This is a genomic window from Paenibacillus sp. 2KB_20, assembly GCF_052115765.1.
Classification (GTDB): domain Bacteria; phylum Bacillota; class Bacilli; order Paenibacillales; family Paenibacillaceae; genus Paenibacillus_AQ.
In genome coordinates this window covers 1-230,686 of the sequence record NZ_JBFRHH010000004.1, presented here as the reverse complement: position 1 = coordinate 230,686, position 230,686 = coordinate 1, and the positions used below count along the sequence as shown (strand labels likewise).

The window sequence follows — 230,686 nt, the reverse complement described above, 5'->3', positions numbered from 1 at the left end:
GTTCGAGGCAACCTTTGCGGATGTTTCGGCGCTGGTGCAGCAGTGCCGGTTCCAGGATTGCCGCCATGAGACGGAGGCCGGCTGTGCGGTTCAGGAAGCGCTGCAGGACGGAACGCTGGATGCGAAACGATATGCGAACTACAAGAAGACGGAGCGGGAGCTCGCCTATATTGCCAGTAAGGAGAGGGTCAGCACCCGCCGCCAGAATAAGAGCTCAGGCAAGTCCTCGCGGAAGAGCGAGAGAGACCGCAAAGGGAACTACCAGCAGCTTTTGTACGATGACGAATAATGGATGTTATTGAGAGGTCCGGAGTCGATTTGACTTCGGTCTTCTTCGGGTATATAGTTAGGAAACCAAATAAATTGGCAGACTATCTATTTGCTTAAGTAGTTGCAGAAAAGAGGTGGACCATGGAAGAGAATATACATCCAGATTTACCTAAAGGGAACAACGGGAAAGAGGAAAAAGATTCGCGGGAAGGGTTGTGCATGAAGGCTGGCCGGCGAGAAGATAGCGTAGCCGGCAGGCTCTTGTACAGCATTCGCATGTTCCATAAGCAGGAATGGGATCGGCACTTGATTTCCGGCTATACGCCCGGCGAGATTCGCGTTCTGATGGGACTTAAACATCATATCGTGCCTGACGGTCCTGGCATGAAAGTGTCCGAAATCAGCAGCATGATGAATGTTACGTCACCGACGATCACTCAATTTATTAACGCTCTGGAGAGCAAAGGTCTGGTTGAACGGGTGATGGATGTACAGGATCGACGTGCGGTTCGTGTGCAGCTTACGGAGGAAGGGAATCGCGTTGTCCAAGAAACCTATCAGAACGTCAGAAACAACTTTAACGAGCTGGTGGAATTTTTAGGAGAAGAGGACAGCGTCAAACTGACGGAGCTGTTAACGAAGGTGTATCAATTTCACGAGCAAAAGCACAAAACGAACGAAACAACTTCAGACAATGAGTAGGGGTGGGGAATTTGTTAAAACTGTTTCACTATTTGAAACCGTACCGGACAGCGGTCATTTTTGTCCTGCTGTTCACATTTTTCCAGTGTCTATCTGATCTTTACCTGCCAACCTTGATGGCGGACATCGTGGATATCGGCATCGTGAAGGGAGATGTGCCTTACATTTGGCGTGTGGGCGGCTTTATGCTCCTGGTAGCAGCTGGGGGCATGTTGTGCTCCATTGCCGCGAGTTATTTGGCATCCAAATCAGCTACGGGATTCGGGAAAATTGTTCGGGGACGCGTCTTCTCCCATGTCGAGAATTTCACGCTGCAGGAATTTGACAAGATCGGTACGGCATCCCTGATTACCCGTACAACGAACGACATTACGCAGGTGCAGCAGGTCACGATCATGATCCTTCGCATGATGGCGCTTGCTCCGATGATGTGTATCGGGGGCATTATAATGGCCGTATCGAGAGACCCTGGATTGACCACGGTACTTCTCATCGTCCTGCCGATTCTGGCCCTGGCTATTTTCCTCATCGCCAAAAAGGGGATTCCGCTCTTTAAAGCGATCCAGGTGAAGATCGATACACTGAGCCGCGTGCTAAGGGAGAATCTGACCGGAATCCGGGTCATTCGTTCATTTAACCGGATGAATCATGAAACCGTCCGTTTTAATGATGCGAATGAGGATTTGACAGCCACCTCCATTAAAGTGAATAAAATCATGGGTGCGATGATGCCTGTCATGATGCTGGTCATGAACTTTGCAACACTGGCGATTGTTTGGTTCGGGGGGCTGCGAATCGATAGTGGCCATATGAAGGTCGGTGACCTTATGGCATTTCTCCAATATGCAATGATGATCATGTTCTCTCTCATCATGCTATCCGTCATGTTTGTCATGATTCCGCGTGCACAGGCATCGGCGGTCCGGATCAATGAGGTATTGAACATGATGCCGGAGATCCATGATCCGAAGCAGCCGCGCAATACCGGCGTGCAGCAGGGATCGATTGAATTCCAGGATGTGACCTTCTATTATCCGGGTGCAGAGGAGCCCGCCATATCCGATATTTCCTTCCATGCCGGGCCGGGTGAAATCACCGCCATTATCGGCGGAACCGGTTCGGGTAAATCGACGCTGATCAGCTTAATCCCTCGTTTCTATGACGTGACCTCGGGGCGGATCCTCGTCAATGGTACGGATATCCGGGAAATGATGCAGGAGAACCTGCGGAACCGGATCGGATTCGTGCCGCAGAAGGCGCTGCTCTTCACCGGAACTATCGCGGAGAATATCCGCTATGGTAAAGAAGATGCGACGGACGAGGAAATCCGGCATGCTGCGAAGGTTGCTCAGGCGGCCGATTTCATCTCATCCATGGAAGGCGGGTACGATGCCGAGATTTCGCAAGGCGGCAGCAACGTATCCGGAGGTCAGAAGCAGCGGCTCTCGATTGCAAGGGCGCTGGTTCGGAGACCCGAGATTTATGTGTTTGACGACAGCTTCTCGGCGCTGGATTTCAAGACGGATGCCAATCTTCGCGCAGCGCTCCGCGAGGAAACGACGGAAGCTACCGTTCTGATTGTTGCTCAGCGGGTAAGCACCGTCATGGACGCTGACCGTATTATTGTGCTGGATGAGGGACGCATAGCCGGAATCGGCACGCATGAGGAGCTTATGGCTTCCAGCGATGTGTACCGCGAAATCGTTACCTCGCAGCTGTCAGAGGAGGAGATCGCATGAGTGAGAAGAAACGGGGAGGACATCCTCGGGGACCGGGCGGTCCCTTTGGCGGCGGCCCGCACGGACCTGGAATGGCGGGGGAGAAAGCCAAGGATTTCAAAGGCACTTTTCGCCGGTTAACGCGATATCTCAAACCGCATACCGGCAAGCTGATGATCGTCTTGATCGCAGCTATTCTCAGTACGATATTCAGCATCGTGAGCCCGAAAATATTGGGGGATGCAACCACGATCCTGTTCAAAGGCTTCATGGCTAAGATGCAAGGCGTGCCGGGGGCCGGGATCGATTTTGACGCGATTCGGACGATCATGCTCTGGCTTGCAGGCTTGTATCTCTTAAGCTCTCTGTTTGCTTACATTCAGCAATATGTTATGGCTGGTGTGGCCCAGCGGACCGTGTATGATTTGCGCAAGGATGTTTACAACAAACTCGGCCGTTTGCCGCTTAAATATTTCGACGCTCGGACACATGGGGAAACGCTTAGCCGGGTGACCAACGATATGGACAATATCAGCAGCACGCTTCAGCAAAGCTTGACGCAGATGATTACCTCGATAGTCACGCTGGTTGGCGTCATCGTGATGATGCTCACGATCAGCCCGCTGTTGACATTAGTAGTTATTCTGACCCTACCGCTTAGTGTGGTGGTTACAATTGTGGTTGCCAAACGCTCGCAGAAGCATTTTGTGGCTCAGCAGAAGCATTTGGGTGAGCTGAACGGGCATGTGGAAGAAATGTACACAGGTCATAAAGTGGTGAAGGCCTTTGGCCGGGAACGACAGTCCATGGAGCAATTTAATGAGGTCAACGATAAGCTCTATGATGCCGGGTGGAGAGCCCAGTTTATATCGGGTACCATTATGCCGCTGATGGGTTTTGTCGGCAATATCGGTTATGTGATCGTCAGTGTTGTCGGCGGCGTGCTCGTTACCCGTAGAGCGATTGAGATCGGGGATATTCAAGCATTCATCCAATATTCACGCCAATTCACGCAGCCGATCACCCAGCTTGCGAATATCGCGAACGTCATTCAATCTACCATAGCATCGGCAGAGCGCGTATTTGAAGTGCTGGATGAGGAAGAAGAAGTGTCAGAGCATACAGCTCCGGCAGCACTCAAGCAGCCACTTGGCGACGTGTCTTTCGAGAACGTGAGTTTCGGCTATAAAGCAGACCAGCTTCTGATCGAGGATATGAATGTGGACGTAAGGCACGGGCAAACGGTCGCCATCGTCGGCCCGACCGGTGCAGGCAAGACTACGCTTATTAATCTGCTGATGCGGTTCTATGAGCTGAATAAGGGCAAGATTACGATAGACGGCACAGATATTACGGCTCTTCGACGCGGTGAACTCCGCAGCCTGTTCGGAATGGTGCTGCAGGATACATGGCTCTTTAACGGGACAATCCGGGACAATATCGGATATGGACGCGAAGGCGCCACGGAACAAGAGATCATCCGAGCGGCGGAAGCGGCTCACGCGGATCACTTCATCCGGACACTGCCGGACGGCTACGATACCGTTCTGAACGAGGAGGCCTCCAACATATCGCAAGGGCAGAAGCAGCTTCTTACGATTGCGCGTGCCATTCTGGCCAATCCATCGATTCTGATCCTCGACGAGGCCACCAGCAGCGTGGATACGCGGACAGAGCTCTATATCCAGAAAGCGATGAATGAGCTGATGAAGGACCGAACCAGCTTTGTCATTGCGCATCGGCTGTCCACGATCCGGGATGCGGACCTGATTCTGGTCATGAACAAGGGCAGCATTATCGAGCAAGGAACCCATGAAGAGCTGCTGTCTCAAGGCGGCTTCTATGCGGACCTGTATAACAGTCAATTCAGCGACCAGCATGAGGCTGGATAGCGAGGCGAGGATTACCATCATAAGAAGACCCATTGGAGTGCGAGTGGGTCTTCTTTTTTTGGCTTAATTAAAGGTTTTTGGTAGGTTTAGAGTAAGCTAGCAGGCATATTGGTTGTTGCAATTTCATATGGTTCTTTTATAATGATGTTTATGTTTAGATCTTTAAAGGGAGCCATGATCATTATTGAATAAGTCCGAACTGAACCGAATTACGCAAGAGCTTCTACGTCGGTCGGGCAGCAGTGTCACCGTGGAGATGGAGGCGTATTTCCCAGGGGGCCGGTTAATCGGCGGGAAATATGTTATGAATTCGCACAGCGTGACGATGTATACCGAAGTCATACGCCAGCAGTGTCTGCAGCTGTTTGGGACACTTGAGCTGTTTCATGCCTATTTTGCGGTAGTATTCGCACATGAGCTGGGCCATTCGATGGACCTGATGCTGACAGAACTCTGTGACCAGATGGATCGAACGGTGGATGAATGGGAGCAGAATCAGATCGCGCTTCAAATCGAGGAAAATGCTTGGAATAACGCCATGCCATGGATTCAGGATATGGATCCGGATTTTATACAGGTCATCGTGGACCGGTCGCTTGAGGCCTACCGCGAGGAGCCGGCACCAGAAATCGCTTAGGCTGGCTTACTAGGTTAATCCAGGCCAGGTCGTAACATGAAAAAGGCACCCTGACGGGTGCCTTTTTGGACTTGCAAGAAAGTATAAACTTCAGAGACTTACCGTCTTGGAAGCATGGGGAAGGGCTTCTAATATCGTATGTTATACAAGATAAAACCAAAGATGGCAGCCACCACAATGAAGGCACCTGCAGCAGCAAGGGTCATTAAAAAATCACTAAGGGCTTTGCTGCCGGATACCGCGTAGCTTCTCCTGCGCTTTTTTCTCCGAGACGTCCTCTTTAATCCGATCCAAATACTCAGGGACTAGAACCATAGCTGTCCCTCCCGTAATGATTTGTAAGCTTATTATACCAGAAATATGTTATTTTTGGTTGAATTTAGGCCACTCCGGTGTGAAGTCCCCTGTTATAAAAAAAGATGTGAAGCTCGCATAGGCTTCACTTCTTTTAGGTTAGAGTCCTTGAGGGAGCGCAGCGTCCGCTTAGCTCTCCGGGTCCAACTGCTTCAACGGCTCAATGGCCGGCCCTTCAATCACTTCGCCATTATAACGGTAGCGTGATCCGTGACAAGGGCAATCCCATGAGCGTTCGCCCTCATTCCATTCCACTTCGCAGCCGAGATGGGTACATGTCGTATCCACGAGATGGAGATTCCCCTTATCATCCTTGTAAGCCCCGGCGCGCTGACCGTTATGGCGGACGATGGCGCCTTCGCCTGCCTTCAACTCGGTAATATCAGCATGGGACATTTCGAACTTGCCGGAAACGAAATCTTTCGCAACCATAGCATTTTGTGCAACAAATGTTTTGATGCTTGGATCTGCGATGAAGCGGGACGGGTTGAAGACGTCGGCGTAACGGTTATCCTTCTCCAAGATTTGATCACAGATGATATTCGCGGCCAATGTTCCTGTTGTCATGCCCCATTTTCGGAAGCCTGTCGCGACAAAGATCCGGTCCTGATTGGATGTGATCGGCCCGATGTAAGGCATGTTGTCCAGGGTAATCAGGTCCTGGGCCGACCAGCGATAAGGAATCGCGGAAGCGCCCAGCAGCTTTCCTGCAAACAGCTCCAGGTTTTCGTAATGCTGATGGGTGCAGATGCTGCGGCCAGTCGGATGATTCTCGCCTCCAACGATAACCAAATCCTCACCGCCATAAGAAGCGGACCGCAGGGAACGGGTCGGTTGATCCACGCTTAAATACATCCCGCCCGGATAAGCGGTTTCAGGTTTGACTGCAATGGCATAGGAGCGTCCCACATGCAGCCGCGTGAAGAACAGTCCTTTCCCGTCAATGAACGGAAAATGAGAGGCCGATACTGCGTAATTGCAAGTAATCCGGTGACCGCCCCGTTTGGTCAGGAGTGTGATCGGTCCATCGGTTTCGGCCTTTTCATCCATGGTCGTGTTCTCGTAGATCCGTCCTCCTAGCTTCAGGAATTGTTCGGTCAGATGCTTAAGATATTGCAAAGGGTGGAATCGATATTGTCCGGGCATCTTAATGGCTCCCCGAATCGGCATAGGCAGGGGAAGGCTATCCTGCCATTCTCCCGGAATGCCGAGCTTTTCATAGGCTTTGATTTCATCCTCCAGCTTCGAGAGATACTTGTCCTCCTGTTGAGCGTAGATATAGGCATCCTCCAGCTTCAGCCCGAATTTCCCTTCGTCTCCGCCAATAATATCCCGAATGAATTCAATCGCTTCCCGATTGCCTTCGTAATAGAGTCTTGTCTTCTCCTCCCCAAAATGATGCATAAATTCATGATAGATGAGCCCATGCTGTGCCGTAACCTTAGCTGTTGTATGACCGGTGGTTCCGTTCAGGATTTGCCCTGCTTCGATCAGCACGACATCCTTGCCTGCCTTAGCAAGCAGATAAGCGGTTGTAATGCCGGTTATGCCGGCTCCAACGATGGCAACATCCGCCTCAATATCTTCGGCTAAGCGGGGGAAAGCGGGCAGTTCGGTTGTCGCTACCCACAGCGACTCCGGAAATTGCGGCAGTTCTTGATGCAATGAATTGGATGGGTTCATTCTCGATTCCTCCTCAGTTTCTATGGGCGTTGCCCTTAAACTCCGACTCTTGTCTTCATTATTACCACATGGGAATGATTAGAAACTAGGTGATTTCGATTCACAGTCTTCCTAAGTTTTTCTGGATGATTGTAAATAATTTGGGACATTTGCGCAGAACCTAAAGAACAGCGGGAGAACCGGAATTTAGTGAATGAGGGGTGGTATCATGACCAGCGAACAATATCTAAATGCGGAGGAAGCCAGGCAATGCCTGCAAGAACATCTCCGTAATGTCGGGGATATCGAGCAGCGTGAGCTGAAGAATGAAGGTGAGCATGCGTTATTGATTTATCTTAAGAGCATGTGCGACCCCGCTATGATTAACGATAATTTGATTAACCGTTTCTATGAGCTGAATTCCTTGGAGTTATACGACCAATTCATCCGATCCTTTCCCTCAAGTGTGGAGCCGAAAGATAAACAGGAACTGCTCCGTAATATACTTAGGGGATGCGTAGCCGTATTCGTTCGGGACAGTGTGCTCCTGTTTGATGCCGTATTGGTTAATGCAGGCTTCATCCAACCCGCCAGTACGGAGAACGTCATTCAGGGTCCCAATGATTCGTTTACGGAAAATATCGAGGTGAACTTGAATCTGATTCGCCACCGTTACCAAACTGAAAATTTGAAGACGGAATTCATGACCCTTGGCAAGATATCACAGACTCGAATCATTATTATGTATGATGCATGCAAAGTGGAAGAAACGGTATTAGAGGAGCTTAGGAAGCGATTGTCCGAGATCAAGGCGGATATTGTGCAATCGGCCTCCGAAATCGAAAGACATACAATGCATCCTAAATTCCGTCTGTATCCGACGCTCATGCTGACCGAACGCCCTGACCGGACCGTATTGAATATATCTCAAGGAAAGATCGCTGTGTTGATGGATTCAACGGGGTATGCTCTTCTACTGCCGGCTATATTCAATGATTTCTTTACGGCGATGGATGACAAAATACAGCTTCCTCCGATCGGCTGGTTTCTCAAGGGAATCCGGTATATCGCATTGTTTGTCACCGTGCTGATGCCAAGCCTTTATGTGGCCTTCACCTCCTATAATCCGGAAATATTGAGGATGCAGGTTACGTTGCTTATTGCGGGAAGCAGGGCTACGGTGCCGTATCCGTCTTTCTTTGAAGTGATCTTCATGCTGCTGGCGATGGAGTTTCTGACGGAGGCGAGTGTTCGGCTGCCCAAAGCGATTGGTCAGACCGCTACCACGGTAGGGGGTCTCATTTTGGGAACCGCTGCTACGGAGGCGGGATTGGTTAGTAACATCATGATCATTCTGGTTTCCGCGGTTGCAATAACAAATTTCGTGATCCCGATCACGATGATGAGTTCGGGCATCCGTGTCACGAAGTATTTGTTCATTGTCCTGGCCACCTTCTTCGGCTTGGTTGGCATCGTTCTGGGCATCGTGGCCATGATCATGTATCTTACGAGCCTCAGGTCCTTTGGCAAACCCTACTTGAAGATGTTTGCGATGGATTGGAACAAGAAAGGAGATCAGCGAAGTGGTTAGAAATAAATATTTATATTACCTCTTCCTGCTCAATGCAACCATCAACCTGATTATTTTTGTCCCCCGCATCTTGATTACGGATCGCTTTGACGGTGCGCTGATGTCGATCCTGGTGTCCATTCCAATTGGTGTCTTTGTGATGTTTACTTTCGTAAAACTGATCCAACAATTCCCGGGACAGGGGTTGCCGGAGATTTTTCATTCGGTTATGCCCAAGTGGATATCCGGCATCCTGCTTGTTTTATACGGACTCGGGTGGTATTTCTCCAGCGTCATTACCTTGGTCAGTTTCGTTGATATTACCTCCCGATACATCAGTCCGGATGTATCACCCTATATCGTTCTGATGGGATTTCTGGTGGTGGTTGCACTTAGTGCCAGGCTGGATTCTGAGTCCATTCTTTATGCCCTGGAGATGATTCTGTACATTACCGTCCCCATCATCGCTTATATGTCATGGCGTATCTTCAGCAATCCGTATTTCAGTTGGGATGCCGTAAGGCAGATCATTACCCATGCATGGAACATGCCCAATTACGGGACTGTAGCCGCGGCAACCTATATTTTTACTGGCTACGTGAACATGGTGGTATTTAATCGGATATTTCACCGATTCAGGGTGCGGCATATTTGGGCGATTGTGGTGGTTAGTATTCTTACCCTTCTGGTTTCGATCTTTGCATCCATCGGCATATTGGGAGCCGCGGGCGCCGGAGGACACGTGTATCCTGCCTTCTCGACGGTGGACTCGCTTCGGATTCGTTATTTCATCATAGAACGGATGATTTATGTCTTCTACGTGGTGTATATGTGCCTCTCCCTCGTGAATTCCATCGTTCATTGGCATGTGGGCAAGGAGTTGATTCTGGGAGGCTTCGGATTAAAGGTCGATAAGGGGGAAGCGATGTCTAAAAGGAGGAAATTCGAATGGTGGGTGCTTCTCCTCTTTTCCCTGATTATCTTCGGCACGTCGTTTATCGTTAATCAATACATATTAAATGATATGGCGATTGTCTTTTTGGACGTCCGGTTCGCTGGGGAATTCCTGCTCATTGCCCTATTATTCTATGCGGTATGGAGGAAAAGGAGGAAGAAGGCATGAAAGACCTGAAACGATGGCTGGTCTGGCTCATGTGCTGCTCTTTTTTATTTGTGTCGGGATGTGATTTTAGGGATATCGATCTCAGACTTTTTGTCGTGTCCATTGGTATTGACGTCTCTGAGAAAAACCCCGATATGAACCGATTTACCTTCAAAATGGCGATTCCTTCAGGAGACCCTAAGATTGGGGATAAGAAGTCTTTCCTTATTACACAAGAATCAACAAGTATTGCGGAAGCGATCAGGGAGGTCAAATCCAAAGTAGATAAGGAACTTGACTTTGGTCATTGCAAGGGGGTCATGTACGGCGAAGCATATGCTCGAAAAAATATCAGCAAAATCCAGGACTGGACCGTTCGGAGGCGGGATATGCAGCTCTTAATGTATCCAGCCGTCGCCATTCCTTCGGCAGAAGCCGTATTAAAGACGGATCCTCCAACGGAGCGGATTGCCGGGAACGCAATATTTCTGGCGCTCAGCGAGGATGGGACGGAATCTCCCTTCATTACTAGGACATACTCCTTCGATTTGTCCCGCCGAATGTTAGAGGAAGGGGAAGATCCGGTCATGCCCGTTGTGGAAACTACCACTGACAAGATCCTGAATATCGAGAGAGTAGCCTTGATGGATAAGGACAAGGTGAAGGTGATTCTGACGCCGGATGAAACCAGGCTGTTTAACCTGTTGGATCGTCGTAATTTAAGCACGAATTTCGGGACGAAAATGGACGGCAAATTGCTTGAAATCAACACGGATAGAACCCGAGCAAGATACAAGATCGTAACGGATAAACCAGGGGAAGAAACGATTGATTTCAATATTCGGATAACGGCGATTTTGGAAGAGAAAGAGGATCCAACACAACTGAATCAGAAGGGTCTGCATAAGATCGAAGAGCAGTTTAGCAAGGAACTATCCCAAGCGGTGAAAAACTTGCTGGAGAAAATTCAGAAAACGGGCCTAGACCCGCTGGGTTTCGGCCTTCGGTATGGAGGGACGCACTGGAACAATAAGACGGAGATGGAGGAATGGGACGCCATGTATCCCCATGCCAAGTTTAATGTATCGGTCATGGTGAAAATAAAGTCGACCGGTTATAAACGTTAGACAGGGCACATCTGTCTATCGTACAGGAAGATGTTACAATAAAGAATAAGCATCTATCTTGTATGAAGGAGGTTTCACATATGGAATTTAGAAGATTGGGCGGAAGCGGACTGAAGGTTAGCGATATCAGTCTCGGGAGCTGGCTGACGTACGGGGGATATGTGGAACGGGAGAATGCGGTGAAGTCGATTCAGACCGCATATGGACTCGGCGTTAATTTTTTTGATACAGCGAATGTGTATGCCCAGGGAGCGGCTGAAGTGGTTGTCGGGGAAACCTTGAGAGCATTCCCAAGGGAATCCTATGTCCTGGCCACGAAGGTATTCGGCAAGATGGGGGACGGACCCAATGATCAGGGACTTTCCCGCAAACATATTAGAGAGCAGTGCGATGCGAGTCTGAAGCGGCTGGGAACCGATTACGTCGACATCTATTACTGTCATCGATATCATGAAGAAACACCGATAGAGGAAACGCTGCGGGCGCTGGATGACCTTGTCCGGCAAGGCAAGGTGCTCTATGTAGGAGTCAGTATGTGGACCGCTGCCCAGATGGAAGCGGCATTGGCCGTGGCGGACCGCTATTTGCTGGATCGCATCGTGGTGAATCAGCCGCTGTACAACATGTTCGAGCGCAAGATCGAGGAAGAGATCATCCCGTTAGGCGAGAAGAAGGGCATTGGTCAAGTGGTCTATTCTCCTCTTGCGCAAGGGCTGCTGACGGGAAAGTACGCCTCCAAGCAAGCCGTGCCGGAGAACAGCCGCGCATCGAAGATTGGAGCCGACCGGCTTAAAATGAGTGAAGACCGCATTCAGAAGGTGCAGGCCCTGGGAGTCGTTGCAAGCGAGCTGGGTATGACCGTCGGCCAGTTGGCTTTGGCCTGGATTCTGCGTCAGAACAACGTAGCTAGTGCACTGGTGGGGGCCAGCCGTCCGGAGCAGGTGGAAGAGAATGTGAAGGCTTCCGGTATTAAGCTCTCTTCAGATACGCTGACTGCCATTGAAGAAATACTGAAGGCGGATTCGAATTAAGAAAGAATCAGATCATGGATTTCGGGAGCGGAACATACGCGGTTGCGTCCGCTGTCCTTGGCGCGGTACAGTTCGCGGTCTGCTTGCTGGAGCAGTTCCTTGGCACTTTTCGACCGGATTGTATCGGGATGTACGGCAGCCCCAATCGACACGGTGATCTGGATCCTGGTTCCGTTTTCCAGGACAAAGATATGATCCGCTACGGCGGCCCGGATTCGTTCTGCAATAGCGGCCGTCTCGTCAATGGTCGCTTCCGGGACCAGCACCGAGAATTCTTCCCCGCCGTTGCGGGACACTTCATCAAAAGAACGGGAATGCTCCCTCAGCACTTTGCTGAGCTGCTGCAAAACGGCATCTCCGGCCGCATGGCCGTAGGTGTCGTTTATTTTTTTGAAATGATCAATGTCCACGACAAGAACACCCAGCCGTTCGCTGAAATGCTGGGCTTCGAGAAAACGTTCCGACAACAGCTGCTCGAACTGGCGCAAATTGTGAAGACTGGTCAGGTAATCCGTTTCCGCATTTTTCTTCATCTGCAGAAATAGTTGATTGGACGTGTTGATATACTCCGTCAACATGTAGATGACCACCGTGGCGAGGACGGATATGATAAGGTGCTGCGTGAAGACAGTATATACCTTATGGTGGTCCTGGATATTCATCCACATAATGCCTAGGAGCACCAGCATGCTCGATACGCTCATGAGCAGCATTTTGTTTAAACGATTCCAATGGATACGAGATACAGTCCCGCATATGATGCCGATCAGTAGCATGCCGGCTCCCGCAATGGCAGAGGAAGCGGACATGCCGAACAGAATCAATCGCCCGAGCGCAATGAGCACGCCGGCAATCAGGGATGGAAGCCAACCCAAGTAGCTGGCGATCACTACAATGGCCAAATGCCGCAAATCCGCGAAAAACCGGGGGTCAATCGGGAAAGAATAGTACATCAAGATGATCCCGTAAATGCCAAAGAGCAGTCCAGCGTTGATCTTAACGCTGATGGACGGTGTCACAACGCCTGCTACATATTTTTTGGACAGCAGTCCGGACAAGTATAAGAAAGTCACAAATATACAAAAGTTGGTAAATAGTATATTAGTCATGGGGGATCATTCCTTTCATGTACCTTGCACAAGGGCGGCAAGGCGATGAAGACATTCACCCCCTATTTTATCGGAAAATGGAATTGTATGTCGAATATTAAATGTTTTATTTTGTTAATTTTCAGGAGTCTCCAAAGGTAGGAGAACTTCAAACATCGTCCGTTCCGTATTACTGGTCACCTGAATCGTGCCGTGATGGGCATCCACGATGGTCTTTACGATAGCCAAGCCAAGTCCGGAGCCGCCGGTTTGATCGGTGCGCGATTCGTCCGCCCGGTAGAACCGCTCGAACAGATAGGGGATCGCATATTGAGGGATCGGGGGGCCGTAATTGATGACCTGTACGACGGCAAACTTCGAATCACTTGATACCTTCAAATCCACCACCCCGGCTTCCCGTCCGTGCCGTACCGCATTGGACAGCAGATTCTCGAAGGTGCGCATCAGTTTATCCCCGTCCGAGGAGATCATGATTTTCTCAGTTTTAGGCGTGAAGTTGACCTGTACGCCTTCCTGCTGCCCGGTTAGTGAAAAGTCCACGGCCAATTGTGCGAGCAGCTCCACCAAATTAATGTCAACACGGTTCATCGGGGAGTACCCCATTCGTGTATATTCAAACAAATCGTTCACGAGTCCGCCCAGGCGCAGCGACTTATCATACGCGATATCGGTATAATACCGGAGCTCGACTTCATCCTTGTAATGGTCTTCATTGACCAGCCGCAAGTACCCGATGATGGAGGTGAGGGGGGTGCGCAGATCATGCGATACGTTGCTGATTAGCTCGTTCTTGGATTGGACCGCCATTCGTTCCTCTTCCAGCGATAGCTTGAGCTGCTTGGCCATTTGATTGATGTGCGTTGCCATCTGGCCCAGTTCGTCATTCGAGTTAACGATAATCTCTTCATCCAATTCGCCCTTCGCCAAACGCTGTGTACCCTCCATTAAGTGGTTGATTTGACGAATGGTGCTCTGGCTCAGCAGCAATACCATGCAGATAAATAGCATGATGCCGATGATCGTCGGGATGATGGGGAAACCGAAGAAATCCTCCAAAGTACGATCAACTCTGAAAAGGGTGTTTACCCAAGGCTCCTTCCAGTATTCCCGACCGATCATTCGGATGATCTGCTGGGCGATGAACAGGATGGACAGGGTCAGGGCTCCGCCGACAAAGAACAGCGTGATGATCTTCCATTGCAGTTTACGCATGGATTTTGTACCCGACACCCCATACCGTTTGAATGAGCTTATAACCCAGCTCCTTCTCGAGCTTGTCCCGCAAGTTGCTGATGTGCACCATGACCGTATTATTGGATACGTAATATTTCTCCTTCCAGACCTGCTGGAAGATATCCTCGGCGCTAAAGATTCTCCCCGGTTGGCGGGCAAGCAAATACAGAATCTCGAATTCTCTCGCCGTCAGAGAGATCGCTTTGCCGTTGGCCGTTACTTCATGCGTGGTTCGGTTAATGTCGAGCCCATCGATCTCGATCCGCTCGCTGTCCTCCCGATGGAGTTCGGCATTGTACAGGGTGGAGCGCCGCAGCAGTGTTTTGACGCGAGTCGTCAGCTCCAGCGGATTGAACGGTTTGATCATATAGTCATCCGCGCCGGTCATCAGCCCCAGTATTTTATCCATATCCTCACTCTTGGCGCTCAGCATCAGGATGGGAATGGACGAGGTTTCGCGAATTCTGCGGCAGGTGTCAATCCCGTTCAGCTTAGGCATCATGACATCCAGAATCACGAGATCCACCCCCCCGTTATTGGTGGTCATGGCCAGCAGTGCTTCCTCCCCGTCATGGGCTTGGATTACGCGGTAACCCTCATTCTCCAGATAGATAGAAATCAGCCCGGAAATTTCTTTATCATCATCTACGATTAATATACTTCTCATTAAGATATCCTCCAGTAAATCGCCCCATTGGAAACGATGATTCCTTACGAACAGTGTACCCTAAATCGACCCCATAGAGTGCAGCTTGGCCTTCAAAATCGTGAGTTCTTCTATGACAACAATTAAAAAAGGGCGGATAGGAGATTCGAAAGAATGCCTTGCCGTTCGAATCCGTAATCCATCAGCTTCCGGGTTTCCGTAAACCGCTGATCGGCATCCCCGGTTCCCATCACGACGGAAATCAGCCGATTTCCACCCCGCGACGCAGTTCCGGTAAAGCAATAACCGGCGGAGCGGGTGTATCCGGTCTTAAATCCGTCATTACCTTCGTAAGAATGCGGCTCGCCAGGCAGCATAAGATTGGTGGTATGCAGGGAAAGCTTCTTCTGCGGAACAGGCAAATCGCGCTGGCTGGTTACCTCGAGCAAATCCGGATGTTTGTTAAGCAGCCATCGGGCCAGCATGGCCGAATCCCTGGCCGTCATGACGGTATCGCGTTCGGTGGCCGCTTCGGCAAAGGGAGCGAGGTCAGCGGCAGGCAAACCGGAAGCATTGGCGAATACGGTGCGATCAGAGAGGCCGATTTGTTTCGCCCGGGCATTCATGCTCTCCACGAATCGGGACTCCGACCCGCCGAGATGCTCCGCAATAGCTACGGCCGCATCATTGGCCGAATGGATGATGAGCGCTTCGAACAGCTGCTTCAACGTATAACGTTCGCCTTCATGCATGCCGATGCCTGAACCGGGCACCTCTGCGGCATATCGGCTGACCGGTACATTCTCGTCCCAAGCATGCTGCCCGGAACGAACAGCATCCAGCACCAGCAGTTCGGTCATCATCTTGGACATGCTCGCGGGAGGAAGGGGAAGATCGGCATGCATAGCATAGAGCACGCGGCCGGTATCTGCATGAATCAAGATGGCCGAACTGGCTTTGATGGGAGGAGGAATAAACACCCGCGCTATGAACACGGCCATCAGAATGACGCTAAACAATAGCAGGAGCAAGCTTAATCTTGTGCGTCCCTTGCGGGGCTTCGCAGGTTTATGCCGAATCGTGCCGGCTTGCCGTCGGGATCGTTCAGGGGATGACGGTACATGACTGGGATGCTTGGCTATGGATTCCATGGCGATCGATCGCCTCCTTTGGCGGGCTATATATGTCTCATCGTTTTATGTATGTTCTAATTCTAACCACACAAGCTAAAGGAATTTTTAATTGAATCTAAAGAAATCTTAAAGATTACCAGCGGAAATTCTGGCACGGGATGTTGACCTTGAAGAGAATAGGATTTATACTTGATCTAAAAATAAATTAAAAGGGTGAATACCTTGAAATCTTTAAATCTGACGACGCAACGCCAAGCGGTGTACGATGTCCTTCGGGAATCGCATGATCATCCGACTGCTGCGGATATCATGAACCGGCTGGTGGAGAAAGGATATAATTTAGCGTACGGAACGGTTTATAATTCCCTGCGTTATTTGACGGATAAGCAGCTGATCCGTGAATTGAAGCTGGGCGAGAGCGCGAGCCGGTACGATGCCCGTATGGACGATCATCAACATATTATTTGTGAAGTATGCGGTAAAGTGGACGAGGTCATGACGGAGGTGCCAGAGGATTGGGCTGCTACGGTAGCCGGTGAAACCAATTACGTCATCCATCATGCTCACGTCGTATTCGGGGGGGTGTGTCCAGAATGTCAAACCAAACGGAAGAAATGACGGAACTGGGAACGGTCTATTCATTTCCTGATTTCCAGTCCGGCAATCTGTATGTTCGTCCGACGACGCCGATCGCGATGGCGATAGGGGATGCTTGTCCCACAACCCTGCGGGCTGCGTTATTAAGCCGTTCCCCCGGACGGGTGAATGAAATGTTCATTACCTTGACCGAGAACTGCTTCGAGGTGATGATGTTCCGCAAATGGGAACCGCGTCTTCAGTCGGCATTGAATACAGGACTGATTATTGCCGATATGACGGGCTGCCGGAATATGGCGGCGTTCAACAAGGAGAAGGAACTCCTGCTGCCCGAACATTCCTCTATTCCGATTCTATACCTAGTAGGGGAAGAGTTAATGAGCAAAGCAGGTTCAAGTTTGTTAAACGAAGAGCTTATGGTATGGCCTGCCCGTTCCAAAGATACGATGATGTATCAGGTGCAGCGAACCATCCGATTGTTCTCTCCTGCTGCCGGATTGTCGGGTGGAGAAGAGGTCATGCGCGGCCTCATCTATAAAGACTTATCCATTGATCGGGATAAAATGACCATTCACCGGGGCAGCACTCCGATCCATTTGACCAAGACAGAGTATCATTTGCTGATGCTCTTGCTGGACAGCGAAGGAGCCGTCTGCACGCGTGAGGACCTGATGTGCAAAATTTGGGATACGGATTTTATGGGCGGCAGCAATGTGGTCGACGTCCATATCAAAAGCTTGCGTAAAAAGCTGAGCGACAACGCGGGAGCCCCGCGCTATATTGCAACGGTAAGAGGAGTGGGATACCGCCTGGCGGACTAATCCCCCTCCCTTTTTTTGTTCATTTTGCTGTACTCAAAATGAATTCATTCGACCTTCATATAACGATCATAGAAGGGTCATATAACACTCATGCGACAATCATGATCCAATGGATTCTCCAGTGATACAATCAAATCATAAATTTAGATTCAGTCTAAAATCAATTATAGAAATGATGGAGGGTTCATATATGGATAGAATGACAACCAATCAAGGGGCTCCAGTCGGAGATAATCAAAACTCCAAAACGGCAGGACGCCGCGGACCGACGCTGCTTGAGGATTATCATCTGATCGAAAAAATCGCCCACTTCGACCGTGAACGGATTCCGGAGCGTGTCGTTCATGCCCGCGGGGCAGGTGCACATGGCACATTTGTTGTGGAGCACGACATGAAGCCTTATACGAGAGCTGCATTCCTGCAGGAAATTGGTCAGGAAACTCCTGTGTTCGTTCGCTTCTCTACGGTTATTCATGGAACAGGGTCACCCGAAACGGCACGTGACCCACGCGGATTTGCCGTGAAGTTCTATACGGGGGAAGGCAACTATGACATTGTAGGGAATCATATTCCGGTCTTCTTTATTCGCGACGCGATCAAATTCCCCGATATGGTGCATTCTTTGAAACCTTCACCGGAGACTAACATCCAGGAGCCTGGCCGGTACTGGGACTTCATGACGCTGTCCCCGGAATCCACGCAAATGATGACCTGGGTGTTCTCGGATCATGGCACACCAGCGAGCTATCGCGAAATGGATGGCTTCAGTGTCCACGCCTTCAAGTGGGTGAATAGCGAAGGCAAAGTGACTTACATTAAATACAAATGGGAATCCGTGCAAGGCGTGAAAACGCTGAATGCAGACGAAGTGGTCGAAGTGCAGGGCAGGGACTTCAATCACGCCACCCGTGATCTTCATGAGCACATCGCAAACGGGAATTTCCCGAAATGGCGCCTGCAGGTACAGCTGATGTCCCCGGAAGAGATGGATGAATTGTCCTTTGATCCGCTGGATGCTACAAAGACCTGGCCGGAGGATCGCTTCCCGTTCGTAACGGTCGGCACCATGACCTTGAATCGCAACCCGCAGAACTTCTTCGCCGAAGTTGAGCAGGTCGCTTTCTCCCCAAGTGCATTGATGCCTGGCATCGAGCCGTCGGAGGATAAACTGCTGCAAGGCCGGCTATTCTCTTACCCGGATACGCAGCGTCATCGACTGGGTGCAAATTATTTGCAGATCCCGATTAACTGCCCGTATGCTCCTGTGCGTAATCATCAACGTGATGGCTTGATGAACGTGAATCAAGATCCGTCGCCGGTAAACTATGAGCCGAACAGCTATACAACAGGTCCTGTGGAAGACCCTACTGTAAATGAAAGCGAAGCACCGCTCATCGGGCATGTTGTTCGCCAGCGTATTGAAAAAACAGATGATTTCACCCAAGCCGGAGAATTGTACCGTTCGTTTACGGAACAGGAGAAGGATCATTTGATCCGCAATCTGGTTGATGACCTCAGTCAGGTCAAATCTGATATCCAGCTCCGTGCCGTATGCAATTTCTACCGTGCGGACGCCGAATATGGTGCAAGACTCGCTGCCGGACTTGGTGTAGACCTGAGCGGATTCATACCTTCCAATCAGCCGAAGTAACGTAGTTTGAACTTATAAGAGCCAGCCATCTTTGTTTTTCGCTGTGCAGGATGGATGGCCTTTATATAGAGGTGGTTTATGACCGCCACCAAGAGGGGTACCCGTATAACATGGGTACCCCTCTTTTGGTGGAAATAATTACCTATATATACTACATAATGAATGGTCTTAGAGATGCCGATAAGTTGAAAGGAGTATTTTTTTATAGAAGACAGGTGAGATTCACTGCAGTTTAGAAAGGAAAGAAACCCATGAAGAAAAAAAGAGCTAATCGTATTAGAAGAAACCTGATTCTCACATTTCTGCTCGTGCTTCTTGTGCCCAGCTGCGCTATCGGTATTATCACTTACCGTGACGCCAAGGGAACTGTCGAGGAAGAAATTCTGCGCAGTGCATCGCTGAGCGTCGAGACGGCGAATGAGATCATTAATCACACGCTGCAATCCAAGTTCGATGACCTGAATTATTTAAGCGTGGCGATGAAGTCCACTGAAATCGACAAGGAACTCGAAGCGAAAGCGGGTTCAACTATCAATGCACTGAAGCAGTACCTGGGACTTCATCCGGAGACGGTGGACGTTTTTATCGGTACGGCACAGGCTGGCATTATCAAGGCATCAGGGGAAAAGCTGCCGTCCGACTATGATCCTAGACAAACGGAATGGTTCCAGCAGGCAATGAATGCATCGGGCCAACCGATTATTACAGCCCCCTATACTTCGAACACGGGCTCCTTGATTGTAGTAACGCTAGCTCAGATGCTGCCTGACGGCAAAGGTGTCGTGGGCATTGACCTCGACCTTCATAGCATCCGGAGTCTGGTCCAAGTGCAGGTAGGTAAAGAAGGCTATACGATGGTGCTGGATCAAAATCACAAATATCTGTTTCACCCCGATTATGACGCAGGGACGGACGCGTTGGCTAAGGAAGCTTGGGTCTCCAAGATGTATGAGCAGCCAACCGGTCATTTTCACTATGATCATGACGGCATCGAGCAACAATTGAACTACATTACGAATGAACGAACCGGATGGAAAATTGCCGGGACCATGTTTGTTAAGGAGGTTGACGACTCCGTTAATGGCATCCGCCAAACGATGATTGTGGTTATGAGCGTTTCGCTGCTAGCCGCCTTAATCATGGTGACTTGGAATGTAAGCTCTGTGATCAAACCGATCCGCCGTATGCGCCAAGCGACGGAAGTCATTAGCGAGGGGGATCTGACGCTTCGCATGAATGGTTTCAAGCGTGACGAGATTGGCGAGTTGGCCGATCACTTTCAGCAGATGGTGGATAGTCTCAGGGACATGGTTCACGGGGTCAAAGCCATGACGGAGAATGTTTCCGCATCTTCAGAGCAATTGTCCGCAAGCGCCCTGCAAAATACAAGCGCCGTCGAGCATGTTACGTCTTCCATTCAGGAGGTTGCCGCCGGCAGTGAACGTCAGTTGAACGCCGCGGAGGAGATTCTGAAGGGTATTCTTCAAGTATCCCGGCATGCTGATGACATTGCGGATGTATTGGAGAAGGTTACTGAAGCCATGAACCAGACGGAGGAATTGGCCCGAGAAGGGAACCAGACGGTGATTACCGCAGCAGCGACGATGCAGGATATTGATCATGCGATGAATGATCTGAATGGGGTTATCCATCAGCTGTCTGAGCGGACCGAGGAGATCGGCGGTATCGCTTCCGCCATTACCGACATTGCCAAGGAGACGAGTTTATTATCGCTGAATGCCTCTATCGAAGCTGCGAGAGCCGGGGAGCAGGGCAAAGGATTTGCGGTTGTAGCCGCGGAAATCCGTAAGCTTGCTCAAAGGTCGGAAAGCTCAGCGGATTACATATCGGGGCTGATTATAGGAATACTGGCAGAAGTGGAACGAACCATGGAAATGACGGAAGCCGCCAGGCAGAAGGTATCGGACGGCGTTGACGCAGCGGATCTGACCGGACGCTCCTTCTCTCGTATCAAAAAGGCAGTGAACACGGTGTCCGGCCAGGTAAGAACCACTTCGAAATCGGCTAAGGAATTGGCTCAAGATACAGCTTCTACGAAAAAGTCCGTTGAAGAAATCCGTGGGGTGTCAGAGCAAACGTCAAGCCAGACCCAGACCATATCGGCAGCCTCTCAGGAACAGCTTGCTTCCATGGAAGAGGTCAGCGCATCTGCTGCGGATTTAAGCCGTTTAGCTGAAGAACTGCAGGAGATGGTGAAACGCTTTAAGATTTAAGAGATTCAAGGGCGCTGTAATATGCCCCGAATATTTCGTGTTGAAGCAGTAAAGGAGCTTATATTCCTTTGCTGCTTTTTTGTTTGTGGCAGGAAAGGGGGGCTTTATGAAAGAATAAGACCAAAGTGGCTTTATCTCTAGGAGCGGGGCCTTTATACTGGAATCAACTGCTTGAAGCTGTAAGACTGACGGATGCACAAGCTAGAAAATGATGAGAGTGGGGCATATAACATGGCACAGCATATGAAAGATCGGATCGTCGCTTTAGCTGGTCCGCGCAAGGCAGCAGACATGGCCAAGCTGGTGGAGAAGATGGGTGGCACCGCGCTGCTTCGTCCGGCCCAGGGAACCGTATTTTTGGATGATGAAGTACTGCGCCGTTCGATCGAAGCTTGGCTCAAGGCGCCTGCACCGTGGGCGATATTTACGACGGGAATCGGCCTGGAGGCCATTTATGATACAGCAGAACAGATGGGCCTTTTGGATACATTGAATGAAACGCTGCAGAGCACCTCGATTGCGGCAAGAGGGTACAAAACGGCCAATGCGCTGAAAAAGCGCGGGCTGGCACCGGTCGTCAGAGATGATGACGGCAGTACGTCGGGGCTGATCCGGTCTTTGGAGCCGCATGTCCTGTCGGGCAAGCGCGTCATTCTTCAGCTGCATGGCGAGTCTGCTCCGAAGCTGGTGGATTGGCTGGAAAGTCGTGAGGCGGTAGTAGAGCAGATCCTGCCTTATAAGCACATTCCGCCGCTGGAGGAGGATGTTTCGCAACTCGTTGACGAAATCGTGGGCGGCAAGGTTCACGCGGTTGCTTTTACAAGCGCGCCCCAGTTTCGTTTTCTTGCGGATTATGCACGTGCCCATGGCAAGCTGGAGGCTGTGCTGGAGGCGTTCCGCGGACCGGTCGTGGCAGCGGCTGTCGGCAAGGTTACGGCTCAGGGGCTTCGCGAGGAAGGCATTGAACGCATGGTGGTTCCCGAGGAAGAGCGAATGGGCAGCATGATGGTGGCGCTTGGCCGCTACTTTGCTCAAAACCAAGAATAATGTCATGATATAACGTAATGAAGTTGGGGAGATTTCAGTCCATGCCAGCTTCTTCATGCATGTTCCTAAGGATCATGTGAAATATTGAGTAGTAAATAGGAGGATGACCGATGGATAAAAGAAAAGCATTGCTGCTTGGCAGCTATACCCACCCGAAGTTTCATCCGCTGCAAGGCATCGATAAACAAATGACACACCTACTGAACGACATGTTCACCGTGCAGTGCACGGAAAATCATAAAATGCTGCATGAAAGCAATCTCTACCCATACGAGCTCTGCATCGCCTACAGCGACCTATGGGACGAGCGCGTTTCGCCCCGGCAGACCGCAGGTCTGCTATCCTATGTAAGCGGAGGCGGCGGCTTGCTTGTGATTCATAACGGCGTTACGCTGGCCAATCGTTATGAGCTGGCGCAGCTGATCGGCGCCCGTTTTGACGGACACCCGCCCATGGAGAAGCTGTACTTCGTTCCGGGGGAGACCGATCATGATATTACGGAAGGCGTGGAGCCTTTTGTGCTGGATGAGGAGCCTTACCGGTTCATATTCAGTCCGTTTACGGAAAAAACCGTGCTGCTGCATTATGAATTCGAAGGCAAGCAGTGGCCTGCTGCCTGGTGCCATACGTATGGCATCGGACGCGTTGTCTTCTTGATGCCGGGTCATCACGAGCCGTCCTTTCTCCAACCTCAGCTGCGTTTAATGATTACGCAAGCGGCCAAGTGGGCTGCACGCGTTCCGGGTTAAGAAGCCATTTCGATACGATCGGTAGGAGGGACGCGCTTGAGCGGGAAGATACTAATTGTTGAGGATGAAGCGAAAATATCCCGTTTGCTTGAAATCGAGCTGGAGAGTGAAGGATATCAGGTCACCAAGGCGGATAACGGGCTGGATGCGCTGGAGGCATACCGCAGTCAGGACGTCGATTTAATTCTGCTGGACGTTATGCTCCCCGGTTTGAGCGGGATTGAGCTGCTGCGGCGGATTCGTGCCCATGATTCCCACACAGCCGTACTGCTACTGACAGCCAAGAGTTCCGTGGAGGATAAAGTATCGGGGCTTGATCTTGGAGCCAATGATTATATTACGAAGCCGTTTCAGATCGAAGAGCTGCTGGCGCGGATTCGTGCTGCGCTGCGGCTCCAAGGCAAGCAGGAGCCGGAAGAGCAGGCGGCAGGAGAGTGGCTTACGGCGGCGGATTTGAAATTGAACGAAGGTACACGGGAAGTCATTCGCGATGGCAGAAGGATCGATCTGACGCCGCGTGAATTTGACTTGCTCGTATACTTACTGAAGAATAAACGGCAGGTGCTGAACCGCGAGCAGATTCTCGCTGCCGTATGGGGATACGATTATTACGGCGACACGAACGTCGTCGATGTATATATACGTTATGTCCGCAAGAAAATCGATCATGACAGCACATCCGAGCTCATTCACACCGTCCGCGGTGTCGGCTATGTGTTGAAAGAGACCCCATGAAGCTGAGCAGTAAAATCCACCTCTATTCATCGGTGCTGATGGCGGCCATTCTGATTGTCATGAACTTATCCGTATACTATGTGTTCAGCAAAATGACGGTGGACAGCCAGCTGGAGCAAGCGGAAGCCGAGGACTCCAGAATATCGAGGGAAATGGCCAAGGCTGCGGATACGATCCCGGTGGGCGAATTGCTTCGGAGCTATGTGCCGCTGGACGGGAAGATCCAATTGCTCGGACCCAATAAACGGTATCCATCTACTTGGGTGACTTCCTCCGGGGAGGATATGGATGAGCTCAAGCTGCCTTACGATACGAAGAGGCAGGTGAAGGTCGTCGAGTATGAAAATATCCGGTACACGATGGTTTCCCTGCCCCTCATCTGGAGAGACGGGGTCGTGGTCAATATCCAGGTCGCCCGCAGTCTTGCCGCTACGATGGAGACGCTCCAAGTGCTGCGAATCGTGCTGGTCGCCGTAACCGCAATTGCCTTAGTTCCGGTCATCATCTCGACGCGGATATTGGGGCGTTTAATCGTGCAGCCGATTACGGCTTTGATCCAAACGATGCGGGAGATCCGGCAAAGCGGGCGGTTTCGGCGAATCGAGCTGAAGGAGAAGTCGAAGGATGAATTGGTGGAGATGGGGGCTGCATTCAACGATATGATTACGCTGCTGGAGAGCAATCATGCAAGGCAGGAGCAATTCGTGTCCAATGCTTCCCATGAGTTAAAGACACCGCTCACCATCATCGAGAGTTACGCCAGTTTGTTGAAGCGGCGAGGTCTGGACCGGCCCGAGCTATTCATGGAATCCGTTGAAGCGATCCATTCGGAAGCGATCCGGATGAAGGAGCTGACGGAGCAGTTGCTGCTGCTTGCCCGCAATCAGGATCAATGGCAGGTCGAAATGGAGCAGGTGGATCTGGTGACATTATCGGAGTCTTCCGCGCGCGCATTTCGCGATGCCTATAACCGCACGGTGGAGGTTGAAGCCGATGGCGGGGTTCTCGGCTGGACGGACAGCCGCAGGCTGAAGCAGCTCTTGTTCATTCTGCTGGATAATGCGCGCAAATACAGCGATGAGCATATCGTCATCCAGGTTGGCAGGAAGCCAGCGGAAGTTTATATCCGGGTCATCGACCGCGGAATCGGCATTGCCAAAGATGAGCTGGAGCACGTCTTCGACCGTTTCTACCGGGTGGACGAGGCTCGTACCCGCCGGGGTGAGGGCGCCGGCCTTGGTCTGTCCTTGGCAAAGGATATCGCAGAGGCCATCTCGGCTTCGATAGAGCTGGATAGCCTGCCAGGTGTGGGTACAACCGCCACGATTAGGCTTCAAGCAACGAAATAAAAGACAGCCAACTCCCTTTTTCTCATCGTATTCTAACCATGCTGCGCTATACTGACGGTAAAGACAGATTGTATCCGAGGTGATTCGATGCGTAAAAAAGTCAGTCTGCTGCTGGGTGTCGTGATGCTGGTAGCGGTTTTGATTATTGTGAATGTGGTATGGAGTCCTTTTAGCCCTTCAACTTCCGCCATGTCAACGGATGAAGTGGTGGAGGAGGTGCTCTCCCAATATCCTGGCGGCGAAATAACGAAGACCACGCTGGATGGCGGGGTGTATCGATTGGAGCTACAGTCGGCTATCGGAACGTATGAGATGACGGTGGATTCCCGCCAGGGCGACATCGTGTCCATCCAGCAGCTGAATGAGAGGGCTTCGCAGCCGCCCACCGAACCGGTTGAGCCCACGGAGCCGGATCCAGATACTCCTCCTTCCGAGCCAGCGGATCACGGTGACAAGGAAGCAACAGGGGGAACGACAGGCGGGGAAAGTGGAAATGGAAGTGGCACTTCGGAACCGCCTGCAACGATGATTACCAAAGAATATGCGATCAAGCTTTCTTTAGAGAAGGTACCGGGAACGGTGGAAGACGTGGAATATCGCGAGAACAAGAGCAGTCGTTACTACCTGGTGGAGATCGAGCGGGAAGACGGACGTGAAGCGACCATTCAAGTCCATGCGATTACCGGCAAGATCATGACGGTGACTTGGGATGATGAAGACGATTGATGAATAGATGAGAGGTCTTGTCCGTGTTTTCTCATCGTTTTCTAATCTTTCTCTCTGAAAGCTCTCATGTTGAGAGAGTATATTGGGTTTGTAGAGATCAACAGGAGAGAATCATGAGGAGGCGTAAGATGATGAAGAAGAAAATATGGTGGGCAGGCGCACTGTCCATAGCCATCGCGGCGAGTGGAGTATACGGCTATAACGCTGTACAGGCGGCAGGATCAGGACAGACGACTGCAGCGGGAACTCAGGCAGCACCGGAGCAACAGCAGCAGCTGATCGGAATGGAGAAAGCAGAACAATTGGCACTGGCTGCTGCCAATGGCAAAGTGGAGAGCATGGATATAGACCGGAAAAAGGGCAAACTGGTGTACGATGTGGAGATCCAGCAGAATAACCGGGATGTGGATGTATGGATTGATGCCTATACCGGCAAATCCCTTGGTGTAAGAGTGGACCGGAATGACGATGATGATCGTGACAACCTTCCAGGCAATCTGATCGGTGCCGGCAAGGCATCCGCTATCGCCGTTAAACACGTTAAGGGCGGGACGGCTGTGGAAGTGGATCTGGACCAAGATGATGGCAGATGGGTGTATGATGTCGAAGTGAAGACAGCAAACGGATCATCCGACGTAGAAGTCCATGCGGTCAGCGGTAAAGTGATCAAGGCAGAGTATGAGAAATACGACGACCATGATGACGACGATGTCCATGATGACCATCACGATTGGGATCATGTCGATCACGACGATCATGATGGGGATGACGACTAAGTCATTCTCTATCTATATGGGATAGCATTTATAAGCGAACAGGCGGATCATTTTCTTCCAGCCTGTTCGCTTTTTCCATTGTATTTTACATAATAAGCATGGCTGGAATGCAATTGCTTGTTATCCGATTGCGGGTTGCCCTCATATTTCATGTGAAATCAGGGGAAATTGATAAGGCAGCTCCTCTATACTTATGAAAGCAAGTCCAAGGATAGATGTTTTTACCAGCGTTAAAGGTTATAATGGAACCAGACAACGACCGGGAGGGATATACCGTGAGTGATCTTTTTAAGAAAGCAATCTCGTTAGGATTGGGCCTTACCGTGGTCAGCAAGGAAAAAGTTGAGAAAATCGTGGATGATCTGGTCAAACGCGGGGAGCTTGCTCCTGCGGAGTCCAAAGCGCTTGTGAACCGTCTCGTCGAACGCGGCGAAGAGGAGCAGTCGCAGATCAAGACCTATATTTATGAACAGGTGCAGCGTGTATTGTCCGATCTGGATGTTCCCAAAGAGAGTGATGTCGCCAGCCTGGAACAGCGCATTGCTACTCTGGAGAAGAAGGTTGTAGAACTGGAAGGATCGCGGCAGGAATAGATGGCGGTCCGAATCCGACATGCCGGACGTTACCGGGAAATCGCCATGGCGCTCATGCGTCATGGCTTTGGCTATATGGTGGAAGAGATGGGACTGTTTCATGTTCTGTCGCTGCCTGTTCGCTGGAGTTCAAGGGAACAGCCGGAGACGATTACGCTCGGGGAACGCATACGGCGAGTGCTTGAGGATCTTGGCCCCGCCTTCGTAAAGCTCGGACAGTTGGCGAGTACAAGATCGGATCTGCTGCCGGACCATATTATCCAGGAATTGGTGAAGCTGCAGGAGCGGGTGCCTCCTTTTTCTTCCGCGAGCGCACGGGAGCTGATTGAGCAAGAGTGGGGTATGCCGATCGATGAAGTGTTGAGTGAGTTTGAAGACAAACCGCTGGCCGCGGCCTCGATTGGGCAGGTCCATGCCGGGAAGCTGAAGTCCGGAGAGCATGTTGCGATCAAGGTACAGCGGCCCGGGGTAGCCCGAATGATCGGTCGTGACTTGGAGATATTGCGGGATTTAATCTCGATTGCCGAGCGCCACTGGGAATGGGTGAAGCAGTACCGTGTGGACCGGATTGTTGACGAATTTGCCAGAGCGATGATGGCAGAGCTGGATTACAGCCATGAAGCCCGAAACGCAGAGAAGATAGCCTCCCAGATGTCGGAGCACGAATTTATCCGCATTCCGCGGATTTATTGGGAGTATACGTCTTCCAAAGTGCTGATGATGGAGTATGTCGATGGCCTCACGTTAAGCCGGAGGCAGGAGATCGTGGACAAGGGACATGATCTGAAGGCGATCGCTGAACATTTGATCGATGGCATGCTGCAGCAGATCTTTATTGAGGGATTTTTTCATGCCGACCCTCATCCGGGGAATTTGCTTGTCAGGGAGGACGGCAAGCTGGTCTTTCTGGATTTTGGGCTGGTGGGTCACCTCAGCGAAGATATGAAGGACCATCTGTCCGGGCTCATTATTGCCTTGATGCGGCGGAATTCGGAAGGGATGATCCGGGCGATTTCCAAAATGGGATTGATCCCGGACGATTGCGATATGGATTCGCTCCGGTCGGATATGGACCGGCTGCGGGGAGAGTATTATGATGTGCCGTTCGCACAAGTGCGGATCGGCAAGGCGTTGACGGATCTGTTTGCCGTTGCCCAGCGGCACGGGATTATGCTGCCGCCCGATTTGACGCTTCTTGGCAAGTCATTGCTGACGCTGGAAGGCGTCATCGAGATGCTGGACCCGAACCTGAGCATTATCGACATGGCGGAGCCTTTTGGCCGAAAGCTATTGAAGAAGCGGTATAATACCCGCCGGATCGGCAGGAAGGTGCTGGATGGGGTGAGCGGACTTGCCGAGAGTTTGCTTGAGCTGCCCGGACAGGCCAGGCAGCTGTCGGCTCTGATCAGCAAGGGGAAGCTGCGGGTAGAGATCAGTGTTCCGGAACTGAAAACCCTGATGCGCAAGCTGGATCAGGTCAGTAACCGGCTCTCCTTCAGCATTGTGCTTCTGGCTTTCAGCATCATCATGGTGGGTCTGATTATTGGTTCATCGCTGAGCCGGGAGCCGATGATGCTGTGGAGTTTCCCCGTGATTGAAGTTGGATTCATTGTAGCCTTGCTCATGGTTGCATGGCTGCTGTATGCCATTTTCAAATCCGGCAGGTTCTAACCGGCAGACTCCGTTCTTGCCCGCTTGCGCTGCTGCACCCAAGTCTGGACTCCGATGAGGATCCACTCTATGAGGTGAAAGAATACGGCAATGAGAAGCGCTTGCAACCAACCGCCGACAGGAATGCCGGGCATGATCAGGAACGCTATGTACAGCAGAACCGTGTCGGTCACGACTGTAACCGCCTGTTTAATATAGATGGAGGTATCCTTGCGAAGCAGCAGCCTTAGCAGGGTGATGATCAAAGGATGAAGGATACCTTCGAAGATCAGGAATCCAATCAGGATGGTAAGCGAGAAGCTGAGCCATACGCCCTGACCGTCGTAAGCCAGGATTTCACCTGGCCCCGATGGCTCCGATATGGGGAACCACCGGGCATATAACATCGCGAAGAGTTCTAACGGTATAATGATAAAGGCCGACAACAGCGGGATAAGCCACAGCTTCTTTCGGAAGGGGACGATAGGCTCCCCGTCGCGTCGTGAGATATAATTCATCATCAGATTGATCAGGCCGAACAAGACCATCAGGATGAGTGCTGACAGGATGATCTGTAGGGTATGCATATCGGGGACACCTCCTCGCTGGTGCAAACTGGATATCTATATCATTGACATTACCAAAGTCAGGGTCTTTTGTCAGTCGAAAAGAAAGACAACAAAAATGTTCCGGTCTTCTTAGAACGAATTCGATCGGCATTTTGTTGGGACTTATATGTAAATATGTCTGTTTGCTAAATCCAATCGATTTAACGCAAGCAGATGCTAAATAATTTAAATGAGGTGGAACGTTTGCCGAACTTTCAACAGCTGGGCATTGACGAACAAAGAGTACGGAAACTGAAGGAGCAGGGAATTGCGGTGCCGACTCCGGTACAGCAAGAGAGTATCCCGCTGCTGCTGCAAGGAAAGGACGTTATCGCCCGGGCGAAGACTGGCACTGGCAAAACGCTGGCTTTTATGCTGCCGATTCTGCAGCATATCGATCCCAAGCGGGCGTACCCGCAGGCGCTCATTATTGCGCCGACACGGGAATTGGCATTGCAGATTACGGAAGAAGCCAAGAAGCTGACAGCCGGCGAGCCGGACGGGATCAAAATCCTCGCGGTCTATGGTGGTCAGGACGTGGAGAAACAACTCCGAAAGCTCGAAGGCGGACGACATTTGATCATCGGAACACCGGGCCGATTGCTGGATCATTTACGCCGGGGCACGCTTGAACTGGGCGGAGTGAAGCAACTGGTGCTGGACGAAGCCGACCAAATGCTGCACATGGGTTTTCTGGATGAGGTCGAGACACTGATCCATGCACTTCCGTATCGGCGCCAGACGATGCTCTTCTCGGCTACGATGCCTGCCGGCGTGAAGCAGCTTGCCGGCAGCTATATGAAGGAACCTGTCGATATCGTCATTAAGGGGGCTTCCCCGATCCCGCTGGAGCAGATCCAGCAGGTTGTGGTCGAGTGTACGGACCGCTCCAAGCAGGATGCGCTGCGTGCCATGCTCGAGGAGCATAACCCTTTTCTCGCGATTATCTTCTGCCGGACGAAGCGCAGAGCTACTATATTGAATGAGGCGCTGCTGGCCCATGGGTATCAATCGGACGAGCTTCATGGGGACCTGTCACAGGCGAAACGGGAAGCGGTGATGAAGCGATTCCGGGATGCCAAACTCCAGCTGCTGGTAGCAACGGACGTTGCCGCAAGGGGGCTTGACGTTGAGGGCGTGACTCATGTCTATAACTACGATATGCCTCATGATGTTGATAGTTACATCCATCGTATCGGACGGACCGGACGGGCCGGTGGGAACGGAATGGCTATCACGTTCGCTGCCGGTAAGGATCTTAACGATCTACAGCGCATCGAGGAAGGGATCTCCCTTCGCTTGAAGCGCGTGCGCTATGATTCCAGTGCAGGAGGCCTTCGGGAAAGCACCGGCGGCTCAGGCAGGGATACGGGCAGACCGGGAAAAGCAAGAAACATCTCTTCGCTTGAATCTGATCAAGAACGTGGTCAAGGCAGAAGCCGGGCAGATCGCGGTACGGGTTCCGGGCGGAGCCGCGGTAGCGAGCAGGGTAGAGGAAGAGACGGATCGTCACGCAGAGATGAGCATGGCTCCGGACGGGCTGGAAGCCGCGACGGTCGTCCAGGCGAGGGACGCGGACCATCGTCGGCTGGAGGTCGCAGCAGTGGCAGTCGTGACGGCGGGCGTGCAGGCGAAGGCCGTGGACAGTCACAGGCCGGAACACGTGGCAGCAGCAGCCGTGGACAGTCCAGAACCGAGGGTCGGGGAAATCAAGGCAGTCGCGGTGGACAAGGCGGTACACGATCTTCCGAAGGCCGCGGTGCAAGAGGCCAGAGTGGTGGACGGCGCGGTGGCCGCAGCCGCTAGCAGGTACAGGAGATTTTTGGAAGGCATCTGTTTCAAGCCGGAAAATCCCGTTTAAGTAGAGAGCGTTACCCAGTCAATGACAAGGAGGCGTTACCATGTCTGAACATAATCATGTAGTGAACAAGAACGGTGAGCTGGATGTGAGTAAGGTCAGTGACGCGATGGACCGGATTGATGATGGGGAGAAGGAGAGGATCCTGGCCGATTTTGATGCCTTCCAATCCTATTTGAACAAGCGAATTCAGCTTGCCGAGAGTATTGGGTTGAATGAAGAGCATCTGGCGCAGGCAGCAGAGAAGGTAGCTGGCTATCTGGCTGCAAATGAGGAGCCCCGGAATTCCGAAGAGAAGCTTCTTCAGGAGTTATGGAAGGTTGGAACCCAAGCGGAGCAGCATCAACTGGCTCATCTGCTTGTGAAGCTGGCTCAGAAACGTACGGCTCCATAAGGCAAAGTATGAGATGGAGATCCTTCCCGGCCAACTTGCCGTGGAAGGATTTTTGGGTTCAAGAGTAGTAATTAACATACTTATAGGGATGTAGGGATGTATATTAATTTCTATACATAATATGATGCATGCAAGCTAGAGCTGCTTGTCCGCCCCCTGGCTTCGGTATCCGGGTGAGGTGCATCGAAAAGGTATCTAGGTGCAACGAAATAACACCCAGGTGCAACGAAAAAAACCAGGTGCAACTAAGTGCAACGAAATCGCAGTAACGATGGCCAGAACCCCGCCGAACGCCGAGGCTAACGGACATCAGATACGTTATTTCCCTGTTATGAGGTCCATTTATCGTAATTACGGACACCACAGCCGTTATTTAGCGTGGAAACAGCCAAAATATCATCTTTTTAGATGAATAACGGATCTCCTGTCCGTTTGTTTCGCTAAAAACCCCATTTTCTACGAAATAAAGTCTCCTGAGTCCGCTAGACTTTAAGTGAACGCAGGACGCAGCTCCATCGCTCGGCAAGACTTACAATTACCGCTCTTCTGTCGCACTGCCGGCGCACGCTCTACCGTTGGCCTAACATACTATTTGGTACATCGTGCGAACTGCTGCCTATATGATCTACAATGTCTTCATTTCATGTGAGCTTTAGAAACAACGAAGAATATGAGGGGGAGTTGCTTGAATGTCTCTGGTGATTCATGAGCAGAGAAAGCCCAAAATGCAGCCTTTTTATTGGGTGATTACATTTGAAATGCACGTGCTGGGCATACTGCTTGGCCTGGCATTGACACTGGGTTCTTTGATGTTACTGTACCTCTGGACCAATGTCTGGACCTGGATGAGTCTGGCGGCTATACCCGCCGGTATCTTCATGATGATTCGTCTGTCCAGAAGCCTGAAAGGGCATATCTGGAACAATACGCATCTGGACGAGTACTTGTTATTCGAAGATCATATTGAGTACGAGAGATGGGACTCGGAAACAAAAGACTCCCTGAAGGGGAGCCTTAGGATCGGTGACATCAAGGAAATATACTATGGGCGATACATCTTTCAATTCAGCTATGCTTATAAGAAAAGCAAAATGACCGAATCCGTGCCTAGTGCGGAGTTAATGCCCATTATGTACCTCATCGCGGGAGAAGGTCAGACGGAACGGGCGGTTGCCATTCCATTCACGGATCCGATGGAGGCGAATCGTTGGCTGGAGGTTATTTGCAGAAGGGACGTTCCCTTATATCTGACGTCCATCATCATTCAAGATCTGGGGGATGAATCGGTTGCGTCTTTGCTTCGCGAGGATGAGGATTTAGAGCGTTCCGAATTTGATGGCAATATGGAGCGGCAATTCCGGCCTTACCTGGACCGTCTGGTGCAGGAGAACGAGGAGGAAGACCGGGAATTGACAGAGGAGGAGCTTAATCAGCTGGAATACGAGATGAAGCTCCTCGAATACGAAGAGGCGCTGCAAAAGCGAAGATCGGCTTTCCGTGGAACCGGTTTGCTTGCGTGGCTGATTTTTCCGGTTCAGTTCGCCATCGGTTTTTGGCTGACGCGTCAGGCAGAACTGGGGAACGCGGACCCGGAACAGCGGCTATACCCTATTCTGCTGGTTGCACTCTCCGCGATCCTGTTCTTCTTCCTGGTGAAATGGATGCGCTGGCTCCAGATCATCATGTTCTCATTGGTTACCTTTATATCGTTTATGTTCTTGGACTTTTCCGAGATCGAAACGGATCCCTCGTACCAAATGTCCAGCATGCTCCTTGCTATAGCTATGCTGTCACTGCCTGTGGTTGGTCTTTTCTATTTGGGTATCCGGTATATCCGCAAAGGAAGGGATGCGAAGAATCTGCCGCCGATGCCGGGGCCGTATCAGCCTCTCCCTGATAAAGATAAGGTGGGGATCCAGTCCGGAGACCATCTGTCAACTTAATACAAAAGCGAGAAAAACGCGCCCTTCACATTTGGGGGTGCGTTTCGTATCGGTACCTGTAGGTTTCCATAGGCTGGCTGGTAAAGGCGGTGTCGAGCTTCTTCTTCTCGCCGGGGGCAAGGGTTACGTTCTTGTACATCTCGGTGAAAACTTCCTCAACAATGTCCGCATCATCCTCATTTTTATAGGCTCCAGCATGGACCAAGATGTAGTCTTTAAAGCTTTGCAGCTCGGAACTAATCTTCTTGTCCTCAAAATTCTGATCCAAATCGGTCAGCATCGTTTCTTCTTTGTAAAGGGATTCCTGGGTGATCAGGCCAATGGGGATCGTCAGTATAAAATAAAAGGCCAGCGTCGATAGCCCAGTGCTGCGCAGCACGGTCTTCCGGTCATACCCCCCTTTGATTAAGCCGATGAAGGCAATCAGGGCCAGGACAATGACAATGAGATGCCATGGGGATATAAACATTTCGGGATACAGTTTCATTTCTTTTCCTCGCTTACTGTTGTTGAAATACGGAATCGTACATTATTTTTCCAAACCTTAAATCATTACCCTGCTTACTTGCTGATTAAACAGCTGTTATTAGTCTATGTAAATCTTGTTTAAAGAGGTTATACATTCATCATAATGGATTTGCGGGCGACGGGGTAGAGGTCTTGGAACTGAAATTTGGTTTAGGGCCATTTATTCGATATGATGGAGGGAGATTGGCTAGGCTGTTGCGCTTGAAAAGCATGCCATCCATTCAAAACAAGCCGGGAGGAGATTCGAAGATGTCAGTTTATGAATATCATGCAACCAATACCAAAGGTCAGGAAGTCTCGCTCGATCAGTATTCAGGCAAGGTTCTGATTATTGCAAATACGGCAAGCCAGTGCGGACTTACGCCGCAATACGGAGAGCTTCAGCAGCTGTATGACCAATACAGCCAGCAAGGGCTGCAGGTTCTTGGCTTCCCGTGCAATCAGTTTGGCGGACAGGAGCCGGGTACAAGTGAAGAGGCCGAATCGTTCTGTCAATTGAATTATGGTGTGAATTTCCCAATCTTTGCGAAGATTGACGTCAATGGGGAAGAAACGCATCCGTTATTTCAATATTTGAAATCCGAGCAACCAGGACCGAATGAAGGCGGAGAGATCGCTTGGAATTTCACCAAGTTTCTGGTAGACCGCGAGGGTAAGGTGGTTCAGCGGTTCGAACCGAGGGATACGCCGGAATCGATGAAGAGTGCCATTGAAGCTCTGCTTGGTTAGTAGCAGGAAGTAACGATTACATAACAGGGCTGTTTTCTTTGGGGGGATTTCCCTCTGAGGAGAACAGTCCTGTTTTTCTTGGACACCACTTCGGTTAACCGGATTAATTGACAGTATCTTAGAAAACACTGAGCGTAAGTATCATTCCGTTAGATCAGGAGAAGCAAGATCCTTCAAGGCAGCACGTATAGGATAGATGATTCTTGAATCAACTTCATGAGGCGGGCACTTATAGCTTTCCCTGATACCGAACCCGCATTCTTGGTCAACTTCTTTTATCATTATAACCATGTGAAATTATGAACAATGTGTGAATAACGCGATTGCCTATTGAACTGTGAAATTAATCACATTATAATAAGGGCATGAAGTGAAAACATTCACAAATAATATTACCAGTCACCGCATTCATGCTCAACAAGCGTTACCAAGCATGAATCCAGGCAAAAGAGCTCATCTTAATCAAATATAAAGCTTCATACTTGGAGGAGGAAAAACCATGAAAGTAGCAGTTATCGGTTGTACCCATGCAGGAACGGCCGCCATCGTGAATACCGCCAAACTTTACCCAGAAGCCCAGATCACCGTTTATGAACGCAATGATAACATCTCATTCCTGTCTTGCGGCATCGCGCTTTACGTTGGAGGCATTGTAAAAGACCCTGACGGTTTGTTCTACTCTTCACCTCAGAAGCTCGACGAGCTGGGTGTTGAAACCAAGATGAAGCATGAGATTATCTCGGTGGATACGGATAAGAAAAGCTTGAAAGTTCGGAACCTGGTTACAGAAGAAATTTTTGATGATACCTATGACAAATTGATTATTACAACCGGATCATGGCCTATCGTGCCGAAACTTGAAGGCATCGATCTCAATAATATTCTGCTCTGCAAAAACTACAATCATTCCAATGCGATCATTGAAAAAGCGCAGGAAGCGAAACACATTACGGTTGTCGGCGCCGGTTATATCGGCGTGGAGCTTGTTGAAGCCTTCCAGCAGAATGGCAAGCAGGTTACGCTGATTGATAGTGCCGACCGCATTCTAAACAAATATCTGGACCCTGAATTTAGCGGCAAGATCGAGGAATCCTTCCGTGAAAAAGGGATTGAGATGGCCCTGGGTCAGACCGTGACTTCTTTCCAAGGCGAGAATGGCAAGGTGAACAAGGTCATCACCGATAAAGGTGAGATCGACACGGATCTGGTGATCCTCTGCATCGGCTTCCGTCCAAATACGGAGCTGCTGAAGGGGCAAGTGGATATGCTGAAAAACGGTGCCATCGTCGTGGATCAATATATGCAAAGCAGCAAGCAGGATGTATATGCAGCAGGCGATTGCTGCTCCGTACACTATAACCCGACGGGTAAAATGATGTACATTCCACTGGCAACTAACGCCGTCCGGATGGGAACGCTTGTTGCACGCAATCTTGTGCAGCCGACAACCCCATATATGGGAACGCAAGGTACGTCGGGATTGAAAATATACGAACACAACATTGCCTCGACGGGATTGACCGAAGGAGCCGCCAAGGACGAAGGCTTGAAAGTGGAGACGGTCACCATTACGGATCATTACCGTCCGGAATTCATGCCTACCTTCGAAGAGGTTACGCTGAAGGTGGTATATGAGCAAGACAGCCGCCGGATGCTTGGTGCACAGGTCATTTCCAAAGTGGATATGACGCAATCCATTAACACGCTGTCGGTATGCATACAGAATCGGATGACGATTGATCAATTGGCCTTCATCGACTTCTTCTTCCAGCCGCATTACAACAAACCGTGGAATTTCCTTAACACGGCTGGACTGCAGGCATTGCCGGCGATTGAGACGAAAACACCGGTGCATTCGTAAGCCATTCGTAATCCATTTACGAAGAAGACTCCCTAATTTGGGGGTCTTTTTCGTGTTTTTGAAGGAATATGGATTTTGACAGCGAATTGGAAAATATCCGGACATGTAGATATCGACTTTCAGGAGGTAGGATAAAGTATGAATAAAAAAGTAATGCTGGCTTCGGCTGTGTTGTTCTCCATGCTGCTGACGGCTGCTTGTTCCAATGATCAGGCTGATCCGCCCGCAGAAACTCCGCCGGCTGTTGTGGATAGCGAGGGGACAGGTCAGACGGACACATCTGAAGAGCAGCCGCCTGCAGAACCAACCCAAGAGGAGGACCAACCGTCCGACAACGCAGAGGTGAAGCCGATCGGCGAATCTGCCGGGGTGGGCGATACGGTGGATTATCACGGCACGGTCATTACGCTGAACAGCGTGCGCGAATCCGAAGGGGACGAGTACTTAAAGCCCCAGCCGGGACATACGTTTAAAGTGGTTGACATTACCGTGAAGAACAATGGCCAGGAGCCGCTGGTCATCTCTTCCGCGTTATCTTTTTCCCTGACGGATTCGAGTGATCTTAACTATACGGTTCCCATTACGGATGATGTGAAGATGCTGGACGGCACCATTGCCCCAGGCGGTGAACTGACAGGAGAAATTCCGTACGAAGTGAAACAGGGGGTTACGGGGCTGCAGCTGAGTTATGGCGATCCGATGAAAGAAGGAAGAGCCATTTGGGCAGTGGAATAAAAAAATATTATATTTGTTTCGGGATGTACGAGTAATGAGAGGATTTTGCTTAGGCAAAGTCCTTTTTTCTATGTCATTGTCAAGGCGTCGCTTTACATGGGGGAATGTTTTCGGTATGATTAAACCGTACAGTCGGTTTTTTTTATTTGGAGTGGCGTTCTTTGATTTTAAATTCATTTTGATTACAGGAAACAGATTTCTGCTTACTGATTGCGGACTATTATTTCCAAGCAAGGAGTGCTTACACCGATGTCTTCAGAAAAAGCGCAGCGAAAGCGGGATTTGATTCTGGATAAAGCGAAGGAGCTGTTCATCCAGCGCGGGTATGCGGCAACATCCATGGATGAACTGGTCAAGTATACGGGTGCCAGTAAGGGAAGTATCTACTATCACTTTGAGAGCAAGGAAGATTTGTTCGTCAAGCTGCTGGCGAAGCAGAATCAGGAATGGATGGAAGCCTGGAACGATAAAAAAGTCCGTTACGCCAGCTTCGAGGAGAAGCTGTACGGCATTGCCGATCATATGGTCGATGACTTCCAGAATCCGCTAACCAAGATCGCGGAGGAGTTCTATATCAATCAGCCGGAGAATAAGACGATTGTGGGCGAGATGCTGGCGATTCTGCAAGGACCGCGTACGCTATACCGCGAGATTTTGGCGGAGGGAGCGGATGAGGGACGGATACCGGCAGAAGATGTCGAGGAGATATCCGTCATTTTTGGTGCGCTTCTGGATGGAATGTCGATTTCGTACTATGAACGTTCTCAGAAGGAATCGAGACTGCTGTACCATAAGGGAGTAACTTACTTTTTAAACGGTGTGTTATCGAGTCAAGGTTCGTAATGTATTGAAGGATTTATCGGAAACGCTTCTGTCGGTTTGAACGCAGGGTGGGCGTTTCCGCACATATTATTAAACCGAATAGTCGGTTTTGCTGGAGGATGGAATATGAGGCATTTGTTTGGCAACCGCGCGTTCGTGCTGCTGATGGTTTCGGATTTTATGCAAAATATCGGGATCTGGATCCGCAACATGGCGCTGTTGTTCTTTATTATGGAGAAGAGCAACCATGACCCGGTCGCCGTATCGCTGCTTACCGTGATTGAATACGCGCCCATCTTTGTGATCTCCATGATTGGCGGCGTGCTGGCTGACCGTTGGCGTCCCAAGCGAACGATGATCTGGGGAGACATTTTAAGCTTTTTATCCATACTGCTTATCCTGTTTGTTGTGTATGCGGGATATTGGCAGGCCGTGTTTGCGGTGACCCTGGTCTCGGCCGTTGTATCCCAATTCTCGCAGCCTTCGTCCATGAAGATCATCAAGCGCTGCTTACCGGATGAGCATGTGCCCGCGGCCACGGCTTTGTCCCAGACCTCGATGTCGCTGTTCATCATTTTGGGACCGATGGTCGGCACGACGATCTATCAAGCTTTTGGATTGCAGGCTTCTTTAATCAGCCTGTTGGTTCTATTCGGCGGTTCGGCGATTGTGCTGGCGTTTCTCCCTTCCAGTGTGGATGAACCATCTGAAAATTCAGAATCGACCGGTTCTTTTATGAAGGACTTGAAGGCAGGCTTCACTTACATCGGTTCCAGTCGGCTGCTGAAGGTGCTGTTGGTGGTCTACGTTTTATTGGCGCTCGGCAGCGGACTTGTTCAGCCGCTCGATATTTTTGTCATCACGGAGCGTCTACAGCTGGCAATGTCCAGCGTTCAGTGGTTCACCGCGCTAGAGGGTCTTGGCATGTTGATTGGCGGCGTGCTGGCCGCCGTGATTGCGGGGAGAGTGAAAGGCTCCTACTTGCTGTTTGCCGGGCTTGCCTTCCTCGGCCTTTCGACCTTTGTCGAGGTGCTGTCCCAGTGGCCGATCTTAACCGGTACGATGCGCTTCGTAACCGGGGTGCTGATGGCGATGGCGCAGACAGTATTGATGGCCGTGATGATGCGGCAGGTGGAAGAGAAATTCATCGGTCGTCTGAACGGCGTGATGACACCGATGTTTACCGGCATGCTGCTCATCGGCTCCGGGTTTACGGGATGGTATATGTCGGCGACCTCCATTGTCGTCGTGTATTTCACGGCAGGTGCGCTCTTCCTGCTGTCGTCCTTCATTAGCATGAAGCTTCCGATCTCGAACGTTCCGGTTCAGGAGAAGGAAACGCCTGTTAGGGTAGAGACTGCCGCCGAGGCATAGGCTGCTGGTTTTGAACATGATGGTGGTATAAAGCATAGGCTTTCCGGGTTAGAACATGATGGTTGGTTAAAGCATCAACCAAGCGGTGTCGGGATCCTCTCCGACACCGCTATTTTACATGTACCGCTCGCTCGGATTCGAGCGAATGAGTCAGGGCAAATCAAGAGCAGCCAGGACAGAGGCTGTCTTGTCCCCTCTGAGGCACGCGATCGTGATATAATTCACGTTCTTGCTATGGAGGCTGCGGTACAATATGGGTAACTGTAAACAGAAACATCAGACGCTGCATTCGAGAGATTTCAGGACGGATTGCGGGAGAAATGGGGGAGCGGCCATGGCCTATTACAAACCTGATCGCATTGCGGAGATCACCTTGGAGAACGGGGTGAAAAAAGCACATAACTCCGCCATGAACGTGATGATATTAGGATTTTTGGCGGGTGCTTTTATTGCGCTCGGCTTTTTGCTGGATATTCGCGTAATTGCCGGAGCATCGGAGGCTTGGGGAGGCATTGCCGGTTTTATAGGCGCGGCAATATTCCCTGTCGGACTGATTCTTGTATTGCTAGCGGGTGGAGAGCTGCTGACAGGCAACATGATGGCCGTGTCCCTGGCCAGATTCAAGAAGCGGATTTCCACGAAAGAAATGGTACGAAATTTAGCTCTTGTCACGGTAAGCAATATGGCAGGGGCGTTGTTCGTCGCTTATTTCTTTGGTCACGTGACGGGTCTAACAGGCAGCGGCGTTTATTTGGAGAAGCTGGTGGCCATGGCAGGTCATAAGATCGACGACAGCTTCCTGCAGGCCTTCTTGTCGGGCATCGGGTGCAACTGGCTCGTAGCGCTCGCCGTGTGGCTGTCCTACGGATCGGATCAGATGAGTGGCAAAATTCTCGGGATCTGGTTTCCGACGATGGCGTTTGTAGCCATTGGCTTTCAGCACGTGGTGGCCAATATGTTCCTCATTCCGGCAGCGATATTTGAAGGATATTACAGCTGGGGCGAGTATCTGGTGAACTTCATTCCGGTATGGCTTGGCAATTTCGTCGGAGGCGCGCTGTTTGTGGGAGCTGCCTACGGGACCGTATATTTGAAGAAGGATGATAAGGTTGAGGTCATGCTTCGCGGCGAACAAGACGCCGCACTGCCGTCTGCGCCAACTACCGGCACTGCTCAACAGGTTCATTCTGCGCAGAATGTTTCTTAATATCCCGAAGCCTGGTAAGCGTCTAGGCGGAGGAAAAAAAGCTGCGATTGACCGCTCCCTTAAGAATAGGGATCGGATGATCGCAGCTTTTTTAACGTTGTTGGCGGAGTGGATTCCTTGTATAAGTCGCAGCGGAACAAGCCCGCTATTTTTTAAAATGGTAAGGTACTGTGGTGATAATCACATCTCTCCGATACAGTAAATGTGCGCGAATGAGCAAGCTGGACTGATTGTGCAGGAAGTTATGCCAGCCCTTCTTGGGGATGAACTGCGGTATGACAACGGTAACCTGATAGTGGGATTCGCTTGCCTTCCGCTGCACGGTATCGATGAATTTGGTCAGCGGCTGAATGATGCTCCGATAAGGCGAGTGCAGCGTCACCAGCCGGATGTCCGGCTGCCACTTCTTCCATTTTTCCTGGAAGGCCGCCTCGTCCTCCCGCTCGAACGGCACGTACACCGCGATAATTTGTCCTGCTCCCAGTGATTTGGCATAATTCAGCGAGTTCTCCACTACATGCGTGATTCCCGCCACAGGCAGAATAATAACATTTCCCTCAATCGGCTTAACCGGCTCACAGGTCGTAATTCGCAGCTGGTCTGCTACGGCCTCATAATGTTTGTGGATTCGTGTGAAGATCCAAATGATCAGCGGCAGGAAAATCAAGACGGTCCACACTTGGGCGAATTTCGTGAAAAAGAAGATCATCGTCACGATAAAGCTAATGCATGCGCCGGTGGTATTAATGATCAGCTTGACGATCCATCCTTCAGGCTTTTCGCGAATCCACTTCACCATCATCCCTGTTTGGGAGAGGGTAAAAGGGATAAACACGCCGACGGCATACAGAGGAATCAGATGCTCGGTTTTGCCTTCGAAAGCCAGCAGCAACAGAATGGAGAAGAACCCAAGTATGATAATCCCGTTTGAATATCCCAGACGGTCCCCCCGGACGGTGAACATTCGGGGAATAAATTTATCCTTCGCCAGATTAACGGCAAGCAGCGGGAAGGCGGAATATCCCGTGTTGGCGGCCAGGATCAGAATGAGAGCTGTTGTTCCTTGGATAAAGTAATAAAAAACGTTTCGTCCAAAGGTATGCTCGGCAATCTGGGAAACGACAGTGACTTGCTCGCTGGGGCTAACCCCATAGTAATAGGCCAGGAATACGATGCCCGAAAATAACATTGCCAGCAAGGATCCCATCGCGACCAAGGTTTTGGCCGCATTATTCGGAGCGGGATCCTTGAAATTCGGGATGGCGTTAGAAATGGCTTCAACGCCGGTCAGGGCAGAGCTGCCCGAGGCAAATGCCCGCAGGAGCAGGAACAAGCTGAGACCGGCGACAGGCGTGCCGATCGGCGTGTGAAGCTCTGGTGATGCATGGCCTGTAGCTATGTTGAATATTCCGACGCCAATCAGGATAAACAGCGCCAGTACAAACAAGTAAACCGGATAAGCCAGTATGGTGGCCGACTCCGTAACCCCTCTTAAATTGAGTACGGTCAAACATAGAACGAACACGATGGAGATGGGCAGATTGTAGGCATGCAGTTCCGGAAAAGCCGACGTGATCGCGTCCGTCCCCGCCGATACGCTGACCGCAACCGTCAGGATGTAGTCGACCAGCAGGGAGCCGCCAGCGACCAATCCTGGATACATGCCTAAATTCCGTTTGGAAACCACGTAGGCTCCCCCGCCATGCGGATATGAGAAAATAATTTGTCTATATGATAGGATAAGTGCCAGCAATAAGACCAGGACCCCGACGGCAATCGGTATGGAATACCAATAGGCAGCCGCGCCAACGGTCATCAAGACGATCAGAATTTGTTCAGGTCCATAGGCCACGGACGACAAGGCGTCGGATGAAAGGATGGCCAGCGCTTTGGTTTTGTTCAGCTTTTGCTCGCCCAATTCCGTTGATTTAAGGGGTCTTCCGATGAGGAATCGTTTGATAGAAGATAACATGTTTTTCACCGCCGATTAAGAATAGGTACATGATGGGAACTGCTTGAAGTGAGTTCAATCGGTGTGCCTCATGTGCTGGACATATGGGCTATCTCCATTCCAATATTGATTTTTGGCAAACAAAAAACACAGGTTAGAACCCTGTGTTTGATCACAAGTTCACAACCCTCTCCATCAACGCTGACGAGGTTAGCTGTCGGATTCGGGCGGTGAGAGTCGCCCTACCTGATAATAGTCGCGGCGTAAGTACGCGCTGCATCAGGATTCACCCCATAGTATGGTTGACAGATCCTATAGGTATCCATCCATACGTGTGGTTCCCCCGCTTTCCAAATTGGAAATTAAGCGAATGTCATGTGAATATGAAGAATGATTTCGAAGCTGAATAGTATATTACGCCTGCTCAAATCTTTTGTAAAACACCCTCCAACGAAAAATTAAGCAGAATTATTTATAAAAAATGACAGATAAGCGCTTACATAAATGTGTGGCTTTGACAGGCTTTGTTTTTTGCATGTTTGCTACAGAAAGCATGATTTTCTATGATGCGTAAGGGCAAGTAGCTCAGATGTGATGCGATAGACGCTGGATACAAACAAATTCGCCATGCCGGTCTCGGGGGAGGAGACATGGGCATGGCGAATTTTTTGGGAGTGGTCCATGATTTGGCAAGGAAGAGAAAGGGTCTGGGTTCCTCTTCGTTGCTCTTGATAGGAATATACCCGGAAGGAAGTAGAGTGAAACACCCGCTCAGAAAAAAATGTAAGACTTTACTGGAGCCCTGATTTTCTTTTAAGATAAGGGGATATGATTCAGCGTGTACAAGGGGGAATGGACGAAATGACTCAAGCGATGATTCATCAGGAGAATGGTGTGTTTCCGGCGGTATGTCCGTTGGATTGTCCCGATACTTGCGGTTTGCTGCTGCATAAAGAGAATGGAAAAATCGTGAAGGTTACCGGCAATCCGGATCATCCGATGACGCAGGGAGCCATCTGTAATAAAGTCCGCAATATGGCACATCGGGTGTATCATCCCGAGCGCGTGCTTTATCCGCTGCGGAGGTTAGGGCCCAAGGGTGAGGGGGCTTTCGAGCGGATCAGCTGGGATGAAGCGATTCAGGAGATTACCGGGCGCTACAAGAAGCTGATCAAGGAATATGGCTCAGAGAGCATTCTACCATACAGCTTTTACGGCAATATGGGGATATTGAGCGTGGACGGTATGGATCGGAGATTCTTCAACAGGCTGGGCGCCAGCCGCCTGAAGCAGTCGATCTGTAATTCCGCAGGCACTGCGGGCTGGAAATCCGTGATGGGGTTTAATGGAGGCACCGTCCCGGAGGAGACCGTTCATGCCGATGTCATCATTGTCTGGGGCGGTAATATCGTCAGCACCAATATGCACCAAGTAGTGCTGGCAGAGAAAGCACGCAAGGCCGGTGCCAAGGTCATTGTGATTGATGTTCATAAGAACCAGACCGGGCAATGGTCGGATTGGTTCATTCCGCTGTTTCCGGGCACGGATGCGGCACTGGCGGTCGGCCTCATGCACATCATGTTCCGAGATGGCATGGTGAATGAGGAATTCCTCCGGCAGTATACGCTCGGGCATGAAGCCTTGCGTGAGCATGTCAAAGACTATACGCCGGAGCATGTATCCTCCATTACCGGCATTCCGGTAGAGGATATCGAGAAGCTGGCCGAGCTGTATGGCCGGGCCGGTACTTCTTATATTCATATTGGTAACGGTCTTCAGCATCACGACAATGGCGGCTTGACGGTGCGCAGCATCGCGGCGCTTCCGGCCTTGACCGGACAATGGCTGAAGCGGGGCGGAGGGGCTGCCAAGTCGAATGGTGGCTACAACAGCATGGACAGCGATGCACTGGAGCGTCCGGATCTCCGGCCGAATCCGGATGCCAGGACCATTAACATGAACCGGATCGGCGAGGCGCTTGCCATGACCGAACAGCCGATTAAGTCGGTCTTTGTCTATTGCAGCAACCCGCTGGTTGTCGCTCCTGACACCGGGCGGGTGCGCGAAGGGTTTGCAAGGGAGGATCTGTTTACCGTCGTACACGATTTGTTCATGACGGATACAGCCAAGTATGCGGACATCGTGCTTCCGGCAACCTCCTCATTTGAGAATACGGACCTGTTCGCATCCTACTGGCATCAGTATATCCAACTGCAGGAGCCGGTCATTCCGGCGCTCGGGGAGAGCAAGAGCAACGTGGAGCTGTTCTCCTTGCTGGGCCGGGCCATGGGGTTCACCGACCCGGCCTTCCATGAGACCGAAGAGGAGATGATGGCAAGAGCGCTCGACTTCCCGGACAACCCTTATCTGAACGGCGTCACGCTGGACAAGCTAAAGGAACACCGCTATGTGAAGCTTGACATGACGCCGCTTGAAACATATCTGGATCGTTTGCCGACGCCTTCGGGCCGGATCGAGTTATACTCCGCGAAGTTGGAGGAAGCAGGTCTTCCGCCTCTTCCGACTTACGTGCCCTTGAAGGAAGGATATGACGGTGTAAGGCGCGGCCGCGGGCACAGATACCCGCTTATGTTCATTTCGCCGCCGAACCACAACTTCCTGAATTCGACCTTTGCGAATGTGGAGAAGCATCAGAAGTTGGAGAAGGAGCCTGCCCTGCAGATTCATCCGGCGGATGCAGAGGAACGCGGTATAGTGGACGGAGACATGGTTACGGTGTACAACGACCGTGGAACCTACGAAGTCCGAGCCAAGGTGACGGATAAAATGCTGCCGGGCACCGTAGTCAGCCAAGGCTTGTGGTGGGAAGGCGAAGGCAGGAAGCAGCGCGCCAATGCCCTTACACCCGACAGGTTGTCGGACATGGGCGAAGGAGCTACCTTCTTCTCAACGGTGGTAGAGGTCAGGACTACAATAACCGGTGCTTAAAGATGAATACAAAGACTGTCTTGAAGGTCTATATGACCTGAAGGCAGTCTTTTTTTCAAGGGTTAGCATCCTTGTCGCGCAAGAAATACCTCTGCCAAATAAGGTCTGTCTACTGAGAAAGTACGTCGATAGATGGTTATTTTAATTGGCTGGAACGGATGAAACATTCAGGTAGAAGTATAAAAAATCGGGCTTTTATTATATAGCTTCAATATATTTCCATGGGTAGAATGGTACTAAGTCAATTGCAAGCGGTTTCGAAGTCGCAGATTTCAGAGAACCGGCATGTATTTACATCAATTTGTAACAGGAGGATAAATATGCCGCAAGCTACTACAGAACAGCAACCATCACCCATTTCCCGGCAGCAAAAGGTCCATAATAATAGCTTATTTAGGCGCTTAATGAAGCAATGGGATGTTCAGCTGATGGTTATTCCAGGAGTTATTCTGATTTTCATTTTTGCCTATCTGCCGATGTACGGTGTAATCACCGGATTTATGGATTACAGCATTTTTACTGGTTCACGGATTTTTGAAAATCCATGGGTGGGCTTTAAACATTTTGAGGCTTTTTTTAATGCCCCAGAGTTTGAGAGGATTATTCGGAATACGATTGTAATCAGTTTACTTAAATTCTTTATTGGTTTTCCGGCACCGATTATTCTCGCACTGATGTTGAATGAAGTTCGACATATGTTTTTCAAAAGATTTATCCAGACTATTACCTACTTGCCTCACTTCTTGTCCTGGGTTATTGTCGCGGGATTTGTAATTGCAATGCTCTCCACAGAGAATGGTAGTGTTAATATGCTGCTGCAGAGTGTGGGGGCCATTGATGAACCGATCAACTTCCTTTCTCTAAAACAATATTTCTGGACAATTCTGATTTCGGCTAACGTATGGAAAGAGATTGGTTTTAACTCGATTGTATATCTCGCCGCCATAGCCAGTATTGATCCGGCTCTGTATGAAGCTGCAGACATCGACGGGGCTAGCAAGACAAAGCAGATCTATCTAATTACGGTTCCTTCGATTATGCCAGTCGTTATCATCTTTATGATACTTGCAATCGGTAGACTGCTCGATGCAGGATTCGAGGATATCTTGCTGTTGGCCTCTAACCCTGTATTAAGGCCGGTAGCCGACGTTGTAGATACCTATGTTTATCGCGTCGGCCTAGGAGGAAATCGCTATTCTTACGGGATTGCCATCGGACTCTTCAAATCGGTCATCGCTGTCATCCTGCTTACGATCGCTAACTATGCGGCCCGAAGATCCGGTAACAGTCTATGGTAATAATCAGTAGCAATCAGGAGGTACAGCATGCTAAAAAGAATTAGCACTGGTGACAAGATCGTGCTTGTCTTGATCTATACATTTCTTACTTTATTGGCCTTTTCAGCGCTTTATCCATTCTGGAATGCTGTGGCCGTATCCTTTAACCAGGGTGTAGACACCGCTAAAGGCGGGATTACCTTCTGGCCTCGGGAATTCACACTGGAGAATTACAAAATTATATTAGATGATGACCGATTGGCTAATGGATTCTTTATATCCGTTAGCCGGACCATAGTCGGAACCGCAACGTCAATATTTATGACCGCCCTTTTGGCATTCGGAATGACTCGTACCTATTTGATCGGTCGGAACTTTTATATGGTGTTCTTGGTATTTACGATGTATTTTTCTGGAGGATTGATTCCGTCTTATCTCCTGATCCGTTCGCTTGGTATGATGAACTCTTTCTGGGTGTTTATTATTCCAACCTTAATTAGCGTGTGGAACATGATTATATTCCGAACCTTCTTTAAAGGTCTCCCTGTTGGTTTGGAAGAGTCTGCTAGTATTGATGGCTGCAGCAACTGGGGAATGTTCTTCCGGATTATACTTCCGCTGTCCGGTCCGGTAATTGCAACCCTATCATTGTTCACAGCCGTAGGTCACTGGAATGATTGGTTCTATCCTAGTATTTACATTACTAGTGATAATTTGCTTCCAATACAGACGATATTGCGGCAGACGCTGAATGCCAATATTGTAACGAATTCAAACTCAGTACTTGATAGCGCTTCTGTTATGTTAATGGAACGGTCAAAACAGATCACCTCCAAATCACTCACAATGGCGATGATGATTGTAGTGACACTGCCAATCGCTCTTGTATATCCTTTTGTGCAAAAGTACTTTGTTAAAGGTGTTCTTGTAGGCTCGCTGAAAGAGTAGTTTTAAGAACGGTTTAAGGCGAACAGCTTTGAACATATATATTTTTAGAATGAGAGGGGTTTAGTACATGAGAAAGACAAAAAAGTCTTTGCTGTTGATGGTATCTTTGATTTTCGTACTGGTCACAGCTCTGGCAGGATGCGGCGGCAAATCAGCTGAGCCAGCTCCAGCAGCACCGCCTGCAGCAAACGGCGATAGCGGCGAGAAAACGGACCCGCCAGCAGAAGGCAGTGATGAAGGCAAGTGGGTACTTGGCGAGAAGCCGCTTCAGTTTTCAGCTTATGCTCACTATGAAGGAACAGACTTCCCTAAGTGGGAAAGCGTTCCGCTTGGTAAGTATTTAAGTGAAGAGAAGCAAGTGAAAATCGATGTAATTGCGGCTAATGGAGCACATAAGCAAAAGCTGAGTGCAATGATTGCATCTGACGATCTCCCTGATTTGATCTGGACAGACCGTGACGAACCAATGATTTTAAGCCTTCAAAAAGAAGGTAAGCTCGTTGCATTCGATCCTTGGTTAGATAAATATCCTAACCTGAAAACATGGATGGGCGATCTGGATCTGCTTCGTGCTGACGATGGAAAGATTTACAGATTCCCTAACTGGTACTCATCTAATCCTTATGGTACTGCAGGTTATGTTGTTAACAAGAAAATTTATGATGAGTTAGGTCAGCCACCACTTGAAACAACTGACGATTTGTATAACTACTTGAAGATGGTTAAAGACAAGTATGGTGATACAATTGTTCCATTCGAACCGCACCGGGCGCAGGATAGACAAGGACTTGGGGTATTATATACGGCATTTGGAGAGCAATTAAGCTATTCGAACTTAAAAGCAAACTTGCTTGCTGTTCCAAAGGATGGAAAACTGACTCCGTTACTTACAGATCCAACATTCCGTGAAGCTCAGAAATATATCGCTAAGCTCTACAGAGAGAAACTTATTTCTCAAGATGCATTTAGCCAAACCGAGGATATGGTTAAAGAGAAAGTAATGACGGGTCGAGTGGCTGTATTTGCAGGTTCAAGCCCGACAGATATCGCAGCAAAAGCACAGATTGAATTAACGAAGGACGATCCAAATGGCGGTTATTTCATGATTTGGCCTATTCATAAGCCAGGATTGGATAAGAACAAGATTACTGCAGGTACTTACACGAGCTTTGGATGGAACGCTGCACATATTACTACAGCAGCCGAAGATCCAGAAGCAATCTTCGCATTCCTTGACTGGATGACCGGTCCAGAAGGTATGAACGTTCAATTCTTCGGTCCAGAAGGTAAGAACTGGAAGGGATTCGATGAGAATGGTCAACCAAATTTCACAGAAAATTATGATAGAGAAGAAGTAACAAAAATCTCAGCTGAGAATAGCCCGTGGCAGCTCGTAGGTAATACGAGTTACATTGACCCTGCTAAGTGGAAGTATATGTCGACCCTTCCTGCTGAAGAACAGCAGTGGGAAGTGCGTTACCAACAAACGGTTACTTGGCCGACACAATTAAACGTTACTGAATTTGTTGGTCTTGATGCTCCTCCAAACTCAGATGAAGATATTATTGCCAAATCTGTGGATGAATTGTTCCTCGAAATTTATGCTAACTCCGTTATGGCGAAGAGTGATGAAGAAGTAGATCAAATTCTTGATCAAGGAAACAAGAGTTTGATGGATCTGGGTTACCAGCAGCTTCTCGATTACCGTACAGCTAAGTGGCAGGCAAATCTTGAGAAACAGAATAAATAATCTTTAATCGAACAATCGTAATGAATCATCCCAATGAGTCCCTCGGACTCTGTGGGATGATTCTGTTTTAGTATCGATTACCCTTGTTTTGTATTCGTTAGTTCATTATGTATAGTATGATATGAGTATGAAAATAAGGGAAATTTTTACAATTGGCTAGGGGGATTACCATGTACAAGGTGCTGCTCGTAGATGATGAGGAACTAGATTTGGAAGGTATGAAAAGGTTCATTCCCTGGGTTGATCTGGGCATGGAAGTAGTAGATGGCATTAATAATGCATTATCGGCATGTGAGATCATTAAGAATAAGGACATTGATATTCTAGTCAGCGACGTTAACATGCCCTATATGTCCGGTCTTGAGCTTGCACGTATTGCATTAGAACATAAACCGAATATACGAATTATATTTGTCAGTGGATATCAGGAATTTAGTTATGTTCAGGAAGCGTTGTCTCTGAAAGCTTATAGTTATGTGCTGAAGCCAATGAACGATAAAGAACTGATCTCGTCATTGCTCAAGGTGAAACGGGATCTTGATGATGAGTTGAAGCATCGCGAAGTGGAGATGGCCTACCAGGAGATGATTCCCATTGTCAAAAGTGATTTTCTTATACGTTTGCTTGAACGGGAAGAATCAGAAGAGTCAGAAGAATCGTTGACAATGATGAGCTTTTCATATGAATTCGACCAGTTGAATTGGCCAATCCGCATCGCTGTTATGGAGCTCGATAACGTATCATGGCGCCAAGCGGGTAGTCTTTCTTCACAAAGGGAAATGGCGAGGATATTCTTGCAGCAAATTCAGGAGGCTATCGCGGAAATGGGCAAGCTGCTATATTGCAAGCTGTCAACTCAACGGGTAGCGATATTGCTTGAGGATTCCGATGTCATTCAAACGGTAGACGCATTGATAGATAAGCTTCGGCAGCATTTGACAATCTCGATCACGACAGGGCTGGGCGAACCTGTCCATACCTTGAACCAACTCCAGATTTCATACCGGCAAGCGGTTGAAGCTGTGGAAGGCAAAATGTTTTTAGGCAAGGGAAGCGTGATTAAGTACGAAGACGTCAGTGCCGAGCCGGGAATGATCGACGCCAAGATTCTAGATGAGCGTATGACTGTTCTCCTGAATGCGATGGAGAAATATGAGCTTGTTCAGATTTGTGATGAGCTGGAGAAATTATTCGGTTCCATTGGAAGTCTGCGCTCACGATTTACCGTACATAATATGTCAAATTATATTATTTGGAAACTCGAGCAATATTTAAGCAGTAGAAACGAAGATTTGTTTGAGCTGCTGGGCATGGAAATTCATCATCTGGATATTCTGATGCAATTGGAAACCGTTAGTGATATTCGCTCCTGGTTTATACAGCATATATTCGAAATTTCTGAAAGATTGTACGAGAAATCCAATTCGAAGGATAGCAAGTTTATCCGAAGTGTAATCCAAACCATGCGGGAACGTATGAGCGAGAATATAACGATAAAGGATATCGCACAACATTTTTCTTTTTCGCCTAGTCATATCGGATTTCTAATTAAAGAAAAGTCAGGAAATACGTTTAATGAGCTGCTTGTGCAGATGCGCATGGAAAAAGCGTGCGAATTGCTGAAGGAGCCCGGTATCAAAATATACGAGGTCGCCAATCAGGTAGGATACCGCTATCTTCCTTATTTCAGCCGCCAATTTAAAGAAAAATTCGCAATGACACCGATGGAATATCGAAAGAGAGAATTGGGATGAACAATCACTGGATTCCATCATCCAGAACAAATGGCAAGAAGTTGGGATATATACCTATCGGCTACAAGCTCATGTTGACCTTTACAATATTTATATTGCTGTTGGTTTTCGTGAACTTTTATATTTTACATTCTATGTATGATGAGACGATGCGCAAACAAACCCGGGTCAATATCCAGGGGACGCTCAAGCAGATTCGAGATAACGTAGCCTATAAAGTGGACGATATCGTTCAAACATCGGCGACATTGTACGATGATCCTACATTGATTCAGAGCGTCCGCAGGAATTTATCGGGCACGGATAATCATATCCGCATGAGCAATGTCATTCTTCCGAAGCTGGAGAGCGCTGCAAGGGCGATAGGTCTTAATTTAAGGCTATCTGTCTATTTTCATAATCAAACGGTGTACGAGAGATATAAAAATTGGGACAACGAGAAAAATCAAGATTTCAACGAACAAACGTATGATATTTACCATATGACTCGAATATCCAGTGAGTTTTGGTATTTTACACTACCGGAAGAGAAATATAATTCAACGATGATATGGAGGCAGGTAGAAGAGGATGAACGGGATGGGCGGATCTCGATGATTCGACGTTTGGTGGATATGAATAATCCACTCGAGATTAAAGAAATGGGAATCATGCGCTTCAGTGTTCGCTTGTCGCAGCTGTTCGATAGTGTGGATTACACGAAGCTTGGCGAAGGAAGTATGTTATCGGTACTGGATCCCTACGGGAATGTGGTGTTTACTTCCGGCCCATTCGTTGAACATAACACAACCCGCATCAAGGCAGAGCAGTTTGCTGCTTTGGCAGCAAACGATAAGAAGAATTATTTGATCATCGAAGAAGATTTGCCGCAGAAGAATTGGAAGATTGTTGCCCAGGTTCCGCTGAACATTATTGAACAGGAATCGAAGAGGGTACGAACCGTTTTGATTGCGATTTGCATCATCTGCGTAGTGTTGTTTACATACACGGGGTATGTTATTTCCCAGTCTTTCTCTAAGCGAATCCTGAAGATTGTAGGGGTACTCAATGCATTTCGGGAAGGGGATCTGCATAAACGGATCACTTATCGGGGCAAAGGGGAGTTCCCTCAAATTGCGAATGCCTTGAATGCGATGGGGGAGGATATCGAAGCGTTAATAAAAGAAGTGTATTTAACCCAACTTCAAAAGAAGGAAGCCGAGCTTGAAATGCTGCAATCGCAGATCAATCCTCACTTCTTATACAATACGCTATCATCCATTAACCAACTTGCGAAATTTGGCGAGACGGAGAAGCTTCAGAATATGGTTGTGCAGTTGGCCCAATTTTATCGACTCACATTAAATTCAGGAAGAATATTGATACCCATAGCATTAGAGATTGAGCAGGCCAATGCGTATTTGGATATTCAAAAGGTGAAATATGGTCAGCGTATGGAAGTCACTTTTGATATCGATACGAATATATGGCCTTACGAGACTATTAAACTGATTTTGCAGCCCTTCATTGAGAATGTACTGAAGCATGCTTGGAGCGGGGACCGGATTCATATTCGGATCGTGGTCCAAAAGGAAGGCGATGATATCTTGTACCGAATCATAGATGATGGTCTGGGCATGAAGCAGGGGAGAATCGATGAAATATTCGATCCCCGGGATAACAGCCATATGGGCTGCGGGATTCGAAACATTGACCAGCGAGTGAAGCTGCATTACGGGAGCGAATATGGCGTGTCCATCTTCAGCAAAGTTGGAATCGGCACTTCGGTTCAAATACGCATTCCTGCAAGATCAAGAAATTCAAACCCTGATAAGAAGGCGTCGGGATAGGCGGGAAGCTCCGAACCAAGGGGGTATTTGAGAATTGGGGATCCGTTATTTAGCGCCCTCTTCGCTGTTATGGTAAAGCGTCAATGAGTGTACTTGCTAAAAATGGATCTCTCAAGCGATACTATGATTTGGGCGATAAGAAATGACAGGTAATGTTCTTCCTTACAGGATTATAGAGCATCAAAAAGATGGAGTTCGCCTCTTTCTTTAAGAAGAATTATAAAAGCCCACAGGGGCTTTTTTTTTAGGTTAAATGCGTAATTATACTGCTGCGAGGCTGCTGGGAGATTATAAACATGAAATGGTTGGAGCAGTACCCTAAGGAAGTAAAAGGTTTTCTTGTTGCAAGTCTCGTTGCCTCTGCAGGCGGGTCCTTGATGTGGCCGCTGACAACGATGTATGTATTTGATGAACTGGGACGCAGCATGAAGGATGCAGGCTTTGTCATCCTGATTCAATCTCTGGGGGGAATCGCCGGTCAACTCCTTGGCGGCGCGCTGTACCACCGGGTAGGGGTGAAAAAGCTCATTGTAGGCTCGCTGCTGCTAAATGCCCTCGGGTTGTTCACCCTTCCGTTCATTAATGGATTATGGGGCTTGTTTATCGCTATGATGGGTTTCATCGGATTCTGTAACGCGATATCGATGCCAGCCATTCAGGCATTTATCGGCTTCCGGTTTGCCGATCGGCGGGGAGAATTGTTTAATGTCATTTATGTCGCGAATAATATAGGCGTAGCCTTGGGAACGGCCATGAGCGGTTTCCTGGCGGAGATTTCCTATCATTTAAGCTTTGTCTTAAACGGGGTCACGTCCTTTGGATTTGCTATTTTCTTCCTGTCCTACCTGACGAAGCTGGGTGGAACGGACGTATCGCAAGGGGCCCATCATCCGCAGCCTAAGAATCCGCTGCCGGCAGGCCCCGGGGCTTGGGCATTGCTCGGGAACACCCGAATCTATCTCTTTATGGGATTGGGTTCCCTGTTCTTGTGGTTCGGGAATTCCATCTGGAATACAGGGGTGTCTCCATTCATCATCTCGGAGGGAATGTCCAAGACAGCTTATGGCTATTTATGGACGCTGAACGGGATCCTGATTTTTGCCGCGCAGCCGCTCACGAATGCCATCAAGCGCTGGGCGGCTCGTACGGAGAGCAGTCAGATGACGGCAAGCGCGTTGTTCTATCTGGCAGCTTATGTCGTTATCGTGACGGTGCACAGTTATCCGGGCATGATCTTCGCGATGGTGCTGGCTACATTGGGTGAAATGCTGATTTCGCCTGCGATCCCGGCTTTTATCTCGGAGCGTGCAGGACAAGCCGCACCGTTCTATATCGGCGTGACAGGCGGCATGGGTGCCGCAGGCCGGGTGATTGGGCCATATGCGATGGGAACGATGTATGACGGCGGCGGGCTGACGCCGGTGGCATGGTTGGCAGCAGGTGTTGCCGTGCTGTCAATCCTGTCATTTGCGGTACATGGCCGGCTTAGTAAGGGCATCCCGCTGCATCATGACGGTCATGACAAGGATGCAGGTCACCTTAAAGCCTAACTCAGGTTTTAAAAGTTGAAATAATTTCAAGATATAGGATTAAGCATCGGGCATCCTTCGAAGCCTGATGCTTTTTTGTCCATGGTTTAAGGCTTACACCACTTGTCAAAGAAACGCCTTACAAAAAAAATAAAAAGGATATTGAAATCGCTCTCAGGGGGAGCTATAATGAACTTGTCGAAACGTTTCAAAACGGAATGCGTTTTTTGTAGTTATCAAGTAAGCGAACTATTTATTATGAATACGCAAGAGCATGTTTATCCCAATGATAACCATGAAAAGGTGCTTTATAGGGGGAATGAAGAGACAGTAGGATTATAGAAATAACCTTTATCCGGCGTCTTTATTTTTTCGAATATAATCGAAACGTTTCGAAGTAAGTGCTTTCAATTAGGTTTTGTATTACGTTTCGCATGGTGGTAAACATTAAAAACGGGGTGAATGTAGAATGAGAAAAAAATCAATATTGTGGACGTTGGCAGCATTGTTGATGTTCTCCGTCGTATTAGCCGGATGCTCGGGCGGGTCTGAGAAAGCAGACGGAGGTAGCAAAGGCGGCGAGGGCAAGAAAGAGCTGAAAGTTTGGTTGATGGGTGACACAACAGACGAAACTCTGATTAAGGCATATGAAGAGAAGAACCCAGGCGTTAAAGTAAGCGTTCAATTGATTCCTTGGGGCAGCGCGCATGACAAGCTGCTAACAGCCGTTGCATCCAAAAGCGGCCCTGACGTTGTGCAAATGGGAACAACCTGGATTCCGGAATTTGCTCAGGCTGGGGCTTTGCTCGATCTGACGCCTTATCTGGAGCAGTATCCAAACTTGAAGCAAGAAAACTATTTTGACGGTGCTGTGCAAACCATGAGTTATGATGACAAGGTTGTCAGTATCCCATGGTATGTGGAAACGCGCGTACTGTTCTACCGTACGGACATTCTGGCTGAGGTAGGCTATCCGGAAGGTCCTAAGACTTGGGATGAAATGAAGGATGCCGGTAAGAAACTGGCAGCTAGAGGGGACGGCAATTACGCAATCACCATTGATGCGAAAGATATGAACTATCTGTCCATGTTTGCTTGGCAGAATGGAAGCGATATGATCGATGCGAACCGGGCACCTCATTTTAACGAGCCGGAATTCATGGGAGCCATGGAATACCTGAAGAGCTTCTACGACACGGGTATGACGCCGCTTACCAGTGATTTGGATCTGTTTGCCGCATTTAAAGACGGACAATTCCCGATGTTTATCAGTGGTCCTTGGATGATTCAAGGCGTTAAAGACAAGGCGCCTGAAATTGAAGGTAAATGGGCTACGACAACACTTCCAGCTAAAGAAAACAATGCATCGTTCCTAGGCGGAGCGAACATGTCGGTATTCAATACAACCGAAAATGCAGATGAAGCCGTTAAATTCATCTCCTTCATGAGTGAAAAAGAATCACAGCTGACCAATTATGATGTGGCCAAAAACCTGCCTGCTGTTAAGAGTGCATGGGAAGACCAACGCTTTGAAGATCCGATTTTTGCTACCTTTGGAAAACAGCTCGAAAGCGCTAAACCTGTTCCGTTCATTAAGGAGTGGGATGCTGTCTCCCAAGAAGCCATTGCCGCTTTTGAGAAAATTACCCTTGGCGGAGCTGACATCAAAGCAGAAATGGATCTTCTGAATCAGAAAGCTACTGAAATTCTAAACAAAAAATAAGAGTGCGTCTTCACGCAGCCCGGCTTGTTTCTTCGAAGGATGAAACAAGCCTGACTGCTTCCAAAGGGCGTTATTCTTTCATTGAGAAACCCACACTTGCAGGAGGTGAATGACATTGCAGAACTTTATCAAGCGCTTTAACCAATATAAGTATCCTTATATGTTTATTGCGCCCGCACTGGTGCTGCTTCTGACGTTCTCAATCATTCCGATCATCATTGCGCTTGTCATCAGCTTCACGGATATTGACCTTGCTGGTCTCGCTAATTATTCAAACATTGAAGGCGTTGGCTTCGATAATTTTATGAATGTATTTAAAGATCCGGTCTTTCTGAAATCCATGTTTAACACCATGTTCTATGTTATTATCGGAGTTCCGCTTGTCGTAATGCTTGCCATGGGCGCTGCATTGCTGCTTAACTACGGCACGGGATTGTTGTTTAAAACATTCCGCGTCGTGTATTATATGCCTTCCATTACGAATATTGTGGCGGTCGCGGTTGTTTGGGGTTACTTGTATAACAGCCATTACGGCCTCTTTAACCATATATTGTCCTGGTTCGGAGTTCCGGCTCAGCAGTGGCTGACAGATCCGGCACTAGCCAAGCTATCGCTGATTCTGCTGGCCGTATGGAAATCCATCGGACTCAACATGATCATTTTCCTGGCTGCGCTGCAGGGCATTCCACGCTCCTATTATGAAGCTGCGGAAATTGATGGAGCGAGCAAATGGAAGAAGCTTCTATATATTACAGTACCGCTGCTTAGCTTTGCGACCTTCTTTGTCACCATAACGACATTGATCGGCTGGATTCAGTTCTTCGAAGAGCCGCTGGTTATGACCAAGGGCGGCCCGCTCAATTCAACGATGTCGATGGCTCTCTTTATTTATAACAATGGCTTCCAGCTTAGCAATTTTGGTTATGCGGCTGCAGGATCGTTTGTGCTCTTCATCATCATTATCGCTGTAACGGTCGTACAATTCGCAGTCAAGAGAAAAGATGTCGAATATTAAGGTTCAGGTTCAAGCGATGTTCCTTATCGTAACTGAAGGAGGCTCAGGGTATGGCAGCTAAAAGAATTGAGAAAACAGTCATGACGGTGCTGCTCATTGCAGGGGGACTGCTGATGATGATTCCATTTATCTGGATGATCACGTCCTCATTCAAGCCGGAAAATGAATTTACGGCGGTTCCGCCGACGTTATTACCGAAAGAATTTACGGTTAAAAATTATGTGGATTTATTTACGAAGCTGGACTTTATTGTATATCTGAAAAATACGCTTATTATTGTGTTCTGGTCTTTTGTCGGTCTGTTCCTCAATGCGCTTGCAGGATATGCATTCGCTAAATACGAGTTCCCTGGCAATAAGAAGCTTTTCTATCTCGTGCTGGCAACGATGATGATTCCGGGACAGGTTACTATGATTCCAGTCTACCTGCTGATTAATGCCATGGGATTGACTAACACGATGGCGGGTATTGTGCTGCCTGGCCTGGTCGGAGCATTCGGTATTTTCCTCTTCCGTCAGTTTATGTCCACAATCCCGTCGGATCTGATTGAAGCATCAAGGCTGGATGGAGCGGGAGAGCTGCGGATTTTCTTCCAGTTGATTGTTCCGATCACGAAGCCCGTATTTGCTGTACAGGGAATCTTAGCGTTCATTGGCGCCTGGAACAGCTTCTTGTGGCCTCTCATTATGGCAAACGATCAAAAGCTTTATACGCTTTCGGTGGGTCTGCAGCTTCTGAAAGGACAGCATGGATCTGATTTCGGCCTCCAGATGGCAGGCGCTGCATTTATGGTTGTTCCGATTATTATCGTATTTTCTTTCTTCCAAAAACATATTATTGAAGGATATACGATCTCTGGCATGAAATAAAATAGATAGAGTTTCTTAAGTAGTAGAAGGGGCGTAAGGAAATGGCAACGATAAAGGATGTGGCAAAGCTCGCTGGAGTCGCCTTGTCAACGGCTTCATACGCGTTAAGCGGCGACAGCAGAGTGAGTTCCAAGACAAGATCAAAGGTGCTCGATGCAGCAAGGCAGTTGAATTATCGGAAGAACGGATTTGCCATGGATTTAAAGCGGAGCCGCACCAAGACAATCGCTCTTATTCTGACGGATCTATCCGGCCCTTATTATTCCGAGCTGATCCGAAGTGTGCAGGAAGTCGCTTTAACCAATGGATATGATCTGATCGCCTGCAGCTCGATAGGGGGCAGAGATTCAACGGCGGTTAAATTTTTGAGAGAGAAAAGGGCGGATGGTGCCATCATACTTGCACCTAATATTCGGGATGAAGTTCTGATCGAGACCTCCGGTCCCCAATTTCCGATCGTCGTGATGGATCGTCCATTGTGCAGCGAATACCTGGTGAATGTGCTGGTTGATGGAGAGCAAGGAGGGTATACGGCTACCCGTTATCTGCTTGAGAACGGTCATCGGCATGTGGCGTACATCAGCGGTTCATCGGATTCGTACGATAATCATTTGCGTTATCAGGGGTATTTACGGGCACTTGCCGAGGCGGGGCTGGAGGAACAGTCGAAATGGCGTCTCAGCGGCAACTTCGTGCGCGAGGGTGGTTACAATGCGACCAAGATGATGATCATGCAGGGGTCGCTCCCGTCGGCCATATTCTACGGCAACGACGAGATGGCCATCGGAGGATTGAAGGCTTTTGAGGAGAGTGGCATATCGGTGCCTGATGATGTATCCGTCATCGGATATGACGATATTCAATTAGCCGAATACGTGAATCCGCCGCTAACCACCATCAAGCAGCCCAAGAGCGAGGCGGGATCGCTTGCAGCCCATTTGCTGTTTCAGATATTGGGCGGCGAATCCGTGAAGCAGTCTTATATGCTGACGACTGAAATGATGGAACGGGCATCTGCAGGGAAGAGCAAAGTAGAGAATTAATAGACCGGATTGGAGATGAGGAACTTGGCATGGATCACGTGTGATTTTTATTCCGAAACACTGAAACTGTCTACCGGCATCGAGGTTTTTATACCGCAAGCCGCTTTGATGCCGTACGGTTCTTCTTCGAAACTGCCGGTGCTTTATTTGCTTCACGGCCGAGGAGCGGATCAGACCGAATGGATGCGCAGATCGTCCATCGAACGATACGCCGAGAATAAAGGCATCGCGCTCGTGATGCCGGGCGTCGGACGAAGCTATTATATGGACATGGCAAACGGCTTGCCTTACTTTACCTTCCTGAGCGAGGAGCTTCCAGAGCTCGTTCCATCGTTTTTTCCGGTGTCCGGACGAAGGGAAGATACCTTTGTCGCCGGAATTTCGATGGGGGGTTACGGAGCGTTCAAGCTGGCCATGAGTTATCCGGATCGATATGCGGCGGGCGCAAGCCTGTCGGGCGGGCTGGATCTTGTCAGTCGTGCTGCAGGGCTGGGCTTTCAGGAGCAAGAAATTCGAACCCTCTTTGGCCGTGTCGATAGATTACGGGGGAGCCGGGACGATTTGTTGTTTTTGGCCACGGAATTCGCGGCATATACAGGCGATAAACCGATGTTGTATCAGTGTTGTGGGACCGAAGACTTTTTGTACAACGATAACCAAACCTTTAGACAATATGCGGACAGCCTGGGGCTTCACATCACCTATGAGGAAGAACCCGGTGGTCATGAATGGGGATATTGGGACCGTAAAATTCAGCGTGTGCTGGATTGGCTGCCCCTGCCCTGATTTTTTTTCGTCCGCATGTATAGAAACGTTTCGATTATACGCGCAGATAAGCGCTGATTCCCTTGTTTTTTAGAAAGTTAATTTTCAAGTAAAAATGCTTATAAAATATATGGTTTTCGGGAAAACATGGACCGCTTCGGGAGAAATCAAAACGTTTCGAATTGACTATGAAGTGAACGGCAACAACAAAGGAGGATGGGAAATGGCAGACCAACAACTACTTTCTCTGGTAGAGCAGATGACGCTGGAGGAAAAAATTGCGCAGCTTATACAACTGGCCGTCCCTTTTTTCGAAGGCGCTCAAGAATCGGGGCAGATTACAGGACCGATGGAGTCGCTTGGCATCACCGATGAGATCGTAAGCAATGCCGGCTCCGTGCTGGGTTTGGCGGGTGCGGAGGAAGTGATAGCTGTCCAAGAAGCGCATTTGCGCAAGAATCGATTGAAAATTCCGCTGCTCATCATGGCCGATATCGTTCACGGCTTTAAAACAATCTTCCCGGTGCCGCTTGCCATGGGGAGCTCTTGGGACCCTAGCCTAGCGGAGCGGAGTGCGGAAATCGCCGCCCGTGAAGCGTCGGTATCCGGCCTGCATGTGACATTTGCGCCGATGGTAGAACTGGTGCGCGATCCCCGCTGGGGACGCGTGATGGAGTCGACTGGTGAAGACCCTTATTTAAACAGTGAATTTGCCAGAGCCTTTGTCAGAGGTTTCCAAGGGAATGACCTGAGCGGCGATCTCAACCGGCTGGCCGCTTGCGTGAAGCACTTTGCCGCATATGGAGCAGGCGAAGGCGGCCGCGATTACAACACGGTGGACATGTCCGAGCGTCAGCTGCGGGAATATTACCTGCCTGCGTACAAGGCTGCGCTGGATGAGGGTGTCGAGATGGTCATGACCGCCTTTAATACCGTGGATGGCATACCAGCTACGGGCAATAAGCGGTTGATGCGTGATGTGCTGCGCCGCGAATGGGGTTTTGACGGCGTGCTGATCTCCGACTGGGGTGCGGTCAAAGAGCTGATTCCTCACGGGGTAGCGGAGGACGAGGCAGAGGCCGCGTTAAGAGCCATCGAAGCGGGCGTGGACATCGAGATGATGACTTCCAGCTATGTTCATCATTTACCGGACATGGTACGCGAAGGCCTGGTAGACGAGAGTCTGATCGATGAAGCGGTGCTGCGTATTCTGTCATTGAAAAAGCGTCTCGGTCTGTTCGAGCGCCCTGTGCGGGGAGCCGATCCGCAGGCGGAACGGGAGATTGTGTTCTGCGAAGAGCACCGTCAGGCGGCCCGGGAGGCTGCGGCTAAATCCTGCGTGCTCCTGAAGAACGATTCCTTGCTGCCGCTGCGCGGTGAGCAGCGCGTGGCTTTGATCGGCCCGTTCGGTGCCAGCGGCGATATTCTTGGGCCATGGTCCTGGACGGGCTCGAAGGAAGATGCGGTGACCCTGGAACAGGGACTGCGCTCCAAGCTATCTTCCGGTAACCTCACGGTAGCCGAGGGCTGTAACGTGAACGTCATGACCGGGCAGCAGCTGGATGAGGCGATGAAGGCGGCGAAGGAAGCCGACGTGATCGTGCTTGCGCTGGGCGAGGATTCCGAGATGAGCGGCGAAGCCGGCAGCCGTGCGTTCATAACTCTGCCGGAGCCGCAGCTCGAGCTGATTCGGCATTTGAAAACGCTGGAGAAGCCGATGGTTGCCGTATTGTTCAACGGTCGTCCGCTGGATCTGCACGGTGTGCTGGATGAGGTCGATGCCGTACTGGAAGCCTGGTTCCCGGGAAGTGAAGGCGGAGCGGCCGTAGCTGCCCTACTTATGGGCGAAGCGAATCCTTCCGGACGTCTCAGCATGTCGTTCCCTTATTCCGTTGGGCAGGTGCCGGTATACTATAACCATTTTAATACCGGCCGTCCGAAGGATGCGCCCGATGCGCAGGTACGCTATGTATCGCAATATTTGGACATTCCGAATGAGCCGCTGCTTCCGTTTGGATTCGGCCTCAGTTATACGGATTTCCTCTATGGGAGCATGAGCCTGTCGGCAGAAGAAATGTCCCCGGATCAACCTCTTGAAGTTACGGTTTCGGTAACGAATGCCGGCGATATGGCCGGTGAAGAAGTCGTCCAGCTGTACGTCCGGGACCGATCCGGTGAGGTCGTTAGACCCGTCAAGGAGCTGAAAGCCTTCCGCAAGGTACTGCTGCAGCCGGGCGAACGCCAGGAAATCACCTTTACGCTGACCGAAGAACAGCTGCGGTATCATCATTCGGATCTGTCCTTTACCAGCGATGCGGGTGAGTTCGACGTCATGGTCGGAAAGAACAGCCGGGATACGGAGACAAGACGTTTTCGGCTTCGGAAATAACACGACTAACATCATTTATGCAGAATAGGAAGTGAAACTTGTGACAGCCAATCATGTAATGCACGATGCAAAAGTTGTACTCCAGGCAGGAGAATTGACGTTTTCCTTTTTGCCTAGCGGTGATCTTTATCAAGCCACTTACGGCACGACGATGATTAATCAGCTGCTCTCCAATTCGATTGATGGCGCCCTCAATAATTTGTTTCTGAGAATCCATACTGAAAGCGGCATTGAGGCCGTTCCTATGCTCGGAGTACACTCCAACAGCGTGGTCACTCATGCGGATAACCGGATGATGTGGGAAGGCAGCGTCAAGGGAGTAGATTATAAGGTTCTGTTTACCCCAACGGATACCGGCGCGTGGTTCTGGGACATTCAGCTCCAGGGGGAAGGAATTCTAGCCGACGTCGTGTATGGACAGGATATCGGCATCGCCCATCCGGGCGCCGTTCGAACCAATGAAGCATATTTGTCCCAATACATCGACCATGCTGTATTCGAGCAGGAAGGTCTGGGGTATGTCGTGTGCTCCCGTCAAAATCAGCCGCAGGGAGGCGTCTTCCCCTATCTTCAACAGGGAGCGCTGACTTCTGCGGTCGGGTATGCAACGGATGGCTTTCAGTTTTTTGGCCTTTCCTATAAAGAAACGAATCAGGCGGAGGCTTTATCCAAGGAGAGCCTGCCGAATGAGGTATATCAATACGAGTTTGCCTATACGGCCCTGCAGTCCCCTCGCGTACCGCTTAGTGGCACAACCCGGTTCGTATTTTACGGCTTGTTTAAAGAGAATCATCCGGATGCAGTCACAACACTGGAATTCCAGGATGAGCTTCAGGCTGCATGGCAGCAGGTTGAAGCGTCCCGCTTGACGGAGACGGGCAATCCGCTGCCTCGGATCGAGCGATCCGAGCGTTTCGGGGAGCCTCTGCGCACATTGCCGCTGACGGAAGACGAGCTGAACAATTTGTACCCTGTACGTTGCCAAGAGGAGCGTGAAGGGGAAGAACTGCTCTCGTTCTTCACGGATACTTATGAACATATCGTCATGAAGGAGAAGGAGCTTCGCGTAGAGCGTCCACATGGCCATATCTTGATGAGCGGCAACAATGTGAAACTGGGCAGTCCTGTCATTACGACAACCTCTTACATGTATGGTGTGTTTAATTCCCAGCTGGTGACGGGGAACACGAACTTCAACAAAATGATGAGTCATGCGCGGAATGCACTGAACGTGCCTAAGACATCCGGTCAGCGGATTTATGTGGAAATGGACGGCGAGTATCGTCTTCTGACGATGCCATCCTTGTTCGAGATCGGCTTTAACTATGTGCGGTGGTACTATAAGACCGAAAGCGACATGCTGATCATCACCAACTTCACGTCTGCTGCGGCATCGGAGGTTACGCTTCAAGTCCGTTCCGAGAGCGGAAGGGCTTATCGTTATCTGGTCACTATGCAGATCACGATGGATGTCAACGAATACGAAGTGCCTTATCATATGGTTCAGGAAGACGGTATTCTGACGTTCCGTGCCGATTCGTCTTCACTCAGTGCTTCTGTGTACACAGATTTGCATTATCGTCTTGGCGTGACGGGAGCCGATATGCAGGTTAAGGATGAAACTTGTCTGGCAAGCAACACCGCGTCTGGCAGTGCTTCCTTAACAGTACTTGAGCTTGGCGAGAGTGCGGAATGGACCATGACCGTACAAGGCAGCCTTGATGCAGCGAACGCTCCGCTTGCGGTGCGGGAAGCTGATGAAGAGATTGCAAGCTACCGCTCATTCTATGCTTCCGTCATGAACGGGTTCCATCTGAGTCTGCAGAATGGACAGGAAGAAGGCTTGTTCAAGGTGAATGCGCTCGCCTGGTGGTATACGCATAACATGCTCGTTCACTATTCGGTACCGCACGGTCTGGAACAATACGGCGGCGCTGCGTGGGGAACGCGCGATGTGTGCCAAGGGCCTGTTGAATATTTCATGGCTACGCATAAATATGAGCAGGTACGCGATATCCTGCTAGAGGTGTATTCCCACCAGTATGAGGATGACGGGAATTGGCCGCAGTGGTTCATGTTTGATCAATATGCCCATATTCAGCAGGAAGAGAGCCACGGCGATATTATCGTATGGCCGCTTAAGGTGCTGGGCGATTACTTGGCCGTCACACATGATTACGACATATTGGATTCGGTTGTTCCTTACACCAGAAAGCACAGCTTCGATTTTACGGAGCAGACGTACACCGTGCTTGAGCATGTGAAGAAGCAAATGGCCTATATTCAAAATCATTTCCTTCATGACACTTATCTGTCTTCTTATGGAGACGGGGACTGGGATGATACGCTTCAGCCGGCGAACGCGCAGCTGAAGCAGTTCATGGTCAGCAGCTGGACGGTAGCTTTGACCTATCAGACCTTGAACCAGTTCTCCCGCGTTATGGAGCGTGTGGACCAAGCGATGTCCGATGCGATAGGGGACCTCGCGGAAGGAATCCAGCAGGATTTCAATACGTATATTCTGAATTCTGAAGTGATTCCCGGTTTTGTCTATATGGAGAGCAAAGAGCAGAGCAAATTCCTGCTGCATCCGTCCGATCAGGAAACGGGAATCCAGTACCGCCTTCTTCCGATGACGCGCAGCATGATTAGCGAGCTGCTGACGCCGGAGCAGGCAGCAAGCCATTATGAGATCATCCGTGAGCAGCTGTTCTGTCCGGACGGCGTGAGATTGATGAACCGTCCAGCCGTATATGCCGGGGGCGTTAGCACGCACTTTAAGCGGGCGGAGCAGGCGGCGAATTTTGGCCGGGAGGTTGGTCTTCAATATGTGCATGCGCACATCCGTTATGTAGAGGCGATGGCCAAGCTCGGCAAGAGCAGTGAGGTTTGGAGTGGGCTTGAGCGTATTAACCCGATCGGCATTACAGAGGTTGTGCCAAATGCGGAGCTGCGTCAGAGCAATGCGTATTTCAGCAGCTCGGACGGGAAGTTCAACACGCGCTATGAAGCGCAGGAATCGTTTGATGCGCTGCGGAGCGGACGCGTGCCTGTCAAAGGCGGATGGCGGATTTATTCCAGCGGCCCGGGGATCTACATGAACCAGCTGATTTCCAATGCGCTTGGCATTCGCGAAGCGGGAGGAGACCTGGTGATTGATCCGGTCCTGCCGAAGACGCTGGATGGCCTGGAGTTCCAATTCAATTATGCGGGGAAGGCGGTAACGTTCATTTATCACGTGGATCGCGCCGAGCGGACCCGTATCACGATTAACGGGCAGGATGTGGCAGCGGATGCCATCCGGAACCGATACCGTACAGGCGGCGTTCGTATTGCAGGTACGGATTTCAAACGATTGGCCGGAGAGGGCGACACCGGCTGTGTCGTGGATATTTACGCCTCTATTCATGAACAATAAATCTTGACCCGTGAAACTCGTCTGCAAGAAGGCTAACTGGTCTGATATAATAGAGGGAATGGTTATCAAAGCGAGGGATGGCGATGAAGACCCGGCAAGAGACATTGACCATCCGGTTCTCCGAGATGAAAGATGCTGCTGCACTCATGGAACTCGACGAACTGGTATGGGATCGCAACACGGCCCCTGCCCCATTGGAGTGGACCTCAAGAGAACATTATCTTCTGCATTGTCCGCCGGGCACACAGCTCGTGGCGCTGCATGAGGAAGAACTGTGCGGTTACATCGGATTCCGGTCGCCCACAAGTCTTCACAGTAATCGTCATGTACTGGAGCTGAACATAGCGGTTCACCCTGCTTATCAACGGCAGGGCATCGGACAGCGGCTGATCGAGGCCGTGAAGGATATGGCGCGCGTGGAAGGCATTTCGAAGCTGAGGCTGCGGGTGCTGTCCAGTAATCCGGGCGCACTCTCTTTTTACAGGAACTGCGGGTTTCAGGAAGAGGGCAGACTGATTCAGGAGTTCTACGTGGATGGACGTTACGTCGATGATATCTTAATGTGTTGCTTCTTATCATGATCACATCATGATATCCCTCTAGGCCGGTTAACGGGCAGCAGAGAGATGGAGTTATAGGTTTGAACAGTCCGGCAGCTTGCCGGGCTGTTTCGTATGTTAAGGTCAACCAGGGATTTCTGGTTGGCCTTATGTTATTTGGCCCGCCGCTTAAATGGCTTCTGGACAAGGGCGCAGGCTATTGCATATAGTAGATGAAAAGAAAAGAAGGCGGAGGTTATTTTCCATGACCATGGGCATTGTATCGCTGAATGTGGGAAAGCCTGTAACGGTTGATTACCAGGGAAAGGACCTGTCTACCGGAATTTATAAGCAGCCTGCGGAAGGTCCCTTGTTCCTAAGTGCATTGAATTTCGAAGGGGATGGTCAGGCCGATCTCGTCAATCACGGCGGCGTGGATAAGGCGGTGTGCGCGTACCCCTCTGAGCATTATCCCTATTGGGAACGCTCCTTGGGCAAACAGATGGAGTATGCTGCATTTGGCGAAAACCTGACGCTGCGGGGGATGCTGGAGGATCGGGTCTGCATTGGGGATGTATACCGGATAGGCAACGCGGTGGTGCAGGTCAGCCAGCCCCGGTATCCCTGCTTTAAGCTGTCGCAAAAGCATGGCGTTAAAGATATGCCGGCAAGAGTATTGAATACGGGCTACAGCGGGTTTTACTTTCGGGTCCTGGAGGAAGGGAATGTCCGCGCCGATTCCGTGGTCGCTCAGCTTGAGTCTCATGCTTCCGGCATAACGGTCCTGGACGTGCTCCAGATGATGAAGGATGGACGGAAGGATGACCGCGGGTTGTCCCGCATGCTGGAGATCGATGTGCTGTCAGCCAGCCTGAGGGAGCAATTCGGCAAATGGCTGGAGACCCTGCGGGACAACCAGGAGTGAGACGTGGGCTCCCAGCCAAGCCAGGCCCTTGCCTTGAACACATAGACAACAAAAACCGGCTTGTGTCCTTATCGCAGGATACAAGCCGGTTTTATTTCGGATTAAGGGTTACCTCATCCGCTTCCATTCGCTCTGAATCATGCCGTAGACCGCGTGGTTGACATATCCTTGAGGCAGCTTCTCGGCTTCCCTTATGACTCCCTCCAGCACAAACCCCAGCCGTTCCGGAATGGCCCGGCTGCGATGGTTTGCCGTTGCACAGCGGATCTCCACTCGGTTCAGGCCCATGCGCATGAGCGCGTGATCCGTGAACGCCCGGCATGCGCTTGTCATCAGGCCTTGCCCCGTAAAATGCTGATCCAGCCAGTATCCGATGCTGACGGAGCGGTTGCTCCAATCAATCTCATGGAACGAGATGGTGCCCGCCAGCTCCTCGCGGACCCAGATGCCGGCCGAGAAGCCGCCATTCTCAGCCGCTTGCTTCATGGCGCCTTTGATATAATTGACGGTATCGTTGACCTCGGTGACGGCATCCACCCATGGGAGCCACTTGCGGAGACGGTCCCGAGACCGGTCGGTAATCTCGAACATCGCCCGTGCATGCTCTATGGCAAGGGGGCGTAATTCAACATGGTCATCTAATGTGTATCCAAACATACGGTATCTCCTTTGTTCTCCATCGTGAAGTGTATGTAGCTTTAACGAGTCCGCTTCACTTTTTGCTCTAATGCGTAAATATCTTCTTCAAGGGAAATCATACGCTGATTGACCACCGTTCTGCAGTCGCTTAGCGCTTGATTGTATAGATGCGGCCCTAAGGTCTCCATGAAAAAATCAAGAATCCCTTCCGCAGCCAGATGGCCGAGGGTTTCGCCGCGCTCCGTTTCAAAGTATTCCTGAACCCGTTCAACCAGCTGTTCGCGTTGTTCTTTGGGGAATTTGCTAGGTTTCATAATATGATTGCAGGCCTCCTTCCATCGTTGTTTTTCTCTCCATGCTACCCTATTGAAAAGCCCCCGTCAAAACGATTCTCACCGGCATTTTCGGCTGTGGGAGGATCCTCTGTATGCAGGTTAGATGCAGGGAGCAGGCTGCTCGCTGGAATCCTCATCCCAAGTCGGCAACTTGCGGCACGGAAGTGCCGAATTCCTTGAACAATCACGGCATTACAGGTATATTTAAGGGAAACACGTTTATACAGGAGATAGACAGAAATTACAGGACGAAAGGTTGATCAACGTGGAGAACCATCGGGGCACCCCCTCCAATTTCATAAAAAATGTTATTACCGAAGACCTGAAGTCCGGTAAAGTCAAGGAAATCGTTACCCGCTTTCCGCCGGAGCCGAACGGCTACTTGCATATTGGACATGCCAAGGCCATATGGATCAATTTCACGCTGGCCGATGAATTCGGCGGACGGACGCATTTGCGGTTCGATGATACGAACCCGGTGAAGGAAGACATTGAGTATGTTAACTCCATCAAGGAGGACGTGAAGTGGCTCGGATTCGATTGGGAAGAGCTGCGGTACGCGTCCGATTATTTTGAAGAGATGTACAATCGCGCAGTGCTGCTGATTAAGAAAGGGAAAGCTTACGTGGATGACCAATCCGCTGACCAAATTCGCGAAAAGCGCGGAACCCTGACCGAGCCTGGGCAAAATAGCCCGTACCGGGATCGCAGCGTGGAAGAAAATCTGGATCTGTTCGAGCGGATGCGCAAAGGCGAATTTTCCAACGGCGAGCGCGTGCTGCGCGCCAAGATCGATATGGCTTCGCCGAACATCAATTTGCGGGATCCGGTCATCTACCGTATCTCCCACGCGCATCATCATAATACAGGCGACAAGTGGTGCATCTATCCGATGTACGCTTTTGCCCATCCGCTGGAGGATGCCATTGAAGGGGTTACGCATTCCCTGTGTTCTCTTGAGTTTGAAGATCAGCGCCCCTTCTATGATTGGGTTGTGGCGGAATGCGAGATGGACAGCACACCGCATCAGTACGAATTCGGGCGTCTGAACGTGGCGCAGACGGTTACGAGCAAACGGAAACTGAAGCAGCTCGTAGACGAGAATGTGGTGGACGGCTGGGATGATCCGCGGATGCCGACGATCTCCGGACTTCGCCGTCTGGGATACACGCCTGAAGCCATTCGCAACTTCGTGTTTGAGACGGGAATTTCGAAGGCGTACGGCACGGTGGACCGCCAAGTGATGGAACACTTTATCCGTGAGGACCTGAAGCTGAAGGCGCCGCGCACGATGGCTGTGCTGGACCCGCTGAAGGTGGTCATTACGAACTATCCTGAAGGCCAGACGGAGTGGCTGGATGCCGAAAACAATACGGAGAATCCGGAGATGGGCGTCCGCCAGATTCCGTTCTCGCGCGAGATCTATATCGAACAAGAGGATTTCATGGAAGATCCGCCGAGCAAATATTTCCGCTTGTTCCCTGGCAATGAGGTGCGTTTGAAGCATGCGTATTTCATTAAGTGCAATGATGTGATCAAAGACGAGAACGGCAAGGTCGTTGAGATCCACTGCACGTATGATCCGGAGACGAAGAGCGGTAGCGGCTTTACCGGACGCAAGGTGAAGGGAACGATTCACTGGGTGGAGGCCACGCAGGCCGTACCTGCCGAATTCCGCCTGTTCGAACCACTGTTCAAGGACGAAGAGGAAGAAGCCGAATTGGTACCAGAGGTTGCAGGCGAAGCGGAAGAAGCAGCTGTCGAGAAGTCCTTCCTGGACGACATCAATCCGAACTCGCTGCAAATCGTGCAAGGATTCGTGGAGCCGAATATGAAGGATGCTGCACCGCAGGACAAGTTCCAGTTCTTCCGCCACGGATATTTCAACGTCGACTCGAAGTATTCGCAGCCAGGGCGTCCGGTATTTAACCGCGTAGTCTCCCTGAAGAGCTCGTTCCAGCTTCCGAAGAGCTAATCAAGATTGCAAATAGAAATGGAGGCATTGAAGGGGAGAAGAGTCTCCCGTGCCTCCCTATAACGTAAACAAGACTCGAAGATTCCGTTACAGGATTCATTCGAGTCTTGTTATATTTACGGTGATACCATCTTGTCATTTGAATGGCTTCTCATACGGACCACGTTCTAACTCGCAGCATACTCCTCGATCTCGTCGCCTTCGGGATCGTCCGGATGCAGCGGCTGGTACCCGTGCTTGCGAAGGTTGTACCACATCCAGCCAAAGCCGATAGCACCCACAATGGCAAGCATCGTACCGGTCCGGTACATGATCTGCGCCCCGAAGTTCTGGAACATCCAGCCGCCGGCGAGACCGCCGATGACGCCGGATATGCCGCTCCAGCTCAAGGTATAGAGCGCTTGTCCGGAAGCGCGATACGGCGTGGGCACAAATAGCATCGTCAGCTGAACGCCAACATAGAAATAGCCGCCGAAGGTTACGCAGTGCAGCAGCTGGATGAAGGCCACCTCCAGCGCGCTGTTGGCTTCCGCCATCAGCAGCCAGCGGAGGGCGAAGAGCAGGCTGACAATCGTCAGGCAGCCGACCAGGATATTGATTTTCCGTTTCAGGAAGCGGTCAAACAGAATGAAGATCACCACTTCAAATATCGACGAGAAGAAGATGGCAAGGCCCACCATCTGCTTGGTACCGCCAAGCTCCAGAATGTATAGGGACATAAAGGTGTTATTGGCTGTGTTCGGGATGGATACCATGATGCCTAACAGAATGAACCAGACAAAATAGGGATTCAGGAACAGCCTGCTGAGTCCTTTAAGGTTAACCGATGCCGAGGCCGTTGTTTTCTGGATGGAGGGCAGTGTGAACATGAACAACGCCGCCACCAGCAGCATGACCGAGAACACGATGGAGATGCGTCCCGATCCGAGCCGGTCGATGACAGGTCCTGCAGCAATTGCCGTCAGCGCCCATCCCAGCGACCCCCATAGCCGGAACGAGCCGAATTTTTGCTGCGTCCCCTCAATATAGGCTAGAATCAGCGAATTTGTCTGCGAGAACATCGGAGTCTGGAAGAAATAAAAGAAAATCATCGTCATGTATATCATTGCATAGGTATTCGCCTGAAATACAAGCTGGACCAGCAGCAGCGTACCGGTCATCATGATCAGCAGCACGCGTTTGATGTTGGCCGCCCGGTCACCCCAGAATCCCCAGAACGGATTTGCGAAGATGGACACAAATGGCGCGATTGCCATCAGGCTGCCGATTTCGATTTTGCTCATGCCGATGTCTTGCAAATATAACTGGAAAAAACCGGTGAAGATGACCATGGTTCCGTAAATGAAGAAGTTGAACAGCTTGAGCGATGTCAGCGAAGGTTGAGCATTGTCCATATTCCGCAAGTAGGTCATTCCTTTCAAACCGAATACAATCCAAAATCGCGGCCACATAGGAAGCCGCTTTCCTTTCAATGTATCATGCATTGAAAAGGGATACAAACCATCTTTTAAATGATTTTCCATTATTCTGGTTATTAACCTGTAAACTGAATCAACTTTTTTTACAACGTGTAAGAAAGGCGGGTAGAACATATGAGCGATCACTCCCTAGATGTTGGCCTTTCGCCAGATCAGGTGACAGGTATCGTGCTTGCAGGTGGAGCCTCCCGGAGAATGGGGAGAAACAAGGCGCTGTTGCCTATGGAGGGAATGAGTTTGATCGAGCGAACGGTCCAGGTGCTTGACAAAGTTAGCGGACGGGTAATCCTATCCACGAATGTCCCGGCCGCTTATCAATTTCTTGAATTGGAGTGCATTCCCGATCTCTATGTCGGGCAAGGACCGATGGCGGGACTTCATGCAGCGCTCAAGTCATCCCAAAGCACATGGAATATGGTTGCTGCGTGTGACATGCCTTATATCCATGAGCGTTTCCTTCGGGGACTGCTGGATCTGGCGAACAAGCAGTACGCAGCCGACGCTGTAATCCCCGTGGTAGAGGGCAGGATGCATCCGCTGCTGGCGGCATATCGCAAAGAAACCGTAGAAGTCCTTGAGCACAGGCTGATCAAGGGACAACTGCGCATGGTGGAATGGGTGCAGGAGCTGAATGCCGTCTTTGTGCACGAGGAGCAATTAGAGGCAATGACGGGCCTTGATCCGCGCAGGATTTTATTTAATATGAACACGCCTGGGGAATATGAGGCAGCAGGCGGCCTGCTGAATTCCGACTTGTCTGAGGATAGATAGTAGAGTTTTATAGCAGCATCAAGGTGCAAAGGCCGTTGAAACCGGTACTCATCCTAAAAAAATAATCCCGCCAACTAAATGCTTGGCGGGGAATTTTAATATATAACTGCGCGCTAGCGATAATAAATCTGCCATCGGCAGTATACGCGCAGCAGACGGGTTTATCCGCCGATCTGCGACATGCGCCGGACGGTGGGAGTATGGTTTTGTGCCTTTTTCTCGAGCGCGAGCGCCATTTCATGATTCAGCGGTTTATCGCCCAGCGCTTTGCGGAACAGGTTCGCCACCGCGGAAGGATCATCGACGACACAGCGCACGTTAAATTCGTCGGACCAGTATAGACAAGCCTTGATGTGGCCGTCCGCCGTCAGCCTGAGGCGGTTGCAGGAATCGCAGAAATGATCGCTGACCGGATGGATCAGACCGAAGGTTCCTGTAGCTCCAACCACCTTCATGTTGCGTGAAGGCCCATTGCCGGATGGTCCCTGCTCTTCTTGAATGGTCCACCCCGCCTCCTGGCACACTTCGGATACCCGGCTCAGCGGCAGATACGAATCTCGCCAGGCATCGGATGCTTGGCCGATCGGCATATATTCAATAAAGCGGACATGGAGGGGACGATCGAGCGTTAGAGCGATAAAGTCGCGAATTTCGTCTTCGTTGAAGCCCTTCATTAACACCATGTTCAGTTTGATCGGATCCAGGCCGGCTTCATAAGCGGCTTCAATGCCTTCCAGCACTTTATGCACCCGTCCGCCGCGCGTAATGCGCGCGTAACGCTCCTCATGAAGCGAATCCAGGCTGATGTTGATACGAGTGAGTCCCGCTTCCTTAAGCAGACGAGCTTTGGATGGGAGCATGATCCCGTTGGTGGTAAGCGATATATCTTGAATTCCTTCAATGGAAGCAATCATATGGACCAAGGATTCCAGATCCTTGCGCACCAGCGGTTCCCCGCCGGTAAGGCGTACTTTGGAGACGCCCATAGGGGCAAGGACGCGCACGATCGCTGCGATCTCTTCATAGCTCATAATCTGATCATGAGGCTGGAATTCCATTCCTTCTTCCGGCATACAATAGACACAACGAAGATTGCATCGATCCGTCACCGAGATGCGAATATAATCATGGACCCGACCGAAAGAATCTTTAAGCGGTTCGATCATGGAAATCCCCCTTTATAGCATGCATGGTCACATTGTAGCCATTCCCCGAACGGGAGTCAATGCGCCGTTTGGGTCATGACGGCAGGACAAGCAGCGGCAAAACGGGCATTCTTTTGTGAGAAGAATCACAGTAAACGCTTTCGGGATCCATTATATTGAAGCTGTGAACAAAAGCTTTCTCCCCTTGAAAGCGAGTAGTGACATTCTAGATTTCCGAAAGTTTCCTGATTTTTCCGAAATTTTCGGAAATCATTTCTAGCTGCTTTCATTAGGCGTTCATCTAAGATATACTGTCAAGGATATCACATCCAACAAGAAAGGTTACCAATAGGAGGTTCGATATGGCGATATCACCTGTTCAAACTTTGGAGGTGCCTGACGTCTGTCACAGATGGCTTGAAAACCGGGGGACGGTCTACGAGCTGCTGATTGATTTTTTGGGCAATTGGCCCAGCTTGTCTATGATTGCGGAATGGAGCCGCGGAAGTGGAATTAGCAAGGCTGCGGAGTGTTCGAAGGCCGGTACGGAACTGATGACATATTTATGTGGACGCTCACCTGAGGAATTGGTTCGGATTTGCGAATATGAAGGGGCGGAATACCGCCGATTGCTTCAGCAGTCCAAACAGCGTCAGGCAGCAGAGTCTCATTATACGAAGGATGGATGCGCTCAGGATTTAGCCGATTGTTATGCATCCGTCGGTATTGCCTTTAATAAACTGCACGGGGAAGCGGACGATCATATAGCCATTGAACTGGAATTTATGACACTACTTCATGACCGTATGCTGAACAATACGTATTGTGAACATAGCATGCTGCAATTGATGGAGGTTCAAGAGAAGTTTCTGGAGGAGCATCTGTTGTCATGGGTGCCGTCCCTCTGCAAGGATCTGAAAGGATCCACGGAAAGTCCGCTTTATCAGTCGTTATTCAGTCTGCTGGAGGAATTCCTTGCACAGGATCTGAGCATGCTGAAGACGTGGAAGCATTCCAGGGAGGCTGTGCTGGTACATTAGCGAGCAAGACAACATCATAGTCGTCAACATCATAGTCATCAAAAAAAAGCCCCGATCTCCTATTCTAGGAAACCGGGGCTTTGCTGTTCTACTTAATCTTCGATTCTTTTCTTGCTGAACTTCATCAGGAACTCGTACACGATAGGTACCACCACGAGCGTGAGCAGCGTCGAACTGATCAGACCGCCGATAACCGTAATGCCGAGACCTTTCGAGATGATGCCTGCGCTGCTCTCCCAACCGAATACGAGAGGCAGAAGAGCGCCGATTGTTGCGAGTGCCGTCATCAGGATTGGACGAAGACGAGTAGCGCCGGCTTCAAGCAGGGCTTCGCGTGTGCTCATTCCTTCGCGCTCCATATGGATTACGCGGTCGATCAATACAATCGCATTGGTCACGACGATACCGATCAGCATGAGTACGCCCATGAGTGCAGACACATTCAATGTCTCGCCTGTGACGAGCAAGCCGATAATGGCTCCGATGACAATGAACGGCAGCGAGAACAGGATGGCGAACGGTGCGAGACCGCCACCGAATGTAACCACAAGCACAAAGTATACAATCGCGATGGCTGCCAGCATGGCGAGTCCAAGCTGTCCGAAGGTTTCGTTGATTTGCTCGGTGACGCCTCCGAATTGGACGGATACGCCGTCTGGAAGCTCAAGCTTATTCACTTCAGTCTCCAGGTTGGTGGAGGCCGATCCTACATCGCTGGACAGGATGTCGGCTGTGACGGTCACAACCATTTTCCCGTCGATGCGCATAATGGAGTCTGGAGTCGTTCCTTTTTCCACCTTGGCCACATCCTTGATCGGTACTTCGATACCGAGTGGGGAGGTGACGGTTTCGTTCTCGATTTCCTTTATACTCTTATAGGTTTTGCTGTCCGTCTCAATGTAAACATTGTAGGTCTTGTCCTCAATTTTGACTTCGGTCAAAACCGGACGTTCCCGTACCGGAGACAGCTTCATTGCCAATTGTCCGGCTGTCAGGCCAAGGGAGCTCAGCTTCTCTTGGTCGGCAACCAGCGTATACTGCTCGAACGCTTCCGACAAGCTGGTCTTTGCATTGTCGAAGGTAGCGGTATCCTTGTTTGCGAGTTCTGCGATTTGATCAGCCACCGGCTTGATCTGCTCCAGAGAGTCGCCAAAGACGTTAACCGTTAACTGGCTGCCGCCAAAGCCGCCGGCCGCCATGTCCATATTGGACCAAGTGCCATCCGGTACTTCCTTGGCAAGATCCTCGACAAGCGCTTTTTTGACATCTTCAAAGTTTTTTGTGTCCGGGTCATACATAATATAGAACAATCCGGAATTGGCTGATCCCATACCAAGCGGATTGCTTCCGCCGATGGAGTACTGCATCGTTTGCACTCCAGGCTGATCCAGGATCAATTTCTCCGCTTTTAATGCGCGTTCCTCTACATCCTCCAGCATGACGCCAGGTTCAGGAGAATAAGTGACCATTGCATATTTGTCTTCCTGTTCAGGAATAAAGCTAACTCCAAGGTACTTCGTCAGGAACAAGCTTCCTGCCAATAACACGATGGCTGCCAGGAATGTAATGGCTTTGTGATTCAGCGTCCATTTCAGAATGGAACGATACCCGCGGGCCATTGCGCCAGGTTTCTCTGCATGATCATTTTTGTTCTTTAAGCCTTTGCGGAACAGACTGTGCGCCATAGCGGGTACGAGTGTGACCGCCACGACCAGGGAAGCGAGCAGTGCAAAGACCATCGTCAATGCAAATGGCATGAACAGCTCTCCGACCATACCGCTAACCAGGGTAAGCGGCAGGAATACCGCGATGGTTACGATGGTGGAGGACATGATCGGTACAAACATTTCACGTGTAGCGGCACTAATGAGCTCTCGGCCTGTCAACTTCTCGGTCGAGAGGGACATGCGCCGGTAGATATTCTCGATAACGACGATCGAATCATCGACAACCCGGCCGATAGCAACGGTCATGGCACCGAGCGACATCATATTCAAGGTGATATCCATTTGTCTCAGGCACAGAACCGCAATCAGCAAGGACAATGGGATCGAAATGATCGATATAATCGTCGAACGGATGTTGCGCAGGAAGATCATAATGATCAGAACGGCGAACAGTGCGCCGAATAATGCCTTGGAGAGCATCGTATGAACAGAGTCTTCAATCGGCTTGCCTTGGTCCAGCATGATTGTCAGATCCATGCCAGGATAGAGGCCTCTCAATTCTTCGGCCTTGTCTTTCACCTGATTGACAACATCAACCGTATTGGCGTCGTTGGCTTTCACGATTTGGATACCGATCGATTCCTTCCCGTTGGTGCGGGAGATGGATTCCGAGGTTCCGATAACTTCAATCTTGGCAATCTCGCTGAGTTTCACTGTTGGAATGCCGGTCGGAACGGCAGGAGCACCGCTTGGTCCGCCAGCAGCCGCACCGGCTCCAGGAGCGCCTTGTTGGCCTGCCCCAGCTGCATTACCGGAAGGCTGCTGCGATGGTTGTTGAACTGTCCCGGCATTCGGAGCACCAGCTCCGGCAGATGCATCTGCACCGCCGCTACCCGGAATAACCGGAATGGCGATATTTTTCAGATCGTCAATGCCGATGATGCCGCCATCAATAGCAACGGCCTTCTGCGATTTTTCCATTTCGAACATGCCGAGCGGAACGTACAGCGCTGAACCCTGCACGATTCCTTTGACGGTATCCTCCGTCAGGCCAAGCTCGTTCAGTTTGTCCTGATTAAACTTTAGCTGTACCTCGTTCACGAACTGTCCGGCTACCTGGATGGAAGCAACTCCGTCCAAATCCTCCAGCTCCGGAACGATGTCGTTCTCTGTGATGCGTGTCAATTCATCCAATGCCATATTGTCTTTGTTCGCAATACTTAGGGAGACAACCGGCATGGAGCTCATGCTGAATTTGGATATGGTAGGTTTCTGGGCGTCATCAGGCAGCTTTACCTCGTTAATGGCTTCACGAACAGCAGCCGTAGCGTTGTCCAGATCACTACCATAATCAAACTCAACCATGACATTGGCTGCATTCTCCATGGAAGTGGAGGTTACGGTTTTGACGCCGTCAATATTGCGGAGTCTCGTCTCGAGCGGTTTGGTAACATCCTCCACAACACCTTCAGGAGCTGCACCCGGATAGATCGCGGTAACACTTAAGAACGGGACGTTAATATCCGGAATGGTTTCTTGCTTCATCGTCAGTCCGCTGTATAATCCTCCGAAGCTGACGATGATGGTCAGCAGCCAGATCGCAAACTTGTTGCGCAGCGAGAAATTGATAATTCCTTTCATTAGGCGATTCTCTCTCCTCTCCAGAACTCTATGTCTCTAACTTGGACTCATTTCCTTGCATAATTCCACCGGGCGTAAGATAGCTTTCAAGCACAGTAACGATGGTGCCCTTGAGCTCCGTAAACAATGCTTCAAGGTCCTCGATCCCCTCCAGGTTAGCAAGCATTCCTTTCAGAACGGCCCGGCTGGGCTGGAGTGCAAGCATTTCCTTCTCCATAATATTGAGCGACTCCATTGCATCTTCCCGGACATCCGGCTCCACCTGAATCTTCTTGAGCTCGTTCTTCATTGCCTTAATGACGATGAGCGGGTGACGCGTCGTGCCGATGTCGGTCTGGCATAATTGGCCCAATTGCCCAACCGCCTCCATCGGAATCAAGGGCTCGGGCCGTCTGCGCAGAATGCTAGCTACGATATCATCGAGCAGCTGGATCTGGTGATCTGCCGTGATTCCCACATTCAAATGGAATCCCGGCATGAACAGGAAACGGATATACGAGCCCAGCATGCTGGCCATAAACATGCCGATCTCAATCGTATACGGCTCCACGTCCGGTCCATAAATGGTTTTAAGCTTATTGTTAAACCACTGCAATGCAACGAGCATTTCCTGCTCCATGTTTTCCTTGTCAAAGGGCGGTTTCCCCGGCATCTGATCATGGAACTGCTTCAGGAGAAATTCCCGGATCTCCAGAAAATGGATCAAAAGCACTTCCGTCTGCTTGCGCAGCTGCTCCTTGGGCGCAAGCAGCGGATCGTGGTCGACCCGGAGAATCTCGTCTTTAATCCGGCTTGCGATATGCTCGAAAATGCTCTTTTCCAGTTCCTCTTTGGACTTGAAATGAAGATAGAGGCTGCCTTTCGACATCCCGCATACTTCGGCGATTTCCTGCATGGAGGTAACCGAAGAGCCCTTCGCGGAAAACAGCTGCATCGCAGTGATGAGAATTTGCTGTCGTTTTTCTGCCGTTTTATCAGCCAATTAATAGCTCACCTCGCTTGAGAACTTTTCGGTTCTTGGATTGACCATAAGGTCAAGAATTATTATATATGAAAAAGAACGACCGTTTCAACTTTACTACGGTCGTCCCTTTTCATGGGTTCTGAAAACATATGAAATTTGTTGAAATTATTTAACTGATCAATTTCAGACCGACAGCCGAGCACAGAATCATGGCAATAAACAGCACCCGCCGCCACTCCTTGGGTTCCCCGAACAGGAACATCCCGGTGATCGCGCCGCCCGCCGTTCCAATTCCCGTCCAGATGGCATAAGCGGTACCCATAGGCAGTACGGTCATGGCATAAGAAAGAAGGGAGAAACTGGCGGCAAAAGATAAGGCCAAAATCAGTACATAGCGCCATCCCTTACGTTCCGACACGCCTTTGATACCGATAACGCCACCGATTTCAAATAATCCGGCAAATACAAGAGCAACCCAGGCCATTACTTGCTCACCTCCGGTTCTGCATGATCGCTGGTAATCAGTTTGAGTCCGACCACACCTGCCAACAGCACGCAGATCAGAAGCACCTTGAGCACTTTAAACGGTTCTCCGAAGAACAGCATTTCGGAAGCCACCGTTCCGGCTGTACCGATTCCCGTGAAGACGGCATACACCGTTCCGACCGGCAGCCGTTTGGCTGCCTCGATAATAAGATAGAAGCTGACTGCAATGGCGGCTACGGTTCCAAGCCATTCCCAGATGTTGGACGAATGCTTCAAACCCATAACCCATATCACTTCGACTAACCCAGCAAGCAGCACAAAAATCCAGTTGCGATTCATTATGATTGTCACTCCTTTTATGAAAACAACAGTTACCCCTCATGGTTACCGATTCCTATTCTCCTTAAGTCTCTTTATCATGCGTAGAACAGGAAACATTAACTCTTCTGGTTATATCTTTGCTTCGTTACCCCTAACCAATACACAGGCCAGGCGGCGGCAAGACGTCTTTGGGCCCGCTCTTCCCCGCCGTATACGGTTTCCAGATGGATTCCGTCCACCAAGGTCATAAAGGCAATCGCCGCATCGCGCGGATGACGGATGATACGTCCATGCTTCGGACAACCCGCGGCAAGCAGCCTCGACAAGTTCTGCTCCTGTTGATCCAGCAGCGGATACACCATCGCCATTACTTCGTCATACAGCGTGCTTGGCGGAAAGAAGGCCATTCGCATGAAGAACCGCACTTCATCATCCATACGATAAGCTTGGAGACGGTTTTCAAGAAATCCGTGCAGCTGCTGCTCCAGCGGCCAATCCGCATGGTCGAGAAAATAGCCTACCATTAAGTCCTCTTGGCGCTGGAATACGTCCTGAAGCACCTGCAGAAACAAATCTTTTTTGCTGGAAAAATGGGCATAAATCGACGGTTTTTTGATTCCGCAGTCGTCAGCAATATGTTTTAACGATGCCCCTTCGTAACCGTTTTTGGCAAAGTGGGCAAGAGCGGATTGTTTAATGTCGACGGCACTCATAAGATTCCTCCTAACTAACGATCGTTAGTTATATTTTTAACAAATGGCGTTCGCATTGTCAATATTTTATTTTTGGGCATCTGGCCTTGTCGGCTCAAGGAGAACAGTCTTTAGTTCCTGGGGGAGATCATGTAGAATATGGTGTGACCAGCATCGTACATACATAGAGACAGAAACGATGAAGAACAAGGGGTAAACGATATGAGAAAGGGAATAGAGGCTGTACTGATTACCGCGCTTTTGTTCGCGTTTTATTATTTTGGCATGGATTATTTCGGGAAAACGACGGGGACCATTATCGGGATATTCTCTACGCTGACCGTAGTATCCATCGGATTCATGATTTTTATGGAGAATCGCCATCCCACCAGCACGTTGGCCTGGATTCTGCTCTTGGCGCTTGTCCCTATCGTAGGGCTTGTCTTTTATTTTTTGTTCGGACAGAACTATTTCAAGCGGAGAAAATACGATAAAAAAGCGCGGAAGGACGTGCTGGTATATACCAGCGAAGTGCTCCGGAAGAACACCCCAGACATCTCCTGCTTTAAGCCCGAAGTGCAGCAGCTCCTTCAGCTGTCTACCCGCCTTGCACGCACGCCGATTTCCTTCTCGAGCGATACCAAGGTGCTGACCGACGGGGAAGAGACTTTTGCGGCCTTGATTGCGGAGCTGGAACAAGCGGCGCATCACATTCATATGGAATATTACATTTACCGTCCGGATGCGATCGGAACGCAGATCCAGGAAATTTTGATACGGAAGGCGAAAGAGGGGGTGGCCGTTCGGTTTATGGTGGACGCCGTTGGCAGCTTGCAACTGCCGCCTTCCTTTTTGCAAGAGATGCGAGATGCGGGTGTACAGGTCGCCGTATTCGGCAGTCCCAAAACGATATTTTTCACGAGCCGCGTGAATTACCGCAATCATCGCAAAATCGTTGTTATTGACGGGAGTGTCGGATTCGTTGGCGGATTGAATGTAGGGGATGAGTATTTAAGCCGCAGCAAGGCATTCGGTTTCTGGCGCGATACCCACATGCTTGTTCGCGGAGAGGCTGTCAGAACGCTCCAAGTTATCTTTCTCCAGGATTGGCAGTACATGACAGGTGAGCAGCCGAGTGAACCCATCTATTATTCACCGGATTTGCTGGAGAACCGTGCCGGTGCCGTCCAGATTATCGCAAGCGGACCGGACAATGAGCGAAGAGCCCTGAAGAACATCTTCTTCTCCATGATTGTGTCGGCTCGTAAGTCGGTATGGCTGGCTACGCCTTATTTTATACCGGATGAAGACATATTCACCGCGCTCAGGGTTGCTGCCTTGTCCGGTCTTGATGTACGGATTCTGTTTCCGTCGAAACCCGACAAATGGCTTCCCTTCCTGGCTTCCCATTCCTATTTTCCGGCTCTGCTGGATGCCGGGGTAAGGGTGTATGAATATGAAAAAGGGTTTATGCACTCGAAGCTGCTAATCGTTGACGGCGAGGTCGCAACCATTGGCACGGCTAACATGGACATGCGGAGCTTCCACCTTAATTTTGAGGTTAATGCTTTACTCGTTCATACGGAAAGCGTAGGCAGGCTGGTATCCGACTTCGAGCAGGACCAGGAATCCGCTATCCTGTACGACCGAAATCATACCCGTAAAAAAAGAATCATGACCCGGCTGCTGGAGTCGGCCGCCCGGCTAATGTCACCTCTGCTGTAATGCGGTGGAGGTGGGGAACTCGTGGTACATACGGGCACTTCATGTGCGTACATACATCATATTGAAAGAATTCTAAAAGGTAGTGAAACCGAGCCATTTTTGCAGTTTGAACAGGATGTCCTTCATCCATGTCGTTTTTCCTTGGTAAGCCTCGGCTTCGAGACTAAAGGCTGCGCCTTCGTTGAGCCATATTCGATGAAAGTAACGGTCCAGATCCCGGGTAAGCGGATGATCCTTAGGTGCGGCTATCCACAAGTTGTTCTCCAAATTGAGATCGGCTAGATTCCGCTGGGTGAAGTTGGTTGACCCGCCGGTAATCACAGACTTGCCTGTCGGTTTGGCAATGTACATGAGTTTGGTATGATACTGCTCTGTACCGGTGTTGTACCAGCGAACAGAGATGCTGCCCTTGGATTTTTGGATGAGCTCAGCGGCAGCCGGACGGTTAGGGATGCCGATCTTGTCCCGGCCGAAGGCATTCTGGTTCGGATCCAGAATGAGGCGGATATCAACGCCGCGGTCCGAGGCCTTAAGAAGCTGGTCCATGACTTTGCTGTCGGCCAGATAGAACATCCCCATCCAGAGCGTGTCCCCAGGCTGTGATTGCTCTATGGCTTTCAGAACATATTTATAGATTTTTCCTTCCGTCAAATAACGAACATCGACATCGTTTGCTTGATCAGAAGGTTGCATGTGTGGCTTGGAGTCTGGCTCATATTCCGGCAGTTTGATTCGGCTTGTAAGGTTAACGGCGGCTTGTTCAACTGCAAGCATATCCCCGATGATGTCCCCACTCGTTTCGAAGGCAATGTTTGAATGGAACGCGCTGGCGTCATGGATGTTGGCCGAAGTGACCAGCGCAGTGTTCTCGCTGATTACAATTTTACGGTGATTGGCCTTCACATTCAGCAGCTTCAGATAGGAGCGGACCGTAATATCGGGTGCTTCGCTTGCCATCATATTGGGGAGTGTCCCTCTGCCCGACTGGCCAAACCACTGGAAGAACGTTCGCCATACAGCGGAATAGATGGGCGTGGAATCTCGAAGCCGGTTGACATCGGTTATAATTACATGAATCCCGGCTGCTTTCATGGCCTCGAATTCCGGCAGCGAATAGGAGCCATATCCGGTATTGACTTCATCGGAAATAAAGAAGATATCCATGTCGGGATATTTCTTCTTATGGGCAACCAGAAGATGAGTGAGTTCTTCGCTGACTTCAGGGAATATCTGACCTTTATGGGTGTAGCCATTGAACAGAAACATATCGATCACCAGGAACTTCCGGGATTCATCGATAATTTGACCGATGCGTGGTCCGATTTCGCGATCATGTATCGGTTGACCGTCCGGTCCGGGATAGGTCAGGTCGATCCACATTTTAACGTCGCTCTGGTAGAGCGGGCTTTCATAAGAGATCCCCTTCGGCAGCGGCTTATGCGTCTGATAAATCATCACGCCGATAAGCCAGAGAATGAGAAGGGCCAGGCCAATCAAAATCGTGTTTCGTATGCAGAAGCCTTTGGAAGGTTTCCCTGGTACAAGCTTTGTACCTTCACGAGGTGTATTTTGATTTTCTGAAGTGCGCGTATGAAATAATTGGCGGAAACCCAAGATAGCCCATCCTCCTATCGCTACTGTTGTACCGTTAATTAACATGAATGACCTGTCCTGACGCACTCCATTTTCTGCAGTTCGGATCGTATTCGATTTCGGGTTGTTCCTAAGATCTCGGGGTAGAATGATAGTCGAGAGGTTTGTTAGTTCAATACATGCGTAAGAATGGGTGAACAACGAGTTTATATTTTAGTTTGTAGAGGTGCATATCATGCAGAGCTGGGACAATCTGTGGTGCCAATGATATGCTTATATATAGTTATTTAAGGGATGAGTGAAGTGGATAAGGAGGCACGGGATGAATTCAGAACATAAAGAAACTGCGGATAAACCTGCTGAAACCATTTCAGGCAGAGGATCGGAAAAACTTGAGGGCAGGCTGATGCCGGAAGTGCCCACGGGCGAGCGGAAAATAGAGCATGTACGCTTATGCTTGAATGAGGAAGTAGGCTCTGTAGGAGTAACCACCGGTTTTGAACGTTACCGCTTCCGTCACTCCGCACTGCCGGAAATTGACTTTGACGATATTAAGCTGGACACAACATTTCTTGATTTTTCCGTACGGACACCATTTCTAATCAGCTCCATGACTGGCGGAAGCAAGGCTACCGGAGAGATCAACAGACGTTTAGCTGAAGCCGCGCAGCGGCGCGGCTGGGCACTTGGGGTAGGCTCCGTTCGGGCCGCGGTGGAGAAGGAAGAGCTTGCTTCTACTTTCCGTGTCCGGGAGAGTGCGCCGAGCGTGCCGGTTATCGCTAACCTTGGAGCGGTGCAGTTGAACTATGGCTTTGGCCTTAACGATTGTCAGCGGGCGGTGGATATCGCGGGTGCCGACATGCTGGTTCTTCATCTAAACGGACTTCAAGAGGTGTTTCAGCCGGAAGGGAATACCCGGTTTGGCTGTTTGCTTGGGCGAATTGAGGATCTGTGCCGTACGCTTTCGGTACCGGTTGGCATTAAAGAAGTTGGCTGGGGAATCGATGGTGAAACGGCGCGGAGCCTGCTGAATATCGGGGCGGCCTTTATCGACGTGGCAGGTGCGGGCGGTACTTCATGGAGTCAGGTTGAAAAATTTCGCAGCCCTGATCCGGTTCGCCGCGCTGCGGCTGAGGCTTTCGCCGGTTGGGGCAATCCTACCGCGGAATGTATCGTGGAGGTGCGCGAAGCTGCGCCAACCTGTGCGCTTATTGGCAGCGGTGGGCTGCAGAGCGGCGTTGATGCGGCTAAAGCGCTCTCGCTTGGCGCCGATCTGGCAGGCTTCGGGCGTGGACTCCTGGGCTCGGCGGTCGAATCCGTGGAAGCGCTGGATCAGCGGCTTGCCCAGGTGGAGTTGGAGCTGCGGACGGCGATGTTCGGAATCGGCGCAGGGAATATCGATGCGCTGAAGTCTACCAACCGGCTGATTCGTGCATAAATGGCCGGAGTGATGGGCCCGGATCACATTCAACGATGGCAGTATATTCGTGTTGAAGTCTATCGGGTATCTGCTATAATTAATAAGATTGTTTAGCTGGCGATTCGTAGCTTCGGCGATAAGAACCAAAGCTGTGTAATACTTATAAATAAAGAAGTAAACCTAATAAGGAGTTGTCACATAAATGGCTTTAAAAGCAGGAATCGTCGGTTTGCCAAACGTCGGCAAATCAACATTGTTTAATGCGATCACGCAAGCGGGCGCCGAATCGGCCAACTATCCGTTCTGTACGATTGATCCTAACGTCGGTGTTGTGGAAGTGCCGGATGAGCGCCTCAACAAACTGACCGAACTCGTTCAGCCGAACAAAACGGTACCGACCGCTTTTGAATTCGTGGACATCGCGGGCTTGGTTCGCGGGGCGAGCAAAGGGGAAGGCCTTGGGAACAAGTTTCTTGCCCATATTCGTGAAGTGGATGCCATCGTTCATGTTGTTCGCTGCTTTGAGGACGAGAACATTACCCACGTTGACGGTAAAGTGAACCCGGTCAGCGATATCCAGACGATTAATCTCGAGCTGATCCTAGCGGATCTCGACAGCGTGGAGAAGCGGATCGATCGCGCGAAGAAGAACATGAAGGGCGGCAATAAGCAGTATGCTCAGGAAGTAGAACTGCTGGAGCGCCTGAAGGAAGCCCTTTACAACGATCAACCGGCACGCAGCGTGGAACTGAGCGACGATGAGAAGCTGATTGTTCGTGATTTACACCTGCTGACATTGAAGCCGGTGCTATACGCGGCTAACCTGAGCGAAGACGGCGTTACGGAAGCCGACAGCAATCCTTTCGTGCAGCAGGTTCGTGATTTCGCGGCTGCGGAGAACGCACTCGTGGTTCCGATCAGCGCGAAGGTTGAAGCCGAGATTGCCGAGCTTGAGGGCGAGGACAAAGCGATGTTCCTTGAGGAGCTGGGGCTGGAGGAATCCGGTTTGAACCGTCTGATCAAGGCGGCTTACAGTCTTCTGGGATTGTACACCTACTTTACGGCAGGCGTGCAGGAAGTACGTGCCTGGACGATCCGTAAAGGAACGAAGGCTCCGCAAGCGGCTGGCGTGATTCATACCGACTTCGAACGCGGCTTTATCCGTGCTGAGGTCGTAGCTTACGATGATCTGGTTGCGGCCGGATCGATGAACGGCGCGAAGGAACGCGGACAGCTTCGCCTGGAAGGCAAAGAGTACGTTGTGAATGACGGCGATGTGATGCACTTCCGTTTCAATGTGTAGGAATTGAAGTATTCAAAGGCCATGGCTCCATGTCACTTTGTGCATGGGACCGTGGTTTTTTTGAAGATATCATAGTGATGAGCTGAGGAGTGCTGGACTTTCCCTGCGACAGGTGGATCACCCTCTGAATGGGAGCCAAACAGGAAGGGAGAGATCCTTTCTTTCCGGTCAACTGCCTGCTAGTCAAATACGTCGTTTCATGGTAAAATAAAAAGTCGTTTACACTTCATTGTTGATGCGAAATGGAGTGCAAAAAGGCATATCTTCAGGAATATATCTTAGAGAGGTGAATTCCTTTGTTGGACCGATTACAATCCCTTGCGGACCGTTACGAGAAGTTAAGTGAGCTGTTGTGCGACCCCGATGTCGCTAATGACTCCAAGAAGCTCAGGGATTATTCCAAAGAACAATCCGATTTACAGCCTGCTTATGAGGCTTATGTTGAATATAAAAATGTAATTGAAGAGCTCGAAGCTGCCAAAACCATGCAGGGCGAAAAGTTGGATGACGACATGCGCGAAATGGTGAAAATGGAGATCGAAGAGCTTACCCAGCGTGAGCGCGAGCTGGCGGAGAAGATTCGGATCTTGCTGCTGCCGAAGGACCCGAATGATGATAAGAACGTCATCATCGAGATTCGTGGCGCAGCCGGCGGCGACGAGGCGGCACTGTTTGCTTCCGACCTGTACCGGATGTATACCCGTTATGCGGATACCCAGGGCTGGAAGGTTGAACTGATGGACGTCAACACGAACGATCTGGGTGGCTTCAAGGAAGTCATCTTCATGATTAATGGTCGCGGCGCCTACAGCAAAATGAAATTTGAGAGCGGCGCGCACCGTGTGCAGCGTATTCCGGCTACGGAATCCGGAGGTCGTATCCATACATCCACCTCTACGGTGGCGGTCATGCCAGAGGCGGAAGAAGTGGATATCGAAATCCATGACAAGGATATCCGCGTGGATACCTTCTGCTCCAGTGGTGCAGGCGGTCAGTCCGTTAACACCACCAAGTCGGCGGTACGCGTAACACATATCCCGACGGGGATTGTGGCTACGTGCCAAGATGGCAAATCGCAGAACTCCAATAAGGATAAGGCGCTGCAGGTGCTTCGTGCCCGTATCTTTGATATGATGCGCCAAGAGGAAGAAGCGAAGTATGCCGGTGAGCGGAAGAGCAAAGTAGGTACAGGTGACCGCAGTGAGCGGATCCGTACGTACAACTTCCCGCAAAGCCGTGTAACCGATCACCGGATCGGACTTACCGTTCACAAGCTGGATCAAGTGATGAACGGGGAGATTGAAGAGATCGTTTCGGCGCTGACCCTTGCGGAGCAGGCTGAACTGATGGAAAAAGGAGTATAACGCTTTGAAGCGGACGATATTTGAATTGACGCCGCAGCGCAGCATAAGAGAAGCCTTTGTGGAGGCTTCTTCTTTTTTAGACGGCTTGCGGGTAATGGAACCGCAGCGGAATGCGCAGCTGCTGCTGGAGCATGTGCTGGGATTGTCGGGAACCTCATATTATATGGCACTCGCGGATCCGTTTCCGGCGGACCGCCGCTACGCCCTGGAAGAAGCGATCAATCGCAAAGCCCAAGGCGTTCCTGCACAGTATATTATCGGCGAACAGGAATTTTACGGCAGGCCGTTTGAAGTTACGCCGGCGGTTCTCATTCCGCGTCCGGAAACGGAGCTGCTCGTGGAAGCGGTGCTGAAGTATGGACGGGAGCTTACTCCGCGATCGTATGAAAGGCTACAGGCCATTGATATCGGCACGGGTAGCGGGGCCATCGCCATTACGTTGGCATTGCAGGAGCCGGCATGGGATTTGCTGGCGAGCGATATTTCGCCGGATGCGCTGGAGGTAGCTGCTCGTAATGCGAAGCAGCTGAACGCCTGTGTCGAGTTTCGGCAAGGGAACCTGTTGGAGCCATTCGCCGGCATGGCCCCGGACATCCTTGTCTCCAACCCGCCGTACATTCCGGCGGAGGATATTGAGGGACTTCAGCCCGAAGTCCGCGATTATGAGCCGCGCACGGCACTGGATGGCGGGCCGGACGGATTGAATCCGTACCGGATCATGATGGCGCAGCTGCCCTTGCTGTCAGCGCCGCCGCGGCTGATCGCTTTTGAGCTGGGTATGGGCCAAGCCGAGGATGTGGCAGAGCTTCTGCGGAGTGCAGGGCACTGGAAGGAAATCGTCACGGTGCCGGATTTGGCGGGGATTGACAGGCATGTTCTGGGAATTTTCCGTTAATTGTGTTCTGGGTGGATTTCTTTTAAAATAGATGATGGGCTGAGCCGATTAAATGTTTGTTGTCGTACAGATTGTTACCTTACCTCAATTGGCAAATCAGTGTGTACAGCTCCGGGCACAGGGGGACCGTAAAGAATGCTTCAGAAATTTAAGAAGATGGATTACGTTATTGTTTTTGTACTGGTTTTGATGATGGGCATCAGCATTACGTCGATATACAGCACAACCGTTGACACCAAATTCGAAGGCTCTCATCTCCGCATGATTGCCTTTTACATTGTCGGTTTCATTGCTTTTTTCGGAATCAGTCTGCTGGATTACCGGTTGTTGATTAAATATGCTAAATATATTTACTTGGGTGGATTAGCTGTTTTGGTCCTCGTTATGTTTATCGGTAAGGATATCAACGGGGCCCAAGGCTGGATTTACATTGGCGGACTCAGTATACAGCCTGCTGAATTGTTCAAGCTGATCCTGATTATTTTCCTTTCTTTCGTATTGGTGCGCAAAAACAAACCGCTGCTGTCTTTCTGGAAGGACGTTGTCCCGATCGGACTTTTGGCATTCGTGCCTTTTGCGCTCGTTATGGCCCAGAATGATTTGGGTAACGCGCTCAGTTATGTCGTAATTTTGCTAGGGCTGCTCTGGATCGGGAACGTCAAGTTCTCCCATGCGCTCATTGGGCTTGCGCTTGTGGCAGGCTTAGCCTTCGGTGGGGCTCAGGCCTATATTCATTATCATGATGAATTGTTGGAATCGAAGATTTTGAAGCCGCACTGGGTGGAACGGATAGATCCGTGGCTCTATCCGGAGAAGGCAACTGCCAAGGCAAGCTACCATACGACGAATGCGAAGCTTGCCATCGCCTCGGGTGGCATGAGCGGCGAGGGCTATATGCAGGGATCGTCGATCCAGTCGGGCAGAGTGCCATATGCGTATTCTGATTCCATATTTGTGCAGATTGCCGAGGAATTCGGTTTTATCGGATCTTCCGTTCTGCTTCTGTTATATTTTATCCTGATCCATCGGCTGATCCTGATCTCCCTGGAATCCCGAGAGCGTGCGGGGCCGTTTCTTATTATAGGAGTCGTGGCGATGTTCTTATATCAGATCTTCGAGAACATCGGCATGTTTATCGGCTTAATGCCGCTGACCGGGATCACGCTGCCCTTCATCAGTTACGGGGGAACTTCCCTTGTGATCAGTATGGCCAGTCTGGGTGTCGCCATGAGCGTGAAGCTGCATGGACAGGAAGTGGAGGAAGATATGCCGGATCCGCATGCCTATCGCCCGGCCGCTTCGAAGCAGGCGTAACTTGCGGGAAGCTCAATAATTGCCCTATCCCCAGCAGAAAAGTGTGGGGCACGGCAATCAGATGAACTGAATAACCGATCTTGGCGAAGATGCGATTCCCGTGGGAGTCGCATCTTTTTTGGTTCGTGCTGCATCAATCTATGATTTTTATATCAAATTGCTAGATTCTACGTTTATATCTTTGTCCGGCGGACATACTGATAGCATCATAGAGATGTTCATAGAGAGGCGGCTGGCAAGATGAAAAATTATAGTGAAACCCTCCGTATTATCGTGAAGAAAATGGTTGTGCTCTTATCCTGTATGTTTATGGTCATTATGGCTTGGGAAGGACAGCAGATTGATGCTTCTGTTGTTGGCGGTCCGATCCCCGAGGAATCGATACGACTTCGCATTCTGGCGAATTCCGATAGCCCGTCCGATCAGCTGGTCAAACGAGAGATCCGTGATTCGGTCGTTGAGCAAATGCAGCTCTGGGTCCTGCAGCTGGAGAACCCGCAAAGCCTGGAAGACGCCAAAGAATTAACCCGGCAGCATCTTCCGGAAATCCGCCAATTGGTGGGTGAAGAATTGAAGAAAAGGGGAATTACGTACAATTACACCGTAGAGCTTGGCGTCGTGCCGTTCCCGACGAAGTTATACGGGGGCACGGTGTATCCGGCCGGCGATTACGATGCGCTGCGGATTTCTTTAGGAGAAGGCCAAGGGCAGAACTGGTGGTGTGTCCTGTTCCCGCCGCTTTGTTTCATCGATGGTGGCAGCGGGGATGCGGCGGCGCAGCCTGTTGACACAGGTATCCAAACGGTTTCTGCTGAGGCTGGCGAAACTTCCCAAGAGGAAGCTCCGAAGAACGCAGGCGATAGCGAACCGGAGGTCCGTTTCTTCTTGTGGGATATGTTCCGTGGCATTTGGAACTGGGTGGTTAGCTTGTTCTAGGATTATGAGCGAGGTTGATTTTAAATCCTGACCGGGTATGATAAACTTTGATATAGAAGAGTGCTTTCTCTTTGGCGCGACTGGTTTGAATGGGAACCGGCACGGGACTGAAGAACGAAAAGCGCTTTTTATTTTGGGGCATAGGCAAAACTCGCACTGGAGTTTATATATTTCATATACAGAAAGTTTGGGATAGGAATGGAACAGAACGGGAACGGCATGGAACCTAACCAACAGCGGGATAACGGCTTCCGCCAGGTTGGTGCAAAATCAACCCAAGTGTGGCACGTCTCGAACTCGCTCTCTAGGGAGAGCTTAAGTTTGGAGAATGAGGCAAAGCAGGCGCTTGGGGAAGCGGGGCAGGTGCTTGAGCTCGGCGGAACGGTGGCCTTTCCGACGGAAACGGTCTACGGGCTTGGCGCGGACGCCGGCAATACGGAAGCGGTCGAGCGCGTCTTTGCCGCGAAAGGCCGGCCGTCGGACAATCCATTGATTGTGCATATTTCGGAGCTGGCTCAGCTTGACGGTTTGGTCCTTCATGTAAATGAGACGGAACGGGCGCTGATGGCAATGTTCTGGCCTGGGCCGCTATCGCTGGTACTGCCCGTTAAACCAGGTGCTGTCTCCCCTCGCGTGACGGCAGGCCTCGATACCGTTGCCGTACGGATGCCGGATCACAATGTGGCGCTGGCTTTGATCAGCGCCGCCGGGCGTCCGCTGGCTGCGCCGAGCGCGAACCGTTCCGGTCGGCCAAGCCCGACGCTGGCCAGCCATGTCCTGGAGGATCTGGCGGGGGCGATCGACGGCGTGCTTGATGGCGGCCCGGCCGGGGTGGGCGTTGAGTCGACGGTGGTGCAGGTCGGCGAAGACGGCGCCGTCACGGTGCTCCGCCCGGGCGGCGTTACGGCGGAGCAGCTTGCCGCCGTTGCGGCAAGCGTGCGCATGGATCCGGCGCTGCATCGCGCCGCCGGGGAGGCGGAGAGCCCGGCGCCGCGATCGCCGGGCATGAAGTACACGCACTACGCACCGAAGGGTGCGATGTGCGTGGTGCAGGGCCCGCGTGCCATTGCCGTGTCGGCACGCATCGCGGCCGAGCTTGAGGCGGCCGCCCGGCGCGGGGAGGTGACCGGCGTGCTGTCATTCGACGAGCACATCGGTCACTACCACGCGGACGTTGCCGTCTCGCTCGGCAGCCTGGCCGCGCCGGAGGAAGCGGCCCGCCGGCTGTACGCCGGCCTGCGCCGATTCGATGACGAAGGCGCGACCTTCATTCTGGCCGAAGCGTGCCCGGAGCAAGGCCTCGGGGCAGCCGTCATGAACCGGCTGTTGAAGGCCGCGGGACACCACATCATCGATGTGAATTGAGCTGCTGAATGAACGCTTTTGGCATCATTTACCCCTTGTCCGCATATGGTGTACAAGACCATGGGACTTGGGGGAATGGGCATGCTGGAGGCGTCTGTCCAATCGGGACAGCTTGCGGCGATTCTGCTGATGGCGGTTGCACTCGGGCTAGACGCATTTTCGCTTGGAATCGGAGTCGGAATGAGAAGCGGTATGCGCTTAGGCCATATGCTGGGCATCAGTTTCATGATCGCGTTGTTTCATATGTTGATGCCGCTGCTGGGCTTATTTGCCGGCCGCTATGTAGGCATGTTACTGGGTCACGTCACAGGGCTTGCGGCCGGCGGACTGCTGCTTCTTCTCGGCGGGCATATGATGTATAACGCCTGGCGGGGCGGAGAAGGACAGCGAATACATCCTACCGCATTTTTAGGCATGCTGCTGTTTTCGCTTAGCGTCAGCATCGATTCCTTCTCGGTAGGCGTTTCACTCGGGATGTTTGTGGATGATGTACTGTTGATCGTGATCTCCTTCGGGATCGTGGGCGGTTTGCTGTCCATTCTCGGTTTGCTGCTTGGCCGTCAGGTAAGCAATAAACTGGGGGAGTACGGTGAAATGCTGGGTGGGCTCATTTTGGTTATATTTGGTGTCATGTTTATCTTTTGACGTTATATTTGTTACAATAACCCCAAAGAACCTACTAACGGGAGGAACGGGACCGTGAAAAATATACTGTTTGTCTGCACGGGAAATACCTGCCGCAGTCCAATGGCTGAAGGCATGCTGCGCAAGCTTGCCAAACAACGGGGCATCCCGCTGGAAACGAAGTCCGCCGGTGTCTCGGCCGTGGATGGAATGCCGGTGTCCCATCATGCGGAGTCCATACTACGAGACCAGGATATCCAAGAACGCTTGGTGTCCAAACCATTGACTGCGAATCTGGTGGAGTGGTCAGACTTGATCCTGACGTTGACCCAGTCGCATAAGCAGTATGCTATAAGGCAGTTCCCGCACGCCGCAGACAAGATGCATACGCTGAAAGAGTTTGTTGAGGATGACCGACAGGTGCTGGATGATCTGCGAGAGCAGGATAGTCTGTATGCGGCGCTTGAGCTGGCCAGATCGCTGGGCCGCGACGTCAGCGACCGTGACCGGGAGCGTCTGATCGAGCTGCGCCAGCGCATTCCGAGCTTCGATATCTCCGATCCTTTTGGAGGCTCGCGGGAGGAATATGAAGCGACGGCTGCAGAGATTCGGACGGCGTTGTTCCGTCTCTTGGACAAGCTGGAGACGGATCGGCATAACTAAGCCTTGCTTTGAACAATATGAAGCCTACCATTGGGCTAAAAAGCCACTTGCCTTTCACATGGTATTGCTTTAAGATGAAGTTGAAAAACAATGATCCGGTGTAACTGGCGACGAAGTGGATGAAACCACGATGGAGCATCGGAATATACGGCCGGTCGCCTGGGCAAAGAGCAATTGGAGCACAATACGTGCGCCGACTGCTCTTTTTTCGTCTTTTGCGCCCGATTTGGGTTATAATGAAACAAGCTAAAGCGCAAAAGCGAACATACGAGGGGGTTTTTCATAGATGAAAATTGCATTGGGTACGGATCATGCCGGCATTCGTCTGAAAGAGGAGATCGTGGAAGTCATTCGGGGTCTTGGACACGAGGTGGAGGATCTGGGCTGCGGCTGTTCCGATTCCGTGGATTATCCCGATTATGCCCTTCCTGTGTGCGAGAAGGTAGTCTCGGGTGAAGCGGATCGCGGCATTCTGATCTGCGGTACGGGGATCGGCATGAGCATTGCGGCCAACAAGGTGCCGGGCATTCGCTGCGCGTTGACACATGATGTGTTCTCGGCCAAAGCAACGAGAGAGCATAACGACAGCAACGTGATTGCGCTGGGTGAGCGTGTCGTCGGTCCCGGACTTGCTGCTGAAATCGTCAGCGCATGGCTGACAACGGATTTCAGTCATGGCGAGCGCCATATCGGCCGTGTGAACAAGATCAAGGCCATCGAGGAGCGTTACCTGAAGAATGAGTCGCGATAAGTGAACGCGTAATTTACGGCTGCGGCTATCGTGATATGGGAATGAAGCATCTTCTGTGAAAAAAATCATCGGGAGGACTGTGACATGACGGATATCTCCAAGGTTTCCTTGAACGAACAGACAGCGCGTATGGTCCGCGAACTGGCCGAAGCGGCCGTGTTAGGACCCGGTAAAGTGCTGGTCATCGGAGCCAGCACCAGTGAAGTGGTCGGACGCCGGATCGGCACAGGCGGCGCTCTTGAAACGGCGCAGCAGCTCCTTCAGGGCATTGCCGAGGTTCAAGCGGAATTCGGTTTCGCGGTGGCTTATCAATGCTGTGAGCATCTGAACCGTGCGCTTGTCATGGAACGCGAGCTGCTCGAGCGGCTGGGCTTGACGGAAGTGGCGGCTGTTCCCATTCCGGGAGCGGGAGGGTCGATGGCCTCCGCGGCTTACCGCAGCATGAAGGAGCCTTGTCTTGCGGAATCGATTGAAGCACATGCCGGAGTTGATATCGGCGAGACGCTGATCGGCATGCATTTGCGGCGAGTGGCGGTTCCGTTCAGACATACCGAGCGTTATATCGGCGAGGCGCGCGTAACCGCGGCTTATACCCGTCCGAAGCTGATTGGCGGAGAACGTGCGGTGTATCGGCTCGAGCAGAGGGATGATTCCACACTATGCGATTGATTCAAATGAGAACTCGCTTTTTTAATTATGACAACTTGTAGTATTGACTTTGCAAGAAAAAATAACGATTGATTATGGGAGGATATGAACATGATGGAACATTTGCGGAAGAGTGACCCGGCTGTATTGGAAGCGATGGATTTGGAGCTGAAGCGTCAGCGCAGCAACATTGAGCTGATTGCCTCTGAGAATATTGTTAGCGAAGCGGTTATGGAAGCAATGGGGACGGTGCTGACGAATAAATATGCGGAAGGCTACCCTGGCAAACGCTATTACGGTGGCTGTGAGCGTGTGGATATCGTGGAAGACATCGCCCGTGACCGCGCCAAAGAACTGTTCGGAGCCGAGCATGCCAACGTTCAGCCGCACTCCGGTGCCCAAGCGAACATGGCGGTATATTTGGCAGCCCTGAAGCCTGGAGATACCGTGCTCGGCATGAACCTGGCTCATGGCGGCCATTTGACTCACGGAAGCCCGGTTAACGCTTCCGGACTTCTGTACAACTTTGTTGCCTACGGCGTGCAAGAAGATACGTTCCTGATCGATTACGACGAAGTTCGCAAAGCGGCATTCAAGCATCGCCCTCGTCTGATCGTAGCGGGCGCAAGTGCCTATCCTCGCATCATTGATTTTGAACGGCTTGCTGCCATCGCGAACGACGTTGGCGCGTTGTTCATGGTTGATATGGCTCATATTGCCGGTCTTGTTGCGGCAGGTCTTCATCCGAATCCGGTTCCGCATGCCCATTTTGTAACGACAACGACGCATAAGACGCTTCGCGGACCTCGCGGCGGTATGATTCTGTGCAAAAAAGCTTGGGCGCAAGCGATCGACAAAGCGGTATTCCCCGGCTCCCAAGGCGGCCCGCTCATGCATGTTATTGCTTCCAAGGCCGTTGCGCTTGGCGAAGCATTGGATCCGTCCTTCAAGACGTATGCAGAGAATGTCGTGAAGAACGCGAAAGTGCTGGCAGATACTCTGATCGAGGAAGGCTTGAATATCGTATCCGGCGGAACCGATAACCACCTGATGCTGGTGGATACCCGCAATCTGGACATCACCGGTAAAGACGCGGAGAAAGTTCTGGACTCCATCGGGATTACCGTGAACAAGAATGCCATCCCGTTTGATCCAACCAGCCCGTTCGTAACGAGCGGTATCCGTATCGGTACCCCTGCGGTTACTTCCCGCGGTATGGATGAGCAGGCGATGGTGAAAATCGCGAAAATTATTGCCATGACATTGAAGCAGCCGAAAGACGAGGCAACGCTTGAAAACGCAGGTCGTTTGGTGGCTGAGCTTACAGATCAATACCCTCTCTATGCTGAAATGAAATATTAATCACAGTCTCCTCCGCAGAAGAAGCCTATGATAAGAGGACCCCGCCTGATGCAGGTGGGGTCCTTTTAGGAGCTATAAACATTCTGGCCAGATTGCTATGCTCTCATTTTCCCAGTCAGGTAGCTTCGCGGTTAGCATCAATATAGGCGAAAATGGAAAACCTAGGTTCAGGGCAGAAGGAGATCCGGTTTAGTTATAAGGTCAAAAACTCATGGAATAAAACATGACCCGTGCAGGTGTCAATTGACTAGAGGGAATGATATAATAGACAGGATTTATGGAGCTCACAAATATTTTACGCCCATATTGAAATAACATTTGTACTCAAACCGGAGGGACCAGACATGGGAAAATTGGTGATTTGTGATCACCCGTTGATTCAACACAAACTTACATTTATCCGCGATATGCGGACTAACACAAAAGACTTTCGCGAATTGGTAGACGAAGTCGCGACTTTGATGGCTTATGAAATTACGCGGGAGGTTTCTCTTGAATCCATATCCGTGCAGACGCCGGTAGCTGAAACCCAAGGCAAAGTCATTTCCGGCCGCATGCTCGGCTTGATTCCGATCCTGCGCGCCGGTCTAGGCATGCTGGATGGAGTTGTCAAGCTGCTTCCTGCAGCAAAGGTAGGGCATGTCGGATTGTTCCGTGACCCCGAAACGCTTCAGCCTGTTGAATATTATACGAAGCTTCCAACGGACGTTACGGAACGGGAATTGATCGTCATTGATCCGATGCTCGCGACAGGCGGATCCGCCATCGCTGCTATCGACGTGCTGAAGAAACGCGGCTGTACCCAGATCAAGATGATGAACCTCGTGGCTGCACCGGAAGGTGTGAAGGCTGTCCATGATGCCCATCCGGATGTGGACATTTATGTTGCTGCTCTCGATGAGGGCCTTAACGACCATGGCTACATCGTACCGGGCCTTGGGGATGCAGGGGATCGGCTGTACGGCACGAAATAAGTGCCAGTCATTCGTACGTCTTGAATATTTGAAAACAAGCAAAGAGGGGTATTTCAAACATGTCAAAAGTGAAAGTGATGACGATATTTGGGGTCCGCCCCGAAGCAATCAAGATGGCGCCGCTTATTCTGGAGCTTCAACGTCACCCCGAGCATATTGAATCGGTCGTTTGTGTTACTGCGCAGCATCGGCAAATGCTGGATCAGGTGCTGGATGTGTTCAAGATTGTTCCCGACTATGATTTGGATGTCATGAAGGACCGTCAGACGCTCAACGAGATCACCGTGCGCGTTCTGGAGGGTCTTGAGCCTGTTCTTCGTGAGGCTAAACCGGATATCGTGCTGGTGCACGGCGATACGCTGACAACGTTCCTGGCCAGCTATGCAGCCTTTCTGCAGCAGATTCAGGTTGGCCATGTAGAGGCGGGTCTGCGGACATGGAACAAGCTGAATCCTTATCCGGAGGAGATGAACCGTCAGTTGACCGGTGTGCTTGCTGATCTTCACTTTGCGCCGACGAACTGGTCCGCCGAGAATCTCCGCAAGGAGAACAAGCCGGAATCCCGCATTTATGTTACGGGTAACACGGCTACGGACGTGTTCCAGTACACGGTGCGTGAAGGTTATACCCATCCGGTTCTGGACTGGGCGAAGGGCAAACGCTTGATCCTGATGACGGCACATCGCCGCGAATCCCAAGGGGAGCCGCATCGTCAAATATTTGAAGCGGTAAAGCGCATTGCCGATGAATTTGAGGATATCGCCATCGTATATCCTGTACATCCGAGCCCTGCCGTTAAAGAGCCGGCTCATCGCATTCTGGGAGATCACCCGCGCATCAAGCTGATTGATCCGCTGGATGTTGTGGATATGAACAATATCTACACCCATACGCATTTCATTATTACGGATTCCGGCGGCATGCAAGAGGAAGCTCCGTCATTCGGCGTGCCGACCCTGGTGCTTCGGGATACGACCGAACGTCCGGAGGGCATTGAGGCCGGTACCCTGGAGCTGGTAGGCACCCAGGAGGAGAATGTGTATGAACGGATTAAGGTTCTTCTGACTGATCAGGAGCTCTACGACAAGATGAGCAAAGCGGCTAATCCGTATGGTGATGGACAAGCTTCACAGCGAATTGTCAATGCGATTCTGCACCATTTCGGCATCCGAAAAGAGCGTCCTGAAGAATTTCACAGAATGTTCACAAAGGTATAGTTTACCGTATTCTGATGGGCAAGGAGACAGCATACAGTTGAACTGTACGGTTACCGCGGCGTTTTGTGCAATTTAGACTGCTCAAAACGCCGATTTTACACGGTAAATCCATCAAATCGATTCATTGACAAACTCTTGTAATATTCAGTAAAATGAGTTGGGATTAGAGGTTCATATGAAAAATCCGAAAAGTCAAGATAACCCTTGGTTGATAGCGCTATACATTAGCGGGGCTGGCGGTTTGCTTGCCGCTTACATTCTCATCGGTTTTTTTACCGGGCGATGGCTCATGAATCATTTGGACGGGCCCAGAGTGTGGCTTGCCATTGGTACGCTTTCGGGGCTCTTTGTAGGGATTTTGAATATCGCTCTTCTCATTAAAAAGTTTTTGGGGGCGCAGGCGTGAATGATTTGACTTCCATTGTGAACGCTGTATTTAGAGTATCATTACTCTTATTGTCTGCCTTGTTTCTCGGATGGGCTCTCTATCCGGAATTTCGCCCGACTTTTATGGGGTTGATCATGGGCATGGCGGCGGGATTGTTTAATGTACGCTTCCTCTCCATGAAAGTGCAGCAGCTGGCGCAATTGGCTGTCGATCCGGAACCGAAAAAGTACAACTTCGGCTTTATTACGAGATTGTGCATCGGATTTCTGATTGTTATCTTCGCCGCTAAACTCGAGCAGGTATCACTCGGCGGTGCAATTGCCGGTCTGTTCATACCCCAATTGTTGACCATTCCTGTCAGCATTGTGTTCAGTTTGAGAAACAATCATTGATCAGCGCTAACTTGGAAAGGGGTGAAAACAATTTTATGCATGATTCACCGATTATCAAACTTGGCGGATTGAATATTGATCTTTCAGCGGTACTAATGCTGTTCGTCACCTGTTTGGTGGTGTTCGTATTATGTCGACTGGCTGTACGTAATTTATCCGTCGAAAACCCTTCCAAACTGCAAAACTTCATGGAATGGGTAGTGGAATTTGTGCAAGGCGTCGTAGCGAGTGCTATGGATCTGAAGAAAGGGAAAGCTTACATATCATTGGGGCTTACTCTCATCCTGTTCATCTTTGTAGCGAACTTGCTGGGCCTGCCGTTCTCAATTATCACCGACTTGCCGGAGAACTTCAAAGTCTTTGGTCAGCCAATTCTGGCTACGCTCGGACTTGAACATGGCCACTACGCTCACGTATTGTGGTGGAAGTCGCCAACAGCGGACATTTCCGTTACGGCCGGTCTTGCGATCGTTGTGTTCGTGCTCATGAACTACCTGGGCTTGAAGCAGAATCGCAAGCATTACCTGAAGCATTACATCGAACCGTTCCCGATCTTCTTGCCACTCAATATCATTGAGAACCTGGCAAAACCTATCGCTCTGGCAATCCGGCTTTATGCCAACATTTTTGCCGGCGAGGTACTGATCACGGTGATTCTGAAAACCGGCTTCTGGGGCATTCCGTTTATGGCTGCATGGCAAGGTTTCAGTATCTTCATTGGTGCATTGCAGGCGTTTATCTTTACGATTTTGACCATGGTATACATCTCGCAAACAACGATTCACGAAGAGCATTGATCAACTCGGACGAATCCGCCGTACAGCGGTGTTTTTCGAAAGAGATATTTTCTATAGTTTCACCAAATTTCAATTTTGAAACAATTTTAAGGAGGATATTTAACAATGGAATTTTTGGCAGCAGCTATTGCAGTAGGTCTGGGCGCTCTTGGCGCAGGTTTGGGTAACGGTATGATCGTAAGCAGAACAGTTGAGTCTATCGCTCGTCAACCAGAAGCACGTGGTCAATTGCAAACAACGATGTTTATCGGTGTTGGTATCGTAGAGGTTATTCCTTTGGCGGCTACTGTTATCGCGTTCTTGATCATGTTCTCTTAATAACAATACAACGGTTTGGCGGGGAGGGCCGATGCCATCCGCGCCTTCGTTTTGTTAGGCACCGCACTTCGTGTTGATGGAAAGGAGTGACCTCAATGGCAATTTTATGGGAAAATATGGTAATCACTATTATCGCGTTTATTATTCTTTACCTTTTGCTTCAAAAGTTTGCGTTCAGCAAATTGTTCGGCATCATGGAGCAGCGTCGTGAACTGGTAATGAGCCAGATGAACGAAGCAGCACAGACCCGTCAGCAGGCAACAGCTTATGTAGAAGAGCAGAAGAAGGCACTGGAGCAAGCGCGTCAAGATGCTCACGAAATCATCGAGCGTTCCAGACAAACTAGCAACAAACAAGCAGAGCAAATTATGGAGCAAGCTAAGGAAGAGGCGGTTCGCCTGAAATCCGAGGCTGTTCGTGATATCGACAATGAGAAGAAGAAAGCTGTCGAAGAGCTTCGCAATGAAATCGGCAGTGTTTCCGTGAAAATCGCTACCAAGCTGATTGAACGGGAAGTGAAGAATGACAAAGCTCAAGAAGAACTGGTGGATCAATACCTTAAAGAGGTAGGAGGCAGACCATGAGCCAAAATACAGTAGCAGCCAAGCGGTATGCGCGGGCGCTGTTCGAAGTGGCGGCTCAGCAGCAGAAGGGTCTGGAAGTGGAAGAGGAATTGCGCGCTGTTGTGCAAGCCATCGAAGGCGATGCCGACATCCAGAAATTCATCTCCACGCCGAATGTTCCCCAGTCCGTGAAGATGAACGTAATCAGCCAGGCGTTGGCAGGGAAGGTATCGCAGCCTGTATTGAACACGATCGAATTGCTTCTCGACAGAGGGCGTACAGAAATGTTCGCTGAACTGCTGAACAGTTATGTGAAGATACAAGGTGCGAGCTTAGGATTGGCGGACGCCACTGTGTACTCCACCTACCCGCTTAGCGATCAGGAAAAAGAACAGGTAGCTTCGGAATTCGGACAGTTAGCCCATCAGAATATCCGGGTGACCAATGTTGTGGACGAGAGTTTGCTCGGCGGCCTGAAAGTTGCCATTGGCGACAAGCTTTATGACGGAAGCCTTGCCGGGAAGCTGGAACGTCTTGAAAAGTCTTTTAATAGACGAGCATAGTAGATAGGGGTGAAAACGTTGAGTATCAGACCTGAAGAAATCAGTACTTTAATCAAAAGTCAAATTGAAGAATATAAATCCGATATCACTGTCTCTGAAGTAGGTACGGTAATTCAAGTAAGTGACGGTATTGCTCGCGTGTACGGCCTGGAGAACGCGATGTCCGGGGAACTTTTGGAGTTCCAGAACGGCGTGTTCGGTCTGGCGCTGAACCTTGAAGAGAGCAATGTCGGTGTCGTTATCCTGGGACCATACTCCGAAATCAAGGAAGGCGATCAGGTTAAGCGTACAGGACGTATCATGGAGGTTCCTGTAGGTGAAGCTCTGCTTGGACGCGTTGTCAATCCGCTGGGTCAACCGCTTGACGGCAAAGGCCCGATCGAAGCGACAGCTTATCGTCCGGTTGAGAGCAGCGCACCAGGCGTTATCGAACGTAAATCCGTTCATGAGCCTATGCAGACAGGTATTAAAGCGATCGACGCGATGGTACCTATCGGCCGCGGACAGCGCGAGCTGATCATCGGTGACCGCCAAACGGGTAAAACCACCGTTGCGATCGATACCATCCTGAACCAAAAGGGCAGCGGCGTTAAATGTATCTATGTAGCCATTGGCCAAAAGCAATCCACTGTAGCACAGGTTGTTGAAACACTTCGCCGTCATGGCGCACTGGAGTACACGATTGTTGTTACGGCTTCGGCTTCTGAGCCTGCTCCATTGCAGTACATCGCTCCATACGCAGGCTGCGCTATGGGTGAGTACTTCATGTACAAGGGCGAGCATGCACTCATCATTTATGATGACTTGTCGAAACAAGCGGCAGCATACCGTGAGTTGTCCTTGCTCCTCCGTCGTCCTCCGGGTCGGGAAGCTTATCCGGGTGACGTTTTCTACTTGCACTCCCGTTTGCTGGAACGTGCAGCGAAGCTCAACGATGAGCTTGGTGGTGGTTCATTAACCGCTCTGCCATTTATTGAAACACAGGCTTCTGACGTATCTGCTTACATTCCAACCAACGTAATTTCGATTACGGATGGACAGATCTTCCTGGAGTCTGAGTTGTTCTACTCCGGTCAACGTCCAGCGATTAACGTCGGTATTTCGGTATCCCGTGTCGGTGGTTCCGCGCAGATCAAAGCGATGAAAAAGGTTGCGGGCGGCATGAAGCTGGATCTTGCGCAATATCGTGAGCTCCAGGCGTTCTCCCAGTTCGGATCGGATCTGGACAAATCAACCTTGGCTCGTTTGAACCGTGGTGCAAGATTGATGGAAATCCTGAAGCAGGGTGTAAACCAGCCGTTGTCCGTTGAACAACAGGTGGTTAGCTTGTACGCAGCCGTTAAAGGATATATCGATGATATCGAGGTTGCTGACGTGCGCCGTTTCGAGAGTGAGTTCCTCACGTTTATTGAAAGCAATAAACCGGAAATTCTTCAATCCATTACGGATACGAAGGATCTGACGTCCGACAACGAAAACGCATTGAAAGCGGCAATCGATCAATTTAAGAAGGGCTTTGCCGCTTCGGCTTAAGCTCCTCAGGTAAGCAATAGGAGGGGAGCCGGGGTAAGCCCGGCATCCTCTTTCATCATATGGAATGTAGCTTTGGCTGTGACCAAAGTGATTTTTACAAAGGGTACGGCTTTGGTCCTAGCCAAAGCTTAGTCTACGCGTACGAAGTTAGCTTTGGCTCCGCCAAAGTTAGGTGATTGCTTTCGAAGTTAGCTTTGGCTTCGCCAGAGCTTTAAGGTGGTGAAAACATGGCAAGAGGATTACGTGATATTAAGCGGCAGATCAAGAGTGTTCAGAACACAAGGCAGATCACCAAGGCGATGGAAATGGTTGCTGCAGCCAAGCTGAGAAGAGCTCAAGAGAAAGCAACCTCCGCGCTTCCATACTCCGAGAAGCTGAAAGAAGTGGTTGGCAGCATTGCTGCTGGAACCAAGGGAATCAGCCATCCGATGCTGGAAAAGCGTGAAGTGAAGAAAACCGGTTATCTGGTGATCACTTCAGACCGCGGTCTTGCTGGTGCATCGAACTCCAACATTTTGCGAAAAGTATCGAACTTTATCGCAGAACGCCATCAGTCCAAGGACGAGTATTGCCTGTTTGTGATCGGACGTAAAGGACGGGATTATTTCCGCCGTCGTGGACTTCCGGTTGTTGAGGAGCTCACCGATTTATCCGATAGTCCGACCTACGCAGATATTAAGGCCATCGCTAACGCGGCGGTTCATCAATATGAGCTGGGTCAGATTGATGAGTTATACGTGTGCTATAACCAATTCGTGAATGCTTTGACTCAGCTTCAGGAGATCTCTAAGCTTCTGCCGATGGAGAACATTGGTAGCGCCGAGAACCTGACGGGTTATGAGTATGAACCGTCTCCTGAAGGCGTACTCGAGGTTCTGCTTCCGAAATATGCGGAAACATTGATTTTCAGTGCGATGCTGAATGCGAAGGCAAGTGAGTTGGGTGCGAAGATGACTGCTATGGGAGCTGCAACGAAGAATGCAAGCAAGATGATCAACGAGTTGAACCTTACTTACAACCGTGCTCGTCAGGCTGCCATTACGCAGGAAATTTCCGAGATTGTGGGCGGAGCAAACGCTCAGCAATAATGCACGGCTCCGAATTCTTAACTTAGTATTTAACGGATATGCGGCCATGTCATGAATAAGCCGCTTTTACGATCATCGTTCACCGCTAGAGGTGAGCGGGTAGGAGGGAAAACGAATCAATGAAAAAAGGACGCGTTGTCAGCATTACAGGTGCTGTAGTTGACATTGAATTTGAGCGCGGTCATCTTCCCGAGATTTTTAATGCTGTCAAGATTGAAGCAACGCTGGAAGGCGGCCGCTCGGTTGATTTGACTTTGGAAGTATCCAATCATTTGGGTGATAATCTGGTTCGTTGTATCGCGATGTCATCCACGGATGGTCTTGTTCGCGGTATCGAAGCCGTGGATTTGGGCAGACCGATTACGGTTCCTGTAGGTTCCGCTACGCTTGGCCGTGTATTTAACGTATTGGGTGAGCCGATCGATAATGCAGGTGCCGTAGTATCCGAAATTAATAACCCGATTCACCGTGAGGCTCCTGCTTATGATGAGCTTTCCACGCAAGCAGAAATGCTTGAAACGGGTATTAAAGTCATCGACTTGCTTGCTCCATACCAAAAAGGCGGTAAGATCGGTCTCTTTGGTGGTGCCGGCGTAGGTAAAACCGTTGCTATCCAGGAATTGATCAACAACATCGCCCAAGAACACGGCGGTATTTCCGTATTTGCCGGCGTAGGTGAGCGTACTCGTGAAGGTAATGACCTTTACCACGAGATGAGTGATTCCGGTGTTATCAACAAAACCGCGATGGTATTCGGTCAAATGAACGAGCCTCCGGGTGCCCGTCTTCGCGTAGCATTGACTGGTTTGACGATGGCGGAATATTTCCGTGACCAAGAAGGTAAAGACGTACTTCTCTTTATCGATAACATCTTCCGCTTTACTCAAGCGGGTTCCGAAGTATCCGCCCTCCTGGGCCGTATGCCTTCCGCGGTAGGTTACCAGCCAACGCTGGCATCCGAAATGGGACGCTTGCAGGAGCGGATTACCTCTACCAAAAAAGGTTCCGTTACATCCATCCAGGCTATCTATGTACCTGCGGATGACTATACGGATCCGGCTCCGGCTACAACGTTTGCTCACTTGGATGCAACGACAAACCTGGAGCGTAAAATTTCCGAGATGGGTATCTATCCTGCGGTAGATCCGCTTGCATCCAGTTCCCGTATCTTGGCTCCGGAAATCGTGGGCGAAGAGCACTATAATGTTGCTCAAGGCGTTAAGAAAATTTTGGCTCGCTATAACGAGCTTCAAGATATCATCGCGATTCTCGGTATGGATGAGCTGAGCGAGGAAGATAAAGCGATTGTTGGACGTGCTCGTCGTGTTCAACGTTTCCTTTCCCAAGCTTTCCACGTTGCCGAGCAGTTTAACGGCATCCCGGGTAAATATGTACCGGTTAAAGAAACTGTACGCAGCTTTAAAGAGATCTTGGAAGGCAAGCACGACCACCTTCCGGAAGCGGCTTTCCTGTTCGTAGGTACGATTGAAGAGGCAGTTGAAAAAGCAAAAACATTGTAAGCTGACGCTCCGTGATCGGCAGACCGGAACAGTGCTTCTAGTGAGACTGTGAGGTCTGCTGCGCGAGTTTTCTGCGGAAAACGGTGAGGAGGGATGGAAGTGAGCACCATTTTGTTGGAAATCGTAACGCCGGACCGCCTGGTCTACTCTGAGCAGGTGAACAGTGTTACGGTGCGTGGGGTCGAGGGAGAGCTGGGCATTTTGCCAGGTCATATTTCCTTCGTTACGCCGCTTCAGATAGCGCCAGTTTATGTGAAGATTGGCAACCAGAGAACCCCGTTTGCGGTACAAGGCGGTTTCGTCGAAGTCCGTAAAGATAAGATTGTCATCCTGGCGGAAAGCGCAGAGAAAGCGGAAGAAATCGATCTGGAGCGTGCGGAAGCCGCGAAGGAAAGAGCTGAGACCCGTCTGCATGCGAAGGGAAGACAGGATGAAGTTGACCACCGTCGCGCGGAAATGGCTCTGCAAAGAGCGATGAACCGGATTAAAGTGACGCGGAACTAATAAGGTAACGAAGACAGCTTGCTGTAATTTTCAGCCAAGCTGTCTTTTTGTGTTCTATTTCTATTAGTAGCCAATAAGGTGTTGAGCATTCATAGATTTCAGGTATAACCTAGCATTAAAGAGAGAAAGAGGTTATTTTTTATGGTTATCTCTCTGTCTGAACCGCATATCTGAGGGTACATAGTGGGCCGATGGGGCCAATGGTATACATGGTTCTGCTGGTGGCATGAATGGGTCCATAGCCATCAATTACTCTTAGAAAGGACCTGAGACATGGATTGTTTTGATACATAAATATTCTTCTTTTTGTGATAACGTCATCTCAGCTATACACGGTCTGTGAATATCATTAATTTCATAGATGGGTATTTTTTTGTTAAACCGTCGGTATAAATAGAAGTTCGAGATATAAAACTACACTATATGATTGGCTGTTGGATGTTTTTTGAAGTGAAATTAATGGGAATTCTAACTTCTCCTAATAGCGTATAAATGATCGTTTTGGGAGGTTGTCGAGAAACTTTATTATTTCCGAGGAAATGTCGAATAGAAAGTGCTGGATTCTTAGCCGCCAGCCAAGTATTATAGAAGAGTCGGTCCTGAACAGGGCAGGATAATTTATGAAGGAGGAGGGAGTATGAACCAGGATTTATCTAATTCAATCAGTGCTGTTGGTGTTAACGGATTCTTGTCTATTGTCGTTTCGCTGATCTGTATCGCACTGGCTTGGTGGGCATTACAACAAGTAAAGCTGGATTTGGTTGTCCGTCATCCAAAAGGGCCGCAGGGAAAGCTGTTGCATTTGCTGCTGGCAGTGGTGCTTGGACGATTCGTGGCTGAATTCCTAATTGACTATATTACATGGAGTCAAATGATCCGATATATGTTTTAGAACGGGAATGAGCGTCATACATAACACAAGGTGCTGCAGTTAGTAACGAAACATTTGTTGCACGAGGTTATGTGCTTGGCGATAATTTACTCGTCTGTTTTAATTGCGGCATGAATGGTTATATCTCTGTTAGGTTGCTTGGGGAGAAGATGTCGAATAAACGCATTTTATTATGTTAACACTTAAAATAAGAATTTGATCGGGCGGACGGTATGACTTCCGGACTATAGAGTTCACCCGGTAATTGTTATGCATTGACAAGTGCTGGTCGGTCATGGTACCTTTCGAAGGTCCATACTGCGGATAACAGATGCTTCATAAGGTGGCATCATGGATTTCTGATACCTGATGTAGACACCGAATCAGATGTCATAAATAGTTCGAAAATCGCTTGTTTAGCGGAAATCACTAATGTTAAGATGAAAGTTAGGGAATTAGCAACAACTAATCACTAACACACGCAATCAGGAAAATTATGGACGCGGAGGGAAACCATGATGAGCAAATTTATCGTCCGCGGTGGCAAAAGACTGACCGGAAGCGTCAAAGTCAGCGGAGCAAAAAATTCAGTTCTTCCGATCATCGCTGCCTCTCTACTAGGGGAAGTTGGGGAAAGTGTTATTATTGACGCGCCTCCTCTTGACGATGTAATTACAATCAGTAAAGTATTGGAGTCGCTTGGTGCGGGCATTACATATCAAGATGAAGTGATACGTGTGAATGCAGAGCACATAACGACATGTGAAGCGCCTTATGAATGGGTGCGGAAGATGCGGGCGTCTTTTCTGGTCATGGGACCTTTATTGGCACGTTGTGGACGAACCCGGATTTCGCTTCCCGGTGGATGTGCTATCGGCACAAGACCCATTGATCAACACCTAAAAGGATTTGAAGCTCTCGGGGCTGAGATTAGCCTCGGACAAGGATATATTGAAGCTAAAAGCAATGGCAGATTGCGTGGGGCGAAGGTCTATTTGGACGTAGCCAGCGTAGGTGCTACTGAAAATATTATGATGGCTGCTACATTGGCTGAAGGGATTACGGTAATCGAAAATGCGGCGAAAGAGCCGGAAATTGTCGATTTAGCGAATTACCTGAATGCAATGGGCGCCAAAGTTCGCGGTGCGGGCACGGGTGTGATTCGTATCGAGGGCGTTGAGAAGATGCATGGCGTTAAGCATAACGTAATTCCTGACCGAATTGAAGCAGGCACCTTTATGGCTGCGGCTGCAATCACGGGCGGTGATGTGTATGTCGAAGGAGCCATTGCAGACCACCTTGGACCGGTTATTTCCAAGATGGAAGAGATGGGGATTACCATTGAACCGGACGAGAATGGAATTCGCGTTATCGCTGACAAACCATTAAAGTCAGTTGATGTGAAAACCTTGCCTTATCCTGGGTTCCCAACCGATATGCAGTCCCAGATGATGGCGCTTTTGCTGGTTTCCGAAGGTACAAGTGTTGTTACGGAAACGGTATTTGAAAACCGCTTTATGCATGTGGACGAATTTCAGCTGATGAATGCGGAGATCAAAGTTGAAGGACGTTCTGCCATCGTTACGGGCGGCGCTAAGCTTAAAGGTGCCAAAGTAACGGCAACGGACCTGCGTGCAGGAGCTGCCTTAATATTAGCCGGGCTTGTATCGGAGGGGACTACCGAAGTTGGCGGCGTACAGCATATCGATCGCGGCTATGTTCATTTAGCGGAGAAGCTGTCTGGACTTGGCGCGGATATCTGGCGTATTTCGACGGAGGACCAGAGTTCGGAGAAGGTTTCGAAAAAAGCGGCAAGCGAAGCAGAAGACGCAAAAGTTTTCAAAGTTCAACCTACCTGGGTGTAACAATCAAGATTGACCTTGATGATCCAGGATAGACCACAATAGAGTGTAGAAGAAGGGGCTTTGCCGATAAGGGCGAAGCTCCTTCTTTTTTGTATGTAAACATAATTCCGACTAGCATTGATTCTCTTACGTTGAGATTCCGGATGACTAGAGACTCTTTGCTAGCTTGCTTGCAGTTAGCGTCATCGTTTCTTCATCTATGTGACTTTTTCCTTTCTCTTAGAATAGTTCTATCAAATGCCCGTATCTCATAAGTATAAGTAGAGCGTGATGGAGCATAAGCCAGAGGTATATTCCAGGGGAAAAGGCACAGGAGGGAAATGCAATGAAAGATTCGAAGGTTCGGGTAAATCTGAGCACGGCAGGAAAAAAACGAGCGATCGATCCAAAAGATGTTCTGAAAGAAGAAAATCCTCAATCATACCAGGTGCCATCCGAAGGATCGGCTGCTCCCGTGTTGAAGTGGGATTTTCCCGGTGAACTTGAGAAGAAAGCCGGATCAACTGAAGAACATAGTTATGAATCGAAACAGGATAAAAAGGATATAGAGGAAGGGCCGCTCGGGCACCGCGGCCCGGGGAGAGCGCCGGACGCCTTCGGCGAGTCCGGCCACAGCCCGCGGGCGGCCCATAGGCCGCCGCCCGGCCGCCCCGCTGGCGCGCCTGCGCATGGCGCCGCGCCAGCCCCCGGCGGGCCAGCGGCGATGCCGCAGGGCCCGCATCCCGCGGCCGAGCCGCAGCGCTTCGCGCAGGCGGCAACGAGCCGCGTGCCGCGCGGCGGCCGCACGTTCCGTGTGCGGCCTGCGCGCTGGGGGCGCCGCGGCTTTGCCGCGCGGCGCCCGGCCACCGGAAGGCGGCGGGTGCGGGTGCACCCCGCCGTCTGGGCCGTGGCGGTGCTGCTGGCCTTGGCGCTGGCGCTGCCTCTGCTGGTGGTTGCCCCCGGCAACAACGCACCAGAGCCGCTGCCGCCCGGGCCGGCGCCGCTGCCTTCCGCCGAGCCGCAGGCGGCGGAAGAGCCCACGGTATCCGTCTATGTAACCAAGACGGATACCGTGGAGGAACTGCCGCTGGAACAATATCTCGTCGGCGTCCTGGCCGCCGAGATGCCGGCCGAGTTCCAGCTTGAGGCACTCAAGGCCCAGGCCATTGCGGCACGGACCTATATCGTGCAGCGGCTTGCGTCCAGGGACCGCAGCGGCGTGCCGGACGGCAAGGCCGTGGTGACCGATACGGTCAGTCACCAGGCTTATATTGCCCAAGACGAACTTACGAAGGGATGGCAGCGGCTAGGGAAAGAAGCAGAGCTGGCGAAGCTCCAGCAAGCGGTGAAGGAAACGGCAGGAGTGGTGATGACGTATGAGGGTCAACCGATTACGGCTTCTTTTTTCTCCACCAGTAACGGGTATACCGAAAATTCAGAGGATTATTGGAAGAACGAGATTCCCTATCTGCGAAGTGTAGAGAGTCCATGGGATAAACAGATTTCACCGAAGTACAAAACAACAATCACGATGCCCCGTTCGGAATTCATAGGAAAGCTCGGCCTGGCGGATGGGGCCGTACCGGTATCGGCAGGCGGGGATGGGGGGGCTTCTTTTTTGAAAGTACTCTCGTATACGCAAGGTCATCGAATTGAGAGCGTACGGGTTGGCGGCAAGAAGTTCACCGGTCGCGAGGTGAGAGAGAAGCTGGGGCTTCGGTCCAGCCAATTCACCCTTCATATGAAAGACGGCGAGATGGAGATAACGACCTACGGCAATGGCCACGGCGTGGGCATGAGCCAATACGGAGCAGAGGGCATGGCCCGCGAAGGATATGAAGCGAAAGAGATTCTGGAGCACTATTATACGAATATTTCTTTTGACAAAACTTCAAATCTTCTCTCTTCAAAAAAATAATAGTTAGATTACGTATAAAAGAGTTGACCCCGGTAACAATGGTTACTGAGGTGATTGCAAATGAATGAACAGAACAAAAATAGTAAACCCCACGAAGAAACTCCTAAAACTGTGCAAGGAGATTCGGCGGTACCGTCATCTTCGTGGAAGAAAGCATTATCCAAACGGTGGGTGTTCCCGGCAGCATACTTAGCAGCAGCGGCAATTATACTAACCCTCGTGTGGGTCTACCAGGACGCCAGCCAAAAAACGCTGAAGCCACAAGGGGAAGAAACAAGTGTATCGGGATCGGTACAAGGTTCAGAGAAACCTGCTGCAACGGAAGGCAATGATGGAGAAGCTGTAGAAGTGACGGCAAATGCGCAATCGATGATTTGGCCGGTAGCGGACGACGTGGCAGTCAGCATCGTCAAGCCTTACTTTGATGAGACGAACCCGGAAACGCATCAAGAGGCGATGGTGCAATACAATGACACCTTCACGCCGAATCTGGGAATCGACTTGGCCGCTGCAGATGACACGATGTTTGAAGTTCGTGCCGCACTGACAGGTAAAGTGACTCGGGTCGAGAATCATCCAGTTAACGGCAACGTCGTGGAAATTACGTCGGGTGATACGAAAACCGTGTACCAAAGCTTGAACGAAGTGAAAGTGAAGGAAGGCGCTGAAGTGAAGCAGGGCGATTCCATCGCGACTGCAGGACGCAGTGAGCTTGAGAAGGATCTCGGCAACCATGTGCACTTCGAAGTGTACGAGGGCGGGAAACTGGTCAACCCTGTGAGCGTGCTTCCGCAAAAATAATTTCATTTCTTTGTAGCCATGCGCCCACCGCGCACTTGAAGAGGGCAGGATCTTGTGATCCTGTCTTTTTTTTGTTGCGGGTTTGGACGGCAAGTCCAACCCTTGCTGCGCCTTGTTTTGTGGACATTTTAGACTTGTCCATCACGGGCATGTCCAGAAAATAAATGAGTCCAAGTAAGCTTGTCAGCCCTTGAAACCGCGAATATCCCGTCATGCCCCTCATATAATGTACCAAACTATCCACACAGTAGGGAGGCGGGAGCGTGCACGATTACATCAAAGAGCGGACCATTAAGATCGGACGCTGTATCGTGGAAACGAGGCATACGGTTCGAACTATAGCCAAAGAATTTGGCGTGTCGAAGAGCACGGTGCATAAGGACTTAACCGAACGTCTGCCGGAGATCAACCCGGACCTGGCGGATCAGGTGAAGCACATTCTCGAATACCACAAATCCATCCGCCATTTGAGAGGCGGAGAAGCTACCAAGATCAAGTACAAAAAAACCGGCAGCAACCGTGAACCGGTGGCCACGGCGAAATCCTGATTTTTTAGGGCTTTGGTCGCTAGATTGGCGTTGAATCCCTCCCCTAAAGTATGATATGTTAAAAGCTGGTATAGGATCGAAATATGGGACCTGTTTTGCCGAAGATCATCATCGCTTGCTAGATTATGTCGAAGGATGGTTCGGTACAGAGAACAGACTCTTTTACCATAAAATAACACTTTGGGGGCTTTTCATGATGTTGAGCAAGGATATTGGAATCGATCTCGGAACGGCGAACGTGCTCATTCACGTAAAGGGGAAGGGGGTAGTGTTAGACGAACCTTCCGTTGTCACTATTGAGACCGACGCCAAACGAGTCCTTGCCGTCGGTGAGGAAGCACGGCGCATGATCGGGCGCACTCCCGGCAACATTATTGCGATCCGCCCGCTGAGGGACGGGGTCATCGCCGACTTCGAAATAACGGAAGCAATGCTGAAGTACTTTATTGATCGCGTGGGCGCGCGCAGTTGGCACAGCCGGCCCCGAATCCTCATCTGTGCTCCGACGAACATTACTTCGGTAGAGCAGAAGGCGATCCGGGAAGCGGCTGAGCGCAGCGGCGCAAGGGATGTGTTCCTGGAAGAAGAACCGAAGGCAGCGGCAATTGGCGCAGGGATGGATATTTTCCAACCGAGCGGTAACATGGTTGTGGACATCGGGGGCGGCACCACGGATGTGGCCGTCCTGTCCATGGGCGATGTCGTCACCGCTTCTTCGATTAAAATGGCAGGGGACAAGTTCGACGAGGCGATTATAAAGTACGTGAAGCAAAAATATAAATTACTGATCGGGGAACGGACTGCAGAAGATTTGAAGATGGCGATCGGAACGGTTCGTCCGGGCGGTAGACAAGCTGAGATGGATATTCGCGGACGCGATATGGTATCGGGACTGCCGTTTACCGTAACGGTGTCTTCAGCCGAAGTGCAGGAAGCTCTGTGGGATCCGGTGTCATCGATCGTACTCGCAGCCAAATCCGTATTGGAGCGGACGCCGCCGGAGCTGTCGGCGGACATTATCGATCGCGGCGTCATATTGACCGGCGGTGGCGCACTGCTTCATGGTTTGGACGAGCTGTTGACCGACGAGCTGCGGGTGCCGGTGCTTGTTGCGGAGGATCCGATGCACTGTGTGGTTAAGGGAACGGGAATTATGCTGGATAATTTGGACAAGGTCGTAAAGAAAAAGTTCTAACCTTCCGATATAGATGATAGGAACAACATGAGCATGGATTTGAATCGGTATAATCACCACGATGAAATTAGCGATCTGCTCCGCATTACATACACGCTGAACAGCAGCGGAGAGGACGGAATTGTAGTGGAAAAGCGAAGCGGTCGCCTTTGTTTTTGGATTTCAACCTTATCCAACATGGCTACAAGAAATCCAAAAACAACAGCGATTGGAAGTACAATCCGTCAGCGCAGCGGTCGTTATATTGCTAAGGTTGTTATGATTCGTTAATGGGAAGGGAAGTGCCTTCATTGTTAAGAGGTCTATATACAGCAGCTTCGGGGATGATGACCCAGGAGCAGCGACATAATACGGTGACGCAGAACATTGCTAACGTCAACACGACAGGTTACAAGGCAACGAACAGCGTACAGCGTTCATTCCCCGAAGTGCTTGTCTCCATGATCGGCGGCAATGATTCGGCGAATGCGGGACGGAAGCTGGGCAAGTTCAACACCGGTGTTTACGCTGAGGAGAGCATATCGCTTTATACCGAAGGCGCGCTCCGGGAAACGGGCAAGACAACAGACTTTGCGCTGGTGTCCTCTTTTACGGTACAGAATCCGGCAACAGGCCAAGCTTATCCGTTTGATGCTTCCGGCAGATACGTGGATGAGAACGGCGAGGTGATTTACCGGCCGGAAGGTTTTTTCACTGTTCAGAATGAGAGCGGAGATATCCGTTACACCCGTAACGGCAGCTTCCGGGTTAGCCCGAATGGCAGCCTCTTGAGCGATGGTGGCTATCAGGTTCTGGATAACAATAACAGACCGATTGTATTGACAGGCTCGGCGAGTAACTTTACAGTGAATGAGCAAGGAGAAATCATGGACGCAGAAGGCAATGGGACAGGCATCATTCTCGGAGTCAGCATCGTGAGCGAGCCTCATGGACTGATTCGTGAAGGTCACGGCGTGTTCCGTATGGCCGATCCGGACGGGGAAGTGCGCTTTATGGCACGCGGTGATAACGGAGTCATCCGTCAGGGATTTATTGAGGGGTCCAACGTGGACCCAACGCAATCGATGGTAGAATTGACAGCTGCGCTGCGCGCGTATGAAACGAACCAAAAAATTGTTCAGTATTACGACAGAACGCTGGAGAAGGCGGTCAATGAGATCGGCCGAGTCTAAGTTTGTCTGTAAGTAAGCAGGCAGCACGCTGCTGTATGAAAATGTGAGCCCACGGGAGGTAAGTGATGAACAACTCGATGATTAGCGCCATGGTGTCGATGAATGCCCTCCAGCAGCGGTTGGATGTCATTGCGGACAATATAGCAAACGTCAATACGGCTGGTTATAAAAAAAAGGAGGCTTCCTTTGAAGATGTGCTGACGCAGGTTCAGCGGCATCACAAGGATTTCGACCGGACGGGCCGTGCGACACCGCTTGGCTATACACTCGGGTATGGCATGAGACTATCTTCCGTTGTGCAGAACATGGAGCAGGGAGCCATGAAGGAAACCGGAAATCCGCTTGATCTGATGATTGATGGACAAGCTATGTTTGCCGTTCAGGGAGATGGCGCGATTGGATATACCCGCGAAGGCGGATTCCATGTATCTCCGGATGCTCGTAACCCTAACAACCTGCTCCTGGTCAATTCACAAGGCTATCCTGTACTTGACGTGAACAATAAGCCAATCTCGCTTCCGGCCAAAGGGAAAGTTGCCATTAACGAGAAAGGGCAGATTATCGTGGAGACCCCCACGGGACGTACGGCTCCTTATGCAACCTTGAAGCTGGTCGAGCTTGAGCGTCCGGAGGGCTTGGTCGCTGTCGGCGATAACCTGTTTGTCGTAGGAAACGGTTTGGCGGAAGGCGATGTGTTCGATTTAACACCGGCGGCTCCAGGCGAGCCTCTTAAATCGAAGGTATTGTCCGGATTTATGGAACAATCGAATGTCAATTTGACCGACGAGATGACCAAAATGATGGAAGTTCAGCGGGCCTACCAGCTGACAGCGCGTGCGCTTAGTTCAAGCGATACCATGATGAACCTTGCCAACACAATGCGAGGGTAGGTGGGCATCATGAGTGAAGCAAAGGCCAATAAACGTTCCAAGACATCCGGATGGAAAATCGCTGTCCGTATCATGATTCCTGTATTGCTCGTATTGGCATTATTCGGAGGCATGGTCTTCGGATATGTTGTCCTCGGCGATCAGGAGCTCAGTGAAGTGTTTGAATGGGGCACATGGAGGCATGTTTTTGATTTAATTTTCGCACCGTGACGACAGGTCAGGGTGAACACAATTTCTTGAGATTAGATACCAAACTCCCTTTAAGGGAGTTTTCTTTTTTTGGGGTTAAACGGTATAATGGGATGGGACTTGCGTATTAACTTTGTCATTTCATGACAATGGACGGATGAATGTAAAAGGGCCCTCTCCTCGTACACAAGTGTCCGATTGGAGAAAGCCCCTTATCTAAAACCTTCACTTCTGCAGCGGTGAAGGATATCCATCATTTTTTCCGCAGATCCTTCTTTTTATGCATATGATCTGAAATTCGTTAAGAAAACCTCAAGAGAAAGCATGACACAACCGTAAATAATACCTCCCGCGGCTTGAGAAAGCGCACAGCGGCAGCAAATGGAACGAACATCCCTTTTCAAACGCTATGCTTGGCGGGTACGTACATAAGGAGGATTTTAATACTATGTTAAACATCAAACAGATTCAAGAAATTATTCCCCATCGCCCCCCATTTTTGCTGGTCGATAAGATTGTGGAGATTGAGGACGGCAAACGAGCGGTTGGCATTAAGAACGTGACGATCAATGAACCCTTTTTTGTCGGGCATTTCCCTGAATATGCCGTTATGCCGGGAGTCCTGATTGTAGAAGCTTTGGCGCAAGTCGGCGCTGTCGCGATTCTCAATGTAGAGAGCAACCGGGGAAAGCTTGGCTTCTTGGCGGGCATTGACGGTTTCCGTTTCCGTGGGCAAGTAGTACCAGGAGATACGCTGCGGCTGGAAGTCGAGATCACTCGCTTGAAGGGCATGATTGGTAAAGGGAAAGCAACCGCGACGGTGGATGGACGTGTAGTTGCCGAGGGAGAGATTATGTTTGCTCTTGCGGATAAGGAGTAATTTTCAGACTATTCTTGTTTGGATGAGGAAGGGAGACTTTTTTTCATGTCAGAGATGAGTCAGAGAACAATCGATACGCTGCAACGTTGGTTGAATGATCCTTATGTAGATGAGGAGACGAAACAGGAACTGCGTTCACTCGAGCACGATACCAAAGAGCTGGAGGAACGGTTTTATCGTGATCTGGAATTTGGAACGGGTGGTCTGCGCGGCGTTATTGGTGCGGGCAGCAACCGGATTAATAAATATACGGTAGGTCGCGCAACACAAGGTTTTGCACAATATATTCTGGAGGCTCATGGCACCGCGGAGGGCAAACCTTCTGTTGTCATTGCCCATGATTCCCGGCATTTCTCGCCGGAATTCGCGTTAGAGGCTGCTTTGGTTCTGGCCGGAAACGGGATTGTAGCGAAGCTGTATCCTTCCTTGCGTTCAACGCCACAATTGTCATTCAGCGTGCGTCACTTGGGTGCTACCGGAGGGATTGTTATCACGGCAAGCCATAATCCGCCGGAATACAATGGTTATAAGGTGTACAACCGTGAAGGCGGCCAGTTGGTACCGCACGAAGCAGAGAATGTGATTGCCCGGATACAGGAGGTCGATTCCTTCTCCGCGGTCAAAAGGCTGTCTCAAGCTGATGCAGAGGCTCAAGGTCTGCTGGTTTGGCTGGGCGAAGCGGAGGACCAGGCTTTTGTGGATACGGTGACGAATGTCAGCGTGAATCGGGAACTTATCGCATCCAAGCTTGGCGAGGATTTCAAGATCGTATTTACGCCGCTCCATGGAACAGGGCAAGCACCCGTAGAGCGTGTGCTGCGCAACATCGGCTTTAAGCATATTTATGTCGTTCCGGAGCAAGCCGAGCCGGATGGAAACTTCTCTACCGTTAAATCTCCAAATCCGGAGGAGCGGGAAGCTTTCACACTGGCGATGAAGCTTGGTGAGGAAGTGGGAGCTGACATTTTGATCGGGACGGATCCGGATGCGGATCGCATGGGGGCTGTCGTGAAGAATAGCCAGGGCGAATACGTCGTTCTGACAGGCAATCAATCCGGCGCAATTATGATCCACTATTTGCTGGGTCAATTGAAGGAAGCGGGTAAGCTGCCTAATAATGGTGCGGTTATCAAGACGATCGTAACGAGTGAGATGGGAGCGGCGATTGCCGAGCATTATGGTGCCACCGTCTTGAATACATTGACGGGCTTCAAATACATTGGTGAGAAAATGACCCAGTTCGAGGAGTCCGGCAGTCATACGTATCTGTTTGGTTATGAGGAGAGTTACGGCTATTTGGCTGGCAATTATGCCCGCGACAAGGATGCGGTATTGGCCTCGATGCTGATATGCGAAGCAGCCGCCTATTATAAAGCACAAGGCAAGACCTTGTACGATGTGCTGCAGGAGCTGTATGAGCAATTCGGTTATTTCCTGGAGGCACTGGAATCCCGGACGCTCAAGGGTAAGGATGGCGTCGCCCAGATTCAAGCGAAGATGTCTGATTGGCGCGACAATCCACCTGGGGAAGTCGGAGACGTGTCGGTTAAGCAGGTGCTTGATTATGTGGAAGGCCTGGACGGATTGCCAAAGGAAAATGTGTTGAAGTATTTGCTTGAAGACGGATCTTGGTTCTGCCTGAGACCTTCCGGTACCGAGCCGAAGATCAAAGTGTATTTTGCCGTGCGCGGCGAATCCCTCGCCGATGCGAAGCGTAAAATTCAATCGCTCTCGGATCAAGTCATGGCCCGGGTAGACGCTTAAACATAGATACATTTAATGAGAGAAGAGAACGAAGGGAATTTACGATGGTTGCTGCAAGGCCCAAGAGGACTGTTGCCCTCCATCGTAAATTTCCATAGGTTCGATGAGGAGGTACTTTCGTGGTTCAGAATTGGAAACGCTGGAACACAGCAGCCCGCAAGTGGCTGTGGATTCTGGTTGTTCTTGGCGTTGCAGCGGCCCTGCCGGTAGGTTATGACCGACTGCAAACAGAATCAACATCAAAGAACGTCGAGTTGGTGTTTGATTATCGGGATTTGTTGGATGTCGCGGTATATCAATCTAAGCCGCAGGATTTTGTATCCGAGCAGCTGGATCGCCTGAAAGACGCTGGCGTAATCAGTATGGCGCTATATGAAAGCACGCTGGACGAGCTGGTGAAATCGCGGCGAATATCGGTATATGACGGGCAGCAGGTCGCCGATCTGACAGGTACGACGGTCTCCCCGAACGAGAATTTTACGTACGTTTCGTTCCTGAACGAGGAAAGCGCGACTTTAATTAAACCCATTATCGAAGAAGCCTACACAAGGTTGGGCATTCCGGTAAGATCTTGGCAGTTCGAGCGTGGAGTGGATGGATTGGTGTTGGAAACTCCGCGATCCAATGCGGTCATCAAACCGTTGTCTCCAGACCCGATTACCATTGGCATGCTGCGAGAGAAGGGCTTTAACATTGTGCCGCGTCTGTCGGACAGTCTTCCGTATGACCAGGCCTATATGGAGAAGCTGATGGCCTACTTCGCGGAAAACGGCGTAAAACGAATTTTGTTTGAAGGTGATTCCGCCAAAGGCTTCAACGATAATGCCGACATGAAAAGCTTGGATTCCTTTGGTGAACTTTTGAACCAACATGGTATTGGCCTCGTGGCGATTGAGAATATCAAGCGCCCGCAAAAAGGATTTACGAAGCTAGCCTATTTAACAGATTACAATGTAACCCGTATTTATTCCTTAAGTGAGCGGGATGCTAATCTGGAGCCTGAGGTTATTGGAGACCGTTTTGCTCTGGCTTCCAAAGACCGTAACATTCGAATGTTCTATTTAAACGCAGAGCCAAGCCGGGATATGACCAAAGCGTCTGTTACCCACCCGCTGGATAATCTGATTGACAGTTTGACAGGTTCGGGTCAGGCCATTAAGCAGATAGAGGACAATGGTTTCACCATGGGTCCAGCAGAGCCGTTTAAGGTAACCGACTCTTCCTTGCAGCGTTACTTCAAGCTTGGGGCTGTCGTCGGAGCTGTAGCTCTGATTGCGCTCATGATTTCATATTACATTCCGTTCATTACGATTGCCGCTTTCCTGATCGGGCTTTTGGGCAGTGCGGGATTATATGTTCTGAAACCGACATTACTTGAACAGGCCTTAGCTCTATTAGCTGCAATCAGTGCTCCAACGGTTGCCGTCATTCTGGCCATTCGCAAAGTCAATGAAACGCAGCAGAGCATACCGGACATGAGTTCTGGCAGAAGAGTGACCCATTCGATCGTATTATTGGTAAAGACTACGATCTTGTCGCTCGCAGCTGTACCGATCGTTGTAGCGTTATTGAATAATGTGACCTATATGCTCGTTCTGGACCAGTTCCGCGGCGTGAATTTGCTGGCTGCGGCACCGATTGGGCTCATTGCAATCTACGTAGTACTGTACCGCGGTGGATCGACTTATAACTCAATCCTGAAATTGCTTAAAACACCGATCTCACTGACATGGGTTATCGCAGCCGGTATTGTAGCTATCGTTGGTTGGTACTATCTCACACGTACAGGTAATGCAGGCAATGTGTCCTCGATCGAAATGACATTCCGTACATTCCTGGAAAATACGTTTGGCGTACGTCCGCGTAACAAGGAGTTCTTGCTGGCCCATCCAATGATGGTGCTTGGCGTCTTCCTGTCATTTAAATACCGTCATGCCGTTTACCTGCTCATTATTGGTGTGATGGGGCAGTTGTCGATGGTCGGAACATTTACGCATATTCACACGCCACTCTATATTTCGGCTATTCGCGTTGTACTGGGTCTTGGACTCGGCTTAATTATCGGATTGATCGCGATATTGGTATGGCAAGTGGCAGAAAGGATCTGGAAACGATGGTCTCCACTTCTAAAACAATAGTCATTTCCGGATACTACGGATTCAAAAATAGCGGTGACGAAGCGGTCCTGAAATCCATCCTGACCGCATTGGAGCAGGAAGGAAAGGCGGCGGGAGTTAATATCAATCCCGTTGTACTTTCCATTGACCCGGAATGGACCTCAGCGGTATATGGGGTGAAGTCCGTACACCGGATGAAGCTGGGTGAAGTTCGACAGGCAATCAAGGAAAGTGACGGCTTGATCAGCGGCGGAGGAAGTTTGCTGCAGGATGCTACCAGTCCGAAAACGATCCCGTATTACCTGGGCGTCCTCAAGATCGCGCAGTGGCTCGGTAAGCCGACGTTTATTTATGCCCAGGGTGTAGGTCCGGTCAACCGTAAGCTGTTTTATCCGATGATTCGCTCGATCTTCCGTAAATGCACGTATATCTCGGTGCGTGACATGCAGTCCGGCGAACTGCTTCAGTCCATGGGAATATCAGGGGAAGCCATTCACGTCGTACCCGATCCGGTGATGGGCTTGCCGCTGCCAGAGGGCGAGGGTGTTCATCAGAGTGATTCCAACCCGGTATTGACTCTGGAAGAGAACGGTGTTGCATCAGTTTCTTCTATAGAAGAAGAACATCGTGAATCATTCGAAGAACCTTTTGTGCAGTCCTCATTATCAAATCGTGAGATGGAAGGGGAAGGTTCTCTGCCGGTTATCGGTATTTCGGTTCGATATTGGCATCCGGAACGCAAAGAGCTGAAGGCTGTTGTGGAAGGGTTAAAGGCATTAGCCGCACAGCGTCCGGTACATCTTCGTTTTCTCCCTTTTTATCAGCCGGAAGATCTTGAGGCTTCGCAGTTTATTGCTAGCGGCATTGGCGATATTTCCAAGAATGGTTCGAACATCAGTTTCTATCGTGATGAGAAGCAGCCGCAGGACATGCTGCGAGAGGTTAGCCGTTGTGATATGATATTGGGCATGCGCCTGCATAGCCTGATCTATGCCGCGAATCAGCGCGTGCCACTGCTCGGAATTTCCTATGATCCGAAAATCAATCACTTTTTGAAGCGGCTTGGCAGCGAACCTGTGGGAAGCAGCGAGTCCCTTGACGCGGATACGTTAAAGGATCAGATGCTGAAGCTGCTGGATGATGCAGCGGCATGGAAAGCGGAGCACGGTGAGCAGATTGCCGTATTGAAACAACAGGCTGCTCTGCCTGCACGCCACATTGCCCAATATTTACGCCATAGAGGATGATAAACATGAAACAGACCTATCCATTTCCTACCGTATCGGTGTTCGACGTTCCATTTTCCAAGCTAAGCATGAAAGATACGGTGAAATACCTGACAGAGGCTGTGCAGTCGGGGCAGCCCCACCATGTGATCACGGCGAATCCGATCATGGTGATGACCGCCGTCAACCATCCTGAATATAAACAGATGATGCAAAGTGCTGAAATCATCGTTCCGGATGGCACGGGGATTGTTTGGGCTGCCAGTGTAGGGGGCGAACCGCTGGAAGGGCGCGTTACCGGCTTCGAGCTGTTACATGAATTGTTGAAGGTCGGGGAAACCTATAGATGGAAGTTCTTTCTGCTGGGAACCACCGCCGAAGTGATTCAGGAAGCGGCCGAAAGGTTACAAATGCAATATCCGGCTGCCATTATATGCGGCTATCGGGACGGTTTTTTTGGACCAGATGAAGATGCTGCCGTCATTGAACAGATTCGGGCAGCTTCACCGGATATTTTGTTTGTTGCCCGTGGTGCGGACAACCAAGAGCCTTGGATTGCCCAGCATAAACAAGCGCTTCAAGTTCCGGTTGTTATGGGGGTCGGAGGATCTTTTGATATTATCTCCGGCAAACTGAAGCGAGCACCGAAGGTATTCCAAAAGCTGCGTCTCGAATGGTTTTACCGTCTTCTGAAGGAGCCTACACGTTACAAAAGAATGCTTGCGCTGCCGAAATTCGTAGTGAAAGTGCTGCGCGAGAAAGAAAACGTAACGAAAACGAGCTAAATGGCTCATTTCTGTGGGTAAAATCCGGGATTTCACCGGAAATTGGTATTGGTTTTCGGACCCGAAGGGAGTATAATTCAACCGGTAGACAATATTGGGGGTCGAATGATTACATGTTAATGATATACATCATCGGGTTTATCATATCGCTGACGCTCGCTCTGCTCTTAACGCCGCTTGTGAAGAAGTTTGCCGTTAAGATTGGTGCCGTTGACGTTCCTAATGCCCGCAAGGTTCATACCCGGATCATGCCCCGACTCGGGGGACTCGGCATCTATCTGGCTTTTATTATTGGACTGATTGCAGTTCTTCCTTTTCTTCCAGATAGCCTGTCGCCTCGCGATGCCAACTTTATGAAGGCATTTCTAATCGGCGGTTCCATGATCGTATTGATCGGAGCCTTGGATGATCGATTTGAACTTTCGGCCAAAGTGAAGTTTTTGGCTCAAATTGCAGCTGCTTGCGTAGTTGTATTCGGATTTAATATTACCGTGGACTTTGTAAATATACCGTTCCAGGACCGGTACTCTATGCTGGAGAGCTGGGTATCGATTCCACTGACAATCTTCTGGATTGTCGGCGTAACCAACGCGATTAATCTCATTGACGGACTTGATGGACTTGCAGCCGGTGTATCGGGAATTGCGATCGGTACGATTCTGGTCATGGCGGTCCTGATGGGCAATACCACTGTTGCCTTGCTCTGTCTGCTGCTTCTCGGCAGCATTATCGGGTTTCTATTCTTCAACTTTCATCCGGCCAAGATTTTCATGGGGGATACGGGCTCATTATTCCTTGGATTTTGTTTGGCCATGCTATCCCTGCTTGGATTCAAACAGATTGCCATTGTATCCTTCATTACGCCGCTGATTATTATCGGTGTTCCGTTGTCTGATACGTTTTTCGCTATCATCCGTCGTAAAATCCAGAAGAAACCGATCTTCGCTCCAGACAAAGGACATTTGCACCACTGTCTGCGCGAGCTAGGATTCAGTCACCGTCAGACGGTGTTGATCATTTATGTAATTGCCGCATTTTTCGGCGTACTGGCTGTCATTCAATCTTCGGCTGCCATGTATGAAGCAAACTGGGTAACCTTCGTCGTTATCTGCGTTATGATGTGTTTCATGCAGATCGGTGCTGAAATTATCGGACTGGTCGGCAAGACCAAACGGCCGATTCTTGGATTGATCAACCGTATGCGAATGAAGGCAAATCCCGAAAGTCGCTCCAAGTAGAACTTATTCTTTTTCATGATGCGTCCGGATCGGACATGCCAGCCTCACCCAAAAAGGGTGAGGCTTTTTTGTGATTTTTGCTAAATAATAGGACACTCGTTTCCGATATATGAACTATGCAATAGAACCAATCTGTCAGTGAAAGCGAGGGGACCCAGTGAACGACGTAACACCCAAAACGGACTCCAACGTCCGAATGATCAAGGAGGCACAACCGTTGAAGAAAAATTTCCGTACAATAGCAAGCCTGTTATTGGCCATTGCTATGTTCTTTTCCCTAATTCCGGCTTTACCGGCTTCAGCTGCAAATGGAGCCTTGTATTTTCACTTTTCAAATCTAAGTACGGATCCGAATTCCCCAACACCGGAGAACCGGAATTCTATTTCTGTTTCGGGTACCTACAACGGCATTAACCCGAATACCATCTCGTATGAGATTAAACGCTTTGATGACACAACCACAGGCGGAACAGGTGTTAAGCCGATTCTTGACGAAGCAGCGAATACGTTCGAGTTCCTGAATGTCCAATTGAATCAGGGCGTGAACAAAATCATCGTGTCCGGTATGAGCACGCAAGGTCAGCAGATGAGTGCCACGGCCTATGTGAAGTTTTCCGACGTACCGGCTGTTTATGAAGTAGCGCTTAGTGATGGACGTGTCTTGGAAGAGAATGCTTCCAAGCCAGTTGTCGTTACCACACAGACGGTTAGTATCTCGGTAAAAGCAACTAATGGCTCCAAAGGCGTGACCGTTAACGGGATGGCCATGTATCCGGGCGGTGGCGATACGTTTTACTCCGCAGGGATCCAATTGCAGAAGGGTGTCAACGATCTGGTGATCGTCGTTAATTCGGAATCGAAGACCCAGACCATTAATAGACAGGTCGTATACCATCCGACAGGCTCATTGACGGTCAATCAACTGCAGATTGGTAACACCAAGATCGATGGGCAAGCCGTTGTAACTGGTAATGTTAACGGCGTCATCTCCGGTTATGTTATCATGGATGCTCCTCCGGCTGGTACGCCGGCGGTACCGCCAACTCTTGAAGTATCCGTATTTCCGACAGGATCCACGGTGCCAATCATGAGCTCAAATGCAACCGTAGGTGCAGCAAGCCTCCTAGGAAACAGCTTGATGTATCCTTTTACATCCACTGGCTCAGTTAGCATCACACAGAGTGGAGAGTACTTTGTTTATACTAAGGACACTACCACTGGTTTCGATGTGAAAAATCCTTTCACTTATCGCGATGTCAATGCACCTACAATTAAGCAGGTGTATCAGCTATACGGTGTAACAGAGAGTGGCGGAACGGTATCAGCTACCTCCCAGTCCATTTTTCCAAGCGGTAACGATACCGTCCTGAACGAATTGCCAATCTACTTAATGGTGGAGCAAGTGAACGCAGGTGATGTTGAGATTGAATCGAGCAAGGGCGGCGGTACGATTGCTCAGAAACTTACCTATAATGGCCACACGGTTTTCAAAATCACGAACCTGCCTTCAGGACAACAAAACCTGATCGTCAAGGTCAGCAATGGATCGGGCGTCTCCGATACCAAGGTGATCCCGGTAACGTTCCTGTCCTCCACTTATATTGATATTTATCATTTGTATAACAATCAGGTGTTTAAGAATAGTACAGATTTTAATCAAGTAACGGGTCGGATTGTGAACTACACGGGAACATCAGGACTTACGATTTCCTTGAATGGTAACACTCGCGATCTGCCAGTGAGCGGAAATGGCGAGTTCAGCTTTACAGATACGACGTTCCTGCAGCTGATCCCAGGTCCGAATACTTTGGTGGTCGCTGACAAGAGCGGAAAAATTTCGACGAAACTAACTCTGCTGTATTTTAGCGACACCCGTTCGATTATCAAGAACATGATTCCTTTCCCTGTTGGTTCCGGAACAGAATCGGATCCAGATGGATTGTTCAGAGAAACGGCCAAGAATGCTTACAACACATATGAAAAGGCTCTGGGTCTTCGCTTTGAAGTGGAATACACCGATGAGATCACGGTGAACCTCAGCCATCCTACGCCATCCATCTTTGCAGTCTTTACCAAAGACAATACAGGAACCTGGACTCTCTCTGGAGGGGCACTGAAGACGCAATTGGATGCCATTAATCAAGCGGATCACAGCCTGTACTATTCCATTGTAAATGGTTCAAACTCCAGCTCTGCCCGCGTTGTATTTAAAGAACTCGCGCTTCCAGAGGTTGGATTGCAGGCAATCAGCATCGGTTCGCGTTATCAGTCGGTTACGACTACAGATACCATTGAAATTACTCGTGAGCGTGCGCCTTACGAAGTTCTTTCTCCTAGGCTCCCTAACGAAGGAGTTTTGAAACAGAATTTTGTAGAGGTAAGCATCAAGGCTGAAGGAGCTAATTCCATTCTGATTGGTAAAACGCCAATGGTGAAATCCGAAATTAGCGACATTTTCCGTCTTGAGGTCAAGAACCTGAAAAACGGTAAAAATACGATTAAGTTCACGATCGAACAAGGTACCAAAAAGACAAGCGGGCAATTCGTTGTAACGTACACGGATGATGCAACCGAAGGCTCTCAGTTTAAAACAAATATTTCGAAGTCGGGTAAAGTTAAAGTATTTAAGGGTGATTTGTCTCTTTCCTTGCCGAAAGGCACGGTGCTTCAGCAGGCAAAATCAAGTCCGAATGCAGAAGTGCCCACGATCAATTTGCTCGGCGAGCATGACATCCTGTTTGGTATTGCCAACCAGATCGATGGGCGGACCGTTAAGGCTTACAATCGGATCGGCGAAATCGAGAACGGTGTAGAAATGGATGGACGCCTGTCCCTCATTCCAGGGGATAACAACAATGCGTTCCGTTTCACTCCGGCAGCCCATTACGGTTATTCATCCCCTCTTTACTGGCTGGATGCGGGTTCGCTTAATGCATACAGCAGCAACGTAGAGGACTTTAATGTAAAAGCAGCAGCGCATCCGTACGCAAAAGGGAATGAATTCCATCAACGCTTGATTCCCCAGAACTGGATGGAGTTGTCCCAAAAAGGTACAATTACCTTGAAATATGATTCTGCACTGGTGAACTCGGCTTCCAGCAACTTGGGCATTTGGTGGTATAACCCGTCCCAAGGTACTTGGATCAACATCGGCGGGAAAGTGGATGCCAAGAAGAAAACTGTTACGGCTCCATTTAAGGGATTTGGTTATTACGCAGTTAAATCCTTGCGTTATAGCTACTCCGATGCGATCTCGCATAAGACGGCCCGTAACGATATTGAATTGATGCTGGCCAGAGGATACATGAAGGCGTCCAAGACGGATGCATTCGGCGTGTATGATCCAATGACTCGCGGTGAATTAGCTACTATTATAGTGAAGCTGCTGGACATTCCGTTGGATTATGATACCGATAAGAACAAGCTCACTTTTGATGACATTTATCAGGAAAGTGTTGTCAATAGCATGCAGTGGGATTATCGTTATATTGAGACAGCTGCCAGAAAAGGAATCATTCGCGGCATTGCGCCACGAAGCTTTGCTCCTAATATGGAACTGACTCGTGAAGAAGCGGCCAACATGATTGCACGTGCGCTCAACCTGAAGATGGGTGAGATCGAAAAAGATAAAGCAGCACTTCAAAAGCAGTTCGAAGATGTCGGCAAAATCAAATCGAATTACTCTTATCCAGCCATTCTTGCTGTAAGTAAGGCCGGCATCATCACTGGTGTTGCCAACAGCTTGAAAGAAGGCGAGAAGAAACCGACGTATAACTTCAACCCGGATGCTGTTCTAAATCGTGCAGATACGGCGACGATCGTGAAACGCATGATGAACAAACTTAAAATGATGTAGGTTATATAATAAGAAGAAACTGTAGGACAAAAGGAACGAGAGCAGACGCCTAACTTCTGATGGCTGTGCTCTCGTTTTCTTATGTGCAAATTATGATGGATAAGGTTATATATAACATAATTAACAAGATCTTAAGGATGATATTATGGACCAAGAAACCGGTTACCAATATCTAATGTTTTGTAATTTCATGTAGAATACGCTACAATAGCGGAAGCACATACTATTTTTAGAGGGTGAAGATGAGTTTATGAAGCCGATATTATCAAAAGCGCAGCTCGACTACATGAAGGCAAAGACCAAGTTCGAGGAAAAAGCCAAAGTGATGGAGAAGAAGATTGAGCTGGCTCGTGCCGCTCATGATGAGATAACTCAGGAAGTCATGGAGGGACTCGTTGTTGAGACAGGCTTTCATGATTCATTTAACGAAATGACAGCGGCAGAGAATGCCTTGATCCAGTGGTCTCATACAACAATAAAACATGACAAAACATATCGTACGAATAAAGCGGAAATTGATCTGATGTACGAAACGCTGCATAGCAATCCAGAGATGCGTGCACGAATTATTCAGCTTGCTATGAAGATTCGCTAGGATTCTACAAGGGGCGCCCAGAGGGCGTCTTTTTTTGTTGTCGTATTATGTAATTGACCTAATGTTATCCGAATCGAATATGATTTTGAAAATATTTTTAAAAAAACTTTGCAACAACCGCAACTTTTTGAGAAATCAAACGTTTATAATGTAGAACCCAATGAGGAACCCAGGATTATCCGAAACAAGAAACTTGTCTATTAATTAGAAAAATGTTCTTTACGGAGGTTGGGACTCGTTGTATAATACCTAGGTAGGATTAGGAATCTATTCTAGTTTGTAGTGTTCTCTCGTTAACAAGATTCTGTGATATCGTCACAGACATCATTTATGATTTATGCTCAACTCGGGAAAGGAGGTGCAGGACAATGAGTGATAAGAGCTACCAAATTAAAGAAAACAATCAAGTGATGATTCAAGGAGGAGAAAAAAAGGTTATGAAGAAAATTTTATCCGTAGCACTGTCTACAGCAATGGCATTCTCTATGTTTGCTTCTGTTGCATTCGGTGACGATGCGCTTAGCACACAACAGAAATTTGATGTACTGAAAGAAAAAGGGATCTTCGATGGTTATCCAGATGGAACTGCTGGTCTTGACAAAGAAATGACTCGCGGTGAGTTCGCGAAAGTTTTGGTAGGCATCATGGGTCTTGAGCCAATCCAAGGCAAAGCGTCTTTCAAAGACAAAAACTACAAAGCTGACAAATGGCCAGCTCCTTATGTAGAAGCAGTATACTCTGCAGGTATCATGGAAGGTAAGAACTTGACGAAAATGATCTTCGACTTCAACGGTAAAATCACCGTTCAAGAAATGGCGAAGGTTCTCGTTACTGCTCAAAAGCTTGAAGTTCCAACAGAAACGAACAACAACGCTTCTGACTGGGCTAAAGGTTATGTTCAAGCAGCAATCAACGCTGGTTTGGTAGATGCTAAAACGAACCCTAAAGCTAACGCTTCCCGTTCCCAATTGGTTGAAGTTGCTTATACCATCTACCTGACTCAACAAAAACCAAAAGTGGTTTCTTATGATGTAACTGAGAGTGGCAAAGTTGTGACTTTCAAGCTTGCTAACAACGAAGAAGTGAAAGTTGAACTGGAAACTCCACTGAAAGCTAACACAGCTACTGAAGTGAAGTTCAAACATAACAACTACGAGTACACTGAGAACGTGACTTGGGTTGTAACATCTGCTACTAAAGTTGAGTCCGCAAGCTCCACTAACCTGAAAGAGGTTGAGGTTGTATTTGACGGTAAAGTAGACAAAGCATCTGCTACTGACAAAAACAACTATGTCATCGATTCCAACTCTAAAGGAATCAAATCCATTACCGTATTGGAAGGTGGCAAAACTGCACGTATCTTGTTGAACGAATCCAGCAAATTCGTACAAGGAACAACATACAAGATTGTTGTGAAGAATGTTAAAGGCGACCAAGGCTCTACACTCCCACAAGGTGAAGTGTCTTTCACATCGTCCGACAACACGCTGCCAACAGTAACTGAAGTAAAAGCTCTCGGAACTAAAGTTATCAAGGTGACTTTCTCCGAGCCTGTTATCGCTCCATCCAGCAGCAACTTCCAACTGGATGACAAAATGTTTAGTGGAACTGTAACACAAGGCCCTAACCAAAGAGAAGTTATCCTTAGAGACTACACAGGTGGAATCTCTGTTGGCGCTCATAAGCTGACAACTTCCCTGGTTGAAGACTATGCAGGATTGAAATCTTTGGCTGACACCAAAGAATTCACGGTTGCTGTAGATACTGAAGGTCCAAAAGTTACTGAAATTTCCGCTACTTTGGAAAAAGTAACTGTAACTTTCGATGAAGAAATCGACCCGGCTTCCGTAACGGAAGATAGCTTCTACTGGAAGTCTGGCGACAGCAAGAAAAAAGGTAAAGCGACTCAAATCGAATCAAACGTTTATGAAGTTGACTTTACTGCAAATCGTCTGCCAGGATACGAAACAAACCTCTTCATTGAAGTTAAGGACTACTCTGGTAACGCGAACCCGGTGAAAGAACATAAAGTTACAGCAAGTATTGATCTGGTACAACCACGTGTACTTGAAACTACATTTGGCGTTGACAGAAAAGATACGCTGACAGTTCGTTTTGACAAAGCAGTAGATGCTGCTGACAAAAAGTACTTCACTGTTAAAAAAGGTAGCGACGTTATTCCTGTGAATACTGTAGTTGCTGCTGATGCATCGAACAAAATCTTCTACGTTAGCTTCTTCAGTACTCTTGAAGGTACTTACGACCTGAAGGTTAAAGATGTAAAAGACAGAACAGCATTGCAAAACACTATGGTTGAGTACGATGGTACATTTGTAGCGGCTGATAATGCTAATTTGACTAAGTTCTCTAACTATGACTGGAATGACGCAACCCGTAAGCTTGCTTTGCACTTTGGCAAAGAAATGGACGTTAACTCTATCCAGACCAAAGCTAACTACTACATCGAGTTCCAAAAGAACGGTGGCGATGTACAACAGATCGCTTTGCCAACTGAAGTTGTACCTTCTGCAGTAAACGATGGTAAATCGGTTGTTCTTCAGTTCCCAGAGTTCATTAACGGAACTAGAGTGACATTTGGTGAGAATGGTACTGTTAAAAAAGTGTTGGCATCTGGTCTTAAATCCAAAACTGGTCAAAACGTAGCTTGGATTAACGAACCATTGCTTCAAGCTAACAACCAGCTGACTTGGACTGGAGCAAAACAAAAGGATGCTAAGACTTTTGAACTTGAATTCACTAATGTAATTGCTCATGCTTCAGTTAGTGATTTCACTGTCAATGGTTCCTACCCATCAGAAGTAAAAGTAGATGGAAACAAAGTAACATTGAAAACAAGCAACGAGTACACTGGAGCAACAATCACCGTGTTTGCTAACAACTCCATCCAAACTTATTCTAACAACAAGCTTAACTTGTCTGGCAATGCTGTAATGACAGTTAAAAATGTTGTTGCTCCTAAAGTGAGCAAAGTTTCGAATAGAGTGGGTACCTCGTTTACAGTTACATTTACAACTTATGTTGACTCTGTAACTCCTAACGTTGGAGATTTGAAAAATGACTTCATTCTTAGAGATCTTTCAAAGGATAACAACCCAATCATTCCTGTGACTAGCTATACAACTAGTTATGCTAATGATACTGAGGGCAGCGTGGTAATCACACTTACTGATCCTAAACTGATTCAAGAAAATCCTCCAATTTCTGTAAAAGTCCGTAAGGATGCTCAGTACATTGTAGCTAAAGATTCAACTACTAAAGCCCTTGAATCTGATGAGTTTACAGTAGCTGCACCATCTGCACCAGCTGTTCAACCAGTAAACGTTACAGAAACAACATATAATGAAGCAACTTCTACACTGACTGTTAAAGTCGGTAAGACTCTAAATAACATCGTTAATGGTAAAGTTTCGATTGCTACTAATAAAGGAACAGCTTCTTATACTGCAGAATTGGCTGCTGACGGAAATTCCTTCACAGTAGTAGTTCCTAAGGAAGCTACCATTAATGGTGGAGAGCTGACTGCTAGTGTTGTTCTGAAAGAAAATAGTAATACTGTTGATTTGAAAGGTACTATTCAGTACTAAAATCGACTAGCTAAAATAAAGCTTAGCATCTAAGCTTTGACACACCGGGGAACATTATGTTCTCCGGTGTGTTTTTTAATTTTCCAAAGAAAACAATCCTTAGCCTTACCTATAGTAGGGTTGTTCAGTTCGGGTGTTTTATTTATAGTTAAATAGAATAGATAACTTAGGAGGAACAGATTACATGAAATCTTATTTAAAGGTCGGCTTGGCGGCACTGACGATTGGAGCCGGCATATGGATCGGCGCTACCTACAACAACACCGTAACAGGCGCTGGCACCACCCCCGGTACCACTGACGACCCGGTCGTCACCAAGAGTTACGTTGACCAGCAAATTCAGCAAGCGCTGAATGGCGGTGGTGGAGGGTCTACTAACCCAACAAATCCTACAAATCCAACTCAACCATCCCAAGGTGCTGATGAAGTTAAGAACGTTGCGCTGAAACCAGGTAAGATTCTGATTGCCGATGCAGGAACGGAGTTCATTGTGCGTTCAGGTAATGCTGTGATCTACACAGAAGTCGCTAGCGGCGTTGCAGACCTAACCGATGGCAAAGACTTGTTAAATGGTGAAACGGCGCCTAAGAACCATCTGCTTTCCTTCCCGCGTGAAGGTCGCGGCATACAGGTGAAAGAAGGGCAGACGAGCAATCTGATTGTCATGGTACGTGGCGGTTACACTATTAAGTAGGAAGCACTAGGATGCGTTTGGCTCCTGCCATACTTGCTCCATCCTACCGAGAGACATTAACATCTGTCCTGTATAATCCTCTTATAATTATTGCCAGTAGTGACAACGTTTTATACGTGTGAGTGCTTTGAAATCAACAAATAATACTTCTGTAAAAACAAATACAGGAGGTGTATTTTCATGGCACGCAGCAGTCGTAACCGTCAAGTGGTACCGGAGAGTCGTGAAATGCTGAAGCAAATGAAATACGAAATTGCAGCAGAGTTTGGATTACCCGTGGGATATGGTAGCGGTTCCAATGGAGCCGATACGGAATTTGGCTCTGAGTTAGGAGTCATCGGTGGTGGATCTTCCAGCCGTCGTCCTGGGTGGGGGCATCTAACATCCCGTGAGAATGGATCGGTTGGTGGAGAGATCACTAAACGTTTGGTTCGAAACGCTGAACAAAGCCTCTTCGGTAAATTGTAGTTGTTTTTCAGTTAAAAGCGGAACTTATCCTTGACTAACATCCGATTGAAAAACCCAAGAAAATCCTTGGAAAGCAGCTTACTTACTGGATTGACACCTAGTAACAAATAAGTTAATATGCATGTTGAGGATTGTACATTTCAAACCTTTTCCTGTCGGAAAAGGTTCATTTTTTGTGTAGGACCTCTTGATGTATCACATACTATTCATATGGGAGGTTGATCTCATGTCTTTAACAGGGCGACGTTTATTTACATCTGAGTCCGTAACTGAAGGACATCCGGATAAAATCTGTGACCAGATTTCTGATGCGGTACTCGATGCTTTTTTGGCTAACGATCCGAACGCACGCGTAGCTTGTGAAGTTTCCGTTGCGACTGGTCTTGTTTTGGTCATTGGTGAAATTAGCACTAAATCTGAATACGTGGATATTCCATCCATTGTACGCAATACTGTGAAGGAAATCGGGTATACCCGTGCAAAATACGGTTTTGATTACAATACATGCGCGGTGTTAACATCGCTGAATGAGCAATCTGCCGATATTGCACAGGGGGTAAACGCTGCACTGGAGAATCGTGATCCTTCCCAAATGGACAAGGAAACCGAGAACATCGGTGCTGGTGACCAAGGTCTGATGTTTGGTTTTGCAACCAACGAGACGCCAGAATTGATGCCTCTTCCGATTGCATTGTCTCACCGTATCGCTCGTCGTTTGTCCGAGGTTCGTAAAGACGGTACGCTGGATTACCTGCGTCCGGACGGTAAAACCCAGGTAACGGTTGAGTATGACGGCAATACACCGGTCCGTGTGGATACGATCGTGGTATCAACTCAACATGCCGAAGAAGCAACGCTGGAGCAAATCCAGAAGGATATTAAACAACAAGTCATTCTTCCTGTCGTGCCAGCTGAATTGCTGGACGCAGAAACTAAATATTTCATTAACCCTACCGGACGTTTTGTTATCGGCGGCCCTCAAGGGGACGCTGGTCTGACAGGGCGAAAAATCATCGTGGACACCTATGGCGGCTACGCTCGTCATGGTGGCGGTGCATTTTCCGGTAAGGATCCTACAAAGGTTGACCGTTCCGCTGCTTACGCGGCTCGCTACGTGGCTAAAAACCTGGTTGCCGCAGGACTTGCGGACAAGTGTGAAATTCAATTGGCTTACGCTATCGGTGTCGCTAACCCAGTGTCGATTAGTGTTGATACTTACGGAACTGGTAAAGTGAGCGAAGAGAAGCTGGTTGAGCTTGTGCGTAACAACTTCGACCTGCGTCCGGCTGGAATCATCCGCATGCTGGATCTTCGTCGTCCGATCTACAAGCAAACCGCTGCTTACGGACACTTTGGACGTACAGATCTGGATTTGCCTTGGGAACGCGTAGACAAAGTGGAAGCACTGAAAGAACAAGCTGGCGTAAACTAAGGTAATCTTAAGATATGTTCCAGATATAAAGTTTAGGCATGTGCTGATTTAATTTTTCTTCTGAAAAAAATCGGCACATGCCTTTTTTCTGCTTCTTAATTCTCATAGTGAGTAGAGATTCAACTCAGTTGGATATGGAAATATGACAAAAATGAAATAATTAAAAAGTTGATACCCACTATGGTTATCAGCTTTTTTTAATGAATAAATGGAAAACGAGGAATAAACTTTATGACAAACTAGTTACTTTTACATGAAAATATAGTAACATAGGATTGATTTACATAGACTCCTAAAAAATTCCGCTATAAATTTTACAAGACTTGTTGTACGATACGCGAAAGTGTTTTTTTATAACAAATTCGTAACTTTTCCGCAAAAATGAAGTCTATTAATTAGAGACTTTATATGTTCGGCATCCGTGTTGAACGATAGATGGGAGAGTTACGATTACATGGTTAGTCAGGGGAAAACACTGAAGTCTACAACATCAGGTGTAGGCAAGAAATGGTTGATTATTACATTGGCAGGAGTCATCTGGGTGGGTCCTGTGCTGAGCAGCGGAATACCAGTGATAGGGAATCTATCAACATCCTCGGTAGCTTATGCGGCATCAACATCGGCTAAGAAGCTTGGCGAGGAAATCATTACTTCCGGTGCGGTTTTGATGAAGTATCAGTATATCAACAGTACAGGCGCAAAATCGCTGGCGAATGTCGTTCGGGTGGATCTGAACAACAAATATGTGAAGCTGGATGTCATGACAGGCCAAGGGAATAAATTTACAACGAGACAAAGCACGGGCGGAATGGCTAAGGAGAACGGCGCGGTAGCTGCTATTAACGGTGACTTTTTTAATACCGGCAGCGAAGGGGCTCCGATGGGTGCTCAAGTATCAAATGGTCTGTTGATGTCAACGCCTTCGGATCTGAAAGGCATGTATGCTTTTGGAGTAACGAACAATGGAACGCCAATTCTGGATGAGTTTGCATTCTCGGGGAGTATTACAGCTGAGAATGGAGCCTCATTCCCGCTCGCGGGTATGAACAAAACATCCTATGCGCCAGAAGGCACCGGATCAACGTATAGCCATGCCAATACAGCTTATATCTACACAAGCGCATGGAAGGCTGTTGAGCGTCCTAAGAACAGCTCGACAACACCAACGGAGGTTATGGTAACGGATGGGGTCATAACCGATATTTCAGTAATGGCAGGATTGCCAACAGCGATACCGGAGGGAAGCTACATTTTGCGAACCCATGGGGCTGCGGCAGAGTTCGTGAAAAAAAATCTGGCTGTCGGTCAAAAGCTGGAAGCGAATTATGCTCTGGTGTCCAAAAAATCAGGTAAAGAACTGGACCCGTCTACACTCCAAATGATGATTGGCGGCCATACGATTCTGGTGGATAACGGCAAGGCAACATCATTCTCTCGAAACGTGAATTCGATTGGAGGGAGCAGGGCACGTACAGCCGTAGGTTACTCCAAAGACGGACGATACGCCTACCTGATTGCTACGGAGAGCAATGATAACAGTAAAGGCATGACGCTGCAGCAGCTTCAGGATTTCATGACGAAGGTTGGAGTATGGAAGGGTATGAACCTCGACGGCGGCGGATCGACAACGATGGTAAACCGTCCACTAGCTGAGATGAATACCCAGTTGACCTTTAACACGGAATACGGCACCACGCAGCGCAGCATCGTTAACTCACTTGGCGTGTTCTCCACAGCACCTCAGGGCAGCTTGAAGGGTTTAAAAGTAAGTGGCAGCAACACGCTCCTGATCGGTCAAATGGGCACGTATGAACTAAAAGGCTATGATACCTACTATAATCCAATTGAAGCAGGTTCGATTAAACCAACTTGGAAGTCCAGCAACGGCAATCTAGCGGTCAACGGACAAAACATTAAAGCGACGAAGCCGGGTACATCGACACTGACAGCAGTAAGCGGCAGCACGAAAGCTACGATGCAAGTCAAGGTGCTGGGCGCTGATGATCTTGTTGCGTTGACTACAGGCGTATCAAGCGCACCGCTGCAGGCTGGAACGAGTGTTTCCGTGCCGGTGACGGCGGTAACAAGCAACGGCCAGAGCTTGGAGGTTCCGAGCAGCGCGCTGAAATGGGAGTTTATCGGATTTAAAGGCAGCGTCAAAGACGGCCGCCTGACCGTATCCTCCGTGAACAGCAATACAAAAGTCGGTTATGCCATCGCACGCTATGACGGCTTTAGCACGGTCGTTATTTTGTCGGCAGCGGGCGAAAGCACGTGGGAGAACTTCGAGAATGTGAATTACCCGGTGAAGTTCACGACCAATGTGCCGACAGTTACCGGGACTGCAGCGATCAAAAATGGCAGCGGAGCAAAGGCATCGTCCAAAGTCTTGAACTTGAGCTATGATATGACAGGCGGATTAGGGCAAAAAATGTACGCTTACGCCGAGTTGAATGGCACAACTGGCAAAGTGATTCCTGCACAGGCTACGGCCATGACCATTGATGTGGAGGGAGATAACAGCCTGAACTGGCTGCGGGCTGAACTCCAAGACAATAATGGAAAAACCGTATACGTCGACTTGGCAAAAGCAATTGATTGGAGCGGTTGGAAGACACTGAGCCTCGATCTTAGCGGATACAACATTGCATTCCCGGCACAGATGAAGCGGTTGTATGTGGTTAACGTGGAAGAAGGCCAGGACGAGCGTGCATTGACAGGAGCTATATCTTTTGACGATATCCGCTTCATGATGCCGTCTTTATCCGGGAATGAAGGACTTCCAACAGGTAAAGCTGTTATGACCATTGGGCAAAAATCACTTATGCTGAATGGTTCGAAAGTGGCAATTGATTCGGCGCCAATCTTGAAAAATGGAACGACCTACGTTCCGATTAAACACGTGCTCGACGCGTTCGGCGGGCATGCAACCTGGAACCAATCTGCTCAGCGGGTAGGTGTCCTGAGAGGCGGCATGCTCATAGAACTAACGGTCGGCAAGAAGGAATTCATTCTAAACGGTAAGCGCAGTTCGGCGGCTGTAGCACCCATGGTTCAAGGTGGTAGGACTTTGGTCCCTCTTCGTCTCGTTTCCGAGCAATTAGGCCTTAAAGTAAAATGGGACAAGAACACGAAGACCGTTACGATCGAATCGTGATATGGTATGATATGTATATGAAACGTTAGAAATGGAGTAGAGTGCGTGGATTATCAAGCCGATGCCATCGACCGTGTCATAAAAAATGCCATCAAAGTGATGGAGGACAGCAAATACCAAATGTTCGAAATATTGGAGGCGTCACGGCAAGAGCTCACGTCTCTCAATCATGAACTGCAGCGGACATTAAAAGAAACGACGGAAACCTTAGAGAAGGTAGATCAGCTGGAGCTGAACTACCGCCGTTCCCGGATCCGGCTGACCGAGGTCAGCCGGGATTTTGTCCGGTACAAGGAAGAGGACATCAAGCAAGCGTATGAGAAAGCAACCCAGCTACAGCTTGACCTCATGATCTACCGGGAGAAGGAAATGTATCTGAAGGCAAGACGAGATGAGCTGCAGAAGCGGGTTCGTAATGTCGAGAACTCGGTGGAGCGCGCAGAATCGATCGGATCTCAAATGGGCGTGGTGTTGGAATACTTGTCCGGAGAGCTGGGTCAGGTATCTCGAATCATCGAATCTGCCAAAAACAGACAGGTCATCGGTCTCAAAATTATTTTGGCGCAGGAAGAGGAACGGAAGCGCATCTCCAGAGAGATTCATGATGGACCTGCACAATTGCTGGCGAATCTGGTTCTTAGGACGGAAATTGTAGAAAGAATGCTCGCAAAGCAGGAATTTAAGATGGTGCAGGACGAAATAGTAGATTTGAAGGGCCAGGTTCGATCGAGCTTGGAGGAAATGCGAAAAGTCATTTTCAATCTGCGTCCAATGGCACTCGATGATCTAGGATTAATCCCCACATTGCGTAAATACGTGCATGATTATGAAGAAAAATCGAAAATCCGCACGATCTTCGAGACACGGGGAAAAGAGCATCGTCTCTCTTCTGCGATGGAGGCGGCCATCTACCGGTTGGTGCAGGAAGCACTTTCGAATGCTGCAAAACATGCTTACCCGACTTATGTGCTTGTTGAAATCACGTACCAGGCGCAATTGGTCAAAATCGTTGTACAGGACAATGGCCTGGGATTCAATGTCAATTTGCTGGAGCAGAAAAGCAAGGACCATTTTGGGTTAATTGGCATGCGGGAGAGGGTTGAGCTGCTCGAAGGGAGAATGGAGATCGATTCAGCTGAGAATCAAGGAACGAAGATCGTGATTCATATCCCGACGAACGTAGAAAAGAGAAAGGAGTAATCGGATGGAACATTTGGAGAAAGAGAACGCGATTATTAAAGTATTATTAGCGGATGACCACCAGCTGTTTAGGGAGGGTCTGAAGCGTATACTGAATATGGAGGACGACATTGACGTTATCGGAGAATGCGGCGATGGAATTCAAGTGCTTGAGTTCTGTAACGAAGTGAAGCCGGATATCGTGCTGATGGATATCAACATGCCCACCGAAAATGGCGTTCAAGCAACTGAGAAACTACGTGAAATGTTTCCTGAGATCAAAGTTATCATTCTGTCGATTCATGACGATGAAAGTTATGTTTTTGAAACGCTCCGTAAGGGAGCAAACGGTTACCTCCTGAAGGATATGGAAGCCGAGTCACTGATTAATGCGATTCGTTCGGTACATGAGGGATATGCATTTATCCATCCGAAAGTTACGGGTAAGCTCATTCAACAGCTCCGCCGAATGACTTATGTAAACGAAGCAGGCGCTATGGCTGAGGGCGGTTCGCGTGAGGCTGGAGTCAAGTTTGTGGCAGGCGAGAATAACCCATTGACAAGGCGCGAAGCGGAAGTGCTTAGACTAATGGCCGAAGGCAAGAGCAACAAGATGATAGGGGAATACCTGTTCATTAGTGAAAAAACTGTAAAAAACCACGTCAGCAGCATTTTGCAGAAGATGGAAGTGGACGACCGTACACAAGCGGTTATCAACTCGATCAAATATGGCTGGGTGACGTTGTAATCGCCGATCCGAATGCACGGACGCGTCTTACATAGGGAGGGAACTGCCAAGGGCGGTTCCTTTTTGTTATGATGATTTATAGGGTTGAAGTAACGGCGATAGGCGTTGTTCTTATGGTGCTTGAGCCGTTCCCATTAAGTTCTGTGTGGGCTCTGGTTACATAACTGTCACCGTACCCTCCCGATCAGCATATATTGTTGATAAGAGAAGGAGGTGAGTCTCATGGTTGCCCAATTGCTGTGGATACTCGCGGTGTACGGGATTGCTGTTGCTCTGATTCATATCGTGCATGCCCGTCATCTTAGAAGAGCTGGTGAAGGCACGGGGCGGCGCAGGCATTATGTGCTGATCACGTCCAACCATGAGCGGCAGGTGGAATGGTATTTGAGAGCCCTTTCATGGTATGCCCTGCTGAGCGGGACGCGCGTGCGTGTCACCGTCCTTGATGATCAGTCGTACGATGATACGCTGAAGATTGTCCAGAGATTGATTCATTTGTCCGGAATCGAACTGGTATATGGGACTTGGAAGTCCGATGACTCAGCATCACGGGAAATGGGTGCCGGTCCGAATGAAGAAGAAGTGATACGGATTGATCTAAGAAACCCGATGGAGGCTGTTCGGATTCCGTATGTACAGGGATAAACATCAGCAAGTTGTTTTGGTTACCAGGTTCGTATTCATATTGTTAAAGGCGTGAAGCACACTCCTAGCGTAAGCGAAGGGTGTGTTTTTTGCATTTCTGGGGAGAAGAGTGGCTATCCAATATCAAAACGTGCTTGTTCTTGCTTCGTCTATAGCTGAACCTCTTGCATTCAACTCCGATCTTGTTTCCATGTGATGCTCTGTCCCTCGTAGCGGTACTTGTACCCGACTAGGAGAAGTGGGAATAGGGCAGTTAAATTGGGGGGGTGACAGATTTCGACATCGGGCAGCGTGAGAAGGATCTATTTCATAATGTAATGGTCTCGGCATGAAAATGGTGAGCTGTAGGTATGAAATCTTGAAATATGTGCTTCTTAATAACGTGCCAGCACTTGGCCTTTTACCAGCTTATATGTCTCGATATTGGAGTTGATGTCATGCAGATTGCCATATATGCCATTCGAACATCAGAGAAATGGAAGTGTTGTCTCTCGCTGGATATGCGAGTGGATTTTCAATGGTGGTATGGAGTGAAACGATGGACGGATGAGAAAGCCAGCGTACGCTCATTGGTGCTGTTATCAACACAAGTTCCATTAGGATGGGCCGTTGTCATTCAAGAGAGATTTCGATCCAACCAAGACATGGATCAATGGGGGAAATCGGAATGGCAGAATTATTTGTACCAGAGCTTAAGTTCGTTCTTACTACAAGAGCCTGAAGGAAGCAAATCGCAATGGAGTCTTTTGTTTACGGAGATTCAGCTGTTGGACGGATCGTATGTAAATTCCGTTATCGAAAAGAGGAACGTGGCTGAGGATTGGGCTTTGTTGAATCAGCAGGCGGAGCTGCTGATTCAGTGCATGGCAGGACGAGCCTTGCTTGCCGGCGAGGTCGAGGCCTTGTTGGCGGAGGTCGCCAGGGACATCGGCGACTGGCGCTCTGCGGCCCAGCTCGGCGTCCTGCTGGGCCGCCTGCGTTTGGAAGCGGGGCTGGCACAGCCTGCCCCGCAGGGTGCGCCCGGCTGGCTGCGCCGCCGGGCCGTGGCGCTCCGCTGCCGGCGATGCGGCAGCGAGGCCCGAAGCCGCACGGCATGCGCCGCGTGCGGCTCGGCGGCTTGCGCCTATTGCGAGGTCTGCCTCGCGATGGGGCGCAGCCGCGCCTGTGCCCTGCTGCTGCATGGCGCAGCAGGGTCGGCCGTGCGGGGCACGGCCGGGGGTTCCCCCACCGCGGCCTTGGGCCGGTGGGGACTTAGCGCAGCGCAGAGCGCCGCCGCTGGCGCTGCGCTGCGGTTTTTGGCGGAGCCGCCCGCAGGGGGCTCCGCGGGGCCCGCCCGGTTTCTCATCTGGGCGGTGACCGGTGCCGGAAAGACCGAAATGATCTTTCCGCTGCTGCAGTCTATTCTGGATGTGGGTGGGCGCGTGCTGGTTGCCGCGCCAAGACGGGACGTGGTGCTGGAACTGGCACCACGCCTGTCCAAGGCTTTTCCGGAACAGACGGTGGTCACGTTATACGGGGGAAGTCCGGACCGATGGAAGCAGGGGAGCATCACACTGGCAACGACGCATCAGCTTCTGCGTTTCAGGGGAGCTTTTGACCTGGTCGTGATCGATGAGATTGATGCGTTCCCTTATCATAATGATCCGATGCTGGATCACGCGGCCAAAGGAGCTTGCAAAATAGGAGGGAAGTATATCTATCTGTCAGCCACTCCACCATCGCCTTTACAGCGTGAAGCAGCTGCAGGCCGATTACCGCATGCCAAAGTCCCCGCACGCTTCCATGGTCATCCGTTACCCGTGCCGCAAAAGCTGAAAATCTCGACGTTGAACCGCTGCCTACAGGAAAAAAAGCTTCCCCCACTCTTGGTCTGTAGTTTGAGCGTATCTCTTTCTCGTGGTGCTCAAGTGTTCCTGTTTGTTTCTCGCATCAAGCATATTGATCCTATTCTGGAGCTGCTTCGCAAGGCCATTGCCAATATGCCGATTGAAGGAACTTCATCCATCGATCCGGAACGGGCAAGCAAAGTGATGGCCTTTCGTAACCGTGAGATTCGCTTACTTGTGACAACGACCATTCTTGAACGTGGGGTAACGGTTCCGAAGAGTGACGTGTTTATTTTAGATGCGGACAGTGAGCTTTTTGACGAAGCTGCATTGATTCAAATGGCCGGCCGCGCGGGTCGATCCAAGGATGATCCGGCAGGACGGGTGGTATTTGCTGCGTCCCAATGGACCCGGGGCCAAAGCTCGGCAGTCCGGCAAATCAAGGCGATGAACCGAATCGCACGTAAAGGCGGGTATTTACGGCCAGTTCAGGAATTATCGAATGACTAGGGGGTTGAGTTAAACATGATATTTAGTGTTAGCTCTCATAGACTCTCATAGCTCTTACAGACCCCCATAGTTCATGAAACATCATGGAACCTCATAATTCTTCATATAACTCTTCTATCACAAGCGATTGATAGATGAAACAGCCACAAACGAATGATAGAAGGAACAGTGATAAGGCTGGAAAATGTAGTAATGGAATTGGCAGTTCAATTGGATGCTCAGGTTTGAGAGGGTTGAGTAGTTGGGTTTCATCGGAACATGAGTTTCTATCTAAGACACAAGTAAATATTCAATCAGGAATCATTTTAACAATTCCAATTTAGTTGAGAAAAATACTACCAGGCATATATCGGCAGTCGCGGCAATGGGTGTGGCGATATGCACGCGCTGTTAGCTGTGTACTTTTTTTATCTGGTTTATTGGTGTTCTTTATCTATCTCTCTTAGAAAGGAAGGAGCATATTTGATACCAAATGTCTTTAGCCATTTGCTCGGGCATATGCATCGTTTGCTCAAACCGATTGACGAAACCTGCCTCACTTGTGGAAAAACAGGTTCATTCACCCGGGAACTTCCGGGAATATGCCGTGCCTGTTATCGGAATATCCCTTGGATTATGAAACCTAAATGTTGGCGATGTGGGCGGGGAATCGGCTGTCCGGACTGTTTTCGATCAGGCATGAACGAGCGGAGCTTTATTTTGAATCGGAGTGCGGTAAGCTATGATACGCAGATGAGAGAGTGGTTGGCCCAATACAAATATAGGGGGAATGAGCGTTACGCTCCTCTTTTGATAGAAATGATGTTACGGGCCTACACGCTGCTCCATCGGGAAGCGAACATCCATTTGGGCAATAAGGGGTCACGGAATTTTGGCAACATACCATGGAGTATACACGCCGTCACTTCGGTTCCGGTCAGTGAGGAAAGGCTTCAGGAAAGGGGGTTCAATCAAGCGGAGGTGCTCGCACAGGGGCTTGCGCTTAGAATAAAGGCGCCTTGTGTTCGGCTGCTGGAACGTAGACGTCACACGGATAAACAGAGTTTCAAGAGCCGGATGGATCGGTTAAAGGATATGGAGGGTGTTTTTGGTGCGTTGCAGGATGCACCCGATGTACTGTGGTCCATAAGCAGGCAGGCCGTAGAGCATACTCGATCTCAAGTGGGGACATCACGGATCAAAGGACCTTTCCGTATATTATTGGTAGATGATATCTACACAACCGGGAGTACGATTAACGCTTGTGCTCAGGTTTTGCGGAGATATGAATCCACTGTAGAAATGCCCATCGAGATCTATAGTTTAACCTGGGCTCGTTCGTAAATGATTAAAATAGGAAAAATGCGTGGATTCTGTTACCTAATGATAGACGTAAGGTCTAAGATAATGTAATCTAGGGGTATTAAAGGTTCTATGTGGCATGGAGGTTGTTGAACATGAATCTGGGGAATTGCCCTCGGTGCGGCAAGTTATATACGGTTAATATTCGGGAATTATGTCCTGATTGCATGAAGGTTATTGAGAAGGAATATGAGAAATGCGCAACCTTCCTTCGTGAGCAAAAAGGTGCAACGATTCATGAGGTATCTGAGGCTACGGAAGTATCTGTGCGGCAAATTACGAAGTTTATCAAGGAAGGCCGGATCTCGATTGCGAACGCGCCAAACCTGGCGTATCCTTGCGAAGTATGCGGAACGTTGATTCGTGAGAGCAATATGTGCGAGTCCTGCCGGACGCGCTTAACGAGGGAGCTAAGGCAGGCTGCTGCTGGCGACCAGGAAAATCAGCCTGGGTCCAGAAAAGACAGAGAGACTTACAGTGCAGTCGATAAACTGCGCAAATACTAACTTTTGAACTATTAACAATGTTTCATATCCGACCGATAAACTTAGTAAAGCTTATCGGTCTTTTATTTTAAGTGAGGTGAATAGGGCGTGAAGATTAACGAATCGGGACGTGTGAACGGCATCAATTCGTATCAACGGAATATTGAATCTCGGGAGATGCAGCATATCGATAAGAAGAAGCGCCGCAAGGATGAAGTATCAATCTCCTCGGAGGCGATGGAACTGAGTGCACAGAGTAAAGTACAGGATCCGGAACGCGCGGAGAAAATTCAGCGTTTGAAGGAATCTGTAGCTAATGGTACTTATGAAGTGCCAGTCGACCGTTTGGCAGACAAAATGCTCCCGTATTTTCAATCCTACAATAAATCAGGTGAGTCCAAGTGAGTGCTAGGTCCATAATCGAATATATGAAGCGTCAGGATGAGCTGCATCAGCAGCTCATAGAGGCAGGGAAAGATAAAAGGCAAGCCATTCTGGATAATGATGTGGAACGTCTTACAGCGGTCATGACCAAGGAGAACCGCCTGCTGAAGCAGGTGGCGGAAACGGAAGCGCTGCGTCAAGGTGCCGCAGATGATTTTTTACGTGAGAAGGGCATCCGCTCCCAGCTTCAGCTGACGGTTACTGAAATGACTCGTCTTGTATTTAACCCGGAGGAAAAAACAGAGCTGCAGGATGTGCAGCAGCAATTAATGGACAGGCTTATGGAACTCAAAGAGCTGAATGCGATTAACCGAGAGCTAATTGAGCAATCGTTAGCGTTCATTGATTACAGTTTGAATTTGTTAGTCAGTCGTCCGGAGGATGATTTGCTTTATCAACATCCGAAGCATCAGAATCCTGCCGGCAAGGGCCGAAGCATGTTTGATACCAGGGCATAAGCAGAAAGGATAATGTAGATGAGATCCACATTTCATTTGCTCGAAATCGGAAAGAGGGGCTTGATTGCCCAGCAAGCAGCGCTTAACACAGCTGGTCATAACGTTACGAACGCCAATACGCCGGGTTACTCTCGACAGACTACCCGCCTGGTTGCAGCTAACCCGATTGCTTTCCCGGGAATGCAGCGATCCCAAGCTGCAGGTCAGCTTGGAATGGGCGTAGAAGCGGAGAGCATTCAGCGGGTACGGGACTTTTTATTGGATATCGAATACCGCAATCAGAATACTAATTTGTCGACGTGGAGCGTACAGCAAGAGACGCTTTCTAATATTGAGGGAATTTTCAACGAACCTTCGGACAGCAGCTTGAGCGCAAGCATTGCCGAGTTCTGGACGGCTTGGCAGACTTTGAGCAAGAATCCAAGCGACACCGACTTGTCCGCCCGTATGGCGGTTCAGCAGAAAGCGATCGCTTTGACGGAGACGTTTAACCATATTTACTCCCAATTGGATACCCTCAGCAATAACTTGACTTCTCGTATCGACACTAAGGTTGCTGAAGCTAACAACTATATCGACCAAGTTGCAGAGCTAACCCAGAGTATTAAACGGATTGAGGGTCTTGGTGACAACGCGAATGATCTGCGTGATAAGCGGGACCTGCTCATCGATCAGCTCTCCTTGCTCGGGAACGTGAATGTGACCGAAACAGGGGACGTCTATCAAGTGACGTTCGGCAATCAAGTTGTGGTGGATGATATGACTTCTACTCCGATTACGAACGCTATTGCCGGCGCATTGACCGGTGGGGAGATCGCTGGTTATGTGACCTCTCGGGATGTGCATGTTCAAGGATATATCACCCAGCTGAACATTATGGCCAACACACTGGCTACAGGCAAAGTAGAAGTGACCTTGCCGGCTGGAACGATACTTCCGCCAGGCGTGAACATTCCGAATGCGGTTATGGATGCGAATAATCCACGTAAACTTGCTGAGGATACGAAGCATACTGTAGACGGTCTTAACGGATTGCATAAGCTTGGCTATACCCTTAATGAACCTGCTACTACAGGAAGTGACTTCTTTGTATCAGCAAATGGAGGTCCCATTACAGCAGGGAATATGAGGCTCAGTCAGACTATCCAATCCGATTTGAAAAACATCGGTGCGTCTCTACGAACCGAAATGAAAACGAATCCGGATGGAACAACATCCGAGGTGGTCCTGAAAGGGAATGGCGGCATGGCACTTCTGATCGCCGGCCTGTCTGAGCGTACGTTTAGTTTCAATCCGAACAACAGTAACGGTGCGGTAACGGATGTGACGAACTTTGAAGGGTACCTTCAGTCTGTCATTTCCAAATTAGGTTCGGATAGCAGCAATGCCATCAAGATGGTGGAGAATGGCACGTTGTTGGTTGAGCATGCAGATACACTCCGTCTTTCGATTAGCAGTGTATCCCTTGATGAAGAGATGTCTGATCTAATCCGCTTCCAACATGCCTACAGTGCATCATCTCGTGTTGTAACCACTATTGATGAAATGTTGGATAAATTAATCAACGGTACCGGCATCGTCGGTAGATAGGAGGAGTAAATTGTGCGCATAACCCAATCGATGATGACCAGTTCCATGATGAGCGGGCTGCAAGGCAACTATCGCAGACTGGATAAATACCAGGAGCAAATGATGACCCAGCGCCGTATTAACCGTCCTTCTGACGATCCGGTGGGTGTAGCCAGTGCCCTCCAGTATCGCGGCCAAATTACTGCAACAACGCAGTTCGAGCAAAATGCGGAGGACGCAGACTCGTGGCTTAAGTATGGGGATACGGTAATGACAGAGGTAACGCAAATTATACAGCGATTAGCTGATCTAGCGGTTCAAGGTGGGACTGATACCGTGCCAGCTGATGCTCGTAAAAATATTTCTGAAGAAGTCGAAGAACTGTATGAGCAACTTGTTTCACTTGGTAACTCTCAATTTAAGGGGAAGTATATTTTTAATGGTGATCGAATTGATCAAAAACCATTTCCGGATGATCCGTCTCAAACAGCCTATACTTTGGATCAAGGTGAGGTTAAATACCAAGTTGGTGCAGGGATAACGGTGTCAGTAAACACTCTGGGGGAGCAAGTATTCGGTGCCTATGGTGATCCATCTGGTATATATGCAGTAGTAGATAATTTCAAAAAGGCATTGTTAGCAGACGATACTACAGCTATTCAGAAGGCTATTCCGTCCCTCCAGAAGAATTTGGAGACAGTTATTACGGCCCAATCAGAGATGGGTGGTAAACAAAATCGCTTGGAATTCACATTAAGCAGGCTTGGAGATCTAAATATAAATTATATGGATCTTCAGTCTAAAGTAGAGGATGCAGACATATCGAAAGTAATCATTGATCTAAAAACCTCTGAAAGTATATATCAGGCTTCTTTAGATACAATGGCACGTATAATACGACCGAGTCTACTTGATTTTTTAAGATGAGACGGGAGGTATAAATGCAGTTTCCTCAGATTCAAATCCAACAAGGGTATTCGAAGTTGGGTCTGCAAACGACAAGAGGTCAGCATAGCATAGAACAACCAAGACCTTCATTAAATATGAGTCAGAAGCATGTTTCAATCGAGATTGAAAGTGTAAAGGGGAAACTAGAGATCGACTCTCGAAAGGCCTGGTCTGCATTAGGCAAAGCGCGTTTCGAGGAGGTTACAGATCGAATTGCACAAGCCTCTTTGCAAATTTCTATGCAGAACATCGCCGAGATAGCACAAAATGGAGACCGGATGATGGCTATACATGAAAATGGCAAAGTATTTGCTGATATTGCTAGACAGAATGCATTTAAAGAACGGCCAATCGAGATTGCTGGAGAGCCGGGATATGATAATGTTGATATTACCTATACACCTGGACAAATCCATATGAACTACATTCCAGGGGGAGTGACATTCCAACCAGAAGTTCATAGACCGGTTATTGATTATTATCCTGGTAAGGTTAATCCATATTTAATTAGTCAGAATTTTATATTTTTGTCAGTATCAGGACAGCAACTTGACGCAGTTGTGTAGTGCTTCATAGCTATAATGAACCTAAAGTTCATTATAGCTATTGCTATTTTTGAACTAGGAGGAATAAAAATGATTGTGAATACAAAAAGATTTGGTGAAATAAAGTTAATAGATAATGAGAAACAAATCATAGCTTTTATAAGTCCAATACTAGGATTCTCTTACTTATCAAGGTATATACTCATTCAAGAGGAATCAGGACCGTTTGAATATCTTCAATCTATGGATGATGAAGATTTGACATTTGTCGTAGTAGATCCATTTATGTTTTTCTCCGATTATGAATTTCAACTTGATTCACATTGGATTGATGTTTTAGGTATTAAAAATGATCAGGATGTCAATGTCAAAGTCATTGTTACGGTAAGATCTGTAAACGATATAACATGTAACCTTAAGGCTCCGCTCTTAATAAACGAACAAAATAATCTGGCAGCTCAGGTTGTTTTAGATAATGGAAGATATTCCACTCGACACTCACTAGGAGTTAAGGTGAAAGGAGAGAGTGAGCATGTTGATTCTATCGAGAAGTAAAGGCCAAAAGATTATTATTAATGATAGTATAGTACTTTCTGTAATAGAAGTAAGTGGCGATCAGGTCAGAATCGGGTTAGAAGCTCCTTCTAATGTAACGATATACAGAGAAGAAATCTATGATGCGATACAACGCCAAAACAAAGAGGCCATAGAAATTAATGATGATGTTCATTCGATTCTACAAAATATTAGATCACCTCTGAAAAAATAATAAAAAAAGTTACAGTTTGCTATAAACAAATATAATATCATGCCGATAACTATAATATGGGTCGAAAGGCATGGTAGTGACGGCCGCATGCTATGTCTCGATCACAAATAGGGTGAAGCAAGGATGCTAATCACCAACACATTCCAAGGAGGAATTTTATCATGCGTATTAACCACAATATCAGTTCTTACAACACTCAGCGTCAGTTGACATTCAACAATAATAGCTCTGCTAAGAACTTGGAGAAGCTTTCTTCCGGTTACCGTATCAACCGTGCTGCTGATGACGCTGCTGGATTGGCAATTTCGGAAAAAATGCGTAACCAAGTTCGTGGTTTAGAGCAAGCGAGCCGCAACGCATTGGATGGTATTTCTATGATCCAAGTGGCAGAAGGTGCTCTTAATGAGACTCATTCCATGTTGCAACGTATGGGCGAACTGTTTACTCAAGCAGCCAATGAAACATTGACTACTTCGGATGCTAAGAAAATCCAAGATGAAATTGGACAATTAACTGAACAAATTGATAGCATCGCTACTCAAACTAAATTCAATGGTAGAGAACTGTTGACCACCGCTGTTGATGCTAAAGACTTGGAGTTCCAAGTTGGAGCTAACGAAGGTGATACTATAACTCTGACATTGAAATCCGCACAAGTTGCTGATCTGACAATTAAAGATTTGAAAGATCTTACAACGATCACTGACGCAGATCAATTGAATGATGAAGTGAAAGTGAACTTGACTAAAGTTCAAAAAACTATCGATGAAGTTTCCGAGATTCGTTCAGGCCTTGGCGCCGTTCAGAACCGTCTGGAACATACGGTTAACAATTTGGGTACAACAGCTGAAAACCTTCAAGCAGCAGAATCTCGTATCCGTGACGTAGATATGGCTAAAGAAATGAGCGATTTCACTAAAAACAACATCCTTACTCAAGCTGCTACAGCAATGTTGGCGCAAGCTAACCAACAACCACAAGGTATCTTGCAACTGCTTAGATAATTTTAGTCGTATGAGGCCGGCCGGATAATCCGGCCGGTTTTTCTATATTTATCCTAAGGAGAGCTAAATGATGAAAGTAGGTAATGATGCTTTTGCACTTTCTTTCATTCAGGATCGAGTACCAGTGTCAACAGGAGTAGAAAAGGTAGCATTGCTTACACCAATACATCAAGATCGTACCCAGATTCGCATGAGTGAAAAAGGATTTGAGGAATTAATAACAAATGCTAACAAGGCTTTAAAAGATAATAATACTGAATTAAAAGTTTCCTTTCATGAAGGAACAAATCAAATGATGATTAAGGTTATCAATTCAGATACCCATGAGGTAATCAAGGAAATACCGCCTGAAAAGTTAGTAGATCTAATATATAACCTCTGTGAGCTTGCGGGTATTTTTACTGATTATAAAATATAAGGAGGTGCATTTGAATGCCAATGAGGATAACCGGGATGGCATCTTCTGGTCTGGATATTGACAAGATTGTAACTGATTTAATGAGAGCAGAAAAATTACCTGCGCAAAAATTATACCAGAAGAAACAAACATTAATTTGGTCACGGGATGAATATCGTAACGTAAATAAAACACTTTCTCAGTTAACGAATGCTGCTGATAAACTTAGATTTTCATCTAATTTCTCTAAATTAGGTGCATCTTCAAGTAATGAGTCGGTTGTGAGTGCTACAGTGAAGTCGGGTGCCAAAGCAGCATCCTATAGTATTCAGGTTAACAAGCTTGCTACCTCTGCAACATTAATAGGAGATGAGCTACCTGTCGGTACGAAATTTGATGAAACAATATTGGCTAATGGGACAATTACAGTCTCAAACGGAACCACAGATAAGAATATTGAATTAGGATCAAAGACTGTAAAATCAGTGCTCAATGAGATCAATAATTCTGGGTTAGGTGTACGAGCTAGTTATGATACTAAGAATAATAGGATTACTTTTGTATCAGAGACTATGGGAGAAAAATCCGAAATTAAATTGACCGGTGATACCGCTGTATTAGGCTTTTCAAGTGGAGTCATAAATAAAGGGGATAATGCAGAAGTACTTGTAAATGGACAATCAGTATCCATAGCAAGTAATAGCTTGGACCTTGATGGGGTTTCGCTTACACTAAAAGGGGTATCCTCAAGTCCTGTTGTTGTAAATGTATCAAAGGATATTTCTGCTGTTAAAAACACGATAATGGAGTTTGTAAATCTTTATAATGATACTATAGATAAACTCCGTAGCAAATCGTCGGAATCATTATTTAGAGACTATAAACCCTTGACAGATGAAGAAAAATCAGGAATGACCGATAAGCAAATCGAACTCTGGGAGTCTAAGGCAAAAAGTGGATTGTTGAGAAATGATGGTATCATAGAAGAGACTATCTACTCGCTTCGAAATGCCTTGGCTCAGGGACTTGAAACATCAGGTGCTTTTAAATCATTAAGTGATGTGGGTATTAACTTCAAATCCTTTATGGATGGTGGGATTAGTGAGCTTGGCAAGTTGAAAGTGGATGAAGCTAAGTTAGAACAAGCGATTAAGGATCATCCTGATGATATAGTAACTTTATTTACCCAATCACCTGTTGCTGATAAAACAAATCCTAAAGATCGCTTTGCCCAGACAGGATTTGCAGATCGTATATATCAGACATTACAAAACCAAAGTTCAAAGATATCAAAGAAGATAGGTAATGGAACTAACAGTGAAGCAGTCGATAACAGTTATTATGGTAATCTTTTGAAAGATCTTAACTCTAAAATTTTATCGATGGATGATAGGTTGGAGAGAGTAGAAACACGTTATTATAAACAGTTCACAGCAATGGAAAAGGCTATTCAGAAACTAAACAGCCAAGGTTCATGGTTATCTCAACAAATGGGGTAATTGATTAAGCTATATATTGAGGAGAATAACAATGATAAAGCAGAATTATCAACTTCAATATCAGAAAGTAAAGGTAGAGACTGCAAGTCCAGGTGAGCTTACTCTTATTTTATATGAGGAGTTGTATCGTAGATTAAACTTATCTAAACATCAATTTGTGAATAGCGATCTCGATCAATGTAGAGAGAATTTGTTTCGTTCTCGAGCTATTATCTTGGAACTCATAGTTACCCTCAATATGGAGTATGATTTATCTAATCAATTATACCAGCTATATGATTACTATTTAAGAAGAGTGAACGAATTTATCGTTAGTCATGAATTAGAAGTAATCGATGAAGTTATAGAGTTTGCAAAAGGTATGGTAACTACTTGGAAACAGGCCCTACAAATTGTTAAAAGCGAGTCCGGGCAATGATGGAGCATTCAGCGCTGGAAATCTTAAGACAGGTTAAAGGTCTATATGAGAAACATATCAATAGTTTTAATGTCAGTTCTTATATGGGGGATATGGAGAAGATTGAGGCGCTTTTTCAAAAGTTAAATCATAAGGATATTTCAGATGAAGTTGATGATTTAGACGAGTGGAAGACTCTTTGTTCTCAGGTATATGAGTTGAATGTCAAATTAACTGATATAATTTCTCTGAAAAAGGTAGCAATGAATCGATCAAGAAATGTGAGTTATCCTGTTAGGAATAACTATGATGCTTTCTATATCGATCAAAAAGGATGAAGTGTTTATAATGATTAGGAGGGCTTATATGAATCATAAACGTTGGTTCATCAGTTTGCTTGCAATGATTATTTTTGTTACTGGTATGGCAATTGAACCACTAACAACATATGCGGCTGATAATTATGTAACAGTAACAAAAACTGTATCCCCAACGAAGATATTGGAAGGGGAAGAAGTTGAAGTAAAACTCAATATAACGGGCACTCCCCCTGTTAACGTGGTGTTGCCTAATGATGTCGTGCTTATAATTGATAAATCAGGTAGTATGGGTACAGAAAAAATGGAGCACGCCAAAAGTGCTGCAAAGGGTTTTATAGATCTAATGGATTTTTCTAAGCATCGAGTGGGAATAGTTGATTACAGTGATGCATCAAATTCATTTGATTTAACTACTGACTCTAATGCCGCTAAGAGTTATATCTCTACCATTAATGCCAGGGGAGGTACAGCTACTGGTGACGCCATTACTAAGGCTAGGGAAATGCTACAGAATCATCGTGAAGGTGCGCAACCGGTAATCGTTCTTCTTACTGATGGTGATGCTACAATTCCATCTCCAAATCCTTACCAGTATGCTCTAGATAAAGCCAATGAAGCTAAAGAAGCAAGGATAGTTTTCTATACAATTGCCCTTCTCGGTGCTAATGATAATCCAGATACGAGTGGACCTAATAAACTCTTAATGGATATGGCTACTACTTCACATCATCATCATTTTGTATTGGGATCAGTTGGATTATCCGAGATATATGCTGCAATCGTACGGGAAATTGGACTTGCGAGTGCATATGATGTGGTAGTAAAGGATACGATTTCAAGTAATTTTGAAATCGTACCAGACTCGTATAATCATAATATACCTCGACCGACTATTGAGGGTAATACTTTAACTTGGAAATTTTTAGAGCTCAAGTTAGACACTCTATCTTTCTCCTACAAAATCAGACACAAAACTGGAAGCCCTGTAGGTGTACTTCCTGTTAATGCAACGGGATCAGAAATTACATATAAGGATTACGCTGGTGCATCCAAAAAGACAGCCATACCTAATCCTAATGTTACAGTTAATTACCCTGCTCCAGTTATAACTTCTGTTGCTCCTAATGAGGGTAAGGTAACTGGAGGAAATGAGATTACCATCACAGGAGAACATTTTAGAGAAAATCCTAAGGTTTCATTTGCAGGTACTTTTTCTTCTCAGATACAGTATCTCAGTCCAAACGAGGTTAAGGCAGTTGTTCCACCAGGATATCAAGGTATTGCGGAACTTAAACTTGTTAATACCGATGGACAAACTGCAATTGATAAATATACGTATTATGATGACCCAGTGATCACATTGATTTCACCTAATAATGGACCGCTTGATGGCAACACAACTGTTCAAGTTAGGGGCAGTTCTTTCTTAAAAGATGCTAAAGTAAAATTTGGCGAAAGCTATTCTCCAAAGGTTACGTTTAACCATAGTGGGTATCTCTCTGCAGTGACTCCGGCTGGTGTTAAACCTGGAACAGTCGATGTCATAGTTGAAAATCCCGACGGGAGAAGTGCTAGCTTACCACAGTCATTTACTTACAACGAACTCCCAAAGATGACGGTTACTTCTATTACTCCAGACCAAGGATCCACAAAAGGTGGAGAGACGATAGCAGTCAATGGTACCTTGATTCAACCTGGTACAAAGGTTTTCTTTGGTGACATAGAGGGATCTGATTATAAATATTCTAGTATCGTGAAGATGTTAGTTACAGCGCCTTCCCGAACAGATGCAGGAACAGTCGATATTAGAGTTGAAAGCCCTGATGGCTACTCGGTAATTTTACCTCTTGCTTATACCTATATTGCTCCACCACCGCCACCAGCTCCATCAATCGTAAAAATAACTCCAGCAGAAGGGAAACTTATAGGTGGGGATTCTGTTTTTGTTGATGGATTGAATTTTCAAAATGGTGTAAAAGTATTTTTTAATGATACCGAACTAACGAATGTAACATTTGTTAACGAAACAAGAGTACGAGTTATAACTCCTCAGTGGACGGCACCTGGAAAGGTAAATGTAACGATCGTTAATCCAGATCAACAATCTTCGGTTAAGAATGAGGGTTTTGAATACTTAACCCCACCTTCTGAGCCCGATCCCGTCATAACTTCTATTATACCTGGCAATGGTCCTTTTGTTGGTGGAAATAGAGTATATGTTGATGGGCAAAATTATAAAGATGGAGCAAAGGTATACTTTAATGATCAGGAGATAGAAACTAAGTTTGTTAGTGCAAGCAGATTACAGATTACAGCCCCAGCTGCAACTGTAGAAGGATACGTAAATGTTAAGGTAGTTAATCCAGACCAAAATTCAGCGGAAAAATTGAATGGTTATTCATATGATCCACCAATTATTATTCCGGCACCGGCCATAACGACGATATCTCCAAACTCTGGGTCAAAGGCAGGCAATTATATTATTGATATAAATGGCTCGGATTTTCAAAAGAATGCCAAGGTAATTATTGGATCCATCGAGCTTAATTTATATTCTTATGTTAGTGCTTCTAAAGTTAAGGTTCGTGTACCTGCATCAACAACAGCTGGTCCGGTTGATGTAACGATTATTAACCCTGATGGGCAATCAAATACATTGCCGAATGGCTTTACCTATGAAGAACCACAAATTACAATTAGTAAATTGACCCCATCCAATGGACCATTGGCAGGAAATACTTCGGTGTATGTGGATGGTACGAATTTCGACCCAGCATTGACTGTTTCATTTAATGGTCAGCCTCTAGCATTTACATATGTAAATGCTACTAGGATTCGGATTGTTACACCTCCTGGAACAGTATCCGGAACAGTACCGGTCGTCTTATCGAATCCGTCCGGATTAAATGCTACGGCTCAATTTACTTATGATGCTCCCCCACTAGTACCGGCACCATCTATAACCAAGCTTACAGTAACGAGTGGATCAACAGCTGGCGGTTATATAATGTACATTGATGGATCCGCGTATCAAAACGGTGCTTCTATAGATTTTGGTGGGAATATTATTACTCCGCAATATGTAAATAGTAGCCGTCTAAAGATAACAGTACCTTCATCACCAACACCTGGTATCATTCAGGTTAGTGTCGTAAACCCTGATGGGAAGGTAAGTAACTCGGTAAATTTTGAATATAAATAATTTCTTTGAGTAAGGTATTAGGGGATCTAGTTAGATCCTCTAATACCTTTTTTTATCTACTATAATATTAAGGAATAGATTAGACGATATATGTGTAAAGAAAGCAGTATGTTGTGGGAGGAAAGAGAAATGAAAGAGATTGTTCTAATGCCGACATTCATGAACTCATTTTCATGTATCGGAAGTGCTTGTGAAGATAGCTGCTGTATAGGTTGGCAAGTGACCATAGATAAAAAGACATATAAATCTTATAAAAATATTAAAAATCTGAAGCTTAAAGGAAAACTAGAAAAAGGGGTCAAACGTATAAAAAATGATTCATCCAGCGATTCCAAATATGCTTATTTCAAGATGGTTGAGAATAAGCGATGTCCAATGCTTGAAGAAAACAATTTGTGTTCTATTCAGTTGAATTTAGGAGAATCAATGTTATCTCCAGTATGCTCAACCTATCCTAGAATGTTTAACAAGCGGGATCGTGAATATGAATTATCTGCAAAATTATCTTGCCCGGAGGCAGCACGGCTTGCTCTGTTAAATCCAGAAGGAATATATTTTGAAAGAAAAGAAGAGGAAATCAATGAGCAATGGCAATTGATGAGTAGATTGGCAGGGACTGCGAGTGAGAAATACTCATTTTGGGATGTACGTGAATTTGCGATCGATGTAGTCCAAGACCGCAAAGTTCAATTAAGCGATAGACTGATTTTACTAGGGTTATTTGTAAATAAAATGCAAGAACACGTATCTAAACAACAATTTGAGGCTATTCCATCAATAGTTAAAGAATTTAGATATAAAATGAACGATATAGACTACATGAATAGATTAACTACAATACACGATAATATATCTCTTCAGATACAGACGATCATTAAGTTAATAACGATTCGAAAAAATGCAGGGCTAACTAACGATAGATATATTGAATGCCTAAATGATATGGTTAAAGGGTTTAAACTTGACAACCAGAAAGAATATAAGTATGAAGATCTAGAGGAAACTTACTTATTTAATTATGAAAATTACTTTATGCCATTTTATTTGAAAAATGAGTATATTTTTGAAAATTATGTTGTGAATTATATGTTCGAAAGTATGTTTCCACATCCTAATGGTGGAGATATATTTAAACAGTACAAAAAGATGTCGATAATCTTTTCAATGTTGAAAGTGCATTTTATAGGTATCTCTGGTCACTATAAAGGTTTAAATCAAGATTTAGCGATTAAAATTATACAATCCTTTGTACGGTCAATAGAGCATAATGCCACTTATTTGAATAGTGTCATGGAGATGATGGATTCAAATGGGTTTACTTCATTGGCACATATAGCTTCATTACTGAAAGATAGACAACATATGATGAAGGATCCAGTTTCATGAATAAAGCAAAACTACCAATTTCGGCGTGTATTATTGTTAAAAACGAATGCGAGCATGTCGAAAAATGCATCAAGTCCATACTCCCAGTTGTTGAAGAGATTATAGTTGTGGATACGGGCTCTGAAGATGATACGAAAAAAATTCTTGAAAAGTTGAATATTAAGTTTCATGAATTTAAATGGAATGATGACTTTTCAGCTGCCCGAAATTACTCTTTAAGTTTAGCAACCCAACCGTATATTCTAGTAATTGATGCTGATGAGGTGCTTGAATATCAATCGTTCAATGTACTCAGTGAATACATTTCTAATAAAAGTAGTAATCCAGCAAAAGTGATTTTAAAAAATCATATAGATACAGGCTGTGTTATTTCAGAAGTAATTCGTATTTTTCCAAATAATAAGAAATATAGTTATTCAGGGATAATTCATGAGCAATTGCTGTACTTGGGACAGGAAAATAACCAAATATTTTTTACGGATTTAATTATTCATCATTATGGTTACTCACGCAAGGAGATTGAAAACAAGAAGAAAATTGATAGAAATATAGACTTATTAATAAAACAACTGCTTTCGGAACCTGATTCTCCATATTTGAACTATCAAATGGCACAAACCTTATATGTTAATAAGAAGTATCAGGATGCTATCGATTATTTCGAATCAACGTTAACATTATTAGCAAATGTGCAAGAATTGCCTTCATATTTATCAACTGTGTTTCTTTCATATGGTTATTGCTTATTGTTCCAGAAAGAATTTGAGAGTTTAGATATGTTGATCAATGATGCTATTGAATTTTATCCAGAATATACGGATTTATATTATCTATATGGTGTCTCATTGATAGAGAGAGGGGCCATTGAAAAGTTTCAGGAAATAAAAGAAGTGTTTGAAATGTGTTACGAATTAGGAGAGGTTACGTCTAGAAATTTCGAGACGGTGGAGGGAGTGGGATCATATCGAGCTTTGTATAATCTTGGAGTTTACTATGAAGTTTTAGGTGATCATAACTTGGCGCTAGAACATTATAGGAAGAGTGCAAATTACAATTTCTTACCTGCATTAGATAAAATAAATGAACACTTAGTTTAGAAGATCATCCATCCTTATCCAAAAAAATATATATTAGACTATTAATTTATTTTGATGTCTTTCCGATAATCGAACTGAGGGAAATTATTGTTGTAATGGATGATATTCCCTGAATCAAATTCTATTAGCCTAAATGATCTATTGCCAGATACCAGTGGGCAAGTACGCGTAAGAGCAGTAAATAGCATGGGACAGGGCCCTTGGAGCGATTATATTAATTACAAGACTAAACTCACAACTCCTGTAGTAACCCATGCTGTAACTTCATCGACACTTCAATTTAACTGGGATGCAGTTAATGGTGCAAATTCATATGAGGTTGAGATTGATGGAGTAATGACTTCTGTTGGAAATGCTACCGAGTTTATTATAAATAATGTCGTACCTAACAAAGAGTATATATAAAGTCAGAGCTGTAAGTGCTGGGAATGAAAGTGACTGGTCAGTTGGGCGACACCGGTTGTCACGAAAACAGCTGTCGAGACAGATATTACCTAAAGCTGGGCAGAAATTGCAGGTGCCACAGCATATGAGGTAGAAGCCGATGGCGTGGTGGTAACGGTGACAGGGACTGGATACACCCATACAGGTTTAAATCCAGGGACAGCGCATACGTACAAAGTCAGAGCAAAAAGTGATACGAATGTGAGTGTGTGAGTCCGGTGGTCAATGCCAACACGGTTCCCAAGTAAGCCGGGTGTCATCACCGGAACTGCAACCGGCAACCGAATCGTATTAAGCTGGCCGGCGGTATCGGGAGCAACGAAATATGATGCGGAACGCAAGGGAACGATTGTGGTTTCGCCAACAACGGCGACAGCTACACTGAGCTCTCTTCAACCGGATCAGGATTATACCATTCGTGTTCGTGCAAAGAATGCAGGTGGGGATAGCGAATGGAGTGATCCGTTGACTTTTAGGACTACTTTAAGTGCCCCAACTATTACTGTTACTTCTGGTGTCGGCGAGAATACAATCACCTGGAGTGCAATAGGAAATGCAAGCGAGTATGAACTTGATATCAATGTTCAGTCTTTTAATGTTGGTAATCAACAAACGTAGGTTCTTCATAATCTCGATTATGAGGATCCTTTTTTTATACAAGTTCGAATATATAGAAATGCGTTCGTTTTATAGCAAAAATAACCTTTGCAAAATTCTGTGTTTCACCCCCACCCTCCCTGGGTAAATAACCATAAACCTATTTTGTCCGCAAACTATTTTTGCCCGCCAATTCAGTCCTGAAGCCAAGTCGACATTTTTCCGGTTTTTTTGCAAAAGAAAACCTTTTCTTTGGTAATTGACAGTGGATAAGGCGGGTGCTATAGTCGGAAATGTGGACAATTAGTGTCACACTTTATTTGACAATGAAGGGAATGTTAGTGCATGCAAGGTAAAGTGAAATGGTTCAACGCAGAGAAAGGTTATGGCTTCATCGAGACTGAGGACGGCGGCGACGTATTTGTACACTTCTCCGCGATCCAATCCGAGGGCTTCAAGACTCTGGAAGAAGGACAATCCGTAGAATTCGAGATCGTTGAAGGCGCTCGTGGCCCGCAAGCAGCTAACGTAATCAAATTATAATCATCCCGGCACAGCCGACCTACATAAACGGTATAGATGGTTAACAATTCGAGATTCGCTAGCCCAAGACTCCGGTTTGTCCGGAGTCTTTTTCTGTGCGCCGTTCCCTGAAAAAATATTGTGCTAAAATTCACAACTCTGACTTTTTACATAGCCTTAACAAAATGCTATAATGAAGATGCAAAGGAGGAGTGCCCAATGCAATTCACTATCCGAGGTCAACAAATTGAAGTGACCGATGCTTTGAAGGACTATGTTGACAAGAAGCTCAGCAGGCTAGATAAGTATTTTGATGCACCCCCCACCTCTGAAGGATATGTCACACTGAATGTCATTCGAGGATTGCACACAGTGGAAGTGACCATTCCGCTCACAGGCGTGGTACTGCGTGCGGAAGACCGAAGCGACGATATGTACGCTTCCATTGACGCTGTTGTGGACAAGTTGGAACGTCAGATTCGCAAGCACAAAACCAAGCTGAACCGTAAGATCAGACAAGAGGGCGGATTGAAAACGCTCATTGCGACGAACGGTGCAGCGGCAACCAGTCAGATGGAGGCAGAGCAAGTCGAGTATGACGATGACAGTTACGAAGTTGTCCGTACGAAACGTTTTACCATGAAGCCGATGGACGTGGAAGAAGCGATCCTGCAGATGAACATGGTAGGCCATAATTTCTTCGTATTTTCCAACATTGACACACAGGAAGTAAATGTCGTTTACAAGCGTGATGACGGCAAGTACGGATTGATCGAGCGGGATTAAGCTTAAGCGGCATTCCAAGCGGAATGCAGAAGTAGCTGGACCCGATTCGAATTTTAAAATGGTGAAATGAAATTGAAATGTAAGATGAGCCTTCATCCGTGTAAGCGGGTGGGGCTCTTTATTTGGATATATACGTTTTTGATGCGGTAGGCATCGTAAAGATGGTGGTATTTGATGGTAAACCCATCAGAGTATGTTGAGTAGTGCAACCATTATTTTAATGAGACGACTTATAGGGGACTTCAGGGCCGTTTCTTAAACAGCTCCAGTATAACGTCTTAAGGACTTCCTATATAAGAGGATTCGCGTTCGGTTAGCCATGATTGAACAGCATCACCGGGGCGGAGTCTTTGTTATTTCTGGACAATGGGAGATGAATATTTCACACTTATTTAGATGTGATGTTTTGTTTGTGAAATGAATATAATTCCATTGTTTAAAGCTGGGTAAATGCTCGACGCAACTTTTTTGAGCCTTCCCGCGTCTCATAGAGTAGGGCTTCACGTAACAGACATCTCTTGTGGTAGCACATATTGTTGCGGCATCCCTTACAAACTGTTACAATTTATGCAAACCCTCATTTTATGGGACGGGCTTTTTAGCCTGCATCAAATGGGACCATCATAAGGAATCAATGAATCGATTTCATCATTTAACCCTTTGGCATTTAATGAAGTTGATTCTATCACTTGTTTTGCACGAAAGGGGTTAACCATGCTAGGACTTGTCAAAAAGATTTTCGGCGACACCAACGAGCGTGATGTCAAACGTCTCATGAAGACGGTCGATGTAATCAACAAACTGGAACCGGATTTTGAGAAGCTCTCCGATGAGCAGCTGCAAGCCAAAACCGAAGAGTTCCGTGCACGGATCGAGAAAGGTGAGACGCTGGAGGAATTGCTTCCTGAAGCGTTTGCGACAGTTCGTGAAGCTTCCAGACGGACACTTGGCAAGCGTCACTATGACGTGCAGCTGATTGGAGGAATGGCTCTCCACGAAGGCAGAATTGCAGAGATGAAGACCGGTGAAGGTAAGACCCTTGTAGGTACGCTGCCGGTTTACTTAAATGCCCTGCTTGGCAAAGGTGTTCACGTTGTAACGGTCAATGATTATCTGGCGCAGCGTGATAGCCAAGAGATGGCGCAAATATATAATTTCCTGGGAATGACGGTCGGGGTTAACCTGAGCGGTATGGAACACCCGGATAAACAGCAGGCGTATGCTTGCGATATTACGTATGGTACGAACAATGAGTTCGGCTTTGACTATCTGCGGGACAACATGGTCCTCTACAAAGAGCAGATGGTTCAGCGTCCGCTCTATTTCTGTATCATTGATGAAGTGGACTCCATCCTGGTTGACGAAGCACGTACGCCGCTCATCATCTCGGGACAAGCTCAGAAATCGACGGAGCTGTATTTTGCAGCCGACCGCTTTGTGAAGCGTCTAACTGCGGAAGAGGATTATACGGTAGACATTAAGGTCAAATCCGTGGCCCTAACCGAAAAAGGCGTGGCACTAGCGGAGCGTTCTTTCGGTATCGACAACCTGTATGACCATAACCACGTAACATTGAACCACCACATTGTTCAAGCGCTGAAAGCGAACGTGATCATGCGCCGCGATGTGGATTACGTTGTTACCGACGACGAAGTGGTTATCGTTGACGAATTCACGGGACGTCTGATGGCTGGACGCCGTTATAGCGACGGTCTCCACCAGGCGATTGAAGCGAAGGAAGGCATCGAGGTTCAGAACGAGAGTATGACCCTTGCAACGATCACCTTCCAGAACTACTTCCGGATGTATCGCAAGCTGGCAGGTATGACTGGTACGGCGAAAACCGAGGAAGAAGAATTCAAGAAGATTTATGGTCTTGAAGTGCTGCAAATTCCTACGAACAAACCGAATCAGCGTGTCGACATGCCGGATGTGGTTTACAAGAGCGAAGAGGGCAAGTTTAAGGCGGTTGTAGCGGAGATCGTAGAACGTCACAAAAAGAACCAACCAATTCTGGTAGGTACAGTTTCCATTGAGAACTCCGAGCGTTTATCGGAGCTGCTGAAGCGCAAAGGCGTCCAGCATAAAGTTCTGAATGCGAAGTACCATGCGGAGGAAGCGGAAATCATCTCACGCGCCGGTCAGCCGGGATCGGTAACGATCGCGACAAATATGGCTGGACGCGGTACGGATATTTTGCTTGGTGAAGGCGTACAGGATATTGGCGGACTTCACATTATCGGTACAGAACGTCACGAATCGCGCCGGATCGATAACCAGTTGCGTGGTCGTGCCGGTCGTCAGGGTGACCCGGGGTCAACTCAGTTCTACCTGTCCCTCGGTGATGAGCTGATGAAACGTTTTGGTACAGACAACGTGCTGAATATGATGGACCGTCTTGGTTTTGAAGAAGATCAGCCGATCGAGAGCAAAATGATTACCCGTGCGGTTGAATCCGCGCAGAAGCGGGTAGAAGGCAACAACTTCGACATGCGTAAAGTCGTTCTCCAATATGATGACGTCATGAACCAACAGCGTGAGATCATCTACAAACAGCGCCGCGAGATCTTGGAGTCCCAAGACATTAAGCAAATCGTTGTAGAGATGATTAAGCCGGTCATTGATCGTGTTGTGCAGGCTCACTGCAGCGATGATATTCCGGAGAACTGGGAACTGCAAGAAGTGGCAGACTACGTCAACAGCAAGCTGCTGGACGAAGGTTCCGTCACTCGCGAAGATCTATGGGGCAAAGAAGCAGAAGAGATTACCGAGTATATCTTCGAGCGCGTGATGAAGAAGTACGAACAGCGTGAGCAAGCCATCGGCGAAGAAATGGTACGCGAGTTCGAAAAAGTTATCGTGCTGCGTTCGGTGGACAGCAAGTGGATGGATCATATCGATGCGATGGACCAGTTGCGTCAAGGTATCCACCTCCGTGCATACGGCGGTACCGATCCGCTTCGCGAATACCAATTCGAAGGCTTCGAGATGTTTAATGCCATGATTGCAACAATCCAGGAAGAAGTGGCGACGTACATCATGAAGGCCCAAATCGCAACGAATCAGGAGCGTCAAGCCGTTGTGGACGAGAATAAAGTCTCCACGAACAGCAGCAGCGAACCTGCCGAGAAGCGCCCGGTCCAGGTGGCTGAACAGATCGGCCGGAATGATGCATGTCCTTGCGGCAGCGGCAAGAAGTATAAGCACTGCCATGGACAGAACGCTTAAGCAATCTAGCCAAGTGGCGATGGATAGAAGAAAAGCATCTATCGATGTGTTTTCACAGAAGCAAGACCGCGTTTAGAGGATATTTTTCTTCTTGAGATGATCGAATTTGATCAGCATTACTGTAAACTTCGATCATCCTTATATAGCCCGTCCAGGTTATGGGCGCAAACTTTTCAACTCCCTTAAGAGCGGCAGATGAACCGGGTGACTGTGGTGGTCTATTCCACCGTGATCCGAAATCACTGCTGCGTTTAAGGGAGTTTATCTGAATAAACAGCGAAATATTTTGTGAAGCGATGTGACGTGGATTTTCTCTTAAATGGAACGTTTTCCATGCAGGAGAGGGTATACTGAAATTATTACATGTAGATAAGAAAGGACGAGGACTCATGATCGATCCAAGTGTGAAGCAGGACCTGCGTGAAATTAGCAAGAAACTAACCAATCTTAGGGGGTCTCTTTGACTTAAGTTTAAAGCAGGAGATGATTGAGAACTTTGAGGAGAAGATGGCAGCCCCGGATTTCTGGGATGACAATGAGAAGGCTCAGGCGCTTATTACCGAGATGAATGCCGTGAAGTCATCGGTGGATCACTATCAGAAGCTGCAGGTGGATTACGATGATGCCGTCGTGATGATCGAGCTGGCGGATGAAGAAGGCGATGACTCCCTTGCAGGAGAAATCGGGGAAACGATCAAGGACCTGGTTGGACGTGTAGAAGAGTTTGAACTCCAACTGCTGTTGAACCAGCCTTACGATAAAATGAATGCCATCCTTGAGCTGCATCCGGGCGCGGGAGGAACCGAGTCTCAGGACTGGGGCCAAATGCTGCATCGCATGTATACGCGTTGGGCGGAGAAACGCGGCTTCAAGGTGGAGACACTGGATTACCTGCCCGGGGATGAAGCGGGAATTAAGAGCGTGACACTGCTCATTAAGGGCTACAATGCTTATGGGTATTTGAAGGCTGAAAAAGGGGTGCATCGCCTGGTTCGGATCTCCCCGTTCGATTCTTCCGGCCGTCGCCATACCTCATTTGTGTCCTGTGACGTCGTTCCTGAGATTAATGATGAGATTGAACTGGACATCCGCACGGAGGACCTGAAGATTGATACTTACCGTGCTAGCGGTGCCGGTGGTCAGCATATCAATACGACGGACTCGGCCGTACGGATCACTCACTTGCCAACAGGAGTGGTTGTAACCTGCCAGAATGAACGGTCCCAGATCAAGAACCGTGAGCGTGCGATGACCATGCTTCGTTCCAAGCTCTATGAGCGCAAGATCGAAGAGCAGCAGAGGGAATTGGCGGAAATTCGCGGCGAGCAGTCCGACATCGCATGGGGCAGCCAGATCCGTTCGTATGTATTCCATCCGTACAGCATGGTGAAAGACCATCGTACACAGGTGGAGACCGGTAATATAGGAGCCGTCATGGACGGGGATCTGGATGCTTTTATCGATGGATATTTGCGCAGTCAGATCAAGCTGGAAGTCGAGTAGGACGTTGAGGAGAGATTTGAAGAGCTATGGCGCAATCCGCTGGTAATCCATCGATTAACAAAAGAAAAAGAGAACCCCTGATTCCGATCAACGGTCCCCTTCGACAGACGGTGGACACCGTTTTTATCATCATCGGCTCCTTTATTATGGCACTGTCATTTAACCTGTTTTTCCTGCCCAACCACATCGCCTCTGGCGGTGTGTCCGGATTGTCCGTTCTTGCGCAAGCATGGCTCGGCATTGAACCGGCCTTTACACAGTGGGCGCTGAATATCCCTTTGTTTGTGCTTGGCTTCTGGCTCCTTGGACGCGATTACGGTATCCGTTCCCTGCTGGGAAGCGTGATTTTGCCGTTGTTCGTCTTTTTGACCAAGGACTGGCCGATTCCAACCTCCAATCCGCTCTTGGCTTCCATCTATGGCGGGATCGGCGTCGGAATCGGGATGGGGCTGGTCTATCGCGGCAGGGGTTCAACTGGTGGATTGACCATCGTGGCTCAGCTTTTGCAAAAATACAGCGGCCTCAGCTTTTCCGTCTGCGTCGTGCTCTTGGATGCGATTGTGATCTCCTCGGCAGCCCTCGTGTTGTCGCTGGAGCAGGCGTTGTATGCTCTCATTGGACTGTACGTGACAGGCAAAGTGATTGATGCCATTGAGCTGGGCTTTAGCTTCACCAAGGTGGCTTACATTATATCCGATCATACGGAGCCGATAACGAAGGCCATTCTCGAGGATCTTGACCGTGGATTAACCAAGCTGACCGCAGAGGGCGGCTATACGGGTGAACACCGGACAGTTCTGATGGTCGTAGTCGGACAAAGTGAAATTCCCCGTCTGAAAACGGTGGTGCAATCGGTGGACCCGAATGCGTTTGTCATCATTAGTAATGCCCATGAGGTATTGGGTGAAGGCTTCCGCAATATTAAGGCGTAACACAATAGAAGCGATGTCGAGAGGTTCTCGACACACGAAGAGGCGGTGTATATCACCGTCTCTTTTTTGTGGAATTATAGAATCGATAAGGTTTCAGTAAAGCTGAACCATTCGGTAATTGTAAGCAAAACTCCCTCTAAACGCGGTCTGTCATTTGTGAAGGATTCCGATAGTCGTTTTTCTAATGGAATCGGCTTTTCGGTGGGGGCTGATCGATGACCTTGAATTTTCCTTTATTTTTCTAGTAAAGAGCATATAATGGTATCTAATATTGTTCAGGGGGTGGAGGATTGTGGAAATCGAACAGATCTTTTCTAATTTGCCGGTGCTGGAAACCGAGCGCCTGCGGCTTCGCAGAATATCGATGCAGGATGCGGATCAGATGTATGCCTATGCCTCTGATGATGAGGTTGCCAAGTACGTGACATGGGAAACCCATCGCTCGATCGATGACAGTAAGAAATTCATCCAGTTTATACTAGTCCAGTATGCCAAGCATGATATTGCCCCTTGGGGGATCGAGCTGAAGGAGAGCGGGCGTTTGGTGGGGACGGTGGATTTTGTGTGGTGGAAGCCCGAACAGCAGAGTGCGGAGATCGGTTACGTACTTGCGCGGGATTGTTGGGGACAAGGCCTTATGACGGAAGCAGCCTCCGCGTTACTGAAACTCGGATTTGGCGAAATGGATCTTGTACGCATCCAAGCTCGTTGCATAGAAGGGAACATCGGCTCTCAGCGTGTCATGGAGAAGATCGGCATGTCCTATGAGGGGACGTTGAGGAAGGGGATCAAGATCAAGGGTCAGCATTGGGACCTCAAATTGTATTCCATTCTAAAAGAGGAATATGAATCGACTCTTTAGACATTGAAGGCGATTGGTATTCATTTGCAAATGGGGACCAAATTTGAATAATCCATTGTATTTATATGAATACAGTCGTATAATAATACATATTTATGAGACGGATAAAGTCAATGAATACCTATGACGAAAGCGTCGTTTTAATGCAGGAGACAGAATACTTCCGAACAAGATCATCACTAGCCTGACTGCTTCACGATGGAAAACCATATCAAGAGCATCAGCAGTCACTTGATTTCTATGGCTTACCACGTCAAGGGCAGAGCTCAGGGGGCAATGTGAATCGATCGGAGGATGGAAACGGATGGGCATGACGTAGAGATGAAGGGAATGGATGAATGGGACCTTGCATAAGGTCCTTTGGCTGTTCCTTGGGGAGAGGGATGAGGATAAATGACGGACACAAACACAGTAAAAGTTGCTATTGTTGGATCTACCGGTTATGGTGGCGTGGAACTGATCCGGTTGCTGCAAGCACACCCGCGCGTTGAGATTACATCGGTAATCTCTTCATCGACTGCAGGCGTACCGATATCGGACGGTTTTCCACATTTGACGAATATCATGACCCGGAACCTGGATGGTGTTAATCCAGCGGAAATCGCGGAGGTGGCGGACTTGGTGTTCGCGGCCACACCTTCGGGCGTTAGTGCCAAGCTGGTGCCAGAGCTGCTGGATGCGGGCCTGAAGGTCATTGATCTCTCGGGAGATTTTCGCTTGAAGGACGGAGCAGTGTATGAACAGTGGTATAAGCACACGGCTCCGAGTGCGGAACTTTTGGAGAAGGCTGTATATGGCCTATGCGAAGTGTTTGGCGAGGAGGTCCGCGATGTGGATTTCATCTCCAATCCGGGCTGTTATCCGACAGCGACGCTGCTCGGGCTGATTCCGGCAATTAGCGCGGGATGGATTGATGCCTCTTCCCTTATTATCGATGCCAAATCCGGCGTGTCCGGTGCAGGCCGGGGAACGAGTTTGATGACGCATTATGCCGAGATCAACGAGAACTTCAAAGCCTATAAGGTGAATAAGCACCAGCATATTCCCGAGGTTGAGCAGGTATTGACTCAGGTAGCGGGTGAACCGATCACCGTTACCTTTACGACCCATCTGGTCCCGATGACGCGGGGAATCATGACCACCATGTATGCCACGCTGAATGGCCCTTATACGGAAGAGGATTTTATTGAGCTGTATCGCCAGTATTACAAGGACCGCCGGTTTGTGAGAATCCGTGATTTGGGCGTATGGCCTGCGACAAAAGAAGTCAGCAGCTCCAACTACTGTGATATCGGATTTGCGGTGGATGCGCGTACGAACAGAGTGACCATTATATCGGTCATAGATAACGTGGTGAAGGGTGCGGCCGGGCAAGCGATCCAGAACCTGAATTTGATGATGGGATGGGAGGAGAGCCTCGGACTTACGTTTACGCCGATTTATCCGTAAGCGGCTGGGGATACAGACATGGGAGAGAATATGTTTGCGATTATTGATGGGGGCAGCATCATAACGCCGCAAGGCTTTAAAGCTGCTGGACTCCACTGTGGACTTAAGAAGACCGACCGTAATGATCTGGGCGTCATCGTATGTGACGTGCCTGCTGTGGCGGCTGCTGTATATACGACAAACCTCATTCAAGCGGCACCACTGAAGGTGACGCGTGAAAGCCTGCAGGACGGTAAGCTTCGCGCGATCGTCGTCAATAGCGGGAATGCCAATGCCTGTACAGGTAAGCAGGGTGAAGAGGATGCTTATACGATGCGAGCTAGCACGGCTGCACAATTCGATCTGGAAGAGAACGATGTGGCTGTCGCCTCAACGGGAGTCATCGGGGAACTGCTGAAGATGGACCGCGTTACCTCGGGTATCGCCGGCCTGCCTGCACGACTCAGCGGCGGAAGCGAGGGGGCTGAAAGCTTCAGCCAGGCGATTTTGACAACCGATCTCGTGAAAAAGGAAGCCTGCGTCACCGTACAAGTTAACGGTACGAAGGTGACTATCGCCGGAACGGCGAAGGGGTCGGGGATGATTCATCCGAACATGGCGACCATGCTCGGATTCATGACGACAGATGCGGTCATTGGTCAGGATGCGCTGCAGCTGCTGCTGCGCCAATCGACTAACCTGACCTTTAATATGATTACGGTGGATGGGGATACAAGCACCAACGATATGCTGGTTGCGATGGCCAGCGGCCTGGCAGGGCATGAGGCCCTATCGCCGGAGCATCCGGATTGGGATGCATTTGCAGCCGGATTCCATTATGTGTGCCAGCAGCTAGCGAAGGCGATTGCACGTGACGGAGAGGGAGCTTCCCGCCTGATCGAGGTTCGCGTAAACGGCGCCGAAAGCGACGATGACGCGCAAGCCATCGCCAAGACGATCATTGGCTCCAGCCTGGTCAAATCTGCGGTGTTCGGCGCAGATGCTAACTGGGGACGCATTATTGCGGCTGTCGGCCGTGCGGGCCGTCCGGTCAATCCGGAGACGGTGGATATTGCCATCGGTCCGATCTCGGTGCTGGAGCAGTCAAGGCCCGTTGCTTTTGACGAAGATGCGGCTCTGGTTTACCTCCAGGGTGATACCGTGGATATTGACGTGAAGCTGCATATCGGAAATGGCTCGGCTACGGCCTGGGGCTGTGATTTAACTTATGACTATGTCCGCATTAATGCGGCTTATCGTACGTAGATAAATAATCAGTAGGACGGAGGAGACGGATATGAAGAGCACGATCGATCAAAAGGATACGTTGCCGGTCCAAACAGCAGGGGCAGATACGTTTGTCATGAAATGCGGCGGCAGCACGCTCGCTGCGCTTCCTGACAGCTTCTTCGAGGATTTAAAGGATCTGCAGCAAAAGGGAGTCAACCCCGTCATCGTTCATGGCGGCGGACCCGCGATCTCCGGCAATCTGGAGAAGCTCGGCATTGAGACCGAGTTTGTGAACGGGCTGCGCAAGACGACGGAGGATGTGCTGGACGTCGTGGAGATGGTACTTGCGGGCACCATCAATAAACAGATCGTAAGGCGGATTCAAAGCGTGGGCGGCTCTGCTATCGGCTTGTCCGGCTCGGACGGCGGGCTGATCGAGGCCAAACCGGTAACGAACCATGCGGAAGTTGGCTGGGTCGGCGATGTGACATTTGTGAAGTCGTCAATTCTGAGCGGCGTGCTGGAAATGGGCTACATGCCTGTGGTTGCACCGATCGGGGTGGATCCGTCCGGTCAGCGCTACAACATTAATGCCGATACGGCGGCTGGTGCCGTTGCCTCCCATCTGGGGGTACACCGGATGATCGTTGTCACCGACGTACCCGGGATCATGAAGGGAGCAGGCGGCGAGAAGCGGGTGCTTCCGACCGTGACGGTGCAGGAGATTGAGGACATGATCGGGACAGGCGAAATCTACGGCGGCATGATACCGAAGGTCAGAGCGGCCATCAGCTGCATTCACGGCAAAGTGAGCGAGGTTGTCATCGTGGACGGAAGCGAGCCGAATGTACTGAGCCGAGTGTTGGGTGGAGAAGTGCTGGGAACGCGCATCGTGCGGATGTAATAAGGAATGAACAGGTTACGGCTTGATATACAAACCGTAACTATATAAAAACTTCAACGGAGAAGGCGGAATCATTCCGTAGAAGCGGAGCGGGCCCCTTTGTCCACGGAATTTATCCTAACTTATATCATTCAATAAAATTCTGTGGGCAACAGGGATCGGAGGAATGATCCGAATTCGCAGTGCTGGGTAAGCATAGTAGATGTCTCTTATCGCAGACGTTTCAAACCTGAAACATGAAGCAATGCCATATGCAAAGGAGTGTGTGAAGGTCATGGGAAAAGAAACAGCAGCAGGCGGTGTTAAAGCAGCGAATGAAAGCTCATTGTTCCAAACGTATGCCAGATATCCAATCGCCTTGGTCAAAGGGGAAGGCAGCTGGTTATGGGACGATCAAGGCAACAAATATCTTGATTTTATGGCGGGTTTGGCGGTAACGAATCTTGGCCATGCTCCGGTGAAAGTAAAAGAGAAGCTGAAAGCCCAGCTGGATGAATTGTGGCATGTCTCGAACCTGTTCCACATTCCCGGTCAGGAAAAAGCAGCTGAGCTGCTGACAGCCAACACCTGCGCTGACTCCGTTTTTTTCTGCAACAGCGGAGCGGAAGCGAACGAAGCGGCCATTAAGCTGGCGCGCCGCTACCATCAGAAGGTGAAGGGAACGGGACGGTACGAGGTCATTACGTTTACGCAGTCCTTCCATGGACGGACGTTGGCTACGCTGACGGCAACCGGCCAGGATAAGGTAAAGGAAGGCTTCCTTCCGCTTCCGGCAGGCTTCAAAAGCGTTCCGCTGCATGACCTTCCGGCACTGGAAGCGGCCATTAACGACAACACCGCCGCCATCATGATCGAAATGGTGCAGGCGGAGGGCGGCGTGCATCCGGTGGAGCCGGAATTTCTTCAAGCCGTTACTGAGCTGTGCAAGAAGCACGGACTGCTGCTGATTGTCGACGAGGTGCAGACGGGCATGGGCCGAACCGGCAAGCTGTTTGCGCACGAGCATTACGGCATTGAGCCGGATATTTTTACCGTAGCCAAAGGGCTCGGTTCCGGGTTCCCGGTTGGTGCGATGCTGGGCAAAGCTTACTTGCGTGAAGCTTTCACGGCAGGAAGCCATGCCACGACGTTTGGCGGCACGCCAATTGCCAGCGCCGTCATCCAGGCCACCATCGAGACGATGCTGGAGGACAACGTGCCGCAGCGCGCGGCCGAAGCTGGAGAATATTTGATGACCAAGCTGAATGAGAGCCTGGGCAGTCATCCTTTTGTGAAGGCGATCCGGGGTAAAGGCTTGCTGATCGGCATCGAATGCGCTGAACCGGTTGGCGAGCTGGTACTAAAAGGACAGAGCCGCGGGCTGCTGTTCGTAACGGCAGGACCGAATGTGATCCGGCTGCTTCCGAATCTGTACGTCACAAAACAAGAGATCGACCAGGCGGTATCGATTGTTACGGAACTTATACATGAGCATACGGCGGTTAGCCAAGCATAGAAGAATCGTGCAGCAGCATTTTGGACAATAACAGCATGGTTAAGGAGGACTGAAGGATATGGCGGCAAGCGGACAAGTGAAGGAATTGAGCCTGAAAGGGCGGGATATGATCGAGCTGGACGAATACTCGACGGAAGAGATTCAGTTCTTGCTCGATTCGGCAATTGAGATCAAGCGCAAGCAGAAGAACGGCGAAGTCTATCAGCCGCTGAAGGGCAAGACGATTGGTTTGATTTTTGAGAAGTCGTCCACGCGGACGCGGGTGTCGTTCGAGGCTGGCATGTTCCAGCTGGGCGGACATGCACTCTTTTTAAGCAAAAACGATATTCAGCTCGGACGCGGCGAGCCGATCAGCGATACGGCGCAGGTGATGTCCCGTTATCTGGACGGCTTGATGATCCGTACTTTCGGGCACGACAACGTGGTCAACCTGGCGAAATATGCTTCCATTCCGGTTATCAACGGCCTGAGCGACATGGCGCATCCATGTCAGGTACTGGCTGATTTGCAGACCGTGCTGGAGCACAAAGGCAAGCTAAAAGGCCTCAAAATGGCCTTTATCGGCGATGGCAACAATATGGCGCATTCACTCCTGATTGGCGGAGCCAAGATGGGCATGCATGTGGCTGTGGCCAGTCCCAAGGGCTACGAGGCGGATGCCAGCATCGTGAGGCTGAGCGAGGAGATCGCAGCGCAAACGGGCGGCAAAATCACGATCACCCAGGACCCGATCGAAGCCGCGAAGGATGCGGACGTGATCTATACGGATGTATGGGCAAGCATGGGCTTTGAAGAGGAGCAGGCACAGCGGGAAGCCGCGTTTGCAGACTACCAGGTGAATGAGGAGCTGGTGAAGGCAGCGCAGCCGGATTACTTGTTCCTGCATTGTCTTCCGGCCCACCGTGGCGAAGAGGTTAGCGAAGGCGTGATTGACGGTGCCAATTCCGTTATTTTCGATCAGGCTGAGAACCGTCTCCATGCTCAGAAGGCTTTGATGGTTGCTTTGATGGCTTAGAGCCATTCAATTGCAACGAACATTCTCTATGAAAATGCGTTAATGGACGTTATCTTTAGTATAATGAACGACAGGGTTGTTAGTAACAAAGAGAGGGAGTTTAACCATGGCAAAACAAAAAATCGTACTGGCGTATTCCGGTGGCCTGGATACGTCCGTTATTCTGAAGTGGCTGAAAGAAACCTACGATGCGGAGATCATTGCTTTCACGGCCGATATCGGCCAGAAGGAAGAGCTGGACGGACTTGAGGAAAAAGCGCTGGCGACAGGCGCCTCCAAAGTATACATCGACGATCTGCGCGACGAATTTGCAACAGATTTCATCTATCCGATGTTCCAGGCGGGTGCCATGTACGAAGGGCAGTACCTGCTCGGGACCAGCATCGCGCGTCCATTGATTGCTAAACGCATGGTGGATATCGCACGTGCGGAAGGCGCGACGGCGATTGCGCACGGCGCTACGGGTAAAGGGAACGATCAGGTTCGCTTTGAGCTGGGCGTTGCCGGCTTGGCACCGGACATTGAAGTAATCGCTCCTTGGCGCATCGAGGAGTTCCGTAACTCCTTCCCGGGACGTGCGGAGATGATCGCATACGCGGAAGCGCACGGCATTCCGGTAACGGCATCGGCAGCCAAATCCTACTCCATGGACCGCAACCTGCTCCATATCAGTTATGAGAGCGGTGTGCTGGAAGATCCTTGGTTCGATGCAAGCGCGGAGGATAGCAAGGATATGTACCTGCTCAGCGTATCGCCTGAGGATGCACCAGACGAGGCGGAATACCTCGAGCTTACGTTTGAACAAGGGAATGTCGTTGCGCTGAACGGCGAATCGATGAGTCCGCTGCAAGTAATGGAGAAGCTCAACGAGCTGGGTGGCAAACACGGCATCGGTCGCGTGGATATGGTAGAGAACCGCTTCGTTGGCATGAAGAGCCGCGGTGTCTACGAGACACCAGGCGGAACCATCCTGTTCACCGCTCATCGCAAAATGGAATCCATCACGATGGACCGTGAAGTGATGAATCTGCGCGACAGCCTGATTACCCGCTATAGTACCTTGGTTTATAACGGTTTCTGGTTTGCACCGGAGCGTCTGGCACTGCAAGCGCTGGTAACGGAGAGCCAGAAGAACGTATCCGGTACGGTGCGCGTGAAGCTGTACAAAGGCAACATTATCGGCGCAGGTGTGAAGAGTCCGGTCAGTCTGTACAACCCGGATATCGCAACGATGGAAGCCGATCCGACGCAAGCTTATGATCAGGGCGATGCGACCGGCTTTATCCGCTTGAATGCACTGCGTTTGAAAGTGGCAACCGGCGTGAACCAGAATCAATAAGTTTACAATAATGAACAGGCTGAAGGCCGTTTCATGCTAGGGAGCTCCGCTGATTCTCGCGCAACCGGGATGAATGGAACTTCTTAAGCGGGAAGCGGCCCTCTGCCTTAAACAGAGAGGGGCAAGTGTTGTGAGCAAGTTATGGGGCGGACGCTTTACGAAGCAGACCAACGCATTGGTAGAGGAATATACGGCATCCATCGGTTTTGACAAGCAGCTGGCCGAAGAGGATATCCAGGGAAGCCTTGCGCATGTGTCTATGCTGGGCAAATGCGGCATCGTGCCGGCCGAAGACGTGGAGACGATCAAGGCTGGCTTGAACAAGGTGCTGGAGCGCATCCGTGAGGGCAGCATCGAGTTCTCCGTATCGGATGAGGATATTCATATGAACATCGAGAAGAATCTGATTGAGGAAATCGGACCTGTCGGCGGCAAGCTCCACACAGGCCGCAGCCGTAACGATCAAGTGGCTACGGACATGCATCTGTATTTACGTAACCGCGTGGTGGCGCTGACTGGCATGCTGCATGAGCTGCAAACCGCATTGATCGGACAAGCCAAGGATAACCTGGATACGATTATTCCAGGGTATACGCATCTGCAGCGTGCACAGCCGATTCTGTTCGCACATCATCTGATGGCTTACGTGTCCATGTTTCAGCGGGATATCGACCGTCTGATCGACAGCTATAAGCGTATTAACGTGTTGCCGCTCGGGGCAGGCGCGCTTGCGGGTACAACGTTCCCGATCGACCGCCATTTCGTGGCAGAGCAGCTTGGGTTTGATGGTGTTTACGAGAACAGTCTGGATGCGGTCAGCGACCGCGACTTCATCCTGGAATTCCTCTCGGATGCTTCCATCATCATGATGCACTTGTCCCGCTTAAGCGAGGAGCTGGTGCTTTGGAGCAGCACGGAGTTCAACTTCATCGAGCTGGATGATGCGTTCTGCACGGGCAGCAGCATTATGCCGCAGAAGAAGAATCCGGATGTGCCTGAGCTTGTTCGCGGCAAAACCGGACGGGTATACGGCAATCTAATCGGTCTTCTCACCGTGCTGAAGTCCCTGCCGCTTGCTTATAACAAGGATATGCAGGAAGATAAAGAGGGCATGTTCGATACGGTGGCTACGCTGGAAGGCGCATTGCAGCTGTTCGCGCCGATGATCGCCACGATGAAGGTCAACAAAGGCCGCATGCGCGAAGCGGTGAATACCGACTTCTCGAACGCAACCGACATCGCGGACTTCCTGGTGGGCAAAGGACTTCCTTTCCGTCAGGCGCATGAAGTGATCGGCAAGACCGTATTGTACTGCATCCAGAACAGCAAGTATCTGCTGGACCTGACGCTGGACGAGTTCAAGCAGTTCTCGGAGCTGTTCGACGACTCCATTTATGGCGTCCTTCAACCGGAGACGGTGGTCAATGCGCGTAACGTTTACGGCGGCACGGCAACCGAGCAAGTGAAGGCGGCCATTGATCGCAGCGTGCAGACCCTTCAGGTCACGGAGGAATGGCTGGGTCTCCGTCAAGGGAATGTAGAGTAACGGCATAGAATACTTGGCGTGAAAAAAATAGAGGTGGATCGGCAAACATGACATTTGCCGATCCACCTTTTTTAAGATATGGGAAGATACCGTTGAACGAACCGCCGGCCCGTCCAGATGTGTCTATAGGTTCATCAGGCCTTCAACGGGAGCCACTTCAGCACATCCTGAATGTGGGTATCCCAATATCCCCAATCATGATCGCCTGGACCTTCCTGATAGGTGAGTTCGAGGGAGGTTTCTTCGCAGGCTTTGCGGAACGCTTGATTGTCTTCATAGAGGAAGTCTTCGGTTCCGCAGCATTGATACAGCAGCGGCTTAGGCCCTTCGGATCGTTCGACTTCCTGAAGCAGCCACAGCAAGTCATTGTCGGTACCGGTAATATCTTGATCTCCGTAGACTAATTGATGTTCAAACAAGGCCTCATTCCTCCGGATATGACCCGCCATATCGAGCGCGCCCGACAAACTGGCAGCCGCGGCAAAGGATTCCGGGCAGCGGAGCGCCAGCTTGAATGCCCCGTATCCGCCCATGGACAAGCCGGCAACGAAGTTATCTTCCCTCGCGTGGGATAACGGGAAGAAGGAACGGGCAATGGCCGGCAGCTCCTGACTGATGAAGGTCCAGTATTTGCCACCGTATTCCATGTCGGTATAGAAGCTGCGGTGAACTTGCGGCATCACGACGGCAATGCCCATCTCGGCCACATAGCGTTCAATGGAGGTTCTGCGCAGCCAGATGGAATCGTCGTCGGACAGGCCGTGCAGCAGGAAGAGCGTCGGATGCAGACCGCTTTTGGCATGATTGGTCATACCGATCTGCGAAGAGGTTTGCTGAGGGAGAATGACGGTCATGGACGTACTGAGACCCAGTACCTCCGAGTAAAAGCGACATTGCATAAGAGCCATGATGATGTATCCCCTTTCACTTTAATAAATGAGAGATCAATGAACGAGCCTATTTGAATCATATCACAATCAATCTCCCTTACTCCAAGCAAATCCGAACCATCATTTGCAGGAAAAGACGAGATAAAGTGCCTGAGAACGCCTCGGTCTTGGGACCGAGGTGAAGTTCAGCCATCGGGCTGTTCTATGAATAGCGGGGTTGTGGTATCTTAGAGGGAGATTATGACTCCACCTGGTGGAGGACGGACATTTATTGTAGAAATAACTGTTGTGATGAAGAAGTTAAGATATAGATAGTGATTACTTTGTAAATCTGGAGGAGGATACTCATGATACCACATGACGACAAGCTGTCCGATCTGAAGATTACGGGAACCGGAAGTTCAAGCGGCGGCCAATACGATAAGGTGCGCATTGACGGTGCCGGGCAGGTGAATGGAGATCTGGATTGCCGAGAATTAATAGGCAATGGAACGATGAGTGTTAGTGGCGCCGTCGCTGCCCGTACGATTCGCGTGAACGGTTCGGGAACCATTAAGGGGGCTGTGGAGTCTGAGGAGCTGCATGTAGCCGGCAGCCTGAGTTTGAAGGATGGATTGCGCAGTCGCTCCATCTTTATCGGGGGGCATTGCAGCATTCACGGAGATTCCGAATCGAAGAAACTTGAGGTCACCGGAAACCTGAGAAGCCGTGGTGACGTGCGGAGTGAATCCGCCACGTTGCAAGGGGGATTTAAGATCGATGGCCGCCTGCATGTTGGAACAGCGGATATCCGAGTATTGGGCCGCTGCCTTGCACAGGAAATCGTTGGAGACCGGATAACGGTCCGCAAAAAAGGGAAGCGGCTCTGGGAAATGCTGTCCTTGCCTTTACGGGGAACACGGCTGGAGGCTCGTATTATTGAAGGCGATGTCCTTGATCTCGAGTATGTTGAAGCCGATATCGTCCGCGGTAACCGGGTGATCCTAGGCAAAGGGTGCGAGATTCGGCAAGTGGAGTACAGAGATGAACTGTCACAGCATCCGGAAGCCGAGGTCAGAGCGTCTCGGCGGTTTTAAGGGAAACACGATGCCCTTCCGGATGGGACATCTGAATGCCGAGCTGATTGAAGGCGAGGATATCCGTCTGGAGAATACGAGAGCTGCTATAAAGTCGATACATTACATTGAAATAACGGCAAGGCAAACAGCCCGGATTCGCGGTTCTATCGCGAATCCGGGCTGTTCCATGTTGTCTTCAGGTTTACGGGGCACTGATACCGTCCTCAACCACTTCCTCTTTCGGGGTATCATTCGCTTCAGGCAGTTGGACATCGTTCGTCGGATTAATGGCAACGATGCTGTTCTGGGGGCGGTAGGTATCCTTGGATATTTTGACGTTCTCCACAACTTTGCCGTTTACTTTCTTGGCTCGGTAGGTTTCAACCACATAGCCTGGCTTCCCGTTCTGAACCACCTGCTTGAGTCCTGGAGGAAGCGAGTTATTGTGAATGATTTTCTCTGGTGACGGCAAGGTTTCAACGGTGGTGGACACAAGCTCATATTCCGTATTTTCCGGGAAGGTGCCGAACATCTTTAGTGTTAAATTATCGTGCGATACCTCCGATAAAATAAGCAGATGCTTACCTGTATTGTTCCGAAAGCGAAAATTGATCACCCCTTCAGCAAAGGTGGCATCCTGCCCCTTGGGCAGGTAGCTGACCGGAAGGGAATGATTGCGCCGTTCGGTGATTTCCAGCCCGACGAGCAAAGCGGCATGATAGACTGTGCTGGATACCTGGCAGATCCCGCCGCCGATCCCGGGAACCAGCTTGCCGTTCACGATAACGGGGGCTTCTTCAAAGCCGTACTCCTTCTTCGCGGCATCAATAATATGAGCATAATTGAATTCATCGCCGGGCTTCAGAATCATGCCGTCTACGGCTTTGGCAGCGGCAGTCACGTTATGAACGCGTCCAGGCCCGCTGGATCCGAGACTGGTAGAGAATTCGACGATTTTGCGCTCAATCCCCTCATCCTGCAGCGATTTTACGGTAACGGGGGGCTTTTGACGGATGACAGGCAGTTGGACCGTAATGATCTCATCCAATTTCGGCTCGGTGAAGTGAGACTCATTCGGAAGCGCAGCGACGAACCCTTCATAGAATGCCGGCCAATCGATGCGGTATGCCGTTTTCTCCGGGGTGTACCGGACAACGTCATCTTCGGATATGCTCCGTACCGCATTGACGGGTTCGCCAAAGCGTTCCTTTTGCCAGTCTTCGCTCAACCGCTCTTTTAACACATTGCGATCCCAGTCCGTGGATATATGCCACTCCAGCTGAAAGTTACGCCGGTAAAAAACCTGATCCCATAATGATCCTTCGGACAACCTGGCGATAGCTTCCCGAAAATCGGCAGCGCTGAATTGAACTCCGGCTTCCCGGAGAGTGAAGCTTTCCGTGTGCCCTTTCAGAGTGTCCGATTGCAGCTCCACCTTCAATGCTGTCATCGCCTGCAGCCGTTGATCCAGCTCTGACAGCACCTCGTCTGCGGGTGTACCGCCTACCTGCCAACCGGAGAGAACGACCCCCTTCGGGAGTTCCTTCTGGTTCACGTACATCGTCAATAGACCGAAGCCGACGGAGAGGAGAAGACCGAAACTGATGACAATGATGAGACCAAGATGAATTTTTTTCATTCGAACCACCTTCTTAACTTCGTATTGGCCGCAGTTCATGCACTTTTTCATGTATATGTCACGGTGGGCTTAAACTTTCGGGTACTCAAAAGGTAACAATTTTGTTACAATAGACGATGTCGTGAGGATTTTTCATGGATTTTAAAGGAATTCGATGGAAACTGTCGAAAAGTATAATGGCTAATTAAGGATTGGGAAGTGATGAAGTGATCGAAATGCAGGACGTATGGAAGACTTATCCGAACGGCGCTCATGCGCTTCAAGGAGTTTCCGTCAAAATCAATCGAAATGAATTTGTCTATGTTGTCGGACCGTCAGGTGCTGGCAAATCGACGTTTATGAAACTTATCTATAGAGAAGAAGTGCCTACGAAGGGGCAAATTTCTGTTAATGGATTTAATATCGGGAAGCTGAAGCAGCGCAAAATTCCCTATGTTCGCCGAAATATCGGGGTTATTTTTCAGGACTATCGTCTGCTGCCCAAGCTGACTGCTTACGAAAATGTAGCTTTTGCCATGGAGGTTATTGAAGCGCCGCAGCGTCTCATCAAGAGACGGGTCATGGAGGTGCTGGAGCTTGTGGGCCTGAGAGCCAAGGCGAACCGCGAACCTTCCCAACTCTCCGGGGGTGAGCAGCAGCGGATCGCAATCGCCAGAGCGATTGTGAATAACCCCTCCGTCATTATTGCGGACGAGCCTACAGGTAACCTGGATCCGGAAACCTCGTGGGGCATCATGCAGTTGCTGGATGAAATCAATTTCAGGGGAACCACCATCGTAATGGCTACCCACAACAGGGATATCGTGAACACCATGCGTAAACGCGTTCTTGCGATTGAGCATGGACAGATCGTCCGTGACCAGCAGAGAGGAGATTACGGGTATGAATTTTAGAACCTTCTTGCGGCACTTGCGGGAAGGGGCGAAGAGCGTTTTCCGGAATGGATGGATGTCGGTCGCATCGGTTACTTCCATCGTAGTGTCTTTGTTTATACTGGGCGTTTTCATGCTATTAGTCATGAATGTTAACGCTTTAGCCGATAAAGCAGATAGCAATGTGCAAATCAATACGTACTTAAATCTCAATGTGGATAAGAAGCTGCGCGAAACCATTAAGAGTGAAATCGAGGCAATGCCGGAGGTCGGCGGCATCAAGTTCGTGTCCAAGGAAGAGGGCATGAAGGAGCTTGAGGAAAGCCTGGGCTCCGAATGGGTGGAAGGCTTCAGCGAGGCGGACCAGAATCCGCTTCCTGATGCATTCGAGGTTTCCGTTATTGAACCGACCACGGTCGGTTTTGTTGCCGACAAGATTACCGCTCTGAACCAGAAGTATACGGAGGAGCCGATCCTGCGAGTCAAGTATGGGGAAGGCACGGTCGAAACTCTGTTCAAGATTACGAAGACGGTGCGGAATATCGGCTTTATTTTCGTAGCGGGACTCGGTTTGATGTCTATGTTCCTGATCTCGAACACCATTCGGGTTACTATTTTGGCCCGTCGCCGCGAGATCGGCATTATGAAGCTTGTCGGCGCGACCAACAACTTCATTCGCTGGCCGTTTTTCGTGGAAGGTGCCATGATCGGCCTGATGGGCTCCATTGTGACGGTCACGCTGTTGTTTGTAGGCTACAATCGTCTGTACGCTGCGTCGCAAACCGATCTGACGCTGGCAAAGAGCTTAATCCCGCTGGGAGATTTGTGGCTGCAGCTCGGCATCATTATCGTTGGGCTGGGCATGGTCATTGGCATCTGGGGCAGCACCATGTCGATACGTAAATTTTTGAAAGTATAAAACAAGGTAAAGGATGGGGAGCGAAACTTGAAGAAAATCGCCGCAGGAGTAGCAGCCTTATTACTGGCCACTGTTATGATTCAACCGACCGTCGGACAAGCCGAGAAGAAGACTTCAGCCGATGTAGATCGAGAGCTGAGAGTGCTTCAGGAGCAGGTCAAGAAAGCACGGGCACAGAAGAACAAAGCAGCGGAAAATAAACAAGAAGCTCAGCATTACAAGAAAAAAACAACGAAGAATTTGAAATATGTGATGGAGCAGATCAGCATCGTCAGCAATGAATTGACCAAAATCTCCATGAAGATCGAGGAGACAGAGGATCTGCTGAGAAAAACGACCAAAGAACTTGAAGCGGCGGAGGAGCGTATCGCCTCCCGTGAGAAGCTGTTGGAATCCCGGATTCGCCTCATCTATATGGATGGGCAAGTATCTTATCTGGATGTGCTGCTCTCCTCGACCAGCTTCAGCGATTTTATTGAGCGTGCGGATTCTTTGAAGACGATCGTTAACCAGGACCAGGATTTGCTGGTGGAGCATAAGCAGGACAAGCTGCTGGTCATCGACAAGAAGAAGGAGCTTGAAGGACAGTATGCAACCGCCAAGGACCTGTATGGTCAAATGGAGGACCGCAAGAGTATCCTGAACGAGAAGGAACAGGAGAAGCGCATACTACTGGCCCAGTATGATCAGGATATCGAGGATGCGGAAATCTTGACCGAAGAGCAGGATAAAATGTTGGTTGCCCTGGCAAGCAAACGTTCGGATCTGCAGAAGGAAAAGAATAAGCTTGCGGCTGAGGAAGCTGCCCGTAAAGCAGCGGCTGCCAAAGCGGCTGCGGCGAAAAGAGCCAAGGCGACCACCCTCGGTGGAAGTAAAGGTGGCGGCGGATACACAGGTAACGGCGGACCATTCGCGATCCCGGTTTCCGGTGCCAGACTTTCATCGGGTTATGGGCCTCGAGTTCATCCGGTAACGGGCCAGGCTGGCAAGATGCATACAGGCCAAGATTTCGCGGTACCACAGGGGACTGAGATCCGGGCAGCTGAGAGCGGCACGGTCATATTGGCCGAGTGGTGGAGCGGTTACGGAAACTGTGTTATTGTTGATCATGGGGGCGGCGTATGGACCTTGTATGGACATATCCGCAATGGCGGCATTAAAGTCAGCGAAGGCGACAAGGTGTCCAGAGGGCAGAAGATTGCCGAAGTGGGTTCCACGGGTCAGAGCACAGGACCGCATCTTCATTTTGAGGTTCGGATCAATGGATCGCCGGTCAATCCTTCGCCTTATCTGTAACAAACTTTTAGGACTTATACCATATAACCTTCAGACCGCTGTATAAATATTCCCAGCAAGCCAATCATATACTAGGTGGACGGGATTCCCCATGTGTAGCAGTTGAAACGTACAAAGGCGGTGAAGTACTTGCTGAAAAAACGAACGGCTGTCTTTCTGGTCATAGCTGCCATGCTGTGCGGCGTGCTGTTAACGATGGCTTTGACCCAGCTGCCCGCTCCTAGTCAGACCGGAGACGGTGAGGGGCTGCTGGCCAGTATAGCAAACAGGAATGGACTGGAGCAGTCTGAAGCGAAAAAACTGGGGACAGCGATTGACCTCATCGAAAGCAATTATTACAAGGATATCGATCGGTCGAAACTGATCGACGGCGCCATCAACGGGATGATGGAAGCGCTGGAAGATCCATATTCCAACTATATGGGAAAAGAAACGGCAGCCCAGTTTGAAGAGAGCATTGAGGGCTCCTTCTCAGGGATTGGTGCGGAGGTATCCTCTGTAGATGGCAGTGTCGTTGTTGTATCCCCGATCAAGGGATCTCCTGCGGATAAAGCCGGGATTCGGGCAAAGGATACCATCCTCTCAGTTAATGGGGAATCTTTGCAGGGTCTGGAGTTGAACGCGGCAGTCAACAAGATTCGCGGTCCGAAAGGTTCCAAGGCCGTCCTTCAGATTAAGCGTGCAGGCTCTGAGCAGCCTGTCGAGTATGTTATCGTTCGTGATGACGTCGATCTGGAAACCGTGTCGGCACGGATGGAGAAGGGCGGAATCGGTGTTATTGAGATCTCCCAATTCTCGCTGAATACAGGCGAACGCTTTAAGGAAGAACTCAAGAAACTGGAAAGCCAAGGCATGAAGGGACTGCTGATCGACGTCCGGAACAATCCAGGCGGCGTGCTGTCCGTTGTCATCGACATTGCAGAGCAGTTCGTACCTAAAGGCGAGTTGATCGTTCAGGTAGAGGATAAGAATAAGAAGCGGGAGAAGCATCCTTCGGGCGGTGAGGCGAAATCCTATCCGATAACGGTGCTGATGAACAAGGGCAGCGCCAGCGCTTCCGAAATTTTGGCAGGCGCACTGCAGCAATCGGCAGGAGCTACCTTGATGGGAGAGCATTCCTTCGGAAAAGGTACCGTGCAAACGAGCTTTGATAAGCAGTTTGGCGATGGAAGCCTGCTGAAAGTAACGATTGCCAAGTGGTTGACGCCAAACGGTACCTGGATCCATGAGAAGGGAATTGAGCCGGATATTCAGGTGTCACAGCCAGAATACTTTACCGTTGCACCGATCGATAAGAAGAAAACTTATACGTACGACACGAATAGCACGGATGTGAAGAATGCACAGATCATGCTTGAAGCGGTTGGTCATAAGATCGGGCGTACGGATGGCTATTTCGACCGGAATACAGAGAAGGCCGTTAAGAGTTTCCAGAGCAAGCACAAGCTGAAAGCGGACGGTATCCTTAACGGCGCTACAGCCGAGGCATTGGAAGCCGCATTGATTGAGAAGATTCAGGATCCGAAAGAGGATAATCAAATGAATCGCGGAATTGCTGAGGTCCGGAAGGAAATCGCCGCCAAGGCGTCGAACAAGTAAGAAGGCTGAACGTTAGCCTTCTTTTTTTTCTTTTAAGATATCTGAAAGTATAAATTTCGAAGCATCTTGAAGCTGAAAGGAGCGTGGCAAGCTGTTGGAGACATTGAAACAACTGCTGATGTATGGGATAGATGCAGGCATACAACTGCTGACGCAGCCCTTTTATTATATTTCGATTTTGTTTGTCATGCTGTTCTACCGAAGGCAGGTGTTGGTGGAGCGTAAGTTGTTCCATGTGAAGCTGCATTCCTGGGGATTGCAGACTTGGCGAACGTTTCTGGGCGGGCTGCTGGCAGGAATCGGCGTATCCATTGTAGTAGCCTTCCTGGGAATATCCTTAAGCCTGGAAGCCATCATATGCATATGGGTGACTTCCCTGATCCTGATGCTGTTTCATATCCGGTACTTATGCTTTGCCTATTCCATCGGTCTTCTCGGGATCATTCAGTTTGGATTAGGCTGGTTTCCGAATTGGCAGCCGGATGGCTGGGTCAGTCACATAACGACAACGATCTATGGATTGGACATTCCTGCGCTGCTGGCTTTATCCGCCGTTTTGCATTTTGCAGAAGCCTTGCTTGTCAGGATACAGGGTTCGGGTTTTGCTACACCGCTGTTTCTTGAGGGTAAGCGTGGCAAGCTCGTTGGCGGTTATCACATGCAGAGCTTCTGGCCCTTGCCCTTGTTCTTGCTTGTTCCGGCTGTAAGCGGAGGCAGCGTGCTGCCATGGACGCCATTCTTCGGTGGTGATGCCTGGAGTACAGGCTTTACCATGATGGCACTCCCGGTCGTGATTGGCTTCGGGGAAATGACGCAGAGCATGCTCCCGCAGGAGAAGGCAAGCATCACATCGAAGCGGCTCATATTCTACGGAGCCATTGTGCTGGCATTGAGCCTGTTGGCCGAGTGGTGGACACCACTCACGATCGTGGCTGCATTAGCGGCATTACTGCTGCATGAGGGCTTGGTGTGGTACAGCCGTTATGAAGAACAGCAGCGCAGTCCCATCTTTGTGCATCCGATTCGTGGACTACGCGTTCTCGCAGTGCTTCCGAATAGTCCGGCAAGCGAACTTGGCATTCTGGCAGGAGAGACGATCCTGAAGGTGAACGGTAAACTGATTCACAGTAAGGAACAGCTGCATAGCGCGCTTCGTCAGAATTCGGCCTTCTGTAAGCTGGAGGTTCAGAACCATCAAGGGGAGAGTAAATTCCTGCAGCGTGCAATCTACGCGGGGGATCATCATCAATTGGGAGCTATCGTTGCCCCCGACCCGAGGGATGGCATAGCGGTCGGGTTGAAGCCGGTAAGCTTGATCACCCTGCTGGCGAATAAACTTCATATTCGCAGCAAGCGTGGTTCTTCCGGTAGTAAGACGACCGGCGGCTCCGAAGAAGCTGGATTCCATTCATCATGATACTGAAAGCGGGCCTTTGTCCTATATGGACAAGGGCCCGCTTTTTTTTATATAAGCTATGAAATTTTTTGAATGGAGTTAACCCTGCATCTTTTTAAGATAAAAAATGGCGATTTGCGTCCGGTCCCGAAGATTCAGCTTTCCCAGGATTTCGGTGACATAGTTTTTGACGGTGCCTTCGCTTAAGTAAAGCTGTCCGGCAATTTCCTTATTGGACAAGCCGTCCGCAATAAGGACGACGACTTTCTTCTCGGCCGGGGTCAGCCCGAATTGTTCCAGCTCAGCAGCTTTAGGGACGGGCTGCGACGTTGGACGAAGCATGCCAGTCAGCTTGCGGGCGATATCGGGATGAATCAACATGTTACCGTCATGCACCGTTTTGATTCCCTGGATGATGCGGTCCGGCGGAATGTTCTTCAGCAGATAACCGCTAGCCCCATTCCGCAGAGCCTCCACGATATAATCATCATCATCGAAGGTAGTCAGCATAAGCACTCGCACATCCGAATGTCGTTCACGAATCCGCCGCGTTCCTTCCACACCGTCACATACAGGCATCCGAATGTCCATGAGCACAACATCGACAGGAAGTCCCTCCTCCAACAAAGCCAGCGCTTCCTCGCCGTGCTCGGCGACAGCCGATACTTCGATATCCGGGTCCATCCCCACTAGTAATTTCAAGCTTTCCCGAATGAACGGGTCATCATCTACAATTAAAACGGATATCATGGATGGCCACGACCTTTTCTATAAAATAAGATACTGCGTCTTGTCTTGTTAAATTACATAATCTCACGCTTCTGGTAGACAGGCAGCCGGGTGATGACAGTAAAAGGTACGGTTCTCCTTACCTCCAGCGTCCCACCCACCACTTGGGTTCGTTCGAGCATGCTGCTTATTCCGATACCTTGATGGTTTGGTGCAGCTTCGTGGCCAGCCGGCTCCTGGACTGTGCCATCGTTGGAAACCTCCATCCGGACGTCCTGATCTCCGTAATGCAGGATGATTTGGATTCGTTTAGCCTCGCCATGGCGGATGGCGTTTGTGATAGCTTCACGGGCATTTTTGTACAGCACCACCTGTTGACTGGGATAGAGCGGATAGGGGATGCCCTGCAAAATAAGGTCGGTCTCGATCCCGGTCTCCCGGCCGGTCTCTTCCAGGAGCCGATCCAGGGAATAGTCGTCCGTAATCCGCCGGACCGGGTTCATTTGTTTTACGGCCGATCGCATCTGCTCCATGCTCTCTCCTAGCTGGTCACGGATTTGATGGAGCATGTCCATGCCGCGCCCGGAATCTTGAGGCACGATATGGAGAGCTGCTTCCATCATCATTTTTATGCGAATCAGGCGGTGGCCGATATCGTCATGCAGCTGGCGGGAGATGCGGTTACGCTCCTCGGCCTGCGCTGCGCTCTCTACCTGATGGGCAAATTGCAGCAATTGTCTGCCTGCTTCATCCTGCTGGAAATGCAGCCTTTTCAGCTCGTCGTATAACTGAATATGATCCACTTGCTTCTGATGCATTTCATGGATGTGGTTGAACGTTACTGCCATGAACAGAAACAGAAGATTGGCTGTCGTCAGCAGCAGGGCATCGTAATCGGTTATGGCCAAGTTGAGCAACAGAAGGTGACCGAGCGCCAGACATAGCCTGCCTGGCCGCTGCAATAAGGGCAAATAGACGCATAGGGTAGAGATGGATAGGAACACCATCATGAAGCCGTATTGATGGCATAGCCACAGAGATAGTGGAATTTCCAGCAGAGCGGCTGCCTTCAGATAAGCAGGCGATGGCAAAAAGCGGCTTAGCACCGTAATCGCCAGAAACAGCAATATGTACACCATATATTCCCCGTAATCATCGAGCTGCTGCAAAAAGATGTCTGCGGCGGCCGGAAGAAGAATTAATCCATACCTTAGATAGGTGAGTGGGGATGTCACGTGCGATCAGACCCTTTTCCATAGTGAAATCAAAACGTTCAATCGATTGGCTTCATTATATCACAAGGATGTTTTTGGCAAGGAGATGACTTTCGTCACCCTATAAGGTGACTTCTTCTACCTTAATAATTCGGATATCCCAGGTAGAATGAAATCAACAAATGGTTGCGAGAGATATGAGAAATGGAGATGGTGAATATGGCGGTCTTTCTGCAGATGAAGGATGTCGTGAAAAGATATGGAAACAAGCTGTCGGTGGATCATATGAACCTGGAAGTGAACGAAGGGGAAATCTTTGGACTTCTAGGACCGAACGGGGCCGGCAAAAGCACGTCCATCAGTATGATCTGTGGCCTTCTTCCCAAGGATCAGGGCAGCATTAAGGTGGACGGTATCTCGATTGATGAGCAGCCGCTGGAAGTGAAGCGGAGAATCGGGTTGGTGCCGCAGGATCTGGCTCTGTACGAAGAGATGTCGGCTTGGGATAATGTCGTTTTTTTTGCAAAATTGTACGGGCTGCGAGGCCACCAGTTGAAGGAACGGGTGCAAGAGGCGCTGGAGTTTGTCGGCTTGCAGGATCGGGCGAAGGAAAAGCCGTCCACCTTCTCCGGAGGGATGAAACGCAGACTGAATATTGCATGCTCGATCACACACCGTCCGAAGCTGATCATTATGGATGAGCCTACGGTAGGGATTGATCCGCAGTCCCGAAATCATATCCTGGAATCCGTGAAGACGTTGAACCGCATGGGATCTACCGTAATTTATACGAGTCATTATATGGAGGAAGTTGCTGCGATCAGTGATCGGGTGGCGATTATGGATCAAGGTCATGTTATCGCCTGCGGGACGCAGCAGGAGCTTCGGGCACGCGTGGCGCATGAGGAAAAAATCATACTTACGGCTGATGGAATCACACCGGAATTGGTGGAGGAGTTGACCATTCACCCGCGCGTTCGACGCGTCACGCAGAATGATAACCAGATTGAGGTCTATGTACCGTCGGCTCAGGAGGAGCTGCAGGATATTCTGTTCATCTGCAGTAAACAGCATACGACGCTTCGCTCCCTGGAGTGCGAGGAACCGGGGCTTGAAACGCTGTTTCTCAGTCTGACCGGGCGGACGCTGCGTGATTGATCATAAGGGACATATGCAGAGGAATTCATGGAGGAGGAATACCCGTAGATGAATACGATGATTATTGCCTGGTTTGAGCTAAAGCGGATGGCTACCAGCCGATCGGTGCTGATTAACCAGTTTTTGCTGCCGCTCCTCCTTATTTTTATATTGGGAAATGCACTCTCGGGCTGGTTTGGCAACGATCAGGAGTTTAAACAGCCATCGGTCAGAGTGGGATTTGTTGTGAATGCTGCGGACGGAGGCCAGCTGCCGGGGAGTGTTCAGGCTCTAACCGGCTCACCGGAGATACAGGACATTCTGGTTCAAGAGATGGCAGCCAGTCGTGAAGAGGTTGCAGGAAAGCTGCGCAGGGGCGAGGTGGATTATGCGGTGATAATTCCCGCTTCCTTTGATGAACGAATGGGCCAGGGAGCGGACGTGAAGCTTGAATTGTTGCCCGGAAGAGACCGTAATCTCAACCTGGTAGCAGACATCATCTTCAAGACCTTTATCGCGGATGTCAATCACAAACAGGCGGAGGTTATCGTTATGGGCGGAGATAAAGTTCTTGCCGCTCAAACGGCAGCACCTGTTGAAACCTCGTCCGGACCGAACGTAACGATCGGGAAACTAAGCGAGAAAGGAGCCACGTATTCAGCAGCCCAATATTACGCAGCCTCCATGCTGATCATGTTTCTTTTGTATTCCGGTCAGATGGCAAGCAGCAGTCTGCTGGGAGAGCGGGAAAGCCGGACCCTGTATCGCCTGCAAAGCGCACCGGTCACACCCGGAACTGTATTTGCCGGTAAGATTATCGGCTGCAGTCTGATTACGCTTGTACAGGCAGCAGCCATTGTGCTGGGTTCCATGTGGCTGTATGGCGTGAAATGGGGGCCTCACCCTTTGCTGCTCATCATGGTCTGCGTTTTAATCACGCTATCGTCCATGACCATTGCCACGTTTATAACCCTAGTCTCCTCAACGGCGGCAGGAGCCAGGGGGCTGATGCAGGCGATCATTATCGCCATGACATTTGTCAGCGGGGGATTCATGCCGCTTCCCGTGGAATTTTTCCAAAAGATCGCTTCCTTCACCGTCAATCATTGGGCCATGCAGAGCATGCTGCGGATGATGCTGAACAGCGACGTGCAATTGATTCTCACTTGTCTGGGTATGCTAGCGGCTATTACCGCGGCCCTGTCGGCTGCAGCCATGATTACGTACAGAAAGGTGGGATACCATGCATAGCTTAACCATAGCCTGGCATATGGTAAGACGCACACTGGGGCGCAAAAGAGGCTGGATCGTCTTCCTGCTGGTTCCTTGCGTGGTTGTTACCTTGACGGTGTTTTTGTTGGGGCAGACCTCGGCTGCGAGCATTCTAGTCTCTTATGTGAATGAGGATGAGGGCCCGGCAGGCCAGTATCTGATGAACGAGCTGGAGCGCAGCGGACAATACGTACTCAAGGAGTTCGAATCCGAGAACATGTTGAGAGAAGACCTGGTGGAGAATAAAAGCATGGTAGGCGTTTATATACCGGAGGGCTTCAGCGACGGATTGATTGAAGGACAGTGGCCGACGGTTCAGGTATATGAGGCTTCAACTTCGGAAGCTTCGGTGATGATACGAATGACGGCGGACTCTGCGGTTACGCGTCTGAGCGGCACGGCTGCTTTGATTCGGGAAACCTCCGAGCTGGCTGTTGACCGCATGTTGATGCTGCAAGAAGTGCTCAAGCAATCCGCGCTGAATCGGGTGGATACTGAGGTCACGGATTTGAATCTGTACGCCAAGCCGGGACTCTCGAACGTAACAGGCTTTACCCTGATGTTCATAATGACCCTCATCTCCAGCGTTGTGTCGATGATGATCGATGACCGCAGACAGCGAACGCTGTCTCGCATGTACACTGCACCGGTGCGTGCCTATCAGATCGCTTTAGGTAATTTTCTGGGCAGCTTGGTGGTCGGCTCGTTGCAGGTGATCATCGTGCTCGCGCTCAGCCGGTATGTGCTCCGTTATGATTACGGAATTCCGTTACTGCTGCATTTCCTTATTCTGATGGCCTTTATGATGGTATCGTTAGGGCTGGCAAGTACGGTTGCTGGGTTGATCCGGAACGGGCAAAATGCGGCTATGATTAATTCCATGATCGTCACGCCGACCTGCATGCTGGGCGGGTGTTTCTGGCCGCTCGCTATCATGCCGGAATTCATGCAGAAGATCGCCAACTTCATACCGCAAAAATGGGCCATTGAGGCGGTGGAGATCGCGGCTACAGGCGGCACGTTATCCGATATCGCACTGCCGCTAGCCATCCTCAGTCTGATGGCGGTTATTCTGCTGGCCGTCGGTTCCGCTGTCCTGCGGCCAAGCGAGCGCGGGGCAGGGCAAGGCGCTTAGCTTAACAAGTATGTTGGAAACCTAATATCTCTCAGGAACGTTGTTAGTAATCGAATCATTTTTTTTAAACGAAAGCGCCCGGTCAGATCTGAATGCATGGATTCAGTCTACCGGGCGCTTATTTCATATTGGTGACGATGGGGTGGCATTTTCTTCTAAGTCAAGGCGTGGAGTGGGTTGAGCCGCATGGAGGCTATCTTCCTACTCCTTAAGCTGTCGTAACACCGTAATTTCAACCCGCCGGTTCTTCTGCTTGCCTTCAGCAGTCGCATTATCCGCGGCTGGCCTCGTATCGGCATAACCTGCATACTGGAAGCCTTCCGGATCCAGCTTGCTGCTCTCAAGGAAGAACCGCAGTACCGACATCGCCCGGGCACCGGAAAGCTCCCAGTTGTCCTTGTAGCTGGAATAGCGTCCGATTGGCACATTGTCCGTATGCCCCTCGATGCTCACGGTGGTGTTTAAATCACCGAACAGGCTTGCCAATTTGCCCAGAACGGGAGCGGCCCCGGGTTTAAGCTCGGCCTTGCCGACATCGAACAGAAAGCGGTCGCTTAACGTAATGGCAATCCCTTGCGGCTCGTCCGCGATAAAGATATCCTCTTCGAGCTGGTTGTCTTTCACGTATTGCTGAATAAGCCCCATAAAGTTCGCCAGCTCTTCCTCCTGGGCACGGAAAGCCAGCTCCCGTTCAGTTAGCGGTTCTGAACCTGCATCTATATCCTCTTCTTCCTCATTGGCGGCAGGCTGCGGTGGAGGGTTCTTATGGTTCTCCGTATCGGCTGTGCCGGTAATGCCCGAACCCATCTCCAGGATGCTGTCTCCGCTCTGGAAGGTGGCTTGCAGGGATTGGGTGACAAGTTTGTATTTTTCCGTATCGAGCCGGCTCATGGCATACATTACAACAAAAAAGATCAGGAGCAGCGTAATCAGGTCGGCATAGGTGATCATCCAGCGGTCGCGCTGTTCGCCTTCGGCCTGCTTGCGATGACGGCGCCGTCTATTCGGCTGTCTCATGCACAATCCCCCTTGAGGACGGAATGTCCGTGGTGCCAGCGGAAGCGAAGGAGGCTAGCTTTTTACGAACTAACAGCGGGTGCTCTCCGTTCTGAACAGCCATAATTCCTTCGAGCAACAGCTCCATATTTGCAATTTCTTCTTCGGAACGTGCTTTAATCTTGGACGCAATGGGCAAAAAGATAATATTGGCACTTGCGACGCCGTATAAAGTAGCGGTGAACGCGACCGCGATCGAAGGTCCGAGATCGGTTGGGTCTTGCAGACTGCCCAGCACGTGGATCAATCCCATGACGGTACCGATGATCCCCATGGTAGGAGCATATCCCCCGGCGGACTCGAAAATCTTGGCATATCCTTCGTGCTTCTGCTCGGCGGCATTGATATCGAGCTCCAGGATTTGGCGCACCATCTCCGGATCGTTGCCGTCGACGACCATCTGCATGCCTTCCCGCAAGAACGGATCCTCGTGATCGGCGGAGATACGCTCGAGCGCCAGCACCCCGTCTCTTCTGGCCGTAACCGACATATCAACAATGGCGTCAATCAGTTCGTCCGTTGAACGGTTGCTGCGGCCGAAGGCCAGCTTGAGCGCAGCGGGGATGGTGCGGAGCCGGGTGGCCGGGAAGCTGACGATGACGGCGGCGATGGTGCCGCCGAATACGATAAGCGCAGCCGCTCCTTGCAGCAGGCCGCTCAGATGCCCGCCTTCCCATAAAAACCCTCCGATCAACGCGGCCAGACCGGCGAGAATGCCAAAAATAATTGTAATATCCATAACGCTGTATCATCTCCTTAAGGAAGTTAATTTGAAGATCATGGGTTCGCTTGAAGCTAGTCCGACATGGAATGTGAAGGCTGCCGGGCGATATAAGTTGAAGCACGGAACATTCGCGCTGGAACTTATTGAAATTTTCATTAAACTGTTTGCATCAAAAAAACGTAAAGGGTATAATGAGACGGGAACAAATATTCTTATTCTTTACGTAGACACCACTAATTTCCCATAGTATATCATCGGGAAGTTTCGACATATCTTTTAGCATGAATTTCATTTTAGAGTATGAGGGTGATGAAGGGCAATGAGCGATTTAGTTGTCAGTACCAAATCCTTTGAGATCCAGTCTGAATTCCAGCCGCAGGGCGATCAGCCCACGGCTATTGATGCGTTGGTCGAAGGACTCCGCCAAGGGAAAAAACATCAGACGCTGCTAGGTGCAACAGGAACGGGTAAGACGTTTACGATCGCGCAGACAATCGCCAAGGTAAACCGTCCCACACTCGTCATTGCGCATAACAAGACGCTGGCTGCACAGCTGGCCAGCGAGTTTAAGGAATTCTTTCCGAATAACTCGGTGGATTATTTCGTGAGTTATTACGATTACTATCAGCCGGAAGCTTATATCCCTTCCTCTGATACGTATATCGAGAAGGACTCCAGCATTAATGAAGAGATTGATAAGCTCCGCCACTCTGCAACGAGTTCGCTGTTCGAACGGCGCGATGTCATCATTGTGGCGAGCGTATCTTGCATATATGGCTTGGGTTCGCCGCATGAGTACGGAGAATTGCTGCTTTCACTCAGGGTGGGCATGGAGAAGCCGCGCAATGAGATTTTGTCGCGGCTGGTTGATATCCAGTACCAGCGGAACGATATTAACTTCGTTCGCGGTACATTTCGCGTCCGTGGGGATGTGATCGAGATATTCCCTGCCTCGAAGGGGGAGCATGCCGTTCGCGTCGAGCTGTTCGGCGACGAGATCGAGCGGATCACGGAGATCGACGTCTTAACCGGCGAACTGGTTGGGGAACGCGAGCATATCGCCATCTTCCCGGCGTCTCACTTCGTTACCCGTGAAGAGACGATGCGGGTAGCAATCGTGAACATCGAACGCGAATTGGAGGAACGCCTTGAACTGCTGCGCTCGGAAGGCAAGCTGCTGGAAGCGCAGCGCCTGGAGCAGCGTACCCGTTACGACATCGAGATGATGAAGGAAGTCGGATTCTGCTCCGGCATCGAGAACTACTCAGGCCCCCTGACCTTCAGGGAGCCTGGTGCTACGCCATATACGCTCCTTGACTATTTCCCGGATGATATGTTGTTTGTCATTGATGAATCGCACGTTACGCTCCCGCAAATCCGCGCGATGTACAACGGTGACCGGGCACGGAAAACGGTGTTGGTTGATCACGGCTTCCGCCTGCCGTCCGCGCTGGATAACCGGCCGCTGAAGTTCGAGGAATTCGAGGAGAAAGTCAATCAGATCATCTACGTGTCGGCTACACCGGGTCCGTATGAGATGGAGCACTGTGATACGATGGTCGAGCAGATTATTCGGCCGACGGGTCTATTAGATCCGATCATTGATGTGCGCCCGACAGAAGGGCAGATCGATGACCTGATTAGCGAGATCCATGACCGGGTGGAACGTGACGAGCGTGTGCTCGTGACCACCCTCACGAAGAAGATGTCAGAGGACCTGACTGATTACCTGAAAGAAATCGGCATCAAGGTTCGTTACATGCACTCCGATATCAAGACATTGGAACGGATGCAGATTCTGCGCGATCTGCGGCTTGGTACATTCCACGTGCTGGTGGGTATTAACCTTCTACGGGAGGGTCTTGACCTGCCGGAGGTTTCCTTGGTTGCGATTCTGGATGCGGACAAGGAAGGTTTCCTCCGCTCGGACCGCGCTCTTATCCAGACGATTGGCCGGGCTGCCCGGAACTCGGAAGGTAAAGTGATCATGTATGGTGATAAGATCACAGACTCTATGGATCGGGCCATTAAGGAAACCGAGCGCCGCCGCAGCATCCAGATTGCATATAATGAGAAGCACGGTATTACACCGCAAACGATCCGTAAGAAGATCCGCGATGTCATCGAAGCAACAAAGGTTGCCGAGGGCAAGGCAGACTACCTGGTTGGCGAGGGACAGAAGATGTCGAAGAAAGAGCGTCAGAATCTGATCCAGCGTCTGGAGTCCGAGATGAAGGAAGCGGCAAAGAATTTGCAATTCGAGCGTGCTGCAGAGCTTCGTGATGCGCTGCTGGAGCTGCAAGCCGAATAAATGTTGGAGAAACGAATGACAGGGGGGACGGCCTACGCGGTCGTTCTCTTTGTGAAAGTATAAGCACCACATGCATGCCATATGGAGTAGGAGATGATATCGTTTGGCCATTGAAAATCTTGTGATCAAAGGCGCTCGTGCACACAATCTGAAAAATATCGACGTCACGATACCGCGTGACAAGTTCGTCGTTCTTACGGGGCTTAGCGGCTCTGGCAAATCCTCTCTCGCATTCGATACGATTTATGCCGAGGGTCAGCGCCGTTACGTGGAATCCTTGTCCGCTTATGCACGCCAGTTCCTCGGACAGATGGAGAAACCGGATGTCGATTCCATTGAAGGCCTCTCGCCGGCGATATCGATTGACCAGAAAACCACGAGTCGCAACCCGCGCTCTACGGTAGGTACCGTCACGGAAATCTATGATTATTTGCGTCTCTTGTTCGCCCGGATCGGACACCCACACTGTCCGGAGCATGGCGTGGAGATTACCTCCCAGACGGTCGAGCAAATGGTAGACCGCATCATGCAGTATCCCGAGAAGACGAGACTGCAAATCCTCGCGCCGGTCATTTCCGGACGCAAGGGCGAGCATAAGAGCCTGTTCGCCGATATAGCGAAGCAGGGCTTCGTTCGGGTGCGCGTCGATGGAGAGCTGCGCGATCTGTCGGAAAGCATCGAGCTCGAGAAGAACAAAAAGCATACGATCGAGGTGGTTGTGGACCGGATCGTAGTTAAGGAAGATATAGAGGCACGTCTGGCCGATTCGATCGAGACGGCATTGAACCTATCAGGCGGTCAGCTCCTGGTCGATATCATGGGTCAGGAGGAGCTGCGGTTCAGCTCCAACTTTGCTTGCCCGATCTGCGGTTTCAGTATGGAAGAGCTGACGCCGAGAATGTTCTCCTTCAATACCCCTTTCGGTGCTTGTCCCGATTGTGACGGCTTGGGCGTCGAGATGATTGTGGATCCGGAGCTGCTTATACCGGATACGAGCAAAAGCGTGGAGGAAGGTGCCTTTGCCGCATGGAGCGGGGGCACATCCACTTATTATCCGCAGTTTCTGAAATCGGTCTGCGCGCATTTCGGCATTCCGCTGGACAAGCCGGTCAGTACTTTTAGCCAAGAACAGATGAATAAACTGTTGTACGGTACGGGCAATGAGAAGGTTCACTTCCGTTATGAGAATGACTTCGGTCAGCGCAAGGAAGCGTATGTAACCTTCGAGGGCATCATTCCGAACCTGGAACGTCGCTACCGCGATACCAATTCCGAGGGTATTCGCGAATACATCGAAGGTTATATGAGCAGCAAGCCATGCGATGTGTGTAAAGGTCATCGTCTCCGGAAGGAAAGCCTGGCCGTTACGGTCAACGACCGCAACATGGCCTATGTCACTAGCCTGTCGATCGGAGAGTCCCTGAAATTCTTCGATCATCTGGAGCTTAGCGAGAAAGAACAACAGATCGCAAATCTCATTCTGAAGGAGATTCACAGTCGTTTGGGCTTCCTTGTCAATGTGGGTCTGGATTACCTGAATCTCAGTCGTTCGGCGGGAACCCTGTCCGGTGGGGAAGCGCAGCGGATCCGGTTAGCCACGCAGATCGGATCAAGCCTGATGGGCGTGCTGTACATTCTGGACGAGCCCAGCATCGGGCTGCATCAACGGGATAATGACCGCCTGATCTCGACGCTGGAGCATATGCGGGATCTGGGCAATACGCTGATTGTGGTCGAGCATGACGAGGACACCATGATGGCTGCGGACTATATCATCGATATTGGTCCTGGCGCTGGTATTCATGGCGGCCAAGTCATCGCGGAGGGAACCCCGAAGGAGATTATGAACGACCCTAACTCTCTGACGGGCCAGTACCTGAGCGGCCGAAAGTTCATTCCGGTCAACAGCAAGCGGCGCAAGACCGATGGACGCTGGCTTGAGATTAAAGGCGCGAAAGAGAACAATCTGAAGAATATTAACGTGAAAATTCCGATTGGCGTCTTTACGGCGGTAACCGGTGTGTCCGGGTCAGGCAAGTCGACACTGGTCAACGAAATCCTCTACAAGACACTTGCTCGTGACTTGAACAGAGCCAAGGTACGTCCGGGGCAATACCGCGAGATGAAAGGTTTGGAGCATATCGAGAAGGTCATTGACATCGACCAGTCTCCGATTGGCCGTACGCCTCGCTCCAACCCGGCGACCTACACAGGCGTCTTCGACGATATCCGGGATATCTATTCCCAGACGAATGAAGCGAAGATTCGCGGTTACAAGAAGGGCCGCTTCAGCTTCAACGTGAAGGGTGGCCGCTGCGAGGCTTGCCGCGGGGACGGTATTATCAAGATTGAGATGCACTTCCTGCCGGATATCTACGTGCCTTGCGAAGTGTGTAAGGGCAAACGCTACAACCGCGAAACGCTCGAAGTCAAATATAAAGGCAAGAACATCGCTGAAGTACTGGAGATGACCGTTGAGAATGCGACGGATTTCTTCCAGAACATTCCGAAGATTCACCGGAAGATGCAGACGCTGATGGATGTCGGTCTGGGTTATATTACTTTGGGCCAGCCTGCCACAACGTTGTCCGGTGGTGAAGCCCAGCGCGTGAAGCTGGCTTCCGAGCTGTATCGCCGCAGCACAGGCAAAACGATGTATATTCTGGATGAACCGACTACCGGCCTGCATGTGGACGATATCGACCGTCTGCTCGTTGTGCTTCACCGCCTGGTGGATTCCGGGGAGTCCGTCCTTGTCATCGAGCACAATCTCGATGTCATTAAGACAGCGGACTATCTGATCGACCTGGGTCCGGAAGGCGGCAGCGGCGGTGGCACCATCATCGCTACCGGAACGCCTGAGGATTTAGTCAAGGTGGCCGAGTCTTATACAGGGAAGTACCTAAAACCCATCCTGGAACGTGATACGAAGCGAACCAAGGAATTGAACAAGGTGGAAGCGACACGTTAATAGCTTCGAATCTGTTCCATGCTGGAAGGGAGCTGTGCAGCCCACAGCTTATTGCATTTCATATTTCAGCAGATTGAACAGGTTAGCATCATAATGGAGTCCCCGTGTATGAATAGGGGCTCTTTTTTTTATTTTCATATCATCCTCCAATATCTTCGCATTCCAGGATATGGTATGATTTTGATAATTGCGACAAAATGGAGGGATTGTATGAAGAGAATCGCCTGTTCCGTTCTAATAGCTCTGGCAGCAAGTGCTTTATACATAAACTCATCCGATAACGTACAAGCAAGTGCTGGTGTACCCGTTTCAGATATGGTGGGCTTCGATGCGCAGGTAGCCATCCTCCGGTTAACCGAAGGAGGACTCCATCCCGGTGACGGTGGTAGGGATATCCAGCCGAAAGCGGCCATCAACAGGCAGGATTTTGTCATATTAATCGTCAATGCTTTAAATCTGGGCACAGGTGAACTTCCAGGAGGGGCTACCTTCAAGGATGTACCTAACGATCACTATGCTTTCTCCGCAATCGAAGCTGCGGTTCATGCAGGACTGGTGAAGGGGGTAGGGAACGGAAGATTTGGAGTTGGACAACCGCTGACACGTCAAGATATGGCCGTGCTGTATCAAAGAGCTCTGCAAGGGGTTACCGACAAGGAAACCACGGACGGGGAAGCCACGCAGCTGGAGTTACATGAAGGCTCTTTCAGTCATTATGCTAAGGAGGCTATCGTACTGGCCATGGAGTTAGGTCTCTTTAAGGAATCCACAGCCGATGCTTTGAATCTCAAGGGTATCGTTACTCAGGAAGAAGCTGCTTCGGTTACAGCGAAGTGGTTGAAAGCTGTGGAGCAAATCAACTTGGATACAGCCGAGGGTGAGGTAGAAACACCACCAGAAAGTCCGCACCCGGTAATCCATGGTGTCGTGACCTCATCATCGGGACCATCATCCACAACTCCTGCCGTTAACGGATCAGTACAGCCCCATGGGGGGACAGAGTCCCTAGCATCTCAGTCGGGTTCGCCGACAACGATACCAACTGCTCCGATGGATCTGAAGTTCCAATATGTGAAGGGTCAGGTTCAATTAACCTGGACGAAGCAGCCAGGTGAAACTTACAATATCTATTACAGCGAGAAGTCCGGAACGGGTTATACCTTATTTGCTGACGGAGCGAATGTGAAGTCAGGCGCCTACGTAACATCAGATGTGCGTTTTCGGGAGACCGTCTACTATGTGGTCGAGGCTGTGAACAGCTTCGGCAAGAGTAGCTATTCTAACGAAGTTTCGAGCCGCCCGAATAAAATATCCGGCCTTCAGGCTATCCTATATGAGGAAGATGAATCCATTGGCTTAACCTGGACGGATACGCAGGAAGGCATAAATTATCATGTATATTACATAGGACCTGACGGAGTACTGTATCGTTTGAATGATGAACCTATAGTGAGCCGTTCCTATCTTATTCCGAACCGCAATATGTTGGCAGGTCCGTCCGGCCGGTATACGATCCATGTGGTTGCTGTGAACAAATTGAATGTAAGCAGTGAACCGTCCAGTGAGGTTGCGCTGGATGTCAAGAAGGACCCTCAGGATCGGATTACGATCACAGATCCCTCTGTGGCATTGCCAAGTGAAGACTTAGATGAGGAACCGGCAAAAGAGCAGAAAACCGATTCCTGAGGAGTATGAGGAACAGGAGTGAACGTTTCTCGAATCCTGCTCGGAGTCACTTGGAATTACGAAGCAGCCTATGCCTGACTCCATAACGCAACTTGATCTAGCTTCTGCCATGATGAAAGTCATGCTAATATCTGAAAATTTGGTTAAAAATGAGAAATTTTTATGACTTTTTTTCATTTTTAGGGGCGGAGGGCTTGCATCTGGACGGGCACATGGATAACATAGAAGAAGATATGTAAATTTGCCCGAGAAGAAACCCACGAGGAGGTACGTTTCATGATCCTTGCAGCAGCATCGGATGCGAGTGCGACATTTAAGACATTTGATATTTTCATGATCCTGTTTACGATTCTGATCTTTGTTGGTGTGGTTCGCTTGTTGATGGCCCGCCAAAAAAATAAATTCGCAATCGCTTTCGGTCTCGTCAGCTTATTTGTGTTCTTGTACTCTGACTATGCCATGATTACAGGATGGTTTAACAATTAGGTTGGCCTAGGCACCTTATTTAAAGCGGCTTCATTTGACGAATGGAATGAAATACATACAAACAAGACGCCCGTCTGCTGTTCGCAGTGTGAAGGCGTCTTTTTGTTTCTTCGGGGAAAAGCTACAAGGTCCGCAGGAAAAACGTAAAAGAAATAGGTCTAGAAGCAATGGCTGCAAATGGAAAAACATGATAAATTGAGGAGTACAGGTTGGGTAGAGGATGGAACCGGGGGAGGAACAAGCGAATTGAAGAATTTACAATGGCAAAAACGGTCGGCGGTTGCACTGTTAGGGGCCATCATGCTGGCAGGAAGCAGCGATGCGATTATGCATACAGACATAGCGGCTGCAGCAAGCGCTAAGTCCAAGAATACATATGAACAAAGTGCTGTGCCTCAGGTTATCAGCCGGATGTCGCCATCGGTTGTTGGCATTATCGGAAAGGCACCACAAGGAAGCAGCGAAGTGGATGACAGATACAACCTGGCGCACGGTACGGGAGTGATCTGGAAGGCAGACGGGTGGATCGTTACTAACGCTCATGTGGTGGACGGGCTCACCGGAATCACGGTCGTGACGTCAGACGGCAAATCCTATAAAGCCAAGGGTGTATACAGCGATCCTATGAGTGATATTGCGTTGGTCAAAATTAACGCCAAGTCTCTGAAGCCGGCCAAATTTGCTGCATCCGCGCAAAATGCGCTGGTTGGAGAAACGGTGGTTGCCATAGGTACGCCAATCTCTTTCTCGTTACGAAACTCGGCATCCGTGGGTGTGGTGAGCGGCCTAAACCGGAGCGTGGACGGCTCTTATCGCCTGATTCAAACCGATACTGCCATTAACCCGGGCAACAGCGGAGGGCCGCTCGTCAATCTGAAAGGCGAGGTCATTGGCATCAACAGCAAGAAGTTTGCCGCTGTCGGCATTGAAAATATGGGCTTTTCCATTCCTGCGGAAACGGTCCATTATATTGTGGATCATTTATTGGAATACGGCGAGGTCCGAAGAGCCGGCCTCGGGTTGGAACTGGAAGAAAGCTGGTCCGCCATCGTGGGTCTGCCTTCAGACGACCCATTGACCGTTACGAAGGTGCTGTCCGAGCAAGCCCGGAAAGCTGGAATCCAAGAGGATGATGTGTTATACGCCATTAACGGAAAGCGCATCTATTCCGTCGTTGACATCAACGAACGGTTAAAGCCTTTCATCCCAGGCCAGCAGGTTCAGCTATTGATGCAGCGGGATGGAGATATTGTAAATGTAAAACTGACGCTCAGCCAGGATGGTAATCGAGCTGCTTCGTCAAGCGTTGAGGAGGCTGAGTCATGGTGAAGAGAGAAAGAACGGAGTCAAGCCGACGTTTACGGCAGATGACAGCCGGAACCTTATCGGCTTTGATGCTATTCACGTCGTTGTCACTTCCCGTATGGGGTGATGACGTTGTGCCGGAGAAACGTATACTGACCGTGCAAAGCGGAAGCAGCACAGCTTCGGTTAATGGCACTTCTTATACGATTGCCAAGCCACAGCAGAAGCAGGGCGTATTGATGGTGCCGCTGGGCGTGTTTAAAAAAGCGTTTGGCAGCGAGATCAAGCTGGAGGGCGAGAACCGGGTTCGACTGCTGCAAGGACCGCATACGATTGTGCTCGTTATCGGCAACAAGACCGCATGGATTGACGGAAAAAAGGTACAGCTGCCGGTAGAACCGGCGATGGTGTCCGGAACGCTGATGGTACCGCTGCGTCCGGTTGCCGCGGGGATTGGCGCCAAGGTAAGCTCCTCCCAAGGCAAGCTATCCATCAGCCTCATGGTTACGGATAAGGAAGAGAAGCATGACGAGGGCGAAATCAACAATACGACCGGGAAGACCCGAATCGGAAATAGTTATTATGAATGGAGTATGAATTATCCTTCCTGGATGATCGTTGGGAGAGGAACGGACGACGAGAGCGGTGCTGCTTTTAACGATGCTACGGGCCGCTACTATCTTGAGGTTCATGCCTCCTCCCAGAAAGTAAAGCTGAGTCCTGACGATTTGTTAGAACGGCTCCTGAAAGAACTGAGTGATTCAGGAGATGTTGTGCTTCACCAAGAGACGGTTGCAAGCGGAGTTCTACCGTATGCTAGAGTAATTTCCCGCGATATCGACGGCGTCTTGTGGGAAGGTCGGCAGTACTATGCCAATGATCGCGTCTATGAGCTGTATTTTGCCGATGCAGAAGCGGTTCACTATAAGGATATGGACAAGCACGCGAGCTTGCTGGGTTCATTTAGAACGACCTATCAGGAAGGAGACAAAACATTAAAAGACGTCTCTTCCATCGTAGGTGGGCTCCGCGAAGCAGGAAATGAAGAATACGGCATATGGTTTGGCATTCCTGCAGGTTGGGAAATCAACAACAAAGATATGTTATACGGCAGCGAAGGGCAAGGTTATCTGTCCGTCTCGGTGACATCCGCTCCCTCAGGGGTTGATGGCACGCTCACAGCTTGGGGGCAGCGGCTTAAAGACTGGCTGTCGGAATCCTTCGTTCAAGATTCATACGAATACGTCGGACTTACGCCTGTGGAGATATCGGGCGTCAAAGGGCAGATTCAAGAGGTGCGGTACAACTTCGGAGATAAATGGGTGACGGAATATGAAGTGATGATCCAGAAGAACGGCTACCGTTATTATCTGGAGTATGCGGTACCGGATGGCCAGGAACGGACGGCTTCCAACTGGAAGAAGGTGCTGGAATCGATCGAGATTGATTATGATGTGGTACCGGAGAACTTCGGCCGCATTGGCGATGAAGGCTATCTTACCGATAAAACCAAGATGAGAAGCAAGAACTCCGAAACGTACCGCTACCATATCGATATTCCAAAGTACTGGGAACCGCTGAATGATCAATTCGAGCAGGGAACGGTGGAATATGGATTTGCCGGGGGCGGGTTTGAAATTAATGCTCAGAAGGATACCTCCGCAGAATTCATCGTCAGCAACCTGAAACGTTATTATAATGAAGCCAGCACGGCCTCAGGGACGACGTTGAAATTGCTTGGCGTGGATAACATTACGTTTGCCGGTGTGCCTGCCGTGTCGTTCAAGGTGCATCAGGTGAAGAACGGCGTTGGCTTTACGACGCAGGAGATTGTCTTTGAGAACAGAGATATCGTGTACACGATTACGACGACGTTGAATGATGCCAATGCAACGGAGATACAGCAAGCCGCACTTATGCGTGCGCTGTCCTCGTTTGAGCTGGTGAAGTAATCCGAAGGATGGAATTATAGACGCATATCACACTTTAGTGGGCAATCATATTTTTGATAACGCTGATAGCTGTCCTGCTGCATCCATAGGGATGCGGGCGGGCAGCTATTTTGGTTTATAAAGAGGATGGCCGATCCTCACCCAAAATTATAGAACATATGTACGCTCGTGGGATCTGATATGTTAAAATTAAATCGTGAGAGCAATGGATATGTAAATAAACCGGCTTGCAGAAGAGGAAATAAGCGTATGAAAAAAACGATAGGCATGTTCGCCCATGTGGATGCAGGCAAAACCACGTTGGCGGAGCAGTTGTTATATATGACCGATACGATTCAGGAGCGCGGGCGTGTGGATCATCAGAGTGCTTTTCTTGATCAACATGACATTGAAAAAGAACGGGGTATCACCGTATTTGCCGATCAGGCCACTATGCAGTTTAACGGCTGCACTTATTATTTAATCGATACGCCGGGTCACGTCGACTTCTCGCCGGAGATGGAGCGGGCCATTCAGGTCATGGATGCCGCCGTCGTCGTCATAAGTGCCGTGGAAGGTGTCGAAGGGCATACGGAGACGGTATGGCAGTTATTGCGTAAGCAAGGCGTCCCTACGTTCTTGTTTATTAATAAAATCGACCGGGAAGGCGCGGATGTCGCGCGTGTGTTTGCAGAGATTCGGAGTGAACTTACCGAGGACGTCTGCATGATCACGGAGGAGGATGTGCTGCACGAAGGCGTGATGCAGACCTCGCTCATCGAGGCTATCGCAGAGCGGGACGAGAAGCTGCTGGAGCTCTATATGGAACAGGGATATGAGGTTTCACGGTGGCTGGATACGATGACCGAGATGATAAGGAAAGGGCAGCTATTCCCCTGCTTCAGCGGATCAGCTCTGCAATACGTGGGCGTGTCTCATTTTTTGCATCAGCTGGATCTGCTGACAGTTACGGACTATGATGCCGGGGCTGATTTTGCCGGAAGGGTATATAAGATTCGTCATGATGAACAGGGAGCCAGGCTGACGTATATCAAAGCCATGGGTGGAACGCTGCGGGTGCGCGATGAGATGACTTATTTTGCCAGAACGGAGACGATCACGGAGAAGGTGACGCATATCCGTTTGATCAATGGGGGACGCGTGACGAATGTCGATCAGGTGCATGCGGGTGATCTGTTTGTCGTTACGGGTATTTCTTCAGCTGCGGCGGGCGACGGACTTGGGACTCTGAGTGGCCGGACGGTATATGAGCTTGTACCGACTCTGAAGTCGAAGGTGCAATTCGAATCCTCGATTCATCCCAAGGATATGCTGCGCGAATTCCGTCTGCTGGATGCGGAGGATCCTTCTCTGTCTGTGCAGTGGGATGAGTTCGCTCAGGCGATCCATATCCATGTGATGGGTATCATTCAGCTTGAAGTGCTGGAACGAATCGTGTTTGAGCGGTTTGGTTACCGGATCACCTTCGGTGAACCGGAGATTTTATATAAAGAAACCATAACGGAAGACGTTGTGGGCTGTGGTCATTTCGAACCGTTGAAGCATTACGCGGAGGTGCACCTCCGGCTGGAGCCTGGAGAGCGCAACAGCGGCATCATATTCGCCAATGCTTGCCATCCCGATGTGCTTCCGGTCAATTATCAGCATCTGGTCGCCCAGCATGTTGGGGAGAGGGATCATCACGGGCTGCTTACTGGCTCTCCCATCACGGACATCAAGATTACCCTGCTAAAAGGACGGGCGCACAACAAGCATACGCATGGCGGGGATTTTAGGGAAGCCACCTACCGTGCATTACGCCAAGGGCTGGAGAAGACAGCCAATATACTCCTGGAGCCTTACTATCATTTCAAGGTGAAGGTGGATGCCGAGCATATCGGACGGTTAATGTCGGATCTGACCCAGGCGAAGGCAAGCTTCGAGCCGCCGGAAACAGCGGGAAACAAGGTGACGGTCACGGGATCGGCTCCCGTATCGACCATGATGAATTACAGCATGGAATTAGCCGCCTACACCAAGGGAAGAGGTACGATATCCCTGGTTTACGGGGGATATGGCCGGTGTCATAACGAGGCTGAGGTCATTGAACGTAAAGGATACGATAAAAATGCGGACCCGGAATACAGCTCCTCTTCGATATTCTGTGCGAAGGGAAGCGGTTATGCGGTGCCATGGGATGAAGCGGACCGTCATATGCATATCTAATGCTTGATGTTGCGGAAGCGATAGGTGGTTAGGCAAGATGTTTCGCGGTCGTGAGGGAGTCGTTGGATTTAACATCGTTGACAAGTGAATGGTGCAGCAATGAATTGAATGATGTGTAGCGAGGCAGTATGCTGTGAAGTCAATCATGCGTAACGAAGTGGTTATCAGCAGGATTAAATATCAATGACATTAATTATGTAATGAAGTATGTAGGTAATTGAGCGAATATGAGTTAACGATGTTGAACTAAACAAGCCCCCCGATGATCCAGTTTATTTCCGTAATGAGTTACGCACGCGCGTTATGAAATCATCACGCGTGCGCACAGCTTAAAGCCATTATGACGAGAGGGATCCCTTTTCTACAGGCTGCAGGCGCGATGGCCGCATTGTCCAATAGGTGATGGCGGTGGTAATGAGCATTAACACACCAGTCATTAAGAATACCGAATGGATGTTAAAGATGCCGCTGATCATGCCGCCCGCGAGCGGTCCGGCCATCCCGCCGATTTGATTGGCTGTCTGGTTAAGGCTAAACGCACGTCCGCGGAATTCACTTGGCGTATGTTTGACAACAAGGCCGTTGAGAGCAGGGAATACGGCACAGAAGAACGCGCCGTAAGCAAAGCGGATGGCCGAGAATGCCCAAATGTTGCTGAACAGGATCTGGGCGAGCGATCCGATTCCGCCGGCGAGCAGACCGATGAGAAGCACCTTTTGGAACCCGATTTTATCCGCCAGGCGTCCCCAGCGGGCCGCAAACAGGATGCTGGCGATCCCAACGATGGAGAACACAAACCCCGCAATCATCGAGGTATGCGAGGAAGAACCGCCGATTTGAGCGATATACAGTGGCAGTACGGGCTCAATTGTCATGACGGAGAACTGTGTCAGCACCGTAAGCATAAGCACGGTCATCAGCGCTTTGTTATGTCCGGCGATCTTAAACGTATTCATGACGGAGACGCGCTCTTTGCTGGGTACGAATTTTTCCTCTTTGACCCAGAATATGACGAGCAGCGTGGCTGCGAAGCACAGCATCCCTGCCAATCCGAATGCCATTCGGTTGCTGAACAGGGAGGCCAGGGTGCCTCCGATCATCGGGCCCATGATGCCGCCGGTTGCGGTTGCGGTGGACATCATAGAGAGGGCGTAGCCGACTTTTTTCTCAGGGGTGTTGGTGCCTACAATCGCGATTGCACCCGGAATAAAGCCGGAGAGAAGGCCTTGCAGCAGGCGGAGAACCAACACCTGATACTCATTCGTGACGAATGCCATCAGAATATAGATGACAAAGAGCACCAGCCCCGCGCGGATAATCATCGGTTTGCGTCCATATTTATCGCCGACGGCACCCCAGAAGGGAGAGGACAAGGCGCCCGCAAAAAAAGCGGAACTGAAAAGCAGTCCCGACCACATTTCCGTATGCTTGGTAACGCCGAGCTCAATCAGAAAAAGCGGGAGAAATGGTATGACCATCGAGAAGCTTGATGAAACGATAAATGAGCCGAACCATAATATCCATAAGTTCTTTTTCCAACTTTCCATGTCTTCTTCATCTCCTGATGTGCGATTTGTTGTAATCCTTCGAGCTTCGCCTCCTGTCTTTTAAATGGGGTAATGGTGTATGTATTACATTTTTTAGAGATAACAAAAGCATAAACTTCGAGGCTTACTGCCCTTATTTCGAAAGAAAAACTTTCTCTAAATGGGGTCTGTCATCTGTGAAAGTACGTCGATAGACGTTTTTCTTTAGAGATAAGAAAGTTGTTCATGGACTAACCCAACTATTCATCGTGAGGCATCCCAGCGTTGGGAGGTCGGATTTGGATAAAGCAAAACGCCCCCCAATTTGGCAAACTGGAATCAACCAGACTACCGCACTAAAGCGAAAGGCGTGCAACTTCATCCTACACCACATGTTTTGGATTGGGAAGAGGCGGAAAGCGGGGTTATAGCGGTCGGCGGCTCTTTTGGAGATGGGTTGGAACCGCTGGGTTATGGCATGAATAAAGGGCTTTTAGGATTCCATTATACAAGGATAAAATATCGTAAAAATTATTTTTTTGGGGAGATCTGTTATGAGAGAGACGCTGAAGGATCTATATTCAAATACGTTGTTCCAGCAAGTGACCGACCGGTTGAAGGAGACTTATCCGGCATTCGATGCGAACCGGTTCATGGAGCTGATTCATAATGAAGACTGGGCACAGGAGGAGTTCAAGCAGCGCATCCGGCATATTACGCTAGCCTTAACGGATACGCTACCTGCTTCTTACCCGGAAGCCATTGGGATCTTGAAGCAGGTAGCCCCGCACTTTAGAGGCGTGGAATATGTGTTCTTTCCGGATTACGTAGAGGTTAATGGGATGGAGGATCTGGAGACATCGATGGAGGCTTTGGCGGTATTCACGCATTCTTCTACGGCGGAGTTTGCCGTTCGGCCTTTTATCATCCAGGATCAGGAACGGATGCTGGCACAGATGATGACATGGGCACGGTCCGATGACGAGCATCTGCGCCGATTGGCGAGTGAAGGCTGCAGACCACGCCTGCCTTGGGCGCCGCAGCTGCCGGCCCTGATTAAGGATCCGCGTCCGGCTCTGCCGATCCTGGAGCAGTTGAAAGAGGATCCTTCCTTATACGTTAGAAAAAGCGTTGCCAATCACCTGAATGATATCTCTAAGGATCACCCGGACCTTGTGCTTGAGATTGCCGCCAAGTGGTATGGCAAACATCCGTTAACGGATTGGATCGTGCGGCATGCGCTGCGTTCGCTGCTGCGGAAGGGAGATATTCGGGCACTGGCCATTTTTGGGTATGAGGAGCTTGAAGAGCTGGAAGGACTTGAGGTGCGTGAGCTGCGCATTAAACGTTCCGTGATTGCGATGGGGGACGATCTGGAGTTTGCCTTTCAAGTGGTTAACGAAACCGGCAATCCGATGACGCTCCGCATCGATTACGAGATCGATTATATGAAGGCAAACGGCAAGCTTGCGCCGAAACGTTATAAATGCTCGGACAAGATCTATACGCCAGGAAGCTGGAAGGTCGAGAAGAAGCAGTCGTTTAAACCAATCTCCACCCGCCGTTTCTACTCCGGCGATCATCGTCTTCACATTGTCGTGAATGGCAAGCGTTTAGCGAGCATGGATTTTGTGCTGGAGGGTGCGGAGTAGGAGTAGGATAAGTGGTGCAGGACGATGTACTGGCAAACCTTGGGGCAGGTCGTTCACGGGCAAACCTGTGATGAAGGAATCATGGAATCAGTTGACGGATTGGGGCGATTCCGTTCCCAAGTTTTGTACATCGTGCGCACTTGCTCCCAATGCGCACGGTGTGTGGTTCGGGGCATGCTTGGATGGCTGCCATCCGCTGAGATGTTAAGGAGGCTCTGACTAAAGGATTCGGAGATCGAAATGCAAATCCCTGGTAAAGGAAAGGGAAGGTAATCTCTTATACTAAGAAAAGAGATAAGCACACTGGCCGCGTATGGATGATCATCCACCGGTAGCAGCCGCTGCGGATGATGTGAGGCAAGCCTTTCGATCGGAGGGCTTGTTTTTGTTTTTACGAAACAGAGTGCTATGCGGATTATGGCAGCTCTATCAAAAGTGTGGAAATCAAGTTAGCAGGTAGAAGAGATGCCGGACTTTTGGTAAACTAGATAAGTTGAAAAGCTTTAAAATGGTTTACAATCAAATGATATAGATGGCGGATGCCCTGTTCTATGAAAATAGAGTATGGCTTGCAGGTTTCAATGAAAGAATAGTAGTACACAGCACGCCGGCTTGAACCGGTCTGGGAGGATATAGATGGACACGAAAGAATTACAAAGAGAAGACGTGGAGCTGCTGGCGCCGGCAGGGGATTGGGATTGCATGCGGGCCGCGGTGGCTAATGGGGCGGACGCGATCTTTTTTGGGGTCGAAAAATTTAATGCGCGCGCACGGGCGAACAATTTCCGGATGGACGAGCTGTCCGAAATTATGGCTTTCTTGCACAGTTATGGGGTTAAGGGATTCCTGACCTTCAATATTTTGGTGTTCGAGAACGAACTGGAGGATGCCAAGGAACTGATCGATGCATGCGTGGATGCCGGCGTGGATGCGGTGATCGTGCAGGATTTGGGTCTGGTGAAAATGATTCGCGAGATTTCCCCGGATTTCCCGATCCATGGTTCTACGCAGATGACGATTACGTCGCCGGAGGCCGTTGAGTTCACGAAGCCGTTCAATATGGAACGTGTCGTACTGGGACGCGAGAACAATCTGAAGCAAATCCAGAAGATCGGGGAGCAGGCGAAGCTCCCGATGGAAGTATTCGTGCATGGTGCGTTGTGCGTATCATACTCGGGCCAATGCCTGACTTCCGAAATGTGGGGCGGCCGCTCCGCCAACCGCGGAGAGTGCGCGCAGGCCTGCCGTTTGCCGTACGATCTAATCGTGGATGGCGAGCAGAAGCCGATGGGCGACGTTGCCTACCTGCTATCTCCGAAGGATCTCGCGGCGATTGATCTGATGCCTGAGCTGATTGAAGCGGGCGTGACCTCGTTCAAGATTGAGGGCCGGTTGAAGAGTCCGGAATACGTGGCTAACGTTGTGAGTAAGTACCGGAAGGCGATCGACCGGTATTTTGATGGCGAAGATGCGAGACCGAGCAAGGAAGAGGTGCGTGAGCTGCAGCAGAGCTTCTCCCGCGGCTTCACTCATGGCTTCCTGGATGGAACGAATAATAAAAAGCTGGTCGAGGGTACCTTCCCGAAAAGCCGCGGCGTGTATCTCGGCCGGGTAGAGCAGATTCTGCGTGACGGTGTCGTCTGCAAGCTGGATGCGCCGCTGAAGCGCGGGGACGGCATCGTATTCGATGCAGGTGACCCTACGAAAAAGGAAGAAGGCGGACGCGTCTACGACGTGCGCCGTAAAGGCGTCAAGCTGGAGGGTGAAGCGCAAGAAGGCTGGATCGTCGATATCGTTCCCGGCCGGAGCGACGTGGACCTGCGCAAGCTGCATGTTGGCGACCGGATCTGGAAGACCAACGATCCGGCGCTGGATAAGCGCCTCCGTCAGACGTACGAGACGGAGAAGCCGTACCGGGTATTCCCGGTACATGTGCGTGTCAGCGGCCGTCCCGGACAGCCGCTGTCGACCTGGTGGACCGATGTGCAGAAGGGCACGACGGTCCAGGTGGATTCGGAGCTGGAACTGGAGATTGCCCAGAAGCGGCCGCTCAGCCAGGAGATCCTGGAGGAGCAGCTTGGCCGCCTGGGCGGAACGGTGTTCCAGCTTGAGGCACTTGACGTCGACCTGTATGGCGACGTCATTGTGCCGATTCGCGAGCTCAACAGCATCCGCCGCCGTGCGGTGGAGCTGCTCGCTGGCGAGCGGCCGAAGCCGCCCGTGTATGTGAAACGGGCGGTGTCGGTGTATGGCGATGCGGCTGTGCCCGCAGCGCCCGTGGCCCGCGGTGAGGCGAAGCTCACCGCGCTGTGCCGCAGCCTCCCGCAGGTCGAGGCTGCGCTTGCGGCCGGCGTCGAGATGATCTACGCCGACTTTGAGTTCATCAAGCAGTTCCCGGCAGCGGTGGAAGCCGTGCGAGCAGCCGGCAAACAGATTGCGCTGGCAACGCCGCGCATTCACATGCCGGGCGAGAACGGCTACCACAACAACATCCTGCGCCTCCAGCCGGACGCCGTGCTGGTGCGCAACACCGGTGCGCTGTATTTCTACCTGCGCCACCGGATGGAGAACCTGGGGGCGAAGCATCCCCGGCTGATCGGCGACTTCTCCCTGAACATTGCCAACCACAAGGCGGTTGACCTGTTCGTCGAAGCCGGATGCGACACCGTCACGCCTTCCTATGACTTGAACATCCAGCAGATGGTGGATCTTCTCGGCAAGGCCGACACGTCCAAGATGGAGATCGTCATCCATCAGCATCTACCGATGTTCCATACCGAGCACTGCGTGTACTGTACGTTCCTCAGCGAAGGAACGGACTTCACGAACTGCGGACGCCCGTGCGAAGAGAGCCGGGTATCCCTGCAGGACCGGATCGGCATGTCCCACCCGGTTCGGGTCGACGAAGGTTGTCGTAACACGGTGTACAATGCCATCGAGCAATCCGGCGCCGAGTACCTGGCGAACTTCATGGAGCTGGGCGTGTCCAGCTACCGCGTGGAGTTCCTTGAGGAAACGCCAGAACAAGTCCACGAGGTCATCGATCTCTACAACCGCGCCCTGCGCGGCGAGATCAACGGAACCCAGGTGTGGAAAAAGCTGAAGGCTACTAACCAGCTCGGCGTTACGCGGGGGCAGTTGGTGAAGTAAGGAACAGATTGTAAATACAACATGTCTGACCTTTGCAAGGGTCAGGCATGTTTTTTTGTTTTTGGAATAAGATGAGGGGGGCTTCGCTGCATTCGGGACTTCAGTCCCCTATGCGCATGGTGTATACAACAATTGTTTATAATTGGAATCTATTGTTTTATTTAGTGATAGAATCGAGAGAATAGCCTGTTATGGATTAAGAGTAAAAAGGCGGGGGATTATGAGTTCTAAAAAATATATGTTTTGGCTCGGGTTACTTATCTTATTGGCTGTAGTTCTTGGGGGGTGTAAGGACGTGAAGGGAAATGAACAAACAGCAATCATAGAGGAAGCACAAAAAGTGGCAATTACGCACTTTCAAGAAGAGTACGGTTTGGATGTCCAAATAACGAAAGAAGAGATACTCCCTACCTATGTTGCTTCCCAAGTAAATATGGAGGGACACGTGGTCGGAGAGGAAGAACAGCGATTTAACATCTCCGTTAATTATAAAGATTGGACCACCTTGAATACGTTTCTGAGTCCGGAGTTGAATGATGCGCTTAATAAAGGGAATAATTCCAAAAAAGAAAAATGAGATTTATAAAATGGAGGATTTCGTTTGAGCAACACAACAGGAATTAATGTCCATCACTACATTGAGCCAACACTATCTGCAGCAAACCAATGATATATTGTATTACATAAATATAAAAGCAGATCAATTTGAGAATGTTGATAATAGCGGATAACAACTGCAATTGGTTGTTCCTGCTTCATTTTCAAATGGAGTTCCTATTGAGCGGTCCCAATCTCACAAAACAAGGAGTGATGCCAGATTAGGCATCACTCATTAGGCATCACTCCTTTTTGCATCGGAACGCTTCGATTCAACGCGTTCATGGCGGTGCTTGGGTCGGGATCGGGTATTAAACAGAAATCCTACGTTCGGCTCGACGACCCATCCGAAGCCGCGCTTGATCCATCGCGAGGACAGCGCCCAGGTTAAGACTACGCCCAATAGGATCAACATTAGCATGCCTCCCGTGGACCGGAACGCTTCGAACCAGTTGAGATGCTGCATCGTTTTGACGACAAACCCGTGAAGTAAAAAGACATACATGGTGTTAACCCCCCGGTCGGTGAAGGGCGTATCCGAGTCCGGAATGAGGGAGAGGACGCACAGTCCCATGATGACGGTGAAGGCGTAGGTGATCATACGATAGAAGCCTGCATACCACGAGTCCAAGCCAAACTCCAGGTAAGGCATCGCCCCGTAGAACCAGTTAGTTGGCAGGATCGGCGATATGAAGTACAGCAAGACAAATCCGGCGGAGAGCAGGATGATCGATAGCAGTTGAAATGGCCGGGCCTTGATGGCATCCAGCCATTCCCTTTTGAAAACATATCCGGTGAGAAAAAAAGGCAGGAAGTACAGCGTGCGCGAAATGCTCGCGTAATAGTCGACATCGATCGAGTACCCGAGCATGATGGACATCGCGAAACAGACGACGAGCGGGTATTTGAGCATCAGCAGATACGGCAGAAGCATTTTCCACAGCGTCATGCTAAACAGGAACCACAGGATCCAATTGGGGTAAAAGTACGTGAAATCGAGCCGATCCAAGCCTTGCATGTAATAGTCGAACAGGGTATAGAGCGTCTCAAATATGAAATACGGCACGACCAGTCCCGACAGCAGGTCGACGTATTGTTTGGGGGATTGAATGCACTTGGCGAAATAACCGGCCGCAAAAATAAACAGCGGCATATGAAACGAGTAAATGAACTGATAGATCGTTCCCATCGTTGATTCCCCGTTAAACGGCTCGATGAGATGCCCTACGACCACCAATAGGATCAGTATGAATTTGAGGTTATCGAAATAGGCGTCTCTCTCTTTCATCAGGTAACCAGCTCCTTTGGCTTTGTAGTCCATCGAAGTTTCGTACTAGTATATCGGAGGGCAGTAGGTCTTTCTATGGTTAAAGTTGGAAGGCATTATTTCCAGTTATCTGTCTCTCCTTGAAAAAGCCACATCAAAACCGATAATTGAAGGGAAGGGCAACGCGGCCTAAGCGGCAAAGCCACGAATAATAAGCCGCCTGCCTTTGACAATAATCGATTTTAATGTCGAATGACCATTCGGAACATGCTACAATAGCATTATTCGGGAATATACGGAAATGGAGACGATAGTTAGAAATGAATATTCGTAAAGCGATCATACCAGCAGCAGGACTTGGCACGCGCTTTCTGCCGGCCACGAAAGCGATGCCGAAAGAGATACTCCCAATTGTGGACAAGCCAACGATTCAATATATTGTTGAAGAGGCAGTTGCTTCAGGGATTGAGGACATTATCATAGTCACAGGAAAAGGGAAGCGAGCAATCGAGGATCATTTTGATTCTTCCTTTGAGTTGGAGCATAATTTGGCAGAGAAGGGGAAGTGGGGGCTTCTCGAGGAGGTACGGAAGCCATCCGATATGGCAGATATTCATTACATCCGACAAAAGGAGCCCAAGGGACTGGGCCATGCCATTTGGTGCGCACGCAAGTTCATTGGGGACGAACCGTTTGCGGTGCTGTTAGGTGACGATATCGTGGAGTCAAACGTGCCTTGCCTGAAGCAGATGATTAATGTCTACGATATCTACCAGTCGGCCATTGTGGGTGTTCAGCCCGTATCCTGGGATGAAGTGGACCGATATGGGATCATAGATGGACTCCAGAAATCAGATAGAATCTATGAAACATCAAGACTGGTAGAGAAGCCGTCCCGTGCCGAGGCACCATCGAACCTGGCTATTATGGGACGTTATATTTTACCTTCGGTTATATTTGATTTACTGGAGGATCAAGAGGCTGGGAAGAATGGTGAGATTCAGCTGACCGATGCATTGTCTGTACTAGCCCGCCGGAGTCCGATATTAGCCTACAATTTTGAGGGCATACGCCATGATGTCGGGGAGAAGATGGGCTTTATTCAGACCAGTATTCACTATGCACTGCAGCGAGAGGAATTACGAGAAGATTTATTAGCTTATATGAATAAAATAATGGAGAAAGTAAGATAGTTTTTTAGGTGAAAATATAGCGGGTGCGTTCCGGTAGATGTTGACTTGCCGGAACGCACCCGCTATTTGATTTAGAATTGAAGATCCGCCAACTGCTTGATGTTTTGCTCCGCATTTGGATCAACTTGCTTTAACTTCTCAAGCAGCACTTCGTCGTTCTGGCCTAGCTTATGAAGCCCGGCAAGATACCATCTGACGATCTCTTGAGCAGATGGCTGAGACAGGTCATCCTGAATGCCTATCTTGAGCGCATTGGCCGCCTGTTCCGGTTGATTCATCATGTAGTACATTTTGCCTGCATGGAGGATCATATCTGGTGTGTTCTCAAATGAGCGCCCTTGCAGTTGTCCTTCCGGTAATGTAGCTAAATGCTGAATACCTGTCTGAACCTCGGCAAATGCCTCGATTGCTTGCTTGAAGTACTTGTCTTTCGTTGCTAGGTCTCCTGTGCCAAGTGCCTTTGTCCCTAGATCATAACCTTTATTGATGATCTGTTCGGACCAGTTAATGTCCCATTTAAATTTATAGGCATTGTTGATAAGTACTTCATAGGCTTGCTCCGGTTGCTGTTTCATTTCGTAACTTTCAATTAATCGACTTAGCATAGACTTGTTATATGGTTCAGCTTTTAACGCTTTATTAAGTAGATCAACAGATGCGTTATAAAAATTCTCATCTTGTTCTTGCTTATATATAGTCTGATAGAGTGATGCGGTTAACAATACCGAGTCGGGATGGCTCGGGCGTATACTCAAGTCTTTATCAAGAGGAGCCTTAATTTCCTCAAATGAAGAGCTAACCTGAACAATTCTGCGAGCCTCCATACCAGCTTCGGCAGCCTGTACATAACGTATGGAAGTGATCAGTACAATGATAGAAGCAAGGCCTATAACAGCTGTGTAGATATTTCTTGCTGTTGAATCTTGTAGACTCCATTTTTTGATTGGTTTGCTGTCCATTACGGCAGCCATTCCTCCAAGCCCCAGGAATACAAGAATCCCCATGAACACATAACTCATGTTAAAGTCCAAAATACTGTGAATCAAAATCGAAAGGACGATGATGAGATAAAGGAAATTACGATTGCGATCTTCTTCATTGCCTTTGATATAGCCGCGAATATACTTATAGAAAATGTACAGGATAAACGACATGAATATCACAAATCCGACAATTCCGACCTCGATCAAGTACTGTAAAAAGAAGTTATGCGCTTGACGGCTTGTATATGGGTTGTTCTGATATTGTTCATACAGTGAAGCCCAAGCACCACCCCCGGCTCCAATGATCGGGTAGTCTGCCAGCACCTTCATGGCATCCTTATAGAAGGTAAAGCGTTCCAAAACACTGTGCTGATTAAAGTTAATGTTCTCAAGACGGACACTAATATTTTGTGGTAATACATTCTTCAGATTGGTGCCGATGAATAGGAAGATCAGCAGGCCCCCAAAAACTAAGGAACCGATGGGAATCCACATGTTGGAGGCTTTTTTCGCGGACCAATTGCTCAATACTCTCTCCAGTTTTGGGGCGATGAAATTTTGAATGACCCATCCAAGAAGACCCACAACAGCGGACACACCAAGTAAGATTCCCCAACCTTTAAAGGCGCCACTACTGCTGAAGGCTTCATTTAAACTCAAGCCCAGCTCTGTTATCGGTTTGGAGATGATCAGTGAAGCAACGCCTGCTATACCGCAGTACAGGATCCACATCAATTGTTTAGCTGGCTTCAGGAATAGGAGCAACAGAACAAATACAACAGGTAACATCACCAGACCGCCTCGAGATAACGTTAAGAGCAGCGATACTATGATGGGTACTAGCATAAAGCTATGAAAAGCTTGGCCGTACCATTTTTTTGATGTCGTGACGAAAAAGACTGCTGCAAACAAGAAAGCCATGAGAAAAGCAGCATAAGTATTCGCGTATTGGAACACCGAGGTCAGACGAAGACCGTTAGAGTCAGTCATTACAGCATGAGTATATGTACCGTTTAAGACCGTGTTAGAAAACCATTTTGCAATGGCCCCTGCAGTCTTGCCTTGGCCAAACCAATGCAGTAGGCCAAAACCAACAATAAGATATGCTACAGCCATAATTGTATTTTGAATGATTCGGTTCCCTAACTTGTCACGGAGTACGTACAGTCCAATGATGAACATAATAGCATAAATACAATTTATGATGATCATATTCATGGCAAGACTATGGGAAGCCGCACTGATGAGTGAGAGTATGTAAGTTAGAGGTAGTAAAAGCACACCCACAGCAAGCCAATCTCTTTCGTCCTTGAGTTGGATGCTTTTATAAAATTGTGCGATCCAAAGAAATAATAGTAGAGTTGCTAGTATAGCAGCCCAAAAAATCGGCTTTTCAAATTGTAACTCTTGTCCGTTGAACAGAGCGGTTTGGAAAGGCGTCCATGCTAGAAACAGAATAATTCCTGATATTAACACCCAAAACAAAGCCGATCTCGCCTCACCTTTCCTCGACGCCACAGCTTTTTTACCGTATACTGGATTCGACAACATATTTAGCTCCTTTTCTTGTAGATACGACAATATTTTAGCATATATAATTATATGATGTGTATGAATGTTAAATAATAAAAAGGACAGATGAAGAATGAAAGAAATTATTAAGCACCGAGAACTGCTTTTTCAACTTACAAAGAGGGAAATAGCAACAAGGTATAAAGGTTCCTATCTTGGATTATTTTGGTTTGTAGTACAACCGCTGCTAATGCTAGTAGTATACACTTTTGTTTTTAGCGTAGTATTTAAAGCAAGATGGGGTGTAACCGAAGCGAGCAATCTAGAGTATTCATTAATATTGTTTTCAGGAATAACAACCTATAATTTATTCTCTGATATTATCAGTAGAGCACCAAATTTAATAACCTCTAATACGAATTATGTTAAAAAAGTTGTCTTTCCGCTAGAGTTGCTCCCTTTAGTTACGCTTTTATCATCATTGTTTTTTAGTAGTATTAGTTACGTTATCCTTTTGGTATTTATATTTATTATGAACGGTGGGCTTAATTGGACGACTGTGATGCTGCCAATTATCATACTTCCACTTTGCTTTCTATCACTTGGCCTTTCGTGGATAGTAAGTTCCTTAGGCGTATTTTTTAGAGATATTAATCACCTGGTTGGTGTACTTCTCACCGCATTGATGTTTTTGAGTCCCGTGTTTTATCCTGTTGAATCTGTACCAGAAAATATGCGAATTATCTATAGTTTTAATCCATTAAGCTATGTAATTGAAGAAGTAAGAAATATTTTGCTCGTTGGTACTTTTCCGCACATAGGACAAACGATACTAGGGCTATTAATATCAATAACTATTCTAGTCATTGGATATAAATGGTTTGTGAAGACGAAAAGGGGGTTCTCAGATGTCCTCTGAGTGCGCAATTGAAGTTGTAGATCTGAAAAAGGTGTATAGAGTTTACGAGAAACCGCAACACCGTTTTAAACAATTTATCAATAAAAGTAAAAGATATTACAGTGAGTTCACCGCACTAGATAATGTTTCATTACGCGTCCTAAAAGGACAAACCGTTGCAATAATTGGAAAGAATGGATCAGGTAAAAGTACTTTATTACAGATTGTTGCGGGAACATTAGCGGCAACATCAGGATATTATAATGTACAAGGGAAAATTGCAGCACTACTTGAGCTTGGAAGTGGTTTTAATCCAGAGTTCTCAGGAATTGACAACATCTACCTGTATGGTTCTATTCTTGGTTTGACAAGAGAGGAAATGAAAAGTAAGTTGAATAGCATCTGTGATTTTGCTGATATAGGCGATTTTGTTTATCAACCAGTTAAAACATATTCGAGCGGAATGTATGCCAGACTTGCCTTTGCTGTTGCTATACATGTAGATCCTGAAATTCTAATTGTTGATGAAGCACTAAGCGTGGGAGATATTTTCTTCCAGCAGAAGTGTAACATTTATATGAAAGAAAAAATGAAACATGCTACTAAAATACTTGTAACTCACGACATGTCTACTGTAGCTAAAATGGCTGATTATGTTTTTATTCTTGAGAAGGGCAGAGTTGTCTATGAGGGTGAACCATTAAAGGCAATTGAACACTATATTAAGTCATTGCATAACGAGGTTTATCAATATAACGAAGAAGTCAATGTGAGTCTAAGTGCTGAAAGTGATTTTGAAGATAACTGGGTTCCAGTAAATGAGAATGATCTGGCTGGTGCGCTAGATGCCAGAATTACTAAATATTCTGTTAGTGTAAATGAGGAAGATTATAAAGGTTATATTTCAAGAAATGATGTTTTGAAAATTTCATTTATATTTGAAGCTAAAAAAACTTTGAATCAGGTGATTTATGGGTATCTTGTCAATGATAAGTATGGAAATAGTGTTTTTGGTGAAAATACACTAAGTTCTGATCAGTTCACTTATTCAGTAGACCCAGGAGTTCATTTAATTACTATTACCTTCAAATGGCCTGAAATAAGGGAGGGGGCTTATACAGTTACACTCGGGATTGGTGAAGGGAATCATGAATTTAATCATGTGATTCAATGTTGGGCACATAATATTATATCGCTTAATAATGTTAATCCAAATTTATCGGTTCACGGACTTTTTAATAATAAAATTTTAGACATCGAAACTAGGAGATTACAATGATGGAGAAGTGGAATATTAGTGAACCTTACTTCGAAGCAGATGCTGTAAATGATATGACTTTGTCCCCTTGGGGAGGACATAGAAATTTTGTGTATGATCTTATTAAGTTTTATAGGCCCAAAAAAATTGTGGAATTGGGTTCTCATTTGGGAGGATCTTTTTTTTCTTTTTGTCAGAGTGACAAGGATTTTGAATTACGGACAGAATTATTTGCTATTGATACTTGGGAAGGCGATGAACATGCAGGCTATTATAATGAAGAAGTGTACTGTCTATTTAAAAAGATAGTAGAGGAGACTTACCGGGATCAGAACATAACCATGGTCAGGCAATACTTCGATCAAGCTGTAGATCAGTTTGAGGATAACTCCATAGATTTACTTCATATTGATGGTTACCACAGTTATGAAGCTGTTTCGAATGATTACTACACTTGGCTGCCTAAACTCGCAAATGAAGGTATTATTTTGTTTCATGATATCGCCGAAGATAATGGATATGAAGCCTATAAGTTTTGGAGGGAAATAAAAGAGGATTTTCCAAATTTAGAGTTTCAACATAACTGGGGGCTAGGCATTCTCTTTCCTAAAGGTGACAAGATCTATACCAAAATGCTTGAGAATAACATTTTAGATAAGATGCAGATTTACCAGTACAGAGCTATGTGGCAATCAGATAGGCTCTTATTAAATAAAGATAAGCAATGGCAGGCTGAGCAAACTAATAACTGGTGGAAAGAAGCAGAAAAGTATAAATCGATTAGTGAAGATTACGAGAAGAAGATTAATGACTTGAATGAGAGCCTGTCATGGCAAAAAGAACAAACCACAGAATGGTGGATGAGGACCGAAGAGATTAAGAGTAAATTATCTTGGCAAGAAGAACAGACAACAAAATGGTGGGAGAAACATCAGAATAAGCTCCGTGACTTTGAATGGCAGGTTGAGCAAACAAACTTGTGGTGGAGCAAATATGTTAAAGCCATTGGAGACTTGGAGTGGCAGAAAGAACAAACCACATATTGGTGGAGATTATATGAAGAAAAGGCTAATGAGTTAGAGAGATTGATAAAAAATCCCCTTAAGCAAATTGGTTATTGGTATAAAAAGAGGAGGAAACAACATTGAAAGCAGGCAAAGTAGCTGTAATTACAAGAACCAAGAATAGAAATGTACTTTTAAGAAGAGCAATAGAAAGCGTATTAAATCAATCGTTTGAAGACTGGATTATGGTTATAGTAAACGATGGTGGAGAAAAGGAAGGCGTCTGTGCGCTCGTAGACGAGTACCGGCATAAATTTAATGATAAAGTAGTTTTGATTCATAATGAGGATTCAATAGGCATGGAAGCTGCGTCAAATAAAGGCATAAAATCTGTCAATAGCAAATATGTAGTCATTCATGATGATGACGATTCATGGGATAGTAAATTCTTGTTGAGAACCGTAGAAATTTTGGATAGCACTCCTCACGAATCTTTTAAAGGCTGTGTTACGTATAGTACAAGAGTCATAGAATCCATTAACGGGAATAGTGTTCAAATCAAATATAAAGAGCCCTACAACACTTGGCTCGAAGGAATCTCTCTTTATCGTATGGCAGCCGGGAATGTATTCCCTCCAATCTCCTTTATTTTTCATAGAAGTGTCTTTGATGAGATTGGATATTATAGAGAAGATCTTCCAGTATTGGGTGATTGGGATTTCCACCTTCGATTTATGGAGAAATATGACATATTCCTGATCAAAGAATGTTTGGCTAATTATCATCATAGATTAGATACCCACGTTGGAGAGTATTCCAATTCGGTTATTGGTGGACATGAAAAACATATTTTCTTTGATACAAAGTTAAGAAACGAGCTATTAAGAAAAGATCTAGAAAACAATAAAATTGGACTAGGTTTTCTGGTCAATATGGGCAAAAGTTTTGAATTGATTCATGCACAGATTAGTCCAATTGAAACCATTGCTAATAAAGTTAAACGAAATCCAACTTTAAAAAGAATAGCAAAGTTTTTTTTGAGATCTAGATAAGGAGCTATTATGAGCCATAAAGAACTGCTGGAGAAAATTGATAATGCCAAGATCGTGTCATTTGATATCTTTGATACAGTTATTCTTAGAAAAATTCAAAAGCCTGTACAAATTTTCGATATCATATCAAATCATATGTCAATGGGTACAAATTTTGAAACTAAAGATTTCTCGACTAAAAGGCAGCTTGCGGAGCAAACAGCGAGGGATAATGCATGGATAGAGAATCAGCGAACAGAAATTTCTATAGAAGAGATCTACAAGGAATTCCGAGTTTTAACTGATTTGGACGACGGAAAATGTAATGAGCTGTTAACTCTAGAAATTTCCTTAGAGAGTTTGTTCTGTGCTGCAAATCCATATATGAAAAAAATATACGACTATTGCTTAGAAAATGGAAAAGAGGTCGTATTTAGTTCAGATATGTATCTCTCGTATGAAGTAATTAGAACAATATTGTATGATAATGGATACACTAATTTTAGGAAGCTTTACCTTTCAAGCAAGTTAAATAAAACTAAATCTACTGGGGAAATGTATAATCATATTGTTTCTGACTTATCTGTACAACCCAAGGACATTCTTCATATTGGAGATAATCATCAGTCGGATATTGTGCAAGCGAGTAATAAAGGTCTAGAAACGTATTATTATAAGAAATGTCTTGATTATGAAAAAAAGAATACTCGTTCTGATGTGGATCAGGGTGTTTTAGCAAATATTATTAAAGGTATTATGAACAACAAAATTTATTCCGATAGAAGTGATATCAGAGAAGACTTCTGGTACTCTTTTGGATTTCAAAGTGTCGGTATTCTATACGTATCTTTTATTCAATGGTTGTCCAAACAGCTAAAGAAAGATGAGATCGAGTCGGTATACTTCTTATCCCGAGATGGATATGTGATGAAAAAAGTATATGATGCTTTACATAACAATACAGAAAATACTGTGCCTTCCAACTATCTTTATGCATCAAGAAGAGCGTTTAATTTTGCATCAATTACAGGTATTGACGAAGAAACAATCAATTTTTTGTGTAGTGGTACCAGTAGACTCAAGGTAAAGGAGTTTTTAAAAAGAATCAACATAGATTATACAGCCGTTAATGAAGTAATAAAAAAAGTTGGATTTCCAGATGCGGAACATATAGTGGATTCTGGTAAGGACTATGCAATGTTAAGAGACTTATATTCCGAGCTTGCCAATTTGATTTCTTCCAATGCTTTAAAAGAGAAAGAACTATTAATAAAATATCTGGATCAGGAAAGCTTTTTTGACCATAAAAAAGTGGCTATAGTCGACATTGGCTGGCATGGATCTATGCAATATTCTCTAGAAAAAATGCTTGCTGATGTTAAAGATAAACCTGTGATTCATGGTTATTACTTTGGAACTTATGAGCAGGCCGATAAATATATTAATAATGGCCTAAATATTCAAGGTTTTTTATGTAACTTAAGCAAGCCTTATGAGCATTACTCCATTATTAAACTATGTGTCGAAATCTTTGAATTTATTTTTGGAGCTCCTCATGGAAGTGTCGTTAAGTTTGAACAACATTCAGGAAAGATCAAACCGATACTGGATGATAATGATATGAATGATGGGAAAATGAAGAAATTAAATTCTATGCACGAAGGAGCTCTTGAATTTGTATTAGAGATCGCTCCTCTGTTGAATGGTTTGAATATAAATATTGATACAGAGTTAGCTGTACAGCCATTGAAGAGAATTCTCGAGAATCCGACCAAAGAAGAGGCTGAAAAATTAGGTGACATTGAGCACGCAGAGGGGTTTGGGAATATTTATGTGAAGCGTTACATTGCCAAGCCTTCATCAAAACTGTTGATTTTCAAGCCGAAGCAATTAATAAGAGAATATCGAAATAGTTTTTGGAGAAAAGGATATCTCAAGCGTTTTTTTCGTAAAATATAAAGTGCAAAGAACAACGGGGGTCCAGTAGTGTTATTACTGCGAAAATTTGTCAACTTACTTATCGCTATTTTTTCCGGATGGTTTATTCTTCTTATATTAGATGCTAATATAAGAAGTTTTTTTCTTTTATTTTTATTAATTACATTTTCCTTTTATATTATTTATTCTGCCACTTGGGAAAAAATATCGCGTGCGGATACGGTAGTGAAATCAAAATATTTTGGGATGTTATTTATAATCGTTTGTATGGTCCTAAGCAACTATATATTGTTTAAAGATCATATTGTATTAAGTAGTTGGAATATCAATGAAATTGTGATTGAGCCATCAAACTTAAAAAATGCAGAATCAAAAGGAAATGAAATTTGGATTGACAGAATAACAATTGATACAAAGGAGAGGGATATAACAACACAAAATTTTAACACTGGTTGGTTGGTTAGAGAAAATCAGTTAATGACTATGGGGGATAATCCATCATCGTACCAATCTGATTTAGATGGGAACTATAAATTAGTGGTCTCGTTACGAAATCATCCTTGGTCAGGTTTTGCAGATATAACAATTAATAATACATATGAATACAGTATTAATCTATACAACGGTGAGGTTGATAAAACAGTAGGGCACTATAGTTTCATAACTCTGAAATATATCATTTTTCATAACATCTTCATAGCATTAATACTATTCACTATATATATATCGCTAGCCACCAAGATCGGCGAATTAAGTTTAAGCAGCCGGATTAGATTATTCGTAAGCTTTAGCCTTACAATCACAAGTATCGTCACCGGAATGTTGTTGTATTTCGAATTAGAGCAAGCATGGTGGAAGATCCTTGATATAATTGTAATCTCAATGTGCAGCAGCTTTCTATTTATAGAGTTCATCAATGAATTCATTGGGAAATTAAAACGGAATTTCGTTAAACAGACCATCATAGTCTTTTTCTTAAGTTTATTTGTATTATTAATAGTAGAAATAATTAATGGTAAATCGCCAGCAGAGGCTTTTGTATGGACCGTTGATTCTTGGCAGACTGCAGCAATTTCCTTAATCATTCTTTCTTTACTCTTGCTGATACTGATGTTTATTACTAATACTATAGTAATTTCTTTTATTCTAGTGTCTATTACATTCGTTTCATTAGCAGCAATTAATTACTATAAAGCATTGATTCGGTCAGATGTTCTGGTCCCGTGGGATCTTGCGCTATTTGCAGAATTGGGGAAGATTAACAGAGAGTATAGCTTCTCACTTCATTTGCCCATCGTATTCTCAGGTATATTCTTAGTAGTGCTGTTATTCTATTATTTTTATTTTTTTGAATATAAACTAAGTGTTAGTAGAAAGAACCGTTTAGTGGGCGTTGTGTTAAGCATTACAGTAGTTATGCTGCTCATAGGAACAATTATTAGTTCTAGTATGATCTTAAAAATGAACATATCCGAAGATGAATTAGATCAGAGTCTTAATTACTCAAATAACGGATTCATGTTTGGGTTTATAAGGAATATGAGTAAGACAATTAAAGAACCTGACAACTATAATCCAAAGAAAATGAATTCTTTAATCAATACGTTACATCAAAATATGATAGAAGATTATGAAGAAGAAAATGTGAACGTCAAGCCGAATATTATACTCATACTTAATGAATCGTACTGGGATCTGGGTAAACTAGAAAAAGTAAAGTATAATATAACTCCTAATCACTTAATGAACTCTGAAGTAGAGGGGATATACATTCTAAACCTGCAAGTCCCACAATTTGCAGCCGGAACTGCTAATACGGAGTATGAAGTTTTGACAAGTATGGATACAGCAAATTATCCTATAGGTGTTATACCCTATAAAAGTTATATTAAGGAGAATACCTCATCATTGGTAAGTTATTTAAAAGAACAAGGATATTATACAGTAGCCCTACATCCGTATTATGCTGACTTCTATAATAGAAGAAAGGTATATGACTACTTAGGCTTTGATAAGAAATTATTTATCGATGATATACAAGAGGTTGATAATAGCTTAACGTATTTTAAAAATTATGTATCTGATGAGTCCTTGTTCAATAATATAGTCAAACAATATGAAGAGCATAAAATGTCAGGCAAGAATGCTAGCTTTTTTAATTTTACAGCCACTATGCAAAACCATTCGCCATATACAGAGGAAATAGGGGATAAAACAATAAATATAGTGGATGATTTTTATAGTGATACCACTAAGACTATTTTAGAGAATTATGGAGAAGGAATATTCAGGACTGATACTGCATTAAATAAGCTGTATAATTATTTTTCAAATCAGGATGAACCAACAATTATTGTTTCTTTTGGGGATCATTTACCAGGTCTAGGGGATGTTTCACCAAATGGGTTTACTAATGTTTATCACGAAACAGGTTTTCTTCAAAATGATGATAAAAATCATGACAAAATGTATACAACACCGCTATTAATATGGTCGAATTTTAGTCTTAAAACTGATCATTTTACAGAAGAAACTATTATAAATTCTGAGGACTTACTTCCGTTTGTTTTTAGTATTTCAGGTATGAGACAGCCACTCTATTACCAATTTGTGAATAACAGCAGAACTGCCGATGATTCTACTAGCGATATAAAAAATATGCGCTGGTTAATTCAATACGATTATCAATTTGGTAGTGGACTTATAAAAAAAGAAATCTGGAAGTAGAATATTATAGGAGGTTTTCATGAAAGCTATAATCCTAGCCGGTGGAACAGGCTCACGCCTTTATCCCTTAACCAAAGTCACCAATAAACACCTGCTGCCTGTTGGAGCCTATCCGATGATCTTCTATCCGGTGTATAAACTCCGTCAGGCGGGCTTGACGGATATACTCATTGTGACCGGAAAAGACCATATGGGAGATGTGGTGAATCTTCTTGGCAGCGGTCAGGAATTGGAGGTCTCCTTCACTTACAAAGTGCAGGATGAAGCAGGAGGCATCGCGCAAGCGTTAAATCTTGCAGAGCAATTTGCTGGTGGAGAACCGATCGCTGTTATCCTCGGTGATAACGTGTTTGAGGATGACATCTCCACCTATGTGGCCAACTTCCAGGGTCAAAGATCCGGCGCCAAGATCATAATCAAGGAAGTTACTGATCCTAACCGCTTTGGTGTTCCGGAAATACAAGGCAGCCAGATCATCTCCATTGAAGAAAAACCGGAAAAGCCCAAATCTAATTATGCCGTAACCGGAATCTATATGTACGATCACACAGTTTTTGATATTATCAAGACATTGAAACCTTCAGCTCGTGGCGAATTGGAAATCACAGACGTCAACAATGCATACATTAAACAAGGAAAGCTTACCTTTGATGTGCTTCAAGGATGGTGGACGGATGCGGGAACGCATGCGTCGCTCGCTCGGGCCAATGAGTTGGCTAGAGATGTTCGATTCGGTGATGATTTCGGAAAACTTAAACTGTAGTTAGGGAGGAATTGAACGATGAACGTAACTCCTTTAAAACTCACAGATGCTTTTGTACTTGAACCGGTGGTCCACGGCGATCACCGGGGTTTTTTTATGGAGAGTTACAACAATTCGCTTTTTCATCAGCACGGCATTACTTCTAACTTCATTCAAGACAACCAATCTTTATCCGCCGAAGCGGGCGTCTTGCGTGGACTTCATTATCAGCTCAACCCTAAGGCTCAAACGAAACTTATTCGGGTCCTGACAGGTGCCATCTATGATGTCATCGTAGATATCAGAAAAAGCTCCCCTACCTTTGGTCAGTGGGTCGGTGTTATTTTGAGTGAACACAACCATCGGCAGCTACTTGTTCCTAAAGGCTTCGCTCACGGCTTCTGCACTCTTGTTCCGAGTACCCAGGTTCTTTATAAAGTCGACGAATATTATTCCCCTGAGCACGACCGTGGCATATTATGGAATGATCCGGCTTTAGGAATTGATTGGCCAACTTCGAATCCGATTCTATCGGATAAAGACCAGCGGCACCCGCCGCTGAAAGACGCAGAGATGAATTATGACTAGGGGGCAGTTCGGATGAAACTTCTTGTTACCGGCGGTGCCGGCTTTATCGGTAGTAACTTTATTTTATATATGATTCAGCAGCATCCGGATTATCAGATCATTAATATGGACGCGCTCACGTATGCAGGGAATCTAGAGAATTTGCAATCGGTACAAACCCACCCGAATTATTCATTTATCCAAGCAGATATTGCTGACAAACCAGCAGTAGATGCAATTTTCCAACAGAGCATCGACGTGGTGGTTAATTTCGCAGCAGAATCTCACGTGGATCGCAGCATTCTGGAACCGGAGATTTTCGTGAACACTAATGTCCTGGGTACACAAGTACTTCTAGATGCAGCCAAGAAATATGGCGTAACTAAGTTTGTCCAAGTATCCACGGATGAAGTGTACGGTTCTCTGGGGGATACGGGGCTATTCTCTGAAACGACACCACTTGCTCCTAACAGTCCTTACTCAGCCAGCAAAGCAGGCGGGGATCTGCTCGTAAGAGCTTACCATGAGACCTTTGGTCTCCCGGTTAACATTACCCGTTGCTCGAACAATTACGGTCCATACCAATTCCCTGAGAAGCTGATCCCTCTGATTATTTCTCGTACCCTAAATGATGAATCCCTGCCGGTCTACGGCGATGGCCTCAATATCCGCGACTGGCTGTATGTTGAGGATCACTGCAGTGCGATCGATCTGGTTATTCATCAAGGGAAAATAGGTGAGGTTTATAATATCGGGGGCAACAACGAGCGGACCAATCTGCATATTGTGCAAACAATCCTGAGGGAGCTTGGCAAACCTGAGTCACTTATCACTTACGTGGCAGACCGTCCAGGCCATGACCGACGGTATGGCATTGATCCTATAAAAATCATGAATGAGCTGGACTGGAAGCCAAAGCACAACTTCGAGACAGGCATTAAGGAAACGATTCAGTGGTATTTGAGCAACAAAGAGTGGTGGACGAGAATTCAATCCGGCGCATATCGTGATTATATGACCCAGCAGTATGGTAGCCGTTTGGGTGGGAACGGATGAAGGTATTAATCACAGGAGCACATGGTCAGCTAGGGCAGGATATTGCACGGATATTTAACCTAGCTGGTCATGAAGTTTTTAGCTGCCGTAGAGAAGAACTAAACATAACGGACTTAGATCAATGCCTCCAAGTAAGTTCAACTCGCCACCCCGACTGGATCATTCATTGTGCGGCTTATACGGCGGTAGATGCTGCAGAGACGGATGTGGATGGTGCTTATCTTGTGAATGCAATAGGTACTAGAAACATGGCCCTTGCCGCCGAAAAAATTGATGCCAAGATCGTATTTATTAGCACAGATTACGTTTATAGTGGCACGACCGGGAGGCCTTATATAGAGTATGATTCCCCCGCCCCGCAAAGCGTTTATGGAAAGTCCAAGCTTGCAGGTGAACAGATGGTTCAGAGTTTTTGCTCTCGTTGGTTTATTGTACGAACTTCATGGTTGTTCGGCCTGCATGGCAACAACTTTGTAAAAACTATGCTCCGTCTAGGTCAGGAAAAACCGCTATTAAAGGTGGTTAACGATCAAAAAGGATCTCCCACCTACACGGTACATCTGGCGCAGTTTTTGTTACATCTCATTTCCACTGAAAAATACGGTTTATATCATGCCTCCAACAGCGGCTTTTGTACTTGGTATGAATTCACTGAGGCTATTTTTGAAGAAGCCCGTGAACAGTTGGGACTAGAGATAACAGCTGAATTGCAACCTTGTACTACTACGGAGTTTCCACGGCCTGCTCCACGTCCAGCCAATTCAACGATGGATCACCTGGCTATCCGTCTAAACCAATTAGAGGATTTACCGCATTGGCGTGAAGGGCTGAAGCAGTTTATGCTGGATATGAAGCAGCACCCTGAACTATACTTAAAGTGAATACAGCGATGTAAGAGACCTGATCTGTATGGATCAGGTTTTTTTATTTATGGCTTTAGCCAGTTGAGTGCGTGAAACGCGCGAAACAAAAAACCACCCGCTATGCGGGTGGAGGGATTGAGGGTTTGACCACTAAGACCATTCCGATAAACTTGAGATGTTCAGGCTCAAAGAAAGGAATGGTCTT

At 48.7% G+C, this 230,686-nt stretch carries 189 protein-coding genes, 1 pseudogene and 2 riboswitches (1 of these 192 cut by a window edge); of the genes and pseudogenes, 163 read left to right on the top strand and 27 right to left on the bottom strand.

The genetic code is table 11. From position 1 onward, the window contains the following. The 5 genes from rsgA to AB4124_RS13185 form a co-directional block, all read left to right on the top strand. On the top strand, positions 1–289 hold the 3' end of the coding sequence (rsgA, locus tag AB4124_RS13205) for a ribosome small subunit-dependent GTPase A (RefSeq protein WP_441973135.1). It extends 824 nt beyond the left edge of the window; the window shows 289 of its 1,113 coding nt (coding positions 825–1,113); its start codon lies beyond the left edge, outside the window; it ends in the stop codon at positions 287–289. A gap of 122 nt (positions 290–411) precedes the next feature. Beyond that, positions 412–972 carry a MarR family winged helix-turn-helix transcriptional regulator gene (locus AB4124_RS13200; RefSeq protein ID WP_441973134.1) on the top strand — a complete coding sequence of 187 codons (561 nt, stop codon included), beginning with the start codon at positions 412–414 and terminating at the stop codon, positions 970–972. Between the two features lie 11 nt (positions 973–983). Further along, positions 984–2,711, top strand: a complete 1,728-nt coding sequence (locus tag AB4124_RS13195) for an ABC transporter ATP-binding protein (RefSeq protein WP_339291893.1) — start codon at positions 984–986, stop codon at positions 2,709–2,711. Continuing rightward, positions 2,708–4,582 carry an ABC transporter ATP-binding protein gene (locus AB4124_RS13190; protein WP_339268610.1) on the top strand — a complete coding sequence of 625 codons (1,875 nt, stop codon included), beginning with the start codon at positions 2,708–2,710 and terminating at the stop codon, positions 4,580–4,582. Before AB4124_RS13195 ends, AB4124_RS13190 begins: the two co-directional genes overlap by 4 nt. 184 nt (positions 4,583–4,766) lie before the next feature. After that, on the top strand, positions 4,767–5,219 hold the full coding sequence (locus tag AB4124_RS13185; RefSeq protein ID WP_441973133.1) for a hypothetical protein: 453 nt from the start codon (positions 4,767–4,769) through the stop codon (positions 5,217–5,219). A 483-nt stretch (positions 5,220–5,702) separates the two neighbouring features. Here the strand turns inward: AB4124_RS13185 and AB4124_RS13180 are convergent, their stop codons facing one another. Then, positions 5,703–7,256, bottom strand: coding sequence for an FAD-dependent oxidoreductase (locus AB4124_RS13180; RefSeq protein ID WP_430109136.1), 1,554 nt, complete (start codon positions 7,254–7,256; stop codon positions 5,703–5,705). Between the two features lie 208 nt (positions 7,257–7,464). On the opposite strand from AB4124_RS13180, the gene AB4124_RS13175 reads away from it, so the two are divergent. The 4 genes from AB4124_RS13175 to AB4124_RS13160 all read left to right on the top strand — a co-directional run bounded on the left by AB4124_RS13175 (position 7,465) and on the right by AB4124_RS13160 (position 12,065). After that, entirely contained in the window at positions 7,465–8,826 is a 1,362-nt protein-coding gene (locus tag AB4124_RS13175) for a spore germination protein (RefSeq protein WP_430109138.1), read from the top strand. Continuing rightward, entirely contained in the window at positions 8,819–9,928 is a 1,110-nt protein-coding gene (locus AB4124_RS13170; protein WP_441973132.1) for a GerAB/ArcD/ProY family transporter, read from the top strand. Before AB4124_RS13175 ends, AB4124_RS13170 begins: the two co-directional genes overlap by 8 nt. Beyond that, entirely contained in the window at positions 9,925–11,034 is a 1,110-nt protein-coding gene (locus tag AB4124_RS13165; RefSeq protein WP_379409940.1) for a Ger(x)C family spore germination protein, read from the top strand. The genes AB4124_RS13170 and AB4124_RS13165 overlap by 4 nt, the downstream gene beginning before the upstream one ends. A gap of 80 nt (positions 11,035–11,114) precedes the next feature. After that, positions 11,115–12,065, top strand: coding sequence for an aldo/keto reductase family protein (locus AB4124_RS13160; RefSeq protein WP_098749292.1), 951 nt, complete (start codon positions 11,115–11,117; stop codon positions 12,063–12,065). On the opposite strand, the gene AB4124_RS13155 is transcribed toward AB4124_RS13160, so the two are convergent. The 4 genes from AB4124_RS13155 to AB4124_RS13140 form a co-directional block, all read right to left on the bottom strand. Then, positions 12,062–13,174: a GGDEF domain-containing protein gene (locus AB4124_RS13155; RefSeq protein ID WP_430109147.1), complete on the bottom strand. Its 1,113-nt coding sequence runs from the start codon at positions 13,172–13,174 to the stop codon at positions 12,062–12,064. The genes AB4124_RS13160 and AB4124_RS13155 overlap by 4 nt on opposite strands. 114 nt (positions 13,175–13,288) lie before the next feature. Beyond that, the gene (locus tag AB4124_RS13150; RefSeq protein WP_076323912.1) at positions 13,289–14,386 is read right to left on the bottom strand and encodes a sensor histidine kinase; all 1,098 of its coding nucleotides are present in this window, start codon (positions 14,384–14,386) and stop codon (positions 13,289–13,291) included. Then, the gene (locus AB4124_RS13145) at positions 14,379–15,074 is read right to left on the bottom strand and encodes a response regulator transcription factor (RefSeq protein WP_430109153.1); all 696 of its coding nucleotides are present in this window, start codon (positions 15,072–15,074) and stop codon (positions 14,379–14,381) included. Before AB4124_RS13145 ends, AB4124_RS13150 begins: the two co-directional genes overlap by 8 nt. 122 nt (positions 15,075–15,196) lie before the next feature. Then, positions 15,197–16,204 (bottom strand): D-alanyl-D-alanine carboxypeptidase family protein, encoded by a 1,008-nt coding sequence (locus tag AB4124_RS13140; RefSeq protein WP_441973131.1) that lies wholly within the window; start codon positions 16,202–16,204, stop codon positions 15,197–15,199. Positions 16,205–16,408: 204 nt separating this feature from the next. On the opposite strand from AB4124_RS13140, the gene AB4124_RS13135 reads away from it, so the two are divergent. From AB4124_RS13135 to AB4124_RS13080, 12 genes are all read left to right on the top strand, one after another. Further along, a complete protein-coding gene (locus AB4124_RS13135; RefSeq protein ID WP_076323915.1) occupies positions 16,409–16,804 on the top strand; it encodes a Fur family transcriptional regulator in 396 nt (131 codons plus the stop codon). Next, positions 16,780–17,604, top strand: coding sequence for a winged helix family transcriptional regulator (locus AB4124_RS13130; protein WP_339268592.1), 825 nt, complete (start codon positions 16,780–16,782; stop codon positions 17,602–17,604). Before AB4124_RS13135 ends, AB4124_RS13130 begins: the two co-directional genes overlap by 25 nt. Positions 17,605–17,794: 190 nt before the next feature. Beyond that, complete coding sequence (locus AB4124_RS13125; RefSeq protein WP_441973130.1) at positions 17,795–19,255, top strand: catalase; 1,461 nt, start codon at positions 17,795–17,797, stop codon at positions 19,253–19,255. A gap of 251 nt (positions 19,256–19,506) precedes the next feature. Next, complete coding sequence (locus AB4124_RS13120; RefSeq protein ID WP_441973129.1) at positions 19,507–21,489, top strand: methyl-accepting chemotaxis protein; 1,983 nt, start codon at positions 19,507–19,509, stop codon at positions 21,487–21,489. Positions 21,490–21,720: 231 nt separating this feature from the next. Beyond that, positions 21,721–22,536 carry a uroporphyrinogen-III synthase gene (locus tag AB4124_RS13115; protein WP_441973128.1) on the top strand — a complete coding sequence of 272 codons (816 nt, stop codon included), beginning with the start codon at positions 21,721–21,723 and terminating at the stop codon, positions 22,534–22,536. 110 nt (positions 22,537–22,646) lie between these two features. Further along, positions 22,647–23,285, top strand: coding sequence for a ThuA domain-containing protein (locus AB4124_RS13110; protein ID WP_076323920.1), 639 nt, complete (start codon positions 22,647–22,649; stop codon positions 23,283–23,285). A gap of 36 nt (positions 23,286–23,321) precedes the next feature. Beyond that, a complete protein-coding gene (locus AB4124_RS13105) occupies positions 23,322–24,020 on the top strand; it encodes a response regulator transcription factor (protein ID WP_076323921.1) in 699 nt (232 codons plus the stop codon). Beyond that, positions 24,017–25,369 carry a sensor histidine kinase gene (locus AB4124_RS13100; RefSeq protein ID WP_441973127.1) on the top strand — a complete coding sequence of 451 codons (1,353 nt, stop codon included), beginning with the start codon at positions 24,017–24,019 and terminating at the stop codon, positions 25,367–25,369. The genes AB4124_RS13105 and AB4124_RS13100 overlap by 4 nt, the downstream gene beginning before the upstream one ends. A gap of 87 nt (positions 25,370–25,456) precedes the next feature. Further along, complete coding sequence (locus AB4124_RS13095) at positions 25,457–26,095, top strand: PepSY domain-containing protein (RefSeq protein WP_441973126.1); 639 nt, start codon at positions 25,457–25,459, stop codon at positions 26,093–26,095. A 128-nt stretch (positions 26,096–26,223) separates the two neighbouring features. Further along, positions 26,224–26,871 (top strand): PepSY domain-containing protein, encoded by a 648-nt coding sequence (locus tag AB4124_RS13090; protein ID WP_441973125.1) that lies wholly within the window; start codon positions 26,224–26,226, stop codon positions 26,869–26,871. Between the two features lie 275 nt (positions 26,872–27,146). After that, positions 27,147–27,464, top strand: a complete 318-nt coding sequence (locus tag AB4124_RS13085) for a phasin family protein (protein ID WP_076323924.1) — start codon at positions 27,147–27,149, stop codon at positions 27,462–27,464. Beyond that, positions 27,465–29,135, top strand: coding sequence for an ABC1 kinase family protein (locus AB4124_RS13080; RefSeq protein WP_441973124.1), 1,671 nt, complete (start codon positions 27,465–27,467; stop codon positions 29,133–29,135). On the opposite strand, the gene AB4124_RS13075 is transcribed toward AB4124_RS13080, so the two are convergent. Next, on the bottom strand, positions 29,132–29,701 hold the full coding sequence (locus AB4124_RS13075; protein ID WP_441973123.1) for a hypothetical protein: 570 nt from the start codon (positions 29,699–29,701) through the stop codon (positions 29,132–29,134). The genes AB4124_RS13080 and AB4124_RS13075 overlap by 4 nt on opposite strands. A 195-nt stretch (positions 29,702–29,896) precedes the next feature. On the opposite strand from AB4124_RS13075, the gene AB4124_RS13070 reads away from it, so the two are divergent. The 3 genes from AB4124_RS13070 (at position 29,897) to AB4124_RS13060 (ending at position 33,917) form a co-directional block, all read left to right on the top strand. After that, complete coding sequence (locus tag AB4124_RS13070) at positions 29,897–31,528, top strand: DEAD/DEAH box helicase (RefSeq protein WP_441973122.1); 1,632 nt, start codon at positions 29,897–29,899, stop codon at positions 31,526–31,528. A gap of 95 nt (positions 31,529–31,623) precedes the next feature. Continuing rightward, the gene (locus AB4124_RS13065) at positions 31,624–31,974 is read left to right on the top strand and encodes a DUF3243 domain-containing protein (protein WP_441973121.1); all 351 of its coding nucleotides are present in this window, start codon (positions 31,624–31,626) and stop codon (positions 31,972–31,974) included. Positions 31,975–32,663: 689 nt separating this feature from the next. Beyond that, positions 32,664–33,917 carry a hypothetical protein gene (locus AB4124_RS13060; protein WP_441973120.1) on the top strand — a complete coding sequence of 418 codons (1,254 nt, stop codon included), beginning with the start codon at positions 32,664–32,666 and terminating at the stop codon, positions 33,915–33,917. Positions 33,918–33,942: 25 nt separating this feature from the next. Here the strand turns inward: AB4124_RS13060 and AB4124_RS13055 are convergent, their stop codons facing one another. Further along, positions 33,943–34,404 (bottom strand): hypothetical protein, encoded by a 462-nt coding sequence (locus AB4124_RS13055; RefSeq protein ID WP_441973119.1) that lies wholly within the window; start codon positions 34,402–34,404, stop codon positions 33,943–33,945. A 290-nt stretch (positions 34,405–34,694) separates the two neighbouring features. On the opposite strand from AB4124_RS13055, the gene AB4124_RS13050 reads away from it, so the two are divergent. The 6 genes from AB4124_RS13050 to AB4124_RS13025 all read left to right on the top strand — a co-directional run bounded on the left by AB4124_RS13050 (position 34,695) and on the right by AB4124_RS13025 (position 41,173). After that, a complete protein-coding gene (locus tag AB4124_RS13050; protein WP_441973118.1) occupies positions 34,695–35,174 on the top strand; it encodes a glutathione peroxidase in 480 nt (159 codons plus the stop codon). A gap of 499 nt (positions 35,175–35,673) precedes the next feature. Then, positions 35,674–37,035, top strand: a complete 1,362-nt coding sequence (locus AB4124_RS13045; RefSeq protein ID WP_339291873.1) for an FAD-dependent oxidoreductase — start codon at positions 35,674–35,676, stop codon at positions 37,033–37,035. Positions 37,036–37,173: 138 nt separating this feature from the next. After that, a complete protein-coding gene (locus AB4124_RS13040; protein WP_076323931.1) occupies positions 37,174–37,770 on the top strand; it encodes a DUF4352 domain-containing protein in 597 nt (198 codons plus the stop codon). Positions 37,771–38,019: 249 nt separating this feature from the next. Further along, complete coding sequence (locus AB4124_RS13035; protein WP_441973117.1) at positions 38,020–38,613, top strand: TetR/AcrR family transcriptional regulator; 594 nt, start codon at positions 38,020–38,022, stop codon at positions 38,611–38,613. 105 nt (positions 38,614–38,718) lie between these two features. Further along, positions 38,719–39,966, top strand: a complete 1,248-nt coding sequence (locus tag AB4124_RS13030) for an MFS transporter (RefSeq protein ID WP_076323933.1) — start codon at positions 38,719–38,721, stop codon at positions 39,964–39,966. Positions 39,967–40,300: 334 nt separating this feature from the next. Beyond that, positions 40,301–41,173 carry a formate/nitrite transporter family protein gene (locus AB4124_RS13025; RefSeq protein WP_076324082.1) on the top strand — a complete coding sequence of 291 codons (873 nt, stop codon included), beginning with the start codon at positions 40,301–40,303 and terminating at the stop codon, positions 41,171–41,173. 145 nt (positions 41,174–41,318) lie between these two features. On the opposite strand, the gene AB4124_RS13020 is transcribed toward AB4124_RS13025, so the two are convergent. Further along, on the bottom strand, positions 41,319–43,145 hold the full coding sequence (locus AB4124_RS13020; protein WP_441973116.1) for an APC family permease: 1,827 nt from the start codon (positions 43,143–43,145) through the stop codon (positions 41,319–41,321). Positions 43,146–43,307: 162 nt separating this feature from the next. Continuing rightward, positions 43,308–43,503: riboswitch (cyclic di-AMP (ydaO/yuaA leader) on the bottom strand. Between the two features lie 482 nt (positions 43,504–43,985). Here AB4124_RS13020 and AB4124_RS13015 point away from each other — a divergent pair. The 16 genes from AB4124_RS13015 to AB4124_RS12940 all read left to right on the top strand — a co-directional run bounded on the left by AB4124_RS13015 (position 43,986) and on the right by AB4124_RS12940 (position 67,846). After that, positions 43,986–46,073 (top strand): molybdopterin-containing oxidoreductase family protein, encoded by a 2,088-nt coding sequence (locus AB4124_RS13015; RefSeq protein ID WP_441973115.1) that lies wholly within the window; start codon positions 43,986–43,988, stop codon positions 46,071–46,073. A gap of 320 nt (positions 46,074–46,393) precedes the next feature. Then, positions 46,394–47,371: an ABC transporter permease gene (locus AB4124_RS13010; protein ID WP_076323936.1), complete on the top strand. Its 978-nt coding sequence runs from the start codon at positions 46,394–46,396 to the stop codon at positions 47,369–47,371. A gap of 27 nt (positions 47,372–47,398) precedes the next feature. Further along, positions 47,399–48,298, top strand: coding sequence for a carbohydrate ABC transporter permease (locus AB4124_RS13005; RefSeq protein ID WP_441973114.1), 900 nt, complete (start codon positions 47,399–47,401; stop codon positions 48,296–48,298). Positions 48,299–48,365: 67 nt separating this feature from the next. Then, positions 48,366–50,048 carry an extracellular solute-binding protein gene (locus tag AB4124_RS13000; RefSeq protein ID WP_076323938.1) on the top strand — a complete coding sequence of 561 codons (1,683 nt, stop codon included), beginning with the start codon at positions 48,366–48,368 and terminating at the stop codon, positions 50,046–50,048. 170 nt (positions 50,049–50,218) lie between these two features. Further along, positions 50,219–51,802, top strand: a complete 1,584-nt coding sequence (locus AB4124_RS12995) for a response regulator (RefSeq protein WP_076323939.1) — start codon at positions 50,219–50,221, stop codon at positions 51,800–51,802. After that, positions 51,799–53,631, top strand: coding sequence for a sensor histidine kinase (locus AB4124_RS12990; protein ID WP_076323940.1), 1,833 nt, complete (start codon positions 51,799–51,801; stop codon positions 53,629–53,631). Before AB4124_RS12995 ends, AB4124_RS12990 begins: the two co-directional genes overlap by 4 nt. A 296-nt stretch (positions 53,632–53,927) precedes the next feature. Beyond that, complete coding sequence (locus AB4124_RS12985) at positions 53,928–55,181, top strand: MFS transporter (protein WP_076323941.1); 1,254 nt, start codon at positions 53,928–53,930, stop codon at positions 55,179–55,181. A gap of 448 nt (positions 55,182–55,629) precedes the next feature. Beyond that, positions 55,630–56,883: a sugar ABC transporter substrate-binding protein gene (locus AB4124_RS12980; RefSeq protein WP_076323942.1), complete on the top strand. Its 1,254-nt coding sequence runs from the start codon at positions 55,630–55,632 to the stop codon at positions 56,881–56,883. 109 nt (positions 56,884–56,992) lie between these two features. Next, on the top strand, positions 56,993–57,898 hold the full coding sequence (locus tag AB4124_RS12975; RefSeq protein WP_076323943.1) for a carbohydrate ABC transporter permease: 906 nt from the start codon (positions 56,993–56,995) through the stop codon (positions 57,896–57,898). 50 nt (positions 57,899–57,948) lie between these two features. Further along, positions 57,949–58,767 (top strand): carbohydrate ABC transporter permease, encoded by an 819-nt coding sequence (locus tag AB4124_RS12970; protein WP_076323944.1) that lies wholly within the window; start codon positions 57,949–57,951, stop codon positions 58,765–58,767. Between the two features lie 41 nt (positions 58,768–58,808). Beyond that, positions 58,809–59,810 carry a LacI family DNA-binding transcriptional regulator gene (locus AB4124_RS12965; protein ID WP_076323945.1) on the top strand — a complete coding sequence of 334 codons (1,002 nt, stop codon included), beginning with the start codon at positions 58,809–58,811 and terminating at the stop codon, positions 59,808–59,810. A 24-nt stretch (positions 59,811–59,834) separates the two neighbouring features. Beyond that, positions 59,835–60,596 (top strand): alpha/beta hydrolase, encoded by a 762-nt coding sequence (locus AB4124_RS12960; RefSeq protein ID WP_076323946.1) that lies wholly within the window; start codon positions 59,835–59,837, stop codon positions 60,594–60,596. Between the two features lie 202 nt (positions 60,597–60,798). After that, a complete protein-coding gene (gene bglX / locus AB4124_RS12955) occupies positions 60,799–62,964 on the top strand; it encodes a beta-glucosidase BglX (RefSeq protein ID WP_441973113.1) in 2,166 nt (721 codons plus the stop codon). A gap of 40 nt (positions 62,965–63,004) precedes the next feature. Then, positions 63,005–66,382, top strand: coding sequence for a GH36-type glycosyl hydrolase domain-containing protein (locus tag AB4124_RS12950; RefSeq protein WP_441973112.1), 3,378 nt, complete (start codon positions 63,005–63,007; stop codon positions 66,380–66,382). Positions 66,383–66,465: 83 nt separating this feature from the next. Further along, complete coding sequence (locus AB4124_RS12945) at positions 66,466–66,963, top strand: GNAT family N-acetyltransferase (protein WP_076323948.1); 498 nt, start codon at positions 66,466–66,468, stop codon at positions 66,961–66,963. 223 nt (positions 66,964–67,186) lie between these two features. Then, complete coding sequence (locus AB4124_RS12940) at positions 67,187–67,846, top strand: MOSC domain-containing protein (RefSeq protein WP_441973111.1); 660 nt, start codon at positions 67,187–67,189, stop codon at positions 67,844–67,846. A gap of 108 nt (positions 67,847–67,954) precedes the next feature. Here the strand turns inward: AB4124_RS12940 and AB4124_RS12935 are convergent, their stop codons facing one another. Continuing rightward, positions 67,955–68,503 carry a GNAT family N-acetyltransferase gene (locus AB4124_RS12935; RefSeq protein ID WP_076323950.1) on the bottom strand — a complete coding sequence of 183 codons (549 nt, stop codon included), beginning with the start codon at positions 68,501–68,503 and terminating at the stop codon, positions 67,955–67,957. A gap of 41 nt (positions 68,504–68,544) precedes the next feature. Next, a complete protein-coding gene (locus tag AB4124_RS12930) occupies positions 68,545–68,799 on the bottom strand; it encodes a DUF2164 domain-containing protein (RefSeq protein ID WP_076323951.1) in 255 nt (84 codons plus the stop codon). Positions 68,800–68,912: 113 nt separating this feature from the next. Between AB4124_RS12930 and AB4124_RS12925 the strand changes: the two genes are divergently transcribed. Beyond that, positions 68,913–69,080 (top strand): hypothetical protein, encoded by a 168-nt coding sequence (locus AB4124_RS12925; RefSeq protein WP_441973110.1) that lies wholly within the window; start codon positions 68,913–68,915, stop codon positions 69,078–69,080. Beyond that, positions 69,077–70,795, top strand: coding sequence for a glutamine--tRNA ligase/YqeY domain fusion protein (locus tag AB4124_RS12920; RefSeq protein WP_441973109.1), 1,719 nt, complete (start codon positions 69,077–69,079; stop codon positions 70,793–70,795). The genes AB4124_RS12925 and AB4124_RS12920 overlap by 4 nt, the downstream gene beginning before the upstream one ends. 167 nt (positions 70,796–70,962) lie before the next feature. Here AB4124_RS12920 and AB4124_RS12915 read toward each other — a convergent pair whose 3' ends face one another. Beyond that, positions 70,963–72,246, bottom strand: coding sequence for an MFS transporter (locus AB4124_RS12915; RefSeq protein WP_441973108.1), 1,284 nt, complete (start codon positions 72,244–72,246; stop codon positions 70,963–70,965). A gap of 141 nt (positions 72,247–72,387) precedes the next feature. On the opposite strand from AB4124_RS12915, the gene mobA reads away from it, so the two are divergent. Then, positions 72,388–73,044 (top strand): molybdenum cofactor guanylyltransferase, encoded by a 657-nt coding sequence (mobA, locus tag AB4124_RS12910; protein ID WP_076323953.1) that lies wholly within the window; start codon positions 72,388–72,390, stop codon positions 73,042–73,044. Positions 73,045–73,205: 161 nt separating this feature from the next. Here the strand turns inward: mobA and moaA are convergent, their stop codons facing one another. Beyond that, positions 73,206–74,210, bottom strand: a complete 1,005-nt coding sequence (gene moaA, locus AB4124_RS12905; protein WP_441973107.1) for a GTP 3',8-cyclase MoaA — start codon at positions 74,208–74,210, stop codon at positions 73,206–73,208. Positions 74,211–74,551: 341 nt separating this feature from the next. On the opposite strand from moaA, the gene AB4124_RS12900 reads away from it, so the two are divergent. Continuing rightward, positions 74,552–75,229 (top strand): TorD/DmsD family molecular chaperone, encoded by a 678-nt coding sequence (locus tag AB4124_RS12900; RefSeq protein WP_076323955.1) that lies wholly within the window; start codon positions 74,552–74,554, stop codon positions 75,227–75,229. A 92-nt stretch (positions 75,230–75,321) separates the two neighbouring features. On the opposite strand, the gene AB4124_RS12895 is transcribed toward AB4124_RS12900, so the two are convergent. The 5 genes from AB4124_RS12895 to AB4124_RS12875 form a co-directional block, all read right to left on the bottom strand. Beyond that, entirely contained in the window at positions 75,322–78,537 is a 3,216-nt protein-coding gene (locus tag AB4124_RS12895; RefSeq protein ID WP_441973106.1) for an efflux RND transporter permease subunit, read from the bottom strand. Between the two features lie 28 nt (positions 78,538–78,565). Beyond that, complete coding sequence (locus AB4124_RS12890; protein ID WP_430202472.1) at positions 78,566–79,519, bottom strand: TetR/AcrR family transcriptional regulator; 954 nt, start codon at positions 79,517–79,519, stop codon at positions 78,566–78,568. A 151-nt stretch (positions 79,520–79,670) separates the two neighbouring features. Then, complete coding sequence (locus tag AB4124_RS12885) at positions 79,671–79,985, bottom strand: DMT family transporter (RefSeq protein ID WP_076323958.1); 315 nt, start codon at positions 79,983–79,985, stop codon at positions 79,671–79,673. Continuing rightward, entirely contained in the window at positions 79,985–80,326 is a 342-nt protein-coding gene (locus AB4124_RS12880; protein ID WP_430109242.1) for a DMT family transporter, read from the bottom strand. Before AB4124_RS12880 ends, AB4124_RS12885 begins: the two co-directional genes overlap by 1 nt. A gap of 98 nt (positions 80,327–80,424) precedes the next feature. Continuing rightward, a complete protein-coding gene (locus AB4124_RS12875; protein WP_441973105.1) occupies positions 80,425–81,021 on the bottom strand; it encodes a TetR/AcrR family transcriptional regulator in 597 nt (198 codons plus the stop codon). A gap of 201 nt (positions 81,022–81,222) precedes the next feature. Between AB4124_RS12875 and cls the strand changes: the two genes are divergently transcribed. Then, entirely contained in the window at positions 81,223–82,725 is a 1,503-nt protein-coding gene (gene cls / locus AB4124_RS12870; RefSeq protein WP_339268520.1) for a cardiolipin synthase, read from the top strand. A 72-nt stretch (positions 82,726–82,797) separates the two neighbouring features. Here the strand turns inward: cls and AB4124_RS12865 are convergent, their stop codons facing one another. Then, complete coding sequence (locus tag AB4124_RS12865) at positions 82,798–84,339, bottom strand: phospholipase D family protein (RefSeq protein ID WP_441973104.1); 1,542 nt, start codon at positions 84,337–84,339, stop codon at positions 82,798–82,800. A gap of 301 nt (positions 84,340–84,640) precedes the next feature. Here AB4124_RS12865 and fni point away from each other — a divergent pair, with 301 nt between their 5' ends. The 82 genes from fni (at position 84,641) to argH (ending at position 176,665) form a co-directional block, all read left to right on the top strand. Next, positions 84,641–85,756 (top strand): type 2 isopentenyl-diphosphate Delta-isomerase, encoded by a 1,116-nt coding sequence (fni, locus tag AB4124_RS12860; RefSeq protein WP_076323962.1) that lies wholly within the window; start codon positions 84,641–84,643, stop codon positions 85,754–85,756. Positions 85,757–85,940: 184 nt separating this feature from the next. Continuing rightward, entirely contained in the window at positions 85,941–87,041 is a 1,101-nt protein-coding gene (gene ychF / locus AB4124_RS12855; protein ID WP_076323963.1) for a redox-regulated ATPase YchF, read from the top strand. A 296-nt stretch (positions 87,042–87,337) separates the two neighbouring features. Beyond that, positions 87,338–88,405 (top strand): peptide chain release factor 1, encoded by a 1,068-nt coding sequence (gene prfA, locus AB4124_RS12850; protein WP_076323964.1) that lies wholly within the window; start codon positions 87,338–87,340, stop codon positions 88,403–88,405. Between the two features lie 4 nt (positions 88,406–88,409). Then, a complete protein-coding gene (gene prmC, locus AB4124_RS12845; RefSeq protein WP_430109253.1) occupies positions 88,410–89,300 on the top strand; it encodes a peptide chain release factor N(5)-glutamine methyltransferase in 891 nt (296 codons plus the stop codon). A 135-nt stretch (positions 89,301–89,435) separates the two neighbouring features. Then, the gene (locus tag AB4124_RS12840; RefSeq protein ID WP_076323967.1) at positions 89,436–90,614 is read left to right on the top strand and encodes an FtsW/RodA/SpoVE family cell cycle protein; all 1,179 of its coding nucleotides are present in this window, start codon (positions 89,436–89,438) and stop codon (positions 90,612–90,614) included. 240 nt (positions 90,615–90,854) lie between these two features. Next, entirely contained in the window at positions 90,855–91,550 is a 696-nt protein-coding gene (gene spoIIR / locus AB4124_RS12835) for a stage II sporulation protein R (protein WP_076323968.1), read from the top strand. 219 nt (positions 91,551–91,769) lie between these two features. Continuing rightward, a complete protein-coding gene (locus AB4124_RS12830; protein WP_441973301.1) occupies positions 91,770–92,915 on the top strand; it encodes an L-threonylcarbamoyladenylate synthase in 1,146 nt (381 codons plus the stop codon). Positions 92,916–92,996: 81 nt separating this feature from the next. Then, positions 92,997–93,560 carry a manganese efflux pump MntP family protein gene (locus AB4124_RS12825; RefSeq protein ID WP_430109511.1) on the top strand — a complete coding sequence of 188 codons (564 nt, stop codon included), beginning with the start codon at positions 92,997–92,999 and terminating at the stop codon, positions 93,558–93,560. 54 nt (positions 93,561–93,614) lie between these two features. Continuing rightward, the gene (locus AB4124_RS12820) at positions 93,615–94,202 is read left to right on the top strand and encodes a low molecular weight protein arginine phosphatase (protein ID WP_430109257.1); all 588 of its coding nucleotides are present in this window, start codon (positions 93,615–93,617) and stop codon (positions 94,200–94,202) included. A 90-nt stretch (positions 94,203–94,292) separates the two neighbouring features. Then, positions 94,293–94,374: riboswitch (ZMP/ZTP riboswitch) on the top strand. A gap of 114 nt (positions 94,375–94,488) precedes the next feature. Next, positions 94,489–94,953: a ribose 5-phosphate isomerase B gene (rpiB, locus tag AB4124_RS12815; RefSeq protein ID WP_339268509.1), complete on the top strand. Its 465-nt coding sequence runs from the start codon at positions 94,489–94,491 to the stop codon at positions 94,951–94,953. Positions 94,954–95,037: 84 nt separating this feature from the next. Next, positions 95,038–95,622 carry a TIGR01440 family protein gene (locus AB4124_RS12810; protein ID WP_441973103.1) on the top strand — a complete coding sequence of 195 codons (585 nt, stop codon included), beginning with the start codon at positions 95,038–95,040 and terminating at the stop codon, positions 95,620–95,622. 90 nt (positions 95,623–95,712) lie between these two features. Beyond that, positions 95,713–96,963: a serine hydroxymethyltransferase gene (glyA, locus tag AB4124_RS12805; RefSeq protein WP_076323973.1), complete on the top strand. Its 1,251-nt coding sequence runs from the start codon at positions 95,713–95,715 to the stop codon at positions 96,961–96,963. A 344-nt stretch (positions 96,964–97,307) separates the two neighbouring features. Then, entirely contained in the window at positions 97,308–97,937 is a 630-nt protein-coding gene (gene upp, locus AB4124_RS12800) for a uracil phosphoribosyltransferase (RefSeq protein WP_076323974.1), read from the top strand. A 59-nt stretch (positions 97,938–97,996) separates the two neighbouring features. Then, the gene (gene wecB / locus AB4124_RS12795) at positions 97,997–99,154 is read left to right on the top strand and encodes a non-hydrolyzing UDP-N-acetylglucosamine 2-epimerase (RefSeq protein WP_076323975.1); all 1,158 of its coding nucleotides are present in this window, start codon (positions 97,997–97,999) and stop codon (positions 99,152–99,154) included. 175 nt (positions 99,155–99,329) lie between these two features. Further along, positions 99,330–99,560: an AtpZ/AtpI family protein gene (locus AB4124_RS12790; RefSeq protein ID WP_076323976.1), complete on the top strand. Its 231-nt coding sequence runs from the start codon at positions 99,330–99,332 to the stop codon at positions 99,558–99,560. Continuing rightward, positions 99,557–99,934, top strand: coding sequence for an ATP synthase subunit I (locus AB4124_RS12785; protein ID WP_441973102.1), 378 nt, complete (start codon positions 99,557–99,559; stop codon positions 99,932–99,934). Before AB4124_RS12790 ends, AB4124_RS12785 begins: the two co-directional genes overlap by 4 nt. A gap of 35 nt (positions 99,935–99,969) precedes the next feature. Further along, on the top strand, positions 99,970–100,731 hold the full coding sequence (atpB, locus tag AB4124_RS12780) for a F0F1 ATP synthase subunit A (RefSeq protein ID WP_076323978.1): 762 nt from the start codon (positions 99,970–99,972) through the stop codon (positions 100,729–100,731). A 105-nt stretch (positions 100,732–100,836) separates the two neighbouring features. Then, positions 100,837–101,049: a F0F1 ATP synthase subunit C gene (atpE, locus tag AB4124_RS12775; RefSeq protein WP_007128780.1), complete on the top strand. Its 213-nt coding sequence runs from the start codon at positions 100,837–100,839 to the stop codon at positions 101,047–101,049. 95 nt (positions 101,050–101,144) lie between these two features. Further along, positions 101,145–101,633 carry a F0F1 ATP synthase subunit B gene (gene atpF / locus AB4124_RS12770; RefSeq protein WP_441973101.1) on the top strand — a complete coding sequence of 163 codons (489 nt, stop codon included), beginning with the start codon at positions 101,145–101,147 and terminating at the stop codon, positions 101,631–101,633. Continuing rightward, positions 101,630–102,175, top strand: coding sequence for a F0F1 ATP synthase subunit delta (locus tag AB4124_RS12765; RefSeq protein ID WP_076323980.1), 546 nt, complete (start codon positions 101,630–101,632; stop codon positions 102,173–102,175). Before atpF ends, AB4124_RS12765 begins: the two co-directional genes overlap by 4 nt. Positions 102,176–102,193: 18 nt before the next feature. Continuing rightward, on the top strand, positions 102,194–103,708 hold the full coding sequence (atpA, locus tag AB4124_RS12760; protein WP_441973100.1) for a F0F1 ATP synthase subunit alpha: 1,515 nt from the start codon (positions 102,194–102,196) through the stop codon (positions 103,706–103,708). 227 nt (positions 103,709–103,935) lie between these two features. After that, positions 103,936–104,796 carry an ATP synthase F1 subunit gamma gene (gene atpG, locus AB4124_RS12755; protein WP_076323982.1) on the top strand — a complete coding sequence of 287 codons (861 nt, stop codon included), beginning with the start codon at positions 103,936–103,938 and terminating at the stop codon, positions 104,794–104,796. A 119-nt stretch (positions 104,797–104,915) separates the two neighbouring features. Beyond that, entirely contained in the window at positions 104,916–106,316 is a 1,401-nt protein-coding gene (atpD, locus tag AB4124_RS12750) for a F0F1 ATP synthase subunit beta (protein WP_076323983.1), read from the top strand. A gap of 99 nt (positions 106,317–106,415) precedes the next feature. Continuing rightward, positions 106,416–106,820 carry a F0F1 ATP synthase subunit epsilon gene (locus AB4124_RS12745; RefSeq protein WP_076323984.1) on the top strand — a complete coding sequence of 135 codons (405 nt, stop codon included), beginning with the start codon at positions 106,416–106,418 and terminating at the stop codon, positions 106,818–106,820. Between the two features lie 637 nt (positions 106,821–107,457). Continuing rightward, entirely contained in the window at positions 107,458–107,712 is a 255-nt protein-coding gene (locus tag AB4124_RS12740) for a DUF1146 family protein (RefSeq protein WP_076323985.1), read from the top strand. 497 nt (positions 107,713–108,209) lie between these two features. After that, complete coding sequence (murA, locus tag AB4124_RS12735) at positions 108,210–109,556, top strand: UDP-N-acetylglucosamine 1-carboxyvinyltransferase (protein ID WP_441973300.1); 1,347 nt, start codon at positions 108,210–108,212, stop codon at positions 109,554–109,556. Positions 109,557–110,460: 904 nt separating this feature from the next. Continuing rightward, a complete protein-coding gene (gene spoIID / locus AB4124_RS12730; protein WP_441973299.1) occupies positions 110,461–111,453 on the top strand; it encodes a stage II sporulation protein D in 993 nt (330 codons plus the stop codon). A 60-nt stretch (positions 111,454–111,513) separates the two neighbouring features. Continuing rightward, the gene (locus AB4124_RS12725) at positions 111,514–112,254 is read left to right on the top strand and encodes a M23 family metallopeptidase (RefSeq protein ID WP_076323987.1); all 741 of its coding nucleotides are present in this window, start codon (positions 111,514–111,516) and stop codon (positions 112,252–112,254) included. Between the two features lie 263 nt (positions 112,255–112,517). After that, positions 112,518–112,802, top strand: a complete 285-nt coding sequence (gene spoIIID, locus AB4124_RS12720) for a sporulation transcriptional regulator SpoIIID (protein WP_009594246.1) — start codon at positions 112,518–112,520, stop codon at positions 112,800–112,802. 196 nt (positions 112,803–112,998) lie between these two features. Continuing rightward, positions 112,999–113,997: a rod shape-determining protein gene (locus AB4124_RS12715; RefSeq protein ID WP_076324088.1), complete on the top strand. Its 999-nt coding sequence runs from the start codon at positions 112,999–113,001 to the stop codon at positions 113,995–113,997. Positions 113,998–114,030: 33 nt separating this feature from the next. Further along, positions 114,031–114,267 carry a hypothetical protein gene (locus tag AB4124_RS12710; protein ID WP_076323989.1) on the top strand — a complete coding sequence of 79 codons (237 nt, stop codon included), beginning with the start codon at positions 114,031–114,033 and terminating at the stop codon, positions 114,265–114,267. A 20-nt stretch (positions 114,268–114,287) separates the two neighbouring features. Next, the gene (locus tag AB4124_RS12705; RefSeq protein WP_076323990.1) at positions 114,288–115,169 is read left to right on the top strand and encodes a flagellar hook-basal body protein; all 882 of its coding nucleotides are present in this window, start codon (positions 114,288–114,290) and stop codon (positions 115,167–115,169) included. A gap of 65 nt (positions 115,170–115,234) precedes the next feature. Further along, positions 115,235–116,059: a flagellar hook-basal body protein gene (locus AB4124_RS12700; protein ID WP_076323991.1), complete on the top strand. Its 825-nt coding sequence runs from the start codon at positions 115,235–115,237 to the stop codon at positions 116,057–116,059. Between the two features lie 9 nt (positions 116,060–116,068). Beyond that, positions 116,069–116,269, top strand: a complete 201-nt coding sequence (locus tag AB4124_RS12695) for a DNA-directed RNA polymerase subunit beta (protein WP_441973099.1) — start codon at positions 116,069–116,071, stop codon at positions 116,267–116,269. Positions 116,270–116,696: 427 nt separating this feature from the next. Then, the gene (gene fabZ / locus AB4124_RS12690) at positions 116,697–117,128 is read left to right on the top strand and encodes a 3-hydroxyacyl-ACP dehydratase FabZ (RefSeq protein ID WP_098749219.1); all 432 of its coding nucleotides are present in this window, start codon (positions 116,697–116,699) and stop codon (positions 117,126–117,128) included. A 45-nt stretch (positions 117,129–117,173) separates the two neighbouring features. Next, positions 117,174–118,892: a phospho-sugar mutase gene (locus AB4124_RS12685; RefSeq protein WP_441973098.1), complete on the top strand. Its 1,719-nt coding sequence runs from the start codon at positions 117,174–117,176 to the stop codon at positions 118,890–118,892. Positions 118,893–119,011: 119 nt separating this feature from the next. Beyond that, the gene (locus AB4124_RS12680; protein WP_441973097.1) at positions 119,012–121,030 is read left to right on the top strand and encodes a DUF5693 family protein; all 2,019 of its coding nucleotides are present in this window, start codon (positions 119,012–119,014) and stop codon (positions 121,028–121,030) included. Then, positions 121,006–122,256, top strand: a complete 1,251-nt coding sequence (csaB, locus tag AB4124_RS12675; protein WP_441973096.1) for a polysaccharide pyruvyl transferase CsaB — start codon at positions 121,006–121,008, stop codon at positions 122,254–122,256. The genes AB4124_RS12680 and csaB overlap by 25 nt, the downstream gene beginning before the upstream one ends. Positions 122,257–122,261: 5 nt before the next feature. Further along, positions 122,262–123,020, top strand: a complete 759-nt coding sequence (locus AB4124_RS12670; RefSeq protein WP_441973095.1) for a WecB/TagA/CpsF family glycosyltransferase — start codon at positions 122,262–122,264, stop codon at positions 123,018–123,020. 113 nt (positions 123,021–123,133) lie between these two features. After that, a complete protein-coding gene (locus tag AB4124_RS12665) occupies positions 123,134–124,258 on the top strand; it encodes a glycosyltransferase family 4 protein (RefSeq protein WP_213647029.1) in 1,125 nt (374 codons plus the stop codon). A 217-nt stretch (positions 124,259–124,475) separates the two neighbouring features. After that, positions 124,476–128,114, top strand: coding sequence for an S-layer homology domain-containing protein (locus AB4124_RS12660; RefSeq protein ID WP_441973094.1), 3,639 nt, complete (start codon positions 124,476–124,478; stop codon positions 128,112–128,114). Between the two features lie 250 nt (positions 128,115–128,364). Then, on the top strand, positions 128,365–128,709 hold the full coding sequence (locus AB4124_RS12655) for a hypothetical protein (protein WP_071219815.1): 345 nt from the start codon (positions 128,365–128,367) through the stop codon (positions 128,707–128,709). 368 nt (positions 128,710–129,077) lie between these two features. Beyond that, complete coding sequence (locus tag AB4124_RS12650) at positions 129,078–132,314, top strand: S-layer protein (RefSeq protein WP_441973093.1); 3,237 nt, start codon at positions 129,078–129,080, stop codon at positions 132,312–132,314. 184 nt (positions 132,315–132,498) lie between these two features. Beyond that, entirely contained in the window at positions 132,499–133,008 is a 510-nt protein-coding gene (locus tag AB4124_RS12645) for a hypothetical protein (RefSeq protein ID WP_441973092.1), read from the top strand. Between the two features lie 180 nt (positions 133,009–133,188). After that, a complete protein-coding gene (locus tag AB4124_RS12640; protein WP_076324002.1) occupies positions 133,189–133,476 on the top strand; it encodes an alpha/beta-type small acid-soluble spore protein in 288 nt (95 codons plus the stop codon). Positions 133,477–133,702: 226 nt separating this feature from the next. Continuing rightward, positions 133,703–134,908 (top strand): methionine adenosyltransferase, encoded by a 1,206-nt coding sequence (gene metK / locus AB4124_RS12635; protein WP_441973091.1) that lies wholly within the window; start codon positions 133,703–133,705, stop codon positions 134,906–134,908. 454 nt (positions 134,909–135,362) lie between these two features. Further along, positions 135,363–138,065, top strand: a complete 2,703-nt coding sequence (locus tag AB4124_RS12630) for a stalk domain-containing protein (RefSeq protein WP_441973090.1) — start codon at positions 135,363–135,365, stop codon at positions 138,063–138,065. Between the two features lie 45 nt (positions 138,066–138,110). Continuing rightward, positions 138,111–139,265: a sensor histidine kinase gene (locus tag AB4124_RS12625; RefSeq protein ID WP_441973089.1), complete on the top strand. Its 1,155-nt coding sequence runs from the start codon at positions 138,111–138,113 to the stop codon at positions 139,263–139,265. Positions 139,266–139,269: 4 nt separating this feature from the next. Further along, on the top strand, positions 139,270–139,992 hold the full coding sequence (locus AB4124_RS12620; protein WP_076324006.1) for a response regulator: 723 nt from the start codon (positions 139,270–139,272) through the stop codon (positions 139,990–139,992). A 222-nt stretch (positions 139,993–140,214) separates the two neighbouring features. Beyond that, the gene (locus AB4124_RS12615) at positions 140,215–140,637 is read left to right on the top strand and encodes a hypothetical protein (protein ID WP_076324007.1); all 423 of its coding nucleotides are present in this window, start codon (positions 140,215–140,217) and stop codon (positions 140,635–140,637) included. Positions 140,638–141,074: 437 nt separating this feature from the next. Continuing rightward, positions 141,075–142,973, top strand: a complete 1,899-nt coding sequence (locus tag AB4124_RS12610) for a helicase-related protein (RefSeq protein ID WP_441973088.1) — start codon at positions 141,075–141,077, stop codon at positions 142,971–142,973. A gap of 699 nt (positions 142,974–143,672) precedes the next feature. Further along, on the top strand, positions 143,673–144,296 hold the full coding sequence (locus AB4124_RS12605; RefSeq protein ID WP_441973087.1) for a ComF family protein: 624 nt from the start codon (positions 143,673–143,675) through the stop codon (positions 144,294–144,296). A 113-nt stretch (positions 144,297–144,409) separates the two neighbouring features. After that, positions 144,410–144,820, top strand: coding sequence for a TIGR03826 family flagellar region protein (locus AB4124_RS12600; RefSeq protein WP_339268476.1), 411 nt, complete (start codon positions 144,410–144,412; stop codon positions 144,818–144,820). Between the two features lie 87 nt (positions 144,821–144,907). After that, positions 144,908–145,204 (top strand): flagellar biosynthesis anti-sigma factor FlgM, encoded by a 297-nt coding sequence (flgM, locus tag AB4124_RS12595; protein WP_441973086.1) that lies wholly within the window; start codon positions 144,908–144,910, stop codon positions 145,202–145,204. Then, positions 145,201–145,701, top strand: a complete 501-nt coding sequence (locus AB4124_RS12590; RefSeq protein ID WP_260069447.1) for a flagellar protein FlgN — start codon at positions 145,201–145,203, stop codon at positions 145,699–145,701. Before flgM ends, AB4124_RS12590 begins: the two co-directional genes overlap by 4 nt. A gap of 18 nt (positions 145,702–145,719) precedes the next feature. Further along, positions 145,720–147,291 (top strand): flagellar hook-associated protein FlgK, encoded by a 1,572-nt coding sequence (flgK, locus tag AB4124_RS12585; protein ID WP_441973085.1) that lies wholly within the window; start codon positions 145,720–145,722, stop codon positions 147,289–147,291. A 12-nt stretch (positions 147,292–147,303) separates the two neighbouring features. Next, positions 147,304–148,197: a flagellar hook-associated protein FlgL gene (gene flgL / locus AB4124_RS12580; protein ID WP_441973084.1), complete on the top strand. Its 894-nt coding sequence runs from the start codon at positions 147,304–147,306 to the stop codon at positions 148,195–148,197. 14 nt (positions 148,198–148,211) lie between these two features. Next, a complete protein-coding gene (locus AB4124_RS12575; RefSeq protein ID WP_441973083.1) occupies positions 148,212–148,784 on the top strand; it encodes a DUF6470 family protein in 573 nt (190 codons plus the stop codon). A gap of 69 nt (positions 148,785–148,853) precedes the next feature. Then, positions 148,854–149,318, top strand: coding sequence for a flagellar assembly protein FliW (gene fliW / locus AB4124_RS12570; protein ID WP_441973082.1), 465 nt, complete (start codon positions 148,854–148,856; stop codon positions 149,316–149,318). After that, a complete protein-coding gene (csrA, locus tag AB4124_RS12565) occupies positions 149,296–149,532 on the top strand; it encodes a carbon storage regulator CsrA (RefSeq protein WP_441973081.1) in 237 nt (78 codons plus the stop codon). The genes fliW and csrA overlap by 23 nt, the downstream gene beginning before the upstream one ends. A gap of 161 nt (positions 149,533–149,693) precedes the next feature. Beyond that, complete coding sequence (locus tag AB4124_RS12560; RefSeq protein WP_441973080.1) at positions 149,694–150,536, top strand: flagellin N-terminal helical domain-containing protein; 843 nt, start codon at positions 149,694–149,696, stop codon at positions 150,534–150,536. Positions 150,537–150,603: 67 nt separating this feature from the next. Next, on the top strand, positions 150,604–150,954 hold the full coding sequence (locus tag AB4124_RS12555; protein ID WP_441973079.1) for a flagellar protein FlaG: 351 nt from the start codon (positions 150,604–150,606) through the stop codon (positions 150,952–150,954). Positions 150,955–150,968: 14 nt separating this feature from the next. Beyond that, positions 150,969–152,432: a flagellar filament capping protein FliD gene (fliD, locus tag AB4124_RS12550; RefSeq protein ID WP_441973078.1), complete on the top strand. Its 1,464-nt coding sequence runs from the start codon at positions 150,969–150,971 to the stop codon at positions 152,430–152,432. A gap of 31 nt (positions 152,433–152,463) precedes the next feature. Then, positions 152,464–152,850, top strand: a complete 387-nt coding sequence (fliS, locus tag AB4124_RS12545; RefSeq protein WP_441973077.1) for a flagellar export chaperone FliS — start codon at positions 152,464–152,466, stop codon at positions 152,848–152,850. Then, positions 152,847–153,167, top strand: a complete 321-nt coding sequence (locus tag AB4124_RS12540; protein ID WP_441973076.1) for a hypothetical protein — start codon at positions 152,847–152,849, stop codon at positions 153,165–153,167. The genes fliS and AB4124_RS12540 overlap by 4 nt, the downstream gene beginning before the upstream one ends. Before the next feature lie 28 nt (positions 153,168–153,195). Then, positions 153,196–156,351, top strand: a complete 3,156-nt coding sequence (locus AB4124_RS12535; protein WP_441973075.1) for an IPT/TIG domain-containing protein — start codon at positions 153,196–153,198, stop codon at positions 156,349–156,351. A 129-nt stretch (positions 156,352–156,480) separates the two neighbouring features. After that, entirely contained in the window at positions 156,481–157,737 is a 1,257-nt protein-coding gene (fliB, locus tag AB4124_RS12530; protein ID WP_441973074.1) for a flagellin lysine-N-methylase, read from the top strand. Continuing rightward, positions 157,734–158,834 (top strand): glycosyltransferase, encoded by a 1,101-nt coding sequence (locus tag AB4124_RS12525; protein WP_441973073.1) that lies wholly within the window; start codon positions 157,734–157,736, stop codon positions 158,832–158,834. Before fliB ends, AB4124_RS12525 begins: the two co-directional genes overlap by 4 nt. Positions 158,835–159,503: 669 nt before the next feature. Then, positions 159,504–159,896 (top strand): fibronectin type III domain-containing protein, encoded by a 393-nt coding sequence (locus AB4124_RS12520; RefSeq protein WP_441973072.1) that lies wholly within the window; start codon positions 159,504–159,506, stop codon positions 159,894–159,896. Between the two features lie 324 nt (positions 159,897–160,220). Continuing rightward, entirely contained in the window at positions 160,221–160,418 is a 198-nt protein-coding gene (locus tag AB4124_RS12515; protein WP_009594275.1) for a cold shock domain-containing protein, read from the top strand. A gap of 198 nt (positions 160,419–160,616) precedes the next feature. Then, positions 160,617–161,183 carry a ribosome hibernation-promoting factor, HPF/YfiA family gene (hpf, locus tag AB4124_RS12510; RefSeq protein ID WP_076324023.1) on the top strand — a complete coding sequence of 189 codons (567 nt, stop codon included), beginning with the start codon at positions 160,617–160,619 and terminating at the stop codon, positions 161,181–161,183. Positions 161,184–161,897: 714 nt separating this feature from the next. Continuing rightward, on the top strand, positions 161,898–164,411 hold the full coding sequence (secA, locus tag AB4124_RS12505) for a preprotein translocase subunit SecA (protein WP_441973071.1): 2,514 nt from the start codon (positions 161,898–161,900) through the stop codon (positions 164,409–164,411). A 389-nt stretch (positions 164,412–164,800) separates the two neighbouring features. Next, a protein-coding gene (gene prfB, locus AB4124_RS12500; protein ID WP_098749186.1) for a peptide chain release factor 2 occupies positions 164,801–165,914 on the top strand; the annotation gives its coding sequence in 2 pieces (ribosomal slippage) (positions 164,801–164,872 and positions 164,874–165,914; 1,113 coding nt in all). A gap of 26 nt (positions 165,915–165,940) precedes the next feature. Further along, entirely contained in the window at positions 165,941–166,846 is a 906-nt protein-coding gene (locus AB4124_RS12495) for a YitT family protein (protein WP_076324026.1), read from the top strand. Positions 166,847–167,138: 292 nt separating this feature from the next. After that, a complete protein-coding gene (locus tag AB4124_RS12490; RefSeq protein WP_430109365.1) occupies positions 167,139–167,708 on the top strand; it encodes a GNAT family N-acetyltransferase in 570 nt (189 codons plus the stop codon). A gap of 393 nt (positions 167,709–168,101) precedes the next feature. After that, positions 168,102–169,157: an N-acetyl-gamma-glutamyl-phosphate reductase gene (argC, locus tag AB4124_RS12485; RefSeq protein ID WP_441973070.1), complete on the top strand. Its 1,056-nt coding sequence runs from the start codon at positions 168,102–168,104 to the stop codon at positions 169,155–169,157. Positions 169,158–169,175: 18 nt separating this feature from the next. Next, positions 169,176–170,402, top strand: a complete 1,227-nt coding sequence (argJ, locus tag AB4124_RS12480; protein WP_441973069.1) for a bifunctional glutamate N-acetyltransferase/amino-acid acetyltransferase ArgJ — start codon at positions 169,176–169,178, stop codon at positions 170,400–170,402. A 31-nt stretch (positions 170,403–170,433) separates the two neighbouring features. Then, a complete protein-coding gene (gene argB, locus AB4124_RS12475) occupies positions 170,434–171,270 on the top strand; it encodes an acetylglutamate kinase (RefSeq protein ID WP_430109372.1) in 837 nt (278 codons plus the stop codon). A 274-nt stretch (positions 171,271–171,544) separates the two neighbouring features. Continuing rightward, the gene (locus AB4124_RS12470; protein WP_441973068.1) at positions 171,545–172,765 is read left to right on the top strand and encodes an acetylornithine transaminase; all 1,221 of its coding nucleotides are present in this window, start codon (positions 171,545–171,547) and stop codon (positions 172,763–172,765) included. A 58-nt stretch (positions 172,766–172,823) separates the two neighbouring features. Continuing rightward, positions 172,824–173,780: an ornithine carbamoyltransferase gene (argF, locus tag AB4124_RS12465; protein WP_441973067.1), complete on the top strand. Its 957-nt coding sequence runs from the start codon at positions 172,824–172,826 to the stop codon at positions 173,778–173,780. 106 nt (positions 173,781–173,886) lie between these two features. Next, positions 173,887–175,119: an argininosuccinate synthase gene (locus AB4124_RS12460; RefSeq protein WP_076324035.1), complete on the top strand. Its 1,233-nt coding sequence runs from the start codon at positions 173,887–173,889 to the stop codon at positions 175,117–175,119. A 130-nt stretch (positions 175,120–175,249) separates the two neighbouring features. Then, entirely contained in the window at positions 175,250–176,665 is a 1,416-nt protein-coding gene (argH, locus tag AB4124_RS12455) for an argininosuccinate lyase (protein WP_430109382.1), read from the top strand. A gap of 134 nt (positions 176,666–176,799) precedes the next feature. On the opposite strand, the gene AB4124_RS12450 is transcribed toward argH, so the two are convergent. After that, positions 176,800–177,573, bottom strand: coding sequence for an alpha/beta hydrolase (locus AB4124_RS12450; protein WP_430186049.1), 774 nt, complete (start codon positions 177,571–177,573; stop codon positions 176,800–176,802). Positions 177,574–177,902: 329 nt separating this feature from the next. On the opposite strand from AB4124_RS12450, the gene AB4124_RS12445 reads away from it, so the two are divergent. After that, positions 177,903–178,631: a polymer-forming cytoskeletal protein gene (locus AB4124_RS12445; protein ID WP_098749175.1), complete on the top strand. Its 729-nt coding sequence runs from the start codon at positions 177,903–177,905 to the stop codon at positions 178,629–178,631. A 184-nt stretch (positions 178,632–178,815) separates the two neighbouring features. Here the strand turns inward: AB4124_RS12445 and AB4124_RS12440 are convergent, their stop codons facing one another. Further along, entirely contained in the window at positions 178,816–180,252 is a 1,437-nt protein-coding gene (locus AB4124_RS12440; RefSeq protein WP_441973066.1) for a VanW family protein, read from the bottom strand. Positions 180,253–180,458: 206 nt separating this feature from the next. Between AB4124_RS12440 and ftsE the strand changes: the two genes are divergently transcribed. From ftsE to AB4124_RS12415, 5 genes are all read left to right on the top strand, one after another. Then, on the top strand, positions 180,459–181,145 hold the full coding sequence (gene ftsE, locus AB4124_RS12435; protein ID WP_076324040.1) for a cell division ATP-binding protein FtsE: 687 nt from the start codon (positions 180,459–180,461) through the stop codon (positions 181,143–181,145). Beyond that, on the top strand, positions 181,135–182,043 hold the full coding sequence (gene ftsX, locus AB4124_RS12430) for a permease-like cell division protein FtsX (protein ID WP_076324041.1): 909 nt from the start codon (positions 181,135–181,137) through the stop codon (positions 182,041–182,043). The genes ftsE and ftsX overlap by 11 nt, the downstream gene beginning before the upstream one ends. A 27-nt stretch (positions 182,044–182,070) precedes the next feature. Beyond that, complete coding sequence (locus tag AB4124_RS12425) at positions 182,071–183,339, top strand: murein hydrolase activator EnvC family protein (protein ID WP_441973065.1); 1,269 nt, start codon at positions 182,071–182,073, stop codon at positions 183,337–183,339. Between the two features lie 129 nt (positions 183,340–183,468). Then, entirely contained in the window at positions 183,469–184,938 is a 1,470-nt protein-coding gene (locus AB4124_RS12420) for a S41 family peptidase (RefSeq protein WP_441973064.1), read from the top strand. 94 nt (positions 184,939–185,032) lie between these two features. Next, the gene (locus AB4124_RS12415; RefSeq protein ID WP_441973063.1) at positions 185,033–186,355 is read left to right on the top strand and encodes a PDZ domain-containing protein; all 1,323 of its coding nucleotides are present in this window, start codon (positions 185,033–185,035) and stop codon (positions 186,353–186,355) included. Positions 186,356–186,433: 78 nt separating this feature from the next. Here the strand turns inward: AB4124_RS12415 and AB4124_RS12410 are convergent, their stop codons facing one another. Continuing rightward, entirely contained in the window at positions 186,434–187,084 is a 651-nt protein-coding gene (locus AB4124_RS12410; RefSeq protein ID WP_441973062.1) for a response regulator, read from the bottom strand. Positions 187,085–187,137: 53 nt separating this feature from the next. Next, a complete protein-coding gene (locus AB4124_RS12405) occupies positions 187,138–188,298 on the bottom strand; it encodes a sensor histidine kinase (protein ID WP_441973061.1) in 1,161 nt (386 codons plus the stop codon). Positions 188,299–188,487: 189 nt separating this feature from the next. Here AB4124_RS12405 and AB4124_RS12400 point away from each other — a divergent pair, with 189 nt between their 5' ends. From AB4124_RS12400 to AB4124_RS12390, 3 genes are read left to right on the top strand one after another with little or no spacing between them, the layout of a single operon-like run. Beyond that, complete coding sequence (locus tag AB4124_RS12400) at positions 188,488–189,435, top strand: ABC transporter ATP-binding protein (RefSeq protein WP_339273709.1); 948 nt, start codon at positions 188,488–188,490, stop codon at positions 189,433–189,435. A 48-nt stretch (positions 189,436–189,483) separates the two neighbouring features. Then, positions 189,484–190,665 (top strand): ABC transporter permease, encoded by a 1,182-nt coding sequence (locus tag AB4124_RS12395; RefSeq protein ID WP_430109399.1) that lies wholly within the window; start codon positions 189,484–189,486, stop codon positions 190,663–190,665. Further along, on the top strand, positions 190,658–191,821 hold the full coding sequence (locus tag AB4124_RS12390; protein WP_441973060.1) for an ABC transporter permease: 1,164 nt from the start codon (positions 190,658–190,660) through the stop codon (positions 191,819–191,821). Before AB4124_RS12395 ends, AB4124_RS12390 begins: the two co-directional genes overlap by 8 nt. 201 nt (positions 191,822–192,022) lie before the next feature. Here the strand turns inward: AB4124_RS12390 and AB4124_RS12385 are convergent, their stop codons facing one another. Together AB4124_RS12385 and AB4124_RS12380 are read right to left on the bottom strand one after the other, a co-directional pair. After that, entirely contained in the window at positions 192,023–192,838 is an 816-nt protein-coding gene (locus AB4124_RS12385; protein WP_441973059.1) for a flagellar motor protein MotB, read from the bottom strand. Then, positions 192,822–193,616 carry a flagellar motor protein gene (locus AB4124_RS12380; RefSeq protein ID WP_430109405.1) on the bottom strand — a complete coding sequence of 265 codons (795 nt, stop codon included), beginning with the start codon at positions 193,614–193,616 and terminating at the stop codon, positions 192,822–192,824. The genes AB4124_RS12385 and AB4124_RS12380 overlap by 17 nt, the downstream gene beginning before the upstream one ends. A gap of 304 nt (positions 193,617–193,920) precedes the next feature. Between AB4124_RS12380 and uvrB the strand changes: the two genes are divergently transcribed. From uvrB to AB4124_RS12345, 7 genes are all read left to right on the top strand, one after another. Beyond that, on the top strand, positions 193,921–195,912 hold the full coding sequence (uvrB, locus tag AB4124_RS12375; RefSeq protein WP_076324052.1) for an excinuclease ABC subunit UvrB: 1,992 nt from the start codon (positions 193,921–193,923) through the stop codon (positions 195,910–195,912). Between the two features lie 103 nt (positions 195,913–196,015). Beyond that, complete coding sequence (uvrA, locus tag AB4124_RS12370) at positions 196,016–198,883, top strand: excinuclease ABC subunit UvrA (RefSeq protein WP_441973058.1); 2,868 nt, start codon at positions 196,016–196,018, stop codon at positions 198,881–198,883. A 210-nt stretch (positions 198,884–199,093) separates the two neighbouring features. Beyond that, positions 199,094–200,569 (top strand): S-layer homology domain-containing protein, encoded by a 1,476-nt coding sequence (locus tag AB4124_RS12365; protein WP_441973057.1) that lies wholly within the window; start codon positions 199,094–199,096, stop codon positions 200,567–200,569. 276 nt (positions 200,570–200,845) lie between these two features. Then, the gene (locus AB4124_RS12360; RefSeq protein WP_071219760.1) at positions 200,846–201,055 is read left to right on the top strand and encodes a hypothetical protein; all 210 of its coding nucleotides are present in this window, start codon (positions 200,846–200,848) and stop codon (positions 201,053–201,055) included. Positions 201,056–201,301: 246 nt separating this feature from the next. Then, positions 201,302–202,384, top strand: a complete 1,083-nt coding sequence (locus tag AB4124_RS12355) for a S1C family serine protease (protein WP_441973056.1) — start codon at positions 201,302–201,304, stop codon at positions 202,382–202,384. Further along, entirely contained in the window at positions 202,378–204,312 is a 1,935-nt protein-coding gene (locus AB4124_RS12350) for a copper amine oxidase N-terminal domain-containing protein (RefSeq protein ID WP_441973055.1), read from the top strand. Before AB4124_RS12355 ends, AB4124_RS12350 begins: the two co-directional genes overlap by 7 nt. A gap of 249 nt (positions 204,313–204,561) precedes the next feature. Next, positions 204,562–206,517, top strand: a complete 1,956-nt coding sequence (locus AB4124_RS12345; protein WP_441973054.1) for a GTP-binding protein — start codon at positions 204,562–204,564, stop codon at positions 206,515–206,517. 338 nt (positions 206,518–206,855) lie between these two features. Here AB4124_RS12345 and AB4124_RS12340 read toward each other — a convergent pair whose 3' ends face one another. Next, positions 206,856–208,064, bottom strand: a complete 1,209-nt coding sequence (locus AB4124_RS12340; RefSeq protein WP_441973053.1) for an MFS transporter — start codon at positions 208,062–208,064, stop codon at positions 206,856–206,858. A gap of 533 nt (positions 208,065–208,597) precedes the next feature. On the opposite strand from AB4124_RS12340, the gene AB4124_RS12335 reads away from it, so the two are divergent. From AB4124_RS12335 to AB4124_RS12325, 3 genes are all read left to right on the top strand, one after another. Continuing rightward, positions 208,598–209,695 (top strand): DNA alkylation repair protein, encoded by a 1,098-nt coding sequence (locus AB4124_RS12335; RefSeq protein ID WP_441973052.1) that lies wholly within the window; start codon positions 208,598–208,600, stop codon positions 209,693–209,695. A 636-nt stretch (positions 209,696–210,331) separates the two neighbouring features. Then, positions 210,332–212,845 (top strand): DUF3656 domain-containing U32 family peptidase, encoded by a 2,514-nt coding sequence (locus tag AB4124_RS12330; protein WP_441973051.1) that lies wholly within the window; start codon positions 210,332–210,334, stop codon positions 212,843–212,845. A gap of 220 nt (positions 212,846–213,065) precedes the next feature. Further along, the gene (locus AB4124_RS12325) at positions 213,066–213,422 is read left to right on the top strand and encodes a hypothetical protein (RefSeq protein ID WP_441973050.1); all 357 of its coding nucleotides are present in this window, start codon (positions 213,066–213,068) and stop codon (positions 213,420–213,422) included. Between the two features lie 255 nt (positions 213,423–213,677). Here AB4124_RS12325 and AB4124_RS12320 read toward each other — a convergent pair whose 3' ends face one another. Continuing rightward, complete coding sequence (locus AB4124_RS12320) at positions 213,678–214,730, bottom strand: acyltransferase family protein (RefSeq protein WP_441973049.1); 1,053 nt, start codon at positions 214,728–214,730, stop codon at positions 213,678–213,680. Between the two features lie 299 nt (positions 214,731–215,029). Between AB4124_RS12320 and galU the strand changes: the two genes are divergently transcribed. Next, on the top strand, positions 215,030–215,902 hold the full coding sequence (gene galU / locus AB4124_RS12315) for a UTP--glucose-1-phosphate uridylyltransferase GalU (protein ID WP_441973048.1): 873 nt from the start codon (positions 215,030–215,032) through the stop codon (positions 215,900–215,902). Between the two features lie 71 nt (positions 215,903–215,973). On the opposite strand, the gene AB4124_RS12310 is transcribed toward galU, so the two are convergent. Continuing rightward, positions 215,974–218,433 (bottom strand): O-antigen ligase family protein, encoded by a 2,460-nt coding sequence (locus AB4124_RS12310; protein ID WP_441973298.1) that lies wholly within the window; start codon positions 218,431–218,433, stop codon positions 215,974–215,976. Between the two features lie 97 nt (positions 218,434–218,530). Between AB4124_RS12310 and AB4124_RS12305 the strand changes: the two genes are divergently transcribed. The 10 genes and pseudogenes from AB4124_RS12305 (at position 218,531) to rfbD (ending at position 230,499) form a co-directional block, all read left to right on the top strand. Continuing rightward, positions 218,531–219,316 (top strand): ABC transporter permease, encoded by a 786-nt coding sequence (locus AB4124_RS12305; protein ID WP_213646970.1) that lies wholly within the window; start codon positions 218,531–218,533, stop codon positions 219,314–219,316. Further along, positions 219,306–220,574: an ABC transporter ATP-binding protein gene (locus tag AB4124_RS12300; RefSeq protein ID WP_441973047.1), complete on the top strand. Its 1,269-nt coding sequence runs from the start codon at positions 219,306–219,308 to the stop codon at positions 220,572–220,574. Before AB4124_RS12305 ends, AB4124_RS12300 begins: the two co-directional genes overlap by 11 nt. Continuing rightward, positions 220,574–221,197: pseudogene (locus AB4124_RS12295) on the top strand (class I SAM-dependent methyltransferase); the annotation flags it as partial. The gene AB4124_RS12300 and the pseudogene AB4124_RS12295, both read left to right, overlap by 1 nt. A 500-nt stretch (positions 221,198–221,697) precedes the next feature. Further along, a complete protein-coding gene (locus AB4124_RS12290) occupies positions 221,698–222,609 on the top strand; it encodes a glycosyltransferase (RefSeq protein ID WP_213646968.1) in 912 nt (303 codons plus the stop codon). A gap of 9 nt (positions 222,610–222,618) precedes the next feature. Continuing rightward, positions 222,619–224,547, top strand: coding sequence for an HAD family hydrolase (locus AB4124_RS12285; protein WP_441973046.1), 1,929 nt, complete (start codon positions 222,619–222,621; stop codon positions 224,545–224,547). 27 nt (positions 224,548–224,574) lie between these two features. Further along, positions 224,575–227,253: an LTA synthase family protein gene (locus AB4124_RS12280; protein ID WP_441973045.1), complete on the top strand. Its 2,679-nt coding sequence runs from the start codon at positions 224,575–224,577 to the stop codon at positions 227,251–227,253. 19 nt (positions 227,254–227,272) lie between these two features. After that, entirely contained in the window at positions 227,273–228,016 is a 744-nt protein-coding gene (locus AB4124_RS12275) for a sugar phosphate nucleotidyltransferase (RefSeq protein WP_441973044.1), read from the top strand. An 18-nt stretch (positions 228,017–228,034) separates the two neighbouring features. Further along, complete coding sequence (rfbC, locus tag AB4124_RS12270; RefSeq protein WP_441973043.1) at positions 228,035–228,583, top strand: dTDP-4-dehydrorhamnose 3,5-epimerase; 549 nt, start codon at positions 228,035–228,037, stop codon at positions 228,581–228,583. Positions 228,584–228,595: 12 nt separating this feature from the next. Continuing rightward, on the top strand, positions 228,596–229,618 hold the full coding sequence (rfbB, locus tag AB4124_RS12265; protein ID WP_441973042.1) for a dTDP-glucose 4,6-dehydratase: 1,023 nt from the start codon (positions 228,596–228,598) through the stop codon (positions 229,616–229,618). Beyond that, on the top strand, positions 229,615–230,499 hold the full coding sequence (gene rfbD, locus AB4124_RS12260) for a dTDP-4-dehydrorhamnose reductase (RefSeq protein ID WP_441973041.1): 885 nt from the start codon (positions 229,615–229,617) through the stop codon (positions 230,497–230,499). The genes rfbB and rfbD overlap by 4 nt, the downstream gene beginning before the upstream one ends. Positions 230,500–230,686: the final 187 nt, after the last annotated feature.

What these genes read in the sequence shown, in the direction of transcription:
- AB4124_RS12445 (WP_098749175.1), top strand. Translation starts at nt 177,903, where the DNA reads ATGATACCACATGACGACAAGCTGTCCGATCTGAAGATTACGGGAACC.
- AB4124_RS13055 (WP_441973119.1), bottom strand. Translation starts at nt 34,404, where the DNA reads ATGAAACTGTATCCCGAAATGTTTATATCCCCATGGCATCTCATTGTC.
- csrA (WP_441973081.1), top strand. Translation starts at nt 149,296, where the DNA reads ATGTTGATTCTATCGAGAAGTAAAGGCCAAAAGATTATTATTAATGAT.
- AB4124_RS13080 (WP_441973124.1), top strand. Translation starts at nt 27,465, where the DNA reads ATGGCGGTCCGAATCCGACATGCCGGACGTTACCGGGAAATCGCCATG.
- AB4124_RS12875 (WP_441973105.1), bottom strand. Translation starts at nt 81,021, where the DNA reads ATGAGTGCCGTCGACATTAAACAATCCGCTCTTGCCCACTTTGCCAAA.
- atpG (WP_076323982.1), top strand. Translation starts at nt 103,936, where the DNA reads ATGGCAAGAGGATTACGTGATATTAAGCGGCAGATCAAGAGTGTTCAG.
- AB4124_RS12975 (WP_076323943.1), top strand. Translation starts at nt 56,993, where the DNA reads ATGACATTGCAGAACTTTATCAAGCGCTTTAACCAATATAAGTATCCT.
- AB4124_RS12640 (WP_076324002.1), top strand. Translation starts at nt 133,189, where the DNA reads ATGGCACGCAGCAGTCGTAACCGTCAAGTGGTACCGGAGAGTCGTGAA.
- AB4124_RS12665 (WP_213647029.1), top strand. Translation starts at nt 123,134, where the DNA reads ATGTTAATGATATACATCATCGGGTTTATCATATCGCTGACGCTCGCT.
- AB4124_RS12650 (WP_441973093.1), top strand. Translation starts at nt 129,078, where the DNA reads ATGAGTGATAAGAGCTACCAAATTAAAGAAAACAATCAAGTGATGATT.
- AB4124_RS13120 (WP_441973129.1), top strand. Translation starts at nt 19,507, where the DNA reads ATGAAGAAAAAAAGAGCTAATCGTATTAGAAGAAACCTGATTCTCACA.
- AB4124_RS12940 (WP_441973111.1), top strand. Translation starts at nt 67,187, where the DNA reads ATGACCATGGGCATTGTATCGCTGAATGTGGGAAAGCCTGTAACGGTT.
- AB4124_RS12540 (WP_441973076.1), top strand. Translation starts at nt 152,847, where the DNA reads ATGATGGAGCATTCAGCGCTGGAAATCTTAAGACAGGTTAAAGGTCTA.
- rpiB (WP_339268509.1), top strand. Translation starts at nt 94,489, where the DNA reads ATGAAAATTGCATTGGGTACGGATCATGCCGGCATTCGTCTGAAAGAG.
- AB4124_RS13145 (WP_430109153.1), bottom strand. Translation starts at nt 15,074, where the DNA reads ATGAGAAGTATATTAATCGTAGATGATGATAAAGAAATTTCCGGGCTG.
- AB4124_RS12980 (WP_076323942.1), top strand. Translation starts at nt 55,630, where the DNA reads ATGAGAAAAAAATCAATATTGTGGACGTTGGCAGCATTGTTGATGTTC.
- AB4124_RS13000 (WP_076323938.1), top strand. Translation starts at nt 48,366, where the DNA reads ATGAGAAAGACAAAAAAGTCTTTGCTGTTGATGGTATCTTTGATTTTC.
- rfbD (WP_441973041.1), top strand. Translation starts at nt 229,615, where the DNA reads ATGAAGGTATTAATCACAGGAGCACATGGTCAGCTAGGGCAGGATATT.
- secA (WP_441973071.1), top strand. Translation starts at nt 161,898, where the DNA reads ATGCTAGGACTTGTCAAAAAGATTTTCGGCGACACCAACGAGCGTGAT.
- AB4124_RS12700 (WP_076323991.1), top strand. Translation starts at nt 115,235, where the DNA reads ATGAACAACTCGATGATTAGCGCCATGGTGTCGATGAATGCCCTCCAG.
- AB4124_RS13200 (WP_441973134.1), top strand. Translation starts at nt 412, where the DNA reads ATGGAAGAGAATATACATCCAGATTTACCTAAAGGGAACAACGGGAAA.
- spoIIR (WP_076323968.1), top strand. Translation starts at nt 90,855, where the DNA reads ATGAAAAATTATAGTGAAACCCTCCGTATTATCGTGAAGAAAATGGTT.
- ychF (WP_076323963.1), top strand. Translation starts at nt 85,941, where the DNA reads ATGGCTTTAAAAGCAGGAATCGTCGGTTTGCCAAACGTCGGCAAATCA.
- AB4124_RS12655 (WP_071219815.1), top strand. Translation starts at nt 128,365, where the DNA reads ATGAAGCCGATATTATCAAAAGCGCAGCTCGACTACATGAAGGCAAAG.
- AB4124_RS12925 (WP_441973110.1), top strand. Translation starts at nt 68,913, where the DNA reads ATGCAGGTTAGATGCAGGGAGCAGGCTGCTCGCTGGAATCCTCATCCC.
- AB4124_RS13005 (WP_441973114.1), top strand. Translation starts at nt 47,399, where the DNA reads ATGCTAAAAAGAATTAGCACTGGTGACAAGATCGTGCTTGTCTTGATC.
- argC (WP_441973070.1), top strand. Translation starts at nt 168,102, where the DNA reads ATGACGGACACAAACACAGTAAAAGTTGCTATTGTTGGATCTACCGGT.
- AB4124_RS12995 (WP_076323939.1), top strand. Translation starts at nt 50,219, where the DNA reads ATGTACAAGGTGCTGCTCGTAGATGATGAGGAACTAGATTTGGAAGGT.
- rfbB (WP_441973042.1), top strand. Translation starts at nt 228,596, where the DNA reads ATGAAACTTCTTGTTACCGGCGGTGCCGGCTTTATCGGTAGTAACTTT.
- AB4124_RS12340 (WP_441973053.1), bottom strand. Translation starts at nt 208,064, where the DNA reads ATGGAAAGTTGGAAAAAGAACTTATGGATATTATGGTTCGGCTCATTT.
- AB4124_RS12335 (WP_441973052.1), top strand. Translation starts at nt 208,598, where the DNA reads ATGAGAGAGACGCTGAAGGATCTATATTCAAATACGTTGTTCCAGCAA.
- AB4124_RS13070 (WP_441973122.1), top strand. Translation starts at nt 29,897, where the DNA reads ATGCTAAATAATTTAAATGAGGTGGAACGTTTGCCGAACTTTCAACAG.
- AB4124_RS12620 (WP_076324006.1), top strand. Translation starts at nt 139,270, where the DNA reads ATGGAACATTTGGAGAAAGAGAACGCGATTATTAAAGTATTATTAGCG.
- AB4124_RS13040 (WP_076323931.1), top strand. Translation starts at nt 37,174, where the DNA reads ATGAATAAAAAAGTAATGCTGGCTTCGGCTGTGTTGTTCTCCATGCTG.
- uvrB (WP_076324052.1), top strand. Translation starts at nt 193,921, where the DNA reads ATGAGCGATTTAGTTGTCAGTACCAAATCCTTTGAGATCCAGTCTGAA.
- AB4124_RS13115 (WP_441973128.1), top strand. Translation starts at nt 21,721, where the DNA reads ATGGCACAGCATATGAAAGATCGGATCGTCGCTTTAGCTGGTCCGCGC.
- AB4124_RS12670 (WP_441973095.1), top strand. Translation starts at nt 122,262, where the DNA reads ATGAAACAGACCTATCCATTTCCTACCGTATCGGTGTTCGACGTTCCA.
- AB4124_RS13110 (WP_076323920.1), top strand. Translation starts at nt 22,647, where the DNA reads ATGGATAAAAGAAAAGCATTGCTGCTTGGCAGCTATACCCACCCGAAG.
- AB4124_RS12740 (WP_076323985.1), top strand. Translation starts at nt 107,458, where the DNA reads ATGAACCAGGATTTATCTAATTCAATCAGTGCTGTTGGTGTTAACGGA.
- wecB (WP_076323975.1), top strand. Translation starts at nt 97,997, where the DNA reads ATGTCAAAAGTGAAAGTGATGACGATATTTGGGGTCCGCCCCGAAGCA.
- mobA (WP_076323953.1), top strand. Translation starts at nt 72,388, where the DNA reads ATGAGCGATCACTCCCTAGATGTTGGCCTTTCGCCAGATCAGGTGACA.
- galU (WP_441973048.1), top strand. Translation starts at nt 215,030, where the DNA reads ATGAATATTCGTAAAGCGATCATACCAGCAGCAGGACTTGGCACGCGC.
- AB4124_RS13090 (WP_441973125.1), top strand. Translation starts at nt 26,224, where the DNA reads ATGATGAAGAAGAAAATATGGTGGGCAGGCGCACTGTCCATAGCCATC.
- AB4124_RS13130 (WP_339268592.1), top strand. Translation starts at nt 16,780, where the DNA reads ATGTCAAACCAAACGGAAGAAATGACGGAACTGGGAACGGTCTATTCA.
- glyA (WP_076323973.1), top strand. Translation starts at nt 95,713, where the DNA reads ATGATGGAACATTTGCGGAAGAGTGACCCGGCTGTATTGGAAGCGATG.
- AB4124_RS12695 (WP_441973099.1), top strand. Translation starts at nt 116,069, where the DNA reads ATGAGTGAAGCAAAGGCCAATAAACGTTCCAAGACATCCGGATGGAAA.
- argJ (WP_441973069.1), top strand. Translation starts at nt 169,176, where the DNA reads ATGGGAGAGAATATGTTTGCGATTATTGATGGGGGCAGCATCATAACG.
- AB4124_RS12515 (WP_009594275.1), top strand. Translation starts at nt 160,221, where the DNA reads ATGCAAGGTAAAGTGAAATGGTTCAACGCAGAGAAAGGTTATGGCTTC.
- AB4124_RS12715 (WP_076324088.1), top strand. Translation starts at nt 112,999, where the DNA reads ATGTTGAGCAAGGATATTGGAATCGATCTCGGAACGGCGAACGTGCTC.
- upp (WP_076323974.1), top strand. Translation starts at nt 97,308, where the DNA reads ATGGGAAAATTGGTGATTTGTGATCACCCGTTGATTCAACACAAACTT.
- AB4124_RS12390 (WP_441973060.1), top strand. Translation starts at nt 190,658, where the DNA reads ATGCATAGCTTAACCATAGCCTGGCATATGGTAAGACGCACACTGGGG.
- AB4124_RS12885 (WP_076323958.1), bottom strand. Translation starts at nt 79,985, where the DNA reads ATGGCCTGGGTTGCTCTTGTATTTGCCGGATTATTTGAAATCGGTGGC.
- atpF (WP_441973101.1), top strand. Translation starts at nt 101,145, where the DNA reads ATGGCAATTTTATGGGAAAATATGGTAATCACTATTATCGCGTTTATT.
- AB4124_RS13160 (WP_098749292.1), top strand. Translation starts at nt 11,115, where the DNA reads ATGGAATTTAGAAGATTGGGCGGAAGCGGACTGAAGGTTAGCGATATC.
- murA (WP_441973300.1), top strand. Translation starts at nt 108,210, where the DNA reads ATGAGCAAATTTATCGTCCGCGGTGGCAAAAGACTGACCGGAAGCGTC.
- AB4124_RS13155 (WP_430109147.1), bottom strand. Translation starts at nt 13,174, where the DNA reads ATGACTAATATACTATTTACCAACTTTTGTATATTTGTGACTTTCTTA.
- csaB (WP_441973096.1), top strand. Translation starts at nt 121,006, where the DNA reads ATGGTCTCCACTTCTAAAACAATAGTCATTTCCGGATACTACGGATTC.
- AB4124_RS12360 (WP_071219760.1), top strand. Translation starts at nt 200,846, where the DNA reads ATGATCCTTGCAGCAGCATCGGATGCGAGTGCGACATTTAAGACATTT.
- AB4124_RS12305 (WP_213646970.1), top strand. Translation starts at nt 218,531, where the DNA reads ATGAAAGAAATTATTAAGCACCGAGAACTGCTTTTTCAACTTACAAAG.
- AB4124_RS13025 (WP_076324082.1), top strand. Translation starts at nt 40,301, where the DNA reads ATGGCCTATTACAAACCTGATCGCATTGCGGAGATCACCTTGGAGAAC.
- AB4124_RS12300 (WP_441973047.1), top strand. Translation starts at nt 219,306, where the DNA reads ATGTCCTCTGAGTGCGCAATTGAAGTTGTAGATCTGAAAAAGGTGTAT.
- AB4124_RS13125 (WP_441973130.1), top strand. Translation starts at nt 17,795, where the DNA reads ATGGATAGAATGACAACCAATCAAGGGGCTCCAGTCGGAGATAATCAA.
- AB4124_RS12965 (WP_076323945.1), top strand. Translation starts at nt 58,809, where the DNA reads ATGGCAACGATAAAGGATGTGGCAAAGCTCGCTGGAGTCGCCTTGTCA.
- atpE (WP_007128780.1), top strand. Translation starts at nt 100,837, where the DNA reads ATGGAATTTTTGGCAGCAGCTATTGCAGTAGGTCTGGGCGCTCTTGGC.
- AB4124_RS12325 (WP_441973050.1), top strand. Translation starts at nt 213,066, where the DNA reads ATGAGTTCTAAAAAATATATGTTTTGGCTCGGGTTACTTATCTTATTG.
- AB4124_RS12725 (WP_076323987.1), top strand. Translation starts at nt 111,514, where the DNA reads ATGAATGAACAGAACAAAAATAGTAAACCCCACGAAGAAACTCCTAAA.
- AB4124_RS12945 (WP_076323948.1), top strand. Translation starts at nt 66,466, where the DNA reads ATGAAGACCCGGCAAGAGACATTGACCATCCGGTTCTCCGAGATGAAA.
- AB4124_RS13010 (WP_076323936.1), top strand. Translation starts at nt 46,394, where the DNA reads ATGCCGCAAGCTACTACAGAACAGCAACCATCACCCATTTCCCGGCAG.
- fliS (WP_441973077.1), top strand. Translation starts at nt 152,464, where the DNA reads ATGATAAAGCAGAATTATCAACTTCAATATCAGAAAGTAAAGGTAGAG.
- AB4124_RS12350 (WP_441973055.1), top strand. Translation starts at nt 202,378, where the DNA reads ATGGTGAAGAGAGAAAGAACGGAGTCAAGCCGACGTTTACGGCAGATG.
- bglX (WP_441973113.1), top strand. Translation starts at nt 60,799, where the DNA reads ATGGCAGACCAACAACTACTTTCTCTGGTAGAGCAGATGACGCTGGAG.
- AB4124_RS12320 (WP_441973049.1), bottom strand. Translation starts at nt 214,730, where the DNA reads ATGAAAGAGAGAGACGCCTATTTCGATAACCTCAAATTCATACTGATC.
- rfbC (WP_441973043.1), top strand. Translation starts at nt 228,035, where the DNA reads ATGAACGTAACTCCTTTAAAACTCACAGATGCTTTTGTACTTGAACCG.
- argB (WP_430109372.1), top strand. Translation starts at nt 170,434, where the DNA reads ATGAAGAGCACGATCGATCAAAAGGATACGTTGCCGGTCCAAACAGCA.
- AB4124_RS12710 (WP_076323989.1), top strand. Translation starts at nt 114,031, where the DNA reads ATGGATTTGAATCGGTATAATCACCACGATGAAATTAGCGATCTGCTC.
- atpD (WP_076323983.1), top strand. Translation starts at nt 104,916, where the DNA reads ATGAAAAAAGGACGCGTTGTCAGCATTACAGGTGCTGTAGTTGACATT.
- AB4124_RS12645 (WP_441973092.1), top strand. Translation starts at nt 132,499, where the DNA reads ATGAAATCTTATTTAAAGGTCGGCTTGGCGGCACTGACGATTGGAGCC.
- cls (WP_339268520.1), top strand. Translation starts at nt 81,223, where the DNA reads ATGAGAAAGGGAATAGAGGCTGTACTGATTACCGCGCTTTTGTTCGCG.
- fliD (WP_441973078.1), top strand. Translation starts at nt 150,969, where the DNA reads ATGCCAATGAGGATAACCGGGATGGCATCTTCTGGTCTGGATATTGAC.
- AB4124_RS13140 (WP_441973131.1), bottom strand. Translation starts at nt 16,204, where the DNA reads ATGGAATCCATAGCCAAGCATCCCAGTCATGTACCGTCATCCCCTGAA.
- AB4124_RS12495 (WP_076324026.1), top strand. Translation starts at nt 165,941, where the DNA reads ATGGCGCAATCCGCTGGTAATCCATCGATTAACAAAAGAAAAAGAGAA.
- AB4124_RS12930 (WP_076323951.1), bottom strand. Translation starts at nt 68,799, where the DNA reads ATGAAACCTAGCAAATTCCCCAAAGAACAACGCGAACAGCTGGTTGAA.
- AB4124_RS13150 (WP_076323912.1), bottom strand. Translation starts at nt 14,386, where the DNA reads ATGCGTAAACTGCAATGGAAGATCATCACGCTGTTCTTTGTCGGCGGA.
- AB4124_RS12935 (WP_076323950.1), bottom strand. Translation starts at nt 68,503, where the DNA reads ATGTTTGGATACACATTAGATGACCATGTTGAATTACGCCCCCTTGCC.
- AB4124_RS12900 (WP_076323955.1), top strand. Translation starts at nt 74,552, where the DNA reads ATGGCGATATCACCTGTTCAAACTTTGGAGGTGCCTGACGTCTGTCAC.
- AB4124_RS12520 (WP_441973072.1), top strand. Translation starts at nt 159,504, where the DNA reads ATGCCAACACGGTTCCCAAGTAAGCCGGGTGTCATCACCGGAACTGCA.
- AB4124_RS12395 (WP_430109399.1), top strand. Translation starts at nt 189,484, where the DNA reads ATGAATACGATGATTATTGCCTGGTTTGAGCTAAAGCGGATGGCTACC.
- AB4124_RS12685 (WP_441973098.1), top strand. Translation starts at nt 117,174, where the DNA reads ATGTCAGAGATGAGTCAGAGAACAATCGATACGCTGCAACGTTGGTTG.
- AB4124_RS13100 (WP_441973127.1), top strand. Translation starts at nt 24,017, where the DNA reads ATGAAGCTGAGCAGTAAAATCCACCTCTATTCATCGGTGCTGATGGCG.
- AB4124_RS12535 (WP_441973075.1), top strand. Translation starts at nt 153,196, where the DNA reads ATGAATCATAAACGTTGGTTCATCAGTTTGCTTGCAATGATTATTTTT.
- AB4124_RS13020 (WP_441973116.1), bottom strand. Translation starts at nt 43,145, where the DNA reads ATGTTATCTTCTATCAAACGATTCCTCATCGGAAGACCCCTTAAATCA.
- fliW (WP_441973082.1), top strand. Translation starts at nt 148,854, where the DNA reads ATGATTGTGAATACAAAAAGATTTGGTGAAATAAAGTTAATAGATAAT.
- AB4124_RS12915 (WP_441973108.1), bottom strand. Translation starts at nt 72,246, where the DNA reads ATGTGGCCGCGATTTTGGATTGTATTCGGTTTGAAAGGAATGACCTAC.
- AB4124_RS12560 (WP_441973080.1), top strand. Translation starts at nt 149,694, where the DNA reads ATGCGTATTAACCACAATATCAGTTCTTACAACACTCAGCGTCAGTTG.
- AB4124_RS12450 (WP_430186049.1), bottom strand. Translation starts at nt 177,573, where the DNA reads ATGGCTCTTATGCAATGTCGCTTTTACTCGGAGGTACTGGGTCTCAGT.
- AB4124_RS12790 (WP_076323976.1), top strand. Translation starts at nt 99,330, where the DNA reads ATGAAAAATCCGAAAAGTCAAGATAACCCTTGGTTGATAGCGCTATAC.
- AB4124_RS13060 (WP_441973120.1), top strand. Translation starts at nt 32,664, where the DNA reads ATGTCTCTGGTGATTCATGAGCAGAGAAAGCCCAAAATGCAGCCTTTT.
- hpf (WP_076324023.1), top strand. Translation starts at nt 160,617, where the DNA reads ATGCAATTCACTATCCGAGGTCAACAAATTGAAGTGACCGATGCTTTG.
- moaA (WP_441973107.1), bottom strand. Translation starts at nt 74,210, where the DNA reads ATGATCGAACCGCTTAAAGATTCTTTCGGTCGGGTCCATGATTATATT.
- AB4124_RS12525 (WP_441973073.1), top strand. Translation starts at nt 157,734, where the DNA reads ATGAATAAAGCAAAACTACCAATTTCGGCGTGTATTATTGTTAAAAAC.
- AB4124_RS12895 (WP_441973106.1), bottom strand. Translation starts at nt 78,537, where the DNA reads ATGAAAGGAATTATCAATTTCTCGCTGCGCAACAAGTTTGCGATCTGG.
- fliB (WP_441973074.1), top strand. Translation starts at nt 156,481, where the DNA reads ATGAAAGAGATTGTTCTAATGCCGACATTCATGAACTCATTTTCATGT.
- AB4124_RS12990 (WP_076323940.1), top strand. Translation starts at nt 51,799, where the DNA reads ATGAACAATCACTGGATTCCATCATCCAGAACAAATGGCAAGAAGTTG.
- AB4124_RS13050 (WP_441973118.1), top strand. Translation starts at nt 34,695, where the DNA reads ATGTCAGTTTATGAATATCATGCAACCAATACCAAAGGTCAGGAAGTC.
- AB4124_RS13030 (WP_076323933.1), top strand. Translation starts at nt 38,719, where the DNA reads ATGAGGCATTTGTTTGGCAACCGCGCGTTCGTGCTGCTGATGGTTTCG.
- AB4124_RS13075 (WP_441973123.1), bottom strand. Translation starts at nt 29,701, where the DNA reads ATGCATACCCTACAGATCATCCTGTCAGCACTCATCCTGATGGTCTTG.
- AB4124_RS13045 (WP_339291873.1), top strand. Translation starts at nt 35,674, where the DNA reads ATGAAAGTAGCAGTTATCGGTTGTACCCATGCAGGAACGGCCGCCATC.
- AB4124_RS12630 (WP_441973090.1), top strand. Translation starts at nt 135,363, where the DNA reads ATGGTTAGTCAGGGGAAAACACTGAAGTCTACAACATCAGGTGTAGGC.
- ftsX (WP_076324041.1), top strand. Translation starts at nt 181,135, where the DNA reads ATGAATTTTAGAACCTTCTTGCGGCACTTGCGGGAAGGGGCGAAGAGC.
- AB4124_RS12380 (WP_430109405.1), bottom strand. Translation starts at nt 193,616, where the DNA reads ATGGATATTACAATTATTTTTGGCATTCTCGCCGGTCTGGCCGCGTTG.
- AB4124_RS12400 (WP_339273709.1), top strand. Translation starts at nt 188,488, where the DNA reads ATGGTGAATATGGCGGTCTTTCTGCAGATGAAGGATGTCGTGAAAAGA.
- AB4124_RS12830 (WP_441973301.1), top strand. Translation starts at nt 91,770, where the DNA reads ATGGAACCTAACCAACAGCGGGATAACGGCTTCCGCCAGGTTGGTGCA.
- AB4124_RS12555 (WP_441973079.1), top strand. Translation starts at nt 150,604, where the DNA reads ATGATGAAAGTAGGTAATGATGCTTTTGCACTTTCTTTCATTCAGGAT.
- fni (WP_076323962.1), top strand. Translation starts at nt 84,641, where the DNA reads ATGAATTCAGAACATAAAGAAACTGCGGATAAACCTGCTGAAACCATT.
- flgK (WP_441973085.1), top strand. Translation starts at nt 145,720, where the DNA reads ATGAGATCCACATTTCATTTGCTCGAAATCGGAAAGAGGGGCTTGATT.
- AB4124_RS12440 (WP_441973066.1), bottom strand. Translation starts at nt 180,252, where the DNA reads ATGAAAAAAATTCATCTTGGTCTCATCATTGTCATCAGTTTCGGTCTT.
- AB4124_RS13180 (WP_430109136.1), bottom strand. Translation starts at nt 7,256, where the DNA reads ATGAACCCATCCAATTCATTGCATCAAGAACTGCCGCAATTTCCGGAG.
- AB4124_RS12410 (WP_441973062.1), bottom strand. Translation starts at nt 187,084, where the DNA reads ATGATATCCGTTTTAATTGTAGATGATGACCCGTTCATTCGGGAAAGC.
- AB4124_RS12385 (WP_441973059.1), bottom strand. Translation starts at nt 192,838, where the DNA reads ATGAGACAGCCGAATAGACGGCGCCGTCATCGCAAGCAGGCCGAAGGC.
- AB4124_RS13190 (WP_339268610.1), top strand. Translation starts at nt 2,708, where the DNA reads ATGAGTGAGAAGAAACGGGGAGGACATCCTCGGGGACCGGGCGGTCCC.
- AB4124_RS12765 (WP_076323980.1), top strand. Translation starts at nt 101,630, where the DNA reads ATGAGCCAAAATACAGTAGCAGCCAAGCGGTATGCGCGGGCGCTGTTC.
- argF (WP_441973067.1), top strand. Translation starts at nt 172,824, where the DNA reads ATGGCGGCAAGCGGACAAGTGAAGGAATTGAGCCTGAAAGGGCGGGAT.
- fabZ (WP_098749219.1), top strand. Translation starts at nt 116,697, where the DNA reads ATGTTAAACATCAAACAGATTCAAGAAATTATTCCCCATCGCCCCCCA.
- AB4124_RS13015 (WP_441973115.1), top strand. Translation starts at nt 43,986, where the DNA reads ATGACTCAAGCGATGATTCATCAGGAGAATGGTGTGTTTCCGGCGGTA.
- AB4124_RS12600 (WP_339268476.1), top strand. Translation starts at nt 144,410, where the DNA reads ATGAATCTGGGGAATTGCCCTCGGTGCGGCAAGTTATATACGGTTAAT.
- AB4124_RS12615 (WP_076324007.1), top strand. Translation starts at nt 140,215, where the DNA reads ATGGTTGCCCAATTGCTGTGGATACTCGCGGTGTACGGGATTGCTGTT.
- AB4124_RS12345 (WP_441973054.1), top strand. Translation starts at nt 204,562, where the DNA reads ATGAAAAAAACGATAGGCATGTTCGCCCATGTGGATGCAGGCAAAACC.
- AB4124_RS12880 (WP_430109242.1), bottom strand. Translation starts at nt 80,326, where the DNA reads ATGAATCGCAACTGGATTTTTGTGCTGCTTGCTGGGTTAGTCGAAGTG.
- AB4124_RS13035 (WP_441973117.1), top strand. Translation starts at nt 38,020, where the DNA reads ATGTCTTCAGAAAAAGCGCAGCGAAAGCGGGATTTGATTCTGGATAAA.
- atpB (WP_076323978.1), top strand. Translation starts at nt 99,970, where the DNA reads ATGCATGATTCACCGATTATCAAACTTGGCGGATTGAATATTGATCTT.
- AB4124_RS12970 (WP_076323944.1), top strand. Translation starts at nt 57,949, where the DNA reads ATGGCAGCTAAAAGAATTGAGAAAACAGTCATGACGGTGCTGCTCATT.
- AB4124_RS12460 (WP_076324035.1), top strand. Translation starts at nt 173,887, where the DNA reads ATGGCAAAACAAAAAATCGTACTGGCGTATTCCGGTGGCCTGGATACG.
- AB4124_RS12610 (WP_441973088.1), top strand. Translation starts at nt 141,075, where the DNA reads ATGCAGATTGCCATATATGCCATTCGAACATCAGAGAAATGGAAGTGT.
- metK (WP_441973091.1), top strand. Translation starts at nt 133,703, where the DNA reads ATGTCTTTAACAGGGCGACGTTTATTTACATCTGAGTCCGTAACTGAA.
- AB4124_RS12985 (WP_076323941.1), top strand. Translation starts at nt 53,928, where the DNA reads ATGAAATGGTTGGAGCAGTACCCTAAGGAAGTAAAAGGTTTTCTTGTT.
- AB4124_RS12365 (WP_441973057.1), top strand. Translation starts at nt 199,094, where the DNA reads ATGAAGAGAATCGCCTGTTCCGTTCTAATAGCTCTGGCAGCAAGTGCT.
- AB4124_RS12275 (WP_441973044.1), top strand. Translation starts at nt 227,273, where the DNA reads ATGAAAGCTATAATCCTAGCCGGTGGAACAGGCTCACGCCTTTATCCC.
- AB4124_RS13165 (WP_379409940.1), top strand. Translation starts at nt 9,925, where the DNA reads ATGAAAGACCTGAAACGATGGCTGGTCTGGCTCATGTGCTGCTCTTTT.
- AB4124_RS12575 (WP_441973083.1), top strand. Translation starts at nt 148,212, where the DNA reads ATGCAGTTTCCTCAGATTCAAATCCAACAAGGGTATTCGAAGTTGGGT.
- AB4124_RS12330 (WP_441973051.1), top strand. Translation starts at nt 210,332, where the DNA reads ATGGACACGAAAGAATTACAAAGAGAAGACGTGGAGCTGCTGGCGCCG.
- AB4124_RS12470 (WP_441973068.1), top strand. Translation starts at nt 171,545, where the DNA reads ATGGGAAAAGAAACAGCAGCAGGCGGTGTTAAAGCAGCGAATGAAAGC.
- AB4124_RS12840 (WP_076323967.1), top strand. Translation starts at nt 89,436, where the DNA reads ATGCTTCAGAAATTTAAGAAGATGGATTACGTTATTGTTTTTGTACTG.
- AB4124_RS13175 (WP_430109138.1), top strand. Translation starts at nt 7,465, where the DNA reads ATGACCAGCGAACAATATCTAAATGCGGAGGAAGCCAGGCAATGCCTG.
- AB4124_RS13095 (WP_441973126.1), top strand. Translation starts at nt 25,457, where the DNA reads ATGCGTAAAAAAGTCAGTCTGCTGCTGGGTGTCGTGATGCTGGTAGCG.
- AB4124_RS13065 (WP_441973121.1), top strand. Translation starts at nt 31,624, where the DNA reads ATGTCTGAACATAATCATGTAGTGAACAAGAACGGTGAGCTGGATGTG.
- AB4124_RS12810 (WP_441973103.1), top strand. Translation starts at nt 95,038, where the DNA reads ATGACGGATATCTCCAAGGTTTCCTTGAACGAACAGACAGCGCGTATG.
- AB4124_RS12285 (WP_441973046.1), top strand. Translation starts at nt 222,619, where the DNA reads ATGAGCCATAAAGAACTGCTGGAGAAAATTGATAATGCCAAGATCGTG.
- AB4124_RS12825 (WP_430109511.1), top strand. Translation starts at nt 92,997, where the DNA reads ATGCTGGAGGCGTCTGTCCAATCGGGACAGCTTGCGGCGATTCTGCTG.